Source organism: Psychroserpens sp. BH13MA-6 (assembly GCF_052983595.1).
On record NZ_JBRJGE010000003.1, the window covers coordinates 230,685 to 461,370 of the forward strand.

Annotated in this window: 212 protein-coding genes and 4 tRNA genes (2 of these 216 only partly in view); 107 read left to right on the forward strand and 109 right to left on the reverse strand. The window is 36.6% G+C overall.

Annotation, left to right across the window (positions count from 1 at the left end):
• Positions 1 to 154: the beginning of a pyridoxamine 5'-phosphate oxidase family protein gene (locus ACU8DI_RS08010; RefSeq protein WP_447112245.1), read on the reverse strand. The gene continues 314 nt to the left of window position 1, outside the view; 154 of the gene's 468 nt are visible here — the first part of the coding sequence; the start codon lies at positions 152 to 154; the stop codon falls past the left edge of the window.
• Positions 155 to 399: 245 nt separating this feature from the next.
• Between ACU8DI_RS08010 and ACU8DI_RS08015 the strand changes: the two genes are divergently transcribed.
• From ACU8DI_RS08015 to ACU8DI_RS08050, 8 genes are all read left to right on the forward strand, one after another.
• Positions 400 to 1,254, forward strand: coding sequence for a universal stress protein (locus ACU8DI_RS08015; RefSeq protein ID WP_447112246.1), 855 nt, complete (start codon positions 400 to 402; stop codon positions 1,252 to 1,254).
• A gap of 21 nt (positions 1,255 to 1,275) precedes the next feature.
• The gene (locus ACU8DI_RS08020; protein ID WP_447112247.1) at positions 1,276 to 2,115 is read left to right on the forward strand and encodes a universal stress protein; all 840 of its coding nucleotides are present in this window, start codon (positions 1,276 to 1,278) and stop codon (positions 2,113 to 2,115) included.
• A 41-nt stretch (positions 2,116 to 2,156) separates the two neighbouring features.
• Positions 2,157 to 3,002, forward strand: a complete 846-nt coding sequence (locus ACU8DI_RS08025; protein ID WP_447112248.1) for a universal stress protein — start codon at positions 2,157 to 2,159, stop codon at positions 3,000 to 3,002.
• Positions 3,003 to 3,004: 2 nt separating this feature from the next.
• Positions 3,005 to 3,835, forward strand: a complete 831-nt coding sequence (locus ACU8DI_RS08030; protein WP_447112249.1) for a restriction endonuclease — start codon at positions 3,005 to 3,007, stop codon at positions 3,833 to 3,835.
• Between the two features lie 9 nt (positions 3,836 to 3,844).
• Positions 3,845 to 5,218 carry an MBL fold metallo-hydrolase RNA specificity domain-containing protein gene (locus tag ACU8DI_RS08035; protein ID WP_447112250.1) on the forward strand — a complete coding sequence of 458 codons (1,374 nt, stop codon included), beginning with the start codon at positions 3,845 to 3,847 and terminating at the stop codon, positions 5,216 to 5,218.
• Between the two features lie 241 nt (positions 5,219 to 5,459).
• Positions 5,460 to 5,909, forward strand: coding sequence for a hypothetical protein (locus ACU8DI_RS08040; protein WP_447112251.1), 450 nt, complete (start codon positions 5,460 to 5,462; stop codon positions 5,907 to 5,909).
• Between the two features lie 16 nt (positions 5,910 to 5,925).
• Positions 5,926 to 6,564, forward strand: coding sequence for a hypothetical protein (locus ACU8DI_RS08045; protein WP_447112252.1), 639 nt, complete (start codon positions 5,926 to 5,928; stop codon positions 6,562 to 6,564).
• A 13-nt stretch (positions 6,565 to 6,577) separates the two neighbouring features.
• Positions 6,578 to 7,303: a sulfite exporter TauE/SafE family protein gene (locus ACU8DI_RS08050; protein ID WP_447112253.1), complete on the forward strand. Its 726-nt coding sequence runs from the start codon at positions 6,578 to 6,580 to the stop codon at positions 7,301 to 7,303.
• Between the two features lie 90 nt (positions 7,304 to 7,393).
• Here ACU8DI_RS08050 and ACU8DI_RS08055 read toward each other — a convergent pair whose 3' ends face one another.
• From ACU8DI_RS08055 to ACU8DI_RS08070, 4 genes are all read right to left on the reverse strand, one after another.
• A complete protein-coding gene (locus tag ACU8DI_RS08055) occupies positions 7,394 to 8,539 on the reverse strand; it encodes an efflux RND transporter periplasmic adaptor subunit (RefSeq protein ID WP_447112254.1) in 1,146 nt (381 codons plus the stop codon).
• Between the two features lie 14 nt (positions 8,540 to 8,553).
• On the reverse strand, positions 8,554 to 12,891 hold the full coding sequence (locus ACU8DI_RS08060) for a CusA/CzcA family heavy metal efflux RND transporter (protein ID WP_447112255.1): 4,338 nt from the start codon (positions 12,889 to 12,891) through the stop codon (positions 8,554 to 8,556).
• Positions 12,892 to 12,966: 75 nt separating this feature from the next.
• A complete protein-coding gene (locus tag ACU8DI_RS08065; protein ID WP_447112256.1) occupies positions 12,967 to 13,365 on the reverse strand; it encodes a hypothetical protein in 399 nt (132 codons plus the stop codon).
• Positions 13,366 to 13,428: 63 nt separating this feature from the next.
• On the reverse strand, positions 13,429 to 14,286 hold the full coding sequence (locus tag ACU8DI_RS08070; protein WP_447112257.1) for a universal stress protein: 858 nt from the start codon (positions 14,284 to 14,286) through the stop codon (positions 13,429 to 13,431).
• 179 nt (positions 14,287 to 14,465) lie between these two features.
• Here ACU8DI_RS08070 and ACU8DI_RS08075 point away from each other — a divergent pair, with 179 nt between their 5' ends.
• The 4 genes from ACU8DI_RS08075 to ACU8DI_RS08090 all read left to right on the forward strand — a co-directional run bounded on the left by ACU8DI_RS08075 (position 14,466) and on the right by ACU8DI_RS08090 (position 18,368).
• A complete protein-coding gene (locus ACU8DI_RS08075) occupies positions 14,466 to 15,245 on the forward strand; it encodes a DUF3108 domain-containing protein (RefSeq protein WP_447112258.1) in 780 nt (259 codons plus the stop codon).
• Between the two features lie 7 nt (positions 15,246 to 15,252).
• Entirely contained in the window at positions 15,253 to 15,579 is a 327-nt protein-coding gene (locus ACU8DI_RS08080) for an FUSC family protein (protein ID WP_447112259.1), read from the forward strand.
• Between the two features lie 91 nt (positions 15,580 to 15,670).
• Entirely contained in the window at positions 15,671 to 16,705 is a 1,035-nt protein-coding gene (locus tag ACU8DI_RS08085) for a M28 family metallopeptidase (RefSeq protein ID WP_447112260.1), read from the forward strand.
• A gap of 91 nt (positions 16,706 to 16,796) precedes the next feature.
• Entirely contained in the window at positions 16,797 to 18,368 is a 1,572-nt protein-coding gene (locus ACU8DI_RS08090; RefSeq protein WP_447112261.1) for a M28 family peptidase, read from the forward strand.
• A 73-nt stretch (positions 18,369 to 18,441) separates the two neighbouring features.
• Here ACU8DI_RS08090 and ACU8DI_RS08095 read toward each other — a convergent pair.
• From ACU8DI_RS08095 to ACU8DI_RS08125, 7 genes are all read right to left on the reverse strand, one after another.
• Positions 18,442 to 18,515: transfer RNA gene (locus tag ACU8DI_RS08095), tRNA-His, on the reverse strand.
• 76 nt (positions 18,516 to 18,591) lie between these two features.
• Positions 18,592 to 19,308, reverse strand: a complete 717-nt coding sequence (bshB1, locus tag ACU8DI_RS08100) for a bacillithiol biosynthesis deacetylase BshB1 (RefSeq protein ID WP_447112262.1) — start codon at positions 19,306 to 19,308, stop codon at positions 18,592 to 18,594.
• 467 nt (positions 19,309 to 19,775) lie between these two features.
• Complete coding sequence (gene rlmF / locus ACU8DI_RS08105; protein WP_447112263.1) at positions 19,776 to 20,684, reverse strand: 23S rRNA (adenine(1618)-N(6))-methyltransferase RlmF; 909 nt, start codon at positions 20,682 to 20,684, stop codon at positions 19,776 to 19,778.
• Positions 20,677 to 21,843, reverse strand: coding sequence for a trans-sulfuration enzyme family protein (locus ACU8DI_RS08110; RefSeq protein WP_447112264.1), 1,167 nt, complete (start codon positions 21,841 to 21,843; stop codon positions 20,677 to 20,679). Before ACU8DI_RS08110 ends, rlmF begins: the two co-directional genes overlap by 8 nt.
• Before the next feature lie 67 nt (positions 21,844 to 21,910).
• A complete protein-coding gene (locus ACU8DI_RS08115; RefSeq protein WP_447112265.1) occupies positions 21,911 to 22,726 on the reverse strand; it encodes a T9SS type A sorting domain-containing protein in 816 nt (271 codons plus the stop codon).
• A gap of 128 nt (positions 22,727 to 22,854) precedes the next feature.
• Positions 22,855 to 29,073 carry a LamG-like jellyroll fold domain-containing protein gene (locus ACU8DI_RS08120; protein WP_447112266.1) on the reverse strand — a complete coding sequence of 2,073 codons (6,219 nt, stop codon included), beginning with the start codon at positions 29,071 to 29,073 and terminating at the stop codon, positions 22,855 to 22,857.
• Between the two features lie 227 nt (positions 29,074 to 29,300).
• Entirely contained in the window at positions 29,301 to 30,707 is a 1,407-nt protein-coding gene (locus tag ACU8DI_RS08125; protein WP_447112267.1) for an MATE family efflux transporter, read from the reverse strand.
• A gap of 336 nt (positions 30,708 to 31,043) precedes the next feature.
• On the opposite strand from ACU8DI_RS08125, the gene ACU8DI_RS08130 reads away from it, so the two are divergent.
• On the forward strand, positions 31,044 to 31,715 hold the full coding sequence (locus tag ACU8DI_RS08130) for an HAD family hydrolase (RefSeq protein ID WP_447112268.1): 672 nt from the start codon (positions 31,044 to 31,046) through the stop codon (positions 31,713 to 31,715).
• A 2-nt stretch (positions 31,716 to 31,717) separates the two neighbouring features.
• On the forward strand, positions 31,718 to 32,008 hold the full coding sequence (locus ACU8DI_RS08135; RefSeq protein WP_447112269.1) for a DUF2188 domain-containing protein: 291 nt from the start codon (positions 31,718 to 31,720) through the stop codon (positions 32,006 to 32,008).
• A gap of 152 nt (positions 32,009 to 32,160) precedes the next feature.
• Here the strand turns inward: ACU8DI_RS08135 and ACU8DI_RS08140 are convergent, their stop codons facing one another.
• Positions 32,161 to 32,346 carry a hypothetical protein gene (locus ACU8DI_RS08140; protein WP_447112270.1) on the reverse strand — a complete coding sequence of 62 codons (186 nt, stop codon included), beginning with the start codon at positions 32,344 to 32,346 and terminating at the stop codon, positions 32,161 to 32,163.
• Between the two features lie 191 nt (positions 32,347 to 32,537).
• Here ACU8DI_RS08140 and ACU8DI_RS08145 point away from each other — a divergent pair, with 191 nt between their 5' ends.
• Positions 32,538 to 32,948, forward strand: coding sequence for a DUF2452 domain-containing protein (locus ACU8DI_RS08145; RefSeq protein WP_447112271.1), 411 nt, complete (start codon positions 32,538 to 32,540; stop codon positions 32,946 to 32,948).
• A 108-nt stretch (positions 32,949 to 33,056) separates the two neighbouring features.
• Here the strand turns inward: ACU8DI_RS08145 and mscL are convergent, their stop codons facing one another.
• From mscL to ACU8DI_RS08160, 3 genes are all read right to left on the reverse strand, one after another.
• Positions 33,057 to 33,497, reverse strand: coding sequence for a large conductance mechanosensitive channel protein MscL (mscL, locus tag ACU8DI_RS08150; protein ID WP_447112272.1), 441 nt, complete (start codon positions 33,495 to 33,497; stop codon positions 33,057 to 33,059).
• 155 nt (positions 33,498 to 33,652) lie between these two features.
• Positions 33,653 to 36,907 (reverse strand): cytochrome c biogenesis protein CcsA, encoded by a 3,255-nt coding sequence (ccsA, locus tag ACU8DI_RS08155; protein ID WP_447112273.1) that lies wholly within the window; start codon positions 36,905 to 36,907, stop codon positions 33,653 to 33,655.
• A gap of 102 nt (positions 36,908 to 37,009) precedes the next feature.
• Positions 37,010 to 37,408 carry a group III truncated hemoglobin gene (locus ACU8DI_RS08160; RefSeq protein WP_447112274.1) on the reverse strand — a complete coding sequence of 133 codons (399 nt, stop codon included), beginning with the start codon at positions 37,406 to 37,408 and terminating at the stop codon, positions 37,010 to 37,012.
• A 75-nt stretch (positions 37,409 to 37,483) separates the two neighbouring features.
• On the opposite strand from ACU8DI_RS08160, the gene ACU8DI_RS08165 reads away from it, so the two are divergent.
• The 11 genes from ACU8DI_RS08165 to ACU8DI_RS08215 all read left to right on the forward strand — a co-directional run bounded on the left by ACU8DI_RS08165 (position 37,484) and on the right by ACU8DI_RS08215 (position 48,324).
• On the forward strand, positions 37,484 to 38,242 hold the full coding sequence (locus ACU8DI_RS08165) for a Rossmann-like and DUF2520 domain-containing protein (RefSeq protein ID WP_447112275.1): 759 nt from the start codon (positions 37,484 to 37,486) through the stop codon (positions 38,240 to 38,242).
• Positions 38,232 to 38,762, forward strand: a complete 531-nt coding sequence (locus ACU8DI_RS08170; protein WP_447112276.1) for a KdsC family phosphatase — start codon at positions 38,232 to 38,234, stop codon at positions 38,760 to 38,762. The genes ACU8DI_RS08165 and ACU8DI_RS08170 overlap by 11 nt, the downstream gene beginning before the upstream one ends.
• 54 nt (positions 38,763 to 38,816) lie before the next feature.
• Entirely contained in the window at positions 38,817 to 39,728 is a 912-nt protein-coding gene (locus ACU8DI_RS08175) for a geranylgeranylglycerol-phosphate geranylgeranyltransferase (RefSeq protein ID WP_447112277.1), read from the forward strand.
• 6 nt (positions 39,729 to 39,734) lie between these two features.
• The gene (locus ACU8DI_RS08180; RefSeq protein WP_447112278.1) at positions 39,735 to 40,322 is read left to right on the forward strand and encodes a Maf-like protein; all 588 of its coding nucleotides are present in this window, start codon (positions 39,735 to 39,737) and stop codon (positions 40,320 to 40,322) included.
• Positions 40,323 to 40,357: 35 nt separating this feature from the next.
• Positions 40,358 to 41,317 (forward strand): septum formation inhibitor Maf, encoded by a 960-nt coding sequence (locus ACU8DI_RS08185; protein WP_447112279.1) that lies wholly within the window; start codon positions 40,358 to 40,360, stop codon positions 41,315 to 41,317.
• Positions 41,318 to 41,366: 49 nt separating this feature from the next.
• On the forward strand, positions 41,367 to 41,909 hold the full coding sequence (locus ACU8DI_RS08190) for a mechanosensitive ion channel domain-containing protein (protein ID WP_447112280.1): 543 nt from the start codon (positions 41,367 to 41,369) through the stop codon (positions 41,907 to 41,909).
• An 11-nt stretch (positions 41,910 to 41,920) separates the two neighbouring features.
• Positions 41,921 to 42,268, forward strand: coding sequence for a VOC family protein (locus ACU8DI_RS08195; RefSeq protein WP_447112281.1), 348 nt, complete (start codon positions 41,921 to 41,923; stop codon positions 42,266 to 42,268).
• 12 nt (positions 42,269 to 42,280) lie between these two features.
• Positions 42,281 to 42,892: a matrixin family metalloprotease gene (locus tag ACU8DI_RS08200; RefSeq protein WP_447112282.1), complete on the forward strand. Its 612-nt coding sequence runs from the start codon at positions 42,281 to 42,283 to the stop codon at positions 42,890 to 42,892.
• Positions 42,893 to 42,965: 73 nt separating this feature from the next.
• On the forward strand, positions 42,966 to 45,491 hold the full coding sequence (locus ACU8DI_RS08205) for a PIG-L family deacetylase (protein ID WP_447112283.1): 2,526 nt from the start codon (positions 42,966 to 42,968) through the stop codon (positions 45,489 to 45,491).
• A gap of 96 nt (positions 45,492 to 45,587) precedes the next feature.
• The gene (locus ACU8DI_RS08210; protein ID WP_447112284.1) at positions 45,588 to 47,348 is read left to right on the forward strand and encodes a sodium:solute symporter; all 1,761 of its coding nucleotides are present in this window, start codon (positions 45,588 to 45,590) and stop codon (positions 47,346 to 47,348) included.
• A gap of 4 nt (positions 47,349 to 47,352) precedes the next feature.
• On the forward strand, positions 47,353 to 48,324 hold the full coding sequence (locus ACU8DI_RS08215; protein WP_447112285.1) for a Gfo/Idh/MocA family protein: 972 nt from the start codon (positions 47,353 to 47,355) through the stop codon (positions 48,322 to 48,324).
• A 53-nt stretch (positions 48,325 to 48,377) separates the two neighbouring features.
• Here the strand turns inward: ACU8DI_RS08215 and ACU8DI_RS08220 are convergent, their stop codons facing one another.
• Positions 48,378 to 49,226, reverse strand: a complete 849-nt coding sequence (locus ACU8DI_RS08220) for a DUF2911 domain-containing protein (protein WP_447112286.1) — start codon at positions 49,224 to 49,226, stop codon at positions 48,378 to 48,380.
• Positions 49,227 to 49,577: 351 nt separating this feature from the next.
• Here ACU8DI_RS08220 and ACU8DI_RS08225 point away from each other — a divergent pair, with 351 nt between their 5' ends.
• From ACU8DI_RS08225 to ACU8DI_RS08300, 16 genes are all read left to right on the forward strand, one after another.
• The gene (locus ACU8DI_RS08225; protein ID WP_447112287.1) at positions 49,578 to 50,237 is read left to right on the forward strand and encodes a TetR family transcriptional regulator C-terminal domain-containing protein; all 660 of its coding nucleotides are present in this window, start codon (positions 49,578 to 49,580) and stop codon (positions 50,235 to 50,237) included.
• Positions 50,238 to 50,243: 6 nt separating this feature from the next.
• Entirely contained in the window at positions 50,244 to 51,554 is a 1,311-nt protein-coding gene (locus ACU8DI_RS08230; RefSeq protein ID WP_447112288.1) for an ABC1 kinase family protein, read from the forward strand.
• Positions 51,554 to 52,177: a flavin reductase family protein gene (locus ACU8DI_RS08235; RefSeq protein ID WP_447112289.1), complete on the forward strand. Its 624-nt coding sequence runs from the start codon at positions 51,554 to 51,556 to the stop codon at positions 52,175 to 52,177. Before ACU8DI_RS08230 ends, ACU8DI_RS08235 begins: the two co-directional genes overlap by 1 nt.
• Positions 52,174 to 53,598: an SDR family oxidoreductase gene (locus ACU8DI_RS08240; protein WP_447112290.1), complete on the forward strand. Its 1,425-nt coding sequence runs from the start codon at positions 52,174 to 52,176 to the stop codon at positions 53,596 to 53,598. The genes ACU8DI_RS08235 and ACU8DI_RS08240 overlap by 4 nt, the downstream gene beginning before the upstream one ends.
• On the forward strand, positions 53,591 to 53,740 hold the full coding sequence (locus ACU8DI_RS08245; RefSeq protein ID WP_447112291.1) for a DUF2256 domain-containing protein: 150 nt from the start codon (positions 53,591 to 53,593) through the stop codon (positions 53,738 to 53,740). The genes ACU8DI_RS08240 and ACU8DI_RS08245 overlap by 8 nt, the downstream gene beginning before the upstream one ends.
• Positions 53,710 to 55,020, forward strand: coding sequence for a DASH family cryptochrome (locus ACU8DI_RS08250; RefSeq protein WP_447112292.1), 1,311 nt, complete (start codon positions 53,710 to 53,712; stop codon positions 55,018 to 55,020). Before ACU8DI_RS08245 ends, ACU8DI_RS08250 begins: the two co-directional genes overlap by 31 nt.
• Positions 55,021 to 56,553 (forward strand): cryptochrome/photolyase family protein, encoded by a 1,533-nt coding sequence (locus ACU8DI_RS08255; protein WP_447112293.1) that lies wholly within the window; start codon positions 55,021 to 55,023, stop codon positions 56,551 to 56,553.
• A gap of 111 nt (positions 56,554 to 56,664) precedes the next feature.
• A complete protein-coding gene (locus tag ACU8DI_RS08260; RefSeq protein WP_447112294.1) occupies positions 56,665 to 57,096 on the forward strand; it encodes a hypothetical protein in 432 nt (143 codons plus the stop codon).
• A gap of 1 nt (position 57,097) precedes the next feature.
• Positions 57,098 to 57,370 carry a TIGR03643 family protein gene (locus tag ACU8DI_RS08265; RefSeq protein ID WP_447112295.1) on the forward strand — a complete coding sequence of 91 codons (273 nt, stop codon included), beginning with the start codon at positions 57,098 to 57,100 and terminating at the stop codon, positions 57,368 to 57,370.
• A 55-nt stretch (positions 57,371 to 57,425) separates the two neighbouring features.
• Positions 57,426 to 58,121, forward strand: coding sequence for a GTP cyclohydrolase I FolE (gene folE, locus ACU8DI_RS08270; protein WP_447112296.1), 696 nt, complete (start codon positions 57,426 to 57,428; stop codon positions 58,119 to 58,121).
• 4 nt (positions 58,122 to 58,125) lie between these two features.
• Positions 58,126 to 58,350, forward strand: coding sequence for a hypothetical protein (locus tag ACU8DI_RS08275; protein WP_447112297.1), 225 nt, complete (start codon positions 58,126 to 58,128; stop codon positions 58,348 to 58,350).
• A 30-nt stretch (positions 58,351 to 58,380) separates the two neighbouring features.
• Positions 58,381 to 59,064 (forward strand): SDR family NAD(P)-dependent oxidoreductase, encoded by a 684-nt coding sequence (locus ACU8DI_RS08280; protein ID WP_447112298.1) that lies wholly within the window; start codon positions 58,381 to 58,383, stop codon positions 59,062 to 59,064.
• A gap of 8 nt (positions 59,065 to 59,072) precedes the next feature.
• Positions 59,073 to 59,534 (forward strand): TspO/MBR family protein, encoded by a 462-nt coding sequence (locus tag ACU8DI_RS08285; RefSeq protein ID WP_447112299.1) that lies wholly within the window; start codon positions 59,073 to 59,075, stop codon positions 59,532 to 59,534.
• A 1-nt stretch (position 59,535) separates the two neighbouring features.
• Positions 59,536 to 60,003 (forward strand): SRPBCC family protein, encoded by a 468-nt coding sequence (locus ACU8DI_RS08290; RefSeq protein ID WP_447112300.1) that lies wholly within the window; start codon positions 59,536 to 59,538, stop codon positions 60,001 to 60,003.
• The gene (locus ACU8DI_RS08295) at positions 60,000 to 61,304 is read left to right on the forward strand and encodes a cryptochrome/photolyase family protein (RefSeq protein WP_447112301.1); all 1,305 of its coding nucleotides are present in this window, start codon (positions 60,000 to 60,002) and stop codon (positions 61,302 to 61,304) included. The genes ACU8DI_RS08290 and ACU8DI_RS08295 overlap by 4 nt, the downstream gene beginning before the upstream one ends.
• A gap of 79 nt (positions 61,305 to 61,383) precedes the next feature.
• The gene (locus ACU8DI_RS08300) at positions 61,384 to 61,746 is read left to right on the forward strand and encodes a SnoaL-like domain-containing protein (protein WP_447112302.1); all 363 of its coding nucleotides are present in this window, start codon (positions 61,384 to 61,386) and stop codon (positions 61,744 to 61,746) included.
• A gap of 185 nt (positions 61,747 to 61,931) precedes the next feature.
• Here ACU8DI_RS08300 and murA read toward each other — a convergent pair whose 3' ends face one another.
• The 3 genes from murA to ACU8DI_RS08315 all read right to left on the reverse strand — a co-directional run bounded on the left by murA (position 61,932) and on the right by ACU8DI_RS08315 (position 64,285).
• Positions 61,932 to 63,248, reverse strand: coding sequence for a UDP-N-acetylglucosamine 1-carboxyvinyltransferase (gene murA / locus ACU8DI_RS08305; RefSeq protein WP_447112303.1), 1,317 nt, complete (start codon positions 63,246 to 63,248; stop codon positions 61,932 to 61,934).
• A 9-nt stretch (positions 63,249 to 63,257) separates the two neighbouring features.
• On the reverse strand, positions 63,258 to 63,902 hold the full coding sequence (locus tag ACU8DI_RS08310) for a DUF4290 domain-containing protein (protein ID WP_447112304.1): 645 nt from the start codon (positions 63,900 to 63,902) through the stop codon (positions 63,258 to 63,260).
• A gap of 89 nt (positions 63,903 to 63,991) precedes the next feature.
• On the reverse strand, positions 63,992 to 64,285 hold the full coding sequence (locus ACU8DI_RS08315) for a DUF493 family protein (protein WP_447112305.1): 294 nt from the start codon (positions 64,283 to 64,285) through the stop codon (positions 63,992 to 63,994).
• Positions 64,286 to 64,376: 91 nt separating this feature from the next.
• Between ACU8DI_RS08315 and ACU8DI_RS08320 the strand changes: the two genes are divergently transcribed.
• The 5 genes from ACU8DI_RS08320 (at position 64,377) to ACU8DI_RS08340 (ending at position 68,934) form a co-directional block, all read left to right on the forward strand.
• The gene (locus ACU8DI_RS08320; RefSeq protein ID WP_447112306.1) at positions 64,377 to 64,916 is read left to right on the forward strand and encodes an AAA family ATPase; all 540 of its coding nucleotides are present in this window, start codon (positions 64,377 to 64,379) and stop codon (positions 64,914 to 64,916) included.
• Positions 64,917 to 66,821 (forward strand): RecQ family ATP-dependent DNA helicase, encoded by a 1,905-nt coding sequence (locus ACU8DI_RS08325; protein ID WP_447112307.1) that lies wholly within the window; start codon positions 64,917 to 64,919, stop codon positions 66,819 to 66,821.
• The gene (gene fmt / locus ACU8DI_RS08330) at positions 66,818 to 67,771 is read left to right on the forward strand and encodes a methionyl-tRNA formyltransferase (protein WP_447112308.1); all 954 of its coding nucleotides are present in this window, start codon (positions 66,818 to 66,820) and stop codon (positions 67,769 to 67,771) included. Before ACU8DI_RS08325 ends, fmt begins: the two co-directional genes overlap by 4 nt.
• 199 nt (positions 67,772 to 67,970) lie before the next feature.
• Complete coding sequence (locus ACU8DI_RS08335; protein ID WP_447112309.1) at positions 67,971 to 68,243, forward strand: HU family DNA-binding protein; 273 nt, start codon at positions 67,971 to 67,973, stop codon at positions 68,241 to 68,243.
• A 130-nt stretch (positions 68,244 to 68,373) separates the two neighbouring features.
• Positions 68,374 to 68,934, forward strand: coding sequence for a YqgE/AlgH family protein (locus tag ACU8DI_RS08340; protein ID WP_447112310.1), 561 nt, complete (start codon positions 68,374 to 68,376; stop codon positions 68,932 to 68,934).
• Here ACU8DI_RS08340 and ACU8DI_RS08345 read toward each other — a convergent pair.
• Entirely contained in the window at positions 68,931 to 69,776 is an 846-nt protein-coding gene (locus ACU8DI_RS08345; protein ID WP_447112311.1) for an aminotransferase class IV, read from the reverse strand. The two genes, ACU8DI_RS08340 and ACU8DI_RS08345, sit on opposite strands and share 4 nt — an antisense overlap.
• A gap of 54 nt (positions 69,777 to 69,830) precedes the next feature.
• Entirely contained in the window at positions 69,831 to 70,223 is a 393-nt protein-coding gene (locus ACU8DI_RS08350; protein ID WP_447112312.1) for an START-like domain-containing protein, read from the reverse strand.
• A 129-nt stretch (positions 70,224 to 70,352) separates the two neighbouring features.
• Here ACU8DI_RS08350 and ACU8DI_RS08355 point away from each other — a divergent pair.
• From ACU8DI_RS08355 to ACU8DI_RS08365, 3 genes are all read left to right on the forward strand, one after another.
• Positions 70,353 to 70,426: transfer RNA gene (locus ACU8DI_RS08355), tRNA-Met, on the forward strand.
• A gap of 241 nt (positions 70,427 to 70,667) precedes the next feature.
• Positions 70,668 to 76,100 carry a M14 family zinc carboxypeptidase gene (locus ACU8DI_RS08360; protein WP_447112313.1) on the forward strand — a complete coding sequence of 1,811 codons (5,433 nt, stop codon included), beginning with the start codon at positions 70,668 to 70,670 and terminating at the stop codon, positions 76,098 to 76,100.
• 239 nt (positions 76,101 to 76,339) lie between these two features.
• Positions 76,340 to 80,998 (forward strand): LamG-like jellyroll fold domain-containing protein, encoded by a 4,659-nt coding sequence (locus ACU8DI_RS08365; RefSeq protein ID WP_447112314.1) that lies wholly within the window; start codon positions 76,340 to 76,342, stop codon positions 80,996 to 80,998.
• 98 nt (positions 80,999 to 81,096) lie between these two features.
• Here ACU8DI_RS08365 and hisS read toward each other — a convergent pair whose 3' ends face one another.
• Positions 81,097 to 82,836 (reverse strand): histidine--tRNA ligase, encoded by a 1,740-nt coding sequence (gene hisS / locus ACU8DI_RS08370; RefSeq protein WP_447112315.1) that lies wholly within the window; start codon positions 82,834 to 82,836, stop codon positions 81,097 to 81,099.
• 204 nt (positions 82,837 to 83,040) lie between these two features.
• Between hisS and ACU8DI_RS08375 the strand changes: the two genes are divergently transcribed.
• On the forward strand, positions 83,041 to 84,279 hold the full coding sequence (locus tag ACU8DI_RS08375) for an ABC transporter permease (protein WP_447112316.1): 1,239 nt from the start codon (positions 83,041 to 83,043) through the stop codon (positions 84,277 to 84,279).
• A gap of 11 nt (positions 84,280 to 84,290) precedes the next feature.
• Here the strand turns inward: ACU8DI_RS08375 and ACU8DI_RS08380 are convergent, their stop codons facing one another.
• The 4 genes from ACU8DI_RS08380 to rpsF all read right to left on the reverse strand — a co-directional run bounded on the left by ACU8DI_RS08380 (position 84,291) and on the right by rpsF (position 85,955).
• A complete protein-coding gene (locus ACU8DI_RS08380) occupies positions 84,291 to 84,761 on the reverse strand; it encodes a DUF6495 family protein (protein WP_447112317.1) in 471 nt (156 codons plus the stop codon).
• 81 nt (positions 84,762 to 84,842) lie between these two features.
• Positions 84,843 to 85,304, reverse strand: coding sequence for a 50S ribosomal protein L9 (gene rplI, locus ACU8DI_RS08385; protein WP_447112318.1), 462 nt, complete (start codon positions 85,302 to 85,304; stop codon positions 84,843 to 84,845).
• 13 nt (positions 85,305 to 85,317) lie between these two features.
• On the reverse strand, positions 85,318 to 85,617 hold the full coding sequence (rpsR, locus tag ACU8DI_RS08390) for a 30S ribosomal protein S18 (protein WP_447112460.1): 300 nt from the start codon (positions 85,615 to 85,617) through the stop codon (positions 85,318 to 85,320).
• Positions 85,617 to 85,955, reverse strand: coding sequence for a 30S ribosomal protein S6 (rpsF, locus tag ACU8DI_RS08395; RefSeq protein ID WP_447112319.1), 339 nt, complete (start codon positions 85,953 to 85,955; stop codon positions 85,617 to 85,619). Before rpsF ends, rpsR begins: the two co-directional genes overlap by 1 nt.
• A 200-nt stretch (positions 85,956 to 86,155) precedes the next feature.
• Here rpsF and ACU8DI_RS08400 point away from each other — a divergent pair, with 200 nt between their 5' ends.
• Positions 86,156 to 86,851, forward strand: coding sequence for a LytR/AlgR family response regulator transcription factor (locus tag ACU8DI_RS08400; RefSeq protein WP_230937136.1), 696 nt, complete (start codon positions 86,156 to 86,158; stop codon positions 86,849 to 86,851).
• A gap of 55 nt (positions 86,852 to 86,906) precedes the next feature.
• Here the strand turns inward: ACU8DI_RS08400 and priA are convergent, their stop codons facing one another.
• From priA to nadC, 5 genes are read right to left on the reverse strand one after another with little or no spacing between them, the layout of a single operon-like run.
• The gene (gene priA / locus ACU8DI_RS08405; protein ID WP_447112320.1) at positions 86,907 to 89,360 is read right to left on the reverse strand and encodes a replication restart helicase PriA; all 2,454 of its coding nucleotides are present in this window, start codon (positions 89,358 to 89,360) and stop codon (positions 86,907 to 86,909) included.
• Positions 89,361 to 89,365: 5 nt separating this feature from the next.
• Positions 89,366 to 90,163, reverse strand: a complete 798-nt coding sequence (locus tag ACU8DI_RS08410) for a hypothetical protein (RefSeq protein WP_447112321.1) — start codon at positions 90,161 to 90,163, stop codon at positions 89,366 to 89,368.
• Positions 90,164 to 90,184: 21 nt separating this feature from the next.
• Positions 90,185 to 90,613, reverse strand: coding sequence for a DUF2147 domain-containing protein (locus ACU8DI_RS08415; protein ID WP_447112322.1), 429 nt, complete (start codon positions 90,611 to 90,613; stop codon positions 90,185 to 90,187).
• Positions 90,606 to 91,562: a YihY/virulence factor BrkB family protein gene (locus tag ACU8DI_RS08420; RefSeq protein WP_447112323.1), complete on the reverse strand. Its 957-nt coding sequence runs from the start codon at positions 91,560 to 91,562 to the stop codon at positions 90,606 to 90,608. Before ACU8DI_RS08420 ends, ACU8DI_RS08415 begins: the two co-directional genes overlap by 8 nt.
• Complete coding sequence (gene nadC / locus ACU8DI_RS08425) at positions 91,562 to 92,419, reverse strand: carboxylating nicotinate-nucleotide diphosphorylase (RefSeq protein WP_447112324.1); 858 nt, start codon at positions 92,417 to 92,419, stop codon at positions 91,562 to 91,564. The genes ACU8DI_RS08420 and nadC overlap by 1 nt, the downstream gene beginning before the upstream one ends.
• A 69-nt stretch (positions 92,420 to 92,488) precedes the next feature.
• Here nadC and rlmH point away from each other — a divergent pair, with 69 nt between their 5' ends.
• On the forward strand, positions 92,489 to 92,962 hold the full coding sequence (rlmH, locus tag ACU8DI_RS08430) for a 23S rRNA (pseudouridine(1915)-N(3))-methyltransferase RlmH (RefSeq protein WP_447112325.1): 474 nt from the start codon (positions 92,489 to 92,491) through the stop codon (positions 92,960 to 92,962).
• Between the two features lie 2 nt (positions 92,963 to 92,964).
• On the opposite strand, the gene hpf is transcribed toward rlmH, so the two are convergent.
• The 4 genes from hpf to ACU8DI_RS08450 all read right to left on the reverse strand — a co-directional run bounded on the left by hpf (position 92,965) and on the right by ACU8DI_RS08450 (position 96,427).
• Entirely contained in the window at positions 92,965 to 93,264 is a 300-nt protein-coding gene (gene hpf / locus ACU8DI_RS08435) for a ribosome hibernation-promoting factor, HPF/YfiA family (protein ID WP_447112326.1), read from the reverse strand.
• 120 nt (positions 93,265 to 93,384) lie between these two features.
• Entirely contained in the window at positions 93,385 to 93,810 is a 426-nt protein-coding gene (locus tag ACU8DI_RS08440; RefSeq protein WP_447112327.1) for a BLUF domain-containing protein, read from the reverse strand.
• A gap of 16 nt (positions 93,811 to 93,826) precedes the next feature.
• A complete protein-coding gene (locus ACU8DI_RS08445) occupies positions 93,827 to 94,852 on the reverse strand; it encodes a helix-turn-helix domain-containing protein (protein WP_447112328.1) in 1,026 nt (341 codons plus the stop codon).
• A 177-nt stretch (positions 94,853 to 95,029) separates the two neighbouring features.
• Positions 95,030 to 96,427: a short-chain fatty acid transporter gene (locus ACU8DI_RS08450; protein ID WP_447112329.1), complete on the reverse strand. Its 1,398-nt coding sequence runs from the start codon at positions 96,425 to 96,427 to the stop codon at positions 95,030 to 95,032.
• Positions 96,428 to 96,498: 71 nt separating this feature from the next.
• Here ACU8DI_RS08450 and ACU8DI_RS08455 point away from each other — a divergent pair, with 71 nt between their 5' ends.
• The 4 genes from ACU8DI_RS08455 (at position 96,499) to ACU8DI_RS08470 (ending at position 100,979) form a co-directional block, all read left to right on the forward strand.
• Positions 96,499 to 97,074, forward strand: a complete 576-nt coding sequence (locus ACU8DI_RS08455; protein WP_447112330.1) for a non-canonical purine NTP diphosphatase — start codon at positions 96,499 to 96,501, stop codon at positions 97,072 to 97,074.
• 10 nt (positions 97,075 to 97,084) lie between these two features.
• Positions 97,085 to 97,960: a hypothetical protein gene (locus ACU8DI_RS08460; protein WP_447112331.1), complete on the forward strand. Its 876-nt coding sequence runs from the start codon at positions 97,085 to 97,087 to the stop codon at positions 97,958 to 97,960.
• A 280-nt stretch (positions 97,961 to 98,240) separates the two neighbouring features.
• Entirely contained in the window at positions 98,241 to 100,061 is a 1,821-nt protein-coding gene (locus tag ACU8DI_RS08465; RefSeq protein WP_447112332.1) for a DEAD/DEAH box helicase, read from the forward strand.
• A gap of 132 nt (positions 100,062 to 100,193) precedes the next feature.
• On the forward strand, positions 100,194 to 100,979 hold the full coding sequence (locus ACU8DI_RS08470; RefSeq protein WP_447112333.1) for a carboxypeptidase-like regulatory domain-containing protein: 786 nt from the start codon (positions 100,194 to 100,196) through the stop codon (positions 100,977 to 100,979).
• A 1-nt stretch (position 100,980) separates the two neighbouring features.
• Here ACU8DI_RS08470 and ACU8DI_RS08475 read toward each other — a convergent pair whose 3' ends face one another.
• Positions 100,981 to 101,355: a VOC family protein gene (locus ACU8DI_RS08475; RefSeq protein ID WP_447112334.1), complete on the reverse strand. Its 375-nt coding sequence runs from the start codon at positions 101,353 to 101,355 to the stop codon at positions 100,981 to 100,983.
• A gap of 94 nt (positions 101,356 to 101,449) precedes the next feature.
• Positions 101,450 to 102,106 carry a TrmH family RNA methyltransferase gene (locus ACU8DI_RS08480; RefSeq protein ID WP_447112335.1) on the reverse strand — a complete coding sequence of 219 codons (657 nt, stop codon included), beginning with the start codon at positions 102,104 to 102,106 and terminating at the stop codon, positions 101,450 to 101,452.
• A 36-nt stretch (positions 102,107 to 102,142) separates the two neighbouring features.
• Between ACU8DI_RS08480 and ACU8DI_RS08485 the strand changes: the two genes are divergently transcribed.
• Both ACU8DI_RS08485 and ACU8DI_RS08490 read left to right on the forward strand, forming a co-directional pair.
• Positions 102,143 to 103,351: a tetratricopeptide repeat protein gene (locus ACU8DI_RS08485; protein WP_447112336.1), complete on the forward strand. Its 1,209-nt coding sequence runs from the start codon at positions 102,143 to 102,145 to the stop codon at positions 103,349 to 103,351.
• 5 nt (positions 103,352 to 103,356) lie between these two features.
• Entirely contained in the window at positions 103,357 to 104,040 is a 684-nt protein-coding gene (locus ACU8DI_RS08490) for an SIR2 family NAD-dependent protein deacylase (protein ID WP_447112337.1), read from the forward strand.
• 24 nt (positions 104,041 to 104,064) lie between these two features.
• Here the strand turns inward: ACU8DI_RS08490 and ACU8DI_RS08495 are convergent, their stop codons facing one another.
• From ACU8DI_RS08495 to ruvX, 6 genes are all read right to left on the reverse strand, one after another.
• Positions 104,065 to 104,265, reverse strand: coding sequence for a helix-turn-helix transcriptional regulator (locus ACU8DI_RS08495; RefSeq protein WP_447112338.1), 201 nt, complete (start codon positions 104,263 to 104,265; stop codon positions 104,065 to 104,067).
• Positions 104,265 to 104,708 (reverse strand): hypothetical protein, encoded by a 444-nt coding sequence (locus ACU8DI_RS08500; protein WP_447112339.1) that lies wholly within the window; start codon positions 104,706 to 104,708, stop codon positions 104,265 to 104,267. The genes ACU8DI_RS08495 and ACU8DI_RS08500 overlap by 1 nt, the downstream gene beginning before the upstream one ends.
• A 294-nt stretch (positions 104,709 to 105,002) precedes the next feature.
• The gene (gene mazG, locus ACU8DI_RS08505; protein ID WP_447112340.1) at positions 105,003 to 105,776 is read right to left on the reverse strand and encodes a nucleoside triphosphate pyrophosphohydrolase; all 774 of its coding nucleotides are present in this window, start codon (positions 105,774 to 105,776) and stop codon (positions 105,003 to 105,005) included.
• 89 nt (positions 105,777 to 105,865) lie between these two features.
• Positions 105,866 to 106,291 (reverse strand): DUF5606 family protein, encoded by a 426-nt coding sequence (locus ACU8DI_RS08510; protein ID WP_447112341.1) that lies wholly within the window; start codon positions 106,289 to 106,291, stop codon positions 105,866 to 105,868.
• Positions 106,292 to 106,318: 27 nt separating this feature from the next.
• A complete protein-coding gene (def, locus tag ACU8DI_RS08515) occupies positions 106,319 to 106,909 on the reverse strand; it encodes a peptide deformylase (RefSeq protein ID WP_447112342.1) in 591 nt (196 codons plus the stop codon).
• 54 nt (positions 106,910 to 106,963) lie between these two features.
• Positions 106,964 to 107,377, reverse strand: coding sequence for a Holliday junction resolvase RuvX (gene ruvX, locus ACU8DI_RS08520; RefSeq protein WP_447112343.1), 414 nt, complete (start codon positions 107,375 to 107,377; stop codon positions 106,964 to 106,966).
• Between the two features lie 527 nt (positions 107,378 to 107,904).
• Between ruvX and ACU8DI_RS08525 the strand changes: the two genes are divergently transcribed.
• Positions 107,905 to 108,720, forward strand: a complete 816-nt coding sequence (locus ACU8DI_RS08525; protein ID WP_447112344.1) for a 2,3,4,5-tetrahydropyridine-2,6-dicarboxylate N-succinyltransferase — start codon at positions 107,905 to 107,907, stop codon at positions 108,718 to 108,720.
• Positions 108,721 to 108,743: 23 nt separating this feature from the next.
• Positions 108,744 to 109,802 carry a glycosyltransferase family 9 protein gene (locus ACU8DI_RS08530; RefSeq protein WP_447112345.1) on the forward strand — a complete coding sequence of 353 codons (1,059 nt, stop codon included), beginning with the start codon at positions 108,744 to 108,746 and terminating at the stop codon, positions 109,800 to 109,802.
• A gap of 17 nt (positions 109,803 to 109,819) precedes the next feature.
• On the opposite strand, the gene ACU8DI_RS08535 is transcribed toward ACU8DI_RS08530, so the two are convergent.
• On the reverse strand, positions 109,820 to 110,644 hold the full coding sequence (locus tag ACU8DI_RS08535) for a glycosyltransferase family 2 protein (RefSeq protein WP_447112346.1): 825 nt from the start codon (positions 110,642 to 110,644) through the stop codon (positions 109,820 to 109,822).
• A 42-nt stretch (positions 110,645 to 110,686) separates the two neighbouring features.
• Between ACU8DI_RS08535 and ACU8DI_RS08540 the strand changes: the two genes are divergently transcribed.
• Complete coding sequence (locus ACU8DI_RS08540) at positions 110,687 to 111,445, forward strand: glycosyltransferase family 2 protein (protein ID WP_447112347.1); 759 nt, start codon at positions 110,687 to 110,689, stop codon at positions 111,443 to 111,445.
• Here ACU8DI_RS08540 and ACU8DI_RS08545 read toward each other — a convergent pair whose 3' ends face one another.
• Positions 111,446 to 112,210 (reverse strand): lipopolysaccharide kinase InaA family protein, encoded by a 765-nt coding sequence (locus ACU8DI_RS08545; RefSeq protein WP_447112348.1) that lies wholly within the window; start codon positions 112,208 to 112,210, stop codon positions 111,446 to 111,448. It abuts the gene before it with no gap.
• Positions 112,203 to 112,994 carry a glycosyltransferase family 2 protein gene (locus ACU8DI_RS08550; protein ID WP_447112349.1) on the reverse strand — a complete coding sequence of 264 codons (792 nt, stop codon included), beginning with the start codon at positions 112,992 to 112,994 and terminating at the stop codon, positions 112,203 to 112,205. The genes ACU8DI_RS08545 and ACU8DI_RS08550 overlap by 8 nt, the downstream gene beginning before the upstream one ends.
• A 122-nt stretch (positions 112,995 to 113,116) precedes the next feature.
• Here ACU8DI_RS08550 and ACU8DI_RS08555 point away from each other — a divergent pair, with 122 nt between their 5' ends.
• From ACU8DI_RS08555 to ACU8DI_RS08590, 8 genes are read left to right on the forward strand one after another with little or no spacing between them, the layout of a single operon-like run.
• Entirely contained in the window at positions 113,117 to 114,232 is a 1,116-nt protein-coding gene (locus ACU8DI_RS08555) for a glycosyltransferase family 4 protein (RefSeq protein ID WP_447112350.1), read from the forward strand.
• Positions 114,222 to 115,175 carry a hypothetical protein gene (locus ACU8DI_RS08560; protein WP_447112351.1) on the forward strand — a complete coding sequence of 318 codons (954 nt, stop codon included), beginning with the start codon at positions 114,222 to 114,224 and terminating at the stop codon, positions 115,173 to 115,175. Before ACU8DI_RS08555 ends, ACU8DI_RS08560 begins: the two co-directional genes overlap by 11 nt.
• Positions 115,176 to 115,751 (forward strand): L-threonylcarbamoyladenylate synthase, encoded by a 576-nt coding sequence (locus ACU8DI_RS08565; RefSeq protein ID WP_447112352.1) that lies wholly within the window; start codon positions 115,176 to 115,178, stop codon positions 115,749 to 115,751. It begins immediately after the preceding gene.
• A 22-nt stretch (positions 115,752 to 115,773) separates the two neighbouring features.
• Complete coding sequence (locus tag ACU8DI_RS08570; protein ID WP_447112353.1) at positions 115,774 to 117,189, forward strand: CCA tRNA nucleotidyltransferase; 1,416 nt, start codon at positions 115,774 to 115,776, stop codon at positions 117,187 to 117,189.
• A 5-nt stretch (positions 117,190 to 117,194) separates the two neighbouring features.
• On the forward strand, positions 117,195 to 117,644 hold the full coding sequence (locus ACU8DI_RS08575; protein ID WP_447112354.1) for a GNAT family N-acetyltransferase: 450 nt from the start codon (positions 117,195 to 117,197) through the stop codon (positions 117,642 to 117,644).
• Between the two features lie 5 nt (positions 117,645 to 117,649).
• On the forward strand, positions 117,650 to 118,666 hold the full coding sequence (locus ACU8DI_RS08580) for a COX15/CtaA family protein (RefSeq protein ID WP_447112355.1): 1,017 nt from the start codon (positions 117,650 to 117,652) through the stop codon (positions 118,664 to 118,666).
• 23 nt (positions 118,667 to 118,689) lie between these two features.
• Complete coding sequence (locus ACU8DI_RS08585; RefSeq protein WP_447112356.1) at positions 118,690 to 119,208, forward strand: IS1096 element passenger TnpR family protein; 519 nt, start codon at positions 118,690 to 118,692, stop codon at positions 119,206 to 119,208.
• Positions 119,209 to 119,220: 12 nt separating this feature from the next.
• A complete protein-coding gene (locus tag ACU8DI_RS08590) occupies positions 119,221 to 119,796 on the forward strand; it encodes a HupE/UreJ family protein (RefSeq protein WP_447112357.1) in 576 nt (191 codons plus the stop codon).
• A gap of 10 nt (positions 119,797 to 119,806) precedes the next feature.
• Here ACU8DI_RS08590 and ACU8DI_RS08595 read toward each other — a convergent pair whose 3' ends face one another.
• Positions 119,807 to 120,868 carry a hypothetical protein gene (locus ACU8DI_RS08595; RefSeq protein ID WP_447112358.1) on the reverse strand — a complete coding sequence of 354 codons (1,062 nt, stop codon included), beginning with the start codon at positions 120,866 to 120,868 and terminating at the stop codon, positions 119,807 to 119,809.
• Positions 120,869 to 120,989: 121 nt separating this feature from the next.
• Here ACU8DI_RS08595 and ACU8DI_RS08600 point away from each other — a divergent pair, with 121 nt between their 5' ends.
• The 7 genes from ACU8DI_RS08600 to uvrB all read left to right on the forward strand — a co-directional run bounded on the left by ACU8DI_RS08600 (position 120,990) and on the right by uvrB (position 138,502).
• The gene (locus ACU8DI_RS08600) at positions 120,990 to 121,886 is read left to right on the forward strand and encodes an ABC transporter ATP-binding protein (RefSeq protein WP_447112359.1); all 897 of its coding nucleotides are present in this window, start codon (positions 120,990 to 120,992) and stop codon (positions 121,884 to 121,886) included.
• Positions 121,887 to 121,937: 51 nt separating this feature from the next.
• The gene (locus ACU8DI_RS08605) at positions 121,938 to 122,762 is read left to right on the forward strand and encodes an ABC transporter permease (protein WP_447112360.1); all 825 of its coding nucleotides are present in this window, start codon (positions 121,938 to 121,940) and stop codon (positions 122,760 to 122,762) included.
• A gap of 133 nt (positions 122,763 to 122,895) precedes the next feature.
• A complete protein-coding gene (locus ACU8DI_RS08610; RefSeq protein ID WP_447112361.1) occupies positions 122,896 to 126,300 on the forward strand; it encodes a T9SS type B sorting domain-containing protein in 3,405 nt (1,134 codons plus the stop codon).
• A gap of 38 nt (positions 126,301 to 126,338) precedes the next feature.
• Entirely contained in the window at positions 126,339 to 128,171 is a 1,833-nt protein-coding gene (locus ACU8DI_RS08615) for a gliding motility-associated C-terminal domain-containing protein (protein WP_447112362.1), read from the forward strand.
• 159 nt (positions 128,172 to 128,330) lie between these two features.
• Positions 128,331 to 134,009 (forward strand): choice-of-anchor L domain-containing protein, encoded by a 5,679-nt coding sequence (locus ACU8DI_RS08620; protein WP_447112363.1) that lies wholly within the window; start codon positions 128,331 to 128,333, stop codon positions 134,007 to 134,009.
• 71 nt (positions 134,010 to 134,080) lie between these two features.
• A complete protein-coding gene (locus ACU8DI_RS08625; protein ID WP_447112364.1) occupies positions 134,081 to 136,399 on the forward strand; it encodes a choice-of-anchor L domain-containing protein in 2,319 nt (772 codons plus the stop codon).
• Between the two features lie 96 nt (positions 136,400 to 136,495).
• Positions 136,496 to 138,502, forward strand: coding sequence for an excinuclease ABC subunit UvrB (gene uvrB, locus ACU8DI_RS08630; protein WP_447112365.1), 2,007 nt, complete (start codon positions 136,496 to 136,498; stop codon positions 138,500 to 138,502).
• Here the strand turns inward: uvrB and ACU8DI_RS08635 are convergent.
• Positions 138,499 to 138,900 (reverse strand): TerB family tellurite resistance protein, encoded by a 402-nt coding sequence (locus ACU8DI_RS08635; RefSeq protein WP_447112461.1) that lies wholly within the window; start codon positions 138,898 to 138,900, stop codon positions 138,499 to 138,501. The genes uvrB and ACU8DI_RS08635 overlap by 4 nt on opposite strands.
• 371 nt (positions 138,901 to 139,271) lie before the next feature.
• Between ACU8DI_RS08635 and ACU8DI_RS08640 the strand changes: the two genes are divergently transcribed.
• A complete protein-coding gene (locus ACU8DI_RS08640) occupies positions 139,272 to 139,514 on the forward strand; it encodes a DUF1456 family protein (RefSeq protein WP_447112366.1) in 243 nt (80 codons plus the stop codon).
• Between the two features lie 81 nt (positions 139,515 to 139,595).
• Positions 139,596 to 140,297 carry a phosphoadenylyl-sulfate reductase gene (locus tag ACU8DI_RS08645; protein ID WP_447112367.1) on the forward strand — a complete coding sequence of 234 codons (702 nt, stop codon included), beginning with the start codon at positions 139,596 to 139,598 and terminating at the stop codon, positions 140,295 to 140,297.
• Positions 140,298 to 140,355: 58 nt separating this feature from the next.
• Here the strand turns inward: ACU8DI_RS08645 and sucC are convergent, their stop codons facing one another.
• Entirely contained in the window at positions 140,356 to 141,546 is a 1,191-nt protein-coding gene (sucC, locus tag ACU8DI_RS08650; protein WP_447112368.1) for an ADP-forming succinate--CoA ligase subunit beta, read from the reverse strand.
• Between the two features lie 164 nt (positions 141,547 to 141,710).
• Positions 141,711 to 142,367, reverse strand: coding sequence for a hypothetical protein (locus tag ACU8DI_RS08655; protein WP_447112369.1), 657 nt, complete (start codon positions 142,365 to 142,367; stop codon positions 141,711 to 141,713).
• A 116-nt stretch (positions 142,368 to 142,483) separates the two neighbouring features.
• Between ACU8DI_RS08655 and lysA the strand changes: the two genes are divergently transcribed.
• Entirely contained in the window at positions 142,484 to 143,689 is a 1,206-nt protein-coding gene (gene lysA, locus ACU8DI_RS08660; RefSeq protein ID WP_447112370.1) for a diaminopimelate decarboxylase, read from the forward strand.
• A gap of 28 nt (positions 143,690 to 143,717) precedes the next feature.
• Here lysA and ACU8DI_RS08665 read toward each other — a convergent pair whose 3' ends face one another.
• The 11 genes from ACU8DI_RS08665 to ACU8DI_RS08715 form a co-directional block, all read right to left on the reverse strand.
• Complete coding sequence (locus ACU8DI_RS08665; protein ID WP_447112371.1) at positions 143,718 to 144,095, reverse strand: glyoxalase superfamily protein; 378 nt, start codon at positions 144,093 to 144,095, stop codon at positions 143,718 to 143,720.
• A gap of 3 nt (positions 144,096 to 144,098) precedes the next feature.
• A complete protein-coding gene (locus ACU8DI_RS08670) occupies positions 144,099 to 144,674 on the reverse strand; it encodes a hypothetical protein (protein WP_447112372.1) in 576 nt (191 codons plus the stop codon).
• Positions 144,675 to 144,689: 15 nt separating this feature from the next.
• Positions 144,690 to 146,093 (reverse strand): M20/M25/M40 family metallo-hydrolase, encoded by a 1,404-nt coding sequence (locus ACU8DI_RS08675; protein WP_447112373.1) that lies wholly within the window; start codon positions 146,091 to 146,093, stop codon positions 144,690 to 144,692.
• A 78-nt stretch (positions 146,094 to 146,171) separates the two neighbouring features.
• Positions 146,172 to 147,050 (reverse strand): PPK2 family polyphosphate kinase, encoded by an 879-nt coding sequence (locus ACU8DI_RS08680; protein ID WP_447112374.1) that lies wholly within the window; start codon positions 147,048 to 147,050, stop codon positions 146,172 to 146,174.
• 6 nt (positions 147,051 to 147,056) lie between these two features.
• Positions 147,057 to 148,220 (reverse strand): sigma-54-dependent transcriptional regulator, encoded by a 1,164-nt coding sequence (locus ACU8DI_RS08685; RefSeq protein ID WP_447112375.1) that lies wholly within the window; start codon positions 148,218 to 148,220, stop codon positions 147,057 to 147,059.
• 2 nt (positions 148,221 to 148,222) lie between these two features.
• A complete protein-coding gene (locus ACU8DI_RS08690; RefSeq protein ID WP_447112376.1) occupies positions 148,223 to 149,107 on the reverse strand; it encodes a DUF6268 family outer membrane beta-barrel protein in 885 nt (294 codons plus the stop codon).
• A 38-nt stretch (positions 149,108 to 149,145) separates the two neighbouring features.
• Positions 149,146 to 150,027 (reverse strand): mechanosensitive ion channel family protein, encoded by an 882-nt coding sequence (locus tag ACU8DI_RS08695; protein WP_447112377.1) that lies wholly within the window; start codon positions 150,025 to 150,027, stop codon positions 149,146 to 149,148.
• Positions 150,028 to 150,029: 2 nt separating this feature from the next.
• Complete coding sequence (locus tag ACU8DI_RS08700; protein ID WP_447112378.1) at positions 150,030 to 151,346, reverse strand: ABC transporter permease; 1,317 nt, start codon at positions 151,344 to 151,346, stop codon at positions 150,030 to 150,032.
• A 1-nt stretch (position 151,347) separates the two neighbouring features.
• Positions 151,348 to 152,280, reverse strand: coding sequence for an ABC transporter ATP-binding protein (locus ACU8DI_RS08705; RefSeq protein WP_447112379.1), 933 nt, complete (start codon positions 152,278 to 152,280; stop codon positions 151,348 to 151,350).
• 277 nt (positions 152,281 to 152,557) lie between these two features.
• Complete coding sequence (gene dnaJ / locus ACU8DI_RS08710) at positions 152,558 to 153,685, reverse strand: molecular chaperone DnaJ (RefSeq protein WP_447112380.1); 1,128 nt, start codon at positions 153,683 to 153,685, stop codon at positions 152,558 to 152,560.
• 7 nt (positions 153,686 to 153,692) lie between these two features.
• On the reverse strand, positions 153,693 to 154,238 hold the full coding sequence (locus tag ACU8DI_RS08715) for a nucleotide exchange factor GrpE (RefSeq protein ID WP_447112381.1): 546 nt from the start codon (positions 154,236 to 154,238) through the stop codon (positions 153,693 to 153,695).
• 157 nt (positions 154,239 to 154,395) lie between these two features.
• Between ACU8DI_RS08715 and ACU8DI_RS08720 the strand changes: the two genes are divergently transcribed.
• Entirely contained in the window at positions 154,396 to 155,070 is a 675-nt protein-coding gene (locus tag ACU8DI_RS08720; protein WP_447112382.1) for a YceI family protein, read from the forward strand.
• 72 nt (positions 155,071 to 155,142) lie between these two features.
• On the opposite strand, the gene ACU8DI_RS08725 is transcribed toward ACU8DI_RS08720, so the two are convergent.
• From ACU8DI_RS08725 to ACU8DI_RS08740, 4 genes are read right to left on the reverse strand one after another with little or no spacing between them, the layout of a single operon-like run.
• Positions 155,143 to 156,054, reverse strand: a complete 912-nt coding sequence (locus ACU8DI_RS08725) for a TIGR01777 family oxidoreductase (protein WP_447112383.1) — start codon at positions 156,052 to 156,054, stop codon at positions 155,143 to 155,145.
• A gap of 54 nt (positions 156,055 to 156,108) precedes the next feature.
• Positions 156,109 to 156,786: a tRNA (5-methylaminomethyl-2-thiouridine)(34)-methyltransferase MnmD gene (gene mnmD / locus ACU8DI_RS08730; protein ID WP_447112384.1), complete on the reverse strand. Its 678-nt coding sequence runs from the start codon at positions 156,784 to 156,786 to the stop codon at positions 156,109 to 156,111.
• Between the two features lie 4 nt (positions 156,787 to 156,790).
• Entirely contained in the window at positions 156,791 to 157,237 is a 447-nt protein-coding gene (locus ACU8DI_RS08735) for a hypothetical protein (protein WP_447112385.1), read from the reverse strand.
• Positions 157,237 to 157,755, reverse strand: a complete 519-nt coding sequence (locus ACU8DI_RS08740) for a DUF4920 domain-containing protein (protein WP_447112386.1) — start codon at positions 157,753 to 157,755, stop codon at positions 157,237 to 157,239. Before ACU8DI_RS08740 ends, ACU8DI_RS08735 begins: the two co-directional genes overlap by 1 nt.
• A gap of 113 nt (positions 157,756 to 157,868) precedes the next feature.
• On the opposite strand from ACU8DI_RS08740, the gene ACU8DI_RS08745 reads away from it, so the two are divergent.
• Positions 157,869 to 158,942 (forward strand): branched-chain amino acid aminotransferase, encoded by a 1,074-nt coding sequence (locus ACU8DI_RS08745; protein WP_447112387.1) that lies wholly within the window; start codon positions 157,869 to 157,871, stop codon positions 158,940 to 158,942.
• A 27-nt stretch (positions 158,943 to 158,969) separates the two neighbouring features.
• On the opposite strand, the gene ACU8DI_RS08750 is transcribed toward ACU8DI_RS08745, so the two are convergent.
• Both ACU8DI_RS08750 and ACU8DI_RS08755 read right to left on the reverse strand, forming a co-directional pair.
• Positions 158,970 to 159,356, reverse strand: coding sequence for a pyrophosphohydrolase domain-containing protein (locus ACU8DI_RS08750; RefSeq protein WP_447112388.1), 387 nt, complete (start codon positions 159,354 to 159,356; stop codon positions 158,970 to 158,972).
• Between the two features lie 449 nt (positions 159,357 to 159,805).
• Positions 159,806 to 161,845, reverse strand: a complete 2,040-nt coding sequence (locus ACU8DI_RS08755; protein ID WP_447112389.1) for a dipeptidyl-peptidase 3 family protein — start codon at positions 161,843 to 161,845, stop codon at positions 159,806 to 159,808.
• A gap of 101 nt (positions 161,846 to 161,946) precedes the next feature.
• Between ACU8DI_RS08755 and ACU8DI_RS08760 the strand changes: the two genes are divergently transcribed.
• Both ACU8DI_RS08760 and crcB read left to right on the forward strand, forming a co-directional pair.
• A complete protein-coding gene (locus tag ACU8DI_RS08760) occupies positions 161,947 to 162,966 on the forward strand; it encodes an SRPBCC family protein (protein ID WP_447112390.1) in 1,020 nt (339 codons plus the stop codon).
• Complete coding sequence (gene crcB / locus ACU8DI_RS08765; RefSeq protein WP_447112391.1) at positions 162,967 to 163,335, forward strand: fluoride efflux transporter CrcB; 369 nt, start codon at positions 162,967 to 162,969, stop codon at positions 163,333 to 163,335.
• Here the strand turns inward: crcB and ACU8DI_RS08770 are convergent.
• On the reverse strand, positions 163,332 to 163,937 hold the full coding sequence (locus ACU8DI_RS08770) for a DUF1684 domain-containing protein (RefSeq protein WP_447112392.1): 606 nt from the start codon (positions 163,935 to 163,937) through the stop codon (positions 163,332 to 163,334). The genes crcB and ACU8DI_RS08770 overlap by 4 nt on opposite strands.
• A 229-nt stretch (positions 163,938 to 164,166) precedes the next feature.
• Here ACU8DI_RS08770 and ACU8DI_RS08775 point away from each other — a divergent pair, with 229 nt between their 5' ends.
• Positions 164,167 to 165,396: an MFS transporter gene (locus tag ACU8DI_RS08775; protein ID WP_447112393.1), complete on the forward strand. Its 1,230-nt coding sequence runs from the start codon at positions 164,167 to 164,169 to the stop codon at positions 165,394 to 165,396.
• Positions 165,393 to 166,376: a YpdA family putative bacillithiol disulfide reductase gene (locus ACU8DI_RS08780; RefSeq protein ID WP_447112394.1), complete on the forward strand. Its 984-nt coding sequence runs from the start codon at positions 165,393 to 165,395 to the stop codon at positions 166,374 to 166,376. The genes ACU8DI_RS08775 and ACU8DI_RS08780 overlap by 4 nt, the downstream gene beginning before the upstream one ends.
• Positions 166,377 to 166,404: 28 nt before the next feature.
• On the opposite strand, the gene ACU8DI_RS08785 is transcribed toward ACU8DI_RS08780, so the two are convergent.
• A complete protein-coding gene (locus tag ACU8DI_RS08785) occupies positions 166,405 to 166,848 on the reverse strand; it encodes an Lrp/AsnC family transcriptional regulator (RefSeq protein WP_447112395.1) in 444 nt (147 codons plus the stop codon).
• A gap of 115 nt (positions 166,849 to 166,963) precedes the next feature.
• Here ACU8DI_RS08785 and ACU8DI_RS08790 point away from each other — a divergent pair, with 115 nt between their 5' ends.
• Positions 166,964 to 167,359, forward strand: coding sequence for a hypothetical protein (locus ACU8DI_RS08790; RefSeq protein ID WP_447112396.1), 396 nt, complete (start codon positions 166,964 to 166,966; stop codon positions 167,357 to 167,359).
• On the opposite strand, the gene ACU8DI_RS08795 is transcribed toward ACU8DI_RS08790, so the two are convergent.
• The 3 genes from ACU8DI_RS08795 to ACU8DI_RS08805 all read right to left on the reverse strand — a co-directional run bounded on the left by ACU8DI_RS08795 (position 167,356) and on the right by ACU8DI_RS08805 (position 173,612).
• Positions 167,356 to 168,903 (reverse strand): alanine/glycine:cation symporter family protein, encoded by a 1,548-nt coding sequence (locus ACU8DI_RS08795; RefSeq protein WP_447112397.1) that lies wholly within the window; start codon positions 168,901 to 168,903, stop codon positions 167,356 to 167,358. The genes ACU8DI_RS08790 and ACU8DI_RS08795 overlap by 4 nt on opposite strands.
• A gap of 92 nt (positions 168,904 to 168,995) precedes the next feature.
• A complete protein-coding gene (locus ACU8DI_RS08800) occupies positions 168,996 to 170,114 on the reverse strand; it encodes a hypothetical protein (RefSeq protein WP_447112398.1) in 1,119 nt (372 codons plus the stop codon).
• A gap of 87 nt (positions 170,115 to 170,201) precedes the next feature.
• Entirely contained in the window at positions 170,202 to 173,612 is a 3,411-nt protein-coding gene (locus ACU8DI_RS08805) for a methylmalonyl-CoA mutase family protein (protein ID WP_447112399.1), read from the reverse strand.
• Positions 173,613 to 173,768: 156 nt separating this feature from the next.
• Between ACU8DI_RS08805 and ACU8DI_RS08810 the strand changes: the two genes are divergently transcribed.
• Both ACU8DI_RS08810 and ACU8DI_RS08815 read left to right on the forward strand, forming a co-directional pair.
• Positions 173,769 to 174,476, forward strand: a complete 708-nt coding sequence (locus ACU8DI_RS08810; protein ID WP_447112400.1) for a DUF4197 domain-containing protein — start codon at positions 173,769 to 173,771, stop codon at positions 174,474 to 174,476.
• On the forward strand, positions 174,477 to 175,448 hold the full coding sequence (locus tag ACU8DI_RS08815) for a carbohydrate kinase family protein (protein WP_447112401.1): 972 nt from the start codon (positions 174,477 to 174,479) through the stop codon (positions 175,446 to 175,448).
• On the opposite strand, the gene ACU8DI_RS08820 is transcribed toward ACU8DI_RS08815, so the two are convergent.
• Positions 175,442 to 175,948 (reverse strand): hypothetical protein, encoded by a 507-nt coding sequence (locus ACU8DI_RS08820; RefSeq protein ID WP_447112402.1) that lies wholly within the window; start codon positions 175,946 to 175,948, stop codon positions 175,442 to 175,444. The two genes, ACU8DI_RS08815 and ACU8DI_RS08820, sit on opposite strands and share 7 nt — an antisense overlap.
• Before the next feature lie 254 nt (positions 175,949 to 176,202).
• Between ACU8DI_RS08820 and ACU8DI_RS08825 the strand changes: the two genes are divergently transcribed.
• Positions 176,203 to 176,403: a Lacal_2735 family protein gene (locus ACU8DI_RS08825; RefSeq protein WP_447112403.1), complete on the forward strand. Its 201-nt coding sequence runs from the start codon at positions 176,203 to 176,205 to the stop codon at positions 176,401 to 176,403.
• A 77-nt stretch (positions 176,404 to 176,480) separates the two neighbouring features.
• Positions 176,481 to 176,708, forward strand: coding sequence for a Lacal_2735 family protein (locus ACU8DI_RS08830; protein ID WP_447112404.1), 228 nt, complete (start codon positions 176,481 to 176,483; stop codon positions 176,706 to 176,708).
• On the opposite strand, the gene ACU8DI_RS08835 is transcribed toward ACU8DI_RS08830, so the two are convergent.
• From ACU8DI_RS08835 to prfA, 4 genes are all read right to left on the reverse strand, one after another.
• Positions 176,677 to 177,468 (reverse strand): ABC transporter substrate-binding protein, encoded by a 792-nt coding sequence (locus tag ACU8DI_RS08835; protein WP_447112405.1) that lies wholly within the window; start codon positions 177,466 to 177,468, stop codon positions 176,677 to 176,679. The two genes, ACU8DI_RS08830 and ACU8DI_RS08835, sit on opposite strands and share 32 nt — an antisense overlap.
• A 14-nt stretch (positions 177,469 to 177,482) precedes the next feature.
• Positions 177,483 to 178,295 (reverse strand): orotidine-5'-phosphate decarboxylase, encoded by an 813-nt coding sequence (pyrF, locus tag ACU8DI_RS08840; protein WP_447112406.1) that lies wholly within the window; start codon positions 178,293 to 178,295, stop codon positions 177,483 to 177,485.
• A gap of 99 nt (positions 178,296 to 178,394) precedes the next feature.
• Positions 178,395 to 179,762, reverse strand: a complete 1,368-nt coding sequence (locus ACU8DI_RS08845) for a DUF5723 family protein (RefSeq protein ID WP_447112407.1) — start codon at positions 179,760 to 179,762, stop codon at positions 178,395 to 178,397.
• Positions 179,763 to 179,786: 24 nt separating this feature from the next.
• Positions 179,787 to 180,863: a peptide chain release factor 1 gene (gene prfA / locus ACU8DI_RS08850; RefSeq protein ID WP_447112408.1), complete on the reverse strand. Its 1,077-nt coding sequence runs from the start codon at positions 180,861 to 180,863 to the stop codon at positions 179,787 to 179,789.
• Between the two features lie 112 nt (positions 180,864 to 180,975).
• On the opposite strand from prfA, the gene ACU8DI_RS08855 reads away from it, so the two are divergent.
• Positions 180,976 to 181,266 (forward strand): hypothetical protein, encoded by a 291-nt coding sequence (locus ACU8DI_RS08855; RefSeq protein ID WP_447112409.1) that lies wholly within the window; start codon positions 180,976 to 180,978, stop codon positions 181,264 to 181,266.
• Here ACU8DI_RS08855 and ACU8DI_RS08860 read toward each other — a convergent pair.
• From ACU8DI_RS08860 to ACU8DI_RS08880, 5 genes are all read right to left on the reverse strand, one after another.
• A complete protein-coding gene (locus ACU8DI_RS08860; RefSeq protein ID WP_447112410.1) occupies positions 181,263 to 182,207 on the reverse strand; it encodes a DUF3078 domain-containing protein in 945 nt (314 codons plus the stop codon). The genes ACU8DI_RS08855 and ACU8DI_RS08860 overlap by 4 nt on opposite strands.
• 28 nt (positions 182,208 to 182,235) lie before the next feature.
• The gene (locus ACU8DI_RS08865; RefSeq protein ID WP_447112411.1) at positions 182,236 to 183,414 is read right to left on the reverse strand and encodes an AIR synthase related protein; all 1,179 of its coding nucleotides are present in this window, start codon (positions 183,412 to 183,414) and stop codon (positions 182,236 to 182,238) included.
• A 51-nt stretch (positions 183,415 to 183,465) separates the two neighbouring features.
• Positions 183,466 to 184,125: a Curli production assembly/transport component CsgG gene (locus tag ACU8DI_RS08870; protein WP_447112412.1), complete on the reverse strand. Its 660-nt coding sequence runs from the start codon at positions 184,123 to 184,125 to the stop codon at positions 183,466 to 183,468.
• A 225-nt stretch (positions 184,126 to 184,350) separates the two neighbouring features.
• Positions 184,351 to 184,491, reverse strand: coding sequence for a hypothetical protein (locus tag ACU8DI_RS08875; RefSeq protein ID WP_447112413.1), 141 nt, complete (start codon positions 184,489 to 184,491; stop codon positions 184,351 to 184,353).
• A 239-nt stretch (positions 184,492 to 184,730) separates the two neighbouring features.
• The gene (locus ACU8DI_RS08880; RefSeq protein WP_447112414.1) at positions 184,731 to 186,917 is read right to left on the reverse strand and encodes a glutamine synthetase III family protein; all 2,187 of its coding nucleotides are present in this window, start codon (positions 186,915 to 186,917) and stop codon (positions 184,731 to 184,733) included.
• A 188-nt stretch (positions 186,918 to 187,105) separates the two neighbouring features.
• Between ACU8DI_RS08880 and ACU8DI_RS08885 the strand changes: the two genes are divergently transcribed.
• On the forward strand, positions 187,106 to 188,125 hold the full coding sequence (locus tag ACU8DI_RS08885) for a glutamine synthetase beta-grasp domain-containing protein (RefSeq protein ID WP_447112415.1): 1,020 nt from the start codon (positions 187,106 to 187,108) through the stop codon (positions 188,123 to 188,125).
• 69 nt (positions 188,126 to 188,194) lie between these two features.
• Here the strand turns inward: ACU8DI_RS08885 and ACU8DI_RS08890 are convergent, their stop codons facing one another.
• On the reverse strand, positions 188,195 to 189,136 hold the full coding sequence (locus ACU8DI_RS08890) for a calcium/sodium antiporter (protein ID WP_447112416.1): 942 nt from the start codon (positions 189,134 to 189,136) through the stop codon (positions 188,195 to 188,197).
• Positions 189,137 to 189,335: 199 nt separating this feature from the next.
• Between ACU8DI_RS08890 and ACU8DI_RS08895 the strand changes: the two genes are divergently transcribed.
• From ACU8DI_RS08895 to ACU8DI_RS08905, 3 genes are all read left to right on the forward strand, one after another.
• The gene (locus tag ACU8DI_RS08895; RefSeq protein ID WP_447112417.1) at positions 189,336 to 190,178 is read left to right on the forward strand and encodes a hypothetical protein; all 843 of its coding nucleotides are present in this window, start codon (positions 189,336 to 189,338) and stop codon (positions 190,176 to 190,178) included.
• Between the two features lie 157 nt (positions 190,179 to 190,335).
• On the forward strand, positions 190,336 to 190,695 hold the full coding sequence (locus ACU8DI_RS08900) for a BlaI/MecI/CopY family transcriptional regulator (protein ID WP_447112418.1): 360 nt from the start codon (positions 190,336 to 190,338) through the stop codon (positions 190,693 to 190,695).
• 2 nt (positions 190,696 to 190,697) lie between these two features.
• Positions 190,698 to 192,863 carry a M56 family metallopeptidase gene (locus tag ACU8DI_RS08905; protein WP_447112419.1) on the forward strand — a complete coding sequence of 722 codons (2,166 nt, stop codon included), beginning with the start codon at positions 190,698 to 190,700 and terminating at the stop codon, positions 192,861 to 192,863.
• Positions 192,864 to 192,921: 58 nt separating this feature from the next.
• Here the strand turns inward: ACU8DI_RS08905 and ACU8DI_RS08910 are convergent, their stop codons facing one another.
• Positions 192,922 to 194,901, reverse strand: a complete 1,980-nt coding sequence (locus tag ACU8DI_RS08910; RefSeq protein WP_447112420.1) for an endonuclease — start codon at positions 194,899 to 194,901, stop codon at positions 192,922 to 192,924.
• Positions 194,902 to 195,510: 609 nt separating this feature from the next.
• Between ACU8DI_RS08910 and ACU8DI_RS08915 the strand changes: the two genes are divergently transcribed.
• Complete coding sequence (locus ACU8DI_RS08915) at positions 195,511 to 195,663, forward strand: SsrA-binding protein (RefSeq protein ID WP_447112421.1); 153 nt, start codon at positions 195,511 to 195,513, stop codon at positions 195,661 to 195,663.
• Positions 195,664 to 195,788: 125 nt separating this feature from the next.
• Entirely contained in the window at positions 195,789 to 197,906 is a 2,118-nt protein-coding gene (locus ACU8DI_RS08920) for an MORN repeat-containing protein (RefSeq protein WP_447112422.1), read from the forward strand.
• A gap of 94 nt (positions 197,907 to 198,000) precedes the next feature.
• Here the strand turns inward: ACU8DI_RS08920 and ACU8DI_RS08925 are convergent, their stop codons facing one another.
• The 18 genes from ACU8DI_RS08925 to ACU8DI_RS09010 all read right to left on the reverse strand — a co-directional run bounded on the left by ACU8DI_RS08925 (position 198,001) and on the right by ACU8DI_RS09010 (position 217,622).
• Positions 198,001 to 199,137, reverse strand: coding sequence for a T9SS type A sorting domain-containing protein (locus ACU8DI_RS08925; protein ID WP_447112423.1), 1,137 nt, complete (start codon positions 199,135 to 199,137; stop codon positions 198,001 to 198,003).
• Positions 199,138 to 200,361, reverse strand: coding sequence for a hypothetical protein (locus tag ACU8DI_RS08930; protein ID WP_447112424.1), 1,224 nt, complete (start codon positions 200,359 to 200,361; stop codon positions 199,138 to 199,140).
• 20 nt (positions 200,362 to 200,381) lie between these two features.
• A complete protein-coding gene (locus tag ACU8DI_RS08935) occupies positions 200,382 to 201,914 on the reverse strand; it encodes a M14 family zinc carboxypeptidase (RefSeq protein WP_447112425.1) in 1,533 nt (510 codons plus the stop codon).
• A 2-nt stretch (positions 201,915 to 201,916) separates the two neighbouring features.
• Positions 201,917 to 203,221 carry a porin gene (locus ACU8DI_RS08940; protein WP_447112426.1) on the reverse strand — a complete coding sequence of 435 codons (1,305 nt, stop codon included), beginning with the start codon at positions 203,219 to 203,221 and terminating at the stop codon, positions 201,917 to 201,919.
• Positions 203,222 to 203,237: 16 nt separating this feature from the next.
• Complete coding sequence (gene iadA / locus ACU8DI_RS08945) at positions 203,238 to 204,383, reverse strand: beta-aspartyl-peptidase (RefSeq protein ID WP_447112427.1); 1,146 nt, start codon at positions 204,381 to 204,383, stop codon at positions 203,238 to 203,240.
• A gap of 7 nt (positions 204,384 to 204,390) precedes the next feature.
• Positions 204,391 to 205,764 carry a C4-dicarboxylate transporter DcuC gene (gene dcuC, locus ACU8DI_RS08950; protein ID WP_447112428.1) on the reverse strand — a complete coding sequence of 458 codons (1,374 nt, stop codon included), beginning with the start codon at positions 205,762 to 205,764 and terminating at the stop codon, positions 204,391 to 204,393.
• A gap of 18 nt (positions 205,765 to 205,782) precedes the next feature.
• Positions 205,783 to 206,784, reverse strand: a complete 1,002-nt coding sequence (locus tag ACU8DI_RS08955; RefSeq protein WP_447112429.1) for a lamin tail domain-containing protein — start codon at positions 206,782 to 206,784, stop codon at positions 205,783 to 205,785.
• Between the two features lie 66 nt (positions 206,785 to 206,850).
• Positions 206,851 to 208,542 (reverse strand): lamin tail domain-containing protein, encoded by a 1,692-nt coding sequence (locus ACU8DI_RS08960; protein WP_447112430.1) that lies wholly within the window; start codon positions 208,540 to 208,542, stop codon positions 206,851 to 206,853.
• 97 nt (positions 208,543 to 208,639) lie between these two features.
• Positions 208,640 to 210,136 (reverse strand): MocR-like pyridoxine biosynthesis transcription factor PdxR, encoded by a 1,497-nt coding sequence (pdxR, locus tag ACU8DI_RS08965; RefSeq protein ID WP_447112431.1) that lies wholly within the window; start codon positions 210,134 to 210,136, stop codon positions 208,640 to 208,642.
• A gap of 574 nt (positions 210,137 to 210,710) precedes the next feature.
• Positions 210,711 to 210,784, reverse strand: a tRNA-Arg gene (locus ACU8DI_RS08970).
• Between the two features lie 69 nt (positions 210,785 to 210,853).
• Entirely contained in the window at positions 210,854 to 211,129 is a 276-nt protein-coding gene (locus ACU8DI_RS08975; RefSeq protein ID WP_447112432.1) for an ATP-dependent Clp protease adaptor ClpS, read from the reverse strand.
• A gap of 225 nt (positions 211,130 to 211,354) precedes the next feature.
• Positions 211,355 to 212,392, reverse strand: coding sequence for a M57 family metalloprotease (locus tag ACU8DI_RS08980; protein WP_447112433.1), 1,038 nt, complete (start codon positions 212,390 to 212,392; stop codon positions 211,355 to 211,357).
• A 229-nt stretch (positions 212,393 to 212,621) separates the two neighbouring features.
• Positions 212,622 to 213,464 (reverse strand): 50S ribosomal protein L11 methyltransferase, encoded by an 843-nt coding sequence (prmA, locus tag ACU8DI_RS08985; protein WP_447112434.1) that lies wholly within the window; start codon positions 213,462 to 213,464, stop codon positions 212,622 to 212,624.
• 109 nt (positions 213,465 to 213,573) lie between these two features.
• Complete coding sequence (tpiA, locus tag ACU8DI_RS08990; RefSeq protein WP_447112435.1) at positions 213,574 to 214,323, reverse strand: triose-phosphate isomerase; 750 nt, start codon at positions 214,321 to 214,323, stop codon at positions 213,574 to 213,576.
• Between the two features lie 23 nt (positions 214,324 to 214,346).
• Positions 214,347 to 214,847, reverse strand: a complete 501-nt coding sequence (locus ACU8DI_RS08995) for a TlpA family protein disulfide reductase (protein ID WP_447112436.1) — start codon at positions 214,845 to 214,847, stop codon at positions 214,347 to 214,349.
• Positions 214,848 to 214,849: 2 nt separating this feature from the next.
• Entirely contained in the window at positions 214,850 to 215,926 is a 1,077-nt protein-coding gene (locus ACU8DI_RS09000) for an ABC transporter permease (protein ID WP_447112462.1), read from the reverse strand.
• A 13-nt stretch (positions 215,927 to 215,939) separates the two neighbouring features.
• A complete protein-coding gene (locus ACU8DI_RS09005; protein WP_447112437.1) occupies positions 215,940 to 217,034 on the reverse strand; it encodes a BT_3928 family protein in 1,095 nt (364 codons plus the stop codon).
• A 48-nt stretch (positions 217,035 to 217,082) separates the two neighbouring features.
• The gene (locus ACU8DI_RS09010) at positions 217,083 to 217,622 is read right to left on the reverse strand and encodes a DUF1599 domain-containing protein (RefSeq protein ID WP_447112438.1); all 540 of its coding nucleotides are present in this window, start codon (positions 217,620 to 217,622) and stop codon (positions 217,083 to 217,085) included.
• Positions 217,623 to 217,752: 130 nt separating this feature from the next.
• Between ACU8DI_RS09010 and folP the strand changes: the two genes are divergently transcribed.
• From folP to ACU8DI_RS09035, 5 genes are all read left to right on the forward strand, one after another.
• Complete coding sequence (folP, locus tag ACU8DI_RS09015; RefSeq protein ID WP_447112463.1) at positions 217,753 to 218,523, forward strand: dihydropteroate synthase; 771 nt, start codon at positions 217,753 to 217,755, stop codon at positions 218,521 to 218,523.
• The gene (locus ACU8DI_RS09020) at positions 218,523 to 219,167 is read left to right on the forward strand and encodes a hypothetical protein (RefSeq protein WP_447112439.1); all 645 of its coding nucleotides are present in this window, start codon (positions 218,523 to 218,525) and stop codon (positions 219,165 to 219,167) included. Before folP ends, ACU8DI_RS09020 begins: the two co-directional genes overlap by 1 nt.
• Positions 219,168 to 219,199: 32 nt before the next feature.
• The gene (gene cdaA / locus ACU8DI_RS09025) at positions 219,200 to 219,982 is read left to right on the forward strand and encodes a diadenylate cyclase CdaA (protein ID WP_447112440.1); all 783 of its coding nucleotides are present in this window, start codon (positions 219,200 to 219,202) and stop codon (positions 219,980 to 219,982) included.
• A gap of 89 nt (positions 219,983 to 220,071) precedes the next feature.
• Positions 220,072 to 220,791, forward strand: coding sequence for a DUF3667 domain-containing protein (locus ACU8DI_RS09030; protein ID WP_447112441.1), 720 nt, complete (start codon positions 220,072 to 220,074; stop codon positions 220,789 to 220,791).
• A complete protein-coding gene (locus ACU8DI_RS09035) occupies positions 220,788 to 221,591 on the forward strand; it encodes a DUF3667 domain-containing protein (RefSeq protein WP_447112442.1) in 804 nt (267 codons plus the stop codon). The genes ACU8DI_RS09030 and ACU8DI_RS09035 overlap by 4 nt, the downstream gene beginning before the upstream one ends.
• 1 nt (position 221,592) lies before the next feature.
• Here ACU8DI_RS09035 and ACU8DI_RS09040 read toward each other — a convergent pair whose 3' ends face one another.
• Both ACU8DI_RS09040 and truA read right to left on the reverse strand, forming a co-directional pair.
• A complete protein-coding gene (locus tag ACU8DI_RS09040; protein ID WP_447112443.1) occupies positions 221,593 to 223,359 on the reverse strand; it encodes an ABC transporter ATP-binding protein in 1,767 nt (588 codons plus the stop codon).
• 4 nt (positions 223,360 to 223,363) lie between these two features.
• Positions 223,364 to 224,110, reverse strand: coding sequence for a tRNA pseudouridine(38-40) synthase TruA (gene truA, locus ACU8DI_RS09045; RefSeq protein WP_447112444.1), 747 nt, complete (start codon positions 224,108 to 224,110; stop codon positions 223,364 to 223,366).
• Between the two features lie 102 nt (positions 224,111 to 224,212).
• Here truA and ACU8DI_RS09050 point away from each other — a divergent pair, with 102 nt between their 5' ends.
• Positions 224,213 to 224,707 carry a metallophosphoesterase family protein gene (locus ACU8DI_RS09050; protein ID WP_447112445.1) on the forward strand — a complete coding sequence of 165 codons (495 nt, stop codon included), beginning with the start codon at positions 224,213 to 224,215 and terminating at the stop codon, positions 224,705 to 224,707.
• A gap of 80 nt (positions 224,708 to 224,787) precedes the next feature.
• Here ACU8DI_RS09050 and ACU8DI_RS09055 read toward each other — a convergent pair whose 3' ends face one another.
• A complete protein-coding gene (locus ACU8DI_RS09055; protein WP_447112446.1) occupies positions 224,788 to 225,198 on the reverse strand; it encodes a DUF4293 domain-containing protein in 411 nt (136 codons plus the stop codon).
• A 218-nt stretch (positions 225,199 to 225,416) separates the two neighbouring features.
• Here ACU8DI_RS09055 and rho point away from each other — a divergent pair, with 218 nt between their 5' ends.
• A complete protein-coding gene (gene rho / locus ACU8DI_RS09060) occupies positions 225,417 to 227,108 on the forward strand; it encodes a transcription termination factor Rho (RefSeq protein ID WP_447112447.1) in 1,692 nt (563 codons plus the stop codon).
• 160 nt (positions 227,109 to 227,268) lie between these two features.
• Here the strand turns inward: rho and rpsT are convergent, their stop codons facing one another.
• The 3 genes from rpsT to proS form a co-directional block, all read right to left on the reverse strand.
• Positions 227,269 to 227,523 (reverse strand): 30S ribosomal protein S20, encoded by a 255-nt coding sequence (gene rpsT / locus ACU8DI_RS09065; RefSeq protein ID WP_447112448.1) that lies wholly within the window; start codon positions 227,521 to 227,523, stop codon positions 227,269 to 227,271.
• Between the two features lie 26 nt (positions 227,524 to 227,549).
• A tRNA-Glu gene (locus ACU8DI_RS09070) sits at positions 227,550 to 227,621 on the reverse strand.
• Between the two features lie 143 nt (positions 227,622 to 227,764).
• Positions 227,765 to 229,243 carry a proline--tRNA ligase gene (proS, locus tag ACU8DI_RS09075; protein ID WP_447112449.1) on the reverse strand — a complete coding sequence of 493 codons (1,479 nt, stop codon included), beginning with the start codon at positions 229,241 to 229,243 and terminating at the stop codon, positions 227,765 to 227,767.
• A gap of 100 nt (positions 229,244 to 229,343) precedes the next feature.
• On the opposite strand from proS, the gene ACU8DI_RS09080 reads away from it, so the two are divergent.
• Positions 229,344 to 230,324 (forward strand): hypothetical protein, encoded by a 981-nt coding sequence (locus tag ACU8DI_RS09080; protein ID WP_447112450.1) that lies wholly within the window; start codon positions 229,344 to 229,346, stop codon positions 230,322 to 230,324.
• 33 nt (positions 230,325 to 230,357) lie between these two features.
• Positions 230,358 to 230,686, forward strand: the beginning of a protein-coding gene (locus ACU8DI_RS09085) for an OmpP1/FadL family transporter (protein ID WP_447112451.1). The gene runs 1,189 nt beyond the window's last position; 329 of the gene's 1,518 nt are visible here — the first part of the coding sequence; it begins with the start codon at positions 230,358 to 230,360; the stop codon falls past the right edge of the window.

Here is a 230,686-nt window from a genome sequence, read left to right on the forward strand (position 1 = left end):
CCGAAGAATAACCAATTACCGCATGAACACGCTCATCATAAAAATAAGTAATGGGCGCAATAAAAGGTTCTGAATGATAAATATAAGCGAGATGACCGATATAGTTATTCGACAATACTCGTAGACTTTCCTCAGTGGTTAAATTTCTTCTCATGATGTTCTTATTTTCTGGTGACACTTGTGATGGTCATGCTTTTTTCAATTGGCACATACCCATCGCAATCATGACCTTAAGGTAGCTATTTTAAAACATAGGAACTATGACAATCGTCAGTTAATTCACTTATTTCTGTTTTAGTTTACCTGAGATCTAACGACTGTTAATTTTCTTAAAATCTGATATATATCATAGTTTATTCTTGTGTATGGACCTAACTTTAATAACAAAGTTGATGTATCATGAAACACATTCTTATTCCAACAGATTTTTCAAATAACGCGATGAATGCCATCCGTTATGCTTTAGAACTTTTCAAATACGAAAAGACGCATTTTTACATCTTGCATACCTATCAAGATGAGGTCTACAACGCAATTGAATTATTAGAATCCCACGATTTCGAAACCGTTGTTAGTACGCATGAAAAGACGTGTCACGTGAAGTTACAACAGGTATTAAAAACTTTAGAAAAGGCGTATCCCAATCCGAGACACCAATATGCGGTGATGTCGGCATATAATAGTCTTGTTGATGAAATTGACCTTATCACGGAAGGCAAAAATATCGACTTAATTATTATGGGAACCAAAGGCATTACCAATGATAAATCATTGACTTTTGGAAGTAATACCGTAAAGGTAATGCGCTATGTGAGTTGTCCTGTGCTTTCGATTCCTGAAGGGTACGAATACACACAACCCAAAAAAGTGTTGTTTCCAACCAATTATATGCTTCCGTATACACGACGAGAGTTAAAGCTACTGAAAGAAATGACCGTGCCTTATCGCTCTGTGATTGAGATGCTTTATATATCAAAAAGCGAACATTTATCGCGACGACAAGAAGACAACAAAGAATTTTTGACGCTGGAGTTAGCCGATCTTCAAGTCCATTTTAAAACCGAAGCTCACACAAATATCATCAATGGGATATTCTCATATGTCAAAAAACAGCATATCGATCTGTTGGTCATGGTCAATACCAGACATTCTTTTCTTGAACATCTATTATTTCAATCCACCGTTGATGAAATGTCCTTAAATCTGGACATTCCATTTTTAGCGATGCAAAATATAAAGCGGAACAACACCTAACAACTTTAAAAACACAGTACGATGAAACGCATATTGCTACCCACCGATTTTTCAGATAACTCATGGAACGCTATCAGTTACGCGCTTCAGTTATTCAAAGACCAAACTTGTTTGTTTACCCTGTTGCATACCTACACACCAGCCATCTACCAATTGGAAGCGGCACAATTGGGTGTGGCTCCTATTGGCTTAGAAAATGCTATGGAAGAAAGCTCGAGAAATGGCTTGAATACATTACAAAAGCGTATCGATAAAACCTTTAAGAATGCCAAGCATACCTTTTCTCATATCGCTGCCTTTAATACGCTCACTGCCGAGATCGAAGCGCTTTACCAAGGTGGTGTTATGGATTTAATTATTATGGGAACACAGGGCGCCTCTGGTATACAGGAAATTTTATTCGGTTCCAATACGGTGCATGTGATTAAAAACACTAAATGTCCGTTACTGGCTATTCCTAGTGGCTTTAGCTATGAAGCACCTCATGAACTATTGTTTCCGTCCGACTTTCAAATTAATTTTGAAGACCGTCATATCCAACCCATCACAGACCTAGCCAATCACTTTCATGCGCGTGTGAATATTTTACATATTTCCTACGGAAATGCGCTTTCCGAAGTGCAACTAAAGAACAAGAACAAACTGGAAACTTATTTTGAAAAAACGGCTCACCTCTTTCACAATGTAACGAATACGGATGTTCCGGATGCCATCAATAGTTTTCAATTAAAATCACGTATTAATTTACTCGTGATGATCAACAATAAACATTCGTTTTTTGAAAATCTGTTTTTTAAATCCACCATCAACCATATAGGCTTTCATTTAAACATTCCGTTTTTAGTCATTCCTTCCACATGATATATGCGCAATGACTTGCTAACAACACAAATTCTCTAATTATGAAAAAGCACATACTTCTACCAACTGATTTTTCTGATAATGCCTGGAGTGCCATTGTTTATGCGCTAAAGTTATTCAAGGACGAATCCTGTACCTTCTATTTGTTACATGCTGCCAATCTGCATCTTTCAGCCATGTCTACTAGCTCCAACACGCATCTGAAAACTATTTTGGATAATGCCGTGACAGAACTTATAGAATTAAAGTCGATGGCAGAAACGGTAAATGGGAATGCCAATCACCAATTTGAAATCATAACGAGCAAGGATCAACTCCTAAAGGCCATAGAAATGGCTGTTAAAACGCATCAGATTGATTTGGTAATTATGGGTACAAAAGGCGCTACTGGTGCTCAAGAGTTTTTCTTCGGAAGTCATACAGTACATGTTTTAACACATCTCAACGATTGTCCGATACTCGTCGTACCTGACGAATTTGATTTTGTACCACCTAAACAGTTGGTATTTCCAACAGACTACAAGCACTTTTTTGGTACCCAAGAATTACATCATTTAAAGCGGTTTGCCGCACTTTACGACAGTAAAATTCGCGTGGTATGTATTCTCGAGGATGGCACCTTGACCGAACTAGAAGCCTACAACAAGTCACAATTAGACAACTATCTCATGAACTACGATCATAGCTTTCATTTTATGCCAAAATATTCAAAAAAGACCAAGGAAATTAACGATTTTATAAAGGCCTTGGACATTGATTTATTGGTGATATTTCGTTACAAGCACCACATGATTGAGCGCATTCTGAAAGAACCTGTGATCAAGAAGATTGGTTTTCAGCCTCTAATTCCATTCCTAGTGATTCCTGAAGCACCCACAAAACCATAATTATGACAGTTCAAGCGATAGATATTATAAAAGCTTCAGGTGAGACCGCAAGGTTTTCAGAAGACAAACTTCGTACGTCTCTTAAAAGAACAGGTGCCGATGCAGCTACGATAAATCACATTATTGAGAAGGTACGTGCCGAATTGTACCAAGGCATTTCCACCAAAGAAATTTATAATAGAGCCTTTGCTTTATTAAAGAAGCAACGAGGTCATCTGGCATCAAAATACAAACTTAAAAAAGCTATTTATGAATTGGGTCCAACCGGATTTCCGTTTGAAAGGTTTATCAGTGCGGTGCTTCGAGCTTCCGGATTTCAAACTGAAGTGAATAAAATCCTACAAGGCAAATGTGTGACACATGAAATTGATGTGATGGCTCACAAAGATCATAGCACAACAATTATTGAATGTAAGTTTCACAGTGAACAAGGACTCAAATGCAATGTTAAAGTTCCCTTATACATTCACTCGCGCTATTTGGATATTAAGAATCATTGGACATCTAAAAACACCCTTGCTCAAGGTTGGGTAGTTACAAACACTAAGTTTACAAAAGATGCTCTGGATTATGGGCAATGTAGCGGACTCTACCTTTTGAGCTGGAATCATCCGAAAGATCACAGCTTGAAAGATCGTATTGATCAATGGCAGCTCTACCCTATTACCGTATCGACCTTACTCACCAAAAGAGAAAAACAATTTCTGCTTGAAAGAGACATTGTGCTTTGTCGTGAATTATTAAAATCACCCTTTTACTTAGACCATTTAGGAGTGTCTAACATCAGAAAAGAACGCATCCTTTCTGAAATCAAACAATTGTGTCATCAATAACTATAACTCATGGATCACTACGCTAAAATAAACTTTTTAGGAGCTTCAGGAACCGTTACAGGATCCAAGTTTCTCGTTGAAACTTCAGAAAAACACATCATGATTGATTGCGGGATGTTCCAAGGATTAAAGGAACTTCGTGAACTCAATTGGAACGATCTCCCTATTAAAGTTCATGAGGTCGATGTGGTGTTACTCACACATGGCCATTTGGACCACGTTGGCTATTTGCCCAGACTGATGAAACAAGGGTTTAAAGGAGCCATCATAGGAACAGCTCCAACCCTAGCCATAGCAGAAATCATTCTTCGAGACAGCGCCAAAATTCAAGAAGAAGAGGCCAACAAAGCCAATAAAGAGCATTACAGTAAACACGAGCCTGCTTTACCCTTTTATACAGTCAAGGAAGCTGAAACGACCATTCAAAAATTTGAAGTCGCTTTGGTCTATTCATGGCATCAACTCTCTGAACATATATCGTATCGCTTCCAGTACAACGGCCATATCATTGGTGCCACCTTCATTGAATTAGATATTAATGGCAAACGCTTGGTGTTTTCAGGGGATGTTGGTCGCAGAAATGATTATCTTCTAGATGACCCAAAATTACCAGAATGGGCCGACTATCTGTTTTTAGAGAGTACCTATGGCAATACATTGCATCCCAACGACGATGTAGAAACCAAGTTAGCCAAGCTCATTCTTGAAACCATTCAAAATAAGGGCAATCTTATCATTCCTAGTTTTGCTGTGGAGCGCTTACAAACGCTGATGTATATCTTATGGAAACTTTATAAGCAGCATAGAATTCCGAATATTCCCATTTTTATCGATAGTCCGATGGGTACAAATGTGCTTCAAGTTTTCAGGCGCTTTCCTAAATGGCACAAACTACCATTAGCCGAATATGAGGCGATGTGTGAGCATGTCAATATAGTGTCATCGTATAAAGAAACCTGGGAAACCATAGACGACAAACGTTCTAAAATCGTGATTGCTGGTAGTGGGATGGTCACAGGCGGACGCGTTCTTACCTATCTTCAGCAGCTTATAGAAGAACCTTCAACAACCGTTCTTTTAGTTGGATATCAAGCTGAAGGTACACGTGGACGACAATTGAAAGAAGGCGCTCATGAAATTCGTTTCTTCGGCAAATACTATCCTGTAAAAGCGCGCATTGAATGTATTGAAAGCTTATCAGCCCATGCCGATCAAAACGATTTATTACACTGGGTAAGTCACCTTAAAAATTTCCCCGAAAAAGTCTTTTTAATTCATGGCGAACCCAACGCTTTGGATGCCCTTCGTGTCAAACTTCAATCAGAATTCCACTGGAACGTTTGTATCCCTAAACTCACCGATGTGGACAAACTACTGTTATGATCTTTTAGCAAGTTACTTTCATATAAAATCCTCTAAATATGATATATATCATTTTAATGCTACAGTATAAAACGTAACTTAGAAGGACTAATGAGGAGGTTCTGAAGACTTTGTTCAAATCAAACGTTGGAAACAAACATCTTCATCAGTAAACACATAAAATCGCAAGCTCATCAACAACTCTATGAAAGTGGGGAACGGTATGAGGGACTGTTCCCTGCTTTTTACTAAAAACAACATCATGAAAACCACAAAAAAACATCAAAAATATACGGAATGGCTGAGTGCTGAAGAGATGCACAGCGCTTCTAAACAATGGTTATCTGAATTAGAATTCATTGAAGATGAGCACCTGTTTTTTAACGACTTGATCACGACGTTTACTTCGGAACTTATTGCGCCAGATAAATTCTCAAAAGGCCGAGAACTTATCGACTTGATATTTCAATCACAAAAACAAAATAACGTCCTTCAAAATGCCGTAAAAACGCATGAGAACGATTTACAAATCATGGTAGATGGCGTAAACCAAATCAAGGAAGAACAGGCTTATATGGAGGAACATTTAGGACTGATTTCATTAATCAATGATTTTCTGAAAGATTATAGAGTTTTAAAACGTGCCTTATTTGATTTAATTAAAACGATAAAAAAAGAAGACAAGCTTAGACATTTGATAAACCGTAAATAACCTTAATTCTCATACCATGAAAACCTTCATCGCCCTATGTTTTGGTCTTTTATTAGTTGGCTGTTCTTCCGTACAACTCACAGATTATTGGAAAAATCCGACGATCGACACTTATGAGCCCTACAAAATTTTGGTTGTTGGTATTACCTCTAATTTTGAAGCAAGACAGCAATTTGAAAGCCAACTTAAAAAGGCCTTCGAACAACGAGGAAGTCAAGCCGCCATGAGTATCAATTATATTAATGAATTTCAGGAGTCTAATGCTATGACCGAAAATCAATTAGATAGCCTAGAAACCAGACTGATTTTGGATGAATTTGATACGATACTCCTAACAAAGATTATTGGTGTTGAAGATAAAATTGTCTACAAGAAAAATTACAGAGGTCGCGACGAAACCTATCGGCGTTTTAAAGAAGAATATCTCATGTACCAAGATATCTTTTATAATCCTGATTATTATGAGGAATATACCATTTACCATGCAGAAACTTCTATGTATTGTATTTGTCCGTCAAAGGAGCGAGAGTTGCTCTGGAAAGGTTATATTAATATCACAGATCCCGTCTCCGTCTATAAAACAACCGAAGATTACAGTAAACTGGTCATGGCAATTTTGGAAGAACAACAGTTGGTACCTCAAACAACCAATTAGCACAAGTCACTAAATGCTATCAAGATACCTCCCTATTTTTGTCATTCTTTCACTCATAGCTGAGATTCTGGGCACTATTGGAGGTTTTGGTTCCTCTGTGTATTTTGTACCTATTGCTAACTTCTTTTTTGATTTTCAATCTGTTTTAGGGATAACGGCGCTCTTCCATTTGTCTAGTAATGTGAGTAAGATTGTCTTATTTAAAAAGGGTTTTGATAAAAGAATCGTATTAACACTCGGTATACCTGCCATCATTTTCGTTTCCATAGGTGCGTATTTCAGCAATTATTTTGACCCGAAAATACTGACCTATATCTTAGGCTTTTTTTTAATTGCTTTGAGCAGCCTTTTTCTCATTTTTAAAACATTGAAAGTGGCGCCTAAAACAAAAAATGCCATGATAGGAGGCGCTTTGTCTGGATTGAGTGCTGGATTATTGGGAACAGGTGGTGCTATAAGAGGGATAACACTAGCTGCGTTTAAAATGACTAAGGATAAATTTATCGCGACCTCAGCCATCATAGATTTAGGCGTGGATTTTAGTAGAACCATTATATATTATTTTAACGGCTACATGCACAAACACGATCTGTATCTAATTCCCATTTTAATTGTGGTGAGTATTATAGGCACATGGATTGGTAAAAAAATCCTAAATAAGGTCTCCCAAGAACAGTTTCGGATGTTTGTGCTCCTCCTCATCTTAGCTATTGGATTGATAAGTATCCTGACGAATTAAAGAACATAACACGTGCTGTCAAGCTAGAACTGGTTATTTATTCATTTGAATATCTCAAGAAAATAGCTGCGTTGTCATTGGTTTAGTGTATTATTCGCCTATCAAACTAAAGGCACCTTTTAATAAAAAGAGGGACTCTGTAGGTAAAGCCTTCTTAAAAGTCACCTCGCTATACCCCTCAAATGTGGCTCCAACGAGCACTTCTACTTGTTCGAACGTATAGACCTCGTTGTCTTGTTTTACCAAAACCAAGGCATAGTTGTGATTATCAATATCTGCAATAGCATCACTAGGTAAAGCGCTTTCTGTTTTAAATCCGGTGATGATTGAGGCATCAACGAACATCCCTGTCAAAAAATTATGTTGGTCTTCATCTTCAATATGACCATGTACTTTAATGGTTCTATTTGACGCTATGGCCGTTCCAACAAGATGTACTTCAGCCTTATAGGTCTCCTGTGAAACCTCAGGAATTTTGAATGAAATAACTTGATCTTTTTTAACCGCCATAATATCTTTTTCAAAGACCGATAGTTCCAGGTGGATGTGCTCATTATCAACGATTTCTAAAATTGAAGTTGCTGGTGACACATAACTCCCTTTCGTGATATGAATTTGAGTGATACTTCCAGAAATAGGTGCATAGATCCTCGCCTCTGAAGTGATTTGACCTGCAATAACTTGGCTAGGTGCTATATGAAGCATCCGTAATTGCTTATCTAAACCTTTATACTTTGCAACAGCCGTTTTATAAGCACTCTCTGCTTTTAAAAAGCTCTTTTGTGATGTAATGTTTTCAGCTTTCATGGTTTTTTGCCTATCGTACTCCGCTTTTAAATACGTGAGTTGCTCATGAATCTCCATATACTCCTGTTGTAGGGTCACAAATTCAGGGTTTTCCAAAGTCACCAATAATTGTCCTCTCTTGACAACATTCCCGACCAATAAAGGCGCTTGCTTTATATAACCGCCTCTTGTCGCAGTTACAACTGCCCGATTTTCAGGTGGTACATCAATCATGCCACTGGCTTTTATAGTTGTTGGAAAGTCTTTCTGCTCTATTGGTCCTAGTTGCATTTTTCCATATTCAAATTGCGATTGGGTCACCTCAATTAGTTCTGACTGCTGCAATGGATCCACAGCAACCTCTGTATCTGCAGTTTTTGATGATGTTTCACATCCTAACAATAGCAATGTCAAACTTAAGATACTTGTGATATATAAATGTCGTTTCATAACCTTGTTTTATTTTAAAGAGTTAAGTAATTAATAGCAATAACCGTGTTATTATAATCCTCTAATTTTGTGAGGTAATCCAATTGAATGGTATACGCGCTTTCTAAACTTTGTATGTATTGGTAAAAATCAATTTCGCCATTTCTGAAACTACCATTGGCAGTTTTTAAAATCTCATCGGAAAGTGCCGAACCTTCCTTCTCGTAGTAATCGATTGCCTTCTGTAGTTGCTCTAAGGTCAATTCTAAGGTCTCTCGCTTGGTCTCCAATTGAATTTTATAATTTTCAGAACTAGCTTTAACAACATTTTCTGCCGCTCTAGCCGCTTTAACTTTTGATGAACGGCCACCAAATACTAACGGTATTTTAACTCCAAACTGATAACCATATAGTTGGGTGTTGAGATCGGCATTCGTACCCTGAAAATATTCAAAACTTAAATCAGGTAGTAATTGCTGTTGTTCATAACGCCTTTCTGATGCCCTTAATGCTATACGATTTTCATTAAGTTTTAATTCTGGCAATTCATCAGTTGCTAATCGATTAATGGCAAGTTTTAATTCAGGAATTTGAAGCACCACAATAGAATCCTTTGATTGAACTAAGGCCTTTAATTGCGCATATGCTGCCGTTGCTTCCTTTTGTACCTTATCGTAATTTAGCTGAATGTGTTTTTGTTTGGAAGCCGCCGTAATCTTTTCGAGATAATTGGTTTCACCCAATTCAAATCGCCGACTTGCAATCCTTGAAAAATCACTAAACAAACTGTCTAATCTGCGATATACACGCACTTTTTCCCTAGCAATTTGATAGGTGTAGAATTTTTCGGTCACCAATTGCTTTAGGTGTTTTCTATTAATTTCCAAGGCACTCATACGCAATAAGTGTCTATTTTTCAGCACGCTTTTTTCCGATAAGTAAACCGTCGGAAATCGCATATCTTGTTGTATGCCAAACACTTTTAACGGTTGATTATTAAGGGCTAAATTATTCTCATCATACTGATAATACAATTGTGTTTTATCTAAAAGCGACGCACTGTTTATTAAGGCTTCAGCTTGCGCAACTTCCAGGGTATTGGCGTATAATCCTTGATTATTTTCTTGTGACAAGGCTATTAAATCGTTGAGATCCAACGCACTTGACTCTTGACTGTAACCAGCAAAAGACGCAGCTATTAAGAGAACGCTTAACACGGTTTTCGAAGGACTCGATTTACTAGTTTTCTTGTTGGATCTCTCACTATTAAATAACGCATACAATACTGGCAACACAATCATGGTTAGCAAGGTAGCTGTCACCAAACCTCCAATAACTACTGTTGCCAAAGGACGCTGAACTTCGGCACCAGCGTTGGTAGATACTGCCATAGGCAAAAAGCCTAAAGCTGCTGCTGATGCTGTAAGTAATACGGCTCTTAATCGATCCTTAGTTCCTTGTTTAATTAAGGCTTCCATACTGTCGAATTTTTTATGTTTTAATTCCTTAAAATGCTCAACTAATACAATCCCATTTAATACCGCAATTCCAAACAAAGCAATGAATCCCACTCCTGCAGAAATACTAAATGGCAAGTCCCGTAGCCACAGTAATAAAACACCTCCAACAGCTGCTAAAGGAATCGCAGAAAAAATCATCAAGGCATCTTTTACCGATTTAAATGCAAAGTATAGCAGAATAAAAATCAAAATGAGTGCTATGGGCACAGCAACCATTAACCGTGACTTTGCGCTTTGCAGATTTTCAAATTGACCACCATAAGCAACCGTATACCCAACAGGTAACTTAATCTGTTTATTGATTAAGGCCTTAACATCGTCAACAACCGATTGTAAATCCCGATTTCTTACGTTAACACCTACCACGATTCTTCTACGAGTATCATCTCGAGAAATTTTGGCGGCTCCCTTTTTAACAGAGATATCTGCCAATTCTCTCAACGGAATTTTCCCACCAGCGGGCAGATCCACAAAAAGGTTTTTTATATGGTCTATGTCCTGACGTTTGTCCTTATCCAAACGCACTACAAGATCAAAGCGTTTTTCGCCTTCAAAAACACTACCTACCGTTTTTCCAGAAAAACCCATGGACAACATATCGTTCAAATCTTGAATGTTCAATCCGTAGCGTGCAATCTTTGAGCGATCATACTGTACACTCATTTCAGGCAATCCAGCAATTTTCTCAACAGATATATCAGCAGCGCCTGGCACTTCTTCGATAAGTTCTCCAATGTCGTGACCTAATTTCGCTAAAATATCCAAATCTTCTCCAAACACCTTAATTGCAATATCTGCTCGAACACCTGTGATCAATTCATTAAAGCGCATTTCAATAGGTTGTGTAAACTCTACTTCCATTCCGGGAATTATAGCTAATGCCTCCTTAAATTTATCGGCGAGCTCATCCTTTGACTCTGCAGAAGTCCATTCACTTTTAGGTTTTAGGACAATAATAACATCGCTTTCTTCCATAGACATCGGATCTGTTGGTACTTCAGCAGCACCAATACGTGTAACTACTTGTTTAACTTCAGGAAATTCCTTCAACAAAATCGTTTCAATATCTGTCGTTATGGCTACCGTTGCTCCCAAGGAAGTCCCTGTTTTTAAAACAGGTTGAATCACAAAATCACCTTCATCTAGTGTGGGAACAAATTCACCTCCCATGTTGGTATAGAGATATACCGATAGAGCCAAAAGCGATACAGCGATTCCTAAAACAAGTTTCTTACTTTGTAATGCCCAATGTATGGTAGGTTCATAGCGTTTATTTAACCAAGACATTAATCGCACCGATACATTTCTGGAGGTGGCATTGGAAGGCTTTAAGAATAAAGAGGCCACTACAGGAACATAGGTAAAACAGAGAATCATCGCACCAATGAGTGCAAAACTAAACGTGAGCGCCATAGGTTTAAACATTTTACCTTCAACGCCACTCAATGAAAGAATTGGAATAAAAACAATAAGAATGATTAACTGACCAAAAACCGCAGAATTCATCATTTTAGAGGCTCCAGACAAGGTAATTTGATCTTTATAGTCTTGACGCTCAGACTTTGCCAAGCTTTGAATTTCGCTTTTATTTTGAGTAATCTTAAATGCAATAAATTCAACAATAATCACGGCTCCATCGATGATGATACCAAAATCAATGGCTCCCAAACTCATCAAATTAGCATCCACGCCAAAAACATACATTAATGATAATGCAAATAGTAAACACAGCGGAATCACGGATGCCACCACCAATCCAGAGCGCAAATTACCTAACAGAAGTACAACTACAAAGATGACAATAAGACATCCAAGCACTAGGTTTTCTGTGACTGTAAACGTTGTTTTTGCAATGAGTTCACTTCGATCTAAAAACGCATTGATATACACGCCTTCTGGTAGCGATTTTGAAATAGAAGATACACGTTCTTTGACAGCTTCAATCACTTTCTTTGAATTAGCGTTCTTAAGCATCATGACTTGGCCTAGAACTTTTTCACCTTCACCATTGCCAGTAATAGCACCAAATCGCGTCGCATTTCCGTAGCCCACATGAGCGACATCCTTCACATAAATTGGGATCCCATTTGTATTGGAAACTACGATTTGCTCAATATCTTCTAGTGAAGATACAAGGCCTTCTCCTCTAATAAAATAGGCTTGATTCACCTTTTCTATATAACCACCTCCAGAAACACTGTTATTCATTTCCAAGGCCTTAAACACCTGCTGTGCAGTGATGTTCATAGCCAATAATTTTTCAGTGTTGATGGCCACTTCATATTGCTTTAAATAGCCACCCCAAGTATTGACTTCAATAACACCAGGAATTCCCGAAAGTTGCCGTTTTACAATCCAATCTTGAATGGTTCTTAGATCTTCAGGTGTATATTGATTTTTGTAAGCGGGTTCTACATCCAAAACATATTGGTAGATTTCACCAAGACCTGTCGTGATAGGTCCCATTTCAGGAGTCCCAAAACCTTCGGGTATTTTTTCAGAAGCAGATTTTATTTTTTCTGAAATTAACTGTCGAGGTAAATACGTGCCCATCCCATCTTCAAAGACGATAGTAACCACCGACAATCCAAACTTTGACACAGATCGAATTTCGGTCACTCCTGGCAAATTGGCCATTTCCAATTCTACTGGATAGGTGATAAACTGTTCCATGTCTTGTGTAGACAAATTTCTGGAAGTGGTGATGACTTGTACCTGATTATTGGTCACGTCGGGAACGGCACCGATAGGAATTTGCGATAAGGAATACAATCCAAAACCGATAATAAATACGGTAAATAAGAGAACAATGAATTTGTTCTTAATACTAAAATTTATAAGATATGATAACATGTTTCATAAGATAATCAATGTGACATATCCAATTATAGACAAATTGGATAATGAATTTAAACTAAAACTGATGTCTTATGATTGCCTTGGCGGCTGAAAAAGGCCTTCAGCAAAGTGCGAAGAAGACGGTTCTTCATACACAAAATTGTGCGTTTTGAATTCAAAAATTTCAATGGGAGTCAAAGTCTCTAGAGGCTGACTTAAGATAAATGCGGGAATCGAACAAATATGTGAATGGTGTTGAAAAGGTAATTGTTCGTGCTCTGTTTTTTCATGATCATCGGTGTTTTGATGTGCTGCTTTCAACTCACCGTAATGCTTTGATATAAATACAAATAGACTATCGCCATATTCCTTTTCATGATAACTCATATGCTCCAACAAATCATCTAATTGCGACATATCGTGCAAACTTAACCCCAAACTTTGGGTCAGAATTAATAGTGATAATATGGTAGAAAATAATGTTTTCACAAAGCTAAAGATAGTCATTTCATTCGTTTCTAGGATATTTCGTTCATAATTATTGTGAAAAACTCACGCCTTGACTTCCGTTTCTTTATGTTCCATGACCAACAACGGCACGTTTAGATTAAATGCAAAATCTTCAACGGTATGCCTTACAAATAATCGTTCTAGAAAGGAGTGTTTCTTACCTGTCATTACCAACAGATCCATCAATTGCTCCGTAATATAGGAACCTATCGCCTTCGGTACATCGTCACTTTCTAATTCGACAAACCTATGATTAATTTCCCGTAAGAAGGCATCTAATAGTGCTTTGTTTTTTTCTTGCTCTTTAGTTAAACCATGTGCATTTGTAACGTGAATGACATGCACAGCACTATTAAATAGCTTCGCCATTTGAACTAAGACATCTAGATCCTTTGGATGATAGGTTGATTCATAATTTGAACTAAAGCCTATGGTCTTGAGCGATCTAAATTCATGATTATCCGGAACCGCTATGATTGGACAATTCACACGTTGAATGACACGTATCGTATTTGAGCCAAATAGTTTTTTTTCTAATTTTGACTCACCTTGAGTTCCCATAACGATCATATCAATAGATGCCGTTTCCACAACCTGATCAATCGCATCAATAAAATTGTCATAATCGACTTTAGACTTAAAGCTATGTAAATCTTTATTTCCTATGGATTTCAGGTTTGAAATAAGTGCTTCAATCTTTTCCTTTGCTGTTGAAACTAAGGATTCATAGACCGATTCTGAAGCTTGCATTGCCATAAGATCATCAGAAATAAACCCTGAAGTTTTTTGAACATGAAGCACAAAAAACTCGCAAGGTACATCCTTAAAACATGCCAAAGCATAGTGCATGGCATTGATGGAGTTTTCGGAAAAATCAGTAGGTAGTAGTACGTTCTTCATGTCATTCGTCTTTAATGTCCCTAAGTTAAGAATTAGTATTGACAAAATTTATGATTTATCTCATCCTTACAATTCCAAGTGACTAAAAATTTTAAATAAATTAGTATGATAGCTATATGCATTGTATTTTCGGCACAATAAATGTTGACTCTATCGTTAATTGTATAAAACTATTTCGAATGAAATTATTTCTAATACTCACGCTTCTTATTGGTACGTGCTTCTCTAATGCTCAAAACACAACGATTGCAGCTGGTGAAAAATTAACCTTTAGCGCTTCCTATAATATGTCTGGACTTATGACAGAATTAGCACAAGTCAATATGGAAACAAGTGAGGTGAAAACATCAACTTCAACCTTGTTAAAACTGAAATGTACAGCTGCTACTTATAGTAAATGGGATAATTTTTTCAAAATCAGAGATTTGTACGAAAGCTATGTCAGTCCGAAAACCTTGACACCTTACTTATATAACAGGGACATTTACGAAGGTGGCTATGAAAAATTTATGAAGTATAAATTTAATCACAAGACGAAATCCGTAGAGAGTGTCAAAAGAAAGAAGCGAGGTGACGGCACCACATGGGAAGAAAAAAAATCATTAAAAGTGGGAAGTAGCACGAGGGACTTGGTGAGTACCTTATATCATATCAGAAATTTAGACATCCATAAGGCCAGTATTGGTGACAGTCAAAACTTTACCGTATTATTTGATAATAAAGAGCAGATTATTAAAGTGACGTTTTTAAGCAAGGAAAACTTAAGTACGGTATTAGGGAACAAAATGTGTTATAAACTAGCCATATCTATCAATAATAGTAACGTCTTAAAGGGCAACAATGACAATCTATTATGGCTCACGGCTGATGACAATAAAGTACCAGTATATGCCAAATTTAAAATACCTGTTGGAAGTGGTGAACTAAAGTTAAAATCCGCTACAGGACTAAAACATTAACATCAAAATGAAAAAATTATTTTTAGTATTAGGATTTTTGACATCCATATTAGCGCTCATACTGGCAGTAACTCCTTTATCTAAAATCGCTTACATACCCTCTGTTGCTGCACTTTTATTCGGTGTCTTGACCCTTGTGACATCAAGAGAAAACACCCAATATAAAAGATCGATTCAGCTGGTTTTTCTTATGACCATTTGCGCATTGGCGTTAACGACATATAAGGTCATATTTAATGAAGTTGAAGTTGGTAATACCGAGCAATTGGAACAAAAAATGGAAGCGTCGGAGGAAGAATCTCTACAAGAACTCGAAGGTATTGATATTGAATAATTTGCAAGACTCATAATTTCGTTCCATCTGTTTCCTTATTCGCTTTTTTTTTATTTTATTTGAGCTAAAATCAGCCACTTTTAATCCTTAAATGAAAATTCACCTTGTTGCTTTAGCACTTTTTCTCGTAGGCTCTTGTGCTACTTTGAGATATTCGGAGAAAATAGAAAAGATAAAAGCCAATATCGTTTTTGAAGACTCGGAGACGCTAAAATCCTATTTGGAAACGATCACAGAAATGGAATTAAAAACCCACGTCTATCAGTTTTCTTCAGATAAATTCCAAGGTCGTAGAGCTGGTGAACCTGGACACCACAAAGCTTCAAAGTTCATTAAGGACTACTACATCAAAGAAGATATTAAATCACCGCTAGGCTCCAAATATTATCAATACATACCTGAATCTTACTTTTCTGAAGGGATTAAAGATTCTCAGAATGTCATCGCCTATATTGAAGGCACAGAGCTGCCTGATGAAGTGATAATTATTTCAGCACATTCCGATCATGAAGGTTATAATGACAACGAGATTTACAATGGTGCCGATGACAATGGATCTGGTACAGCTGCTGTCTTGGAAATGGCTCAGGCATTCAAAAAAGCGGCTTTGAACGGACACGGTCCGAAACGCAGTGTTGTTTTCCTACATTTAACGGGTGAAGAAGTTGGACTAAATGGTTCACGTTACTATACGAAATACCCGGTATTCTCAATGAAAAACACAGTGGCGAATCTTAACATCGACATGATTGGTCGTGTGGATGATGATCACATTGACAAGCCCAACTATGTTTACGTGATTGGTGCAGACCGCTTAAGTACGGAACTTCACTATATTTCAGAAAAGGCAAATGATAACTTTGTAGGGTTAGACTTGGATTATAAGCTCAATAGTGACAATGATCCCAATCGCTATTATTTTAGATCCGATCACTATAATTTTGCTCAAAAAGGCGTTCCTGTTATATTCTATTTTAATGGTGAGCATGAAGATTATCACGAACCAACAGACACACCTGAAAAAATCAATTACACCTTACTTGCAAAGCGTACCAAACTCATATTTGCAACAGCCTGGTATTTGGCGAATGCAGAAAATAGAATTGTTGTAGATAAAGAGTATTAACGCCTGTTAAAATTTAGCCAAAGACCAACATATAAGGCGAAAAAGCATGAAGATTTTTCGTATTATTACGTTTAAAATAGATTCACAATACATGAAAACAGCTCTTAATTTCCTCGGAATTGCCCTATTATTATTCAGTTGTGGCAGTTCCAACAATTCCAAACAAGTTAAAAACAAAGTCCCAGCAGATCCAACAGTTTACGGTAATACAATTACCTCTGAAGAATTAAAGGAGTTACTATACACCTATGCTTCAGATGAGTTTGAAGGTCGAGAGACAGGTGAGCCAGGACAAAAAAAAGCCGTTAATTTCCTCAAAGAAAATTACGTGTCTTTAGAAATTCCATCACCCCTTTCTGGTGATGATTACTTCCAAGAGGTGCCACTTACTAGACAAAAAGCACCGATGGTCTCACTGAAGGTGAATGGTGTCGATTTTGAATATTTCACCGATTATTTGGTATTAGGAAGTGCTGAAACACAAGATGTCAATTTTAAGGAGATTGTTTACGCAGGCTATGGCATTGATGCTGAAAACTATTCGGATTATAAAAATCTAGATGTTCAAGGTAAGGTAGTTCTTATAAAAAGTGGTGAACCAACAGATGATGCTGGTAATTTTATTACGACTGGAACCACAGAAGCTACCAAATGGAGCTCAGGTAGAACATCTTTGTTATCCAAACGAGATGCTGCAAAATCTCATGGCGCTAAAGCCTTATTGTTTTTAAATGACAACATGATCGCTCAATATGGTCCTTATTACAAAAATGCCGCAGAGTCTGGAGCGGCAGGAAGGATATCTTTGAAAAGCAATGAGCCAGAAATGCTCTTTGTGATGATTGGTCAAAAATTTGGTCAAGCTATCTATCCTGAAGTTATGACGACGGAAGCTCCTAAGGCCTTTGAATCATCTATTTCAGGTAAAATTACGAGTCAGTCAGATGAGGTATCTTCTGAAAATGTCGTAGCATTTTTAAAAGGTTCAGAAAAACCAGATGAGATTGTCGTGATTTCGGCGCATTTAGATCATGAAGGTATCAAAGATGGTCAAGTTTATAATGGTGCTGATGATGATGGATCAGGTACTGTGGCCATATTAGAAATCGCCGAAGCATTTAAAGCTGCTGCAGATGATGGTTACACGCCAAAACGTTCATTGCTATTTTTACATGTGACTGGCGAAGAAAAAGGACTTTTAGGATCCAGACATTACACAGATAATGACCCTATTTTCCCATTAGAAAATACAGTGGCCGATCTTAATATTGACATGATTGGTAGAATAGACCCTAAACGTGAAGGCGACCGCAATTATGTGTACCTTATCGGAAGTGATAAATTGAGTACTGAACTTCATAACCTATCGGAAGAAGTGAATACTAAATATACCAATATCACTTTGGATTACACTTACAATGATGATAATGATCCGAACCGTTTTTATTACAGAAGTGACCATTATAACTTTGCTAAGAATAACATCCCAGTCATTTTCTATTTCAACGGAACGCATGATGATTACCATCAACCTGGTGATACACCAGATAAAATTGAATATGACTTATTAGAAAACAGAACACGCTTAGTTTTTTACACAGCTTGGGAAATTGCGAATCGCGAAGCGCGATTAGTTGTAGACAAAGCTACAGAAGAAGAGTAATGATCTGTTCCTACTATTTAAAATACAACATACAAAAAAAGCTTCCCTAAATAAGGGAAGCTTTTTACTTCTGGGTGGATGATGGGATTCGAACCCACGACCCTTGGTACCACAAACCAATGCTCTAACCAACTGAGCTACAACCACCATGTGTAGCATTTTTGTAATGCGTGTGCAAATGTAAATTATTTCACAGTTACTACAAAGACTTTTTTTAAAATTATTACTTTAAATCAGACAAACTATCAACAGCAACATATCGCTCCACAGTAAATCCTTCTCCGTATTCAGTACCGATAATTCTACCGAGATCTCTCGCTCTATAAATGATGCTATCGGTGAAATTCTTACTAGAAATTGGTGTTTCTGGTTCGTCACTATTGGGATCATAGAATTGCGTTTTATAGGCTAAAACAGCATCCATCTTGGTGTCTATAAAACCGGTCACGTCTATCACAACATCAGGCTCTAAGGATTTCCACTGAATAAAATGCAAAACTAATTTTGGACGCCATTTTTCTTGATTCTTCCCTTGAATCGTGGTCTCGATTTTCATCAATCCACTCAAAAAGCAAGCATCACTCACTAACTGACTTCCCTTGCCGTGATCAATATGCCTGTCATCGATGGCGTTACATAGCACAATTTCAGGTTGATACTTCCGAATCATTTTTATCACCTCCAATTGATGTTCCTTATCATTTACAAAAAAGCCATCTGAAAAGCCTAAATTATCTCTTACAGTAACACCGAGTATTTTAGCGGCATCATCAGCTTCTTGAGCACGTGTGTCTTCTGTCCCTCGTGTGCCTAGTTCACCGCGTGTTAAATCAATAATTCCCACCTTTTTTCCTCGAGCTACTTCCTTTGCTATTGTTGCTCCGCAACCTAATTCGGCATCATCTGGATGTGCTCCAAAAACCAATATATCTAATTTCATCTGTCTCTGTTTAAAAAAATCATTCGCTGTCACGCGCTCCTTTAAAAGCGCTTCTCATGCACTCTTAACTGGTCATGACCATAGCGCAAAATTACTCTAAAAAAATAAATCTACCATAGTTGATTTTGTTCCTAAGATGGAATCACCTTTACCCTAAAGCATGTTTGAGGCATTGTATAATAGATTATCGATGAAATCAATGGGTATTAGATGATAAATATCATAGGAAACACATAGATATTAGTCTAATTTTATAAACTCTAATACCACCATGAAAATAGGGCTGCATTTGAAGAATCTTAAAATTAACACCTTAATGTCATTTAAAATTTGAAAAAAAGCAAATAAAACGTCACAAGTCATTATAAAAAACAGTCCTTTAATTAAAGAGCATCACCAATTAAAGGATGATATCTAGAAATTTACGAAAATGAGGTTGGCAACTATATAAAAAGGCTAATTCATGATTACAATGCGCTGGCCTCATTTTCTTTTAATTCTTGGAGGGCTTTTTTTGAGAAGAATGTCCAAGCTACGACTCTACTTTTTTTATTTCCTAAAGTAGAATCAAGAATTTTAATTTGTTGGGCTCCTAATTTTTCCAGAGATGTTTTCATGGATTTGATATGCTCACTTTTTGAGACCAAAGAGGTATACCATACACAATTGGTTTTCAACAGAGAACTTTGATATAAATAATTGTGCAAAAAGGCTTTTTCACCACCTGGATACCAAAGTTCATGCGCTAAACCACTAAAGTTACGTTCCGTCTTATTTTGAACTGTTCCCAAACCTTTCAGTTTGCGCTGCGTTTGTTTTTGCGCTTCTTCAGCACTGCTGAAAAATGGTGGATTACACATACTTGCTGTTAGGGTTTCCGAAGTAGATAACACACCTGTAAGTATCTGCTGAGGATCTTGTTGGAGTCTTAATGAAATGTGCTGACTCAGGTGATTATTATCAACAATTTTTTGAGCAATTTGAAGCGAGTTTTTATGGATATCAGTGCCCACAAAAGACCAACCATAAACGGCATGTCCCAAGAGTGGATAAATACATGTAGCACCAGTACCGATATCTAAAATTTTTATGGTCTTGCTACGAACCGTGTCAACAATCAAATCATTTAAAAGATGGATATAATCGACTCTACCAGGTATAGGCGGACATAAATTGGTGTCTGGAAAATCCCAATATGAGATATTATAATACCGTTTTAAAAGCCCCTTATTTAATAATTTAACGGCTTTCGGATTCGAAAAATCCACCGTAACTTTTCCAAAGTCATTTTTATAAATATAGGCCTCTAATTCAGGTGCAGCCGTAATCAATGCTTGAAGATCGTAATCACCTTGGTGTAGATTCTTTTTATGCAATGGAAGTGGCTTTAGTTTTGGTGATGGCTTGTTCGATGTCTTTCTTAAGATCCCTAAAAGTTTCAATACCCACAGAGAAACGAATTAATCGATCGCTAATTCCAACGGCATCACGTTCCTCCTGACTTAACAAAGCATGTGATGTTTTAGCCGGTAACAACATTGTACTTTCGACACCAGCAAGGCTCATCGATGATTTTATAAGTTGTAAGTGATTTTGAAATGCCATAGCATCTATCCCATCTTTTAATTCAAACGACATCATAGCGCCAAAATCATGCATTTGCGCTTTCGCTAAAGCATGCTCAGGATGATCTTTCAAACCAGGATAATAGACTTTAGCAACAGCGTCGTGTTGATTTAAAAATGTCGCAAGCTTTTTCGCATTTTTAGTTTGTGCTTTGACCCGTAATGCCAATGTTTTCATACTGCGTTCAAGCATCCAGACCGTCATGTCACTCAAACTTCCGCCGAGATTTTTAGACACATTCCAAATACGATCGATATGCAACTGTGAACTCGCAACAGCACCTGCGAGAATATCACTATGACCTCCTAAATATTTGGTAGCTGAATGCATGACTACATCAACGCCTAAATCTATGGGGTTTTGATTGATCGGACTCGCAAACGTATTATCAATTGTTGATATAATACCATGATCTTTAGCCAATGCTGAAACTCCTTTGATATCTGTGATTGTGAGTAATGGGTTGGATGGAGACTCTAAATGTATGACCTTGGTATTGGATTGTATCGCCTTTTCAAAATCGGCCACTGAATAACCATCGGTGAATGTAAACTCAATACCGTATTTCGGAAATTCTTCACGAATAAAATTACTCGTGCCACCATACAAGGTGTTTTGAACAACAATATGATCCCCTTTTTGTAAAAAGGCTAAAAACATATGGCTAATTGCCGCCATGCCACTTCCAAAAATCAGAGCCGCTTCCGTATGTTCTAAGGTTGCTATTTTTTTTGATAAAAACTCCTGATTGGGAGTGTTAAAATATCGTGGATAACGCTTTATATCCACATTATCAAATTGATAAGATGTAGATAAATACATTGGAGATACAGCACCTTTAAACTGCTCGTCCTTGATTTCTCCTATGTGTGTACAAATGGTATTTAATCCATACTTATGTTTAGTCATGCCTACTTTTTTGTTCGTCTAAAATTACAAAAAAGAAACACAAGACGCTCTTATAGTTAAAGAGTATTTAATGGGTAACGATAAGGCGTTTACTTAATTTCTGATGCCTAGTTCTGATAATGACAACATAGGTGCCTTCAGATAGATTATGTAACGGTACATCAAGTTTACCAAAAGTATCAGATTTCAAATGCGTCCAGGATTTTACATTTTGTCCCAATACGGTGTAGACTTTAATTTCTTGAATTTCAAAATAATCAGAAGCACTTATTTGCAATTCCTGTTGCGAATTTAAGTAATCGATGTTGAGTGTTTCATAGTTAGTATCAGTTACTGATAATTGATTATCTGAAAATTGCATGAGTGTAACGTCATCAGTAAAAGTGACAAAAAACCGATTAATAAAATCACCACTAGACATATTCTGAACAAAATTGGCGTCACTAATGGCTGTCGCTTGATTCGTTTGTGTATCGTAGATGTACACGGAAATCGGTTGATTAAAATTTTCAAGAGCTAATAAGGAAAATTCAATATTACCAGCATCAGCAAGGAACACACCAAGCGGATACGTTTTACTCTCATGAAATGCTCCAACACCCTGAATTACATAACGGTTGTGGTCAATCATCCAATTACAATCATTGGCGTAATCATCCATATTTTGGGCATCATAGCCGTAATCAAAACCATCTGAAGCTGTGTTATCAGGTGTAAATCCTAATAACAAATGTCTGGTATAGCCATTGGGTGTTGTTACATCGATACGCACACGCTGAATGGCGTTGGGATCACTCGAAGTCTCCAATTCTGAAAATGCATAGATGACTTTCGTTGGGGCACACAAAAGCATCACAAAAAACAGGTAGGTTAAGGTTTTCATTAGATTAGGGGTTAATGAAACTTTAATTTAGTTGTGAAGCAATGTAAACAATAAAAATAAAAAAATCCACAAAACGCATTTATAATCGATGAAATGCATCTTGTGGATCTAATAATGTAAGTTTTTATTTACAAATCTTTTAAAAGCACTTTACTCGTTAAGGTCTGAGTGGACGTCTTAACTTTGATAATATAAGTCCCTTCTGAATAGGTATCAACTGGTATTCTAATAGCTCCTTCTATCATGAACTCCTGTGGCTTACTCCATGTTTGTACTTCCTGTCCGAGCATATTATAAAGTTCAATGGATGTAACATCTGAGACATTTGGTGCTTTGACATAAATTTCCTGAGTAGAATGTAAATAATTGACAATCATTTGACTGATATTTTGCTCAGGTATGGAAAGCGCATCTTCCGATGAAAACGCTACAAAGAAGCGATCCAAATAGACATTGGCATCTAAAGTTATCTGAAAAGCCTCAGAATTAATTTCAAAATATGAATCCATTAAAGCATCATAGATATACACACTAATGGCCGTATCGAAGTTCTCTAGGGCATCCAATGATATTTCAAAAGTTCCAGTATCGTTCAAGAACATTCCAAGTGGATATTGCGATGTTTCATCAAAATCGCCCACACCTTGAGTCGTGTAGTTCTCATTTTCAATTCTCCAAAACATATCATTAGGAAACTCCGTATCAGAATTCATAGCATCATAGGCATAATCTACACCATCCGTTGCCAAACCATTTGGTACAAAACCTAAAAGCAAATGACGTGTCGCACCATTAAAGGTTGTAAAATCAATACGCACACGTTGAATTTCTGGATTTGGATCTTGAGGTGCATCGTACATATTAGGGTTGCTACTTCTTATAAAAGTTGAACTCGCTGCACTTTCTTTCACATAGACGCGCTGACTATTTTTAAATTGCACATTCCCTCCAAGATTACTAGAAGTGACAAAGAAGCCTTGAGCAATAGGAACATAGCGTCCAGGAAGCTTGGTTCCCACACCATTTCCACTAACTAGAGGTGGTGATACCGCTGCATTTCCTCCGGTCAAATTATAAGTCGCATAACCACCTTCATAGTCTTCAAGCACGTGTGTAAAATTAGAAGCATAGTGTTCCCAGAAATACAAGGTACCGTCTAAACTTTGTGATGACCCAGGATTTCCTCCAGGTATATTATCTAATATAAAGGCGTTAGCATCTATCGCAGAAGGATAAGGGTTTCCTAATAGAGCTTGGTTACCAATCGTAATTGGTGTATTAATATGTCCATTATTTGGCTTCCCTATAAACACATAATTTTGAACATCTGCTACTGGATCTCCAGCACCACTACCCTTCATGGTAAAGCCTAGTCCTGTATCTAAAACATCATTTTCATCAAGATCTCTCCATGCTGCATAGGTATCTTGCGGAAAATTTTCATAGGCATATAACCATCGGTTACTCATGGTAATAGGTGTGGTACTTCCATTGGCATCATGAGCTGTTGTCCAAAGCATTGTTTGTGGATTAGCTGAATTAGTTCCATCATGGATGACACTATTTAAACTATAGGGATTATTATTAGAACTCGTATTGATGGCACTCACTGGTGAACCCCAATAATTATAATTAAAGAGATTGGTAGTTCCTTGTTGATCGCGTTCTAATCGACCAGAACTCGTCACGTCGAGAACACTTCCTTCATCTTGTAATAATTGTGATTCTCCAAATAAATCAATAATCCCATCTAATTTCAAATAATGCGTAACTCTTAAAGATTGACCTGTATTAGTTTCATCTTGGTTGGCACTAGGATTGGAGATATTCAATACTTTGTTTGATGTATCTGATATTAATCCTAAAACGACAATATCCTTATTTCCTGAATTGATATCATGTGATGTTTGCACAATGTTCCAATTGATTGGTGTCACACCATCGACGCCAATACTGTTTGGTGCATCCCAAACATTGAAGTTTGTCCAGGTGTCATCCGTTTCCCAAAACTGACCATCGATTCTAGAGGTGTATGGTAAAGGAGCGGTCTCTTGTTGGGCCGTTTCCATGTTTCTTAAAAGTCCTCTAACGCCTTTATCGGCTACAAGGGTACCACAATTGACATTCATTCGGTAGTAACCATCTAGATGAGTCCATGACAATCCAGGGATATCCAATGGCACCACAACGCCTCTCACAGCCGTATTATCCTGAATTTCTTGATTCATCATTTGACGAATTTGACTTTCTGTAAGTGCCACATTCCAAATTCTTAATTCGTCCATCCAACCATGATAATAATTAACAGGTCTATTTGGAGGATTATTGGCTTGGTCCATGCCTCCTGCAATACCTCGCATCCCATTACTTGTAGGCAGCACACCAGCGATTGGACTACTTACAGAGATACCATCAATATACAAGTTATAATTTCCATTATCGTTGGTTACAGCAATATGATACCAGCGATCTGTTGATATCGGAAAACTCGATTGAATACTTCCAGTAGAATTCCAATTAAACGTCACTGTGGATCCATTCAAGCTTAAATCGTAACCAGTGGATAAATCATTAGCGTCTCTTTTTGACAGCAGTGTTTGGTTACCAGAAATTGACTCTGGTTTTACCCATACTTCAACACTAAAGGCGTTCGATAAATTATAATTGTCTTGAAAACTTATATAGTCATTAGTACCATCAAAATCAATCGTCGGACAACTTTCAATAGTTACTTCAATGGTATCTGAACATCCTACGGAAGGTACTGTCCATGTTAATAAGTAAGTTCCTGGATCAGCTGAAAATCGAGATGTCGGACTGCCAACATTTGAAAATGTATAATTGCCTCCACATGCCGATAATTGAGTGGCTGACCAAACACCAGCTTGTCCTGTACCAGGATAAGTTCCAGTTGTAAAAACTGTAGGATTAACAACGCCATTAGCTATGTTTTCTGCTGCCGTTAAAAAATTGTTATAAGCATTCAAAGTCACACTCTCACCGCACTCACCAATAATTTGTGTGATATCTTCACCTGCATAAGCTAATGTTGCATTAACGGTCACAAACTCGGTACCTTCAGGTCCATCAGCTCTACACCCATTGATAAGAGATGTCACACCGTAGGTTTGTTCACCTGGTGTCACAGGCGTTATTGTAGTCATAGAACCTGTTGTGACAACCGTACCTGTACCATCTTCCCATTCAATGACTTCATCAATTGGCGCTTGAGGTATGGTGATGCCATCAAGAGCCCATGAGCTCCCAACGGTAGAAGTAAACGTAAATCGTACTCTTAAATTGGTAAGCCCGATATAGTCACTTAAATCTAAGGAAACCGCATTACCTGGATCCTGTAAATTTATAGTCGGGACATTATTTGCACCGTTCCCTAAATTCACAAATCCGCCAGAATCACCAGGTCCACTAAAACTCATTAAGGTTACTGGATAGGTTGCGCCACCGTCAACAGATAATTCAACAATGCCCATAGCACCTGCTTGTAAATAATAAGCGGACTGGAAGTCAATACTCGCTGAGGATAAACCGAGTGTATTAAACACTGCTGTTTCCATGGTGGTAATTGGAGGCGATGGATCTGCGCCATTAAAATCGCCATAGGTTATCGCAAATTTATTTCCACCTTGATTTTTATAACGAACACCTTCGGTTATGTTACTACCGTTATTGGCATTTCCGTTACTTATTCCACGCCACGGTGTGGGTGCCGTATTACTACCCGAAGCACTCCATCCTGAAACACCATCATTACCATCAATTAACCAACCAGGAAGATTAGCTTGATTAAATTCACCGCCATTATTCAATTCTGGATTTGTGGCGAAAGAACTTTGAGCCTCCACATTGATACTATTACCTAAACACATATTAAATGTATCAGGACCAATAATTGTTGGTGGAATATCTGGTGGAATCACCACGATACGAACAATCGTAGACGTAGCTTGGCAACTCCCTATCTGAATAACTGCTCTAATCAATGTTGTTTCAAGAATATTAGGATAGTAATATGTAGTCGTCGTATTAGGAATATTGGTCCAAACCAAACCACCATTTGTAGAAGATTGCCAATAGGCAACATTTCCGGTATAACCGGATAAACTCAATGTGGCATTTTGAGGTTCATCAGGACAAGCTGTTACTTCAATTAAATTGTCAGATTCTGCCACAGTTTCTGTATTATTTAAGTATCCTATGACGGTACCTCCACTAATATTTGGACTTTCAACCGTCACTGTAGAAATACAGGTTGAAGAATTACCATTAGTATCCGTAGCTGTAAGAACTACGATATTCGTTCCTATATTGGTACAATCAAAAGTGTCTTGGGACAAACTAAGGGATACAGTACCACAATTATCATTGGAGCCATTGTCAATTTGACTTGGTATGATGGTTGCTGTTCCTGTAGCATCATCTAATTGCACTGTCATATCTTGACAAACGGCTACTGGATCTGTTGTATCATTAATAACGACACTCTGTACGACATCAAAACTGTTTCCATTACCATCATCAAAATTCCAAGTAATGGCATAGGATCCCTGAACATCATAATATAAGGGATCACTCGTGGTTCCCGTAATGGTTCCTGTACAACCATCTGTAGTTGTTGGGATGCTTACTGTGGCATCACATTCAGCTGTAATAACGGGTAAAACTGGTACCACAGGTCCTGTCACATCATCGATAATCACATTCTGTGGTACGACAATACTATTGCCATTACCATCATCGAAAGTCCAGTTAATCACATAGCTTCCTTGTGTGTTGTAAAAAAGTGGATCACTAGTCGTTCCTGTGATGCTTCCTGAGCAATTATCAGTCGTAGTTGGTGCGGTTGCTGTGGCTGAGCACTCACCTGTAATATCACTTAGGGTTGGTATTTGTGGATCTGTCACATCATCGACAATCACATTCTGTGGTACGACAATACTATTACCATTACCATCATCGAAAGTCCAGTTAATCACATAGCTTCCTTGTGTGTTATAAGTGAGTGGATCACTAGTCGTTCCTGTGATGCTTCCTGAACAATTATCAGTCGTAGTTGGTGCGGTTGCTGTGGCTGAGCACTCACCTGTAATATCACTTAGGGTTGGTATTTGTGGATCTGTCACGTCATCGACAATCACATTCTGTGGTACGACAATACTATTACCATTACCATCATCGAAAGTCCAGTTAATCACATAGCTTCCTTGTGTGTTGTAAGTCAGTGGATCACTAGTCGTTCCTGTGATGCTTCCTGAGCAATTATCAGTCGTAGTTGGTGCGGTTGCTGTGGCTGAGCACTCACCTGTAATATCACTTAGGGTTGGTATTTGTGGATCTGTCACGTCATCGACAATCACATTCTGTGGTACGACAATACTATTACCATTACCATCATCGAAAGTCCAGTTAATCACATAGCTTCCTTGTGTGTTGTAAGTCAGTGGATCACTAGTCGTTCCTGTGATGCTTCCTGAGCAATTATCAGTCGTAGTTGGTGCGGTTGCTGTGGCTGAGCACTCACCTGTAATATCACTTAGGGTTGGTATTTGCGGATCTGTCACGTCATCGACAATCACATTCTGAGGTACGACAATACTATTACCATTACCATCATCAAAGGTCCAGTTAATCACATAGCTTCCTTGTGTGTTGTAAGTGAGTGGATCACTAGTCGTTCCTGTGATGCTTCCTGAACAGGCATCAGTTGTAGTTGGTGCGGTTGCTGTGGCTGAGCATTCACCTGTAATATCACTTAATACAGTTGGATCAGGCGCTGTGGTATCTGCCACAGAAAAACTAGCTGTAAAATTCGCACCAAAATTGGAGATAAAATGCGTGCCGTTACCATCAGTCACAGATGTATATTCTGCTTGGGTATATAATTCAAGAAAATAATCACCTAAAGGTAAATTTGTTAAACTAACACTATTGGTCCCGTTAGATTCCCATATCTGATTAATTCCTGAGCAAGCCGCTGGACCGTCATCTGTGTTGAAGTCGATATTGATGGCATTAAATGTCGCAGGAGGTGTTGCAGACTGCAACCATATTCTGTAAAACAAGGTACCATTAATGATATCATGATCACCGCACTTAAAAATTTTATTTTGTCCTCCAACCAATTCATAAGTTCTAGAACATTCCAATGTTCCAAAATTAAACCCATCAAAATTGGGATTGGCAGTGTCAACATTTAAATCATAATACACATTATTTGCGCCATCATTCATAATGACGTAACTTTCATAAATACCCGATTGTGCCGCCAAGGTGGTTACACTGAGCATTGCGAAAACTAAAGCTGTTAACAAAAAGCGGACTTCCCTCATAATCAATAACATTTACGTAAGTTTCTTAGTCATGGTTTGCTAAGACTTCTAAGTCTGAGCAATCCTGATTGTAAATTTGGTCAATAAAAAATGTGCTATTAATCTCTTATAGGGATGAACAAATGTAGCGTGAGTGACTGATTTTAAGGAATTTAATCGCTGAAACGCTCAAATAAACTATCAAAGTTGATATTTATCAAATTTTTGTAAGAAAAACCATATTGAAACTACACTTCTTTCAATTTCCAACGACCTTTTCTAAACCAGATAATGGCGATTATTGCTATTAAAACCTCTGCCAATACAATTGCTAAAAAGACGCCAATGGAGCCGAGTTCAAAACTGATGGCCATGATATAAGCAAATGGTAATTGAAACACCCAAAAACAGACAAAATTAATTAATGTAGGCGTCATTGTATCTCCTGCGCCATTAAAGGAATTTATCACAACCATGCCGTAAGCGTAGAAAATATAACCTGCTGCAATAATTCGTAAACACAAACTGCCCTGTGAAATCACCTCAGGCACGTTGGTAAACCAAGCCATTATTTGTGGTGCGAAACTGAGATATAATAAGGATACAAAGCCCATAAATATAGCGCAATATTTTCCGGTTTTCCAAACCGACTTTTCAGCGCGATCTGGTTTTTTAGCACCTAGGTTTTGACCTACCAAGGTTGCCGCTGCATTACTCATACCCCAAGCTGGCATAAACGTAAACATCATTACTCGAATTGCAATGGTATAACCTGCTAAAACCTCACTTCCAAATTCACTCATTATTCGCATTAAAAACACCCATGATGATGTACCAATGAGAAACTGTCCAATACCTCCTAAGGAGACCTTTACTAAATTCAGCATAACACCAATTCGCAATACCACATCCTTAACACCAATTTTAATGGTACTCCAACCATAAATCAAAACAAGCAACTGAAATAGCACAGCCGTTCCTCTTCCGATGGTCGTTGCAATAGCTGCTCCTTCAACACCATAAGCTGGAACGGGTCCAACTCCAAAGATAAAAATAGGATCGAGGATAATGTTTAAACCATTAGACAAGATGAGCGTCCACATGGCCATAGACGCATCGCCAGCTCCACGAAAAATAGCATTGATAAGAAATAACAGCATAATTGTCACATTTCCGCCCAAAAGAATTTGAGTGTAGCCATAACCTTCAGCAATTAAATCAGGTTCACCTCCCATAAGCGCTAATATTTCTTTTGGAAATATGATACCTACAATGCTGATTAACACGGAAATCGCCAAGCCTAGTATGATCACTTGAACTGCAGCACGAGATGCCGCTTCTGTGTTTTTTTCTCCAACGCGTCTCGCGACAATAGCTGTAGCCGCCATACTGAGTCCGATAGCTAAAGCATATACTAATGTGATCACTGATTCCGTCAGGCCTATGGTTGCCACGGCATTGACACTCACTTTGGAAACATAGAAGATATCCACCACAGCAAAAACCGATTCCATCAGCATCTCTAGAATCATCGGAATAGAAAGCATAAAAACAGCTTTCCGAATACTTCCTGAAGTAAATTCTTGTTCTTTTCCTGAAAGCGCCTGTTTTAGATATAAAAAAAATTGTTTGAGGTTTAATTTAGATATTGCCATGATTATTTATAATTACAAATAAGTATGTATCGCAAGAAACGTTTGCGACTTATAAAATGGGTCACGAGAAAAGGTGACTTGGACGATGTGTGGACTTAAACAATCATAAGAGGATAAAGTTGCGACTTTATTTTTTAATTTCAAAATAGCGTTTGTACCTGATTAAATGCACTAATCACATTTTCCAACTCATCAGCCATTGTCAAAAGCTGTAAAAATCTGTACTTCGTCGAACATACTTGCATGTTAACAAATGTCTTGGTATTTCTATATCAAACCTATTGATTTTCAATGGGTATTTCTATATATTCGTACAAATCAACTAACTAATACTTCATGTTTAAAGCCGCTTTATTCGATATGGACGGTGTGATTGTGGATTCAGAACCCTTACATCACAAAGCCTATTTCCAAATGTTTGATGATATTAATATTAAAGTTTCAGAAGAGCTCTATGCCAGCTTTACAGGGCAGTCCACCCTAGAAATATGCAAAAAACTCATCACTCATTTTAATTTACCATTAGGTCCTCAAACCTTGGTAGATATCAAGCGATCTCATTTTAAGTATTTATTTGATCATGATACTGATTTGCATTTATTGGACGGTGTCCTTGACCTAATTAAGGACTATCACCATCATAATGTGACTTTAGTCTTGGCGTCTTCAGCTTCTATGGATAATATCAACCGTGTGTTTGAGCGTTTTGATCTCGATCAATATTTTTTAGCTAAAATCTCTGGAGCCGATTTAAAAGCATCTAAACCACATCCTGAGATTTTTGAGAAAGCCGCTGAACTTTCTGGTCATGACCCAAAGGATTGTTTTGTTATTGAAGATTCCACCAATGGTATTGCTGCCGCTAAAGGGGCTGGTATTTATTGTATCGGATTTGACAGTCTGCACAGTGAGGACCAAGATTATAGCAAGGCTGATTTGGTCGTTTCAGATTTCAAAGCCATCGCTTTTGATCAACTTGAAAAGCAACTTACGACTTCAAATGTCTAAATATGGCCAAAAACGAGCAGCTTGTTAAAGCCATACAAAAGTTAATCAATGCCGTTTTGGAAGCTCTAGGCTACGCGTCTTCTAAGAAAAAACGAACCTGGCATCAACACGTTGTGCCCTACCAAGATGCTTGGGCAGTTCGCAGAGAAGGCAATCAACGTATAAGCTCTAAACATAGAAAGCAAAGTACAGCTATCGACAAAGCAAAACGCTTGGCAAAACGCTATAAAGCAGATGTAATTATACATCGTGAAAGTGGTGGTATTAGAGATCGTTTAAGTTATCGTGACTAAACATTCTCACTGTATTTCAAATAAAAGAATAAATACCGTTGTTGTTTAAATGTCACCTTTCCCGATCCACCTTGTCATAGGCGCGAATCGCTAAAACGGCCCATATCACCACGCAAACCGCAACAAATATAGAGAAGTAAAGTACAATATCGTTAGCGTCCATTTGTGATTTGTTTAAAGAAAATAGCTATACCTAAAAGCGTCGGTGCCCAAAGTCCGATAAAGATGGCATGAAGTTGATCGCCGTGTAGAAAAACGTATTCAGCCACCAAGATGATTACGACACAAAGTGCCAATATCAATACATTCCCAAACCCTAGTCGTTTTAATAATTTCATGTAATAGTCATTGGTTGATAGCTTAAATATATGACTTTTTAGACTTGCTTAGTCTTTATTATGAGACTAAAAGACTAAATTATCTAAATACAACTGCAAAACGATCATTGCAAAACTGCTAAAATAAAAAGTTATGGATTAGTCGTAAAGAAAATAATATGTGCTGTATCTTTGCAAAAAACAATAGCGATATGTCAGAAGACAAAAAACCAGATCAAGTCGTCTTTAATAACAAGACTCAACGCTATGATGCGGCTTTAAAGCCCTATGCTACCAATGTTGGTGCTCCAGCCATACAAGTACATGGCAATTCTACATGGAAAAATCGTAATATTTTAAAAGCCAACAAACAAATCCAAGCCAAATATCTTGAGCTCAAAGCTGAATACGACAAAATGATCCAAGAACTGGAATATAACAACTTGGTATACAATTCTCGCTATAATTTTGAACCACTTGTAGGTGAAACCTATTTTTTATATCGCGATAAAAAGGACCAACCCTTTTTATCCATCATAGCGCCTTCAGACTGTAATTTTGACTATATAGGTAGTTTTCAACTGAACAGTGAGTTCGTTTGGAAGAAAGTAGATGCGTCGTAGTCTTGTGCTTTTAACAAAGCATGTGACATAGATCTGACCTCTTAATCATAAAAACTAGCTTAAAAAATGGCAGATATCAGTAGGCATTTTGCCATGAACAACTCCTACTTATTTGTTCTTTAAAAGCGCATTCTGCTCTTCCATTAAGTCGTTAAGCTGGGCAAGTAATTCTATATCCTTAGGTGTTTTCACCACCTTATTTTTAGGATCTTCTGCCTTATCCTTCAATCGGTTCATGGTTTTTACCACCACAAATACCGTGAGACCAACGATGAGGAAATCTAAAAATGTTTCAAATAGCATTCCGTACTCTATAGCCACTTGATGTGTAAGCACCGTACCTTGAGCATCTAAAACTTCCTCACGTAACACATATTTTTTATCCTGAAAATTAAGACCGTCAGTCATTAAGGATAAAGGTGGCATAAATACCTTTTTCACCAACACATCAATCACCTTATTAAATGATGCACCAATGATGATTCCGATGGCCATATCCATCATATTCCCCTTAACGGCAAATTCTTTGAACTCCCTTAAAAATTTCATAAGCATCTCTTTTATTACTATTAAAAGATTGCAAAGATATTCGAACAGTTCGTGCAAAGCAATAGCAAACAGTTTTAGAAGAAACTTTTACTGTGATTGTGCTATTTTTTCTAAGAAATGACCGTTCACTTATGAAAATCACCTAGCAACGTTGCTTATTTTTTATAATATTTCTTATAGCCTCTGTAGGCGAAACCAGCTAAAATCCCAATGAAAGCTAAGGTAATTGCAATATATTGATAACTCAAGATCTGTTGTCCTGACTGATAAGAATGTAAGCCCGATAAATAAAAGTTGACACCGAAGTAAGTAAATAGAATACTAGAAAATACTAAAACAGATGCCAAATTAAAACCGAATCGACCTCGAAGCCCTGGAATCAAACGCATATGTATGACAAAAGCATAGAACATAATACTAATCAATGCCCAAGTTTCCTTCGGATCCCAACCCCAATATCGTCCCCAACTTTCATTAGCCCACATACCTCCTAAAAAGTTACCAATGGTTAGCATGACTAAACCTACAGTTAAGGCCATTTCATTAATAATGGTCAATTCTTTAATATTCAAGTCCATTTTCACCTTATTCTTTTTGGTTGTGAACGCCATCAATAATAACACGGTTAAACCTAAAATCATGCCAAGCGTAAAAGGGCCATAACTTGCCACAATCACTGCCACGTGAATCATTAACCAATAACTATCTAGTACAGGCTGAAGATTAGAAATAGCTGGATCCATCCAACTCCAGTGAGCTACCATCAATATCATGGATGTCACAAACGCCGTTGCAGCTAAAGTTAACATAGATTTACGACCGAAAGCTAATCCGAAGAACATGGTTGCCCAAGCGACATAAATCATCGATTCATAAGCGTCACTCCAAGGTGCATGTCCTGAAATATACCAACGTACAATCAATCCAGCCGTATGAATTAGGAACATCAAAAATATGGCGATCCCAAAGCCTTTTACGACTATATCTAAGACTTTACTTCGCGATTTAAATATTTGAATGATCAAGAGCACAAATAGTAAAGCTCCAGCAATCATGTAATAAGCATACAAAGATTTAAATATATCATATTGATTATACTTAATTTCTGTATTAATTTTTTGATCTGATAACATGACCTCACTTCCCTCCTGCTGTTGGTTCTTTTTGAAACCATCTAACAATCGATTGGCTGTGGTGTAATCACCAGACTGACGTGCTTTATAGAGTTCTCCTAAATAGTAACTAAAACTATTTTCTATAAATTTTCCGTAGAGTGTATCTTTAATCTGATTACGGTATTCCTCACGATATTCGACAGGTGAAATCCAAGTATTTCTCTCATCTTCTGGTACTGGAAATATTTTAATGGAACGACCATCAAGCGTATTGAATAATAAACTCATGCGATCATACGCTTCTTTAAATTCCTTCTGAAAACCGTTAGGCACCTCAGCACTGTAAGCCTCTTCTAAATAGGGTCCTAATTTATTCCGTCCGTCAGGTGTTAAAAAATCTGTAATCGAGACATACTTCTGATCGGTATCCACACCAATAATTTTGCGGATAGAATCCCCTTTCCGCTTGGCAAGATAAATGACGGGAACATTGTACCAAAACAACGGACTTTCTTGCATGGAAAGCAAGACCTGATTAGCATCAAACTCTTCGTAATGATCTTTCTTGCTAAGTTTACGTAATATTTCAGAAGCAAACGTATTCATAGGCATCATACGACCACTGTAATCTTGAATAACCAATCTTCCAAATTCATCGGCGTGCTCCTTGGGTGTAATATTGGCTCTAATCACAGAGTCTATTTTCGCCTTTGTTGGCCTTTCAAAATCGACTTGTGCCTTATGTTCATGACCGTCACCTTCAAAATGTTCCTGAGACTGCAAACTATCTTGTATAACACTAATTTCATCGGATGGTTCCTGAGCATAAGCTAACATCCCAATACACAGCATTGAAACCGTTAAAAGTTCCGATCTTTTGTCTTTTAATTTATCTAAAAAGCGTTTGAGATCCGCAAAGCGTGTTCCCTTAGCAAAAAGAATAGCCATTAATCCGAAGTACAACAAAAAATAACCAAAATAGGTCACCCATGTGCCCCATTGATCATGATTTACTGACAATTTGGTTCCTAACTCATCGGGAAAAAAGCTCGCCTGAAAAAACCGATAGCCTTCTTCATCTAGAATATTATTCATATAAATACGATAATCGTAAGGTGTTTCATTTGGTTTGATAACGGTCACCTCACTGGCAAACGCTGAGAAATTATCTTCGGTTCCAGGATAGCGTTCCGCAACAAAATCATTGAGCTTGATACTGAAGGGTAATTCCTTAACGACGGAGCCATATTTTACAGCTACATCTAAGCCTCCTACTTTTACTTGTTCAAAACGACCGTTGACATATTGACCACCTAACAAATTAACCGTTTTAGTCTCGCCATTTGCAGTAACATCCACGACAAGTCCATCTTCACGACTTCTTAACAACTGCGATTTTTTAACCACTCCGAAAGATCCGGTAACAACAGGTTTTGGAAACACCATAGCCATATTCCCAATTTGATAACGAGAACGCAAGGCCAAAGGTTGAATTGAATCCTTGACTAAGACACCTGTTTCCTGTGTTGCCATGGTCATATAATCCCCTTCGAATGGTGATTCTATAAAAATTCTGTTATCATCAGTGGTTAAATTAATCGCACCTTTCTTAGGATTGTTTAAGGTAAAAACGACATTATGAATAAGGGCTTCACTACCATCCTTGATAAAATGACTGTGAGATCCTTCATTGCCAGCCTCAACTAACTTTAAATACGATTCGCCCGTTTCATCTGGAATGATATCTAATTCGGCGTCCTTAACAAACTTTTTAACAGCAATGGTTACTGGCGTATCATCGTAGGTAGCTGTCACTTCAAAATCATTATCCAAACGCTCAGAAAAATCTACTGACTCCTGAACCACACGACGCTGTTGCTGTCCGTTGATCATTAAATCACCATCAATATAAGCCGTTAAATACACGTTCCGTGTGAGATAGGTATTAGTGGTTTCTCCTTCTCGAATAGGCATCCATCCTTCGAATCCAATGTATCTGGTAATGCCTGCACCGATGATGATAAAAATGAATGCTAAATGCAATATCAGCGTTGCCCATTTTTCTTTACGTAACAAACGGTATCTGAAAATATTACCTATAAAATTAATCACGAAGAGTACCATGATAGCCTCAAACCACCAGGCGTTATAAATGTAATGTCTTGTAAAAGGTGTTGGAGACGTTTCTTGTCCTGCATCGAGAAATGTACCAAATATCATGGCTACAGCATAAACAATAAATAAAATTCCAGTAAGTCGTGTTGAAAATAGCACGTTCGCAAGTTTCTTTTGCATAGCAAGAAGGCTTATTTTTAGTTGTGCAAAGATAACCAAATTAGTTTGTTTAAGACTCTTGAATGAGCATCAAAAAACTGTTAAAAACGTAAATTTCTAATCCTAGCGTTGGCGTGCTTCAAAAATTTTCAAATACATAAAGGTGCCCATTTTTCTTGCTCTTCTTTTGGCGTTATCTGTCACCTCTCCCTCGAACAATTCGTCCAGGGTTTGATACCATAAATTGAGCCAGACACCAAAATGCATTTCTGTGATTTGACCATTAAATTTTCGATCCACATCCACATGAACTTCCAATGGGTTTCCATGATACTTATGCTGAAGCTTTCTAGTCATAAACAAACTGCTTTCCCAAAATGTGGTCAAATGCTCTAAATGCGACTCCCAATCGGTAATTGTATCATTGAAAAAAGGCCCTAAAAGTTGATCCGCTCTTACTTTATCATAGAACAATGTCACTAATCTATAAAGGTCTTGTCGTGTGCTAATATCTTTGCGCATAAGACAAAGTTAGGCATCGGAATTAAATTATAGCTCAAAAATTTCCATTTCTGAATTCTATTGTATTTTTGTGTCATGATTTCAGTAGTACTTTTAGGCGCAGGTAATGTAGCCCATCATTTATACAAAGCATTTGTGGCTTCAGAAAATGTCAACGTCACACAGTGGTATAACAGACACTTGAAAACCATCGCTTCTTATAAAAATGAGGTAGCCATTACAGACAATTTGGCGATGCTTGAAAAAGCGGATATTTATATCATTGCCGTTAGTGATGACGCGATTTCTGAATTATCGCAGCAACTTCCGTTTGAAAACCGATTCGTGGTTCACACCTCAGGAAGTGTTAGTGCTTACGATTTGGATAAAAAAAATCGTCGTGGTGTCTTTTACCCTTTACAAACGTTTTCTAAAGGCGCTCATATCGATTTTAGCAAGGTGCCTATATGTTTAGAAACCTTAACAAAAAAAGATTACTTACCCTTAAAACAATTGGCGATTTCCATTACGAAGGTAACCAAGCGTGTTAATAGTGATCAACGTGCTGCTTTACATTTAGCCGCTGTTTTCGTAAATAATTTCACCAATCAGTTGTATCGTGTGGCTCATGAAATCACCGAGTCTCAAGGTGCAGAGTTTGACCTATTAAAACCTTTAATTTTGGAGACTGCGATGAAAGTTCAAGAGCTGTCACCTTACAAAGCCCAAACGGGTCCAGCCAAACGCAACGATAAAAAAACAATTAAAAAGCATTTAAAGCTTTTAGAAGACAATCATCATAAAGACCTTTATAAGTTACTAACAGCGTCAATAAAACATACCCATGGAAGATAAGAGTTACAAAGAATATTTAGAACAAATAACCACCTTCATATTTGATGTGGATGGTGTTCTTACAGATGGTACAGTCACTATTATGACCAACGGTGATATGTTGCGACGTATGAATATAAAAGACGGTTACGCCCTAAAAACTGCAAAAAATGCTGGTTTTAATATGTGCATTATTTCTGGAGGCACAAATCTAGGAGTACAAAAGCGCCTTGAGGGACTTGGTATCACGGATGTGTATTTAGGTGCTCATCAAAAAACAGAGCAGTTCCATGCATATTTGTCTGACAACAATATTGACGCAAAAAATGTGTTGTATATGGGAGATGATATTCCTGATGTACCAGTTATGAAATTGGCTGGATTGGCTTGTTGTCCGCAAGATGCGGCTATTGAGGTTAAGGCGGTTAGTCACTATGTCTCACATAGGTTAGGCGGAAAAGGCGCAGCAAGGGATGTCATAGAACAAGTTTTAAAAGCACAAGACAAATGGGACGGAAATTTCGATGCCAAGTATGACTAACAATTTTTTGACCTCATAAAGACCAACACCTAATTACTAAACAACCATCTAACTTTGCACATCTTAAATCTTATACGTTGGAAAAATCTAGCAATAATTATCATTGCACAAGTTCTTATTAAATATGCGCTATTTGAGCCATTTGATGTGAACACGGCTTTATCTACCGTCAACTTTATGGTCCTTGTAGTTGCGACCTTATGTTGTGCAGCTGCAGGAAATATCATCAATGATATATACGATGTAGAAACGGATCTTATCAACAAGCCTGAAAAGGTTATTATTGGAAAACAAGTCTCAGAGTCTTTGGCCTATAATTTATTCTTCGGATGCAATATTGCTGCCATTGCCTTAGGCTTTTACCTATCTCATAATATTGGTAAGAGTTCATTTTTTTCAATTTTTGTCATCATTTCTTTAGCACTTTATGTCTACGCTTCTTATTTAAAAGGCACTGTTGTTATCGGGAATTTATTGATTTCTCTGTTGGTTGGTACAAGCCTTTTGATTGTAGCTATTTTCGATTTACTCCCTATGATTACTCCATATAATCGTATTTCTCAAATTAAGTTTTTTAGTATTGTTGTTGATTATTCGGTGTTTGCTTTTCTTATTAATTTAATTCGTGAAATGGTGAAGGACATACAAGATGTAGATGGTGATTATAAAGCTGGAATGAATACGCTTCCCATTGTATTGGGCCGCGAACGTACTGGTAAAATTGCATTTGTAGTGAGTTTGATACCAATTACAGCTGTACTTTATTATGTGATCACCTATTTATATAAAAATCAAATTGCCATCGGTTATTTTCTCTTATTTGTTATGGCTCCTTTAATTTATGCAAGTATAAAAATTTTTACGGCTAAACATCAAAAGCACTATGCGTATATTAGTCGGATTTATAAGTGGATAATGCTCACAGGTTTATTATCTTTACTGATGTATCCGTTTCTACTGAAATAATATTTTATGCTACTGGACAGACTTCGCAACTACCAACTAATTTTAGCTTCGGGATCTCCCAGACGTCAGCAATTTTTTAAAGAACTGGGAATGACCGTTAAAATTCGATTAAAACCAGTTAAAGAGGAATTTCCAGACCGATTGCGACATTTTGAAATTAGTGATTATCTCGCACAGCTGAAAGCATTACCTTTTAAAGATGAATTAAAGGCTCATGACATCCTTATTACGAGCGACACCATCGTTTGGCACGACAATAAAGCCTTGGGGAAACCGAGAAGTCCGGAAGATGCTTTCAACATGATAAAAGCTATGAGTGGCAACTCCCATGAAGTTATTACTTCCGTGTGCTTTACAACCACAAGCCAACAAAAAACAGTGAATGCCATCACCAAGGTCACATTTAATACCTTGACTAACGACGAGATAAACTACTATATTGATAACTATCAACCCTATGACAAAGCGGGTTCCTACGGAATTCAGGAATGGATTGGACAAATAGGTATTTCCAAAATTGAAGGCTCCTACACCAATGTCGTTGGACTTCCCACACAACTCGTTTACAAAACGTTAAACAGCATGGTTTTATAACAAAAGCATTGTAACTTTAGGGTTAAAAGATGCCCATGAATTCATTTTATAAGCTACCATTATTTACAGGTCTTACGGTCATATTAATGATCAATTTTTTTAGTTGTAAGGAACCGGACAAACCTAAGTTAGAAGCTACAAACACAGTTACTGCTGTAGAAGATTCAATAGCATCAGTAGCATTGAGACCTGCTTTTAAATTAACGACTGATTTCAAAACGTATTGGTACAGTGGAACTGCTGAAATTTCTAGTTACCAATTAGAACAAGCTCGCTATGGTGAAATTCGAAAGGGTCAGGCCGCTTTAATTTATGTTACTGAACCTTTTTTACCAGACATTCAAGTGAAAGCTGATCAGTCTTCAGCATCCAGTATTCCTGTTCTGAAATTAAACGCCACAAAAAAATTCAATACGGGCATCTATCCTTATGCCATCATGCAATCCACTTTTTATCCTGTCAACAATACGCAACATGCGCTTAAAGTGAGTTGTTCGGTTCAAGAATGGTGCGGTCATGTATACACACAATTGAACAATAGACAACAGTTTGAAATCATGTCGCATAGTTATTTTGAAAATGAAGCCGATCAAAAATTCGCTTTGGAAAAATCTCTTTTGGAAAATGAACTTTGGACACAATTACGCTTGGATCCGCAGAGTTTACCCACAGGCAACATTGATGTTATTCCGTCATTAGAATTTATCAGATTGAAACATATACCATTACGAGCCTACAAAGCCAATGCGAATTTGGAATCTGACAAGTATGTGATTGCCTATCCGGAATTGGAAAGAACACTCACCATCCGATTTAACCCAAGTTTTCCTTATGACATCGTTGGTTGGGAAGAGACGTTTAAAAGTGGGTTTGGAAAAAATGCTGAAGTCCTAACTACCAAAGCCACAAAAATAAAAACCATTAAATCAGCCTATTGGAACAAAAACTCTAATGCTGATCAGGACCTGAGACAAACACTTCAATTAAAATCATAAAAACTGTTTTTTCTAATGTATCTTTGAAAGACCAATCCAATTTTTATATATGTTTTTTGAAGCTTACCAATCGGAACTCATCATCACTGGAATAGTGCTTGTCGTGCTATTGGTGGTCCGTTTTGCCAGCCATGCGCTCGTTAAAAAAATCGGAAGATCAAGCGGTATTAACGATGCGCGTATTCATTTGATTTGCAGATACATAACTGTCACACTCTTTCTCATTGCTTTAATCATTGAATCCTTCGTTTTTGGAGCACAATTAAAGGATATGACTTTTATTGTCTCTTCTGTATTTACAGTCATCGGTATCGCCTTGTTTGCCATATGGTCTATTTTGAGTAATGTGACTTCTGGTATTATCATGTTCTTTTCATTTCCTTATAAAGTGGGTGACAAAGTAAAAATCCATGACAAGGATTTCCCCATCGAAGCGGTTATTGAAGATATCAGAGCATTTCAATTACATTTGAGGTGTGACAATGGTGATCTCGTGACTTACCCAAACAATCTCATACTACAAAAAGCCGTTACATTGGTCGAAAAAGATGCCATCGATAGTTTTATGGATGATGGCAGTGATACTGTTTAATTCCTCTAAAATTGAGCACCAATAACAATCATATTAATTACATCGAATTTTACGCATCAGACCTTGACAGTGTTAAAGAGTTTTACCATCGGACATTTGGTTGGACTTTTACAGATTATGGTGATACCTATTGTGCGTTCACTAATAGCGGACTTGAAGGCGGATTCGAAAAATCGAATAAGCCTATTACCAATGGTGCTCTGGTTGTGTTATACCATCATGATTTAGAGCATATCAAACGTGAAATAATTAATAAAGGTGGAGAGATATCCGTTGATATTTTCACCTTTCCAGGCGGTAAGCGTTTTCATTTTAAAGATCCTGTCGGTAATGAACTAGCCGTATGGTCAGAGCTTTAATACCAACGTAAGATGACGAAAATTTATTTCATAGTGTTCTTATCCATTGTGCTCATGTCGTGTGCGAAGGAGCCTAAACGCATCGGTATCCAACCCTACGGAAACATTAATGATAAGACTATTTCTGATATCACTGAAACGCTTCAGCAGACCTATCAAATGGATGTCATTGTTTTGACGGAAAGAGAATTGCCAGAAAATGCCTTTGTCAATATAAAATCACCACGTTACAGGGCTGACTCACTTTTAAAAGACTTAATCAGACAGAAGCCTGATAGTATTGATTATGTACTAGGTATTACGGCTAGGGATATTTCAACCACAAAACGCCAACCTGATGGTCAAATCAAACAACCAGTCCATACATATCAAGATTGGGGGATTTTCGGATTAGCTTATCGTCCTGGCGAGAGTTGTATTGTTTCTACCTATAGATTAGCACATAAAGAACCAACGATTTACTTGAGTCGCTTACAAAAAGTTGGCGTTCATGAAATAGGTCATAATTTAGGATTAGCACATTGCCCAACAGCCAAATGCGTTATGCAAGATGCTGTAGAAAGTATTCAAACCGTGGATCAAGCAAACTTGAAACTTTGTGATCAATGCCAGCAACGCATTTAACGTTAAAGAAAATCTAAAAACTAGGCCTTCCCTAAGAGACTTCATTATATTTGGTTTTACTAACTAATATATCATGAAGAAACGATTACCAATCCTTTGTTTATTCCTCTTATTAACTGCGATTGTTAGCGCACAGCAGCCTAAAAAACCAACCTCCTCAGAGATTTACGAATCCATAAAAAAACTGAATTTTCTGGGTTCTGTACTCTATGTTGCTGCGCATCCTGATGATGAAAACACGCGACTCATTTCGTATATGTCCAATGAACTAAAAGCGCGAACGGCATACTTATCATTAACACGTGGTGATGGCGGTCAAAATTTAGTAGGACCTGAAATCAGAGAACTCCTTGGTGTCATTCGAACACAGGAATTGTTGGCGGCACGTCGTACCGATGGTGGCGAACAATTATTTACAAGAGCTAATGATTTTGGATATTCGAAACATCCTGATGAAACTTTAGCCATTTGGAACAAGACAGAGGTTCTCAATGATGTCGTTTTGGCCATACGTAAATTCCAACCTGATGTGATCATCAACAGATTCAATCATAGAACACCCGGTTCAACTCATGGTCACCATACAAGTTCTGCCATGCTCTCTGTAGATGCGTTCGATTTGGCGGGTGATCCTAATGCGTTTCCTGATCAATTATCACAAGTAGACACATGGCAGCCAAAACGCTTATTTTTCAATACCTCGTGGTGGTTCTATGGAAGTCAAGAGAATTTTGAAAAAGCTGATAAAAGTAATCTTTTGGAAATTGATACGGGTGTATATTTTCCTAGTAGTGGTTTAAGTAATCCTGAAATTGCTGCCTTAAGTAGAAGTCAGCACAAATCTCAAGGATTTGGAAGTACGGGAAGTCGTGGCACTCAAACAGAATATATAGAGTTAATTAAGGGCGATCTACCTTCTGATAAAACGAATTTATTTGAAGGTATAAACACCACTTGGAGCCGAATTGAAGGCGGTCAAGCTATTGGAGCCATATTACACAATGTTGAAGAAACGTACGATTTTAAGAATCCTTCAAAATCTATTCCTGAATTAATGCGTGCATACATGGCTATTCAAAAATTAGAGAATACGCATTGGAGAACGGTTAAAACGGCGGAAATAAAAGCCATCATTTCGGCCTGTGCAGGTCTGTATCTTGAAGCAACAGCAGCTACGAATCACGCGACGGCAGGTGCTGTCATCGATTTAAATATAGAGGTGATCAATCGCAGTGATGCCAATATAACGCTCACCAATATTATCACGCCAAACAATATTAAAATCAACAAAGATGTTACGTTGACCAATAACATTGATTACGAATTTAAGGAGGTATTGAAAATCAGTGAAGACCAAAATGTTTCAACACCCTATTGGCTCACCAAAAAAGGGTCATTAGGTATGTATGCCGTTGAGGATCCTTCCCTTATCGGAAAACCTGAAACACCTAGAGAACTCACAATCACCTTTCAACTTAACATTGCCAATACACCCATTTCTTTTACGAAGCCAATTGTTTATAAAACAACGGATCCAGTCAAAGGAGAAGTTTATAAGCCATTTGAGATTATTCCAGAGGCTTCGGCAAAAATTTCAGAGAAAGTGATTATTTTGGATTCTGACCAACAGCGTGAGATTGAAGTCCTTGTAAAAGCAGGTCGCGATAACCTCGAAGGTTTTGTGCAGTTGGCTTATCCTAATGACTGGAATGTTTTTCCAGACAAGCAGAAAATTAATATTGCCAATAAAGGTCAGGAAGCGCGATTGGTGTTTACAGTTATTCCACCAAAAGAGCAAAGCGAAGGCTTGATTACGCCAATGGTACATATCGGAGATCAAATTTATACACGAGAATTGATAGAAATCGATTATGACCATATTCCATTTCAAACTGTATTATTGCCTAGCGAAAGCAAAATTGTAAGATTGGATATACAAAAACGCGGTGAAAATATTGGATATATTGAAGGTGCTGGTGATGTTGTTCCCGAGAGTTTAAGACAAATTGGCTACAATGTAGCAGTCCTAAAACCAGAGGACATTTCCGCAGAAAATCTCAAACGTTTTGATGCCATTGTCATAGGCATTAGAGCCTATAACACCGTAGATGAGCTAAAGTTTAAACAACAACTATTATTCGACTATGTTGCACAAGGTGGCAATATGATTGTTCAGTATCATACGAACCGTCGATTAAAAGTGGACCAATTGGCGCCTTACGATTTACAATTGTCGCGCGATCGCGTTACCGACGAACATGCAGAGGTCACGTTATTAGCTAAAGACCATGAAGTTTTAAATGCACCGAATCAAATAACTGCAGCCGATTTTGAAGGATGGACCCAAGAACGTGGTTTATACTTTCCAGACGAATGGTCTAGTGAATTCACGCCCATATTATCTATGAATGATGCTGGTGAAACACCAAAAACAGGAAGTCTTTTGGTAGCCAAACACGGCCAAGGGCATTACATTTACACAGGGTTAAGTTTCTTTAGAGAGTTTCCTGCAGGCGTATCTGGTGCTTACAGATTATTTGCCAACATGCTATCACTTGGAAAAAATGACATGCAACCAAACACCCAAATCAAAAACTAATGGAAAAGTATAAATGGAACAAAATGTATAGCTTGATTCTGATCGCTAATATCATCTATATTATCGCATTTTATCTCATTACAAAAGCCTTTTAAAATGCAGCATTTAGATTGGATTGTTCTCATTGGTACCTTATTGCTGATTGTCATTTATGGCACTTATCAATCTCGAGGCAGCAAAAATGTCGAAGACTACTTAAAAGGTGGTAACACCTCAAAATGGTGGACCATTGGTTTATCTGTTATGGCAACACAAGCTAGTGCGATTACCTTCTTGTCTACGCCAGGACAAGCCTTTAACAACGGTATGGGTTTTGTTCAATTTTATTTTGGATTGCCTATCGCCATGATCGTGATTTGCATGGTATTTATTCCACTCTACCATCGATTAAAAGTGTATACGGCCTATGAATTTTTAGAAAACCGATTTGACCTAAAAACACGAACACTCACTGCTATCTTGTTCTTAATTCAGCGTGGACTCGCTGCAGGAATTACCATTTTTGCGCCAGCCATTATATTATCTGCAGTGCTTGGATGGAATCTGCTCCTGTTAAATATTATCATCGGATTGCTGGTCATCATATATACAGTTTCTGGAGGCACAAAGGCCGTTAATGTGACACAGAAACATCAAATGGTGGTTATTTTTTCTGGTATGATCATCGCCTTTATACTTATTATTACCCAACTTCCTTCAGACATCACCTTCTCTAATGCGCTTGACATTGCAGGTGCTAGTGGCAAAATGGAAGTTTTAGATTTTTCCTTTGACCTCAACAACCGTTATACCGTATGGAGTGGTGTTATTGGCGGAACTTTTTTAATGCTGTCCTATTTTGGAACAGACCAGAGTCAAGTGCAACGCTACCTCTCTGGGAAGTCTGTGAAAGAAATGCAACTCGGACTCATGTTTAATGGTTTATTAAAAGTGCCGATGCAGTTTTTTATTTTACTAGTAGGTGTGATGGTATTTGTTTTTTATCAATTCAATGAAGCTCCTATCAATTTTAATCCGACAGCGACAGACGTGGTGTTGGATTCGCAATACGCCAATGACTATAGAGCGCTTCAGAAAAAACAAAAAGAGGTATTTGAGCTTAAAAAAACTGCTATCAATGATTATGTTCTTAATAATGCATCTGAATCTGCACAAAGCATTGCCAAATTTAATACCGAAAGTGATCAATTAAGAGCAGATGCACGAACGCTGATAGAAAAAGCTGGGGAAGCAGAAAATATTAAGGTAGAAAGCAATGACAAAGATTATGTCTTTATCCATTTTATACTTCATAATTTGCCACGCGGACTCATTGGCTTACTGCTCGCTGTGATTTTAAGCGCAGCCATGTCAAGTACTTCTAGTGAATTAAATGCTTTGGCGAGTACTACAACTATGGATTTGTATAAACGAAACACTTCTGCTAAGTCAGAAAAAGAAATGGTCAAAGTTTCTAAGCTTTTTACACTTGGTTGGGGTATTCTTGCTATTGGTGTTGCTTGCGTTGCTAATCTTGCCGAAAATTTAATTCAGTTGGTAAATATTATTGGTTCTATTTTCTACGGAAATGTGCTGGGTATTTTCCTGCTGGCATTTTTCTTTAAGTCTGTAAGAGCTAACGCGGTATTTACTGCAGCTTTGATAACTCAAGCGATTATATTTTTACTTTTCGGATTAAATGAAGTTGAGATCATTAACCTACCGTTTTTATGGTTAAATTTTGTTGGTTGTATTCTCGTTATAATCATAGCGAAGCTCATTGATTTCAAAGAAATTTCTAAGAATCATAAACTATTGTTAGTCGGATTGATTTCAATCATTAGCCTTTTCGGATTCCTAATAATCAGTAACTCTTAACATCATGAGAACCATTAATTGGGGCATAATAGGCCTAGGAAATATTGCAACCAAATTTGCGCAAGACCTTGTAACTGTTGAAGGCGCAAAATTATATGCAGTCGCCTCTAGAAACCAACAAAAAGCCAATGGATTTGCAACTCAATTTGATGTAGAAATCGCCTATAGTGACTATGAATCTCTCGCGAGTGATCCCAATATAGACGCGGTTTATATCGCAACACCACATGCCTTGCACAAAGCCCATTCTCTAATGTGTTTAGAACAGAAAAAAGCGGTACTCTGTGAAAAACCATTTGCCATGAATCTTTCGGAAGTAGACGCTATGATAGCTTCCGCAAAAGACAACAGAACCTTACTCATGGAAGCCATGTGGACGTATTTTCTTCCACATTACCAGTTTGCGCTTGAGCAACTCAAAAAAAAGACCTTTGGCGCCATCACAAAAATAGAAGCTGATTTCGGCTTTAAGCCAGACTTTAATTTGGAATCTCGTGTATTTAAAAAATCTCTAGGTGGTGGAAGTTTGTTAGATATCGGTATTTATCCCATTTTTGCTGCGTTGTCTACTTTAGGAGAACCTTTACGAGTGGATTCGAAAGCTACATTTTTTGAAAATGGTGTAGATGCGTCTTGCTTTATCATCCTAAATTATGCTAATGATGTAGAAGCCCATTTAAAAAGTACACTTACAGAAAAAACAGCTACTGAAGCCATATTCTATTGTGAACGTGGCACCATCAAAATTAATTCTAGATTTCATGAACCGAGTTCGGTAACGCTTATTTCAGAAGGCGAAGAGCGTACATCTCATTTTGAATGTCACACACACGGTTATGATTATGAAACGCGACACTTTAATGATTTGTTAAGAACAGAAGCTTTAGAAAGTCCGATTATGACCTTTGATTTTAGCAGAAAACTGATGCGCACCCTTGATCTTATTCGGCATCAAATTGGACTACATTACGAATAAAAAAAACCCACTGTAAATTACAATGGGTTTCAATTTTTATCGTGGACGTTCAATTACATCGCTCCCCATTCTTTAAGAGAGGCTTCGTTGAATTTCACATATTGCTGGTTACCAGCCTCTTTTGCTGCTTCCATAGATTTCTTAGCAAGTGCAATCGCACCTTTCTTATCACCTGCAGCCGCATAAATCAATGACTGTTGTCTCATTTGCCAATATCTCGGATTTTCAACCATAGACATAGCCTTATCAATCCATTTCTTGGCCTGATTGATATCTTTGCCTTCATTTAAATAATAAACTGCCGAAGCATAGTAGTCTTCTGCGCTTGGACCATTCATAGCTTTATCGATAGCTGAAGTCACCTTTTTATCTGTTGGAACCGTAAAAGGTACTGCAGCATAAGACTTTTCCCAAATTAATTCTAAATGTGCACCATCGCTCTTGATGTTGTTGATATCAATAGCAAACGTTTCTACGTTGAAAGGCAGTTCTTCTACTTTCACTTTAGCGGTTGCTACAACCCTACTGTCATCCCACTCTGCAGGTGCACCCCAATTGTTAGTGTCATCATAAAACATCACATCCCAATCTGTTGCTGAATTCAATCGCGTAAAAATGGCATAAGAACCTGCTTTTACATCCTGGCCAGCAATGGTGACATCATCACTAAACGTAATTGTTGTGTTTTTATTAGCGCCAGTTCTCCATATAGATCCCCATGGTTCTAGACCTCCAAATATCGTTCTTCCTTTAACACCTGGTCTTGAATATTCAACAGTCACATCTGTTAGACCTACTTTCTGCTCTAGCTTTGCTGATGGACTCGCTTGTGGTGTTTGAATTTGTGCATAAGTAGCAAAAGTCATGGCTACCATAGCAAACATTAGTAATAATTTTTTCATTGGTATTGGTTTTAATGATTAGTGTATTAATTCACGTAAATTTACGAACATGTAGCGCCTTTGTTTGTTAACAAAAACTTAAATTACTACCGCTCATGCCCTAAATAACAAAGAGAAAAGATGATATTAATCCAACAGGTCCTTGAAATAGTCTTTCGTAGTTCATTTTATAAATTGTCGAATATCGTAGGTATCTAAAGCCAATACATTTCTAACAAATCTAAGCGCAACTGCGTCCGTTGCAGTGAATATTGGTTGTCAAATTCAACTTTGATAATGTCTTGTTAAATTTGTTTAACGATTATTAATTATTGTTAAACATTTTGTACTTTTATACTATATTTAAAGACCATGGCAAAAAAGAAAAACATTACAAGTTCTAATATGATTTCCTATTATATGGATTATGTATTAGAGCATGGCGAGCAACCAAAGACCGTTTATGCATTTGCTAAGCATCACAATTTTGAAGAATCTAAATTCTATGAATTTTATGGTTCGTTTGAAGCCTTAGAAAAACATATTTTTCAAGTGTTCTTTACAAATTCAATTGATGCCTTAGAGAAAAATGATGATTACAAGAATTTTGATGCAAGAAATCAACTTCTCAGTGTTTACTTTACGTTTTTCGAAAATCTTACAGCAAACAGGAGTTACGTGCTGTATGCATTAAAACAGCACAAAAACAAATTGAAAGGTTTACAAGCATTATCGGAATTAAAGAAAACATTTACATCTTACATCGAGCAACTTGATATTTCCTTAATAGAAACAAAACAAGAGCGCGTAGATAAGATTCAAAGGCGCGCTTTAAAAGAATCAGCTTGGGGACAATTACTGTTGACTATTAAATTTTGGATGGATGACACCTCTCCTGCTTTTGAAAAAACAGACATTTTTATAGAGAAATCCGTGAATACAAGTTTTGATATACTAGATATCGCACCCATGAAGAGTTTAATAGATCTAGGAAAATTTATATACAAAGAAAAAATTCACTCGTTCCAATAAGTCCTTATGAAAACCATTGATAAAATTCCTGTTTCGAAAATTCAGCGTGCTACCAAATTGGTATCTACAGGAGCCAAAGTAGGTGTTAATTACCTAAAATATTACGGTGATAAATTAACAAAGTCTGAAATTGAGGCCAAAGAACGTTTGAATCAGAATAATGCTGACGACATTTACGATGGTTTGAAACAATTAAAAGGGAGTGCTCTTAAGGTAGCTCAAATGCTCAGTATGGAAAAAAGCATTTTACCTCAAGCCTATGTTGAGAAATTCTCACTAGCTCAATTTTCTGTACCGCCATTATCGCCTCCTTTAGTGGTGAAGACATTTAAAACATATTTTGGAAAACATCCCAACGAGATTTACGATACTTTTAACGCAACGTCTGTTAATGCTGCTAGTATAGGACAAGTCCATATAGCAGAAAAGGATGGGAAAAAACTTGCTGTGAAAATCCAATATCCAGGCGTTGCAGAAAGTATTGCTTCAGATTTAGCAATGGTAAAACCCATTGCGATGAGTATGTTCAATATCAAAGGAAAAGATTCTGACAAGTACTTCAAAGAAGTTGAAAACAAACTTATTGAAGAAACCAATTATATTTTAGAAATTGCTCAAAGTCAAGAAATTGCTTCCAAATGTGCTCATATTCCCAACTTAGTATTTCCGAAATATTACAGCGATTTGTCTTCGGAGCGTATTATTACCATGGACTATATGAAAGGTGAGCATCTTTCAGAATTTACAGCACATAATACGAATCAAGAATTAGCAGATACAATCGGACAAGCATTATGGGATTTTTATATGTACCAAATCCACACTTTGAAAAAAGTGCATGCAGATCCACATCCTGGAAATTTTCTCATCTCAGAGGAAGGGCAACTCATCGCTTTAGATTTTGGTTGTATGAAAACCATTCCAGATACGTTTTACGAGCCTTATTTTGAACTAGCAAAAAAGGAAAACATTAACAATTGTGAGTATTTTTCAAAAAAGCTTTATGAACTCGAAATATTAAAATCGGACGATTCACCTCAAGAAATAACATTTTTCACAGACATGTTTCATGAGATGTTAAGTTTATTCACACAACCTTTTCATGCCGAATCCTTTGATTTCTCCGATGCTGAATTCTTCGGAAAAATCGCTGAACTTGGAGAGCGGTATTCCAAAAACACCGAATTACGTAAGATGAACGGTAATAGAGGGTCTAAACATTTTATCTATATTAATAGAACCTTCTTCGGACTCTATAATCTCATGTTCGATTTAAAAGCAAAATCAATCAAAATCAACAATTTCAACACGCTGTAATGATCCATATCGACAATGAACAATTCGATAAATTTAATCATATCTACCGCATCAACTTAATCAATAGTTGTTCTGGCTACAAATCAGCAAACCTCATTGGTACGAAATCAGCTTCTGGCATTGAAAATGTCGCCGTTTTTAGTTCTATAACGCATATCGGTTCCAATCCGCCACTTCTTGGTTTCTTTTTAAGGCCAACAACGGTCATGCGCAACACGTATGATAATATAAAGGCAACAGGTTATTATACGATAAATCATATCCATGAGTCTATTCTTGAAGACGCTCATCATACGTCTGCAAAATACGATTCGGAAATTTCAGAATTTGATAGAACGCAATTAAACGCCCATTATCAAAACAATTTTTACGCACCCTTTGTAAAGGATGCACCTTTACAACTCGCCATGGAATATGTGGAAGAATACGATATTCGCGCGAACAACACCATCTTGCTGATAGGTAAAATAATAGGATTGTATGTAAAAGATCATTTATTAGAAGACGATGGTTTTATCAATCTTTCTAAAGCAAAGATTGCTACTATAAATGGCTTGGATGGTTACGCTATTCCTGAATTAAAAACGCGCTTCGAATACCAACGACCAAAACCAAGTCCATGAAAATTCTCGTCACAGGTGCTACAGGCTATATAGGCAAACGATTGATTCCGCTTCTAGTGAATGAAGGACATCATGTTGTTTGTACCGTGAGAGACCGCTTGCGGGCTGATAAAAGTTATGATGATGATGAGCATATTTCAGTAGTTGAAGCAGATTTTCTAAAACCAGAAACGCTTCATGAGATTCCAAATGACATTGATGTCGCATTTTATTTAATCCATTCAATGTCTAACAGTTCGAAGGATTTCAAGTCTCTTGAAGAACGCTGCGCTATTAATTTTAAAGCACAGCTTCATAAAACCAAGGTCCAGCAAGTTATTTATTTGAGTGGCATCACGAACGAAAAACAACTGTCAAAACACTTGGAATCTCGAAAAAAGGTTGAGCAATTATTACATTCTGAAAATTATGCCTTAACAGTTTTTAAAGCAGGAATCATTGTGGGTTCAGGAAGTTCTTCTTTTGAAATTATCAGAGATCTCGTCGAAAAGCTGCCATTTATGATTGCGCCAAAGTGGTTGAATACCAAGACGCAGCCTATTGCGGTTCGCGATGTCTTGGCATTTCTTTCCAAAGCCGTTGGTAAAACCGAAACCTACGACCAATCTTATGACATCTTTGGTCCTGAAATTTTAACCTATAAACAAATGTTACTTCAGTTTGCCGAAGTGAGAGAGCTGAAACGTTATATATTAACCGTTCCTGTCATGACGCCTAAACTCTCCTCCTATTGGCTTTACTTTGTCACATCTACCTCTTACAAATTAGCGAGTAGCTTAGTAGATAGTATGGGTGTTCAAATTATCGGAAAACCAAGTAACATCAATACGTTGTTGGATGTAGCGCCTATTTCTTATAAAGACGCTGTAGAGCTAGCCTTTGAAAAGATTGAGCAAAATAGCATTGTCTCGAGTTGGAAAGATTCAATGGTAAGCAGTGGCAGATTACGAAATCAATTACACAAGTATATCAATGTACCTAAGTTTGGATGCTTTAAGGATTATAAGGAACGACCTGTTAAGGACACAAAGAAAACCTTGGACAAGATTTGGAGCATTGGAGGCACAACAGGATGGTATTACGGCACCTTTTTATGGAAAATCCGAGGCTATTTAGACAAGCTTGTGGGAGGCATTGGATTACGTCGTGGACGAACAAGTCCCACAGAATTAGATGTTGGTGATGCCTTGGATTTCTGGCGTGTTATTTATGCCGACAAAACACAACAAAAATTATTATTATACGCTGAAATGCGCTTGCCTGGCGAGGCATGGTTGGAATTTAAGATAGAAAATAATATCCTTAAACAAACAGCTACATTTAGACCAAGAGGTTTATGGGGACGTTTGTATTGGTATAGCGTACTACCTTTTCACGGGTTTATTTTTAAAGGCATGATTAATCAACTAGTGAATGTCTAAGCATAAAAAACCATTTCTACCTCAAAAAACATGTGCGACATGTGGCTTGCCTTTCAGCTGGCGAAAAAAATGGAAACTTAATTGGGAACATGTAAAATATTGTAGTGAAAAATGCAGGAGACAGAAAATGACATCGGAATAGTTTGGTTTAGAAACGATTTAAGAGTACAAGATAATACCGTGTTAGAATCGGCCATCAGTAACCACAAATCGGTAATCGCTTGTTACTGCTTTGATCCAAGAACCTTTGAAAATACACCATTCGGTTTTAAAAAAACCGGTAAGTACAGAGCAAAATTCTTAATAGAATCTGTTAAAGACCTTAGAAGCAATCTCAAGAAACTTCATATAGAGTTATTTGTATTTGTGGACAAGCCAGAAATTGCCTTGCAACAATTAGTCACCACACATGACTGTAACCATGTTTATTATCAAGAAGAATGGACCAGTGAAGAATGTACAGTATTAAAGCGTATCAAAGACACTCTTCCCGATTCCATCCACTACCATTCATATTATGATCAGTTTTTATTTCATCCCAACGATATAGGGATGACACCTTCAGAAATCCCGAAAGTCTTCACGCAATTTCGCAAAACGGTGGAATCAAAATTCAATGTGAGACCCATTCAAAAAATTCATGTTGCTGATAAAATTAAGCACCTTATTAACACCACTCCCATTCCTTCTTTAGCAGATCTTGGATTTTCAGAATTCGAAACCCATCCCAATACCGCCTTTCCATTTAAAGGTGGTGAAACTGCAGCTTTTGAGAGACTGAACCAATACTTTTTTGACAGCAAAAAATTGGGTGTTTATAAAAAAACTCGAAATGGCTTGATAGGAACTGATTATAGTTCAAAATTATCAGCATGGCTTGCTAACGGTAGCATTTCAGCTCGAACCATCTATTGGAAAGTTCGACAATTTGAGCAAGAACATTTCAAAAACGACTCGACCTACTGGCTCATTTTTGAGCTCATTTGGCGTGATTACTTTAAATACATCGCCTTAAAACACGGCACAGCGATTTTTCAGAAGGAAGGCATCTTAAAAAAAGATTACCATTGGAAAACAGATTCCGAAGCCATTTCAAAATGGATGGAAGGAAGAACCGCATCAGAATTTGTGAATGCCAATATGCTTGAACTGAAGAAAACAGGTTGGATGAGTAATAGAGGTCGGCAAAATGTAGCCTCTTATTTTTCTAAGGAACTTCTTTTAGATTGGCGCATTGGTGCTGCTTACTTCGAATCTTTGTTAATCGATTATGATGTTCACAGCAATTATGGCAATTGGATGTATGTTTCTGGCGTTGGAAATGATCCTAGAGATCGTAAATTTAACGTTGAGCGACAAGCTGAACGTTATGATCCAAATGGTAATTTTCAAAGATTATGGCTTCAAGAAACCTTATTTTAAATGAAAACATTAAGACTCGTACTAGGTGATCAATTAAACATCAAACATTCTTGGTTTAAATCTACAGATGACGACGTGATGTATGCGCTATTTGAAATGCGCCAGGAAACCGATGTTGTGACCCAACACATTCAAAAAGTTATTGGTTTTTTTTCAGCCATGAGACAATTCTCTGAGGATTTAAAAGGCTTAGGACATCGTGTTACGTATTTCAAAATAAATGCTGACGAGAATACACAATCTCTAACAGAAAATCTGACGTTTTTAATAGATACACATGCTATTGAATCCTTTGAATATATGTTCCCTGACAACTATAGACTAGATCAACAACTGAAGGATTATTGTCAGTCTATTTCGATACCATCTAACGCCGTTTCGGCAGAACATTTTTACACACAACGACAAGATCTAGCTCAGTTTTTTGAAGGTAAAAAACAATATCTCATGGAAAATTTCTACAGAGATATGCGCAAAAAACACGACATTCTTATGGTGGCTGGGCAACCTGAAGGTGGTCAATGGAATTATGATAAAAGCAATCGAAAAAAATGGAAAGGCAAGGTTGACATTCCAACTTATAAGTATTTTAAAAATGAAGTTTCCGAAGTGGTAAAGGATATTAAAAATGCTGGAATAGCTACCATGGGACATTTTGAAACAAAAACCTTTAGCTACCCTATCAATCGATCCCAATCCATAGAACAATTAAAATATTTTTGTGAGCATTTATTAGTACATTTTGGAGATTTTCAAGATGCCATGCACACCGATGAAACCTATTTATTTCACTCTCGGCTGTCGTTTGCCATGAACCTCAAATTGATTTCTCCTAAGGATGTCGTAAAAACGGTCATGAACTTTTACAGAAAACATGGAGACGCTATCCACATCTCTCAAGTTGAAGGATTTGTAAGACAAATTATCGGTTGGAGAGAATACATGAGAGGCATGTATTGGGCATTAATGCCAGATTACAAATCGCATAATAAGCTAAACAATCACAATCCGTTACCCGATTTTTATTGGACAGGTGACACAAAAATGAATTGTATGAAACAGGCCATTACGAATTCTTTAGATAATGGCTATGCACACCACATACAAAGACTCATGATTACTGGAAATTATGCACTGCTCACGCAAACCGACCCAGATGACGTAGACGATTGGTATTTAGGAATTTATGTTGATGCTATTGAATGGGTCCAACTCACGAATACGAGAGGCATGAGTCAATTTGCTGATGGCGGAAAAATTGCCACAAAACCCTATGTATCTTCAGGATCTTACATCAATAAAATGAGTAATTATTGTGAGGATTGCCATTACAATAAAAAGAAAAAGCTTACCGATGATGCTTGTCCGTTTAACAGTCTCTACTGGAACTTTTTAGATGACAAACGTCCTATTTTAGGAGATAACTATCGAATGGGAATGATGTATAGTCTTTTGGATAAAATGGACAAGGAGCAACTTCAAAAAATAAAGCTCAAAGCTCAAGATATTATTAAAAATCCAAATACCTATTGAGCGCTATCACTGTGCTTTGTGCTCTATTCAATCTAAAATGTTAATTATTGTTTAATATATTTTAAAAAAGGTTAAACATTTTGTAGATTTGGATAGATACAAAACGTTAGATTGATATTAGATTCTACATATAACAACAAAGAGCATAAGCAAATTATCAATGACCTCATTGGTAAACCCTATTCGTTTTTTGAATCTCTTAGAATGAAGGGTATTGGTTCTAGACGTATGATGATAGAAAAGGTGAGTCCAAATTTAGAGTCATACATGAATAAAGTCTCAGATATCAATTATGCGAATATGGAAATGCGACCTTACGGTTTACTGATTTATATCAACAAGGGATTAAAGAATTTTACGTGGGTCATCCCTTATTACCAATTGGTGTTATACAAAACGAATGGCGCCAGTATTCATGCTCAAGGTAAATTTATTCATTTTAAAAATAATAAAACGTTTAAGGAGAATAAATCCTTTTTTAGAAAGTTGATGGCGGCAAAAGTTCGCTTTGATGAACAGTATAATTTTCAAAGTGCTTTTTAAGATGAAATTAAGCACAAGAGCAACAGATAGAATCATTGAAATGGCTTGGGAAGACCGTACAACCTTTGAAGCCATAGAATTTCAATTTGGCTTAAATGAGCAAGAGGTGATCACACTAATGCGCAAAGAAATGAAACCCAGCAGTTTCAGAATGTGGCGAAAACGCGTTCAAGGTAGAAAAACAAAGCACGAAAAACTCAGAAGTTTTGAAAAAGGAAGGTTTAAGTGCTCCAGACAAAAACAAATTACCCATAACTCAATTTCAAAACGCTAACGTGCTTTGACTTCGGAGATGAGTTCCGTAGGACAGCACACTAAAAAGACAACACATGAGTACAAAAACCTTAACACCTAAAACAAATGGCCATACACTAAATGGTTTCTCAAATACAGAAATTGGTGATGATCATCTTTACACAGGATTGGAAACACCCATGAAAAAAGATGCCTTTAAATTGAGTGATGACGATAAGAAAGCGCGCATTGCTATTTTATTTGAAGAAATCATGGATGTTATGGGCTTAGATCTTACAGATGACTCTTTAAAAGGAACACCTAAGCGTGTAGCGAAAATGTACATCGATGAAATATTTTCAGGACTTAATCCAGAAAACAAACCCAAGGTGGCATTATTCGATAACAAATACCAATACAATCAGATGCTTGTGGAAAAGAATATCACCTTCTACTCCAACTGTGAACACCACTTTGTCCCAATTATAGGAAAAGCGCATGTAGCATACATTTCTTCAGGTAAAGTTATCGGACTTTCTAAACTGAACAGAATTGTACAGTATTATGCCAAGCGACCACAAGTTCAAGAACGTTTGACGAATCAAATTGCTGAAGAGTTGAAAACCATTTTAAATACTGAAGATGTTGCAGTTATTATCGATGCGAAGCATTTATGCGTGTCATCAAGAGGCATAAAAGATGATACATCATCAACTGTCACTAGTTATTATGGTGGTGCATTTCAAACAACACAAAAAGTGACCGAATTACAAAATTATATAAACAATTAAGATTATGGATTTAATAGATAAAGCTCTAGAATTTGAACAGCGTAAGAGAAAATCATTGTCTACAAGCGACCGTGTGAAAATTTCACGTGAAGCTAAAGCCTTAATTCTCGATTTAAATCAGATTTACAAAAAGAAAAAAGATGAACGCATCATGGATATCATGAAACGCTTAACTGCCATTAAAAGAAAGGTAGAAAAGCGCCTTAAAGGAAAGCCCTTAAGAGCTTAATTTCATCTATATATATAAAAACCTTCCAAAATGAAAACATTTATTGTCATTGGTGGCAGTAAAGGTATTGGCAATGCTATTGTTGAAACATTACTAGAAAACCATAACGTCATCAACATTAGTAGATCTGAACCTAAGCAATCACATGAACGATTGACACATCACTCCTGTGATGTACTCACTGATAGTTTACCTGAGATAACAGCAGCTGACGGCCTTATTTATTGTCCGGGAAGCATCAATTTAAAACCCATAAATCGTTTCAGTTTAGACGAGTTCCGAGAGGATTATGAAGTGAATGTGATTGGAGCTGTTAAATCCATCCAAACCTATTTAGACATTCTTAAAAAGGGAGAAGCACCATCTATTGTACTTTTCAGTACAGTAGCAGCGAAATTAGGCATGCCGTTTCACACGAGTATTGCAGCCGCTAAATCTGGTGTGGAAGGTCTCGTAAAATCTTTAGGAGCTGAAATGGCAACAACCTTGCGGATCAACGCTATCGCACCAACAGTAACAGATACAGAATTGGCTTCTAAATTACTACGCAACGAAAAGATGATCGACAATATTAAGGAACGTCATCCTTTAAAGAATTATCTGCAACCTAAAGAAGTTGCTGAAATGGCAGAATTTCTGCTTTCTGATAAAGCCAGTGCTATATCCGGACAAGTTTTTGAAATGGACTACGGAATTGTTAGCTTTAAAATTTAATCGTAGACATGAAATTCCTGAAGCCTTTTATCATATTCTTAATTGTCAATTTTGGTGCCTTAGGTATAGGCAGTTGGTTAATGAATGATGGACCAACCAGTGACTGGTACCTTAGTTTAAACAAAGCACCATGGACACCAGACGGTTGGGTATTTGGTGTGGCTTGGACCAGCATCATGATTTGTTTTGCGGCCTACATGGCATTTCTCTATTTGAAGCGACGATCTCATAAGGTGCTTTGGCTTTTCGCTATTCAATGGTTACTCAACGTCAGTTGGAATTTTATTTTTTTCAACCAACATTTCACCGTTTTCGGATTGTTTAACATCACCTTATTAACCATCATCGTTGCAGCATTTCTAGTGACCTATTTAAAAGATCTAAAAGGTAAATCAATACTTATCGCTCCCTATTTAATATGGTTGTGTATCGCCACGTCGCTCAATCTTTATATTACTATCTATAACTAGTATGAAAATCTATAGACTTCATAAAACTCAAAATCTTCCCATTTCCATTGACACCGCCTGGGAATTTTTATCAGACCCGAAAAACTTAAAAACAATCACGCCTGATTATATGGGATTTCATATTCTGTCTGGCGCTGATAGACCTATGTTTGCTGGGCAAATAATTCAGTACATTGTAACACCAGTATTGGGCATTAAAACCAAATGGGTGACAGAAATTACCCATAGTATTGACAAACAGTATTTTGTAGATGAACAACGCTTTGGTCCCTATGCATTATGGCATCATAAACATTTTATTAAAGCCATTGAAGGTGGTGTAGAAATGGAGGACATCATTGATTACAAAGTCCCTTTCGGGATTTTAGGCCAATTGGTACATCCTTTTTTAGTCAAGCCTAAATTGGAAGAAATCTTTGACTATCGCACCAAAAAATTAGAAGAACTTTTTGGAACTTACTCGGTATGAAACAACCATTAAATATATTCTGGTTTAGACGTGATTTACGTTTGGATGACAATGTGGGCTTTTATGAAGCCTTGAAAAGTGGCTTGCCTGTATTACCCATTTTTATTTTTGACTCAGAAATTTTAGAACAACTTCCCAAAGCGGACGCTCGCGTCACATTTATTCATGACACCTTGCAGGCCATGCGAGACACCTTACAAAAAGAACACAACAGTAGTCTTGCCATATACCACGGAAAGCCACTGGACATTTACAAAGCATTAGTTTCAGACTACGATATTAATTCGGTATATGCCAACCATGACTACGAACCTTATGCGAAAGAACGTGACGAGGCTATTGAGAATTTTTTATCCGAAAAGGATATAGATTTCAAAACATTTAAAGATCAAGTCATTTTTGAAAAAGATGAAGTTGTCAAAAAAGATGGCGATCCCTATGTCGTTTATACGCCTTACATGAAAGTCTGGAAAGAAAAGTTCCAATCGCATGATCTTCAGATTTTTTACACGAATTCCTATCTCGAAAATTTAGTAGCGCATACGCGACTACCCAATCTCAGTCTTTCAGATATTGGGTTTGAAAGATCTAGTCAGGAAATCGCCGATTACAACGTGACACCAACGCTTATACAAGATTATGAAGCTACGCGAAACTTCCCAGCCAAAGATGCAACCTCACGATTAGGTCCGCATTTGCGTTTTGGTACGGTGAGCGTTCGAAAAATGATTAAAAAAGCTATTGCCGAAAAAAATGAAATTTTTTGGCAGGAATTAATTTGGCGTGAGTTTTTTATGCAAATTCTATGGCATTTTCCACACACGGTAAATAAGTCGTTCAAATCTAAATATGACAGAATTGAATGGCGTAACAATGAAAAAGAATTCAAGTTATGGTGTGAGGGAAAGACAGGCTATCCTTTAGTTGATGCTGGCATGAGGCAACTGAATGAAACAGGCTTTATGCACAATCGTGTTCGTATGCTCGTAGGTAGTTTTTTATGTAAACATTTGTTAATCGATTGGCGTTGGGGCGAAGCCTATTTCGCTGAAAAATTACATGATTATGAAATGGCCAGCAATGTGGGAAATTGGCAATGGGTTGCAGGCTCTGGTGTTGATGCGGCACCATACTTCAGAATTTTTAACCCAACCACCCAGATAGAAAAATTCGACAAGGAAAGACATTACATCAAAACCTATGTTCCTGAGTACAATACAGAAGATTATGTCGATCAAATAGTCGATCATAAAAAAGCACGAGAGCGCTGTCTTAAAACCTATAAGGACGCTCTTAATTAATAGAAGATTAACATTGTTTTAAAAGACATCAATCTCATTTTTAAGTACTTTTAAGAATCTATCCTAAAATCAATTTAAAATGAATACAAAAGATGTTGCTCAAAAATGGGCCCAAATGTGCAGAGAAGGTAAAAACCTAGACTGTATTACTGAATTATATGCCGAAAATGTGACGAGCAGGGAAATGCCTGGTATGCCTGGCGAAATTATTTCTGGTAAACAGAATGTATGGAATAAAAACAAGGAATGGCTTGATAATGTTGTTGAGTTCCATGGAGGTGACATCAGTGACCCTATTGTTGCAGACAATCATTTCACCTCAAAAATGAGCTTTGATGTTACCTTTAAAGATCGCGGTAGGCAGCAGATGGAAGAAGTCGCTGTATTTGGCGTGAAAGATGGTCAAATAGAAAGTGAGCAGTTTTTCTACAGTATAGAATAATTTGAACTTCTTGATGTTATAAACCATGAAACCAATAATAAAATATGTTACCGCATTTATGATTTTAGTGCATGAGAAAAAATCCATTGAATTCAGAAAGACCTTATTTGCAAGTGACGCCGTTCAACTCTAATAAAAAAAAGCCCTTATAGAAATAAGGGCTCTTCTTTAGTTTTATTATAGTGTTAATTCCCTTCTACACGAGTTATTTTAGCACCAATAGCGCGTAAACGCTCATCGATATTTTCATAACCTCTATCGATTTGTTCAATATTATGGATGGTAGACGTTCCTTTGGCTGATAATGCTGCAATCAATAAGGAAACACCCGCTCTAATATCTGGAGAGGTCATCGTTGTAGCCTTCAATTGCGATTTGAAATCATGCCCAATAACGGTCGCTCTATGAGGATCACATAAAATGATTTTAGCACCCATATCAATAAGCTTATCAACGAAAAACAATCGACTCTCAAACATTTTCTGATGAACAAGAGCACTTCCTCTCGCCTGCGTCAGCACCACCAAAACAATACTTAATAAATCTGGTGTAAAACCTGGCCACGGCGCATCGGATACCGTGAGTATAGAACCGTCAATATAGCTTTGAACTTCATAACCATCTGTATGTGCAGGAATATGAATATCATCCCCTTGGCGTTCTACGGTAATTCCTAGTTTTCTAAAAACACTTGGAATTAATCCTAAATCGTCCCAACTCACATTCGTAATCGTTAATTCACTCTTAGTCATTGCTGCTAATCCTATCCAGCTTCCTATTTCAATCATATCCGGAAGCATTCTATGATTGGTACCTCCCAAGGTTTTAACACCTTCAATAATCAACATATTAGAACCAACGCCACTAATCTTGGCACCCATTCTATTCAGCATTTTACACAATTGCTGTAAATAAGGCTCACAAGCGGCATTATAGATCGTGGTTGTACCTTCTGCCATGACAGCAGCCATGACGATATTAGCGGTTCCTGTTACAGAAGCCTCATCTAATAGCATGTACGTTCCTTGAAGCTGATCTGCTTCTACACCATAAAAATAATCTTCTTTGTTGTATCTGAATTTCGCCCCTAATTTGATAAAGCCTTCAAAGTGTGTATCTAATCGACGTCTTCCTATTTTATCTCCTCCAGGCTTTGGTATATAGCCCTTTCCAAAACGCGCCAGTAAAGGTCCAACAATCATGATCGATCCTCTAAGACCCTTTCCATCTTCCTTAAACTCTTCAGATTCTAAATAACTTAAATTGACTTCATCTGCCTTAAATGTGTAAGACCCCTTTCCTACGTTATGAATTTTTACACCTAATTTTTTCAATAAAGCGATCAGTTTATTGACGTCAATAATATCGGGTATATTATCAATTCTAATTTCTTCTGCAGTTAAAAGAACTGCGCATAAAATTTGTAGTGCTTCGTTTTTTGCTCCTTGAGGTTGGATGTGTCCTTTAAGTTGATGACCTCCTTCAATTATAAATGTTGCCATGAAGTGTTTTTAGTAGCGTTTTCTATTGCGATTGGAATTACTTTTTTTGTGATGTGATTTCTTGCTGCTCGAATATTTTTTCTTATTGCGCATTAAACTGGAGGCATCTGACAAGTCTTCATCACTAGTTTTTAAGTTGATTTTTCCTCCTGAAAGTTCGTATAAATGGTCAAAAATGACATTATCTTCAACGGTATCCTTATTCCAATTTAAAAAACACTTTTTCATGTGATTAGCGATGGTATAGACCAACGCCTCTTTTAAATCCCCTTCTTCCCAAGTATTAGCCACATCAATCATGGTCTTAATATTGTTTCCATAAAAACGATATTTAGGATGATTTTGAGGATATTTCAATGGATCTGGACCTTCACTTAATTCCTCTTTTGAAGGTTTTGGATAAGGAGAATCCGCATCCAATTCAAAATCGGACATAATGAATAATTGATCCCAAAGTTTATGTTGAAAATCTGGTACGTCACGCAAGTGTGGCTGTAAATTCCCCATGACATTAATAATCGACTTTGCCACTTTATTACGTTCCTCTTTTGTAGGTAACTCTTTCGCGTAGTTGATCATTTTCTGAAGATGCCTTCCGTATTCTGGAATAATCAAATGTTCGCGCTCTGTATTGTATTCTAAATCGTCTATCAAAATATTAATTTGTGTAGTATATGTAAATCATGCATGAAGTTCTTCTGCACGAGTGCAAAATACAAAAATTTAGCGACTGTCCTTCTTTTTTATAAAGAAATAACTCCCTCTACCTTTGAGGCTACCTCTTGGTACTTAGCGATGACCGCATCAGGATCTTTCATGTGTAGATTCACTGTCACACTCGTATAGGTACCTTTTCCAGATTCTTTAGTGGTAATCACGGCACCTAAGTTATCAAACAAATCCTCAATTTGACGAATCTTATCGGTATCTGTAGGAATAATAAATTTATAAAGATATTCCGAAGGCCAACTGGCTGTCTCATAAAGCTGTGTCCTTAATTTTTTATAAAAAGCTTCTGTTTTTTTATCTTGACTCATATCATTTTTTCTTCACTTGCAAAGATACAGTTTCCTTTCAATTTTACTTTGCATTATTTATTAGTAATTTTACAACCAAAACCTTGCCAAATTGAATACGCAGAAAATCGTCATTACAGGTGGACCAGGCACCGGAAAATCTTCTATTATAAATGAACTTATTAAACGTCAATATTCCTGTTTTGAAGAAGTATCCAGACAGGTCATTTTAGAAGCTAGAAAAGATGGTATAGAACAGCTTTTTCTAACAAAACCACTCTTGTTTAGCGAACTGCTTTTGAAAGGTAGAATCGCACAATTTAAAGCAGCAGAAAGATCAGAAGAAGACCTGGTTTTTTTAGATCGAGGTTTACCAGACGTTTTGGCTTACATGGATTATTCAGGAAATGACTATCCAGCCAATTTCGTAGAGGCTTGTAAAACCCACACCTATGAAAAGGTATTTGTATTGGCACCATGGCAAGAGATTTTTGTTAGTGATAATGAGCGCTATGAAAATTTTGAACAAGCTGTAGAAATCCATCACGCCTTATTAGACACTTACAAACGATTTGGATATGAACTTTTAGACGTCCCTTTTGAAAGTATTTCTAATCGAGCAGATTTTATTTTAGACCATATTAGGACATAGATGGCGCATCCCATTACCATATTAGAACACTATTGGAACCATACGTCTTTTAGACCTCTTCAGGAGGACATCATCAATGCAGTACTAAATAACGATGATACCTTCGCCCTACTACCTACTGGAGGTGGCAAATCCATTTGCTTTCAAATACCTGCGCTCATCAAAGATGGCATCTGTATCGTGATTTCGCCACTAATTGCCTTAATGAAAGACCAAGTAAATAGTTTACAGGAAAAAGGCATTAAGGCTATGGCAATTACTAGTGGTATAAAATATAGTGAGCTAGACACCTTACTCGATAATTGTATTTACGGAAACTACAAATTCCTTTACCTTTCACCAGAGCGTTTGCAACAAGATATCGTTAAGCAACGTATTGCTCAAATGAATGTCAACCTTATTGCAGTGGATGAAGCCCATTGTATCAGTCAATGGGGCAATGATTTTAGACCTGCTTATAAACATATAGCGATTCTCAGAGAACTACAACCAAGCGTTAATATTATTGCCTTAACAGCTACGGCCAAGCCCAAAGTTATCGAGGAAACTATTGAAGCACTCGACTTTATCTCTCCCAAAATATTCAAAGCATCCTTCGCAAGAGAAAACATATCCTATCAGGTGATTTCCAGTGAGGATAAAATGTATGACTTAGAGCGATTGCTTAAGAAGTACCAAGGGGCTTCTATCATTTATGTGAGAAGCCGAAAGCTAAGTATTGACATTCATAATCATTTAGAGAAAAAAGGGTTCAGTACAACGTTTTTCCATGGAGGCATTCCAACAAAAGACAAACAAGAACGTCTCCATCAATGGATGCACAACCAAAAACAAATTATGGTAGCGACGACGGCATTTGGTATGGGAATTGACAAACCCGATGTAAAAACCGTCATCCATATCAATCTGCCAGAAAGTTTAGAAAGTTATTACCAGGAGGCTGGTCGTGCAGGTCGGGACGGCAATGCGTCATATGCATTCTTACTAACTAACAACTCTGATGAACAACTCTTAAAGAATCAATTTATTAATAGCCTTCCTTCACTCGAAGAAATTAAATTGATATACCGCAAACTGTGCAATTTCTTTCAAATTTCTTACGGAGAAGGCGCATTAAGTACTTACCATTTTGATTTTAGCGCTTTTTGTAAAGCCTATGACTTTGGAAGTTCAAAAGCTTTCCATACGCTACAAATTTTGGACAGAAATAGTATTATTAAATTAACACAGCAGTTTAATTACAAAACCAAATTACAATTCGTCGTAAGCAATTCGGCCATGTTTTCGTATCTCGAAACCAATGCCTATTTGAGTACTGTTGTAAAAACCATTTTAAGGACCTATGGTGGTATTTTTGAACATCAGTTGGCCATTAACTTATCCTTAATCGCTCATAAAGCTTCTACGAACGAAAAAGAGGTGATTTCAGTATTGAATCAATTGCAAAAAGATGGTATCGTTGATTTCCTTTTTGCCAATACAGATTCAGAAGTTATTTTTCTACAGCCTAGAGAAGATGATAAAACCATTAACAGAATTGCGAATATCATAGAACAACAACACCAGCTTAAAAAAGACCAAGTAAATGCTGTACTGAGCTATGTCAATAATGATCAAAGATGTAGAAGCCGTCAACTCCTCGAGTATTTTGGAGAAGCAACAGACCAAGATTGTGGCAAGTGCACAGTGTGTTTAAATAAAGACACGAGACTTAAAGGAGTGTCAATCCAATCCATTCAAAAAGAGATTATACTAGCCTTAGAAAACCAAGCTTTAAACTCCAGAGAGCTTATGGAGATGCTTAATTTTGATAAAGCAAACCTTTTAAAGGCCATTCAAGAATTATTAGAGCATGAGGTCATTGTGATAACAGTGGCCAACCGTTATAAAATAAATCATACATGAAAAAAGAGACATTAAGAATCGTGTTTATGGGAACGCCAGATTTTGCAGTTGCCACGTTAAAAACACTCGTTGAACATCAATATCATATCGCAGGTGTTATTACGGCTCCGGATAAACCTGCTGGTCGTGGTAGAAAAATAAATACCTCTGCGGTAAAAGACTATGCCGTAGATCACAACCTTAAAGTCCTACAACCTACCAACCTAAAAGATGAAGCCTTTGTGGAAGAATTACAAAGCTTAGAGGCAAATTTACAGGTCGTAGTGGCGTTTCGAATGTTGCCAAAAGTCGTTTGGGACATGCCAAAATTTGGTACGTTTAATTTACATGCCTCGTTACTGCCAAACTATAGAGGTGCCGCACCTATTCATTGGGCCATCATCAACGGTGAAACCACCACAGGCGTCACCACATTTTTTATTGATGAAAAAATTGACACTGGTGCGATTATATTAAAGGAAGCGCTAGCCATTGAAAATGATGAAACAGTGGGCAGTTTGCATGATAAACTTATGGAATTGGGAAGTCAAGTGGTGTTAAGAACTGTAAAACTTATTGAAGAAGGCGCTGTGCAAACAACCATTCAACCGAATACCGATGACTTGAAAACAGCCTATAAACTCCATAAAGACAATTGTAAGATTGATTGGTCAATGGGTATTGATGACATCTACAATAAAATTCGCGGCTTAAACCCATTTCCTTCTGCATGGTGCTATCTATTGAATCATGGCGAAAAGTTATCGGTAAAGATTTTTGAGATCCATAAGATTGTTGAAGATCATCAATTGGAACCTGGACAGCTTTTGGTCACTAAAGAAAATTTAAAAGTAGCTGTACCAGGAGGTTATATTTCGGTGTGTGAAATGCAATTGCCAGGAAAGCGGAAAATGGACATAAAATCCTTATTAAATGGATATGATTTTGACAAAAATGCCAAAATGCTCTAAAACCCTTGTATACATTGATATTCAAAAAAAAATCCGATGAAATGCAGGCCTTTATTAACAAATGCTCAAAGTTATCAACAAATACTTGTATTTCCCTTGCTATTACTTGCGTAGGTGGATTTTACGTATAAATTTGTAGACGGATTTAACGATAACGTTTAACCCAACTATTTTTTTAACAATTTAAAATATAAATTTTATGAACAAAACAGATTTAATCAATGGAATGGCAGAGAACGCAGGAATTACAAAGGCAGCTGCTAAAAAAGCATTAGATTCATTATTAATTGACATCGAAGGAGCTTTACAAAAAGGAAACAGAGTTTCTTTAGTAGGATTTGGTTCTTGGTCAGTTTCTAAAAGATCTGCAAGAGAAGGAAGAAACCCACAGACTGGAAAAACAATACAAATCAAAGCTAAAAACGTTGTAAAGTTTAAAGCTGGATCTGATTTAAGTAATGCTGTCAACTAGTATTCCTTTAATAGATTACGAAAAGCCCACTTTATAGTGGGCTTTTTTGCTTTTAGACCTTAACTATTTACTTGAATTAGTTGGTAATTAGTAAAATATGTTTTAGATTTAGTTCATCAACGATGTTTTCATGATTATTTCAAAGCCCAAAAAAGGACATCTTTTAATAGCCGAACCTTCTATTATTGGCGATATATCATTTAATCGGTCAGTTATTTTACTAGCCGATTACAATGACAACGGTTCCATTGGTTTTATCTTAAATAAACCTTTGGAATATACTTTGAATGATCTCATTCCAGATACCGACGCGACTTTTAAAGTGCATAATGGTGGCCCTGTAGAACAAGATAATCTATATTTTATTCATAAAGTACCTGAACTAATTCCGGATAGTATAGAGATTTCTAATGGTGTATTTTGGGGCGGAAATTTTGAAATTGTCCTTAAATTACTTCAAGACAAGAAATTAAATGAGTCTGATATCAGATTCTTTTTAGGCTATTCAGGCTGGGATGCGAAACAATTAGACAACGAATTAGAATCGCATGCATGGATTGTTTCTGAAAACGTTTATAAAAATCAGCTTATCGATAAGTGTTGCGATTCCTTTTGGAAAGAAAAAATGCTCGAACTTGGTGGTGATTATTCGTTATGGTCTAATGCGCCAGAAAATCCAAGTTATAACTAAGACAATCTTAACCTGACATTCAACCGTTTTAATAAGTCTTTTGAAACCTTAGTTTCGAACGTCTTTTTTCGATATTTCAAAATTGGTTGTATCCCGATAATAACATTGGTAATAAACAATTCATCTGCTTTTTGAAGTTCGAATGGCGAAATGGATGTCTCTTCCAAAACATAATCTCCAGAGTTTAAAATAACGTCAATTATTTGCTTCCGCATGATGCCTTTTAAGCAACCATCATCCAACGGTGGTGTTTTTATAGTGTCTCCTGAAACCAAAAACAAATTGCCATGAAGCGCTTCAATGATATTCTTATTCGTATTGAGGAGCAGGCATGAATGAAAGTTATTCTCTTGTGCATAAATACTTCCCAAGACATTAATTAATTTATTGTTACTCTTTAGAGTAGATAACAACCCTGGAGCGACAAAAAAATCTTTATACAGGTCTACTAGATAGGCTGTCGTTTCTGGGTATTCATAAAATTCCTGATCCATCGTCTCTGCTACAATACTGTAACTTACCTTCTTCTCGATGGGCATGTATTTTCCGCCATCACCTCTATCTACATCTAATCGTACACGCGCTGTTGATTTCGCAAGACCATTACTATTGATCGTCTTTAGAATTTCAGACTCCAAAAATTCCATGGTGAAATTCATAGGGATTTCCATTCTCATAATACGCATAGAAGCCATAAGTCTAAAATAATGATCTTCCCAGAACAGAATCTTTCCATGAACCACTTTTAAAGTTTCAAATAACGCATCGCCATATTTGTAACCTCTATTTTCAGGCGTTATAAAAGCTGTGTTATCAATTAAATTACCGTTAAAATTTACCATAAAAAAAGTCTCGATTAAAATCGAGACAAATATAAAACTTAAATAAGTTAGACGCTAAGCTGAGCCCAAAACTTGTTTTAAATCTGAAATTTGATTGTCCCAAAGCATTTTTGCTTCGTCCACTTCATCATCCTCAACATGATCTGTCACAATAATAGACACATCCTTCGTAATTTCATCTACCTGTATACGAATTTCGAAAAAGTATGAAGCACCTTCCTCATCATCACTCAACCATCTAAATTTTACACGCTCGCCACTTTTTTTACTTAATAATTTCGCTTTTTCTTCACTCCCATCCCAAATAAAAGTGAACATTTCTCCACGGGAATTAACATTGTCTGCAAACCACTCTGACAAGCCAGAAGGCGTTGATATATATTGATATAAAAGTTGCGGTGAAGCATGAATAACAAACTCCATCTCAATTTTAACTTTATCTTCCATAGTCCTATTAATTATGTTGTCAATATATACATTAATTGTTGAGTTTAAAACTAAATGCTAAAAAAAATAATTTGCACATTTTATGTTTGCGCACATAAATTTTGTTTTTATATTTGCACCCTCATAAATGGCGAGGTAGCTCAGTTGGTTAGAGCGTCGGATTCATAACCCGGAGGTCACGAGTTCAAATCTCGTTCTCGCTACAATAGTCAAAGATCCAGTACGAAAGTTCTGGATTTTTTTTATGCTACCAACTAAAATGCATTTACAACCGTTTTTATACAAAACACTAAAAATCAACTATTTATAATTACATACTCACTTTTTAAATGTTAAATAAATGCATTTCATCGGTTTTTTTTGCATTTTATGGATAAAAATTAAAATAAAGTAATATCTTAGCACCCTTAACTTTAGACTAAAACTTCATTAAACCCCAAACTAATGAGAAAAATTACCCTACTGTCTGCTTTGTTATGCCTTGTTGTGACGCAGCTTGCCATATCCCAAGAGACCTTCAAAAGAATAACCATTCGAAATGCCAGTCCTAACACCTTTGATCAGTTAATTGATGAAGGTATTGATTTGAGATGTGGTGCAACTCTAACGGACAATTCCATTCAATTAGAGCTTTCAGAATCTGAAATCAGTCAAATTGCCAAAAGAGGGATTGCTTACACTGTAGATATTGAGGATTTGACCAAATTCTACCGCGATAGAGCCCAAAGAGAATTACCTGCGGCTATCCGACAATTGGAACTTGAAAAATCACGAAGCTCAAGCACTAACTACAATGAAAGAGCTTCCATTTCAAGCGTTATCACAGATAATTATTTACAATATCAAGGTTGCGACGAGAAAGATTGGGCAGTTCCAGTTAATTTCAATTTGGGAAGTATGGGTGGTTGTTTAACCTACGCTGAAGCGTATAGTGAAATGGATGATATGCACGCCTTATATCCTAACTTAATTTCTGCTAGACAAGATGCCTCACCAACCAACCAAAAAACTTGGGGTAATACACAAGGAACAACGACCTGGTCTGGACAAACCATTTATTACCAACGAATCACTGGTGATCAATCGTCACCAGAAGGTAGTAAACCACAATTATTGCATACGTCAATGATTCATTCTAGAGAAGTCAGTGCGCTTATGGGTAATATCTATTATATGTGGTACCTACTAGAAAACTACGATACAGATCCAGCCATTAAAAACTTAGTAGATAACAACGAAATCTATTTTGTACCTATTGTTAATCCTGATGGCTTAAGATGGAATCAGCATGTGAGTCCGGGAGGTGGTGCCATGCAACGTAAGAATCTTAGACCTAATACTGGTGGTACTAGTAATTCATCTACGAATAGAGGTGTTGACCTTAATAGAAACTTTGATTATTTCTGGGGAAGCGCAGGAACAGGATCTTCTGGAACAACAACAAGTGATTCTTATAGAGGACCATCAGCAGCTTCAGAACCTGAAACTCAAATCATGGTAGATTTCATTCTTAGTAGAAACTTTAAAACTGCTGTATGGCAGCACACTTACGCTAATGGTATTCCACATCCTTATGGTGGCAATCCATCATTTATCTCAGGTAGAGAAGATGAAATGCACAAATGGCACGAAGACATGACCAAATATAACCGCTATGTATCAGGTGCCACGATTTTTACGCCAGCAAACGGTATAGCTGATGATTGGATGATAGGTGGTAATCCAGATGCCAACGGTTCTATTGGATCTGGCCAAAACGTATTGGCAACCACACCAGAGAGCGGCCATGGTAGTGAAGGTGGATTTTGGCCTTCACCTTCCAATATTGTGCCTATTGCGAAGCGCATGGTTCGTATTAACTTAATGAACGATTATTATGGCGGAAAATACGCCAAGCTTCATGATTTAACACAAAGCGATATTTCAACACTCACTTCCGATTTAACGTTTGGAATTGAAAGAGTTGGCCAAACTTCTAGTGATTTTACCTTAACAGTGACACCTATTTCAGCAAATATCACATCTATCACCTCACCTTCCACACAAACTGGAATGTCTGTTTTAGAACAGCGTAATGTCACTGCTCAATTAATTTTAGATCCTTCCATCGCAGCCAACGACAAAATAGAATACAATGTCACATTAGAAGATGATAACGGAAATATCTTCTATGAAGTTAACATTGAAAAATATTACCAACCTAATATTATTTTTTCAGATGATCCGGATACCGATGGGATATCTAACTGGACCGTAGCAGGAAACTGGATTACAACAACCGCAGATGCCTGGTCTAATACCACAGCTATCAAAAACGGCAATGCATCTAGTTACCCAAACAACAATACCAGTCACTTAACATCCAATAGTTCGTTTGATTTTTCAAGTTCGAATGAGGTCCTGATTCAATTTTATTCAAAATGGGATGTGGAACGCAATTTTGATTTTGTAGAACTTCTAGCATCAACTGATGGTGGCAGCAATTGGAATAGTTTATGTGGAAAATATAATAAACCAAGCTCTGCGAGCACAACAAATGATGCCCATGGAGGGAAAAACTCCACGAGTCGTTCGTTTCAAGCGAGTAATAGTTCAGGTAGGGTTTATGATGGTGATCAATTTGATAATTGGATCATGGAAGAAATTGTCATCAATGCCTCCAATAACAGTTATTTATTGAATGCATCTAACGTGACCTTCCGATTTAGATTTAGATCGGATGGTGGCAATCTTGGTGAAAATTATTCTGCTAATTTTGATGGATTTTACTTCGATGATTTTAAAATTATCGGCTTAGAAATCCCCTGCGAAACCACAGTACCAACAGGGATTTCAGTAGCAACAACCACAGTAAGTGCCAATGTCACATGGGATAACATTCCTTCCGCAACTTATGATTTAAGATATCGAGAGATTGGAGCACCAACTTGGATCGAAGTAACAGACATTCCTACAAATAACTATGTCATTTCAAGTTTAACGGCTTCAACCGATTATGAAGTCCAGGTGGCTACGAGATGTACTTCCGCGACCTCTGCTTATAGCACATCCACCAATTTTACAACGGATGATATCGTTCCTTGTACAGGTACTACAATTGTTTCCTATCCATATACTGAAACATGGAACTCCAATATTGGCGATTGGTCACAAGGAACTGGTGACGATGGTGATTGGACCTATAATTCTGGTGCTACTGGCTCTGGACAAACAGGTCCTAATAGTGATTTTAGTGGCAGTGGAAGTTATTTCTATACCGAAGCTTCAACGACCGATCTAGGCTCAAATGCAACCGTTTATCTCGATAGCCCTTGTTTTGATCTGTCAGGATACGAAAATGCCAATTTCTCTTTCTATTATCACATGTATGGTATTGAAATGGGCGATTTGTCCTTAGAGGTTTCTACCGATAATGGTAACAACTGGAATAACCTGACAACCATTTCTGGAGGTCAGCAAACTGCTAATGGTGATCCTTGGCTTATAGAAAATGTGCCGTTAAACTTATTCGACGGACAAGTAATTAAATTGAGATTTGTTGGAACCACAGGTGGTGGTTATCGAAGTGATATTTCTATTGATCAACTTAACTTAACTGCTGATGTGGCAGGATCTGCTCCTCCATCTGCCGTTTGTCAAGATATTTCCGTGCAATTAGACAACACAGGTAATGCAACGATCGTTGCTGCTGATGTTGATGGTGGCTCTTCTGATGATGTTGCCATTACCAATTATAGTATCGATATCAATACTTTCGATTGTAGTAATATTGGTACACCTGTAAGTGTCACGTTAACTGTAACCGATGGTGATGGACAAACCGATAATTGTACAGCCACTGTGACCGTTACCGCGCAAGACGAACCTACAGCGGTGAATTGTTGGGATAATTATGTTTACAACAATACCACCTGTTTGTGGGAAAACCAAGGAACACAACCAGCTGAACCTTCAACAGAATGTTGGGAGACTGCAACCTTTAATAATACGACGTGTTCGTGGGAGGTCACTGGTACGCAACCAGCAGAGCCTACAACAGAATGTTGGGAAACTGCAACCTTTAATAATACGACGTGTTCGTGGGATGTGACTGGTACACAACCAGCAGAGCCTACAACAGAATGTTGGGAGACTGCTACCTTTAATAATACGACGTGTTCGTGGGATGTCACTGGTACACAACCAGCAGAGCCTACAACTGAATGTTGGGAAACGGCTACCTTTAACAATACCACGTGTTCATGGGATGTGACTGGGACGCAACCTGCTGAGCCTACAACAGAATGTTGGGAAACAGCAACCTTTAACAATACGACGTGTTCGTGGGATGTCACTGGTACACAACCAGCAGAGCCTACAACAGAATGTTGGGAAACAGCAACCTTTAACAATACGACGTGTTCGTGGGATGTCACTGGTACACAACCAGCAGAGCCTACAACAGAATGTTGGGAGACTGCTACCTTTAATAATACGACGTGTTCGTGGGATATCACTGGTACACAACCAGCAGAGCCTACAACAGAATGTTGGGAAACTGCTACCTTTAATAATACGACGTGTTCGTGGGATGTGACTGGTACACAACCAGCGGAGCCTTCAACGGAGTGTTGGGAAACGGCTACGTTTAATAATACGACGTGTTCATGGGATGTGACTGGAACGCAACCTGCAGAGCCTACAACAGAATGTTGGGAAACTGCTACCTTTAATAATACCACTTGTTCTTGGGATGTCACTGGTACACAACCTGCTGAACCTACAACAGAATGTTGGGAAACAGCAACCTTTAACAATACGACGTGTTCGTGGGATGTGACTGGAACGCAACCAGCAGAGCCTTCAACAGAATGTTGGGAAACTGCTACGTTTAACAATACGACGTGTTCGTGGGATGTCACTGGTACACAACCAGCTGAGCCTACAACAGAATGTTGGGAAACTGCTACCTTTAACAATACGACCTGTTCGTGGGATGTCACTGGAACGCAACCAGCTGAGCCTACAACCGAGTGTTGGGAAACTGCTACCTTTAATAATACCACTTGTTCTTGGGATGTCACTGGTACACAACCTGCTGAACCTACAACAGAATGTTGGGAAACAGCGACCTTTAACAATACGACGTGTTCGTGGGATGTGACTGGAACGCAACCAGCAGAGCCTTCAACAGAATGTTGGGAAACTGCTACGTTTAACAATACGACGTGTTCGTGGGATGTGACTGGAACGCAACCAGCAGAGCCTTCAACAGAATGTTGGGAAACTGCTACGTTTAACAATACGACGTGTTCGTGGGATGTCACTGGTACACAACCAGCTGAGCCTACAACAGAATGTTGGGAGACTGCGACCTTTAACAATACGACTTGTTCGTGGGATATTATCGATAATGGTACCAGTAGCATCTATTATGCCGATACAGATAATGATGGTTACGGTGATCCAGACAATTCCATCGAGGATTGTAGTCTTCCATCTGGATATGTCACTGACAATACGGATTGTGATGACTCCAATGAAAACATATTCCCTGGAGCTACAGAAATTCCAGATAACGGAATAGATGAAGATTGTGATGGTATGGATGATAACACTTTAAGTATTGGTGAACTGAATCCAAGAAATATTACAATTAAACCAAATCCTTTCAATTCGATGATTGAGATTAGTTTGCCACTGAGCTTTAATGCTAGTGACTTTGATATCAGTATTTATGATCTGAATGGTCGTGTGGTATATAAGAAGATCAAATCTGTGGTAGAAGGAACCATCACCATAAATGATTTGGAAAACCTGGAAGAAGCGCCTTACTTCATAAAAATTATGAATAAAGACAATGGATTTATAGTTTCTAAGAAACTTATCAAATTCTGATAATTCTAGTTTACAATAGAAAAAAGGCTGAACTTCAACAAGTTCAGCCTTTTTCTGTAAACACAAATAGTTGCTAAGGTATCAGAAAAATCATACCACAAGACCTGAATTTTAAATTTCTGTAAATCAATAACTTAAAAATATATTGTGCATTTCATCGAATATTTTTGCATTTCATAGAGTCTTTACCTATATTTGTACCATAAATTTAATAGTCCCAAACTAAAATTTAACCGCTTATGAAAATTTCTACTTTTTTTCAGAAAAAGTATGCTTTGTTATCAATACTATTATTGACAATAAGCATATCACAATCTCAAACCGTAACGACTATTGCATCCTATGATTTTGAATCTGGCTCTCAAGGCTGGATTGATGGAGGTACAGATGCAGAGAGGGTTTTTAGTTCATTCTACGCCAACTCAGGTAACTATAGTTTAATGGTAAGAGATAATTCAAATACCCAATCGACTTGGCGTTCACCTTTGTATTCATTAGGTTTATATGATAAAGTAGACTTTACATTTTACGTATCTTCAAACGACATGGAAGATGGTGAAGAATTCCTGATTGAGTACAGAGATAATAATCTTTTTGGTTCATGGCAAACAGTTGCTGTTTTTAGAAGTGGCACCATTGGTTATGGTACCAAGACTGGTGACATACAAAGCGATGAAAATAACGGTATCAAATATTGCAAGACAGTGACGATGTTTAGTACTGACTTCACGTTTCCATTGTTACCAACAGCACAGTTCAGAATACGCTGTAATGCTAGTAATGATGCTGATTTAATCTACATGGATGACGTCTCCATAAAAGGAACTATTTTCGGAACTGCTCCCGCAGGTCCAGGTGGTGTCGAAGCTGACCTAGACTTATGGTTAAAAGCGGATAAAGTAAATGGTAGCACTTTATTATCTGATGGTTCTAGTGTTACTAGATGGGCAGATTACAATAAAGGGAATCATGCTGAGCCAGTTATTAGCTCACAGGCACCTGTTTACAGGCACAATACAACCAAGAATATCAATTTCAATCCTGTTATTGAATTTGAGAACGACAATACAACGTCAGATAAAGACATGACCTATTTAACTAATAGGCAAGAATTGAAAGGGACTGGTGGCTTTAACTCACATGACACCTTTGTGGTATTAATTCCAGACCCAACGATTACTACTGACATGATCCCGTTAGACACCTTTACAAGTACAGATCCAATTGGTAATACTTATACGGAAGACGTTACGGGTTTTGGATTCGGAAGATACACACAACGCTTCTTTAACGAACGATTAACTTATTGTATTGGGACAACCAATGAAGGTGGCGATGGTAGTTCCTATCCAGGAAATGGTTACGGGAGAGCTGACACTAATTCTGGTATGAATTACAATCAAGTAGGCATTGTTAACTTCAGACATAATGCCGCCGAAAATAATATGGAATTGTATTTCAACGCAAATAATGTTGGTAATGAAGATAATGCACCTGCTCAATTTGCTGCTGTCACGAATGGCCGTTACTGGTTAGGACGCAGTCAATATTGGAATGGCAGTTTTGATGGTCGTATTGCAGAAGTCATTACATACGATTCAAGAAAAACTGATGGAGATCTTACACAAGCTCACAATAGAATACAGTCGTATTTAGCTATAAAATATGGTATTACGTTAGGAGTTAACGGAACAACTCAAGATTACGTAAATAGTGATGGTAACGTCATTTGGGATCAGTCTGCTAATGTTGGCTACAACTATGATATTGCTGGTATTGGTAGAGATGACGCCTCAGAACTGAATCAAAAACAATCTAGAAGTGTTAATGATGCTAGTGATGGTACCGGACGTATTGAAGGGATCATCACCATGGGATTGGATGAGATCTACGATACCAATGCTGATCATATTTCTTCAAACCCAACCACTTTTAATGATGGTGAATATCTCGTTTGGGGTAATAATGGTGCCGACTTAAATTTAGCTGCCACAACTGTGAGTGTGAATATGAGTGCTGGTATTTCCCCTGCCCTTACAACAAATGTGTCCTTTACGGCCATGCGACGTGTTTGGAAAGTGGTAGAAACTGGTGGTGATATTCCTGATGTTAAAGTGAGAATTCCTCAAAATGCTATAAGAAATATTACACCTCCAGGAAATTACTACATGTTTATTTCAAGTACTGGTGTATTTGACCCAACAGCAGATTACCGCGTTATGACCTCTGATGGTAATGGTAACCTAGAGACATCTTACGATTTTGATGGCACTAAATACATCACTTTTGGTTATGCACCTCAAGTGATTGTAGAACGTTCTGTGTATTTTGATGGTAGTGTGGATTATATTGATATGGAAGATAATCTGGATTTAAATCCTTCTGGTTTTACTGTGTCGGCATGGATTAAAAGAGATGCTGCAGATACTGGTACCAAATCAATCATTTCCAAACGAAACAATTCATTCTCAACTGGATTTGATATCAGAATACTAACAAATGATCGTATTCAAGTATTTTGGAAGAATGGAACTAACCAAATTCTGACGTCCACAACTTCAATACCCGACGACGAATGGCATCATATCGCGCTTATTTACAATGGCACAAGATTATTTATCTATATTGATGGTGTTGTAAGTGCTCAGGCCAATCGTTCGGCACCTGTTGACACAGATGACTCGTTCTTGATTGCCGCAGCAGGTAAAGGCTCAACAATACAACATTTCATGGGTAATATTGATGAAGTTCGTGTATGGGATACCGATCTTACGGTAGACCAACTGCGCTTTATCATGAACCAAGAAATTGAAGAAAATAGCAACTTTGTAGCTGGTAAAGTATTACCAACAACCATCACTAAAAATGAAGTTGGTACCATTCCTTGGTCACAATTAGCTGGGTATTACCCAATGTCTGTCTATACGTACACCAACACCGACGATGCGTCTGGAAATGGGAATCAAGGTGCTTTAAGAAACTTAGATACCGTAGATAGACAAACTGCACCATTACCTTATGAATCACAATCGGCAGGGAATTGGTCAAATAAAAGCACTTGGCTGAATGGTAATTTACAAGCTGTTCCTGGTGAGCTCTCTATTGTAGATGGCACACCAATAGATTGGAACATTGTAAGAGTGGCTCACAATGTCACTATTGATACCGAAGTGGTCATGGGAAGAGATGTTGAAGTCTTAGGACTCTATGTCGATTCTGGTGAATTAACAGTTGATGGTAATAATGCCGATGCTGCAGCTGGTAACGGCTTAACGGTGTCGCATTATTTAAAATTAGATGGAAAAATAGATTTGGAAGGTCAATCACAATTAGTACAGGCTATAGACAGTGATTTAGATCCAACCTCATCTGGTACTTTAGAAAAAGACCAACAAGGTACTGCCGATGTTTACACTTATAATTATTGGTCATCACCTATTGGAACTATCAATGCCACCACAAATAATAATTCTTATTCTGTAAACAATATTATGTATGATGGTACGAATCCTGTCAACTTTACCACCAGTGGTTACAACGGATCTGATGGTGCAACCATTACAATTGCAGATTATTGGATATGGAAATTTGCCAACCAACTGGATGATGATTATTCAGCTTGGCAGCATGTGAGACAAAACGGAACCATTCTCGCTGGTGAAGGATTCACTATGAAAGGCCCTGGTTCTGGAACGATTACAGATTTACAGAATTATGTCTTCTTGGGTAAACCAAATAATGGCGATATCAATTTAACCTTGAACGCTGGTAATGATTACCTCGTTGGTAACCCATACCCTTCTGCGATTGACGCGAACCAGTTCATTACAGATAATGGTCCGACCATTGCAGGTGCAGGTGCAAACCCATTAATTAGTGGTACACTGTATTTCTGGGAACATTGGGGAGGCGGTTCTCATAACCTTGCCGATTATCAAGGTGGCTACGCAACCTACAACTTCTCAGGAGGTGTTGCAGCACCGTCTTTAGGAACCAATGATCCAGATGTTGGTACAGGTGGTACACCTACTAAAATACCTGGTCGTTACATTCCAGTGAGTCAAGGATTTTTCGTTGTAGGTGAAAGCACTGGAAACATTAATTTCAATAACGGACAACGTGCTTATGTCAAGGAATCTTTAGGAACTTCGGTTTTCGTACGTTCCTCAGATGCTACGGCAAATTACGACGATGCAGATGCGAATGCGATTGATGACCGAATGAAATTCAGAATTGGATTTAATTCTGTAAATACGATTCACAGACAGTTATTATTAACGATTGATGAAACCACTACGACCGGATATGACTGGGCATTTGATGCCAAGACTTATGACAATCAGATGGATGATTTATTCTGGATGATTGACAATGACAAGTATACGATTCAAGGTAGTAATGAAGTGGCACCTGATACGGTCTATCCATTAGGTATAAAAACTCAGGATGACGGTATGAATACAATTACGATTGATGAATTGGAAAATGTGCCAGCAGACATCGATATCTTCATTCACGATATTGAAAATGAGACCTACCATAATTTACGAGAGAGTGATTTCCAATTCTTTTTGAATGCAGGAGAATATCTTGACAGATTTGAATTAACATTCAGTGACGCTTCAGCGGATGCCCTTAGTGTGGAAGAAGCTGCATTGAATTCATTAGATGTTTTCTATGACACTAAGACAGAAAGCATTGTAGTATTGAACCCTAATTTTGTCGATGTGACGTCCATTAAATTGTTTAATATCATCGGCCAAAATATAACAACCATTGAAAATATTTCAGAACTGGACTATTCTGAATATGAAGTTAAGAACCTCAGCACTGGAACTTACATTATCAAGATAGATACTTTAAGCGGTTTGCTATCGAAGAAAGTTTTGGTGAAATAACATAGACCCAAATCTACCGTGAGCTTAACTTTTGAATTAGCCTCTCTCCTTTCGGAAAGAGGCTTTTTTGTATGCAGTAAAAAGATGTTAAAAAAAATCTACTGTAATTGTGTAATGAGCTGTGACAGTGACAACTGTTCTTGATCACCAGTCACCATATTCTTTAACGTGAAGGTATTGTTTGCCAATTCAGATTCACCTAATAATACCACATAAGGAATATTGCGTTTATTGGCATAATTAAATTGTTTGATCGTCTTTTTGTTATCTGGAAACAATTCTGCACTTATTCCTTGTTCTCTAAGTGATTTTATAGCTTTCATACTTGCCATAGCTTCAGCTTCACCAAAGTTGATAAACAATACTTTTACCGTATTACTAATGGTTTCTGGAAACAACTCTAAATCCTCCAACACCAAAGCGATGCGATCTAATCCAAAGCTAATACCTACACCACTAACATTTGGTAGTCCGAAGATACCTGTTAAATCGTCGTAGCGACCGCCACCACCAATAGAACCCATTTTCACACCTTCTGGTGCAGCCACTTCAAAAATAGCGCCTGTATAATAATTTAAGCCTCGTGCTAAGGTCACGTCCAGTTGTAGATTGGCCGTTTGGAGTTTGAGGTTGTCAATACCTTTATTAATGAACTCTAGCTCTTCAATACCTTTCAAACCTTCCTCAGAAGCATTAAGGATGGATTTCAACTCAGCCACTTGCGTCCCAAAATCACCTGCTAAGCTAAATAAAGGTTGTAATTTTGCGATTCCTGATTGCGGAATCCCTTTCTCGAGCATTTCAGCTTTCACCTTCTCCTCGCCTATTTTATCTAACTTATCAAGTGCTACCGTAAAATCGATGAGTTTATCTTGGGCGCCAATCACTTCAGCAATACCTGAAAGAATTTTTCGGTTATTGATTTTTATCGTGACACCTTTGAGTTTTAGGGCTGTAAAAACAGCATCGTATAACTGTACAAATTCCACTTCTTGCCAGAGGGAATCACTACCTACCACATCGGCATCACATTGATAAAATTCTCTAAATCGTCCTTTCTGTGGACGATCGGCTCGCCAAACGGGCTGAATTTGATAACGTTTAAATGGAAACTCAATCTCGTTTTGGTGTTGCACCACGTAACGTGCAAATGGCACCGTTAAATCGTAACGCAAGGCTTTTTCTGATATTTCCTTTGAAATACTATTGAGGCTAATTAATTCACTATACGTTTCTTTGTATAATTCCTTTAATAAGGTTTGGCTGATTGGATAATCATATACAGGAATATTTGCTATTTTCCCAATCACTGAATTGGAAATTTCCTTTCTATTCCGAATAGAATTCAAGGATTCTCTTATCAATAAATCTTTCTTTTTATTGACAACAGCACCAACGATTTTATCAAAAATTTCTGGAATGAATTCTCTAGTATCGTTTATTACTTCGTTATATAAATTAACTACCTCATTATCATTAATAAAGGTTTCATTTTGATTACTATTTCTGATACTATCACCGAATTTATCATCCAATCTGTTATTGAATTTATCTAAGACTAATGTTATTTTATTTATAAAATAAGTGTATTCGGATATTTCAGTATCCATCTTCTTCAGATAATCCCCAGAATTCAATATTTTAAAAATCAAGCGATCGCCTTCATCACCATATTTGCCCATCAAAGTACTCGAGTTTTCAAAACTAGGAGTTTCGATAGGTTGGAAACCGTAGACTTCAAACGCACGTCGAATAGTATCAAAAATATAATTGCGCTTCGCGACGTCTTCTGGATTGAAATCTCTTGTTCCTTTTGGTATGCTTGGTTTTTGAGCCATAATCATGTTCCTGGAGTTCCAGGTTTTCGGTTTTTTGTGTCCTTTAATATGTCCGAAGATATACAGAAGCACACATCATTCGTTCTAATTCGTCACAAAAATATTATAAATTTTAAAGGCATTGGAAAGATATTTCAATTTTATAGTAACTTTATAGGTGTTTTATAGTCTTACTATGACATACAAATCTGTTTCAACACCATTATGTTTTCATTAGTTAGAGAAAATATCCGTATTGCATTTGATTCTATTAGAAGTCAGTTGCTTCGAACCATTCTTACCATTTTAATTATTGCCATTGGGATCACGGCTTTAGTTGGTATTTTAAGTGCGGTTTCAGCGTTGGAAAACACCATAACGAGCGACTTTTCCTCTATGGGTGCGAATACCTTTAATATTCAACGTTATGAATTCACGAATCAGCGTCGTGGTGATGAATCACAAAAAATCAATCCTGTAATCAGCTATCGTGATGTTAAAGAGTTTACCGAAAATTTTAATTTTCCAATGTCAAAAGTCGCAGTTTTCTTTCCAGGCACTTTTGCTGCAGAAGTTAAATATGAAAACAAGAAAACCGATCCCGAAGTCATAGTGGCAGGTGCCAATGAGAATTATATTGAGAATTCTGGCTTAGAATTGGAAGTTGGTCGTGGTCTCAATTATTTTGACGTTGAAAATAGCAACAGTGTTTGCGTGATTGGAAGTGATTTAAAAAAGGCCCTATTAGAGGATGTCAACCCTTTAAATAAAACCATAAGTGTGAGAGGTTCGAAATTTAAGGTTATTGGTGTGCTGAAGGAAAAAGGATCGACATTTGGAAATAACCAAGATTTCAGAATGATTATACCCATGCAAAAGGCTCGTTCTATTTTCACCAATCCTAATATTAATTACAGTCTTAGTATTAAGACTGAAAAAAAAGACTTATTGGAAGGAGCTCAGGACGAAGCCATAATTTTATTCAGAAATATTAGAGGTTTAAATCCGGTTGAAGAGAACAATTTTGGTATTGAGCGCAGTGATGATCTAATCAACCGTATTGGTGCTATGACAGGCGTTCTCAGTAAAATTGCGTGGATTATTAGTGTGATTACCATATTTGGATCTACCATTGCTCTGCTGAACATGATGTTGGTGTCGGTGACGGAACGAACGAGAGAAATAGGTGTTCGAAAATCTTTAGGCGCCAAACAAAAAACGATTGCTTTTCAGTTTTTTATTGAAACCATCATTATCGGACAATTGGGAGGCCTTTTGGGAATTATCCTTGGCACATCTCTAGGCTTTATATTTGCCGCCATTGTCGATTTTAACTTTGTGATCCCATGGAGTGCCATGGTATGGGCAAGTATTATCACATTAATAGTGGCCATCATTTCTGGATCGTATCCAGCGAATAAAGCAGCTAAACTAGATCCTGTGGAATCTTTACGTTACGAATAGCGACAGTGCAACTAACTGACTAAATTTTCGAAGTATTGGTACAATTCGCCTTTAGTAATGTTAGCCCCTTCTTGAATGAGTTTAAATTTATCAACCCCTTTATCGTCTGAATAATCTTTTTTAGCTGTAAAGAATTCGACATCATCCGACATAAGATTCCCTCGAAACCAATCGTAGCCTTCCTTGGTGGTAATATCGATGTCTTGATTTTTGATCTTCAAGGCAATGAGTCGCATGTGTTTATCCGTACAGTGAAACAAATGCATTTGTTGTGGTGAGATATGTTCTAGGTAAGTTACTTTAGACAAAACCCCTTCCCAAATTAAGTCACTAAACACGTCCAATTCCTGTTCTGCTACTTCCGGTTTGTTGGCTTTAATATCGGTCCATTCATCAGCTGTAATAGACTGTGTTGCCAAAAAGTTGATAAATTCTTGGTGTAATTCTTCGAATTGTTCTTTTGTAAGTCTCGAATATTTCATGATAGGTGTGTTTACTTAAATATAGGCATTGAAAAAGCCTCAACAAATTGCTGAGGCTCTTTAATATCATTCATTTGAATATTAAGCTTCTGCGATCACTTCAAAAATTAAATCGACAGTTACTTCTCTATGCAATCTGATCACCGCTTCATACTGACCTAAACGCTTGATATTTCCACCGTTGATAGAGATGTATTTCTTATCAACATCGTGACCTTCGTTTTTAAGGGCATTGGCCAAATCCATATTGGTAATAGATCCAAATAATTTGTCACCAGCAGTAGCACCAGTACCAGCTTTTGAAGTAATTTTAATATCCAACAATTTAATCGCTTCTGCTGTTTTTTCAGCGTCTTCAATAATTGTTTTCTCTTTATAAGCTCTTTGCTTTAATGTTTCTGCTAAAACTTTCTTAGCAGATGACGTTGCCATAACAGCGTGTCCTTGAGGAATTAAAAAGTTTCTACCATAACCGCTCTTAACTGTTACAATATCGTCTTTAAATCCTAAATTTTCAACGTCTTGTTTTAATATAAGTTCCATAGTTATTGGTATTTTATTTTAATAAATCTGCTACGTAAGGCAATAACGCTAAGTGACGCGCTCTTTTTACGGCTACAGATACTTTTCTTTGATATTTTAAAGAAGTTCCTGTTAAACGTCTTGGTAAAATTTTACCTTGTTCGTTTACAAAACCTAATAACCAGTCTGGATCTTTATAATCGACATACTTGATACCAGATTTCTTAAAACGACAATATTTTTTCGTTTTAGTTGTATCGATATTTAATGGTGTCAGATATCTGATTTCACCATCTTTTTTTCCTTTTGCTTGTTGTTCAATTGAAGACATAATTACGCTTTTTGTTTATCTCTGTTTCTTCTCTTTTCTGCCCAAGCAATTGCATGCTTGTCTAATTTCACTGTTAAGTAACGCATAAAACGCTCGTCACGTCTAAACTCTACTTCTAATGGGTCGATTACCTCACCATCTACAGTGTACTCAAATAAGTGATAAAATCCACTCTTTTTGTTTTGGATTGGATAGGCTAATTTTTTTAAGCCCCAATCTTCTTTGGCTACCATCTTCGCTCCTCGAGAAACAAGAAAATCTTCATATTTCTTTACTGTTTCCTTTATCTGGTCATCAGATAAAACGGGATTTAAGATGAAAACAGTTTCATAATGATTCATAAAAATCTATTTTATTGTGTTAAAAATGAGTGCAAAAATAACTATTATTTCTAATTCTGGCAACGTTTTTGTTTAATAAATTTTGAAGACTTTCGATTTCTTAAAATTTTGTTAAAATTCACACTTTACCGATGTTTTTTGGTTTTTATCCGAATTTTTCGTACTATTGTCGATATCTTAACCTAAAATATAATAATGTTATGACTTTAAACTGTGTAGTAGTTGATGATTCTGCGATTCAACGATTATCGATTGTAAAGTTAATTGAGAATCATTCCTCTCTTAACCTTATTGCAGAATACAGTAGCGCATTAGAGACCAAAAACGGACTCAATACCCATAAAGTGGATTTAATCTTCTTGGATATTGAAATGCCAGTACTCAACGGTTTCGAACTGCTCGACGTACTCAACAACAAACCCCAAATTATTTTCGTTACAGGTAAAACTGAATACGCATTTAAAGCTTTCAATTATGATGCAACCGACTATCTTCAAAAACCTATCACTAGGGAAAGATTTAACCAATCTGTTGAAAAGGCGTTAGAACAACATAAATTAAAGCTAGATTTCAATGAAACTGATGGCGAACACATCTTCGTCAAAAGTAATCTAAAAAAACGTAAAGTTTACATTAAAGATATTAAATGGATTGAAGCACTTGGTGATTATGTAAAATTAGTTACTGAAGAGAACAGCTTGGTCGTTTTATCTACAATGAAAGCGTTTGAACACGAATTACCGGAAGGTAAGTTTCTAAGAATTCATAAATCCTACATCGTCAACCTCGATAAGGTGGATCGATTTAACAGTAAAAATGTTGAAGTAGGTGCTTATGAAATCCCTTTAAGCCGAAACAAGAAAACCCAACTTGTAGACGCCCTTAATAATATTTAGAAAGGCCATTAAGACTATTTAGTTTGAAGATATAACGTTAAACCCTAACTTAACACTAATAATTATCTACATTTAAAATTACTCTTATTGCCCTAAAATCTTTTACACTCAAGAAGCTATTATTTATTTTTATGATAGCTTCTTTTGTTTTAGCCAATGATTGCTTTTGCGGAATCTTTACCAAAATATGCTTTAAGTATTGATTTCGAATTCTTGCAACAGGCGGAAATTCAGGTCCTAAAACATGGGTTTTGAATATGGTACGTAATGATTTTGCATACCACTCAGCTCCTACATTCACTTTCTGATAATCCTTGTGTTTTAAGGTAATTTTTATCATCCTGTAAATTGGTGGATATTTGTAAATACGTCGCTCTTCCAATTGCTCTTCAAACATCGCTGTGTAATCATTCGTAGATACTTGCTGTAATATGTTATGATGCGGATTGTAAGTTTGTATGAGCACCTTACCTCGCTCTTTCGTTCGTCCTGCCCTACCCGACACTTGCGCCATCAATTGATAACTGCGTTCATGCGCTCTAAAGTCTGGAAAATTGAGCATGTTATCAGCATTCATAATACCTACCAATTTAATATTTCTGAAATCCAAGCCTTTGGTAAGCATTTGCGTTCCTACTAAAATATCTATTTCTTGTTGTTCCAACGCCGTGATAATTTTTTCATAACCATATTTTCCGCGCGTCGTATCCAAATCCATACGCGCCACTTGATGATTTGGAAACAAAAGTTTAGCCTCCTGCTCTACCTGTTCCGTACCAAAGCCTTTACTGTCTAATTCCACACTTCCACAGGCGTCACATGTTTTAGGCATGATCGTGTGATACCCACAGTAGTGACATCGCAATTGATTTTTATATTGATGGAAGGTTAGACTCACATCGCAATTCGGACATTGCGGCGAATGCCCACAAGTATGACATTCTACGATGGGCGAAAATCCGCGGCGGTTTTGAAACAAAATAATCTGATGACCATGCTCCAAGGTCTCCGTCATTTCCTCAATGAGCCGATCACTAAAATGGCCTTGCATGCGCTTGCGCTTATGTTTATCTTTAATATCTACCAACTCAATATCTGGCATGAGCACATTGTTAAATCGCTGCTTTAAATCGACTAAGCCGTATTTTCCTTGTTTGGCATTGTGATAACTTTCTAAACTTGGAGTTGCTGAACCTAATAGGGTTTTACTTTCAAAAATACCAGCCAACACGATGGCTGTATCTCTTGCGTGATAACGAGGTGCTGGATCAAATTGTTTATAGGAGGATTCATGCTCCTCATCAACAATAATCAAACCTAGATTTTGAAAGGGCAACAACACCGAAGAACGCGCACCTAAAATCACTTGAGCTTTCGGAGCATTACTTAGAACATTATTCCAAACTTCCACGCGCTCATGAGAGGAATACTTACTATGAAAAACTGCTACTTTTTCCCCGAAATAATGCTGAAGTCGCTCTACTAGTTGTGTGGTCAATGCTATTTCGGGTAACAAATACAAGACTTGTTTGTTGCGATTAAGCTGTGTTTCTATCAGCTTGACATAGATTTCAGTTTTCCCTGAGGAAGTGACACCATGCAATAACGTAATATTTTGATTTTCAAACGACTCTGTGATTTCATTTAAAGCTTTTTCTTGATACTCATTAAGCGATTTAGAAGCTTCATTTTCTGAGCCGTCATATTGTACACGATCGGTTTGAATATGGTATTCCTCCAGAACGCCTTTATCAATAAGGGCCTTTATTATGGCTGCTGATGCGCCACTTTCTTCCGATAAATCTGAAACCTTAACGGGTTTTTTTGTTTGTGCCGAAATTGAAAAAAGCGTCATCACTAACTCTCGCTGTTTTGGTGCCCGACTTAAATCATCTAGTAAAGCATGGAGTGCTTTCTCAGAGGCATGAGCCGATTGTAGCTTCACATATCTTACTAATTTCGGTTTGTATTTTTCATAAATTTCCTCCTGAACAGAAATGGCATTTTTATCCAATAAACGCTTGATTACTGGTAGGACATTTTTCTTATCCAAGATAGACATGAGGTCTTGAATTTTCAAAGACGATTGATGATGTAAGGCCTCGTAAATAATAAACTCATCGTCCTTAAAATCGGCTTCATTAATTGTGACATCATTGTTTTTACTAATCACCGTTTCACTTTCCAGAATAAAAGCGCTTGGCAAAGCGGCTCTCATAACATCTCCTAACGTGCACATATAATACTCAGATATCCAGGTCCAATGCTTCAATTGCGCGTTGGTCACGATGGGTGCATCATCCAATATTTGATGAATATCCTTAGCCTCATAAACCAAAGGTGTATTCGTATGAATCTCTACAACGATACCTGTGTAGATTTTCGATTTACCAAATGGCACAGAGACACGCATACCTGGCTGTAGAAAATCGGCTTCAGCTGCTGTTATCGCATAGGTAAAGCTTTTTTCTAAGGGAATGGGCAGTATGACGTTGATAAAGTATTTCAATGTATCTATTGTTTTGCTTTAATTAAGGGTTCTAAAAGTGTGATCAGACGCTCAAATGTCAAAACGTCTTCTTTGTTTATTAACCGAAGGGTTTTTATAAATAAATGGTCATTCTTAATTTCTATTTCCAATCCCTTAAAATTAACAAGTATATCCATCAGTCTTCGAATGTGTAGGATTTGAGTTGATTTTTTGAAAGTAAAGCACTCATAATTTTCGAACTTCAACTCATCATCATTTCTGATCTTATCAAAGAAAGCTTCTGCTTTTGTCTTTTCTCGAAAATAATAATGTCCCTCTATGGTTGGTATATGAAGCCACATCATTAACTGAGACTCGCAGTAATAAATTGGTGAATAAGTTTCAGGAGCTACAGTAAATATATAACCCAAATCAAAGCGAAACAAACTAGCATAACTCCAATCATCATAATGTGTTAAAGTTACACAATTGGAAATAACCTCATAGGCGTCATCCACAAAATCTTCAGCTTTTAGAAAGCGTCTACTCGATCTTAAATAGTTAAGTGCTCGCTCAATTTGCTCTTGTTCTTCGAACGCCAATGATTTTAACTCTTCTTCTGGAACCTCTCTGAACTCATTGTCATGTGCCACCCAATGACCAGATTCGGCTTGTTCAAGCGTCAACTTTGCGCCAGTTTCAGGATCGATGATATACGCGTCTTCCAAACTCCTTTTCATACGTTCTTGTTGCTTTTTATCAGACTTAGTTTCTATACCAACAATGATATTAAAAACCAAGCTAATTAAAACAATCACCAAGGCCACTATGAAAATATCCATTATCATTAGCGTTCAAGCTTACTATTCCTGTCTAATCCAGTATTGAGTTCGATAAAAAAATGCCACATACCCACGTACTTGGAGTCGGTCTGGATTATCATTATCGAGTTTTAAGCGGCAATCGTATACTTTACCATTTTCAGGATTGGTAATAGTCCCGTTCTTGTAGGTCTCATCAGACTGCTCCATATTCTTGATGATGTCCAAGCCTAGAATGGGCTTGTTGTAGTCGTCACCTTCACAAAATTTACATGGTAAATCACGCTTTTCAGGATCTAAAATTTCGACAATCTTACCGAACACCTTACCATTCTTTTTATAAATTTCCACAATGGATTTAGCAACACCCGTTTTATCGTCAATAGTTTTCCATGTTCCTAAAACACTTTGAGAATTAACCGTCAAGGTGATAAATACCAAGCAGCATAAAGTCATCATTTTCTTATTCATCAGTTCTTTTGTTTTTACTTCTTAAACGCCTTATGGTCGCATTTAGTTCATAGCCGAGCAGTAGTATATTGGCGTTCAACCATAAATAAAACAGAAGTATTAATAATGCGCCAATGGAACCGTATAATTTGTTATACTGTGAAAAGTTCTCAATATATATACCGAACAAATAAGACGTCAGAATAATCAGTAGCGTGGTAAACAAAGCACCAATAGAGAAAAACTTAGAAGTCTTACCCGATTTGGTTCCGTAATAATATAAGGTGGCCGTAGCAATATACACCATAAAGACAAAAAATAAATATTTAAAAAAGACCACCCAGAACATGCCATTATCATCAGCCACATAATTGAAACTATCAAACTGTTCATAGAGCGCTTGAATCACATAAATTTGGAAATACCCAAAAATAACGACCGTTATTATTAACAGAAATGCTAAGATCAACGCGACACCCAAGGCGTAAAAATATTGCTTAAATACGTTTCTAGTTAATTCTTGATGGTAGGAGTTTTCAAATCCCGAAAAAACGGCATTGACGCCATTTGCCATCAACAGTAAAGACACTACAAATACGGATGATAAGAGTCCTGCATTTTCTGATTTATCAATATTTTCAAAAATATTAGCAAAGAAAAAATCTGAAGTCTGCGGTGGTAAAAATGAATCTAAAAATTGTAGAAATTCCGTTTTAAAGCCATCCACTGGTATGTAAGGAATTACAATAATTACAAACAATAAAAAAGGAAATATAGCGGTAAAAAAGCTAAAAGCAATCGCACTAGCCCTTGAGGTCAATGCGCCTTTAAATATGCCTATAGCGTATAATTCTAAAAGATCATAGAGCGATAGTCCCTCCAACCCTGGAAGTTTTATACCTCTTAGAAAATCTACGATGAGATTCACGACTGGTATCTTGCTCAATATCTCCTTTAGACGCTTGGACATTAAACGGCTTTCAAACTCAAATCCATATTATACACAGAATGTGTTAGTGCACCAGAAGATATATAATCAACACCACATTCTGCATACTTTCGCACCGTTTTTTCATTGATTCCACCTGATGATTCTGTCAAACATTGGTTGCCAATGAGTTTCACAGCCTTGCGTGTGTCTTCATAGTTAAAATTATCTATCAATATGCGGTACACACCTTTACTTTTGAGAATTTCTTCAATTTCATTCAGATTTCTTGCCTCCACAATAATTTTCAAATCGCGGTTGGTTCTTTTTAAATAATCCTGCGTTTTAGAAATAGCATTGGTAATTCCGCCTGCAAAATCAATATGATTATCTTTAAGCATGATCATGTCATACAAGGCAAATCGGTGATTTTCGCCACCACCAATTTTTACGGCCCATTTTTCTAAAGCACGAATGCCAGGCGTTGTTTTGCGTGTATCTAAAATTTTTGTTCCGGTTCCTTCCAATAAATCCACGAAGGTTTTTGTTTTGGTAGCAATCGCACTCATGCGTTGCATGGCATTCAACACCAATCGCTCTGCTTTCAAAATAGATTGCGATGCACCTTCTACGTAAAACACAACATCTCCAAATTTAACGGGACTTCCATCATTTATCATGGTTTCAACTTGCAATTTCGGATCGACATAATGAAATACCTGCTTCGCGAATTCTACGCCCGCAATAATCCCTTGATCTTTCACTAGTAGTTTCGCTTTTCCTTGGGATGATTCAGGTATGCAGGCCAATGAACTATGATCACCATCACCTACATCCTCACGTATGGCATTCGCAATAATGAGTTTAACTTCCTTTTCAAATTGTTCTTTAGAAATCATGATTTGGATATTTCTTGTAAAAATAGCAATTGCATATTAAAAACTTTCAAAAAAGTATAACTTTGAAACATGACAATTAAACTTTTAGCCATAGGAAAAACTGATAATACCCATCTACAATCTCTCATAGAAGATTATCAGAAACGATTGGGTTTTTATATCAAATTTGAATTTGACATCATCCCAGATCTTAAGAAGACCAAACACTTGAGTGAAGCCCAGCAGAAGCAAAAGGAAGGTGAACTCATTCTTAAAAAACTACACCCTACAGATTTATTGATTTTATTGGATGAAAACGGTAAGCAAATGGATTCTATGAATTTTTCCAATTACCTACAAAAACACATGAATTCGGGTATCAAACAACTTGTGTTTGTCATTGGTGGTCCTTACGGATTTTCAGAAGCACTTTATCAAAAAGCGAATGGGAAACTATCATTATCTAAAATGACTTTTTCCCATCAAATGATTCGCTTGTTTGTCATTGAACAGTTATACAGGGCGTTCACTATTTTAAAAAATGAACCCTATCATCACCGTTAAACTCAATGCGTTTTAAAAATCTCTTTTCGCTTCTTCAATTGTCGTTCTAAATCACTAATTGTAGAACGCACTGCAACCTCATATTGTTTTTCATTGGATGTTGCAAACAATCTAGGTCCAGGTAAACTTAACCTGATATTACATATTTTGTTATTGACGGGTTCATTCGGGTCTTTCTTAAAAAAAACATCAGCACCTACAATGAATTCATACCTATTGAATATTTTATTCAATTTCTCTTCAGTAAAAGCACTTAAGGTGTCACTGACATCGACATCGACATATTGGAAATTTACAGACATAATCGTTCTCGTTTTTAGGTTAATTTCTTATTCCTAATTTACGAAAAAAATGAGCAAGATCACATGACAAAACTCATAAATTGTAGAAAATCCATTGTAGAAAACAAAACGTCTGAATTGCTATATATCCAAAAGCTTCAATACGTTTTCTTTAAAGGTCAAAAACACTTCAGAAGATTTTTGCTCATCATTAACGCTATTAAAATAAGTTTCCAAGAGCATGCGATTATGTTCACGTTGTTTCTGATCGCCTGTAAATTTGTAAAAGGCCATAGACCAGTCATCCCAAAGCGTTTGCTCTGATGGCGTTTCAATCAACGTGGTGACATCATAATGTCTATCGTCGTTTTTGATACTATGATACAATTCGGAAATGATTTGTTTTTCACCTTCGATGATCTGAATAAATTCGTGATCATGATAAATAATGCATCCTGTAATGTTATTGTTTTTATTGAACCTTTTGGCTTTAATTAGCATCATATCAATTTTAGAAAGCGTAAAATCCTCTTTCGCTTTCGAATGATATACAACTGAGTACGGCATTCTAAATATTTAAAGTTTAATTAATGGCTAATAATTCGGGATTGGCGATACATTTAGATGGTAGAACGCCGAAGTGATTTTTAAAAATTTTGGAAAAGTAACTTCTACTTGTAAATCCGACACTATAAACGAGTTCTGAAACATTGAGATCAGATTCGTAAATCAATTTAGCAGCTTTTTCGAGACGCTTTTCGGTCACATAATTAGACACTGTTTTTCCATATAAATATTTGAATCCAGCTTGTAACTTGGACGGATTCAAACCAGAAACGAGCTCTAAACGACTCAATGTTAAACTTTCAGTTAAGTTATCATTGATAAACGTCTCAAGTGCTAGAATTCTATCAACTTCATATACTTTGATAGGCGCTTTATCGTGACCACTGGACAGGTCTTTGTCATGTCTATCAATTTGCGACGCCATCGTATTTAATATAGCTGCTTCTTTAAACAAAATATCTGCAGGATTTTGTGAACCATATTTCATCATATCACTCACAAAGTTGGAGGTCCTAAAACAAACACGACCACTGTAAAAATGGTTTTCCTCGGCATAGACCTTTGTTAATATGTTAAAAGCACTCAATCTTAAATCATATAAGTCTTCAGACTGTAATTTATCGTAATTAGGTCGGTAAGAAATAAGACTAATTTTGAGGGGTGTATTAGAAGGTACTTTTATAACACTTCTTGAGTTCTCGCCTCTGTTAATTATGGTGTTTTGTCTAAAATTTATCGGTTTGTATGAAGTTCCTGTACCAAATCTATGATGAATTGATCCTTCTAAGCAAAATACAAAGTCAATGGTTTTTTTTGAATCACCGAGCAATTGCACCTCAAAATCTTTCTTAAAGGTTGCATCAATAATGATGACTGAAATATCATCTGAAACGACTGTAACCGAAACAACACCTTTACCATAGTCACTGCGAACCTTAGTAAAGCCAAATCCCTTTCTGCAATTAATCTCATCTCCTATCGCTTTCGCCATAATCGATAAATTATCAAGTGGATTTAATATAGACGATTTTAATTTTATCATAAATTTGAATGGACTGTTTTTTTATTAATTAACAATATTAATATTAAATAATAAAAGTCCTTAACATAATTAGGTAAATGAATACCTTTTTTAAGCTTTCTACTTTACAAGAGCAAATTGAATAAGAAACTCCTGTTTTATTTGTTATTGTGCAGAGAATCATGACATCTTAGAATTTCACAAGGGAATGAAGAGCACCATCAGTAGTTGTAAGACTAAAAAGCACAAAAAAGGCAGCACTAGATATCCCATGACATCACGAGCCTGAAGCTTCACACCTGCACCCATAACAGGTAATACCAACAGAATAAAAAATGGTTGAAGCATATTACTCAAGCTCTCACCATAGGCTACTGATAAAGATGCCCTTGAAATCATCTCAGTGACAGTGGCCTCTGGCAAGCCTGTTCCTAAAGCTTTAACTGCTTCAATCATACTTGGTCCAACCACGGCAAATTCACCACCTGCAGAAGGAATGGCAAAATTCACAAAACCTCCTGTGAGATAGGCAAAAAATGGATACGTATCTATCGTCATGACCGACACCAAGCCTTCAGCCAGCCGCTCTCCTATTCCGGTATATAACATGATTCCCATAATCCCAGCATAAAAAGGATATTGAAACAATACACCAGAAATATTGCTACTCGCTCTTTTCATTGCGACACTATAGCGCATAGGTGTTTTATGAAGCAGCAAGCCAATCATCAAGAACATGAAAATCATGATATTAAAATTTAAGTCAAAGCCATTGGTCCAAAAATGCTGAATCACATAAATCAAACCCAGTAGAAAAATAAAAAGCGGTAAGAAGAATCCGTTATTTAAGGTGTCTGAAATTGCTTTTATTGGCAATTTAAAACTCTCTGCTTCAGCTTTGATTGTTGGTTCTTGTGACTGGTTGTTCGATTTTAGCAAATCTTGCAAGGTTTTACCTTTATGAGACTTCGGAATAAATAACAAGAATAGCAGTGGTGCACCCACGATAAACAGGGCTATCATTGACAAATTCAAAACCGAACCTAAGGTATAGGACGTAGGAATTTTACTCGACAAAATACCTGCTTTCATTAAAAAATTATCCTCCGTATTTAGCAGAAGCGGAATAGAACTAGACAAACCACTCACCCAACCTCCAAAAGAAAAATACACACAAGCTACTAAAAATGGATAATTCACATTTTTGATTCTAACAGCTAATTCTCTCGCTAATACGCAAGTAATTACAATCCAACCAAAACTCACTAAAGAAAGCAAAGAACCTACAACGATTACAAATAAATATACCTGTTTGGGTGTTTTTACAGAAACTGTTAATCGATTAATAGCGCGTCTGATTACAGGAGATAGCGCAATACTAAAACCAGTGATGATTATTAACACGATTTGCATCCCAAAGCTCAACAAATCAAAAAAACCATCATACCAAGACGTGATCACATCCATGACACCGACATCCATAAAGATGTAAGCGCAAATCATCGTGATTAGGGTGAGTAAAAGTGCAAACACAAAGGCACTAGGCATATACTTTTGAAATAAGTCGGTGAAGGATTCTCCTAGTTGTTTGAGCATGACTGTTAATTTTAAGTATTGATGTCGAATTTAAGCAAAAATATATACTTTTGATCTCTCAATAAAAATCCATGCAACTCGTATTCGCTACCAACAATCAGAACAAAATTAAAGAAGTGCAGTCCTTGATACCTAGCCATATTCAGTTATTGAGCTTGGAAGATATTGGGTGTGAGGAGGATATTCCTGAAACACAGGATACCATTGAAGGAAATGCCATTCAAAAAGCAACTTACATCAAAACAAATTATGGTTATGATTGTTTTGCAGACGACACTGGTCTTGAGGTAGCAGCTTTGAATGGTGAACCTGGTGTTTTTAGTGCTCGTTATGCTGGAGAACAGCGCGATGCTAATGACAACATGGACTTACTTCTAAAACGCCTGAAGAACGAAACCCATAGAGCTGCGCAATTTAAAACGGTCATTGCCCTCCAAATACAAAATAAACTAGAGACCTTTACAGGTATTTGCCAAGGCGCAATAACGGAGCATAAAAAAGGAGATAAAGGTTTTGGCTATGATCCCATTTTTCAGGCGAAAGGTTACGATAGCACTTTTGCTGAAATCTCGTTAGAAGAGAAAAACAGGATTGGCCATCGCGGAAAAGCCGTAACACAATTGATTTCTTATTTAAAAACATTATAACAACGCACTTATGAAGACTTTTAAAGGATACACACTTATTACCTTACTCTGTATAATGATCTGCACGGGATGCGCAAAAAGTGCGTCTGAGCAGGTAGAAGATACGTGTCTGCGATTCTTAAAGGGACGCATAGACTTGAGATCCAATGATTCTCTTCAATTAAAAGCTGTGACGTCAGATTCTCTCTATGAATTATTTATGTTGCATCACAGCTATGAACAATTATTGGATGCACCTATTGTAAGAGCGGATTTAAACCTAAGTGTCAAATCAGTTAAAATCCAAGAGGATTGTGCCACCTGCGAAATGAATGGACCAGATTATTATACAATTCAAGTGTGTAAAGATGATGAGGGTTGGAAAGTCCAAGGCGAAAACAACATGTATCCAAATGCGGAACGCATTGCTATTGCAAAAGCAAAAATTGCCACTTACAAAGAACAATTAAAGCTCAAACCATTGAGAGACTCCTTATTGCTTCTTGTCAATAAATTTCATCCGCGTGTCAAAGAATATTTTACGAATAAAGACCTTGAGCCGTTGCGACCAATATGCGATGAGGCTACCCTAAATTTTATTCAAAAATTTTATGCCTATACTAAGGAAAGAACAGGATTAGATGTGATTCATGAAGAAATGAAAAAACCCGACTTTTTGGTGGGTGATTACTATAATGACAATGGCTACACAGAATTTAAATACTACAATGAAGATATCACGCTCGTGCTATCAAAAGACAGTGACCATAATTTTGTCATTTCCGGATTTAATGGTTTAAAGTCTGACGTCATTGACGATGCAATCATGAAAGGCCAATATTTAGATTTACTGAGAGCATTAAAACTCATTAGAAAGCCTCAATATCGCAATAATGACATTCGTTAAGTTCCATTGTAGCATCCGTAGTTTTGCGTTAACGATAGAACGGTCTGTTTGAAATCCTTTTTTTTGAGTAAAAAAAAAGATTGAGTAGTGATAGCGTGTTAAAACGCCCAAATATTGTTTATCCAAATAAAAGCGTATCTTTGCCGCTTGAAAAATCCGCTGTCTGGATTTTATAAATTCCTCAGGGTGAGGATGTGTTACCTAGAAGTTTAAGTGTTTAGTATGTCGATTCGCTTCTTTTGTAACACCAAAGCACATAATCGAATACGAAAACAAACGAATGAGCACATTCAAAGAACTCGGTCTTAACAATGACCTGCTTGCTGCTATTAATGATTTAGGATTTGAATCTCCTAGTGATGTACAAGCAAAAGCCATCCCAATTTTATTGGAAAAAGACACAGATTTAGTCGCCTTAGCGCAGACTGGAACTGGTAAAACAGCCGCATTTGGTTTCCCAATGCTGCAAAAAATTAATGTAGAAAGTCGTACAACCCAAGGCTTAATCTTATCACCTACTCGCGAACTTTGCTTACAGATTACCAACGAGCTAAAACAATATGGTAACTATTGTAAAGGACTTAATGTGGTTGCCATTTATGGTGGTGCAAGCATTTCTGATCAAGCGAAACAAGTCAAGCGTGGCGCTCAAATCATTGTGGCGACTCCTGGTCGTATGAAGGATATGATTAGCCGTAACATGGTTGATATTTCTAAGATTGAATATTCCGTTTTAGATGAAGCGGATGAAATGTTGAATATGGGATTTTATGAGGATATCACTGATATTCTTTCTCATACTCCGGAAGATAAAAGCACTTGGTTATTTTCTGCAACGATGCCCAAAGAAGTGGCAAGAATTGCACGTGATTTTATGCATGATCCCATTGAAATTACCGTTGGAAATAAAAATGAAAGTACCAACCAAGTATCACATGAGTATTATCTCGTAAATGCGCGTGATCGTTATCAAGCACTTAAACGTTTGGCAGATGCCAATCCTGATATTTTCTCTGTGATTTTCTGTCGCACGAAACGCGACACACAAAAAGTAGCTGAAAACTTGATTGAAGATGGTTACAGTGCTGGAGCTCTTCATGGTGATTTAAGTCAGAACCAACGTGATTTGGTCATGAAATCTTTCAGAAACAAACAAATACAAATGCTCGTAGCGACAGATGTGGCTGCACGTGGTATTGATGTTGATGATATTACCCATGTGATCAATTACCAATTACCTGATGAAATTGAAACCTATACGCACCGATCTGGTCGTACAGGACGTGCTGGAAAAACTGGCGTGTCTATGGTTATTGTTTCCAAAAGTGAAGTTCGCAAGATTAAAAGTATTGAGCGCATCATTAAAAAGGAATTTGAGAAAAAGGAAATTCCAAATGGTATGGAAATTTGTGAAGTGCAACTGATGTCACTTGCTAACAAAGTTCATCATACCAAGGTGAATCATGAGATTGACAAATATTTAGAGAGTATCAATGAATTGTTTTCAGATACTGATAAAGACGAATTAATCAAAAAATTCTTTTCAGTAGAATTTTCACGATTCTTTAATTATTATCAAAAAGCAAAAGACTTAAATGTTTCCGATTCTTCTCGCGGACATGAAGGTGAACGTTCTAGTAGTAGTGGTAACGAAACACGCTACTTTATTAACGTAGGTAGAAAAGATGGTTATGACTGGATGAAATTGAAAGACTTCTTAAAGGAAGTTTTAGAATTAGGTCGTGATGATGTCTTTAAAGTAGATGTGAAGGATAGTTTTTCTTTCTTTAATACTGATAAGGAAAATGAAGCGAAAGTCTTAGCATTTTTCACCGATTTCAAACACGAAGGTCGTTTTGTGAATGTTGAAGTAAGTGAAGATAAAGGTGGACGCAATCGTGGTGGTAAACGTCGTGACGGAGGCAAACGCAGACGTCGTGATGACAAACCAAGAGGCGAAAGACGATCTAGACGTAGTGATTCTGGTTTTTCTGGAAGACGTAGTGATCGAAAATCAAGTGAAGGTTCTGGTAACCGAAAAGATAGAAGACGCGCTGAACAGTCGTCAGTTTCTGATAGACCGAGACGTTCGAGACGTTAAAACATACTTAGAAAAGCCTGAAATTTAATTTTTCAGGCTTTTTTATTTATCTTGTTAATATTAAGTCAAAATTACGTCTGATGCTATAGTGGTATACAATTTGTTTATTACTTTTATCCCATATTAATCGCTATGAAATACGCTTTATTCCTTTTTACTCTAATCTTTTCTGCTTCATTTAGCTATGCTCAAGAAACGGAAGAGCCCACTTCGGTGAAAGGAACTGTTATTGATTTAGGGTCTGATCAACCTATGGATCGCGTGAATATTGTGAATCTCAACCAAGTGATTGGAACTTCCACAGATGATGAAGGAAATTTTGAAATTCAAGCAAAAGTTAATGACACCTTACACCTATCCTATATCGGTTATAAGTCTATCAAAGTAAGAGTCACGAATGATTGGCTGAAATTTGGTGAAACCAAAATAGGCATGACAGAATTGGCCTTAGCATTAGAGGAAGTGGTTGTCAACCAATTAAAATTGACGGGTTATTTGGATATAGATGTTAAGCAAGTTCCTATTCAATCAAATTACAGATATAGCATTTCTGGATTAAATACTGGTTATGAGGCTGGAAATAGAAGTCCGAATGCCGTAAGTAAAGTATTAGGTGCTATTTTCAATCCAGCGGATTTTCTCCATAAAGTATTTGGTAAAAAGCCCAACGAGCTGAGAAAATTAAAAAAAATGAAAAAGGATGATGAAATCCGTAATCTGCTAGCCTCACGCTTTGACCGAGAAATGCTTATGGTTTTATTACAAGTAGATCGCTACGATTTGGATGAAATCGTGAATCAATGCAATTACTCAAAAGACTTTATTCAATCGGCTAACGACCTTCAAATTTTAGATGCGATTAGTGAATGTTACGAAGAGTATAAAGTACTCAACCGTAATAAAGCTGATAGATTTTAAGTTATTTTTGCGAATGTAAAGCAATCCTATTCCCTTCAGTATCAATAAATACAGCCATATAACCATGCTCTGGAGAAATTTGTGTTTTTGGTTGGTAAATTTGACCTCCAGCAGCTTCAATTTTATCTAACTCCTGTTGTACATCTTGACTCACAAAATAAACCAACGTGCCTTCCTGGCTCGGAATATAGGTCTCTTGCTTTATTAATGTCCCAGTAGCACCAGGCTTTTTTTCGTCAAAGGGAAACCAACCCATGAGTAAGCCTCCAAAGTCGTGAATTGCTATTTTAACATTAAAAACAGTTTCATAAAATCGTTGAGCACGATGCATATCATGAACCGGAATTTCAAACCAACCTACCATATTGTGTTCCATAATTATTGATGTTTTATCATATATTTTAATTGTTCCTAAGCTTTGTCAGAGTCCTTTCCCAAATGCTCATCGATAGTTGGAATTGATCTAGACATTATGGGTTCTCATAAAAGCGTTCAACAATGGCATCATAGCTTTTAATGGTTTTCTTGCACCAATCCATTCGTTTCTCCAATAACTCTTGCTCGGTCAAACGCCAATCAATAGAAGTTTGCTTTAATTTCGAAGTGACATGCTGAAGAATAATTGCTGCAGATACAGAGATATTCAAACTTTCTGTAAAACCAACCATTGGAATTTTCAAAAAACAATCGGCAGCCTCGATGACTTCATTAGACAAGCCATCCTTTTCGCGTCCGAAGAAAAAACAGGACTTTTTAGTCACATCGAAATCATCTAACAATCCATCCGTTTCATGAGGTGTGGTTGCCACAATTTGATAGCCTTTAGACTTGATATCCTTTAAGGCGCTTTTAACAGAATGATAACGATTTAAATCCACCCATTTTTGCGCACCCATGGCAATTTCTCGATCGATTCGCTTGGTGTTCTTTTCCTCTATAATGGCGACTTCTTGAACACCAAACACATCGCAACTCCTAATGACAGCACTTGTATTATGTAGCTGATAAACATCTTCAGTGGCCACAGTAAAATGCTTGGTTCGTTGCGCTAATACCTTCTTGAATTTCTCCTGCCTTTGTTCGGTTAAGTAACTTTCAAGATGCTCCAAAAGTTTGATATCTGTCATTAAAAAAGTTTATATTCGTTCAAAATATAAAACTCTATGGGATTAAAAAAACGAATGCTATTATTTTCACTAATCTGTATGTTTCATGCAATGCTCATCGCTCAACCCAACAATGACCAAGTGATTAGTGATACCCTAAGTTACAATGAATCAAACAGCAATAAAGTGATTGCTTTTGGAGAATTCTTATCCAACGCTATCCAAAATCGGGAAGTCGATTCTTTTATGGTTAAATTGAACAATGACAAATTCTTTGAACGTGTTCTGGGTGGCAATTCTGATTTAGATCGCAATGATTCATTCACCAAAGGACTCATTTTAGGCATGAAACAAGCCTTAAACTCCTTTCCCAATGAAATAATTTCTGAAGTTGAAAATGGCTCCTATTATGACTTTATCAGTTACAGATATGATGAAGCAGCACAAACTTATTATGCGCTCTTTCGCTTATATTCCACTGAAAGTGGTATGAACTATCACGACTACAGAATTGTCAACAATGATGGCATTATCCAGTTTTCTGATATGTATATTTATTTAACAGGTGAGCATTTTACAGAAACCTTAGGTCGACTCATGCGCTATACCTTGCCAGAAGCAAAAATTTTCGGACTTATAAATTCTCCGCATAACTCTGAGTTTGATCAACTCATGTCGGCTATGACATACAACAACAACGGTGAGTATTTGAAGGCTTACAACCTTATGAATAATTTGAAATCTGAACTAAGTCAGGAAAAATTCTTGCTCATATTCAAGACACTTATTGCTAGTAATATTGATGAAGAAAAATATCTCAGTTCTCTGGAAGAATTGATTACTACCTTTCCCGACGATCCAACCATTGGTCTCAACAAAATTGACTACTATATTTATAAAGGGAAATATTTTGAAGCTATTCAAGTCATCAATCAACTACAAAATGAAACCGAAGATGATTTTCTTAATTACGTGAAGGCCTGTGTGGCGTTCGAGGATCAAAATTATGATTTAGCCTTAAATTATTTTAAATATACGATTGATAACTACACTGATTTTTTTGAAGGTCAAGCTGGTTACCTCAATACCCTAGTGATGATGAAAAATTATCCAGAAGCCGCAAATTACCTAGATGAATTGATGGCAGCAGGTTATGAAAAAGAGTTGATTGCTGAATACGTGGAAGAGGATGACGAGTTTGGTGAAAACGTCCTAAAAGACTTTGCTAAGTCAAAGCCTTATAAAAACTGGAAAAAGAAGAAATAAGCCTTATGGAACATTTGGTCGTCTTAACAGGAGCGGGAATTAGTGCTGAAAGTGGCATTAAAACATTTAGAGATGCAGATGGTCTTTGGGAAGGTCATGATGTGATGGAGGTGGCAACACCTCAAGGATTTTATAACAACCCGCAATTGGTTTTAGAATTTTATAACCAACGACGACGCCAATTACTGGAGGTCGAACCCAATAGCGCTCATAAAGACCTAGCCAATTTGGAAGATCAGTTTAACGTGAGTATCATCACACAAAATGTGGATGATTTGCATGAAAGAGCTGGCAGTAGTAAGGTTACCCATCTGCATGGTGAATTGTTAAAAGTAAGGAGTACGGTCAACCATGAATATGTACAATCATGGACCAAAGATTTAAAATGGGGAGATCAATGCGATTTAGGCCATCAATTAAGACCTCATATCGTCTGGTTTGGAGAAGACGTCCCAATGATTGAAACTGCGATGGATATTTGTGCGCGTGCAGACAAACTGCTTATCATTGGCACCTCTATGCAAGTATATCCTGCTGCTGGATTAATAGATTATGTACCACCTAACACACCCATTTATTTTATTGACCCAAATCCTGCAATTCATCAGATTCCAAATCTTACAGTTATTGCTGAAACTGCCACCAATGGGATGACCCAATTTAAACAACTGATGATGGCAAATGATTGAGAAAGCGCTTAAAAAAGGACAATCTTAATCATCCTCAGACAGACTAAAAAAGTCATTGACTGGCTTTTTGAATACTTCCGATAGCTTTAATGCTAAAACCGTTGAAGGGACATACCTATTGGCTTCAATAGAATTAATGGTTTGTCGAGATACGCCAATCCTTTTTGACAAGTCTTCTTGCGTTAAACTCAATATGGCACGTTCTACTTTGATGGTGTTTTTCATCAGCGATTTCTTTTTAATACTTCAAAAAACATGATTTGTACGAGCAACATAAACCATAAGACTTGAAAATAACTAAAGCTATCTTTGACATTAGAATCCACAATGACAAGATGGACTAAATAATTGACAGCAGGTTGAATCAAAGCATATAAGACGGCACAAATAAAAGCCAAAGCATATGACTTTCCTCTTAAGGAAGCAATCATTTCATCTTCGTCTTTATCTCTAGCCAATGATATCAATAGGAATCCGACGAGCAGACCTCGCTTTAACATGGCACGCATCCACTCTGGTTCATGATCAACCAACTTTAAAACAAGCAATCCAGCAAATAAAGTAAACGCAATAAAAACACCTCTCTTTTTCCAAACATGTGATAATTGAAATTTTGACCAACGCTCTAACCTCGAACGCTCACAGTCTAATAACTTTTCTGAATTCATAAGTGACAAATATATTTTATAATAAGTAAAATTATTTTTACTATATGACAAATATACTTTACATTTTAAAATTAGACAAAAAAAAGAGGCTAAAAAAAACATCTTTAAATAATAAAATCCTGTCTGATAAACAGACAGGATTTTACCCCTAACTAAACTAAATTTTAAACCTTAATGCGTCCGCTTAACTACAACATTAAGATTACCTACTTATGATTAAGAAACTATCTAAGTTCCTATCTGTTTTATATACGTGTGGTTGAATATATTTGGATGTCGGACGTGTAAAAAAAATTATATTTTTTTTGCTTCTTCCCAGAAAACGTCCATTTCTTCTAGGCTCATCTCACTTAAAGGCTTCTTCAAATCTTTCGATTTTTGCTCTAAATACTGAAATCGTTTCATGAATTTTTTATTGGTTCGCTCTAAAGCGCTTTCAGGATCCACTTTTAAAAAACGCGCATAATTGATCATAGAGAAAAGCACATCTCCAAACTCGTTTTCGATAGCTTCTTGGGAACCTTGATTCACTTCTTCTTGAAGTTCACTAAGTTCTTCTTTCACTTTATCAAACACTTGATGTGGCTCTTCCCAATCAAATCCAACACCTGCCACTTTATCTTGAATACGGTTGGCTTTAACCATAGCTGGTAGACTTTTGGGCACACCTTCAAGAACGCTTTTCTTACCTTCCTTTAGTTTTAATTGTTCCCAATTTCGTTTGACATCAGCCTCATCATTGACTTCAACATCACCGTATATATGTGGATGCCTATCGATTAACTTATCACAGATGGTATGACAGACATCGGCTATATCAAAGGCTTTTGTTTCACTACCAATTTTAGAGTAAAATACAATATGAAGTAGCACATCACCAAGTTCCTTCTTGACCTCATCTAAGTCATTGTCCAAAATGGCATCACCCAATTCGTAAACCTCTTCAATAGTTAAATGACGTAGTGATTGGAGTGTTTGTTTTCTGTCCCAAGGACATTGCTCTCGCAATTCGTCCATAATCGTGAGCAAACGTCCGAACGCTTTTAATTCTTTTGTTTTATCTGACATGATTCAAGTTTAAGAATCAAAAATACAATGCATTAGTGTTGATTAAGTCCTCAAACCAACATTTAATATGAACAATCTATTAACGAGGTTTATTCCTCTTCGTCAACAGCAACCGCTTCACCTTCATCAATCGCTCCCAGCATGTCATGCTGATGAAGCAAATTGTACCATTGTACGATTTTTTTAATATCGCTGGCATACACGCGATCCTCATCGTAATCTGGCAACACAGAGAAAAAGTATTCTTCTAATGTATCTTTAGAATCCTTGTGACTTATAGAAGTTTTCTTTCCGTCTTCTTTTTCACGTATCTTCTTAAAGACTTCTTTCAATGGGAGTTCTTCAGTAAGGGTATACACGGCGATTTCACTCAAAACGCTAATGTTATTATGAATATTCACCGATACTTTTCTTTGATCAATCAAAGATTCGGCTACAAAACCACTTCTGGTTTGTGCTACAATTTTATATAATCCTGGCTTCCCAGAAATGGATAATATTTTATCTAAACTCATAGTATTTATCTTTTTAGTATGATCAGATTAACGTTTTTTCTTCATTGCAGGAAAACGCATCTTGTAATCTACTTTTATTTTTCCTTTGGAAATATTTGTCAATTTCCCTTTAATTAACCGTTTTTTTAAGGTGGATAATTTATCTGTAAACAAAACACCTTCAATATGGTCGTATTCATGCTGCACAACTCGCGCTATCAAACCATCAAAAACTTCCGTATGAGATTTGAAATTTTCATCTTGATATTTGATCGTTATTTTAGGTTGTCTGAAAACATCTTCTCGAACATCAGGAATACTTAAACAGCCTTCGTTAAAAGCCCATTCATCACCTTCCTCTTCTAGAATTTCAGCATTGATAAAAACACGCTGGAAATTTTTGAGTTCCTCCTGCTCTTTCTCACTAAATTCTTCATCCTCAGAAAACGGTTCAGTATCGACTAAAAACAAACGGATCGGTAATCCTATTTGAGGTGCAGCCAATCCAACACCATAAGCACCATACATGGTTTCTCTCATGTTTTCAATAAGCGTATCCAATTCAGGATAATCCTTGGTAATAGGTTTTGCTTTCTTTCGCAATATAGGGTCGCCGTAGGCAACAATAGGTAATATCATGCTATAGTCATTTTCGAGTGCAAAAATACAATTCTTATTATTATTTGAGAATTTTTATGATTGATTATACAGATAACTTTGAAGAATGATAGTCGCACTTATTTCATCTACTAAGCCCTTATCACGTCTTTTCTTTTTTTTCAAGCCACTATCAATCATCGTTTGAAATGCCATTTTAGATGTGAACCGTTCGTCAACTCTCTTAATTGGTATGTTTGGCATTGCTGCTGATAATTTTTTTAAAAATTTTGAAATGGACGCCTCGCTTTCAGACACTTCATTGTTCATCTGCTTAGGCTCACCAACAATGATGAGCGCGACATCTTCTTTCGAAATATAAGATTTCAAAAAAGTGATGAGCTCCTTTGTGGCAACCGTTGTTAATCCAGATGCGATTATTTGCAACTCATCCGTTACTGCTATTCCTGTACGTACCGTTCCGTAATCTAAAGCTAAAAGTCTTGCCATTCTGCAAAGGTAAACCATTATCAACAAAAAAACTCTTCCCTGATAAACAAAGAAGAGTTTCAAAATATGCAACTATTAATTAAATCCATGTGACCGTTCACTCTCTACCTTAAACGGTACATTTACTAATTTGACACCAACCAATAAGAAAAGTCACATGAAATCACTGAAAAAAAAAGCCTTCCAAAAATTGGGAAGGCTCATGATTGCTATTAATTATATGGGTATATAAAGCTAGTCATAATTTAAAACCAATATTAAGACACCGTTTTTTAACAAAAGTCACAATGTCTTTTAAAAAAGAAAACCCTCCAAAGGGAAAAGGAGGGTTTTCACAAAAATTAGCTATTAATTATCAATAATTCTAGGCATTAATTATTAGGGAACATACCTAGATACTAATAATTCACATTAATTAAGACACGGCATTTTTTGATAGGTCACATATATTTTTATTTATTTTTTAGCTCCTAACTTCATGGTATAAATTATACACTTATATTTGTGCTAATAGCAGATATTTAAGCATGGAACAACTACAGAAAAACATAGAAGACGCTTGGAACGATCGATCGTTATTAAGCAACCAAGTGACCATAGATAGCATACGAAGTGTTATTGACCTATTAGACGAAGGTGCCTTAAGGGTAGCAGAACCAAGTAAAGATGGCTGGCAAGTTAATGAGTGGGTAAAGAAAGCCGTTGTACTCTATTTTCCTATTCAAAAAATGGAAACCTTGGAAGCCGGTATTTTTGAATATCATGACAAAATTCCTTTGAAACGCGATTATAAAAACAAAGGGATTCGGGTGGTCCCAAATGCCGTAGCACGACATGGTGCTTATATTTCATCTGGAACCATCTTAATGCCGAGTTATGTAAATATTGGCGCTTATGTAGATGAAGGGACGATGGTCGATACATGGGCAACCGTTGGAAGTTGCGCACAAATAGGAAAAAACGTACATCTTTCGGGAGGCGTTGGTATTGGTGGTGTTTTAGAGCCTTTACAAGCAGCACCAGTCATCATTGAAGATGGGGCGTTTATTGGATCTCGCTGTATTGTCGTGGAAGGTGTTCGCGTAGAAAAGGAGGCGGTATTAGGAGCTAATGTGGTGTTGACCATGAGTACTAAAATCATTGACGTTACTGGTGATGAACCAGTTGAAACAAAAGGTGTTGTCCCTGAGCGCTCGGTTGTGATTCCTGGAAGTTATACGAAATCTTTTCCTGCAGGAGAATTTCAAGTGCCATGTGCTTTAATAATTGGTAAGCGCAAAGAGAGTACGAATAAAAAAACATCGCTAAATGATGCCCTACGTGAATATGATGTAGCTGTCTAAAAAATAATTTAACGCTTATAGCTTTGAAAATCTTAATCATACAGCAAAAGATGATTGGTGATGTGCTCACCACAAGTATTTTGTTTGAAGCTCTTAAAGCTGAACATCCCGATTCGGAATTACATTATGTAATCAATTCTCATACATATCCGGTTGTAGAACACAATCCCTATATTGATAAATTCTTGTTTGTGACTCCTAAAATGGAACATAGCAAACCTCAATTTTTCAAGCTGCTTACCACGATAAAAAAAGAAAATTATGATGCCGTTATAGATGTCTATTCGAAATTTTCAAGCAATTTGATGACGAAGTTTTCAGGAGCAAATATCAAAATTTCAAAATATAAGTGGTACACATCATATTATTATACTCACACATTTAAAGAGGCTAAAACGCCTAAAACAAATGCTGGTTTAGCGATTGAGAATCGCTTACAGCTTTTAGAGCCGCTCTGCCAAAATATACCGAGTTCTATCCAGCCAAAAATATATTTAACAGCCGAAGAAATCGAACAGGCTAAAAACCTCATGACACAAGGTGGTATCAATTTTTCTAAACCGATATTCATGATTAGTGTTTTAGGAAGTGGTGATCAGAAAACATATCCTTTACCGCATATGGCCAAATTGATAGATACGATTGTAGAAGTGACTAACGGACAAGTACTATTCAATTACATCCCAAAGCAAATTCATGAAGCCAAAACCGTCTACAATTTCTGTAAGCCTCAAACAAAGTCTCATATCTATTTTGACATTTTTGGTAAAAGCTTAAGATCTTTTTTAGCCATAACCTATCACTGTACGTCATTAATTGGTAATGAAGGTGGTGCAGTAAATATGGCCAAAGCTCTTGGCATTCCTACATTTACAATATTTTCACCTTGGATTATGAAAGAAGCCTGGAATATGTTCGAAAACGGCACATCCCATGTATCAGTGCATTTAAGAGATGTTAAACCTGAGCTTTATGAACATAAATCCTTAAAGGAAATGAAGAATGATGTAGTGTCATTATACCAAGTTTTTCCACCTGAATTAATCATTCCAAAACTCACCACCTATTTAAGACAGTTTTAAGATTTTCTAACTGACAATTAGTCTACACGCTTGATGCCATGCCTTGTTTTTGTTAGTTTCTCTTTTTTCGTTGTTGCTCTAATTTTAAGATTCTTCTCAATCATTTCAGGCTTTACATAACCTCTTTCATGATCTAAATGCAAACAAATAGCACTATAGCGTAGCTGTTTCGCCTTTATTCCTGCATTAAACAAACGTTCTCCTAACTCACGATCTTCTCCACCATACTGCATGCGCTCGTCATAACCATTAGCTGCAAGAATATCACTTTTAAACCCTGAGGCATTATGACCATTCCAAGTGGCTGTGGTTGGAGTGAATTTATTCAGTAATTTTTGTTTGAAACCAGTTGCGGTAATTTTGTTATTCTTAAATGACGATTTAAGTCCGTGTGATTTCAACCACTTGATATTAAAGCATTGTTGTGTTTCAATATCCTCTTTGGAAATAAGCTGACTGATACGCATTGGGAGCTTAAAATAACCTCCAGATAAAAAATATCCCTTTTCACTATGAGTCATATGAGTGGCGATAAAATCTTGTCTCGCAATACAATCGCCATCGGTATAAATTAAATAAGGGGCTTTTGCTGCCACCGTAGCTTTGTTTAGAATTATCGTCTTTTGAAAGCCATTATCTTCATGCCATATGTGCTGAATAGGATAACTTAATTGATTCTGAAGTGTGGTTATCATTGATTTTGTGTTATCGTCAGAGCCATCGTCAGCGATGACCACCTCAAAATCCTTGAACGTCTGATACTCATAACTCCAAAGAACTTTCTCCAACCATTCTGGATGATTGTAGGTACTGATTATAACCGAAACTTTAAATGTGCTCATTGGCACAAAAATAGCTATTTTTGTCTAACCTTAACAGCGAACATGATTAAACTATCTGGTGTTATTATTACCTACAATGAAGAGCTAAATATTGAGAAATGCTTAAAGTCGCTAATCAATGTTGTTGATGAAATTGTTGTGGTAGACTCCTACTCCACAGATAACACCAAAACCATTTGTCAGAATTACAAAGTGACGTTTATCGAACAATCATTTCTTGGGTATGTAGAACAAAAAAATTTCGCTCTCACCATGGCATCCCACGATCACATCGTTTCGCTTGATGGTGACGAGGCCTTATCTGAAACCCTCCAAAAATCGATTCTTTCGCTTAAATCCGATTGGAAGCATCATGGATACACTTGCAATCGATTCAATAATTTTTGCGGACAATGGATCAAGTATTCTGATTGGTACCCTAATAAGAAACTCCGTGTCTTTGACAGACGCCAAGCTTCATGGTCTGGAATTAACCCTCATGATCACATTGTTTTGAAAGACAGGAATGACAGAGTTGGACATCTGAAAGGTGATATTTTGCATTGGACTTACCAGAGTTATTCAGAATTTAATCTTAAAACAGAGCACTTTTCAACGATTGCTGCCAAAGCCTATTTTGATTTAGGAAAAACGGCACCTCTATGGAAAATTGTGTGTAATCCCGCTTGGGCCTTTTTTAAAGCTTATCTATTGCGCTTAGGTTTTTTAGATGGTTTGAACGGTTTGGTGATTTGCGTACAAACCGCCAACATCACATTTCTGAAATATACAAAACTCAGGGAACTAATTAAGAAAACGTAATCAAGATTTCCAAAATTTCAGTTGCTTTTTCAAGCGTTTCTTTCTTCGGTATTTTTCTTGAAATTCATTCGTGAATTGCCACATCATTTTAAACACAGTATCATAATTCTCTCCCGAACATTTGGCATATTCATCACTCATGATCTCTACCATGAATTTATGGGTTGTGAGTTTGGCAAAATTTTTAACACGTGTTTCTAAGTCCATGGCCTTGAATTCCATGCGATTCAAATCCACTAAGTAAAATTCATAAGCATCATTGACTTTCTTTATCAACGTATTTCCAGGAGAATGATCTAAAAAATGTACTTGCTTCTCATGTAACCGATAGGTAAATCTCGTAAAAGCTCGTAAAATGCCTTCATGGTCTGGGTAATCAAAATTAGTTGTTAATTCCCGATAGGTTAAATCACAATCCAGCTGTTCACTAATGTAATAACTATTCTTAAACAGCAGTGCTGTTTTAAACTCATAATAGGCCACCGGCTGTGGTGTCCCAATGTCTAAGCTTTGTAACCATTTGGCATATTCAAAAGATCGTTGCGCTTTACTCTTTCGTAAAAATCGATAAGCAAATTGATTGATGATATTAGGGATTCGAAAGGACTTAACATTTAAGGTGGTATCGTCCAATTGAAATAACTTTAAAGAATTCCTATCCTGATTTCCAAAATCTTCACCCTTGGTATCAAAATGCACAATACAATCATCTAAAAAAGCTTGATGATGATAAAATTTCTCATGTATAACCTGTGATCTATTCATTTAAATACTTATCAATACCATGGTCGCACCAAACTGTTTTATTTTGAACTGCATCAACTTCCATTTGATGGTTCATTTCTAGTTTGTCTTTGGGTTTTTCATAATGGTAAATGTGATATATAATCGCGATGTTTTTGAGTCGGCGATTTCGCAATCCATAATTATGAAAACGTCTACCTAATTCAGAATCCTCTCGTCCCCAGCCTTCAAAATCTTCATTATAACCATTTACCGCAATAAAGTCATCTCTATGAAATGACATATTACACCCTCTATTTTTTAAATTAAAGCCTTCATCTTCTTTATAAAATTTACTTAAGAGTGGTAGATATAAAGCTCTACCTCTTTTTTTAAGTCCTTTTGAAAACATATGAAAGCGAAGTTTTTGCTTTTTGAATAATGTTTTTAAATACGATTCTTTTAAAGACACGCGACTGCCAGAAAGATAGACACCTTTTTTAGCATAACGCATATGATCTTTAATAAATGATGGGTGCATAATGCAATCACCATCTACTTGAATGATATAAGGTCCTTTTGCTTTGGCTACCGCCTTATTAATAATCATAGATTTACGAAAGCCTTTGTCTTCCTGCCAAACATGATGAAGTGGGATATCGAATCTTTCTCTGAAATTGTCAATCAATACTTTAGTCTCATCAGTAGAACCATCATCTGCAATGATCACTTCAGAAGGTTTCTCTTTCTGAATTAACACACTTTTCAGCACCAATTCAAGAGCTTCTTTCCAGTTGTAAGTTGAAATGACTAAAGATGCTTTCATGGATGATTTTGTTTCTCTATGGCAAAACTACAACTTTTAAAAATTTCGGTTTTAAAAGTCGGTAGTGATCTTAAATCTTTTTTTGGTTACTTTGTAAACTAATAATTATTGAAATAACATTAATGAGGTTATTACAAATCACAGCATCTCCTGTTTGGCGAGGTCATGAACAAAAAATCATATACTTATACGAGGCTTATCGCGATAATAACAATGTGGAAGACCAATGGATTGTCTGTGCTAATAACACGCCTATTTATGAAGTTGCCGTAGAAAAAGGCATGCAAGTTATTGGATTTGATTTTAAATCAGAATACGATTTTAAATTCGCCAAACGTTTAGCGACAATCGTAAAAGAAAAAAATATTGACGTTGTGTTAATGCACAACAGCACAGCTCATACACTGGCTGTTTTATCTCATAAATTCTATAAAATGTCGGCGCCTTTGGTACTTTGTAGAACCTTGATCAGACGTGTAGACACGAATGCCCTCAGAAAATGGAAATACAACTACAAAGGGATTAAAAAAATTCTATGTGTGTCACAAGCGGTTGTTGACGTCTTAAAATTTGCAGTTAAAGACCATACAAAACTGAGCATTATTGGAAGTGTTACTGATATCTCAAAATTTAAAAAGCAAGCACCAAATGGTATGCTTCATCGGGAGTTCAACATTCCTGAAGATTACAAATTGATAGGCAATATCGCGGCATTCACCGGTTTTAAAGATCATTATACTTGGGTAGATACTGTAGCTCTCCTAGTAAAAAGAGCCAGTGTCAAAGCCAAATATGTTTTAGTTGGTATTGGAGAACTCGAGGAAGAAATCAAACAATATGTTGCTGACAAAGGGCTCTCTGATCATATTATATTTGCTGGATTTCGTAAAGACATACCAGAAATTTTGCCAGAATTTAACCTCTTTATGTTTACTTCAAATAATGAACCTACAGGAGGTGTATTACTAGAATCATATGCCTGCAAAGTCCCAATTGTTGCTGCTAATGCTGGAGGAATACCTGAAGTGGTTGTTGATAACAAAACAGGACTGTTAGCCGAAGTGGGTAATCCTGTCGATTTTGCAGACAAGGTCGAATTATTGATCAACGACGAAAAACTACAAAACGAATTAGTAAAAAACGGCTATCATCATTTAAAAGATAATTTCACAAAAGATGTGATTTCCAAAAAGTTTTACGACGAATTAAAAACCATTGCAGACAACTATGAAAGGTAAAAAGGTATTATTCATCACGTTTGACCTCAGCGGTTACTACGACCATATTTCAGAAGGACTTAAGGAGCATTTTGAGGATGTCGAATACCATAATGTGGCATTTATAAAATTTAAATACAAGTCTATTGGACAACGTATCCACGCCTTTTTTTACAAACTCATCAAAAAGCAAAAGTTAAAAAATTATTACAAATTAGAACCTATAGTGAAGTCTACGGAAGGCAAAATGTATGACTATATCATTATGGTGAGACCTGATTTATTTTTTGACACTCAACTATTAACTCTGAAGTCTAGAACACGCCACTTTATTGCTTATTACCATGACTCTATCAATAATATTCAACGGAAAAAGGAAGTCATTCATTTTTTTGATAAAGTTTATGCCTATGAGAAAAAAGATGTAGAGCAACACGATTTACAATTTCTCTCGAATTTCATTTATTTAGATCAGTATACACAAAAACCTTCGGAAACTTATGATGCCTTTACCATCATGTCTAAGGATTACCGTCTAAATACTTTGGAAGCTGTAGCTAAGTTCTTCAAAAAGAATCATATTAGTTATAAGTTCTTGGTGCACTCAGATAAGCAACAACCACCTTCTGAGTATGTCGATTTTATTACCAAACGACAAAATAACCAACAAGTTCTGGAACATATTAGTGGTTGCAAAATCATCGTGGACATCCATAAATACGGGATTCAAGATGGATTGACATTCAGGGTGTTTGAAAGTCTATTTTTTCAGAAAAAATTAATCACATCCAATCAAGATATTAGAACCTACGAATTCTATAATCCTAACAATATTATGGTCATTGAACCTGACAGTGACATTGATATTCCGATGTCTTTTTTCAACACGCCTTACGAAGCATTGCCTGAAGCTATCTATCAAAAATACCACTACACGAGTTGGATTAAAACCTTATTGAGCTAAATGGTATCGCCACATGTTCATACCGAAGTTAGTAACGCCTTGAATGTTCTAAAACAAGGTGGACTCATCTTATACCCTACAGACACCGTTTGGGGCATTGGATGCGACGCCAGTAATTACGAGGCTGCTCAAAAAGTATATCAACTCAAGAAAAGAGATGATTCTAAAGCATTAATCTGTTTAGTCAACAATTATCGCATGCTCGAAAAACACGTCGATAATGTTCCTGAAATGGCCTATACCATTTTGGATGTAGCTATCAAACCAACCACCATCATTTATGATCATCCTGCGGGAATTGCGGAAAACTTAATTGCTCCAGACAACACCTTAGCCATAAGAGTTGTGAAACACCGTTTTTGTGAAGAACTAATCAAGCAACTTAAAAAGCCATTGGTTTCTACTTCCGCAAATATTAGTGGACAACCTACGCCAAAATCATTCGAAGAAATAAGTGATGATATTTTAAAAGGTGTGGACTATGTCGTAAATTTGCAAAACGAAAAAAAAGAATCACAACCATCGTCAATTATTAAATTAGGCAATGATGGTATTGTTCAGATTATACGATCATAAATAGTGACTTCAATTTACTGAAATGAATTACGAAAAAGCGCTTAAACACCCTGTTTTTAAGGTGATATCTAAATCTGCTGAAGAGCTAGAATTAGACGCTTATGTTATTGGAGGCTTTGTACGCGATTACATTTTAGAACGTGGTGAGCATAAAGATATAGACATTGTCGCTGTTGGTAGCGGTATCCAATTGGCTAAAAAAGTCGCGCGAAATTTACCCAACAACCCGAAGGTGCAAATATTCAAAACCTATGGTACCGCCATGTTGCCATTTGATGATATTGATATTGAGTTTGTCGGTGCACGCAAGGAATCTTATACTGAGAATAGCCGAAATCCAGTGGTAGAAAATGGGTCACTCGAAGATGATCAAAATCGACGTGATTTCACGATCAATGCGATGGCCTTGAGTTTGTCTCCCAAAAATTTCGGGCAGTTACTCGACCCTTTCGGCGGCATGCAAGACCTAAAGTCGAAAATTATTAGAACACCTTTAGATCCAGACATCACCTACTCCGATGATCCGTTGCGTATGATGCGTGCGATCCGAATTGCGACACAATTAGGTTTTTCAATTGAGCAAGCCTCTTTAAAAGCAATTACTAAAAATAAGCATCGGATCAAAATCATTACGAAGGAGCGTATAGTTGTAGAATTGCACAAAATTCTGGAAACCAAAAAGCCTTCCACTGGTTTCCTTCTGTTAGAACAAACTGGGTTATTAGATTATATCCTTCCAGAATTGATGGCGCTAAAAGGCATCGATGAAGTTGAAGGTCAAACGCACAAGGACAATTTTTACCACACCTTGGAAGTTGTGGATAATATTGCTAAAACCACAGATAATCTATGGTTACGCTGGGCGGCATTGCTACATGACATCGGCAAGGCACCGACCAAAAAATTTAGCAAAAAAGTGGGATGGACGTTTCATGCACACGAATTTGAAGGTGCTAAAATGGTATACCATTTGTTCAAACGCCTAAAAATGCCCTTAAATGATAAAATGAAGTTCGTTCAGAAAATGGTTTTTATGAGTTCGCGTCCCATCGTTTTGGCTCAGGATATTGTGACCGATTCAGCCGTGAGACGACTCGTATTTGATGCTGGTGATTATGTTGAAGATTTAATGACGCTTTGTGAAGCAGATATTACCACTAAAAACCCTAAGAAGTTTAATAAATATCACAATAATTTTAAGATTGTCCGACAAAAAATTGAAGAAGTAGAAGCACGGGATCATGTGCGCAACTTTCAACCACCAATTTCAGGCGAAGAGATTATGAAGACTTTTAACTTAAAACCTTCACGAGAAATTGGTAAAATAAAAGAATCAATTAAGGAAGCTATTCTAGAAGGAGATATTCCGAATGACTATGAAGCAGCCTATCAATTAATGCTGAAAGAGGGAGAAAAACTAGGCTTGAAAAAGGCTTAAACATCATGGTGAAAATCGTTAGAACGAATTTTAAAAACGAGGATTTTAAAACGTTGGTACGTCAATTAGACGCCTATTTAAAAATCACGGATGGTGATGAACATGATTTTTACAATCAGTTTAATGGTATCGAAGTTTTAGATCACGTAGTGGTGGCCTATTTAAACAATGAAGCAGTAGCTTGTGGTGCCTTTAAAAAAATTTCAGATTCGACTGTTGAAATAAAACGGATGTTCACCAAATCTGAACGCAGAGGACAGCAATTCGCTTCTAAAGTATTGAATACGCTAGAAGATTTGGCAAAGGAATTACAATTTAAATCCTGTGTTCTTGAAACTGGTATACGTCAAAAGGAAGCCGTAGCTTTCTATAAAAAAAATGGCTATCAATTAATTCCAAATTATGGGCAATATATAGGAGTTGACAATAGCTTATGCTTTGAAAAAGAAATATAAGTGTTATGAAAAAAGACAATAAAAAAGTCATTTATTGGTTGCTTACAGGTTGTGTTTTAATCTTTATCATGGTCGTCGTTGGAGGCATTACTAGGCTCACACACTCTGGCCTATCTATCTCTAATTACAAACTTATTTCTGGCACCATACCTCCTATGAACGACGTTGAATGGCAAGAAGCCTTTGACTTGTATAAGCAATATCCAGAATATCAAAAGCTCAATACACATTTTGAATTACAAGACTTTAAAGATATTTATTTTTGGGAATGGCTGCACAGAGTTATTGGTCGATTTATCGGTCTTGTTTTCATCATTCCATTTTTATACTTTTTGATAAAAGGTCAATTAACCAAACCTACCATTAAAAAAAGTATCATTCTACTTTTCCTCGGAGGCTTTCAAGGATTTTTAGGTTGGTACATGGTAAAAAGTGGTTTGATAGATAATCCAGATGTGAGTCACTACCGATTGGCAGCGCATCTCACTACGGCCTTTCTGACCTTTGCATACACCTTATGGGTGGCTTTAGATTTGATATTTCCGAACAAAAAAGATATTGAAAAAGGGGTTCGGAACTTTATAAGAATCGGACTGGTGGTATTGATTTTTCAAATCATCTATGGTGCTTTTGTAGCTGGCTTAGATGCTGGTTTTATTCATAATCACTGGCCTCTAATGAACGAAGGCAAAATCATGCACGAAACGGTTTATATTGAGCAACAACCGCTTATCCGAAATTTTGTTGAAGGTAAAAGTGGCGTTCAATTTGTTCATAGAGTTTTTGCGTTTGTCGTGGTATTTTTTATTATCGCAATTTGGCTAAAAGCACGTCAACTTATTCTCACCAAAAACCAAGTTATCGGATTAAATCTTTTGCTTTTAGGCGTGACAATTCAATTTTTATTAGGAGTCCTAACCATTATTTATGCTGTACCTGTTTGGCTAGGCGTAGCGCATCAAAGTGGCGCATTTTTATTACTCTCAGCCATGGTTTTTACCCTCCATCGCTTTAGCAAATAACTTAAAAAGATTATTTTTGCACTATGATTTACAGATTCAGAGTCATCTTAGATAACGATACAGAAGACGATATATTTAGGGATATTGAAATTAGAGAAACCGATTCTCTTGAAGATTTACACAATGCCATCACACAATCCTTTGGTTTTGATGGTCTTGAAATGGCCTCTTTTTATCTCAGTAATGATGATTGGGAACAAGGCGAGGAAATTTCCATGTTTGATGTAAGTGAAGGTGCCAATGCAGTGCGTCTCATGAACGAAACTATTCTAAATGAAGTGACCCACGAAGCACAAACCAAACTCATTTATATCTATGATTTTTTGAGCATGTGGACATTCTTCGTTGAACTAGCTGAAATTGTTGATGAAGCTGAAGGGACCGATTACCCCAACTTAATGTTTGTTCACGGTCAAATTCCAGATGCCGCTCCTGAAAAAGCCTTTGAAGCCGAGAATTTCGATGACGGATTTGATGAGTTTGATGACGACATTGATGTGGATGATTATGATAGTCTTGACTTCGATGAAAACTGGAACTAATCACCTCTCAAAATGAAGGATGTCTCATTTTACCTTGAAGAGGGTGTTCATCATATTCTCGATCTGAATGGCTTAGATCATTTTTTCTTTATTTTATCCTTTTGCCTATTAAACACGTTTAAGGATTGGAAAAAAATTCTTGGTTTAGTAACCGCTTTTACACTAGGGCATTGCCTGACGCTTTTTCTGTCAGGTATGGACATACTTACGATTGACAAAGGTACCGTCGAAATGCTTATTCCAATAACCATACTATTAAGCTGTATCAATAACTTTTGGTATTTATTAACCGAAAAATCAAGGAAACAACAAATCAGCATAACCTATATTATCCTATTAGTATTTGGACTTATTCACGGTCTAGGATTCTCTAATTATATTAAAATGATGCTTTTTGATGACGAATCATTGGTCTTGCCATTACTCGGATTTAATATAGGGATTGAGGTTGCCCAGTTGCTCATAGTTATTGGGTTTTTGGCCATAATCTCTTTGTTCGAGCTCCTATGGAAATCCCAAATTAAATGGGTGCGATTCGCCGTGAATCTTATCATTTTCATTCTGGTATTACTAATGCTATTTACGTAAATTTTGCTTTCTAAAAGAAATTCTTCATGTTGATGCCTTGATAATTTCGTTTTACAAAATCTAAAGCATGGTGTAAGATCTCTCCCATAGATTGACTTTTTCTGAAAGCCATATCATGAGTGTATGCATAAATTTCCTCTTTCAGCATATCAATATGTTTCGGAATCGATATCGTATCGCTCTTCATACAATCCAATAGCTCTCCTATTCTATCTTGATAACTTATCATCCGTCGTGCGACAATAGAACGCTCCTCAATTTTATATTGATCAATAGATTCTTTTTGTATGCGCTCACGCACCAACGCTACCATTTTAAAATTCTCTTTAAAAAACTGTGGACGGTAAATTTTTAATTTGCCCTCATAACACTGCTGATCAAAATCAATAGCACGAATTTTAAAGACCACATGATCAAAATCATGTGTAGGAACGATGACATAATTGTAAGATCGCATATCGCCCAATAAACGAATCATACATCGTTCATTAAATTTCACAAACTCCTTAGCGATTTGAGATTTCTCGGAGGAGTTACATTCTGGAAGTTGATGCTTTATAAATTCATCACCAGGAATACCAGCGATGTGCTCTTCAATTAAGGTATCCTTATACACCAAAAAATTCAAGTTATAAGGTGACAACATATGCTCAAGTTCTAATCCGTAAATTCTTGAAGCATCGGCTTTTTTCACATAGAAATAGGTGTAATTATCATTTAACACATTACGAACTTTCACTCGAAAAGGCTTCGAATTTCCAAACGTGCAATAATCGATGGCATCAATACTTAAGTATTTGAAAATAGTTTCGTTACCATCTGAAATAAGATTGGAATAGACACGTTTCAGACTTAAATCAATTTCGACACGTTCAAATTCATTATAATAAACTCGTATCCATAAGGTATCCTCATCATTTTTATCATAAACCACCACAGACCCTTGAAATCGCAATAAGTCATCATAAAAAATGGGCAATCGGATATTCCTATTGTACTCCTGTAAATAATCGTGTAGTTTTTTATTTACCGGATACGAAGGCTTCTTTTTTGAGATTTTTAAATCTTCCATAGCATTAAAATTGTTCTAATTTAAGGTTTTCTTCCATACTTTGTAACAATAATTGTTTTAGTTCGTCGTATTAGTAATCAACCACTGCTGAAGCTTTTCAGTAGAAAAAATCAATCAAATTTTGGATGCAATTTTAACCATTAATAATCTCACCAAAAAATTTGGCAGGCTTACGGCTGTCAAAGATTTATCGTTCACCATCAACAAAGGCAATGTCTACGGTATTTTAGGACCCAATGGAAGTGGTAAATCTACAACCCTCGGAATCGTCCTAAATGTTGTGAATAAAACGGAAGGAGATTTTCATTGGTTTGACGGAAACACCACAACTCACGATGCCCTGAAAAAAGTTGGAGCTATTATAGAACGTCCTAATTTTTATCCGTATATGACGGCTTATGAGAACCTAAAATTGGTATGTCGTATAAAAGGCGTCTCAGAGTCAAAAATAAATGAGAAGTTAGAGATTGTAGGACTTCTAGATCGAAAAGGTCACAAGTTTAAAACCTATTCTTTAGGGATGAAACAACGTTTGGCAATTGCTTCCGCCCTTTTAAATGATCCTGAAATCTTAATATTAGATGAACCAACCAATGGTTTGGACCCTCAAGGAATTCATCAAATTCGACAAATCATTAAGGATATCGCTGCCACTGGAACAACCATCCTGTTGGCATCACACCTTTTGGATGAAGTGGAAAAAGTTTGCTCTCATGTTGTGGTCCTTCGGAAAGGTGAGAAATTGTATTCAGGACGTGTAGATGAAATGATATCTAGTCATGGTTTCTTTGAATTAAAATCTGAAAACCATGATGCACTCATTAAAGTACTTGAGTCTGATGATGCCTTCGGAACGGTTAAAGTTGAGGCAGGATTAATCACCGCTTTTTTAAATGAGCCAATGGAAGCTCAAACCTTCAATAAACTCATGTTCGAAAACGGCATCATTCTATCGCATTTGGTGAAACGTAAGGAGAGTTTGGAACAACAATTTTTACAACTTACCGACAACAATTAATCATCAATCTAAAGACTTCTGAAATAACATTCAGAAATAAAATCAACCACCATGCTTCGATTATTACAACTAGAACTTCAAAAATTATTGCTCAATAAAGCGAGTAAGGTTCTTATATTTATATCCTTTATTTTACCATTTTTTGTGATTGTCCTTTCGTCATTACGTATTGACTTTTTCGGATATTTCACACTAGAACTGGGACATTACGGTCTATTTAATTTTCCAATTGTTTGGCACATCACCACATTCTTTGCAGCTCAATTTAAGCTCTTCTTTGCTATTGTTGTTGTAAGTATGATTGGAAATGAATACAGCAATAAAACCATCAAGCAGAACCTTATTGACGGACTAAGCAAAAAAGAATTTGTCTTATCAAAATTCTATACAATCGTATTCTTTTCGGCGGTTGCCACTATCCTAATATTTCTTATTTGCTTGTTCATCGGATTATATTACTCGAGTATTGACGAATTTAATTTGATCTTTAGAGGCACCGAGTTCCTACTCGCCTACTTTGTAAAATTGGTTGGTTTTTTCAGTCTATGTTTGTTTTTAGGTATGCTATTAAAACGATCGGCTTTTGCCTTAGGCTTTTTATTCATCCTATTTATGTTGGAATGGATCATTTTCTGGATTGTATCGTGGCAAATCAATAGCGACGTTGCTTGGTCTATTCACAATTTCATGCCTTTACAATCTATGTGGAACTTGATAGACCAACCTTTCCAGCGTATTGCCATTTCTAAAGTCCCTAGTGGTGAGGTGGCGATGTATGATTTTGCTGTGCATTGGTACGAAATCGCTATTGTCTTGGGTTGGACTGCCATATTCACCTTTTTATCGTACAGATTGTTAAAAAAGCGAGATTTATAATATCTTTAGTGACGAAGTAGTAGTTTTATAACTGCAAACAGACAATGATCAAAATTTCCTGCTCATTTTTTGAGGAATTTTAGCATTGAATCTGTTGTATACACAGAGCTACGAATTAATTGCTAAAGATTACATGAAAAAGAATACCGTTTTATTAATTATGACGCTGTTTTGTGTTGCCCACACATTTAGTCAGCAAGAAGCTTCTAATTGGTATTTTGGGCAAAATGCAGGACTAAGATTTAATGCAGGTAATGGCACCGTTACTGCGATAACAGACGGACAACTTAACACTTTGGAAGGTTGCACATCTATATCAGACACCAACGGAAACCTACTATTTTATTCAGATGGAAGAACCATCTGGAACGCGATTCACCAGCCAATGGCAAATGCCAACGAAGGTTTAGGAACAGGTCTTAAAGGCGATGATTCTAGTACATCTTCTGGATTGATTGTTCCCAAACCACAAGACCCTAATTTATATTATATTTTTACGGTAGATGAGCCTCATCACTTTAATTCGTCAAGCTTTCCTAATGACGTAGATGGTGATGGCGTAAACGACGGACTTACCTATTCACTGGTCGATATGACGTTAGCTGGCGGATTTGGTGATGTCGTGGATACAGAGAAAAATATTCCACTGATTACATACGACACAACAAATCCAGATGAAGTAGATTACAAATGTTCTGAAAAAATTACAGCCGTAAAAGCAGATGATTGTTCGTCTTTCTGGGTCATCACCCACTTTGTAGATAAATTTTATGCCTTTAAAGTAGATATAAATGGCGTAGATCCCAATCCGGTTATTTCAACCGTTGGGCAAACCGTACCTGTCTCAGGCTATCGCAGAAATGCTTTGGGCTATATCAAAGCATCTCCAGATGGGTCTAAGCTTGCGGTTGCACATTTTGGATTTGCTACAGTCACTGCAGGCGATGCTAGTGGTGGTGTCTACCTCTATGATTTTGATAATGATACGGGAGTAGTATCTAACGAACTAGAGCTCTATGGGCCAGAAAATGGTGATAGTCCCTATGGTGTTGAATTTTCTGCAGAAAACAGAAAAATCTATGCCTCGGTTGGAGAAGGCATCCAAGGAAATGGTGCAAGTAGTATTTTTCAATGGGATTTAGAAAGTACAGATATTCCCAATTCGATTGAGTTAATTCATTTTTCAAATTCCTTGAGTGCAGGAGCCTTGCAACTAGGAATTGACAAACGAATTTATAGGGCTCAAGTCAATTTTGCTAATTTTAATACATCAGGAAATTTTATTGGTGTCATTAATAATCCAGAGGCGAATGGTTTAGCTTCCAATTATGACGAGAACGGTGTGTTACTCGATATCAATGGTGGTTTTCAAAACTTAAGTAGAATTGGGCTACCGCCTTTTATCCAATCGTTATTCAACTCACAAATAGATATTATCCAAAATGGTATTAGTACCACTGAGCTAAAATTATGTGTTGGTGAAAGCTATACGTTAATGGCTGAAGACGTTCCAGGTGGCACCTACACTTGGTCTAAAGATGGTATAGTACTTTCTGAAACTACGTATGAATTATTTGTGGATGAGCCTGGATTTTATCAAGTCTTTATTGAACCCAACAATGGTGAGTGCCCTATCGAAGGTGAAGCTGTCGTTGGAATTTTTGACATCCCTACAGCAACGCAGCCTCAAGATATCATTGCTTGTGACAGCACAACAGTTTCTATATTTGACCTTACGAGTCAAGACTCAGACGTCCTTGACACACAAGATCCCTTAGATTATACAGTGCGTTATTTTAGATCACAAGAAGATGCTGATAATAACGTTGATGAAATTATTGGTGATTTCTCAAATACTGAAAACCCACAAACCATTATTGCTCGTGTTGAAAACAATAACAATCCAAATTGCTACGCAACAACATCATTCAACGTGCAGGTGTTTGTCAATCCCGTTATTAATACCTTAGATGATATTGTCGTTTGTGACACCGATTTCAACGGTGATAGTATGGATGGTATCACTACCTTAGATTTGGTGTCTTTAAACGATGGCATTCTAGGAAATCAAGATGACACCCTGTTTACTGTAACCTATCATCCAACTCAGCAAGATGCCGATGATAATACGGCAGCATTTTCATCGCCATATACAAATACATCTCCAAATACGGAGACCATTTTTGTAAGAGTGGAAAACAACCTAAATACGGATTGTTACACAACTGACTCCTTTCTATTAACCGTGAATGATGCTCCAGAAGCTATCGATGCCACCATCATTCAATGTGACGAAGACGGGATCCCAGAAGGTTTTACCCTTTTTGATCTAAATCAGGTATTTGATGATATTACAGGTGGTGCTCCCAATAGATCGATCGCTTTTTATGTGTCGCTCAACGATCTAGAAAATGATGAAGATGAAATCGATGCGAATGCTTTTGAAAATTATTTCAATCCACAAATTTTGTATGCCTTAGTAACCAATACGGTGACCGGTTGTACAAATATCGCCGAAGTAACGCTAGAGGCTGCCTCTACAGCTTCAAATGATACCGCTTTAGAAGCATGTGACGACGACGGAACCGAAGATGGTTTATACAATTTTAATTTAAATGATACGCTAGACAGTATTCTATTTGGATTACCTAACGATTTAGAGGTGTCCTTTTATGAAACTTATAATGAGGCTTTAATAGAAGATAATCCGCTAGGCACTAATTTTACGAATACCACACCGTATAACCAGACCATTTATGCGCGTGTTGAAAATATGAATGCCTGCTTCGGAATTAGCGAAATAGAACTAACTGTTTTTGAATTGCCCAACATTATTACGGAAGAAACCCTATTTTATTGCTTAAATGATTTTCCGCAAACCATCACACTCACTAGTGGCCTAATAGACGATATCCCAAACAATTATTATTACGATTGGTCTACAGGAGACGATGAATATGAAATTGAAGTAAATGAACCCGGAACATATACTGTGAGAGTCACATCAACTGATGGCTGTTTTAAGGACAGAACCATCAACGTTTTGCCTTCTGATATCGCCACGTTCACCGACATTGAGGTAACAGATGCCTCGTCTAATAATACGATTACCGTTTTTGTATCCGGTGAAGGTGTATATGAATATGCGCTCGATGATCCAAGTGGGCCTTATCAGGAAAGCAATATTTTTGAAAATGTGAGTTTTGGTTTTCATACCGTTTATGTGAAAGATATTGAAAACAATTGTGGCATTGTTGAAGACATTGTTTCGGTCATTGGCTTTCCGAAGTTTTTTACACCTAATGGCGACACCTACAATCCTTATTGGCAGGTTAAAGGCATTTCTAGAGATTTTCAAGCGAATTCTCAAATTCTCATTTTTGATCGTTATGGAAAATTACTCAAAGAATTGGATCCTTTAGGTCCAGGTTGGGACGGAACAGTCAACGGCTTTAATATGCCGGCAAGTGATTATTGGTTTGTGGTCACACTTGAAGATGGTAGAACTTTTAAAAGCCATTTTGCTCTAAAACGTTAATCAATAAATAACAATAGTTAAAGTGTAAAATGAGGTATTTGAAATTTATCGTAATTGTTGCCAGCTTGGTCACAACATGGTATACTTCTGCCCAAGACATTTCGTTGTTCCAACAGTTTAATGGTCGCTACGACTATACGGCCATCGGAAATACCTTAAATCCGTTTGAAAATAATTTAGTTGACAGTTTTTGCTTACCACTTGATGCTTCTAGTGCAACACTGAATCTTGCACCAAACACCAACATTGTGGCTGCATACTTATATTGGGCTGGTTCGGGAACTGGAGACACGAATGTGGATCTCAATGGCATCCCTTTTGAAGCCATCGAAACTTATACCGTTGATTATATAGAACCTGTGACAGGTGCTCTCACCTATTTTTCTTGTTATGCAGAGATTACTGACTTTATCATCTCTGAAGGTAACACGACCTATACCTTATCTAATTTAGACATCTCAGAAGCCTTAAATGGCAATCCCAGATACTGCACGAATCGAACTAATTTTGCAGGTTGGAGTATCTACATCATATACGAGGATGATACGCTGCCTTTAAATCAAATCAATCTTTATCAAGGCCTTGAAATTATAGATCGCAATACGCAATCTAAGACCATTCTGATAGACAACTTAAATGTGATTGACAATGATGGTGCCAAGATTGGTTTTCTAGCCTGGGAAGGAGATAACGCTCTTAATTATGGTGAAAGCCTTTCTATAAATGATAATTTGCTAGCCAATCCTCCATTGAATTTCAGTGACAATGCCTTTAACGGCACAAATAGTTTTACTAATTCCAATACATTTTATAACGCCGATTTGGACGTCTACAATATTCAAGATAATATCAGTATTGGTGACACCAATGCAGTCGTCAAAATGACGACGGGCGGATTTGATAGTTTTGGGAATTTTCAAGCAGATTTGATTATCATTAACAATATCATTACCGTATTAAATAGTCAGTTACCCGATGCCACGATTACATTAGATGCATATGTGTTGAATTGTGGTGATCGCACGCTTGAAATCGATTATACCGTATTCAACACTAATAGTACGGACGTCTTACCCGCGAATACTCCCATAGCTTTTTATGCCGAGGGGCAACTTATCGGACAAAGTGTTACTCAAAATGACATTCCCATTGATAATTCCGAATCCGGAACGATTTTATTGACCATCCCAGAGACGCTTGGAGATACCTTTTTATTAGAACTTCGAGTAGATGACGATGGATCTGGAAATGGAACCGTTAATGAAATTATAGAAATTAATAATCTTGATTCTGAGCTTATAGAGTTACTCGTGCTTCCAGAAATTCAAATTCTGGATAATATAAACAGTTGCAACGAAGGGTTTAATTCCGCGACATTTAATTTAGTTGCCTATTTTCAAGAGGAAGTAGCTGACAGTTCTGACCTTCAGTTTTATGAAAATTTGGAAGATCTCGAATCTGACCAAAATAGTATTCCGAATCCAGAATCCTATGCCAGTATTAGCAATCCTCAAACGGTGTTTGCTAAAGTGGAAAACCAACCTTGCTATGATATTTACCAGTTTGAATTATCTGTAGAAAACTGTCCGCCTTTTGTTCCTGAAGGGTTTTCTCCTAACAATGATGGCGTTAATGATTGGTTCAATATACAGGGCCTTTACGATATTTTTGAATCGCATGAACTGAAGATTTTTAATCGTTACGGCACCCTCATTTTTGAAGGTGATAACGATCTTAAATGGGAAGGCCAGATTAATAGAGGCCTTAACAATCATGGTAAACTCGTGCCTGTAGGTACCTATTTCTATGTATTGTCTCCAAATGATTCCGACTACCCTCCTTCTGTTGGATGGGTTTATGTGAATTACTAATACAACTTACATTTACCGAAATGTTAAAATTTAATGCATTTCATCGTATATTTTTGTATTTAGTCTATTTTAGACCTACTTTCGACCTCAATGTAGATATCAATATATAATAAGCCCCAAAACTGTTGTTATTGATACCCTAAACTTAACCGCTTACAAATGACATATTTACAAAAATCCCTCAACATCTTCGCATGTCTTTTGTGCTGTATTGGTAGTGCACAACAAATTAGTATCAACGATTCATTTTCCGAACAAGAATTAGTAACTAACAACCTTATTCAAGGCTGTGTGGAAATATCCAATATTGAATCTGTCGTTAACGGACAAATTAACGGCTTTAATAGTTTTGCCTATTTTGAACAAGCTGGTTCCGATTTTCCTTTTGAAAATGGTATTATGCTAGCAACAGGTAATGCAGTTTCAGGTGGTAACGTTGAGAATACAGCCGTCTTAAATGAAGGCCAGACCAACTGGACGACCGATGCCGATTTAGAGGCGGCACTTGGAATTTCTGGGACCCTAAATGCCACATCTATTGAGTTCAATTTCATCTCAGTTGCCAATCAAATACAATTCAATTACATCTTAGCTTCCGAGGAATACTTTGGTAATTTCCCGTGTGAATACTCCGATGGTTTTGCTTTTTTGATCAAAGAGGCTGGCACATCGGATCCTTATACCAATATTGCTGTGATTCCAGGCACCACAACACCTGTCAACACCAATACAATTCATGATGCTATTGTAGGATTTTGTGATGCTTCCAACGAACAATTTTTTGAAGGGTACAATTTAGGAGATACAAATTATAATGGTAGAACCACCGTCATGACCGCTAGTGCTTCTATTGTACCTAATGTGGAATATCATATCAAATTAGTCATAGCCGATCAAACAGACAGAAATTACGATTCTGCCGTTTTTATTGAAGGAAATAGCTTTAATGCCACGGTGGACCTTGGTGAAGATATTCAAACCTGTGCTGATACTGTCACACTAAATGGTAATATTGAAAATCCGCTAGCCACCTATTCTTGGTATTTAAATAATAACCTGATTACTGGTGCAACCCAGCCAACATTGGATGTGACACAAACAGGAACTTACCAAGTGGTGATTGAAATTCCTTTATCTGGATCTAATTGTACTATTGAAGACAACGTTTCGGTGACCCTAAGTTCCACCCAATCGGCAGCAGCTATATCAGATTATGCCATCTGTGATGATATCAGTGCTGATGGTATTGAAACCTTTGATTTATCCACGAAAGACTCGGAGGTGCTAGCTTCTGTTCCCGCTTCCACATATAGCATTAGCTACTATTTGTCTGCGACAGATGCAGAAAATGATACAAATCCGATAGCAGGAACCATTCAAAATACGTCTAATCCACAAACGATTTTTATCCGAATTGAAGACATTACCAACGGTTGCTTAGCTTTTCAAAATTTTAATTTAGTTGTAAATCCTTTGCCAGAATTTACACAACCCACGCTTTTGAGCGTATGTGACGATGCTATTTCTGATGGATTTACAACAATCGATCTTTCTCAGTTGGATAATGACATTACCAATAACAATCCTGACTTGGTGGTGACTTACCATCATACGCTTGCCGATGCTAGTAGTGCTAACAATGCGATTCCAATGCCGTATGTGAACACCAACCCTAATGAATCACTCTTCGTTGGAATTACCAATACGCTCACAGGATGTACGTCAACGACATCCTTAGATATCGAAGTACTGAATAACCCAGAAATCAATACGGACGAACATTATTTGGATGCTTGCGATAGCGATCATGACGGATTTGCAAACTTCGATCTTACATCGGTTATTGACGATGTTCTAGAAGGTCTTACAGGTGTGAATGTCTCATTCCACCTTACACAGGAAGATGCTAGTACAGGAAGTAATCCTATCGCGAATGATAACAATTATGCCAATATCGAAGAATCTGTACAAATCGTATTTATTAGAGTTGAAGATCAAGTGACAGGTTGTGCAAGTACCACGCCAATAGAGTTACACACTAATTTATTGTTATCAGCAACAAATATTAGAAACTATAGTTTATGTGATGAATTTAACGACGGTATTGAACAATTCAGTCTTTCAAATATCACGCTGAATATTATTGGTGATCTTGAAACAATCATGGGCTATGACATTGATATTGCTTTTTATTTAACAGAAGAAGACAGAGATAATGAGGTGAATGCTATAGATCCCAATGCACCTTTTGAACCAACGTCAACACCACAAACATTATATATTACCATCACAAGTCCAACCTGTCAAGAAGTCGAAGACATTGAGCTGCACTTATTCCCTATCGTTGAATTTGAGCCTATAGATAGCCAAACTGTTTGTGACACGGATCAAGATGGATTGACACTGATTGACCTAACGCAATACGATATCTTAGCGACTAATGGTCAACCAGATTTCACAGTAACGTATTTTGCCTCGGAAATCGATGCCAATGAGAACACTAATGCGTTGCCAGCCTTATATACCAACATACAAAACCCGCAACAATTTTATACAAGAATCACGTTTGGTCAAACAGGATGCTCAGACATCAATTCGTTTGAAATTGAAGTTTTACCGGCTCCTTCAACCAATCAAGCATCAGATATTATCATTTGTGATGATGATATGGACGGTCTATTCATCGTGAATTTAGATACTAAAATTGATGAACTGGTTAACGACACAACCGATAGAGTCATTACGTTCCATAATACGTTGAATGACGCAGACAATGCTTCAAACACCATTAGTAATACCACGAACTATGCGGCAAATACCCAAACGATTTTTGCTAGAATTGAGAATACTAATACCAGCTGTCACACGGTTGAAAGCTTTGAAATCATTGTAAATACACTTCCAGAGTTTAGCGCTATTTCCAACTATAAGATATGTGAAAACAAGAGTGACGGGATTGGTGATTTTATATTTCAAACCAAGGATACAGAAATTTTAAACGGCCAAACTGGAAAGGAAGTGCTTTACTTCAGAAATCAGAATGATGCCGACAACAATGCTAATGTCATTGATAAAACGGTTGCTTTTCAAAACACCACAAATCCGCAAACAATCATCGCAAGAGTTCAGAATATTACAGATAGCGATTGTTACGATACAACATCGTTCATCATTGAAGTAGGTACAAATCCTGTATTTAATGCACCTACCGATTGGTTTGTATGTGACGATATTGCCAATGACGGCAGTGAGACGTTCGATTTGAGTCTGAAAGCGAATGAAATAGCAGAAGGAATAACTGAGACACTAGATATTTCCTTTTATACCAGTCTGGCTGATGCAGAAAATTTAAGTAATCCCTTACCTACTATTTATACCAATGTAACAAACCCACAGCAACTATTTGCTGTAATCGATAATGGCACCATTTGTAATTCTATTACCAGTTTTGAGTTGAATGTTATTCAAGTACCTGAAGTGAACTTAGCACAACCAATTGTGATGTGTGATGATAATTATGACGGCATCGTTGAATTCGACCTCACACAATCTGAATTCGAAATTCTAGACGTGAGACAAGATGATATTACGGTGACCTATTTTGAATCCGTGGCAGACCTTGAAACTGACAACAATCTCATAGCAGATCCTGCACACTATACCAACACAAGTAATCCGCAAACTGTTTATGTCAAAGTAACGAACACTATTTCGAATTGCTATGCGGTCATACCTGTCGATCTTATTGTGAATCTTCCTCCTGTTATCAATGATTTTATAAGCTATGACATTTGTGATAATGCCGACAGTAGTTTTGACTTGAGCATTATTGAATCCATTGCCGTGGACGATACTTCGGATAAAGCCTTTAGTTTTTACAGTTCTTTGGCCGATGCTGAAACCCTATCAAATGCTTTAGACCCTAATTATACCTACAGCACTTTTAATGACACCATTTTTATTAGAGTGACACATACGATTACCGATTGTTCTGCCATTTACAGTTTCAACTTAATGGTAAACCCATTACCCATCACCAATCAACCTGATGATTTACAAGCATGTGACGATAGCGCTAATGACGCTGTTGAAAGTTTTAATTTATCAAATCAAGCGCCTCAAATATTAGGAAATCAATCAAGTACAAACTTTACTGTAAGCTTTCATTTAAACGCATTAGATGCTCAAAATGCTTCCAATCCGTTACCTGATAATTATACAGGTAATCACGAGCAAACCATATTTGTTCGCGTCGAAAACAACGCGACAGGTTGCTTTAACACCACGCAATTTGATTTAATTATAAATGCACACCCTAACAGCCCTAACCCATTGTTGATCTGCGATGACAATCCAGATGGTCTCACTACTTTCGATTTAACACAATCTGAAATTGACTTGTTCAGCGGTAACAACCCAGATAATGTAATTAGCTATTTTGAATCCTTAGACGATTTACACAACGACCAAAATGTTATTTTAGATCCAACATCTTATGAAAACACATCGAATCCGCAAACCGTCTTTGTGAAGGTCTACAACACAATGGCTAATTGCTATGCTTTTGTAAACTTAGATTTAGAAGTAAATTTACCGCCTGCTATCAACGCCTTCAGTAGTTATCAAGCTTGCGAAACGGTGGATGATACCATCGATCTAGGAAACATCAATTCTGACTTGTTAGAGCAAACAGCTAATGTGCTAGTGAGCTATTATGCTTCGGAAGCTGATGCTCTCAACCAAATGAATGCTTTGGATAGCAGCTACAGTTATCAAAGTCATAACGACGTCTTGTACGCAAGAGTGGAATTTTCAACAACACATTGTTATACCATTCATGAATTCACCTTAGAGATCAACCCATTACCTATCGCTAATCCACCTTCAGATTTGGAAGCTTGTGACGATGATTATGATGGAATTTTCAGTTTCGACTTAACACAGCAAAATGCTGAAATTCTCGGGTCTCAAAATCCCAATAATTATACAATTACCTATTATTTAGACCTTTTATTGGCGGAAGAAGGCGACTTAAGTATTGGTGATCAATATGAGGCAATGCATAACGACATTATATATGCACGTATTGAAAATAATAACACAGGTTGTTATGATATCACCCAATTTTCAACAATTATTTATGAAAAGCCTTTATTAGATATTGGTGACCAGGTCATTTGTTTAGATAACTTGCCTTTATTAGTAAGTGCTAACACCAATCAATTAGGCGACAGCTACACGTGGTCAACAAATGAGACAACTCCTGAAATTGAAATCACTGAAACAGGAGTCTATTCAGTAACCGTCACCTCTGCCAACGGATGTGAGACAACTGAAGTTTTTACCGTATCGGAGTCTGAATCTGCTAACATAGAAATCACTGAAACCGTTGACTTTTCAGATCCTAATAATATCACTGTAACCGTGAGTGGTATTGGAAATTACCTCTATCAATTAGACAATAATGCACCACAGGAGTCGAGCACTTTCGAAAACGTAAGTCTCGGTTATCACACCATCACTATTATTGATTTAAATGGTTGCAACGAAGTATCTAAAGAAATCGTCGTGATTGATGCGCCAAAATTTTTCACACCGAATAACGATTCATACTTTGATACTTGGCACATCACAGGTGTAGAAACCTTAACAGGTACCATGGTTTATATTTATGATCGCTATGGTAAACTATTAAAAACACTAGATTCTAACGATAAAGGTTGGGATGGATTTTACAACGGTCATTTAATGCCTGCCAATGATTACTGGTTCGTTGCAGATGTTAAAAAAGGTGCTATTCAGTTTCAAGTAAAAGGTCATTTTTCTTTACGCCTCTAAGGACAATCTTAACACTTTTTTAGAAACACCCAGGTTATCTATATGTATCTTTGCAATCGGAAAAATTGCAAATGAAAATAATTATTAAAATTATATGCCTTCTATTTACTTTGAGCCTTTCAAGTCAAAGTATCACCGTAGATTCCCAAACTTATAGTGCTCAGGAATTGATTGAAGACATCTTAATTGATAGTGATTGTATTGACAATATTACAGTCACAAATGTGGTTGGTGGTGATTTTAATGGCTCCGATCAAAGCTTCGGTTATTTTGATGGCACTGGGACAAGCTTTCCTTTTAGCTCCGGAATTGTAATGAGTACAGGTCGATTATCAAATGTGCCTGGTCCTAATAATTCTTTAAGTGACGATAATGCGCCAAATTGGGGAGGCGATAATGATCTTGAAAATGCCTTGAATGAATCGAATACTACCAATGCTACCATTCTAGAATTCGATTTCACTTCCGTTGCTACGGAAATTAGCTTTCGATATATTTTTGCTTCAGAAGAATACCAAGAAGGCAACCCAAATACTTGTCAGTATTCGGACTTATTTGGCTTTTTAATTCGACCAATTGATAATCAGCAGTATACTAATATTGCGCTAGTTCCAGATACGCAAACGCCAGTAAAGGTCACTACGGTACATCCTGAAATCCCAGGTGGCTGCGAAGCTCAAAACGAAGCCTATTTTGAAAGCTTTAATGGTGTAGATTCTCCCACCAATTTTAGTGGTCAAACCAAAGTATTAATCGCTACAGCGCAGGTTGTCCCTAACCAAACTTATCATGTAAAACTAGTCATTGCCGATGAGCAAAATTACAGATTTGATTCGGCCGTGTTTTTAGAAGCAGGAAGTTTTAGGTTATCTACAGATTTAGGTCCTGATCGACTTATTGCGAATGGTACCGCCTTATGCGGAGACGAAACCTTCAACATCCAAACCAATGATCCTGGAGCGAATAACACCTATAAATGGTTTAAAGATGGTGTTGAAATTACTGGAGAAACTAGTCCGAATTTAGAGGTAAACGCTGCTGGTGTTTATAATGTTGAAATTACGAAAAATGCCTGCGTGCTTTATGGTGAAATCACCATAGAATACGCACAGCTACCTGAATTATCTGATGCCATACTCATCGCCTGCGATCAAAACCAGGATGGCCTGACAACCTATAATTTGTATGATGCTGCCAATGACATCACCGGAGGAAATGCGTCAATCACAGGATTTTATACAACACTTACTGATGCTGAAGAAGAAAATAGTCCTATTCAAAACCCTAATAGTTTTAATAACAGTAGTCCTTTTCAAACTATTTATGTTCGTGCCGTCAATCAAGCGAATTGTGCTAGTACTGCCGAATTAGAATTACAAATTTCGAATAATACCATTACTGTACCTGATTTTGAAGTGTGTGACGATGATCAAGTTGATGGTATTTCAATCTTTAATCTCAACGACATTACGACATCCATAAACAATCAAATTCCAGCAGATGCAAGCGTGACATTTTACGCATCTGAAACCGATGCGTTTTCTGAGAATAATGGGTTGAGCGGTTCCTTTGAGAATACCATACCGTTCTCACAAACCCTTTTCGTAAAGGTTGAAAGCAATCAACAGTGTTACGCCATTTCAACTGTGAATTTAAAGGTCTTGTATACGCCACAACTAATGGAAGATGAAACGCTTATTTATTGCTTAAACAGTTTCCCAGACACCCTACAATTACAAGGAGGCGTCCTGAATGATGCGCCTAACAACTATTATTATGAATGGTTGTTCAATGGTAATACAACACCTGTCAATACCACATTTAATAACATTAATGAACCTGGCGTTTATACTGTTATTGTCACCGATCCGAACGGCTGTTCTTCAAGTCGGAATATAACCGTATTGGCTTCCAATGAAGCCACGATTGAGACTGTAGATATTACCATAGGACAAAACAACAATACGGTCAGTATTTCAGTAAATGGTGAAGGCGATTACGAATACGCCTTAGACGATTCCGAATTTCAGAATGCATCCGTTTTCACGGATGTCTCACCTGGTTTTCATACGGTGTTTGTTAATGATATTAATGGCTGTGGATTGATTGAGAAAACCATATCGGTTTTCGGTTTCCCAAAATTCTTTACACCCAACGGTGATCCTTTTCATGAGCGTTGGCAAGTTTACGGTGTCAATTCAGAATTCAATGTCGGCACCGATATTAAGATTTTTAATCGCTACGGAAAATTATTGGCGCAATTCGATAATGAAAGTCCGGGTTGGGACGGGACTTTCAAAGGCCGTCCTTTACCCAGTGATGATTACTGGTTTGTTGTCACATTACCTAACGGCAGAACATTTACAGGCCACTTTGCGTTGAAACGTTAATTGATTAACTTTACCAATCGACCGATGAAACGGTCCCTCATGAATTAGATAATCACTATAAGGGCAAATACTGAATAATTATTCAGGTGATAACATATGAAATTCAAAGTCAAATCAGATTTTAAACCCACTGGCGATCAGCCTCAAGCCATTCGGCAATTAGTTGAAGGTATACAGACCAATGAAAAGTATCAAACCCTTTTGGGTGTAACTGGTTCTGGTAAAACCTTCACCGTTGCTAATGTCATAGAAGAGGTACAACGACCAACTTTGGTACTGGCTCATAATAAGACCTTAGCGGCTCAGTTGTATTCGGAGTTTAAGCAATTTTTCCCTGATAATGCTGTCGAATATTTCGTGTCATACTATGACTATTACCAACCAGAAGCTTATATACCTGTGTCAGGCGTTTATATCGAAAAGGACCTTTCCATAAACGAGGAAATTGAAAAAATGCGATTGAGTACAACCTCTTCCCTATTATCTGGACGACGAGATGTGATTGTCGTGGCTTCGGTATCCTGTTTATACGGTATTGGGAATCCTGTTGAGTTTCAAAAAAATGTCATTTCCCTAGAAATAGATCAGGAGATTTCAAGAACTGAATTATTACATCGCTTGGTTCAAAGTTTATATTCCAGAACTGAAGCGGAATTTAACCACGGAAATTTCCGTATTAAAGGTGATACAGTAGATGTATTCCCAAGTTATGCGGATGATGCTTTTCGGATTCATTTCTTCGGAGATGAAATTGAAGACATTGAACAATTCAATATTCAAACCAATGAAGTCATAGAGCATTATGACCGACTCAATATTTACCCAGCCAATATGTTCGTGACCTCTCCTGATGTTTTGCAAGGAGCGATTCGCGAGATTCAAGACGACTTGGTCAAGCAATATGATTATTTCAAGGACATCGGTAAGCATTTAGAGGCTAAACGCTTAAAGGAGCGTACGGAATTTGATCTGGAAATGATCCGTGAATTGGGCTACTGCTCTGGTATCGAAAATTATTCAAGATACTTAGATGGCAGACTACCAGGTACGCGACCATTCTGCTTACTCGACTATTTTCCTGATGATTACTTAATGGTCGTTGATGAAAGTCATGTCACAATCTCACAAGTGCATGCCATGTATGGTGGTGATAGAAGTCGTAAGGAAAATCTTGTAGAATATGGTTTTCGGCTTCCTGCCGCCATGGACAACCGACCTTTAAAATTTGAAGAATTTGAATCCTTGCAAAATCAAGTGATTTATGTAAGTGCGACGCCAGCCGATTATGAGCTTCAAAAAACGGACGGTATTTATGTAGAACAAGTGATTCGACCAACAGGCCTTCTGGATCCTATTATTGAAGTGCGCCCAAGTCTAAACCAGATCGATGACCTTATTGAGGAAATGCAACAGCGTATTGAGAAAGATGAGCGTGTATTGGTGACGACGCTCACAAAGCGAATGGCAGAAGAGCTCACCAAATATTTGGATCGCATTCAGATTAGATGTCGTTATATTCATAGTGATGTTGATACTTTAGAGCGCGTTGAAATCATGCAAGATTTAAGAAAGGGCTTATTTGACGTCCTCGTTGGGGTAAATCTCCTTCGTGAAGGCTTAGATTTGCCAGAAGTGTCTTTAGTGGCTATTCTGGACGCAGATAAAGAAGGTTTTTTACGTTCAACACGATCGTTAACTCAAACAGTAGGAAGAGCGGCTAGACACTTAAATGGAAAAGCCATCATGTATGCGGATAAAGTGACCAACAGTATGCAAAAAACCATCGACGAAACCAATTATCGTAGAGAAAAACAAATAGCCTATAATACCAAACACAATTTAACACCTAAGGCCTTAAATAAAAGCCTAGATAATGCTTTGTCTAAGAATTCAGTGAGTACCTATAGTTATGAACTCGAAGCGGCCAAAGCTGCAGAGCCAGAAAGTGACTATTTATCCAAGAGTCAATTGGAGAAGAAAATAAAGGAAAAACGTAAAATGATGGAGCAAGCTGCTAAAGCTCTAGACTTTATAGTAGCAGCACAATTACGCGATGAGATCAAAGCCTATCAAGAGAAACTCGAAAAACTGAAAGTTTCTTAATTATATTGCACCTTAAAGATATCTATCAAAAAGTCTGGTGGTACTATTTTATTCGGAAAACTTTCCATTAAATCCAAAACCCGATTGATAGATTCATGGCTAAGACCCATTCGCAATCCGAAGTTATGCAATTTGACTAATTCTTTATTAGAAATTTGATGATCGAGGTTCATTAATAAAACCAATCTATGAAATTGCACAATGCGTTCACTATGAGTTTTTAAATGTACATAGGTCACAGGATGCTTGAACAAATAGTCAAAATCTTCTTTTGAAACTTCGAGTTGTTTGGCAATACTCGCCAAAAATTTATATTCAATGGATTTTATATTGTCATCAGTTTGTGCAAAAGCTATCATTTCTGATAATAAACTTAATTTTTCTACACGATTTATCATAGCTGAGGGATTCATGTTTTATACTTTTATAAATTTAATTAGTTTCTTTAGGTTATAATCCTTGATAATTTGTAGGTTGTCGAAAATTTGAATGCTATTCATCGTACTTTTCTTACTTTCATACAATATAACTTTATAATATACTGTTTTTCAATGGTTTAAAAAATGTTTACCGTTCATCGATTTTTTCATATTAAAATTTTATTATCGATGAACTGCACATCACAAAATCATTTTATTTTATGTACTTTCGTTATATCAAAATGACAACCTGCCACAGTTCATAAAATTCGATTCATAAAAACGTTTTTTTGTTGATGACATCAATTACTTGACAATAAAGGACTGTAGACAGAAGCTAGAAGGAATCTATGACTAATAATGATATATTTAAGAAACTCAGGGTCGCACACAAATTAAGGGATGATGATATTGTAAAAATCTTGGCTCTTGTAGATTTTAGAATTTCCAAAAGTGAGCTAAATGCCTTTTTTAGAAGAGAAGACCATCCCAATTATATGGAGTGTGGTGACCAAATCCTGAGAAACTTCCTTAACGGATTGATTATTCATTTGCGTGGCCCAATGCCAAAACCGCAAAAAAAGAAGTCTTAAATTATCAATCTCACAAAAATAGGGCGTCTATAGCCATTCTTCAGAATTGAATAGTAACTTGCACTGTCCAAATGTTACCTTATGTTCGAAAGTGCTTCTAAGAAAAAAGTTGTTCCAAATATTTCAGATGCTGAAATCAACGCCTTAAACCTAAAGTATAAACCCTTATCTGCAACACAGCGCATCGAACAATTGTATAAGGATTTTCATGTGTCTGAGGTCATGCTAACGAGTTCCTTTGCTGCAACATCGGCATTTTTATTGAAATTGTTTTCAGAAGTAAATACTTCACAAGAAGTCTTTTTTATTGATACAGGTTATCATTTTGAGGAAACCCTCAAATATAAAAAGGCGCTTACAGAACGATACGGATTGAATGTATCTTCCATTAGTGCCATAAAAGAAGAACATGAATTTACTACCAACGATGAAACGTGGAAAAAGAACCCTGATTTTTGTTGTTCAATTAATAAGGTCAAGCCTCTGGATGTTATTAAAAACAAATACAAGGTTTGGGTGTCTGGATTGATGGAATGGCAAAGCGACCATCGATCAACCTTAAACATATTTGAGTTACGTGGCGACATTCTAAAATTCTATCCATTGTTAGATATTACCAAAGAAAAGCGCGATGATTACATAAGGACCCACAATCTACCCTTTCATCCGCTCGTCGCAAAAGGCTATAATTCTATTGGTTGTAAACATTGTACGGTTCCAGGTGAGGATCGTAACGGTCGATGGAATAATAATCCTAAAACGGAATGTGGTTTACACCTCTAATAACAATAAAAAAGCGCTCACAAGAGCGCTTTTTTTATATGTTCTAATCACTATTAGATTAAGCTAATACTTGCTGTACTTTATCCGCAGCTTCTTGAAATTCTGTTGCGCTCAATACATCCAATCCAGAATTATCAATTAATTCTTTAGCAATATCTGCGTTCGTCCCTTGGAGACGTACAATAATAGGAACTTCAATATTTCCCATATTTTTATAAGCATCGATAACCCCTTGTGCCACACGGTCACAACGAACGATTCCTCCAAAAATGTTAATTAAAATGGCTTTTACTGCAGGATCCTTCAAAATAATTTGAAAAGCTGCTTCTACACGTGCAGCATCTGCGGTTCCACCAACATCCAAAAAGTTAGCTGGTTCTCCTCCTGCTTGCTTGATTAAATCCATAGTTGCCATCGCTAACCCTGCGCCATTCACCATACACCCAACATTACCATCAAGATCCACATAGTTGAGACCTTTCTCTCCAGCTTCCACTTCGATTGGGTTTTCTTCGCGTAAATCACGTAATGCCGCCAAATCTTTATGTCTAAATAAGGCATTATCATCTAAGGAGACTTTAGCATCTACAGCCATAATCTTATCATCACTAGTCTTCAATACAGGATTAATTTCGAATAAAGAAGAATCTGATTCAACATACGCTTTATATAAGGATGTCACGAATTTAGTCATATCCTTAAATGCAGCACCAGACAATCCTAAGTTAAACGCCACTTTACGCGCTTGAAAGGGAAGAATTCCAGTTGCTGGATCAATCTCTTCAGTAAAAATTAAATGTGGTGTTTCTTCTGCAACGGTTTCGATATCCATACCACCTTCGGTAGAATACATAATCATATTTCGACCATTAGCTCGGTTCAATAATACCGACATGTAATACTCTTCAGGTTCAGAATCTCCAGGATAATAAACATCTTCAGCTACTAATACTTGGTGTACTCGTTTACCTTCAGCAGAAGTTTGAGGCGTGACCAAATCCATACCAATGATTTGATCTGCGATTGTTTTAACCTCATCAAGGTTTTTTGCCAACTTGACACCACCACCTTTTCCACGACCACCTGCGTGAACTTGTGCTTTAATCACATGCCAACCAGTTCCTGTATCTTCAGTTAATTTCTTAGCTGCTTCAACGGCCTCATCAGCATTTTGCGCTACAATTCCACGTTGAATACGTACGCCAAAACTACTTAACAATTCTTTTCCTTGATATTCGTGTAAATTCATTTGGTTTTGAAATTTTAGATTCGTTTTCCGAAGTCATTTTTAATGACCACAAAAATAAACATACTTATAGTTTTAACCAATAGTTTTTAATATTGATTTCATGGCTTAGCCATACCTTCTGTCACGAAATAGCACAAAACACAGTTATGCATCGGGAAAACCGTTTAGTTGTGCAATCGTTTGATGACTGAAAAAGCTTTGTCAACAGCATGATCCTCAACAACAATCGTAAATTCATTGGTAGTAGAAACAACTTCGTATAAGGTGATGTTTTCCCAAGCTAAGCGTTTAAAAATTTGATAATACAAACCTGCTATTTTAGAATTCCCTTTGGGTAAGGCAATGCTTATGGCTGATAATTGGTCATGAAAACCAATTTGGTTTTCATTTTTAAAAGCTTGATTTACATGCTCTGTTTCTGAGGTTGAAATGATAATGTTACTTTCAAAAATGCCACGTGTAAAAGCATAAAATATTTGATGGTTGGCGCCAATTTTTTCAAGTATTTGCGAATGACTATGTATCAATGATTTCGAATTTTGAAAGGTAAAATCACTAAGATTAGACCTGACAGTAATGTCGCCTAAATTATTAAACACAGATTTGAGGGCTTTGGAATTCTTAAAATTCATTGGGACTTGGTATCGTCTTAAAGCCATCATAATGGCACCATCTTTAACAGGTTTCCGCAACATGTTTGATATGGGCTGGTTGAGATCTTTAGCCAAGGCTGAAAAATTGATAATGTCTCGTGACAAACCTTCTTCAAGAAAAGGACTAGACAGAATGATCTCCTGCACGCAGGATGCAATAGTCTTCATTTTGTTAATTATTTAACATATTGTGTAAATTTAGCAAATTTTTTTCATTTTTATGTTTAGCTATCGTGAGGCTATTATTTTTGCCCTTCGTTTATCTGAATTTTAAGAAACTATCCATGGAACACAACACTTTACTACAAATAGCAGAAGAATTTGGCAGTCCAGTATACGTATATGATGCTGAAAAAATAAAGCATCAATATCAACGACTCACCTCAGCCTTTAGTAAAGTCAAGCACTTAAAATTGAACTATGCGGTTAAAGCCTTATCTAACATTTCAATTCTTAAAATTTTCAATCAATTAGGTTCTGGCTTAGATACGGTGTCTATTCAAGAAGTGCAATTAGGCTTGAAAGCCGGATTTAAGCCGGAACAAATCATTTATACGCCAAATGGTGTATCACTCACCGAAATTGAAAAAGCGGCTAAATTAGGTGTACAAATCAATATTGATAATTTATCTATTTTGGAACAATTTGGCACCAAGCATCCAAAAATTCCAGTATGTATACGTATCAACCCTCACGTCATGGCTGGTGGTAACACGAATATTTCCGTGGGTCATATTGACAGTAAGTTTGGTATATCTATTCATCAAATCCCACATTTACTCAGAATTGTAGAGAACACTAAAATGAGCATTAATGGTATTCACATGCATACAGGTAGTGATATTTTAGACATTGATGTGTTTTTGTATGCCAGTGAAATTTTATTTGATACCGCCAAAAATTTTAAAAACTTAGAGTTCATTGATTTTGGGTCAGGATTCAAAGTGCCTTATAAAACAGGAGATATTGAGACCAACATTGAAGAATTAGGGAATAAACTCACGAAACGCTTTAATGCCTTTTGTAAGACTTATGGAAAACAACTGACTTTGGCGTTTGAACCAGGAAAATTTTTAGTGAGTGAAGCCGGTTATTTTCTTACTAAAGTCAATGTGGTCAAACAAACTACTTCCACGGTATTTGCACAAGTAGACTCAGGGTTTAACCATTTAATTCGTCCGATGTTATATGGCTCGCAGCATGAAATCATTAATATTTCCAACCCGAAGGGTCGTGAACGTTTTTATTCTGTGGTTGGCTATATTTGTGAAACCGACACCTTTGCGAACAACAGGCGCATTAACGAAATCACCGAAGACGACGTGCTTGCCTTTAAAAATGCAGGAGCGTATTGCTTTTCTATGGCGTCGAATTACAATTCTAGATATAGACCTGCGGAAGTGCTATGGTATAACAATAAGGCGCACTTGATTAGAAAAAGAGAGACTTTTGACGATATTATACATAATCAAATCGTCATAGATCTGTAGTCCTTTGTCGTAAGGTACCTATTAAAAACTATAGATTCCTATAAAAAATCAAACCGTTACTTCCTATATCATAAATCCCAAACTCCCGAGTACCCCAAACGGTATCCTTTAAACGTGTGTTACTATGAAAAACATCCTTTTCTTTTAGTTCATGAAATAGGGCATCGACATTTTCAACGTAAATTCGCAATAAAGGCCTGTCGATGTCAATCTCCCATTCCTTTTCGTCGTGCCATTGTAAATGAATTTCAATACTATCCCTTGTTACGCCACCATACTTTGGTTCATCACCTGCATCTTTAAAAGCGACACTAAACCCAAGTCGTTCCACATAATACGCTAATGCTTCGGTCACATTTTTGACGGGTAGCACTGGATGAATTTGTTGTAAATGACTTGTAGACACCACCTATTGTTTTACTGTTCCACTAAAATGATTGACTTTAGGATTAATAGGGTTTCCTGAAGACCGTCTGTATGAGGCTATCTGACCGCAGTGCCATATCGCATCTGCGATTGGACCGTTCACTTGGTTCCAAAATGGAAACTCGTTATTTCCGAAAATGATCTTAAAGTCTGAAATATCTGTACGTTTTCTCAATAAATCTGCAGCACGCTTCAGATTATTCAATATTTCTCCTCGTTTTGCATCGTAAGACATTTCAACTGGTTCGCGTTTTGAATTCGCCTGCTTTAAGGTTGAATTAAGAATAACGTAAGACAAATCCAAGATATGATCTATGGTTTCAGCAGTCGTTCTACTCGCCTTGCTTGGTTTGAAGTTTAAATCGGTTTCTGTAAGTCCGTCACTAGCCCAATAAAATCGAAATCCAAGCGCATCAATCATTCGGGCGGCCATGGTTCCAGCTGTATAGGTTTCAGCGTATTCTGGTAATTGGTAATAGGGTAATTCTTTTGATGCCGACTCCTGTGAAAACACTAAGGAAGACGAAAATAGCAGACCTACTAAAATTGTTGTTTTCATGACAGAAGGCTTTATTTAATCTCTTAGTTGTTCCTGGTTTGTAATCGTTTCCGTGCCATATTTATCTATCAAATACACTAATGCTGTCATGGTAGCAGCTCCTAATTCCAATTCGCGTTTATTGACGTGTTCAAAGGTGTCATTTGAGGCGTGGTGATGGTCAAAATAGCGCTGGGAATCGGGACGTAATCCTGCCAACACCACACCATCATCCTTCAGTGGCCCAATATCTGCACCACTACCTCCTTTTTCAAAGTAATGAATTAAATACGGCTTGAATAAGGACTTCCAGCTTTCAATCTTAGCGAACATAATATCGCTACAATCAAAGCTAAATCCTCTAGGCGTGAAACCACCTGCATCACTTTCGAGTGCAAAGACATGTTTTTCATTTTTGGACTTAGCAACTTCAGCATATTTTCTTCCGCCTCGTAATCCATTTTCCTCATTCATAAAAAGAACAGCCCGAATGGTTCGTTTTGGACGAATCCCACTTTCTTTCAAAAGCCTAAGTACATCCATAGATTGAACGACACCAGCACCATCATCGTGCGATCCATCTCCAAGGTCCCAAGAATCTAAATGTCCGCCTACAATAATGATTTCATTTGGAAATTCACTACCAGTTATTTCACCGATAACATTATAAGATTGCACATCAGAAAGTTGCTCACAATTCTGACTAAAAAAGAATTTTAGATCGGCGTCTAAGGCAAGCATCCCACTTAATAATTCGGCGTCATTGGTACTAATCGCAGCGGAAGGAATGCGCTGATTATTTGATAAATCCCCGTAACTCATGCTGCCTGTATGCGGAAAATCATCCAAACGTAAATTCATTGAACGAACAATCACACCAACAGCTCCATATTTTCCAGCTTCGCGAGCACCAGAATAACGCTGATCGACACAACCTCCATACGCTTCGAACGTACTGATTAAATCGGCTTGCATCGGTCTATTAAAAAAAACGATTTTGCCTTCTATGTTTTGCTGTCCTAGTGTTCCTAATTCATCGATACTTTTGACTTCAATCACCTTCGCTTTTACACCGCCATTTGGTGTAGCTATAGAACCACCTAAAGCACAAATATTGACACTAGTTGTTTGTCCGGGAGCCGTTTCGATATACGCAAATTCAGGTGCACCTCTTACCCATCTTGGCACCATTACTGGTTGTAACCAGACTTTATCCAGACCTAGTTTCTCAAACTCTTCTTTAGTGTATTGTATCGCTTTTTCTGCGTTTAACGAACCTGACAATCGTCCTCCAATTTGATTGGACAAGTGATCTAACCACTGATAGCTCTGACCATTGGTTAAGGAGTTTGTATAAATTGTTTTGATGTTTTCGGCGTCGCTTTGCGCCGATAATTGGAATGTCGCAACTAAGAATAAAGTGGTTAGGATAAACTTCATAGAATTAAATTTTCATTGAAGTTAAAGATAGTATTTTATCTCAAGTCCTTTTATAAAGTAGTCTTAAAAATCGGTTATTTACTCTTTTTCAAGCTGCTTGATGTAGTTGTCAAGATTAGCCTTAACATCTGGTTCAAGTTCAGGCTCCTTAATATCCGTGAATTTGATCAAATGGTCATACATGGTCTTAGCCACGATATAACGTGCTGTTGGCTTATCATCACTCGGAATTGCATACCAAGGTGCATGTGGTTTAGATGTTCTGTTAATTGCATCTTCATAATATTTTTGGTACTCGTTCCACAATTCACGTTCATCGAGATCACCAGGTGAGAATTTCCAATTTTTACTAGGCTTATGTAAACGTCTTAGCAAACGTTGTTTCTGTTCATCTTTGGAAATATGAAGGAAAAACTTAAAAATGATGGTGCCATTTTCAGCAATGTGCTTCTCGAAATTATTGATTTGTTCGAAGCGTTTATCCCAGAAAGAGTCGTCAACATCATCAATAGAGTTGACGTCAGGCAAAAACTCTCCCAAAATGTATTCCGGATGCACGCGCGTCACTAATACATTTTCATAATGCGTTCGATTAAAAACACCGAATTTCCCTCTGGCTGGCAAGGCCAAATAATGTCGCCATAAATAATCGTGCTTGCGCTCCAATTCTGTTGGGACTTTGAAACTATGAACCACAACACCTCGACTATTAAAATCCTTAAAAACTTCGCGAATCAAACTATCTTTCCCAGCAGTATCCATGCCTTGGATACATACGAGTACAGCATACTTACCATGTGCATAAATAGTATTCTGAAAATCGCCTAATTCTTCACGAACTGATTCTAATTGTCGCTCAATTTTTTTCTTTTTAGCCTCCAAGTCAAAGCTCGTTGGTACATCCTTAAGCTGAACTTTACTTGTGATTTTGAATTGATCTGTGTTTAATTCCTTCATAATTTTCTATTTTGACGCAAAGAGTTTTACATCGTTTTCACTTACTTCCTGACCTCCAAGAATAATCAAACGTTCAACAACATTTCTCAATTCTCGGATGTTTCCTGTCCAATCATATTCCTGTAACAACTTTATCGCTTTATCCGAAAAGTTCTTTTTAGCAGTGCCTTGTTCCTCAGAAATTTTTGCTGAAAAATGTTCAACCAATAATGGAATATCTTCTCTTCTTTCGTTTAACGCTGGCACTTTTATAAGGATAACGGCTAATCTGTGGTATAAATCCTCTCTAAAACGTCCTTCTTCAATTTCTTTTTTTAGGTTTTTATTAGTCGCTGCTATAACCCTTACATCAACCTTAATATCTTTATCATTACCAACACGTTGTATTTTATTCTCTTGTAAAGCTCTTAACACCTTCGCTTGAGCTGATAGGGACATATCGCCAATTTCATCTAAAAAAATAGTCCCGCCATTAGCCGCTTCAAATTTACCAGCTCTATCTTTTACAGCACTTGTAAAAGCACCTTTGACGTGACCGAACAACTCACTTTCAATTAATTCAGCCGGAATGGCCGCACAATTCACCTCAATTAGTGGCCCTTTCGAGCGAGGACTTTTTTGATGAAGCCAATGAGCTACTAGCTCCTTTCCTGTGCCATTTGGCCCTGTAATAAGGACGCGAGCATCGGTTGCTGACACTTTCTCAATCATATCTTTGATATGAGCAATGGCATCGCTTTCACCAATCATCTCATATTTCTTGCTCACTTTTTTCTTGAGCATTTTATTCTCAACGACTAACGTTTTAGTGTCTAATGCAATACGGACCGTATTGAGCAATCTGTTTAAATCTGGCGGTTTTGATATATAATCAAAGGCACCCAAACGCATGGTATTGACAGCCGTGTCCAAATCGCCATGACCAGAAATCATGACCATGGGCGTTTCCGGTTTTATTTTTTTAACCGCTTCCAATACTTCAACACCATCCATTTTTGGCATTTTTATATCACAGAGGACAAGATCAAAATCATCTTTTTTGATCTTTTCAATTCCAGAAAGACCGTCTTCAGCTTCTTCTACTTCATAGGTATCACTCTCTTCTGATAAAATTTTTACTAAGACCCTTCTAATTGCAGCTTCGTCTTCAATTACTAATATTTTTGCCATATTTATATTTTAAATTTTAATCCGGTTCTTAAATAAAACGTGTTTATATCATCCAATTTAAAAACTTCATCTCTATTATCATTGCGTAAAACATTATTTAACCTAAAAGTATATCCTGTATAAGCATAAGCTATCAAGTGTTTTGAAAAGCAATACTCGTACCCTAAACCTCCAACACCAACAGACAATGAAATATTATCTACCTGTTTCCCATTTACCATTTGAGGTCTTTGTAAATGGGCAAAATAACCATCTAAACCTACAAATGCTTGCAACATATTTGTCTCGTTAAAATAATATTTTAAATTAGATTTTGGAACACCAGCTGAAAAAGACCATTGTTCATTCACGCGCCTGTAGTAACTTACGAAGGGTAATGGAAATGGAATTCCTGTAGTGGTATTGTAAGTAAGACCTAAAATTAAGCGATATGGTCGTTTTAATTCTTCATCTTTTGTTCTATCTTTTATGGCGTAAAAGCCTCCGTTGATAAAAATATCCTCTGATGTTAGTTTGTTGGTAAGTGTTGAGGCAATTCTTGGCGTCACCTTCACTCCTAATCTCCAATGTTCGCCTGTTTTAAACGTATACCCTATATTTAAATCAATAATATTAATACTCGATACTAATTTGGTATCGAAGGGGTAATCATCTTCAAGGTTTAAAATAACACGTGCATATTCAGCACCAATTACCAAATAGCAATCCTCACTTGTTTCAATTGGATAATTGACTAATGCGCGGATTCTCGTGTATTGATCATCCGACTTATTTTTAGGTATGAATGAGTATTCCAATCGCGCTAGATCCGTTAATTGTGCAGTCACACTTTGACAGCAACATACCATCACCACCAACATTGCTATTTTGTACAATTTGGAACTCATAGATTTATTAGTTTAGATTTTAAACTCACATTTGATGATTACTCCGGTTTTTTGATAATATGAATATCTCTCTGAGGGAAAGGAATCGTCACATTATTCTCTCTAAAAAGTTTATCAATTTCAAATCGTATGTCGCTTTTAGGAAACTGCGCCTTGAAACTATCAGCCAAGGTAAAAATAAGTTTAAAGTTAAGAGAACTATCTCCAAATGCCGTAAATACAACAGCCGGCTCAGGTGTGCTAATAACATCTGGATGTGTACTTGCTGCTTGTATCAATAATTTCCTCACTAATTCAACATCACTACCATAAGCGACCCCAACTTCCACATTCTCACGAGTTGTTGTGCCATTTTGGGTCCAATTATACAAGCTATTTGTCAAGTATAAATGATTCGGAATGACCAGCACTTTATTATCAATGGTAACGGCTCGTGTGGTTCGTAATTTTATTTCTTCTACGCGACCAACTTTGCCTTCTATTTCAATAATATCACCAACATGCACAGTTTGATCAATAAGAATAAATACTCCAGAAATAATATCCTGAAATAAGGTTTGAAGCGCTAATCCCACACCAATGAGTAATGCTGCAGACGCTGCGAATACTGCTGTCACATTGACACCAACAGAATGCAAAGTTACAAGGAGTATGATTAAATAAATGAGCCAACGAAAATATCCATAAACCACATTAAACTTACTCTTATCATCCTCAGGTAATTTATTCGTTATAATTCTTAAGATAATTCTCAGAATTATGGTCGTCACAAAAATTACCGTAGCGACAACCAATACATCAAATATTGAAATACTAATGTCCTTACCTATATCGATATGCTGACCAAGAAAATTCTGAATGTTTTCCCACGCCGAACTCTCGGTAATTTTCTCCTCTAGTTTAGACAGATCTTGAATCATGATTAATATTTAATCCACTTATATAATTCCTTATAACTTGGTTTCTTACCATACATTAATATACCCACTCTATAAATTTTCGCTGCGAACCACACGGCAAATACAAATGTACCTGCAAGTATGACAAACGATAGTATTTGCTGCCAAATAGGAACGCCAAACGGAATTCGCATTAACATCACCACTGGAGATGTAAAAGGTATAAACGAAAACACAGTAGAGACGGTGCCATGTGGATCATCAATCACGGTAAATATCCCAACATAAACTGCTAAAACCAATGGCATGATGATGGGCAACATAAACTGCTGCGTATCTGTTTCATTATCTACAGCAGCACCTATAGCCGCATACAAAGAGCTATATAGCAAATAGCCACCAATAAAGAAAAACATAAAGGCCACAACTAAATTGGTTAAAGGCAAATTAAAGAATGATTGCATGCCTAATTGAATGTTATTGGCGATATCAGGATTTTGCATCGCCTGATTTACCAAATCTTGCTGTGGTGTATGCATTTGAGCAATATCAATTCCAAATATGGCAGAAATAACAAACACTAAAACACTTCCTAGGAACACCCAAATTGCAAACTGAGTGATACCAGCCAACGAGGTTCCTATAATTTTCCCGAGCATGAGTTGCACTGGTTTCACGGATGATATAATAATCTCGATAATACGGCTTGTCTTTTCTTCTATAACGCTTCTCATAATCATATTACCATAAATAATGATAAACATGAATAATAGATAACCGGCTGCACCGCCAAAAGCGAGTTTCAGGACACTATCGATTTTAGAAGTTTTCTCACCAGTAAAATTCTCTTGGTTAATAATGATATTTATTTTTGAAGCCTTGATTTGCTCAATATCAACACCATCTTCTATCAATTTTACGTCAGATAGTTTTTTTTCTATCCTGGTTTCCATGTTGTTCATCATATTTAAAGACGGTGACTCGTCTGAAAAGAACATCGCATTCGACATCACTTTTGATGAATCTGTACTCTTCTCTATGTAAAGTAAACCATATTCTTCTTTGGCCTTAACCATAGACTTTGCCGTTTCTAAATCGGTGTCAGCCGTTAAAACATTGTAGACAGTACCTTCAGAATTGACAAAAACATCACTCAAAAGTTCAGTTTCATCCAAAATAGAGATGGTCCGTTGCTTGTCATTATTTAATTGTGATAGATAGGCCACCACAGCGATAAGAGCGACCATAATTAATGGACTTACAAACGTCATAATCACGAACGACTTGTTTTTAACCTTGGTTAGGTACTCTCGTTTTATGATGAGTGGTAGATGATTCATTTTAATTGTTTTTTACTGTTTGAATAAAAATATCATTAGCACTTGGTATCACTTCTACAAAGTGATGTACCAATGCCTTTGAGGTCAAAAACGACAATAAATCATTTGATGAATCATTATCATTCAATTTCACATTTAGTTTGACATCATCATTCAGGTTTTTGAATGTTGCAGGAAATACTTCAAAACGCTCCCTTATGGCTTCCGTTATTTTGTCAGCGCCAATGGTGTCGGTTTGCAAACCAACTTCAAACGTATTGGTTCTATATTGGCGTTTTATATCGGTGAGTTTACCATCCAAAACTTTATTAGACTTATGGATTAAGGCGATGTGATCACATAGTTCTTCAACGGATTCCATGCGATGTGTTGAAAATATAACCGTGGCTCCTTCTTCCCGTAATTGTAGAATTTCATCTTTGATTAAATTGGCATTTATAGGATCGAAGCCTGAGAAAGGTTCATCAAAAATCAATAATTTCGGTTGATGTAAAACAGTCACAATAAACTGTATTTTTTGAGCCTGACCTTTACTAAGCTCTTGAATTTTCTTATGCCACCAATCGCCAATTTCTAGTTTTTCAAACCAATATTTTAAGCGCTTTTTAGCATCTTGTTTGGACAATCCTTTGAGCTGTGCTAAGTATAAGGCTTGCTCTCCAACTTTCATAGATTTATATAGACCTCTTTCTTCCGGTAAATAGCCAATATTTTGAATGTGTTCCGGTTTTAGAGGTTCTCCATCTAAAATCACCTGTCCAGTATCTGGCATTGTAATTTGATTGATAATTCTAATGAGTGTTGTTTTCCCTGCGCCATTGGGTCCAAGTAAACCAAAAATACTGCCTTTAGGGACTGCTATGGAAACATCATTTAATGCTCTAAATTTTCCATAGTTCTTGGAAACTGAATCCGCTACTAATAGGTTCTCCATAAATTACGTATGCTAGGTATAGTTTATTAGGTGTAAAGATAAAAATGTTCAGCATCTAAACGGTGCTAATCTTATGAAAATGTTAACTCTTATTATTCTTTTTCAGAATTAAGAGCTTGTAGAAAGTCCTCTATTTTAAAGAAACTCAATAAAAAAACAAAACCCACCCTTAAACTTAATTAAGGATGGGAAAAAATTGCTATGAAAAAGAAAAATTACCACTAATTAAAATTAGTGATAATTCAAATATAGTGTTTTTTCTTAAAAAAGAAGATTCTTATGAAAACATATCCTTAACTTTTTCGAAAAACGATTTATCAGAGCTTTCTGGCTTAGGATCGAAATGTTCATCATTTCTCATAGTTTCAAAAAACTCCTTTTGTTGTTTATTTAATGTTTTAGGTGTCCATACATTTACATGCACTAATAAATCACCGCTTCCGTAGCCATTGATACTCGGAATCCCTTTACCTCTCAATCGTAAAATCTTTCCAGATTGCACGCCGGCTTCAACTTTAATTCTCACCTTACCAGTGACGGTATCAATTTCTTTAGAAGTTCCTAAAACAGCATCAGGCAAACTCACGTATAAGTCGTAATGTAGATTATCGCCTTCACGCTTTAAAGTTTCATGCTCTTTCTCTTCAATCACCACTAACAAATCACCCGAAATACCATTTCCTGGTGCTTCGTTCCCTTTACCTGTCACCTTTAATTGCATGCCATCAACCACACCTGCCGGAATTTTCACTGAAACAGTCTCCTCTTGTACTTTAAGTCCTTGTGCATCCGCATCACTAGGTTTCTTATCAATACTTTGACCAGCACCACCACAGGTGGGACATGCCGACGATGTTTGCATGCGTCCGAGGATGGTATTTGTGACTCTGGTAACTTGTCCAACACCGTTGCAAGTCGCACAGGTTTTATAAGTTGTACCTGGTGCTTGAACTTTTCGTTTTACCTTGATTTTTTTCTCAACGCCATTGGCTACTTCATCTAATGTTAGGGATACTCGAATTCTTAAGTTACTCCCTTTAGCACGTCTTTGACCACCGCCAAAACCTCCGCCAAAACCGGAAAAACCTCCGCCTCCACCAAAAGCACCACCAAAGATATCACCAAACTGACTGAAGATGTCATCCATATTCATACCTCCGCCACCAAAGCCACCTGCGCCTTCAAAAGCTTGATGACCAAATTGATCATATCGGGCTTTTTTGTCGGCATTGCTCAAAACTTCATAGGCCTCAGCTGCCTCTTTAAATTTTGTTTCGGCTTCTTTATCATCCGGATTTTTATCAGGGTGAAATTTTAAGGCCATCTTACGATATGCCTTCTTAATTTCTGCCGCTGACGCGTTTTTATCAATTCCTAGTATTTCGTAATAATCTCTTTTTGCCATCTCTTATTTATTGTCCAATTACAACTTTTGGGAACCTAATCACCTTCTCTCCCAATTTATATCCTTTTTCTACAACATCAATGATTTTTCCTTTCAAATCATCACTTGGCGCAGGAATCTGTGTGATTGCCTCATGGTTATCTGGATTAAAAACATCGCCTTTTTCAATGGCAATTTTAGACAAGCCTTTTTGTTCGAGCGTGGTCAATAATTTCTGATAAATCAACAACACCCCTTTTCGCAATTCTTCGGCTTCTTTATCCTCTTCAATGTGCAATAAAGCGCGTTCAAAATCATCTAAAACTGGTAACATAGAAATCATCACTTCCTCACTGGCCGTTTTAAATAATTCAATGCGCTCTTTAGTCGTTCTTTTCTTATAGTTTTCAAATTCAGCAAAAAGACGCATAAATTTATCCTTCTCTTTGGCTAAATCTTCCTGTAATTGTTCTTCAACAGTCAATTCGTCTTCTTTATTATTATCCATTGTAGATTGAGACACCTCTTGGTCTTGCCCTTCATCTATCACTTGATCTTTTTCTTTTTTACTCATTTTCTGGATTATTTTATAAATCTTCGATTTAAGATGGCAAAAGTACTGCCATTATTATAAAAATGTCAAAATGTCACCAAATTATTTTTCTTGAAATTGACAGATCCTTGCACAATGCTTATTTTTGTAGGACATGAACAACTAATTGATAAACATTATGAAAACAAAAATTTTAAAATGGTCTATGGTATTGGCCGTTTCGTTGGCAATGACAAATTGTAAAGACAAAGCTCCAGAAGCCAATACAAGCGATGCGGAAGCGGCTGCGGTTAGCGAAAGCACCTCTCAAAAATATATGGTGAATACTGCAGAATCAATCATTCATTGGAAAGGTTTTAAACCAACTGGAACACATACAGGTACTGTGAATATTGACACGGGTGTTTTTAACACAGATGATGGAAAATTACAGAGTGGAAATTTCATCATTGATATGACAACCATTACGGTTACTGATCTTGAATCTGGAGATGGAAAAGAGAACTTAGAAGCACATTTAAAGGGTACAGTTGAAGGAAAAGAAGGCGACTTTTTTAACGTGACAAAATTCCCTGATGCCGCATTCTCTATCACAGGTACTGAAGCTATTGCAGCTGGTAAAACGCGACTTTCTGGAAATTTATCTATGAAAGGACAAAAACATAATATTTCATTTCCAGTGACTATCACGAATGAAGGTGACATGATGACGATTGAAAGTGAACCGTTTACGATTGATAGAACCGTTTGGGGCATCAATTTCAAATCTAAATCCGTTTTTGATGATCTCGGTGATAAGTTTATTAATGATGATATGGAATTAAAAATTGTAGTAAAAGCAAAAAAAGCTTAATTCAAACGAAAATCATATCAAATAAAAAAGAGCACTCAGATGGAGTGCTCTTTTTTATTGGTCGTGTCTTTATTAAGAATGTAATAATTCAATTAATGCTGGCTCTAAATGATAAAACTCAAAGACAAAGCCTTCGCTCTCTATTTTTTTCGAGCTTACGCGTTGGCTTTCAAACAATAAAATATGCATCTCACCTAAGACCAAGCGCATCAAGGCTTTCGGAATATTTGGCATAAATAATGGTTTTCGCAATACCCTAGCAACAGATTTTGTCAGTTCTTCATTGGTCACTGGATTTGGTGCCACGCCGTTATACACACCTTCTAAACCATTGCTCGCAACAAACATAAAAAGCTTGGCTAAATCTTGAATATAGATCCAAGATTGCCATTGTTCACCGCTTCCAAATGGAGATCCTACATAATTTTTTATGGGCATTAACATTTGAGGTAAGGCGCCACCTTTAGTAGAAAGGACAAGACCTATTCGTACCTTAGCCACCTGAATACCTAAAGGTTGAAAAGCATCAACAGCAGCCTCCCAAGCTTTGACTACAGTCCCTAAAAAGCTTTCAGAAACTTGCGTCTCATTTTCTTCGTAATAATTAGTCAATGAATCGGGATAGATACCAATTGCACTCGCAGAAACGATTTGTTTAATAGGAAATTGATGATCTTCAATGGTGTTCCTGAGTAATTCTAAAGATGCCGTTCGGCTCTTTAAAATCGTTTTTTTGTATGTATCTGTCCAACGTTTCGAAATTGTAGCACCCGCAAGATTAATGATGGTTTCTATGCCATCAAAACAGGCCGTATCGATAAAATTTTCTTTGGGATTCCAGTAAAATCCTTTGTAATTGGTTTCAGACGCACATTTCTCCTTTGAGGTGGTCAAGAAATGTACTATGATGTTTTGTTCATGGCAAATTTTCACAATTTCCTGTCCAATCAATCCAGTAGCACCTGTAATAAGTATCTTTTTCATAGCTAAACAAATTTACTGAAATAGCGACCCAAACAGAAGCATTTTAGTAAGGGTTTAACGTTTTATAGCTCTTAGCATATGTCGCTTTCCTGGTGGTCCTTGAAGTCGATCAACTTCAAAACCAATCTCTAATAATGCTCTACGAACACTGCCAATGGCCGCATAAGTTGTAAGGACGCCATTCGGTCTCAGAGCGTTATACATTCGTTCAAAGTTAGCCTTCGTCCAAAGTTCAGGCTGCACTCTTGCTTCAAAAGCATCATAATAAATAACATCGAAAGTATTCGCCTCGGAAATATCCTTAAAGAACTTTTGTTGTTTTGTTAAGTGAAAGCGCTCTGATATGGCATTTTTTTGTTCCCAATCACAGGTATGCAGACTGTCAAAAAGTTCTGGTTTTAGGTGTAATTCTGAAACATAATTAAGCTTCTGCCATTCTTCCTGAGAAACAGGATAAGCCTCTACACCAACATAATGAATCAACTGATTTAAAGAGCTTGTTTTTAAAAAAGTGAGTAAGGCATTCAATCCTGTGCCAAATCCAATTTCTAAAATTGAAATTTCTCGATGCTGTTCAGGTTGATTTTCAGCAATAAAAAAAAGCAAACCCTGTTCTATATATACATGATTTGCTTCTTGTATCGCACCATGCACAGAATGGTATTGCTCGTTCCAATCTTCTATCTGAATGGTTTTTGAGCCATCTGCCGTGGTAATTATTTTACGTTTCACAACTCTACTGAATCAGTAACTTTTTAATCTTTGGAATAGGTCCAGTACACTCCGATTTATGGCAAGCGACACACATCATGATGGCATCATTATAGCGTTGTGATACCGCTTTAGTTGCATCTTCAACAAACACCAATCTTTCGGCTTTTATAAATTCTGTCGAATAAAATTGAAATGTATCGTTTCTAGTTTTCGTATCCGATAATTGTGCCGTGTGTATATTGAGAAACACGTCTGGAAATTCTGTCGGTTGAACACCAGCCTTAATCTCGTTCTTTATCTGCAAATTATAGGCATACATGCCTTGCATTAATGTTGACATTTCTGAACCTTGATAGACCTCATATTTCTGAGTGCCATCAACGATGTTCGGTGTAGACTTCTCCTCTTCAGGTGACTTGCAATTAACAGCGAGAACTATTACAAAAAAAATGTAACAAATTCTCGACATTACTCTTCTTTAAGTAGCACACCATCTGCCTCAAAAGAAAAGGTCTTTTTAGGCTCCGTAATTTTCGCAATTTCTTCTTCAGAAGCACCAGCGTCTTCAGCATAATGACGTTGCTCTTCTACTGGCACCTCATTGACAAATGCTTTTCCGTTAATAACAACTTCTTTTCCTGCGATATCTTTAGGCATGAAGAATCCATAATCCTTGAATTTTACCATTACTTGCTGTCCATTTTCCAAATCCAATTTCATCCAACAACCTTTCGCTTGGCACACCTCATCAACCTTGGCAGTCATTTTTGCATTGACAGAATCACCAACCGTCATGTTCGCGTAATGCTCGGCCATACGTTTTGCAGGCAATGCATCAGCATCATTGATTTCCTTTCCAAAAGATGCATAAGCGATTTCCTCAGATTGCATAGTTGTAGCTTCAGTCGTTTCTTCTGTTTGCTTAGCTTCTTGTTTACAAGACAACAACACTAAGGCCAAAATTACTAACGATAATATGTGTTTCATGGTCTTAAAATTTCATTAAATATTAATATGTAAAGTTACATATTTTTTTAGAAAACATTACCTTTTTTAACCCATCAAAAATGACTAATTTTGCAGGACTAAATTCAACCGAAATGTCAAACACATATACTAGCAATTTACACATAGAAAAAGTCGAAACATCTAAGTTACAAGATGTTAATTTTGATGATTTAGCATTTGGAAGAACATTTACAGACCATATGTTCATGTGTGATTTTATTGATGGACAATGGCAACAGCCAAAAATAATGCCATATCAATCCATGCCAATGGAACCTTCAGCTCGCGTATTTCATTATGGACAAGCTGTTTTTGAAGGCATGAAAGCCTATAAAGATGACGATGGTAATGTCTTTTTATTCAGACCTGAAGAAAACTTCAAGCGTATTAATAAATCGTCAGCGCGATTAGCGATGCCAGAGTTTCCTAAAGAATACTTTTTTGAAGGACTCACAACATTATTAAATTTAGACAAAGACTGGATTCAACCTGGTGTTGGTAACTCTTTATATATCCGACCTTTTGCTATTGCGATTGATTCTGCCATTGCAGCAGCACCTTCAGAAAATTATAGATTTATGATTATCTGTTCACCTGCCAAAGCCTATTACAAAGGTACTGTCAAAGTACTGATTGCAGAACAATTTAGTCGTTCGGCTAATGGTGGTGTTGGTTTTGCCAAAGCAGCAGGAAATTATGCGGCACAATTTTACCCGACCAATCTTGCGCAGCAGAAGGGCTATCAGCAAGTTATTTGGACCGATGCTGACACACATACCTTTTTAGAAGAAGCTGGAACCATGAATGTCTTTTTTAGAATTAATGACACCCTTATCACAGCGCCAACTAGTGACCGAATTTTAGATGGTGTCACCCGAAAGAGCTTGATTCAATTGGCGGCTGACAACGACATCACGTGTGAAGTGCGACCAATTAAGGTGAGTGAAATTGTTGAAGCATCAAATAATGGTACTTTAAAAGAAATATTCGGTGCAGGAACCGCAGCGGTGATTAGTCCTATTTCCGGATTTGAATACCAAGATACCTATTACGAATTACCTGAAATTGATGCTAGCTCCTACTCTAGTATTCTAAAACAAAAAATGCTGAATATCCAACATAATTTAGCCGATGACAAACATCATTGGAGATATGAAGTAAAATAAATGAAAGGAGCCAATTGGCTCCTTTTTTTATGACTCTAAAATAGCTTGAATGTTGGGTTTAAAATAATTGGGACCTTTCAACACTTTACCATCTTCCCTGTAAATTGGTTCTCCATTAGCTCCCAACTTACTCATATTACTTCTTTGAATTTCGTCAAATACTTCTTCAATTTTATGCTGTAGTCCATGTTCTATAATGGTTCCGCATAAGATATAAAGCATGTCGCCCAGGGCGTCTGCAACTTCCACCAAATCATTACTGTTAGCAGCCTCTAGGTACTCTTCATTTTCTTCTCGCATGAGCTTATAACGCAACATGTTTTTATCTATCCCCAAATCGGCTTTCGGTGATTCTCTATGTCCTATTTTAAAGGCCGTATGAAATGTCTTAACGGCTTCAATTTTATTCTTCATAATATTTTCTGATTGGTAAAAAACTAAAAGCTTATAATTTTCGTAACTATAATAGTGAATGACAGTAAATGTTTACAAAATTGGCAAAATTTTAAGCTTATAATTTTAATTTGCTAATTAAGGTTTAATTATTTTTGCATAAAAATAGCTATATGTTTAGTAATGGTCAATGGATTTTTGGAATATTATTTGCGCTTGCATTTGCTGTCTTAATTTTTTTAGCATACCGTAAAGATTTGAAATTACACAAAAAATATTATAAAGGAAGTGTTTGGGTTTTAATTGCATTTATCGCTTTTATCCTTATGATTTCTGCCATCAAGTATATATTTGTTTAGGATATCGTTCTATGACCTCATCATAAGACGAGAAAATATAATGACCAAGGGCGAAAAAAAAAGACATCGAATTACCGATGTCTTTTTCTTAATTTTTAAATTACTAAGTCCTTAATTTTCTTCTGGAAGGAAACTAAAGTTTTTACTGTAATTCAACATCTGACCTTCAAAAGTATTTGGTTGTTTTACCTTGATAGCTGTGATATCACCATTGTCATCTTTTTCAGCAACTAATACTGGATTTACAAAACCACTATATGGTGCGGACGTAAATTGTTTGTTACGCTCCAAGACTTCTTCGTGTATCGCCTGATCTACTTTCACACCATATCCTTCAACTAATTCCTCAACGGCTTTGTAATCGCCTTCAGACTTAATTCTTTGGGTTTCTCTAAGCAACTCACCAAACAACTCATGTAGTTTGTCGTAGTCATTAATATTGAAATACGTTTTGCCATCTCGGGTGACTTTTTCAATCACATTATCGGCTTTACCTTTTTCATAAACCCATGCCGACACCCATTGTCTGTTACGCATATGTGCCTCTTCTACATCATCACCCAAGTTGAGTCTAATTAATTGCGTCATCAAACCGTTTCTTATGTAACCATCGTAAGCTGCCTTTCCAACCGATTTCCAGTCATCTACAAGTTCTAGTTCTTGTAATTTAGGATCATATAAATAATAAAGTCCTACCAAGTCAGCACGACCTTCTTCCAATGTCGACGCATAGTTTTTCAAAGTTTCTTTAGTTTCGCCAACACCTGGATTTAACTGACCAGATGCGTGACCAATCACTTCATGAAGTGCTGTATGCAATTTATCAGCTAATTGACCATATTTTTCTTCTAATTCATACTCTTCATCATCGTGTACAAACTCTTTTAAGCGACCTGTACTTCCAGCATTATTATAAGCATTGATAATATTTCCTAGTGAAACAGACTTACTTCCTACCTCTTTTCTTATCCAATTGGCATTTGGTAAATTTACACCTATTGGCGTACTTGGTGATGCATCTCCAGCTTCACCAGCCACAGTAACAACTTTGTAAGTTACACCTACGACGCTATCTTTTTTATGCGCATCCATTAATGGCGAATTATCTTCAAACCATTGCGCATTTTCAGAAAGTACCGCCATTTTTTCAGACATATCAAAATCCTTTATTTGGACAATCGTTTCATAAGATCCTCGGTACCCTAAAGGATCATTATAAACTTCAATAAAACTGTTGATATAATCGATATTCCCTTCAGTAGCTGCAGTCCATGCCACATTGTAATCATCCCAAGTTTGTAAGTCACCTGTTTTGTAGTATTGAATAAGGAGTCCTAAAGCATCGCCTTGTGCTTTATTCTCTGCGACACCTTGTGCCAATTCTAACCACTTTACAATCTCATCGATGGCACTGCCATATAATCCTCCTGATTTATAAACGCGTTCTTTAAGTTCTCCGTTTTCTTTAACCAATTGTGAGTTCAAACCAAAAGACAAAGGTTTTTCTGGATTAGGAGAACTTTTTCTCTTGTAAAAGCTTTCAACATCCGCATTAGTAACATTGGGACCATAAAAATTAACAGCAGATAATAAAACGTTATCTACATTTTTGGCCTGATTGACTTTTTTAGAATCTTTATCGTTGAAAATCACATCAAAAGCCTCACCTTCAAGTGTGACTCCTGAGTCTGCTAAAAGCGACTTCAAATAATCTGAAGAAAATTCAGGCTTTAGCTTATCATTGGAATAATGATGGTGTATGCCATTAGAAAACCAAACACGTTTTAAGTAGGTTTCAAAAGCTTTCCAGTCATCGGTGTTTTTATCACCATTATAATTGGTGTAAACAGCTTCTAAGGCATTTCTAATTTTGAGATTATGTCGGTAATTTTGATCCCACATAATATCACGTCCTGACAAACCTGCTTGTACTAAATAGTACACTAACTTTTGCTCTTTGAGCGTTAAGTTTTCCCATCCAGGAATTTGATAACGTAAAATTTTAATGTCAGCAAACTGCTCTACGTTATAATCAAAATCACTGGTTTTTTCTACCGTTGCCATTTCCGGCTCTTGTGTTTTTTTATCATCACCACAAGAATACATAATGCTAGCAAAAATGGATAGAATTAGTATAAATTTTAATTTCATTGTTAATTATTTAATTGTTGTGTCACAAATGTAAACATTTATTAACATCTCCTAAAATTGATTATCTTTGATTACCTAATTAATTTTATCAAACTGTCAAAATGAAAGCATTTAAATACATTATCTTTCTATTTCTTATACTTATCATTGGTGCGGCCATTTATATAGCGGTACAACCCAATAGTTTTGAAGTCACGCGAACCAAAACAATACAGGCTCCTGCCGAAGTGGTTTACGACAATATTATTGACTTTAAAAATTGGGAGTCTTGGTCATCTTGGGCTGAAGCCGATCCCGATTTAACCATTCAGCTGCCAGAAAAAACTAAGGGCATTGATGGTTCATATACTTGGGAGGATTCAGATGGTGTTGGTCGCATGAAAACAGTTGATGCCAAACCACACAGTACGATTATTCAAGAAATGCAATTTGAAGAATTTCCTAAATCTGACGTACGTTGGGATTTAAGTCCTAATCAGGACGGCTCAACAGATGTTAAGTGGTCTATTAAAGGCGAAGATTTACCCTTTATGTTTAAGGCTTATACAGCATTTACTGGTGGCATGGAAAAACAAATAGGTCCGAATTATGAGCGAAGCCTAGAGCTCTTAGATAGTGTTTTGGTGGCTGATATGAAAAAATATTCCATTGACGTTGAAGGCGTAACCCAGCATAGTGGTGGATTCTATTTATACAATACCACGTCATGTAAGATGAGTGATCTCGAACAAAAAATGCAGGAAATGATGCCGAAAGTTGGTGGATATGCTATGAGTAATAATATTCGAATGGCTGGCAAACCTTTTGTGATATATCACCAATGGGATGTTGAAAATAACGCTGTTATGTTTTCTTGTTGTATTCCTACGAGTTCAAGAGTTATTACGACAGATTCAGACATACTTACTGGTCAACTTGAGCCGTTTAAGGCTTTGAAAACTGTCCTTGAAGGCGATTATGACAATCTGCAAGAAGCTTGGAACACATCCATGACTTATATTGCCGAAAACGACTTAATACAAAATGAGTCGGGACCCATGATTGAATCTTATATTACTGATCCTTCGAATACTGCAAATCCAGCAAATTGGATCACCGAAATCTATATCGCTGTCGAATAAATGAAACAACTTCTCTTGGTTTTTTTGGGTGGTGGTATTGGAAGTGTCCTTCGATTTACCATAGGTAAATGGCTCAATAATTCTGAAAACGGCATACCGTATGGTACGTTTGCAGCCAATATTATCGGTAGTCTTTTAATCGGTATTATTCTAGGACTTGCGGCAAAAAACAATACGTTATCAGACAATCAAACCATATTTCTTGCCACAGGTTTTTGTGGTGGTTTTACAACCTTTTCAACCTTCGCCTATGAAAATCATGTCTTTTTAAAGTCTGGTGATTTTGGGACATTCGCCTTTTATACAATAGCCAGTTTTATTGTTGGTTTTCTTGCTGTGTTCTTTGGAATGTACTTAATTAAAAATTAGTGCTTGTTAAAAGCTTTAACACCCGCTCTAACCTCTAAATCTAAGTAATTCTCTCTTGGCACTATCGGACAAGAGTAGCGTTCATTGTAAGCGCAATATGGATTATAGGCTTTATTAAAGTCTATTTCTATCACATTACCTTCAGGAATTCTCATATCTATATAGCGTCCACCACCATAGCTTTCATCACCATTCGTATTGTCTAGAAATGGTAAAAACAAATAATCCTCGTATCCCTCCTTCGTAATCAAACCTTGGTTTTGGTAAATATTTAAGCTAAAGTCTTTATCCTTTAATGTGAATGTAATGACACCATATTTCTTGTATTCTGGCAACCTACTAGTCGTAGTCTTCATTTTAAAAACATCCTCATTAGGTGTTCTTTCAAAAGTAGCTTGAACCACATAGGTGGAGTCAAACTTGAAAAAATCCAAACCTTTGAACTTTTTTCGGTCTTTATCCTTAAGAGGCGATGTTGAGGCATCTTTGTATTCTGCATTGATCTCTTTTTGAAATTCAGTTTCACCGGGAATTGGACGCTTATCCTGAGCACAGCTTAAAGTAGAAATGAACAATAATAAAAGTAGTGGATAGGTTTTCATAATGATATTTTTCATTTCAAAAATACAACTTATCCATTTTTTTCATAGCTTTACCTCAATTAAAATAAGAAAAATGCATAATTGCGTCGTAACATATATTAAAAGACAGAAGACCTCTTCAGGAAAGAGTCGGACGATCTATATGCTATGATAATATAATTATATAACCAATCAATCATAAAAAGTCCGACGTTAGCGTCGGACTTTTTACTTTTATATACCAATCAAAATGAAATTGTTATTCAAAAATTACCTCAACACATTTAAAGGGCTTTCTGAAGAAATCTGGTGGCTTGCACTAATTACTTTAATCAACAGAGCTGGAACGATGGTCATCCCTTTTCTATCGTTATATCTCAAAGAGGATTTAGAATTTTCAGTGGGTGATGTCGCATGGGTAATGACTGCTTTTGGTCTTGGTTCTGTGGCTGGATCTTGGCTAGGTGGCAAACTTACCGATCAAATAGGCTATTATCAAGTCATGGTAAGAAGTTTATTAGCAACGGGTTTTTTATTTATTGCCCTTCAATTTCTCAATACGTTTGCGCTAATTTGTGTAGGTATATTTTTGGTTATGCTAGTGGCAGATACATTTCGACCTGCTATGTTTGTGGCGCTCAGTGCTTATAGTAAACCTGAAAATAAAATCAGATCACTAACACTTATTAGACTCGCCATTAATCTCGGGTTTTCTGCTGGACCTGCCATTGGCGGACTTATTATTACCGGCTTAAGTTACTCAGGCTTATTTTGGGTAGATGGTATTACCTGTATTATCGCGACGCTTCTTATGATCAAAGTATTGAATCCGAAGAAAGCTAAAATAATGGACCAAATTAAAAATGACCATCCTGATTCAGCATATAAAGATAAAGCCTATTTAATATTTTTGGTAGCTATGGCTCTATTTGGGATTGTATTTTTACAGTACTTTTCGACCATCACCATTTACTATAAAGATGTTCATAGCTTAGATGAATTGGAAATTGGTTTACTTTTAGGTCTCAATGGGTTTTTAATCTTTATTTTTGAAATGCCACTCATAAAATGGTTAGAAAATTCTAAATATACCAAACTAGGATTGGTATTTTTTGGAGCCGTATTAACAGGCATCAGCTTCCTGATTTTAAACTTAACGAGTTGGTCGGGCGTGTTGGTTTTAGGAATGCTATTAATGACGGTAGGAGAAATGGTCGCATTTCCATTTTCAAACTCCTTTGCTATTGATCGCGCCAAAAAGGGAAATCAAGGAGAATACATGGCACTTTATTCCATGTCATTTTCCATTGCGCATATTTTTGGTCACAATGCAGGATTGCAAATGAGCGCAAAATTAGGTTATGATAATACCTGGTATATTATTACAGTGATAGCCTTTGTGTGTGCCATCATTTTATTTATATTAAAGCAACATTTGAAACGTAAAAAAACAAATAAAAGCATCGCTATTATTCAATGATAAAAACCGTAGACGTACTTATTGTAGGAGCAGGACCCATTGGTATCGCTTGTGCCTTGGAGTGTAAAAAAAGAGATTGGAATTACCTGGTCATAGAAAAAGGTGCATTGACCAACTCATTATTCAATTACCCCTTAAATATGACTTTTTTTTCTTCTTCGGAAAAATTAGAAATTGACGGCATCCCTTTTATCAGTAACCAGCCAAAACCCAATCGTAATGAAGCCTTAGAATATTATAGACGTGTGGTCACTTCTAATAAGTTGCAGATCCATCTCTATGAAAAAATAAGAAGTATTAAAAAAGCCGATATGCATTTTGAAGTCACTTCAGACAAAACGCAATACAAGGCCAAGAAAGTGATTATTGCTACTGGATTTTATGATATTCCAAATGTGTTGAATGTTTCTGGTGAAGACCTTCCAAAGGTTCAGCACTATTATAAAGAAGCCCATCCTTTCACCCTTCAAGATATTGCGATAGTTGGGGCCAGTAATTCTGCTGTAGATGCTGCGCTTGAAATCTATAGAAAAGGTGGCAATGTCAGTATGATTGTGAGAGGTTCTGATATTGGTGAACGTGTCAAATATTGGGTAAGACCTGATATCATCAATCGTATTGAAGAAGGAAGTATCACCGCCTATTTTGACTCTGAAATTACTGATATACAACCGAACCATATTACGATAAACACACCTGAAGGCTCTAAAACTATTGAAAATGATTATGTGATTGCACTAACAGGATACCAGCCCAACTTCCAATTTTTGGAAGCTGCTGGAATCACATTATCAAATGATGAAAAACACCTGCCTACTTATAATAAGGATACCATGGAATCAAACGTTGATGGTTTATATTTGGCAGGAGTGATTTGCGGTGGAATGGAAACACATAAATGGTTTATTGAAAATTCAAGGATACATGCCAAGCAAATTGCTCAACATATAGAACAACAATTTGACAATAGTCGTTCCTAAATAGACAAAAATCCTCAGGCCTAAAATCTTACTTCAAGGGTTTTACTTCGTTATGTTTTATAACGTGTGACAATACAATCTGTGTTTTTGTTTCTCCATAAACAATTAACTGATCGATAAATGATTCCAAGTGCTTTTGATTTTTTAGAACGACTTCCATCACGATATTTTCGTTACCGGTAATCCGATAGCAATTGATTACCTCATTATACGTTTGAACTTTCTCTAAAAATGGCTTAAGCATTCCCATGAAGGCGCGAAGTGTTATCAAGGCTTTTAACTGATAACCAACTTCGAATGGTGACACCAAGGTATTATAGCTTTGAATAATCCCAGCATCTTCCATCTTTTTAATGCGCTCTGAAACGGCTGGAGAACTAATGCCAACTTGTCTACCAATTTCAGCATTAGATTGCCTCGCATTCACTTGAAGACATTTCAAAATCTTCCAATTAAGCGTGTCTATATGCATTTAAAGTAATTTTAAAATATACGTTAATAGTTAAATCAAATATACGTTTTTACTTTAATAATTAAAGCATATTATCCTCATTTGTCACTAATTTTGTTACCATTGCTATTAAAAAATGAATTATCAAATCCCATCTCACTTATCAGAACTGCCTATATATCAAAAGGCTATAGATATCCTTGTCTTATCTCGGAGTATTTCCACATATATCAATCAAGATTTATCGTATTTAAGAGCAGATGGTACTGAAGATGCTGATATCTACTTTTCTGGAGACATCATTCAACAGTCAGAGTCTTTAGTTCCTGAAATTGAAAAGGCACAGGCAGAACGTTTTTCTGATAGAAAACATAAACATTTAGCATCTTTAGAACGTTTAACACATCGTTTGCATTTAAATTGTAAGCGATTGCAACATTGCAACAGCAATGGAAGAGACTACCTTCCTATTCTTCAAAAAGAGTTAAAAAAATTCAAGCGACTACAACGTCATTGGATGCTTACACTTTAAACTTTAGGCTTAAAAATCATTTTTTTGTAACGTTTTAGTTCTTCCAAAACGCGCTTCCTTAATAAAAATAGACCTATCATATTAGGCACCATCATTGCGAAGACCATAGCATCACTAAAATCAACAACCGCAGTTAAGGTTGCAGCAGCACCTATAACTGTAAACACGCAAAATAAAAGTTTGTAGATATATGCTGTTCTTTTACTTCGTCCGAATAAATAACTCCACGATTGATACCCGTAATAAGACCAAGAAATCATCGATGAAAAGGCAAATAAAATGACAGCAACGGTTAAGACATAAGGAAACCAGGAAATACCACTTTCCAATGCTGTGGCTGTAAGTATAACGCCCTGTTCAAAACTAATAGCTGCACTCGTATCCACTTGACCTGTAATTATTAATACCAAAGCTGTCATGGTACACACTAATACCGTATCAATAAAAGGCTCCAACAAAGCGACCAATCCTTCACTTGCAGGATAGTTGGTCTTTACCGCACTATGGGCTATTGAAGAACTTCCGATACCGGCTTCATTACTAAAGGCTGCTCTTTTAAATCCTTGTACCAGCACACCAATAAATCCGCCAGCTATACTTTGCGGATTAAATGCGCCATTCCAAATGGCTGAAAAAGCATCAGGGATTTTTGAAAAATTTAATCCGAGTATCGTGAGTACCGCTAACAGATAAACCACCACCATAATTGGCACTACTTTATCGGTCACTTTGGCTATTTTCTTGATACCTCCAATAATCACAATACCCACGAAAATGGCCATCACTAAACCAAAAACCCAGCCTTTACCATATAAAAAACTTTGTTCTCCTCCTGTGACATACTCAAAAAGCTTAAAGGCCTGATTCACTTGGAACATATTCCCTCCGCCAAAGGAGCCACCAATACACATAACAGCAAAAGCCACAGCAAGAATTTTCCCGAGTTTTACTAAGCCTTTCTCTTTCAACCCTTTTTTAAGGTAATACATGGGTCCGCCAAATACTGTTCCTTTGCTATCAACTTCTCGATATTTCACGCCCAATGTGCATTCCACGAATTTTGAAGACATCCCTAATAATCCGGCTAGAACCATCCAAAACGTCGCTCCAGCACCACCAATGGACAAGGCGATTGCAACTCCTGCAATATTCCCGAGACCCACCGTGGCCGAAACAGCTGCAGTAAGTGCTTGAAAGTGACTCACTTCACCTTCGCCATGACCTTCAACTCGGATGGTGTCAGGGTTGTCACCATCCATCGTAGAGACGGCTTCTGAAACTTCAATTGAGCCTCCTGTTTCTAAGTCGTCATAACGACCTCTAACGACTTTAATCGCTGTAAAAAACGATCGGAAATTGACAAACCTGAAGTAACATGTAAAATAGCCAGCACCCAGAATTAAAATAATAAGTACCCAAGGAATGCCAACGTCATTCGTTATTGGAATTTCAGCAAAAATGGCATCTACAAACCATTGGGTAGCGTTGCTGAATTGTGTGTTGATTTGTTCGTCTAATGATTGATTTTGAATTTCTGATAACATATAAAGAAGTTTGTCACAAGGTGTGAACAAACCGCTTTACATAAAAGGTTACGTAGTGATGAAATTTAATGAGGGAATGATTAAGCATGTACTTAATCACTCATATTACGACTTGCATGAGCGGCGAAATCATTAGTAATGGCGTAGGCAATCAATTGCTCTTTCCCTTCACTACCCTTGATATTCAACATTTTTTTGATTTGATGAATATGTGTTTGTAAGCCATCGACGCTAATATGCATCATTTCGGCTATGTCATTGTAAGATTTCTCATGACCGAAAAGCGCCAAATTCCCTAACACTTCCTTTTGACGTTCAGAAAACTCAATGGTATGTAGTTGGCTTAACGAAAGTAATTCCTTTTTCATGTTTTTAATCGTATCTAAATGACTCTCATTCGCCAACTGCAATTGTTCCATTTGGTGATTGAGTTTTTTGTTACGCATCGTTAACTCATGTACCAATGACTGTTGTTCTTCTTTTTCCGAAAGAAATTTCCAACTGTACAGTAAAATAGAAAACAATAAGATGAATAAAAACTTAAACGAAATAGCAGTAATACCACCAACGATGGCCCAAAACTTTTGATCGATAATCTGAACAACCTGGTCTTGAGGAATGATTCTATGTGATACTGCTATAACAATGAGTAAGAACAACACAAAAGTGGGTAAATACATGAACGTCATTTGCCTACTTTTAAAAGCGCTGTTCAGTTCATAGAGCAAGGATAAGGCTACAAAAATGGATATAGGAATATCGATCAACCAAATAAAATTATTACTAATGGTCGCATTATTATAAGAACTCGCTATAAAAACGAATGTGATCATTCCTAAAACACCAGAGTATAGTCCGATGAATTCCTTGGTAGAAAACCGTTCTATCAATCGCACAACGATTCCTCGTCTATGATTATGTTCAATAGATGGTAATGACAATAAGATAAATAATGAATTCGCTAAGGATACTAACACGCCTGAATAAATCAAGATTTTATGACTCAAGGACCATTGAAATATTTGCGTATATACTAAATTCAGCAAAGCGCCGAATCCCCAAACAAATATTGCCAAGCCGAACCATTTTATGCCATTTATCGCATGCTGATTAGTTCCTCGTTTTTTTTCCTTGATGAAAATCCGTTGAATGACCATCGCTGAAATTAAACAGACGATAGCCGTGACCATAAATTCAGTCGTAGATGACATGGTAGTTCGTTTGAATGACTAAATATAGAAAAATCCCTTGATGAAAAGGGATTTTAAATTATTTCTTCATAGATGGAAGTCTAGAACTTACATGTTTCTTCGGTATTGCCCACCCACTTCAAACAAAGCAGATGTGATTTCACCTAAGGAGCATACTTTACAAACCTCCATTAAAGATTCAAAAATGTTTTCATTATTGATGGCCTTTTGTTGTAAGTCATTCAGTAAATCCTTGGTATCATGAGCTTGATGCAAATTTTTCAAGGTTTTAATTTGTATTTTCTTTTCCTCTTCAGTGGCTCTAATGACTTCCGCAGGAATGACCGTAGGAGACCCTTTGGAACTCAAAAATGTATTCACGCCTATAATTGGAAACTCTCCATTGTGTTTTAAGGTTTCATAATACAGACTTTCTTCTTGAATTTTTGAGCGTTGATACATCGTTTCCATCGCTCCTAAAACACCACCTCTTTCTGTGATTCGGTCAAATTCTAAAAGCACAGCTTCTTCCACAAGATCAGTTAATTCCTCAATAATGAAGGAACCTTGGATAGGGTTTTCATTTTTAGCCAACCCTAATTCTTTATTAATAATCAACTGAATGGCCATTGCACGTCGCACTGATTCTTCGGTTGGTGTGGTTATCGCTTCGTCATAAGCATTCGTATGCAAAGAGTTACAATTGTCATAAATCGCATATAATGCCTGAAGGGTTGTACGGATATCATTAAAGTCGATTTCTTGAGCGTGCAAGCTACGTCCCGACGTTTGAATATGATACTTGAGCATTTGTGCTCGTGCATTAGCACCATACTTAAGTTTCATTGCCTTAGACCAAATCTTTCTAGCGACACGACCGATTACGGCATATTCAGGATCAATACCATTCGAGAAAAAGAAGGATAAATTAGGTCCAAACTTATTAATATCCATACCTCTAGACAAGTAATACTCCACATAGGTAAAACCATTGGCTAAGGTAAATGCCAATTGCGAAATTGGATTTGCTCCAGCTTCTGCAATATGATAACCAGAAATAGATACAGAATAAAAATTTCGGACATTATTCTCTATAAAATAGGCTTGTACATCTCCCATTAAACGCAAGGCAAATTCTGTAGAAAAAATACAGGTATTTTGCGCTTGATCTTCTTTCAAAATATCCGCTTGAACGGTCCCTCGCACTTGGGCGATTGTTTGGGCTTTTATTTCTTTATAAACATCTTTCGGTAACACTTGATCTCCTGTAACACCTAAAAGCATCAATCCAAGACCATCATTCCCTTCAGGTAATTCACCGTGATATTTAGGTCGTTCTTTATCTTTATATAGTTCTGCTATTTTAGCTTCAACCTCCTTCTCAAGACCATGTTCCTTAATATATAACTCACACTGTTGGTCTATGGCGGCATTCATAAAAAAGCCCAGTAACATTGGAGCTGGACCATTAATAGTCATACTCACTGAAGTCATTTTATCCGCCAAGTTAAATCCGGAATACAATTTTTTAGCATCGTCCAAACAGCAAATAGACACACCTGCATTTCCAATCTTACCGTAAATGTCTGGTCTATGATCTGGATCATTACCATAGAGTGTCACACTATCAAAGGCCGTTGACAATCGTTTTGCTGGTAAGCCCATACTCACATAATGAAAGCGACGATTGGTTCGTTCTGGTCCACCTTCACCTGCAAACATTCGAGCAGGATCTTCTCCCGTTCTTTTGAATGGATACAAGCCTGATGTATATGGAAACTCGCCAGGAACATTCTCCTGAAGCGTCCATCGCAAAATATCTCCCCAAGCTTGATACTTTGGCAACGCTACCTTAGGTATTTGTGTATGAGACAAGGACTCTGTATGTGTTTCTATTTTTATTTCTTTATCGCGAACCTTAAAGGAGTAAATAGGATTTTTATAACGATTCACCTTGTCATCCCAACCTGTAATTACTTCCCAGTTGTAAGGATCTAAATTGAGTTTGACACGATCAAATTCAGCTATCAAAAGCTTGACAAAGTCTTTGTTATCTGCATAATTAATGCCGTCTCCATCAATTCCAGCTTTATCCAATTTAGGGCTTGTTCCTACAACCGATTCCATCGTTTTATAAATCCCATAAAGTTTCTGAGCCACTTCAACTTGATCCACTACCGTTTTATCATACGCTCTGTTGTTTTCAGCAATTTCTGATAGATAACGTGTTCGAGATGGAGGGATCACAAAAATCTTTTCACTCATTTCATCGGAAATATGAAAGGTGGACTTTAAATCGGTATCGGTTTTCTCTTCCAACTTATCCATGATGGCCTTGTAGAGCGTATTCATTCCAGGATCATTAAATTGTGACGCAATGGTTCCAAACACAGGTAAGTCTTCTTGCGGTGTATCCCACAAGTTGTTGTTACGCATGTATTGTTTTTTTACATCGCGTAAGGCATCTAAAGAGCCGCGTTTATCGAATTTATTGATAGCTACCAAATCGGCAAAATCTAACATATCAATTTTCTCTAATTGTGTTGCCGCACCAAACTCAGGTGTCATCACATATAGAGACACATCGCTATGCTCAATAATTTCTGTATCAGATTGACCAATCCCTGAGGTTTCCAAAATGATTAAATCAAACTCAGCGGCTTTAAGCACTTCTACTGCTTCATTCACATATTTTGATAAGGCTAAATTAGATTGACGTGTCGCAAGACTGCGCATATACACTCTAGGTGAATTAATAGCATTCATACGGATACGATCTCCTAATAAGGCACCTCCAGTTTTACGTTTAGAGGGATCTACCGAGACGATTCCCACGGTTTTCTCTGGAAAATCGATTAAAAAACGTCTCACCAACTCATCTACTAAACTGGATTTTCCTGCACCACCTGTTCCAGTAATACCGAGTACTGGAGTTTTAGAGTCTTTATTCTTGGCATGTATTTTATCTAAAGTTGCTTTTGCCACTTCAGGAAAATTCTCTGCAGAAGAGATTACACGCGCAATAGCTTTCGGGTTTTTGTTTGGTAAATGATCAATCTCACCATTAAGCGATTCGCCAATGGCAAAGTCGGATTTTTCGACTAGATCATTAATCATGCCTTGTAAACCCATTTCACGACCATCGTCAGGTGAATAGATACGATCAATACCATAATCCATGAGTTCCTTTATTTCCGAAGGCAAAATAACGCCGCCACCACCGCCAAAGATTTTGATGTGTTCAGCACCTTTTTCTTTTAGTAAGTCATGCATGTATTTAAAATACTCATTATGACCACCTTGATATGATGTTAAACAAATCGCATTCACATCTTCCTGAATGGCTGTATTCACCACTTCTTCAACACTCCTATCATGACCCAAATGTATCACCTCCACACCTGTGGCTTGGATGATACGACGCATGATATTTATGGAGGCATCATGCCCATCAAATAAGGAGGCGGCAGTTACGATTCTAACTTTATGTTTTGTATGATAAGGTGCGACTTGCTTCATTCGTAATAATCTAAGTTTTTAGTGCTGCAAATTTAAGGAATATTCAAAAATTTCGGCGTAATTTTAAGAAATATATAAGTGTGATTATAATGAGATTATTTTCTGAGTAAAAAAAACAAATCTCTATATTTGTTAAATATAAAAAATCCCTATACCATGATTCGTAAATTTTTTGCATTTATTCTTATCTTCAATTTGACAGCCTGTGCAGAACTTCAGGATGTTGTGAACAATCTTCCTCAAGGAGGTGATGTATTGAGCAACGCAGATATTGCAGCTGGTCTGAGACAAGCCTTAGATTTTGGAATTGATAAGCAGGTAAGCAAATTGACACAAGAAGATGGTTTTTTCAAGAATGAACTCGTTAAAATATTGTTGCCAGAGGAACTTCAAAAAGTAGATAAAGGGCTGCGTGATATAGGTTTAGGTAATTTAGCGGATGAAGGCCTAAAAGTTTTGAATCGAGCTGCTGAAGATGCTGTTGGTGAAGCCACACCTATTTTTGTGAATGCTGTCAAAGATATTACCTTTAATGATGCGAAAAATATTTTGTTGGGTAACGATGATGCAGCCACTCAATATTTGACCTCAAAAACTCAAACGGAACTTTACAATAAGTTTCATCCAGTTATCAATAACTCATTTGCGAAAGTAGGTGCTGATCAAGTTTGGACAAACCTTATAAATAAATACAATGCCATTCCTTTTACCAACAATGTGAATCCTGATTTAACAGATTATGTTACTGCTGAAGCCTTAAAAGGGGTATACACCATGATTGCTGTTGAGGAAAAGGAAATTAGAAATAAAGTATCGTCAAGAGGTACTGATCTCTTGAAAAAGGTATTTGCACTTCAAGATTAGATGACATCACATTACAAAATAGCGGTTGTAGGTCCAATACCGCATGACACTATTATTACTCACAATAATGAGACAATTGTTAAATACGGTTGTGTCTCGCATCCCACTATTGCATTAGCCAAATTAATGGAAGGTCAAGGTGAGGTCATTCCTGTGTCTCATGTGCACCAAAAGGACTACGAGGCCATTAAAGCATTGTTGGCGCCGTATAAAGCGATTAACATGGAAGGTTTGTCTTCCAAACATGACCTTGGAACGGTTATCGAGCTAGAATTTTTAGATCAGAATAATCGTCGTGAGCGGCAGATCTCAAATATGAAGCCTATTTCCGCAGCAGATGTTTCACCTTTTTTAGATGCCGATTGTTTTGTTTTTGTTCCGATTACAGATTTTGAGATTGAATTAGACACCTTGAAACACATAAAAAAACACAGCAAGGCTAAAATCATTTTTGATGCACACGGACCAACCACCTATGTCACAGATGAAGGCAAGCGCTTAAGAAGGTATTGGAAAGATAAGGAAGACTGGCTACCTTATATTGATGTTCTGAAAATGAATTTAGAAGAATCTATCTGTTGTTGGTTTGACGAAGATTATACCAACGAAGATTTTTATGATGATAACAATACGGCACATTTAGACGATTTTGCCGATTATGTCTTGAGCCAAGGTGTGCAGTATTTGTATGTCACTTTAGATTCTAGAGGTTGTGCTATTTATTCGAAAAATGACGATGGTAGCATGTCCAAATCGTTCGTTAAATCTGTTCCAGTCAACCACGTTGTTGACACGACGGGATGTGGTGATTCTTTTGCTGGTGGATTAGCCTTCGGATTTACCGTGAATAATGATGCTACAAAAGCAGCGCATTATGCTAATGCGCTTGGTGCCATGAGAACTCAAGGTAAAGGCTTTGATGTATTTAAATCCTTAGACGAGACGAATGCCATTATTGACAAGCATTATTGAGTTTTCTTCTTATATAATCCATCGAAAGCTACTGTGACGTTTGTGCCATCGGTTATAGTCTCCCAATATTGCCTTACCGAACCGTCATCATTAGTTGTCCAAGTTATGCGATGATAATAGGGCTTTCCTGCCTTATTTGTAAATTCATCTGATTTCAAAACCATCTGGTTGCCTTTTCGATGTCCTTTTAAATGTAAACTCTGTCCTTGATTATCAATCCAAAGCTGTTCCCACTGTTGGGTATTCGAATTATAATAATTATGACTCGTACCTGTATAGGAGCCATTGGCACTGATCCAGTTTTCTTCAAGAACACAGCCGTTCTGTATTTTTGTAATGGTATTATGACCAGCCAATGTGCCATCAGGCTTTGTAACTGTCCATTCACCTACCCAAAAATCAAAGGCTTTTTGGGTGTCAGAACAGCAATTACACGATGGATTCTGTGAAAATGATAAGGCTGTAAAAAGACTAAATAATATGGGTAAAATTCGTTTCATTTAAGTGTGTTTATCATAAAATTATTAAATCAATTTTAATACAAAGCTAATATTAACATAACATTGATAAGCGATTTAAGTCTCATCTTTGCAATAGTTAGCAGGAAAATCTCCTAAAATTCATTCGAATTAGAAAAGTTAGTTGGAAAATCGGTCTCTTTATGAGGTCGGTTTTTTTTTATTAATTTTTTTAAATTTTAATTTGCTCTATTCCAATATTTTAAATACATTTAAGTATTAGAATCGTGTAAGTAATGAAACCCATCAATAGCATTCAGGAACATCGATCGGCATTACTAGCACGATACAAAAAACTTATTGAACAAGCCTACAATTTTCGTCAAACTGATTCTGCCCTCAGCGACATTTCAGAATACAAGGCCATAAAATTACTTCACAAGTTAAATAAATTGAATTACCTCGACAGGAATTTAAGTGCCATACAGCGCAATTAATTTGACATTTATTTAACGTTACTCTTAAGTCTAAGGCTTGTCATTTAATCGTATATAAGATTTAAAAACAAGTAATTATGAGTACACATTTCTGCAAAGTGGGAAAAACCACACCCAATAACGACAAAAAAGTTAGTTTAAAAGATTTAGAGAATAAATATGCACAATTTATTGAAGAAGCTTACAATGTGGAGCAAACAGATTTAAGCTTGAGCGACACCTTATTTCACGAAGCACAAAAGCTAAAGCAACGTATTTTGAATTTAAAAAGTGCTAATGCACTAAATCTTGATGCAGCGTTTTAAAATACTGAAAAGCCTTTGTTAATCGCGAGCCATACCACGAAAAATATTCTCCGTCTACAAGGATGATACTCGCTGAAGGAAATTTTCCTTGTAATAGCGCCATGTCCTCTTCTTTAAAAGGATAAGGTTCTGTTGACAAAAGTATGATATCGCAGTTAGTACCGATGTCAGCTATTTTGATTTCTGGATATCTATTCAAATCTGCAAACACATTATCAAAATTATTCAAATGTAACATGGCATTAATAAATGTCTGACTTGCTGCCACCATCCACGGATTCTTCCAAATAAAATAAGCCACTTTACGCTTTGGTTGTTTTAACATAAATTCGGAAAAATTAAAAGCCTCACTTTCGATAGTTTCGATAATTTGAGACGCTTTCTTTTCAACTGAAAACAATGTGCCATAGAGTTTGATGAGTTCAATCGCATCTTCAAGATTATAAATATCACTAATATGAACGGGTGCTATCTGTTCTAACACTGAAATCATTTCAGCCGTGTTCTCTTCTTTATTGCATAGAATAATATCTGGAGACAGCGCTTTGACTTTATCGAAATTTATAGTCTTTGTACCACCAACAACGTTTTTTTCTTGCTTCAAATAATTTGGATGCACACAAAATTTAGTCACTCCTACAATTTTTGATCTGAGACCTAAATCAACCAACAGTTCTGTTTGTGAAGGCACTAGTGATACAATACGCTTAGGCGTGTTTTGCAATTGAAGTGGTCTACCTAACTGATCACGATGCATCATCTGAAATTCATTAACTAAGGCAACAAGGATGCCATTTCGCTCTGTAATTCAGCAGCTTTTTCAGCAGCTTTTTCAGCAAAATTCATTGTATTGGAGGCGTAAATAATTCCTCTTGAAGAATTAATCAATAATCCAATATCCTTAGTCATTCCATATTTACAAACCGCTTTCAAACTACCTCCTTGTGCACCAACACCAGGTACTAATAAAAAGGCATCTGGCACGATATCACGAATCTCGTTCAAAAACTCTGCTTTAGTCGCGCCAACCACATACATTAAATTACGAGCATTTTTCCATGATTTAGATATTTCTAAGACTTGCTTATAAAGCTCCTTCCCTTCTACCGTTTTTGTTTGAAAATCGAAGGCTCCTTTGTTTGAAGTCAAAGCCAATAATATGGTATGCTTGTTATCAAAAGCCAAAAAAGGTTCCACCGAATCCTTGCCCATATAGGGAGCAACCGTGACACTATCGAAAGACAAATCCTCGAAGAATGCTTTAGCGTACATCGCGCTTGTATTTCCAATATCGCCACGTTTGGCATCTGCTATGGTGAAAATTTCTGGATGCTTCACATTGAGATACATCATTGTTTTTTCCAAAGCCTTCCATCCTTTAAGACCGTGTGCTTCGTAAAAGGCTGTATTTGGTTTATAAGCAACACATAAGTGATGCGTCGCGTCGATAATGGCTTTGTTGAAAGAAAAGATAGGATCCTCCTCTGTTAATAGATGTTTAGGGATTTTATTTAAATCGACATCCAGTCCTATACAAAGAAATGACTGCTTCTTTTTAATTTGTTCTGTGAGTTGGCGTGTTGTCATTTTAATGAATTCATGAAAATTCGAATACCATTGATTCTTTTAAGTTCTACACTTCAAAAATAAGTAATAAAAAATGCCTCCAAAATAGGAGGCATCAAATTATATGGTTTGATTTTTTTTGGCAAATGATTTTCCTTTCTTATAAATAGGAATTTTAAGTCCAGCATAGACATTTACAGCCTTACTTTCACTTGACATAACATTTGTTAGAATGGAATTGGAACCTAAGAATAGTGGACCTGCACGAAACCCAAAACCTGCGTTAAATCCACTGTAATCCGTCACACTCAATGGGATATAACAACCAAACCATTTACGCTCGAAACGTGGGGTGACTATCACACTATTGTCTATTTTATTCGTGTTTAATTCAGTCGCATTACGCAATGACAAATCTGTTCTTAAATTGACAAAAAACTGTGTGTCTAAATTATAATCTAAAGTCAAGTGCAGAGCGGTTGGCAACTTCACTTTGGTAAAATCTTCAGAGCCAATTTGCGTATATAAGTTATTCAATTTATCCTCTATACTTTCTTGAGACTCATAAGTAATTTCATCTACAGAACCTGTAATATCGTAACGATTTGCTTCAGCTTTATCATAGCTAATGCTACCAATATCGGTAATACTTAATCCTACCTTCAATTTGTAATTAGACCTTGACGCATTGTCAATTTCGGTAGGTTCTGGACGCCATTCATAGATAAACCCTAGATCGGCACCAAGTCCGTTAGAACCTTTCTCAATATTGAAATCGCTATCATCTTCATTGACACTAACACCCTGAGAACTTCCGTACTCAATCAAACCGGTTGTTGTAATCGTTCCCACATCTGGCGTAGAACCATCAGCATCAAAATCAACGGACAAATTGGTTCCTTTCAAGTAAGCGTTTCCTGCGCCTTGAAGGTATTTTAAAGTGACACCACCTTTAAGATAGTGTTGGTCATTATCGATTAAAGTTCTAGCGTATACCAATCCTATTTCACCCCAAGCATGGAACGTGGATGTAAATTCATCCTCCGTCAATGAGAAATCATTCGCAGAATCGAAATCATCTTCAAAAGCATCAAAAAGTTCTCCTTTAATCTCATTAATATTAAGATACGCTCGAGCTCTCAAAATGATTCCAATACTATGTTTTGGAGATAAATTGAACATAAAAGAAGGCAAGAGCACATCCGATGAAATCGCAAAATTATTATTCTCTGCAGCTATAAATTGGTCAGTATTGATATCAGATCCATCGAATACATTACCAAAATCAGTCACAAAATAGTCATTGTTGATACTGCCATTGGCCGATCCCAAATTAATTTCAGTTCTAAATTTGGACCCTGTGATATTCGCTGGGTTTAATGTGGCACTGTTAATACCTGAATAGTTATCTGACAAGTATCCAAAATAGTTTTGGGCGGCTGCCATATTTACGAACAGCAGCAAAAACATAAATTTAAAAATTCTCATTTATAGTTAGGTTGATTAATAGCTTTAAATATGTTCATCGCTGGCTTTCAACTTTTCGGTATTTTCAGCCAGCATTAATTCGTCGATAATTTTTTGAATATCACCATTAATAATATTTTGCAAATCATATAAAGTCAAACCTATTCTATGATCCGTCACACGACCTTGAGGGTAATTATAGGTTCTAATTTTTGCACTTCGATCTCCAGAAGTTACCATACTTCCACGCTTCGCAGCATCCTCTTCCTGTTTTTTAGCTAATTCTAAATCATACAATCTTGATCGCAATACCTTAAAGGCTTTTTCTTTGTTTTTATGTTGGGATTTTTGATCTTGACACTGAGCCACCAAACCAGTAGGCTCATGAGTTAACCGAACTGCTGAATAGGTTGTATTTACGGATTGTCCACCAGGTCCAGAAGAACAAAAGTAATCGATACGAACATCTTTTGGATCAATTTCGATATCAAACTCCTCGGCTTCAGGAAACACCATACAAGTTGCAGCACTTGTGTGTACTCGACCTTGTGTTTCTGTTTGAGGAACACGCTGCACACGATGCACACCCGCTTCAAACTTTAAAGTTCCATAGACATCTTCTCCAGAAACTTCAAACTGAATTTCCTTAAATCCACCATTAGTTCCTTCACTAAAGTCTACTGTATCCACACGCCATCCTTTACTTTCACAATACTTGGTATACATTCTAAAGAGATCTCCAGCAAAAATACTTGCCTCATCACCACCTGTTCCAGCGCGTAGTTCAACTACTGCATTCTTAGAATCTTCAGGATCTTTAGGAATCAACAAAAAGCGAATATCATCCTCCAACTTAGGAATCCCTTCTTTAGCCTCGTCATATTGCATTTTCGCCATTTCAACCATTTCTGGGTCACTTCCATCAGCAATGATTTCTTCAGCTTCTTTTAAATTGTCCGTAAGTTCTATATAGGCTTCACGCTTATCCATGAGTAAGCGTAAATCTTTGTATTCCTTGTTTAATTGTACGTAGCGTTTCTGATCCGAAATGATATCGGGTTGGATGATTAGGTCACTCACCTCATCAAAACGCTGCTTTACTATTTGTAATTTCTCTAACATCTATCTTCTAAAATTGAGAATCAAAAATACGATAATTTATGGATTCACCATAGATTGAAAAACTTGTAGTTATCGCGAAAAATATTTTTACTTATTTTATCGTTATAAGTTCATGCGTACGCAAGTAAGATCCATACTCAACTATTATAAATCAATGGCATTATGGTCGTTCATTGTAACGCTCGGAATCACCATCGTGAACCCGGAACTTATTTTGGCACTCTCCACAAAACTATGTCTTGTATTTGTGTTGTGGTTTATGATAAGTGATAGAAAAATACGCCAACGACTGCGTTTTTATAGAATTCGTGGTGTCTCAAATATCAAGTTTTTCACAGTGATTTTCATTTTTGATGGTTTGATTACCACCTTATTTCTGACACTGATCAAAGGATTCATTTAAAAATTAAAAACGACACCTACACCAAGTAACTGTTTCCATTGGAGCTTAGCACCTCGTTCTTCAAATTCATCTGCAATGTCAGTTTCAACAAGGGTTTTAACATCGTTATCATATTTTATATGCGAGCCTAACGTTGCTTTCACATAGTCATTGACTTTAAAATCAAAGATGACTTCCCAATCAACGTCTATATTTCCAAATTGATTGAGGTAATCGGAATATAAACTGATATTGTTTCTGACGAGGATATTTTCAAAAACCTCTGTCTCGTAATAATTGGTCAATAACACACCCATTTCGGTACGTAGTCGCTCACCCTCTTCAATAATATTTCCTTCATCATCGTAAACTGCAGGCGTCACACCAAATGAGCCAGCATTTGACAAAGCGTCATCAAGCACAAATGTCGACTTCATGGTTAACGGTGAAAAATACACGGATAGTTTGTCAAAATTTTTACCATATTCAACACCTCCACCAACAAATAAATACCCAGGTGCCATAAACCGTGAGATTTCATTGTCACGATCGGGATAGTTATAACCATTGGTTAATTGTGTTTTAAAGTTAAATCGAGATGAAAAATACCAATTTGTTAATGTATCCTTTCGATAACCGAGGTTTGAAATAATTTCCAGTTCGTCTTCTGTTTTTCTAAGCCTTTGGTTTTCTTGTTTATTGATCCCATATCTTAAACGTGCGGAACTGTTCCATTTAAAATTATTTTGCACATATTTTAGCGAAGAAAAAATGGTGGAAAGCGCAGAAATAGAGTTACTACCACCTGCATTCCAATTAACGAATGTCACTTCACTAATATCGAGGCCTGCTTTATTTACTAATTCCCATTTAGGGCGTTGCGTTTCTGTTTTTGTTGAATCTGTTACTGCGTATGAAAAATGAAAAGTTAAGACAAATAGTAGAAATGATATTTGCTTCATTGTAATTAGGTTTAAAAAATAGTATTAGTTAGTAGTTAAACGTTCCGAATTCACTTTTAATTGTTAGTTTTTTCTCTTTTGATTCTTCAACGCGCCCAACAATCTGTGCATCAACATGAAAGGATTTAGAAATAGCGATAATATCGTCGGCCACCTCTGGCGACACATACAGCTCCATTCGATGTCCGCAGTTGAACACCTGATACATTTCTTTCCAGTCGGTTTTAGATTGCTCCTGAATTAATTTGAATAACGGTGGCACATCGAACAGACGGTCTTTAATAATGTGCAAGTTTTCAATGAAATGTAAAATTTTGGTTTGTGCGCCTCCGGAACAGTGCACCATTCCGTGAATTTTATCAGAAGAAAACTTGGATAAAATCGATTTAATTATAGGTGCATAGGTTCGTGTTGGTGACAAAACCAATTTGCCCGCATCTAAAGGCGAATCTTGCACAGGATCCGTTAATCTAACTTGTCCAGAGTAAACTAAATCATCTGGCACTGCAGCGTCATAACTCTCTGGATATTTTTCTGACAGGTACTTATGGAAGACATCATGACGAGCTGAAGTCAAACCATTACTACCCATACCACCATTATATTCAGCTTCATAAGTGGCTTTGCCAAAACTTTCCAAACCTACAATCACATCACCCGCTTGAATATTAGCATTATCAATAACATCACTGCGTTTCATTCTTGCCGTGACGGTAGAATCAACAATAATAGTGCGTACTAAGTCTCCAACATCGGCAGTTTCGCCTCCAGTTGAATGGACAGTAACACCAAAATCTTTCAAGTCAGAAATTAACTCTTCAGTTCCATTAATTATTGCCGAAATCACTTCTCCAGGAATCACGTTTTTATTTCGGCCAATAGTAGAGGAAAGCATAATATTATCTGTAGCACCCACACAAAGCAAATCATCTATATTCATGATTAATGCGTCTTGAGCAATACCTTTCCAGACCGAAATATCTCCAGTTTCCTTCCAGTACATATAAGCTAAAGCGCTTTTAGTTCCTGCACCATCGGCATGCATAATCAAACAGTAGTCTTCGTCATTGGTAAGATAGTCTGGAACTATTTTACAAAATGCCTTCGGAAACAATCCTTTATCGATATTCTTTATAGCGTTATGAACATCTTCCTTTGAGGCAGAAACCCCTCTTTGCGCATAACGTTTACTGATATTTTGACTCATTGGTTTGTGTTGTTGAGCCACAAAAATAAGAATTGTTAATTACAATAGCATTCAATTTTTGTCATCAGTTATTGAATTGGCTTGTATTTCTGTTGAATAGTCACTTAATAGTTTAGATTTTGTCTCAGCGCCACCAAAATAGAAGTTCAGACCTAAAGCGATCCTAAAATACGTGTCATTGGAAGCTCCTGCTTCCAGACCATCTAGGGTATCACTAGACACATAATTATAATCTGTATATAATTTTAAGGCGATACTACGCAACAGCACAACTTCTACACCTAATCCTGCTTGTAATTTAGGAGACGTCTGCTTAAAATGATTGGCTGCATTATATCCAGCGCCAACAAATATCAGAGGCGAAACGTAGTGATGTGGTAATAATAGAAGTTCCATGTTTAAATCAAAAGACATAAACCCTTCATTATATAAATCGATATATGCTAAATTAAACTTGTGATATCCGAAATCCAACGACAAGTGCGGTGTTAAATGTCGTTTATAGCCAATATGGCTATAGATTTCAAACATTGGATCTTGATAATCTCCATTTATAACCGAAGTACCTAATGCGGCATCAAAAGCGTTAGTACCTCTTAAATCATAAAACTTAGTTTTGGGTGTTGTCAGATGCTCTTGAGACTGTAAAGTCGTCTGTAGCATAAAGCATCCCACCACCATTACAAACAACCGAATATGTTTTGCTATCATCAAACTTTGTTTTTGGTTATTACGCTAACCATCACAAAAATATTTAGGCTCACAAGATTTGGAAAAATGCGGACGACAATATAACAAATTAATTGTCAAACAGTTAACTTTTTGAGAATTTGCAAACAAAACATAAAAAAAAGACAAAAGAATTTGTAATTCATTTGTCTTTTCAATTGACGAATCACATTCGCCAATTTAGTTTTTGTAAGCTTCAAAAATCATTTACGATTCTGCTTGAAATCTCGTTTCAGTTTTAACAACGTTGTCCTGTGTAAGGTCATCTTTCACGTCATTAGAATCGTCCTGAGAAAACAACAAGGTAGCAAACATTAATGCAGCTACACTTAGTAGTAACTTCTTCATTTTTACAAAAAATTGATTAATAGCACTACAAATATAACCAACTTGCTTAGTGTTTATCAAGGTTTAACTATATTTTCGATTAGTTGATAAATTAATGCGTTGAAATACATTAAATGCAAATTTCACTACGTAATACTACGTATGATTTTGCATAAAACTATCCTTAAAAACACACTTTAAGAAGGTCTCGAAGTTAATTTTTCATGCGCTTCTTCAATCAAATAAGCTATCCAATGAGTTTAGTAAGTAAACAAAAGCTCTCTATATTTTGTGAGTGGCCATAATTCATCATCTACAAGTAACTCAAGTTTATCACAATGGTATCTGATATCATCGAAAAGCACCTTTACTTTATTACAGTACGCCATAGCTTTGTCGTCGAGATTTTCTAATGCATTGGCTTTTTTTCTTTCTTCTGTCATTTTAGTGACATTAGAATTGATACTCTCTATATGATGTGAAATGTCTTCTATAAGATTCAATTGTTCTTTAGCATAGGTCTTAAAAGTATCGCCATAAATTTCTTTAAGTCCTTTTACGTTCTTAATCAAGATATTTTGGTAGCGCACTGCTGTTGGAACCACATGATTACGAGCAATATCACCAATAACACGACCTTCGATTTGAATTCTTAGGACATACTCTTCCATTTCAATTTCATAGCGTGCCTCAGATTCTATGGTATTCATGACGCCTAATTCCTCAAATAACTGAAGTGCTTTTTTAGAAATCTTAGCTTTCAAGGCTTCTGGTGTTGTCTTGTGATTACTAAGTCCGCGTTTTTTTGCTTCCTTTTCCCAGGCTTCACCATAGCCATTACCTTCAAAAAGAATATGTTTTGATTTTTTAATATACTCACGTAAAATATTAAAAATGGCATCATCCTTTTTCATATCTTTTTTAGAAATAAGCTTGTCTACTTCAGCTTTAAAGTCCATCAACTGTTTTGCGACAATGGAATTTAAAACCGTCATTGGATTGGCACAATTTGCCGTAGATCCAACAGCTCTAAATTCAAACTTATTGCCAGTAAAGGCGAATGGAGACGTTCGGTTTCTATCAGTATTATCGAGCAAAACATCTGGAATTTTACCAACCACATTGAGTTTTAAATCTGTCTTTTCTTGAGGTGATAATTTACCATCAGTTACGTTTTCCAATTCATCGAGCACTTTGGTCAATTGTTCACCAATAAATACGGATATAATGGCAGGAGGTGCCTCGTTAGCACCTAAGCGATGATCGTTACTAGCAGATGCAATCGCTGCCCTCAACAAATCTTCATTATCATAAACAGCTTTGATGGTATTGATAAAAAAGGTCAAGAATTGCAAGTTGCTCATTGGTGTCTTACCTGGACTTAATAAATTCACACCTGTATTTGTACTGAGACTCCAATTATTGTGTTTCCCTGAACCGTTAACACCTGCAAACGGCTTTTCATGAAACAACACTTTAAAGTTATGACGTTCTGCGACCTTGTCCATAACGTCCATCAAAAGCGAATTATGATCAACGGCAAGGTTAGCCTCTTCGAATATAGGAGCCAATTCAAATTGATTCGGAGCCACTTCATTATGTCTGGTTTTAACTGGAATTCCGAGTAGCATGCACTCTGTTTCGAGATCACGCATATAAGCCATTGCTCTATTGGGAATCGTACCAAAATAGTGATCATCAAGCTGCTGCCCTTTTGCAGGAGAATGACCGAGCATTGTTCTACCTGTCAATACGATGTCTGGTCGAGACATAGCTAGACCACTATCTATTAAAAAGTATTCTTGCTCCCAACCTAGGGAAGCATTTACTTTTTTTACATTTTTATCAAAATACTTACAAACAGCTACTGCAGCCGTGTCAACAGCTTGCAATGCTCTTAATAACGGTGTTTTATAATCTAATGCTTCTCCCGTATACGCTACAAATATGGTTGGTATACACAATGTCGTTCCTAAAACAAAAGCGGGAGATGTTGGATCCCATGCTGTATATCCTCTAGCTTCGAAGGTGTTTCTAATGCCACCATTTGGAAAACTAGAAGCATCAGGTTCTTGTTGAACTAATTGTCCGCCACCAAACTTTTCAATAGCCAAGCCATTTCCTATCGTTTCGAAAAAAGCATCGTGCTTTTCAGCGGTGGCACCTGTTAAAGGCTGAAACCAATGTGTATAATGTGTTGCGCCTTTAGATATGGCCCATTCTTTCATCCCTGTAGAAATATGATCCGCAACAGTTCTATCGATTTTGGAACCATTACTTATGGCATCCATCACATTTTCATAAGCCTCTTTTGTCAAAAATTGACGCATGGTTGATTCACTAAAAACATTAGCGCCGAATATTTCTGATCGCCTTAATTTTTCTTCAATATGAATAGGTTGATGTTTAAAAACTTCTTTAAGAGCATGGAAACGCAATGTTGACATAATGTTATGGTTTTATTAATTTTTGTAGGGCAAATTTACGAATATTAAAATTAGGAACAGTCACACCCCTAAAAATTTAGGGTTTATTTAATTGTTGATAACATTTTATTTAAATCAACCCTCTTTTTTTTGACCAAATCATAAAAATTACAATCTTTGTGCTTTAATTTTATAAAACTATAATCAGCATGAGCAAATCTAAGTTAGAGTACATTTGGTTAGACGGATACAAACCAACTCAAAACATGAGAAGCAAAACTAAAATTGAGGATAATTTTAGTGGTAAATTGGAAGATTGTCCTATTTGGTCTTTCGACGGAAGTTCAACGCGACAAGCAGAAGGTGGATCTTCAGATTGTCTGCTTAAACCTGTAGCTATTTATCCAGACCCAGCAAGAAAAAACGGGTACTTGGTAATGACTGAAGTATTGAATGCCGATGGAACACCTCACGAATCAAATGGTCGTGCCACCATTGAAGATGAAGATAATGATTTCTGGTTTGGTTTCGAACAGGAATACTTTATCATGGACAAGAAAACACAGCTCCCATTAGGTTTCCCTGTTGGTGGTTATCCTGCGCCTCAAGGACTTTATTACTGCTCTGTTGGTGGTAGAAATACGCACGGACGTGCCTTAGTTGAAGAACACGCTGATTTATGTATCGAAGCTGGTTTAAATTTTGAAGGGATCAACCAAGAAGTAGCCTCAGGACAATGGGAATTTCAATTGTTTGCAAAAGGTGCTAAAAAAGCTGGTGATGAAATCTGGGTGGCGCGCTATTTATTAGATCGTTTAACTGAAAAATATGGTTATTATATTGAATATCATCCAAAGCCATTAGGAAAAGAGATGGATTGGAACGGCTCTGGAATGCATGCTAATTTCTCTAACACGACGTTAAGAACTTGTGGTAGTAGAGAAATTTATGAAAAAATATGTGAAGCTTTCAGACCTGTTGTTAAGGAACATATTGAAGTATATGGTGAATTTAATGATCAACGTTTAACAGGTGATCATGAAACAGCTTCCATTGATGATTTCAGTTATGGAATTTCTGACAGAGGTGCTTCTATTCGTATTCCTATCATTACCGTTGAAAAGGGATGGAAAGGATGGTTAGAAGACCGTCGTCCAGCATCTAACGGTGACCCATACAAAATAGCGGGTCGCATTGTAAAAACTGTAAAATCTGCCGATATCGAATAGATGATTCAAATATGTTTTGTTCAGAAAAACGTCTTCTCATCTAGAGAAGGCGTTTTTTTTTTGCTGATACTAAGACTTAAAAGCCATAAATATAAATATAGCATACGCCGTAACTAGCAACATGCCTTTATATCTTGATATTTGAAATTTTTTCGGAATAAAAATTAACGGAATCAATACGGCTGCAAATGCCAGCATCCAATAAATATCGCGCGACAAAATTGCGCCATCGGTGACTGGTATAGTTTTGATTATAGATGTCAACCCAAGAACAGAACCAATATTAAAAATGTTAGAACCGATTAAATTTCCTAGTGATAATGCCTTCTCTTGCTTAACAGCTGCAATCACAGAAGCCGCAAGCTCGGGAACACTCGTACCAATAGCAATCACTGTAGCCGCAATCACAGCGTCACTTACACCTAAAGTTTCAGCAAGATCCTTAGCGCCATCTACCAACCATTCAGAACCAAAATATAAAGCTGCTGCCCCAATGAGCAACCACAAAACAATCTTAAAATTAGATACCATAGCAAGATTCTCATCCACCTCTTCCAGCACCACCTCTTTTTTTGCAGATTTTATCAACACGATCATAAATGCAATAAGGCTTGCAAAAAGGATACCGCCTTCAATAGCGGAAAGCTGGTTGTCATTATAAAGGAAGTAAAACAATGCTATGGAAAACAGCATCATGACAGGCCAATTCAGTTTATAAAAAGACTTATCCACAGCGATAGAACCTACCAAAGCGGTAATACCTAGTACCAATCCAATATTCGCAATATTAGAACCGATCACATTATTTATCGCAATAGCTGGCGATCCTGTTAATGCAGCATTCAAACTCACCAACAACTCCGGAGCGGAAGTCGCAAAACTCACAACCGTCATACCAATGACCATTTTCGAAATGTTAAGCTTGAATGACAAAGCGACAGAAGATCTGACCAAAAACTCCCCTCCTACAACCAATAAAATCAAACCTAATATGATCCAAACTAAACTCATGCATTATGATTTTTTATGTTTAAAATAGCTCTTGTATTTAAAACGCGAATATACTACAATTTGTAAGCATCAAAAACGTACTATTCATTTTGATATTAACATGAACCAGAAGCAATAAATTCTAAAATTTAGTTAAAAATTGGGAGGAATTTTGAATGCCTTCTAAATTTGTGCTGTTAATTTTAAAAATCAATTCAAAATGAGAACTATTAAGTTAGCTAAACTGCTTCTAGCCTTTTCATTAGTTACTTGTATTGGCTTGGCAACTTCACATATTTTAGCACAATCGAATAATACCAAAACAGATAACGATGTCGAAGATATTCATATCTCTATTGACAAATCTACTTCTAATACTGATTTTGAAAGTATAACAAAAACCCTCGCAAATTATGGAATCACAGCAACATTTGACACCATAAAGAGGAATGATAACGATGAAATAACCAGCATAAGTCTGCATTTGAGTTCTGAAGATGGTCAACAAACTATGACCCAAATGTCGAGCAATACGCCTATTTCTAAAATTTCTTTCGGAATGGAGAACGGACAACTTTACATCGGTAAAAACTCAGGTCATTCTGCCATATCGAGTATATTTCAACATAGTCAAAAACAGCCCTTTACTTTCAATCGCGATTCCATGTTAATGAATCATATGCGTATTTTGAATAATTTTAATATCGACGATTACTTCAATGATAAAAACTCGGTTTTTATGTTTAATGGTGACTCCTTAACCATTGAAGAGTTGAAAGACAAGATGATGCAAAATTTCAGTTTTAAAAACCCATCAGAGGATCGCTTCTCTTTTATATTTAGTGACGAATTTGATACTAGTAACGGTCGCTATCAATTTATTGATAATCCCGAAAAAGAAAAGATCATTATCATCGACGGTAAAGTTTCTGATTTTAAAACTTTAGACCAATTAGCAAAAGCCGATAAAATCGACAAAGTAGATACCTTAAAACCTGAAACAGCCATGAGTGTTTATGGTAGCAAAGCAAAAGATGGTGCCATTATTGTGACCACGAAATAGATCAAGGAAACGTAAATACGTTCATTGAAAACACGCAAAATGCGTGTTTTTTTTTGATCCTTATAACTTAAATTTTAGTTAAATAACTATAAGAATAGTTGTATAACTATAAAAATAGTTATAGGTTTGTATGGTGATATTATTAAAAACCCAAGCGATGCAAAAGCTAACAAATAAAGAGGAAGAGATCATGCACATTTTATGGCGGCTTGAAAAAGCTTTTGTCAAAGATGTTCTGAATGAAATCAAAGTAGATCCTCCTCATTACAATACATTGTCTACCATTATCAGAAACCTTGAAGACAAAGGTTATGTAAGTTACAATGCCTATGGAAAAACACACCAATATTTTCCCATAGTGAGTATGGAAGCTTATAAAAAGCGCTTTATGAATACCGCTATTGAACACTATTTTAATAACTCTTATAAAAATGTGGTCTCCTTTTTTGCTAAAGAGGAAAAAATAAGTGTCGATGAACTAAAGGAAATTATTGCTTTAATCGAACAAAAGAAATAACCATGGACTATCTTTTAAAAGCCTCATTGGTACTCTTAATTTTTTATATCTGCTATCAATTCTTGTTGCGAGAGGACACGTTTTTTAAGACAAATCGTTGGTTTCTTTTGGCTGGACTCATCATGGCAATGTGTTTGCCCTTGGTTGTTATACCTGTTTATATTGAATACACACCAATAAATCCTTCGCAATTGATTTTGACATCTCAAACGACTTCACAGGAGGTCATAACTCAAGAAGCACCTGCTTTTGATGTTTACACGGTATTCATGTGGTTATATATCTTAGGTATGCTGATCTTCTTTGGGAAATTAATTATGGAATTTCTTTCTTTAAAGCGATTGATTCATAATAAACCTGCTATTCAAGATAAAAACATCAAAGTTATTGAAACGGATGATCACATCGCACCATTTTCCATTTTCAATATTGTTGTTTACAATCCAAACCTCTTCGAGAAACGTGAGTTATCGCATATCATCAACCATGAAAAAGTGCACGTTAAGCAATGGCATTCCATCGACAATCTTCTTGTACAAATCGCCTGTGCATTATTTTGGTTTAACCCCTTTATATGGCTGTATAAAAAAGCCCTTTTGCAAAATCTTGAATTTATAGCTGATCAAGAAGCACATAAGGTTGCGAATTGCCAAAAAAGCTATCAAGAAGTTTTACTGAAAGCCAGTATCAACCATCATCAATTACAAATCATCAATAATTTTTACACATCATTAATCAAAAAACGAATCGTTATGTTACACAAATCTAAATCAAATCATCGCAATCAATTAAAACTCATTTTTGTCATTCCGCTATTGGTCGTTTTCATGATGAGCTTCAATCTTAAAGACGTTTATATCGAACGTCCCATAGATGCTTATTCAGGAGTAGAAAATCTATTGCCTGCCAATGATGTGGTAGAAATCGTCATTACTAAAAACACGACCGATAAAGAATTGGAATCCATTAAATCAGAGCTTAAAGCTAAAGGTATTTCATTTAGCTACAGCCAGGTAAAACGCAATAATGCCAATGAAATAACAGGGATCAATACAACCTTTAAAAGCGGTGATAATTCCACTAATTACAACGTGAGTAGTGATGATCCTATCAAAACCTTCCGATTTAAGAGTTCCGAAGATTCGTTCGGTGTTGGCACTTTAGACAAAGAAGATCAAACGTTTTATTATAGAACCAATAGCGGAAAAACCAAGGTACAATCCACGAGTAAAAATAGCCATGTGATTTTTACTGAAAGTGATGATGAAGATATGGACAAAGAATCAGACAATGATGACCATAGTAATGTCATATTTAAGAGCAAAACTTGGACCAACTCAAACGGTGAGAAAATCACGATTGATGCTTCTGAAAATGGGAATATGTACAACATTCGTGAGGTTTCAGACGAACCTATATTTGTTATTAACGGTGAGGTTGTAGAAAAAGCCATTTTTGAAGATGTTGATTCTGAAGACATTCAATCTATCAATGTTCTAAAAGGAAAAACAGCCGTAAAATATTACGGTGCTAATGGAAAAAATGGCGTTGTGCTTATGACTAAAAAGGGCGCCAAAAATTCTAATATCGAATTTATCTCGATTGAAGAAGATGACAACGCACCTTTGATGATCATCGACGGAAAAGTTGTGTCTAAATCAGATTTTAGCAAGGTTGATCCCAACATGATTCATAGTCTTGAAGTATTAAAAGAAGGTAACGCAAAAAAAATCTATGGTGCAAAAGCTGAAAATGGTGCTGTCATTGTAAAGACTACTCGTAACTATGCTAGCAGCAGTCAAAATCAACCAGTGATTGTTGAAGTTCAAGATGTTCACCCAAGGAACATTGAAACAGCGGTATCTTCTGTGTATTTTACTAATGACAACGACCCTATTGAGGTACTTGAGTTTATCATTACAAAAACATCGACTGATGCTTTTTTAGAGCATCAGAAGAACGCTTTAAAGTCCAAAGGTATCGATGCAAAATTTAATAAGGTGAGACGAAATGATGCTGGAGAAATTACCAGCATAAAAATATCCCTTGATGACAATCAAGGAAGAAAGTCTAGTGCAAGCTGGAAGGAAAAGGAACAAGCCATCCCTGATATCGTGGTAGGTAAGTCTAGCGACGATAAATTATATATTAGATCGCTCGGAAACTAAAAACAAAAAAGCCCAAATAAGACTATTTGGGCTTTTTTAATTTTTGTTGATAGGCGCATCAGTTTACCACAAGCTTATTTACAATAGTTTTTGTACCAATTTGTAATTGTAAAAGGTATATACCACTAGATAAATTAATCGCTATGGACTGATTTGGAACAGCCGTTAATGTCTCCACAAGACGACCCTCTAAACTAAATACCTTCACTATTGAGGTTTCTTTCAGACCATTAATTGCGAAACTACCAGTTGTAGGGTTAGGCACGACGTTCAAAGCTGGAATAGTCACCTCAGAGACACTCAATGGCTGATCCCAGGCATCACCTACATTTGTACCCCAAATGTACTCGACCAAATCTGGCTGATCAATAAATGGATTCCGATTAAACTGCCAATTATAAATCACATTATTTCTATTCATCTCGAAGTCATCAGGTGGATCATTACGATGCCAAGTTAAAAGGGTAGCTAAATCACCTAACTCCCCTACCGTACCTTCTGGAAATCCATTAACAACTTGTAAACCATTGAACCGTATCTCCATGTAAAGCACACTTCTTGCCACATCACCATAAAAACTCCCTTGCGTATTAACTGGCCCTATATATTGTCCGTAGTGCTGATTGTTTCTCGAACTATTCTCTGCACCATCTGCGGCTCGAAGCGCATGTGCATCAGAATTACCATGTCGTAAGGAGTCGGCAGTTGTATTCCAGAAAATATCTATACCATCTGCAAAATCATCGTCGTCAATACTAAAGAATCCACCACGAGACCTAGGGTACGTGTGCTCTCTATTCCATTTACCGGTATTATCAGATCCTGTTTGAAAATCTAATTTTGGGCGACCTTGTTCTGTATAGACTAACCAAACTTCGTTGCTGTTTTCTGGGTTTTGATCTGCCTCCTTTAATATGTCGATTATATCTGTATAAGTTTGGGCTCTTACCACACCTTCTTCGGCAATAATATCTTGAAGCGCCTGACGCAATGCGCCATCTGCTAAACCATCTAATGAATCATAGTAACCATCGGGCTGCGTACTTGCCACGTTTCCAAAAGTAGGGTTGATTGGTGTCCCATAATTAGCAACAACGAAATCATTGTCAACGATTCGAATTTCCAAATTATTATTTAGCGCTAGATATTCTGTAGGTAAGCTTTCAAAACGAATTCGCGTCACCTCATCACCTTCATCGTCTGAATCATCTATTAAGTTGATTGTTGTAGTGGTTGTGGATTGGTTCATTGGAATGGTAATTGACAAATTACCCGTAAAATCAGCAGCATCGAAACCATTATTGTTTAATAGAATATTAAAATTCAAATCACTCGTAACTGGTGTTTCTGAAGTAAACGTGATATCGAAGCTTTCACCTTCGTCATACTGTGATTGCGCCACTGCAATACTGATGCCATTCAATACCACACCAGAACCATCATTAAGTTGTCTAGGTGTAGGCGTTGTAGCTGTATAAGTCACATTATCATTTATATCAACGAAACGCTGTATAGAATTGGTATTATTTCCTGACCCTTCATTAATCTGTTGAATCGTTGCAAATCTTGGGTCTTGACTAAATATGGCAATCATATCGGTATCATCGGCATCAGCGGTGCCATAAATAAGCACATCTACTAAATTTTCAATGGTTGCTGTTGTTTCCTCCGGAAAATCAATATCATCAGCCTGATAAATCGCCACAGCATCTGCACCATTCTGGATGACATTTTCAGCGATTAAATATTGAGGCACTGGACTCACGGAATTACTTCCTATTAATAAAAGTCCGTTAATATCGGTTTGATAACCATCTAGATCTACTGTAAAATAACTCGAATTCATGCCAGAGGCCGATCCATTGAAAAATACGACCACATATCCGTCGAGCGGAAAGTTTGGTGTCTCACTCAACAACTCGACAAACTCCATGGTGTCAACACCAGGTGTATCACAGTCCAATTCATTAATGACCACTTGGGTAAAACCAACATGAGTCAAACAAAATGCTATAAGGCAACATAGAATTCCTTTCATAAACTAACGCTTTTTGCAAATGTAATCATCTCAATACATGATTTGGCATTATCAGATTATTAAATAATTAAATTTAACAAAATAGCGCTAATTCCTTTTAGAAAATACGCGTTCAACATATTGAAAAATGAAAATCCAAAAAAGATGAAATCTATCATTTTAAGTGTTTTGACAATGAAATTCCCCTTGAAATAAAAAAACACACCCAAAAACCCCCTTCATTTATTTCATTTTATAACTATTATATATTTATTGAATTACATTTTAAAAGTTTTTTTAAGATAGTCACATAAATATCGAAATCATTGTCATTTTTTTAGTTATATATTCATATTCAATTTCATAGATTTTACTCAAAGTCCTTGGAAGTAAGATTTCCAAAATGATATATTGAAAACTCAATCAAAAAAATAAATCAAATACTAACCCTTAAAACCAAAGAATTATGATGACACTTGCTAAATTATTAATCGACATTTTATTTTCGATTAGATAGACCCACTCAATGAATGTAAAGCTTAGTCTAGAATAAGTTTTACATCATTTTTAAAAAGACGTTCTTTAAATTTCAAAATTTGTAATTTTACATGATTCTCAAAGTCATCATGTATGAAGCAGAACCTCTTTAAATTACTGGCTAAAATCAACAAACTTCTGTTACCTAGCTATTCCAAACGACAATTAGATTTAAGCAAAGCCTCTAAATTGCAATTAGCGATTATTGGTTGGAGAGTGTACGTTACCAAACGCGCAATAGATTAAACAATAATTCATTCTTAAACATTCCAAGAAAATACGACATATGTCGTATGGACTGATATACTCTTAGTTCTTATTTTGAATGGCATTAATGACGTCATGAAATCTTCATGACAAATTTCAACATTATGACATTCAAAAAAACAATTTCCATTATTCTCTTTAGTTTTCAGCTCATTATTTTACTCAATTCATCACTTATTTGGTCCCAAAAAATAGATTGGATGAATGCGCCTAAAAATCCTATCGGATTTAAGTGGCAATCCAACCATTTCAATCTTAGGGGAGATATTTATGCTTCTAACGATAAAATATTCAATCGAAAGGGGTTTCTTACAGAGAGTATTACAACCATCTATTATTATGAAAACGATGTTTTGGTGGGCACTAATTATGGCGACGTTATCCACACCGATGCTCGAGGTAATATTACAAAGTACACCTATAAGAAAGGCTCAACAAGTACTTACACTTTTAGTGATAACGATTTACTCACCAGATCAGAAGATTCTAACGGAAATATAAAAGTCCACAAGTACGATACTCATAATCGTGTTATTTCAACTTCGTGGTACAAAAAAGATCAATTGTATCAAAGACATGACTATGAATATAAAAAAAAGGGTGACACAACTATTGTTAATATCGCTTATACCTTCAACAATAGTGACTTAAAAAACTTCTATGAATATTATTACGTTAATGGTCATTTGGTCAAGGAAGTAGTGCCATCTGGAACGTTGAACTATCATGTAGCATTAGACCATAAAGGAAACGCCATCGATTTTTACATGACTAACAAAGCCGATGTGACACATTACAAGACGTATAATCGCTATTATGACGAGGCCAATACATCGAACGAACTAGAATTTGGATATCATCGCTATACGGAAACATCTAAACCTATACCCGCAGTCTTCATCAATGGTAATCGCGCCAGAGATGTTAAAATCGCTAATGGTGTAAAAAACAACGAAAAAGTAGTATACGATGGTCTTAATAACATTTATTATTCGGTCATAGAGCCACCAGAGCAGGATAGGTCTACTGATAAGCGCATCCCTATTACTCAGATTATCGCAAAAGGATTAAACAACATTACCTATTCACATAACGGTCAATTTATCGCTTATGTGAATGGTGATAACAAAGTGAAACATCGTGAGTTTTGCTACCTTGGCCCTCATCTCATAGATTACAGACAAGATCAATCAGAAGGCAGAACCTACATGGTTGTTAACTACAAAAACAAAAAAGAGGATGCTGTAAAATCTTTAAAATTGATTTCTAAAGACAACAATTCCATTTTTTATACACGGGATTTGGTAAAAGATAATTTTTTCGTAGCGTATAACGGTAAACATATTGATTACAAAAAAGCAAGATTTGAGTATTTAGATAATGGTGATCCTGTTATTTTTATTGATGACATTCCAAAATTCGTCCTCACTGGATTCAAAAATGCCAGTAATTTTGTAGTTCAAAAGGGCCAACCTTATAACAATGAATTACCCGTAAAATCAAGCGCCACAAATACATCAAATACAACAACACCATCAAATACTACTAACTACACCTGTAAAAAGGGTGATTGTAAAAATGGATGGGGACAAACTGACATCAATGGTATTATCGTATATGGCACTTTCAAAAATGGTGCATTGCATGGTCTGGCTTATGTTTCCTATCCCAAGGGTTCATACTATCACGGTGAGTATAAAAACAATTTCAGAGAAGGGATGGGTTATTATAAGTTTGACAATGGTAATACTTATGTTGGGTATTGGAAAAATGGTAAACAGCATGGATACGGTATCACCTTCAACAGTAATGGCAAAATAACGAGTGCTGGAGAATTTGAAAATGGCAAACTCATTAAGAACATGGCAAGTGATTATCTCAATAATATAAAATCATCCAACTATTGTCAAGGTAATTGCACAGATGGCTTCGGACAATACACCTACGGAAATGGAGATACCTATCTTGGTTTTTTCAAAAACAACCAAAGGTATTCAGTAGGCACCTACAATTGGACAAATAACAGCAAATTTACAGGAGCTTATACCTTGGGAGGCACAAGAAGTGGTTACGGTATGTATACCTATGTTGACCAATCCGTATTCAAAGGCTTTTTTATCAACGATAAAATTGATGGATTAGGTGTTATGAAATATAATAAGACCGGATCTGTTGTTTACGGTGTATTTAATAACAAAGGTGCCAAAATAAAAGACTACTGATGACATAAAATGTCACTCTTAACAACGTAAAGATGACCTTTTCATTAGAATGCAAAACCATGTCAATCATTGGATTTGACCATGTCATAATTGATCACATGACCATAATCTTTTGAATATGAACGTTTTTTCCATTGGTAATTTTGAAGACATACATGCCTGATTTGAGACTTGGAATATTGAGATGTTTTCCTGTAAATGTCTTTTCAAAAACTTTTTTTCCTAAGGTATCATAAATGGCGACAAACGAGGAGCCCTCTGTAATTCCTTCAATAGTTAAGGATTGGTTTTTTAAGGGATTCGGATAGAGCATCATTTGGTCCTTGGTTGTCTCCAATGTGTTTAAAATGTCTAATGGCAAATATTGTAATGCATCATTGGCCATTAACTGAGCCTGATGTCCTATTCCCGCAACTTCATGTTTTTCCCAATTATAGGTCGCATTCAAATCCTGTGAAGTGATGAGACTTGTATTATAAAAGTATTGGCCACGCTCCAATCTGTGTAAACCTTGCTGATTATCAACAACCGTATTATGTCTTAATCCAGGAGCATTAGGATCTGTATCGTTTTGTCCTAAATGAATAATTAAGGTTTTAGAAAAAGCATCAATCAAATCAGCATTAGGAAGTTCTCCTACTTGTAATCCATAGGGAAAATCAACTGAAAACTCTGGCACAGTGTACCAACCTGCATTGGAACAAACCGCAGTATTTAAGTGACTATCTGGCAAATACATCACAAACCGATGTAAAAATTGTGCACCACCAGAATGTCCCCAAGCATCGTAAACCTCTTGTAGTCCAGAAATATCGGTTTTTATGTAATCAAACAATGGATCAATTATTGAAAATGTCCATTCATCTACCGAATTGAAGGACCCTGAACTAGGGTTATCTCCATCATCAAAAATATTGGCAAGTTGATAGGCATCTCCTCCAGGAAAATTAGCATCTGAAAATTCTGGTGCAAAGACCATGAACCCATTGGCATTGGCCATAGTTATCCAATAATCACGATAGTCATCGGCATTTCTGCTGGCACCATGAAAAGAAAATAGGATTGGCATTGTTGAAAGATCGCCATTCGGAATATGATAAAACACCTCAACCGTTTGATTATTTAGAGGACTATCTGGCGTATAATTGAATGATCCCGTTGAATTAGGCATCAAGTTTTGAGCCTCTGAAAAACAGGCTATTAATAGAAATACAAAAGCAAAACACTTCATTTAAAACACAATTTGGACTAAAAATTCACCGACGATTTGATCATTCGTATTTTCAAAGTTTATTTTGGTAATTGACGCTTGCATTTTTAAATTATGGTTATCAAAATACTTTGTTAAACCAAATGTATAACTGCTATTATCCATAAGTTGAGAATTTAAATTCTCAGAAAACTCAGATTTCAAACTTCCATATCTTATATCAAAACTTAAGCCTTTTGGTAACACATAACCACCTTGGATATTGATGGCATCTCCTAAATACAGATATTCACTAATTTGCTGTGGTGCTAAAATCGTGGTTGCCGCTTCGTCAATATAGACTTCATCAAGATTACTTGCAGCTGCGTTTGCATATTCTGCCAAGAGTGAAAATCCTTTATATTTAAACAGCAAGTCAACATAAAGTTGTGTATAATCTGGCAAACTTATGTTGCCATCTCTATCGTACAAAAAGAAATCACCGTGCCCATCACCTACTGAATTACTCACGCCAGAGTTTTTACTCATTGCTGTTCCTATGACAAACTTTGGCGATGTTTCCCTAGCCAAATCTGCGCTAAAAAGATCGTTACCTTCCTTAAAGAAGCCCAGAGGATAAACATCTAGACGTCCTCCTATTTTTAATCCGCCCAGATCCACATCTCTTGAATCTGCGCCAAATGAGTTGCGTCCATCGCCAGAAGTTAACGCCATCATTGGCGCAATACCTACATTACCAAGCACATTAAATTTAGCTTCTGCAAATATCCCGAACTCGCGACCTAAATCACTGAGGTTTGTACTAAGTCTACTTTTGTTAGTAAACTGTAATCGATCTTCTCTGAAGGTCATTTCCTTATTATTAACAAACGTCTGCTTTTGACCAACTGTGATTGTTACAGCGTTAATTGGATGATAGGCTACCCAAGCATCTAACAACGGTTCGTCTAAGCTATAATCAGTTTGTACCAGAAAACTCACTTTTTCTTTTACCGCCTTTCCGCTCAAAATTAAAAAGGAACGTTTGGAACTAAACTGGTTCTCTGTGTCCATATCCTCAAATTTTGAATATTCATAAGCTGGCTGAATAAATCCGCTAAAATTAAACTGATAATTTCCTTCATTAAAAGAAAAGTTTAAGCCACTGCCTAGCTTAAAACTTGCATTATTTTTATCCTTATCCTCTTGGGCATTTAACATTAAACCCAAACCGAACAAAACGATTAGTAACGATATTCTTTTCATTTGTTTTCTCTTTTGCATTATTAGTTTAACTGTCTGTAAATTGGCAATTGTTCACCTTTATCTGTTTCAAGCACACCGAAACTTACAAAGCTATTAGGAGCTTCAGGTTCGAGGACTTCAATGATTAAATTTGATTGCCGTTGATTCATAGGAATGATAAAAGTTCCTGACGGGAATGATATATTTTCAATGCTTAATTCTGTTTTAACCGTTTGCCGATTCATTTTTTCATAAGGCATATCATCTCTATCATATGCGATGACATTATAGGTTTGTACTTCTAAGGTTGTGGGTTCACTCAGTATTTCTACTTGAGATCCTAGTGCTTTTAGTTTTTTAATCAATTTTTCTTGTGACGCACTGATGATATAAGCCTTTGGTCGTTCTCTAATGAGTTTAGCCTGCATTTGACCTGCATCTCTAAAAGTTGCCTCGAGCTCTATATAGTCATTTGAATCTAAGTCGATTGTTTTGATAGTATCCTCATAAACCGTTCGTTCACTGGTCACAATCGCATCCGCCTTACTTGTTTGCGCTATGGTTAATTCGGATTTAATCGCTTCCATATGCTCATATGCCGTTTCCAGATAGGAGATCGCAATCACAAAACCTGTATGAATTCTGCGCTTAAAAGACGTTCTTCCAATACCTACACCTCGAATTTCGAAAAGTGTAGAGATGGTGTTATTGAGTGCATATGATGTGGCACTAGATCTTGCATTATTCGAGCCTTGGTTAAAATGAACTTCACCTCCGTACTCATCCGTTGACACATAATCGTGATGTAAATAATTGTGATCATTAAGCGCCTCACGCGCGTTTTCAACAAATAGTTCGTTGGTAAGTTTTCTGATGTTTTCAGGAACATTCAAATTTCCGGAATACAAAAACATGGCGTCAAACGCCGACGTGATTCCGAAAGAACTCAATTTAGCAAAATCACGACGGTAAGGTCTGTATTCGTGAAAATCCATACCAACTTCAGGATTGAATTCTGAAAAGGCCTTTTTTAAAGCCACCGATTCTTGAGCCATAAGTTTGGTCTGATCTCTATTTAGATCAAGTCCGTTTGCCGCATATCTATCTTGCTTTTCATAACCATCAATATTCGCCATTGGCACCATTTTTATGGCAATTCTATCGAGTAAATAATTGTAGCTATCATCTGTTAGGAGTTTATCTAAAAGGTATAATAATGCCTCAGTACTGGCTGGTTCATTCCCATGTAAGCCACCTTGCATCCAAACTTTGATCTTATCTTCGTTATTAGGATTGCTGATGTAAACCATAGGAATACTTTTTCCTTTTTGACTTTCACCAATCATTTGAATAGTCACATGCTCAGGATACTTGTCTTCGTATTTTACCAAATACGCCATGAGTTCTCTATAATCTGTAAAACCTCTTTTTTTATTTAAGGCTGGAGTTATGTCTTCTAATGCCTCGAATTCTGGGAAAAATTTCTCTGTAATCTTTTTAGATTGAGGATTCAATTGTGCCTCAACCATTAGAGAAAACAGAAAAAACACCGTATATATAATTTTATGCTTCATAATTAAAATGAAATAGTTAACATCATTCTGGCAATCCATTCATTACCATCAATAGGATTACCGTCTATATCGTTGATACCATCACTACCGTCAATATGGGTGATAGAGGCTTGAATTTTTGCGCCATAATTTCGCGACAAATATTTGCTAATACCGAACGTATAGTAATTGGGTCTGTTATAAAATGTGGCGTTATTTAAAAAAGAATGCTCATCTGCTTTTAAATACGTGTATCGTCCATCGATTGAAATTCCATTTTTAAAAAGATAGCCTAACTGAATATTATAAGCTTCTCCTAGCATCATTCGACCTTTCACATAATTCTCCACGTCTTGAATACCGTCCACTTCAAAGGTTGTTGACGTCGTCCCATCATTTCTGACGCGCTGTGTAATATCTTCTGGAACTACAGCGCTGGTTTTCATAAATTCACCTAAAGCGGAAAAGCCCTTGTACTTAAACATAAAATCAACACCAAATTTTGTATAATCTGGAAGGGATTCTTCATCACGGTCATTGAGATAAATGATAGATCCACTATTTCTACCTCGCCTGCTACTCATACCAGAATTATGGCTCAGTGTTGCACCAATCACTAGTTTCGGAGACAATTCCCTTACGACATCAGCCTGTCTGAATTGTCCAAAATTTGTAAACGTCCCAAATGGTAAAAAATCAATCCTTCCACCTACTTTGAGTCCGCCTCGATCTTTACTAAATACATTACCTCCGTCACCGTTGGTAACGACAAAATAGGGTTTGAGGTAGGTCCCACCACCCGTTCTAAAACGACCTTGAAGAAATAAGCCAAATTCTCTAATACTAGCAAAAGCTGAAGTTAATCGGCTACGCTCAACCAATTGCAAGGCATCTGATGTCATAAACAACTCTCGGTTATCAGTGTATGTGGCGCGTTGCCCAAAAGTAGCTTTGATACGATTTGTAATATTATAAGATACCGTAGCATCCAATAAATAATTAGAGCTTGCATCATCTACTTCCGAAGAACCACTCAGATCAAAGGCCAAACGATATTCAAAACGGGCATTCGTTGTGGTCCCATCTAGTCGCAATCTTACACGACGCATCCTAAAGCGGTTGACTGATGTATCGAACCTATCACCCGTGTAAATTTTAGTTTCTGCGTAGGGTTGCACAAATCCTGTAATTTTCATCGTATAATCATCATCACCTCTAAAATTTAGACCATCACCAAAAGTGTAAGTATCTAACTTTATATTTTGAGCTTTGATAGGCATCCCCAAAAACAGCAATGCACATAAAATTCCAATTTTAAAACCCTTCATATATGTATGTTTTATTCTATGATTCAAAATGTCCCTTAACAATTACTTCTTTATGTTTCATCATCTGACGTCCTTTTGCAAATACATCTGTCAACTCCAAAGCGGTATTAAAACAGCAAAGGTCCGCGTCATAGCCCACTTCGACTTTACCTTTGTGCTGTAAACCAAGATTATTGGCTGGGTTGATCGTAATTAGTTTGAAAGCTTCACTAATAGGTAAATTTCCTTTTTTCACCAATTGGACAACTTCCTTGAGATTGGTATCAATGGGTGCAGGCTTTGTTCCTATCGGATTGCCGTCATCATCAAAAGCTGTTAATCCAGCGTGACCATCAGTACTAAATGTCATCTTATCAATTGCTACACCTTCCTCTAAAGCATATAAAACGGATTTATACGGATCAGTATATTTAGAAGCACCTGTTGTGATATCGATCATACCACCCATTTTTGCAAACCTAATGGCCTGATCAAATAATGCTTTTGTTCTTCCAACATGTGTTGGAGAAATGTGTTCTATTGGGAATTCATATTTTTCAACAAGTTCAAATAGAGGGTCCATTTTTGTCTCAAGAGCTCCTAAATGCACATGAAGAATCCCTTTTTTTCTACCAACCAAACCACCGACCCTCACATCTTTTAATTTTCTTAAGAGTTCCGTGGCTGTTGGATAAGACGATCTTACATCACTTATGGCGATTTTGCATCCCAAAACCTTATCAATAAATATCATATCGCCTTGAATACTTTCTGTAATGGTGGCGCCATCAACACCGTAATAACCACATAGCATATAGGCGGAAATCCCCTCTTGTTCAAGGGCTTTCACTTTGCTATAGAGAGCCCGAATATTTCTGGCCGTTCCATCCGTTCCTAAAAGACTCGATACTGTTGTTGTTCCACATTTAATCAAATCGCTTAGATTAACCTCTGGTGTCATGGAAGCATAGCCAAACTTTCCACCAGCTCCCGTTACATGAATATGCTGATCTATAAGTCCGGGAGTTGTTATATTTCCTTTGGCGTCGAAAATTTCTGAATCTTTTTCAAACCGATCAAGGTTATCTTCTATTGCCAAAATTTTGTTTTCGGCAATGAGAATGTCTTTCTTTCCTAGATAATCTGGACTATATAATTCTGTATTTTTTATGAGTGTAAACATGAATATCTTATATATAATGGTAAAACAACATAATGACCAATGCCACAGACAATGGTATTATATTTCGCTTAACAATTTGTATGGTGGTTACTTGTGCTATTTCAGCCGTGGCGATAATGACACCAGCTACAGGAGAAACTGTTCTTCCCATAGATGCCGATAATTGCATGGGCAATATGATGGTCGTGGTATCAACACCCAATTTGGTTGCGATTTTTGGTATCAATGGTCCGAACGCAAAAAATGAGGCATTCCCACTTCCCATGAGCATAGAGGCGAGAAAAATCATGATGGTCATAACCACTCCAATACCAATAGCACCAAAACCAATATTAGTCGCAATCGCTAAGAGTCCATCAATAAAACCGAGACTTATCAAGCCTTTTGCAAAAATATCTGCAGTGATAATAAGGGTAACAACCGTTTTGAAAATATTACCCATACCATTCCAAAATATTTGAAGCGAGTTTAATACTTGCTTTATGTTTTTCGTTCTTATTAATTCACAAATAAGAGCTACAAAGAGACTAATAAACATAGCCGTAGTCGTATCGAGCGTAATAGGCGTGTTAAACAGAGTGAATAATTCAGAAAACACTAAAAGCAATATGATTGGTAAGACCGGAATAACCGCATAAATTACTGGCGCATTGCTGCGTTTTTCATTGGTATCTTTTTCTACAGTTAAAATTTCAAGCTCATCAGCTTCTTTTTTATCGAAATATCGGTTGACGAAATAATAAGTGATCATCATAGCAATACTCAAAGGCCAAACAAGAGGGATTTGATAATCGACAAAGAACAGAATTGTATCCATCCCAGCAATATTGGTAGCACTTGCCGTAATGGCTGATGCTGGTCCGATACCAAAAGCCGTGGTAGCAGTGATTACTGAAACAGCAGACAACCTGCTCACGCCTAGATTAATTAAAATTGGAAATAGGGATGCCATTAAAAGCAGTCCTAAGCCTGCAGCTGATGGAATTGCCGTAAATAAAATTTGACCAATTGGAATGACCATTGACGCTGCCAAATAAGGTCTTTTTTTAAGTAGTGCCAAGGGTTTCATCGCAACATTCACTAAGGCATCTGACGCACCAATCTCATGAATATAAGCCACAAAGCCACCAATTGCCATAATCATTAAGCCGACACCTGCATTCGTTTTACTGAATGACTCTTTGATATACCTGAATAAGTCAAAACCTGAAAATCCGGTTGGATCTAGCAGACCTGGTAGTTTGTATTTGAATAATTGTGCCATCACTAGCATGACCAAACCAGAAACGAGCAGTACGGCATGTGGATTATATTTTTTCAGCAATAATCTCGCTGTAATTACAACAAATACTAACGATAAGATTGGCCCTATATAGCTCATTGAATAATTAGCTTAAAATTAAAATGATGAGCCATCAAGTTTGGTTCCAGGTGAAAATAACGTCCCATTGGCACCCTCAATCCCACCATGCTGTTCGAAATTACCGGTTAAATCTGGATTTCTCGTATAAGATTCGTTAGGATTATTTGAAAGTGGTTCGATGTCAAATGTTAAGATTGGCGTACCGCTCGGATCTGCCAAGGTGACAAAATCACCAGAATTACTCATGTTTATCAATCCTTCAGAAGCTGTTTGCACAATGGCACCGCCAAAGTCTCCTGTAGGTGTACCACCACCAAACAACACTAAAACACCATTAACAGGAATAATCGTTCCAGCAGGAAATGTATGTCTAATTTGTGAATCATCTGAAACAGTGTAGCCACTTAGATCTAATTCTGGTCCAGAATTAAAGAACTCTATAAATTCATCATCATTTGCATCTCTTGTACCATCGTTATTAGCATCGCCAGATAAACCAGAAGGTGGATCATACAACACTTCATTAATTAAAAACCCAAGAAACGGACAACCATTATTTTCAATAGCACCAGCTTCATTTGGGCAATCATCATTGGCATCCAAAACACCATCGCCATCACTATCACTATCATCATCCTGTAATGCTATGATAATTTGTGAACCCGATAATGTTAATACATTCGACGCATTTTCTAAGCTAATAATGATGGTCTCCTCTCCCTCGATTTCTTCATCCTGAATACTACTAATGGTAAGACTACCAGAAGTATTTCCTGCAGAAATCGTAATGCTATTCGAACTTAGCGAATAATCGGCAGATGGCGTGGCTGTTCCAGAAATATCAAAAGGAACAACGATATCAGTACCTGATTCACCATTTAAGGTAGCTGTGATGGTCACTTCACTATTCGCTTCGCTGAGATTTTCATCATCTACACTTAACTCTAAAGCTGGCAGAATATCATCTGTTTCACAAGCGTTTAGAGCGATAAACAACATCGGGAAAATCAAAAAATTAAATAAATGTTTAGTTTTCATAGAATCTATTCAATTAAAAAAAAGCATTTGAGTACTCGTCCAAATGCTTTCATTATCAATATATTTTTAGTGAATCACTAACTTCTTGATGGCACTACTACCATTTGTTACAGAAATTTTCAGTAGATACATACCAGCTGTAAGTTGTGATACATTCAATGTATTATTATTTAGAACCACATCTGAAACTCGTTTTCCTAGTATATCATACATTTCTACATCTACATTGGCTAAATTTTCAGAAGCTATAGTCACCATCCCATTCGACACAGGATTTGGAAATATCTTGATATTCGAAACCTCAAAACTATCAACAGAGAGTGCTTCAGGCAAAAGTTGTCCAGGTGAAAACAGTAAGCTCGCTATAGCATCGGTATGCAGCACGAAACCACCAGTAATATCCGGATCTCTAGTCACAGATTGATTATCCGAAACACTGGCAGCAATAACACCACTATCAAATACCAGCACCTGATCGCCAAGATTATTATTGATGGTAATCACGTCACCACCATTACTCAGATTGAGCTGACCTTCTGAAGCTGTTTGTACAATCGAACCACCAAAACTTCCTGTTGGTGTTCCGCCACCAAATACAACCAAAATTTCATTGGCAGGAATGATAGTAGCTGGCGGAAATGTATGCCTTAAATCGGCCGCATCAGAAATCGTATAACCGCTGATATCTAGAGCAGCACCCGAATTATTAATAAGCTCAATGAACTCATCTTCCAAGGCATCTCTTGTACCATCACCATTCGCATCACCAGGTAAATCTGCCGCAGGATCAAATAATACTTCATTGATCACTAGAGGTACACAGCCTGGACTATCTATAGTTTCGGATAAATCGCAAACACCACCATTCGCAATATCACTTAAAGTTACTGTAATATCAGTTCCTTCTGGAATGTTACTTATAACGATAGTCCCTGATTCTACTGAAGTCGGACTATCACCACCAACGGTACCAGAAGATGACATGACCACAAAATTATTTCCATTATTCGCTCCTGAAAAATCGATAGTTGCGGTGTAGGTATCATCGATAGCACCAGATCCTGTTGTGTCACAACTCACTGAGGAACTTCCCAATGCTGTTGTACATGTTGCACCAGTAGGTGTCCAACCAGAACCAGAGCCCAAAGGAAAAGTTCCTCCAAGCGTATTAAAATAAGTTTCCAGATTAGTGGCACCACCAGTTTGACAGTCTGTTTGGGTATCAAGATCATTCTCAGGTGTAATCACCCAATCATTCGGTTCCCATGTGCCAATATCAGGAACACCAGATACTCTTGTAGCTACTGCATCGGTATGCTGCCAATTAGATTCTGTATCATCGTCGGCATCAGTTTCTGTTCTACCAAATTGACTGACGACATTTCCATTTAATACCACTTGATACCCATCATCACCATTAGTTGATGTACTTACAACCACAGTATTTGAAGCATCAAATGTGGTACTCGGAAATTCATCTTGCATCGCAGGTATGTCTCTAACAATGTATACGAAGTTATCAGTCTGTACGCCTAGAGCAGATATATCAATTTGATTATTTGCCCAGAGATCACCATTTTGCATGTAATTTAAGGTTACCTCTGTTGAAAAATCAACAGTACCGTCGACATACAGCTCAACGGTCTTAACAAAACCATCTGTACTAGAACAGCCGGTTTCTATAATTTTAGTAATTGTGACATTTTGAGAATATCCCAAAAATGATATCATAAAGAATAACATGTAAAGTTTTTTCATAATTGCTGTTTTATAGTTTCTATCAAAGATATTTTTAATAAGAATCTATTTTGCAGACCAATTTTAAAAAAAACTTAATACCAATTTTATCATTTTGTCAAATGATTCCAGCCATTTTTCTTACCTTTCCTCTTATAGCGCTTGACCTTACCGAAGAAAAGCCCAAAATCAATCCCTTCTCTTTAGCCGCATTCACATAGCACTTACTTAAAGAGAACGTCGTTATATTTCTATTCTTAAGCTCGTTTACAATTTGGCGTTCTTCGGTCACCGACATATTTTGATTGAAATTAGCAATCACGTGAAAACTCGTACATTCATGATCTTTTAAAGACATTATTTTACTTGTTTTTTTAAACTCGTCCGCAAATATGTCGTAGCGTTCTCTTGCAATCTCAATACTATTATTAATATGTTGGTACAAGTAATTTTTATCGATGAATTGATTCATGACGACTTGAATTGAAGGCGATACAAATCGATGAGAATGTTCCAAAAGAGCTTCGACAGTTTCTGTTAGATATCTCGGAACAATCATATAACCCAAACGGATAGACGGATGTAGTAAACGATTAAAAGTTCCCATGTAGATTGTCCGATCCTCTTTATCTAAACTGAAAATTGATGGTAATTTTTCAATAGCATTTGCAATTTCATTTTCATAATCATTTTCAATTATCAATGCTTTTTTTTCTGACGCCCATTTTAAGAGCGCTTTTCTTCTCTCCAAGGTCATTTTAACTCCTGAAGGATAATGATTTGATGGTGTGACATGAACTAGTTTTGGCTGATCTTCAATTTTATTAAGCGCTTTGATACTAATTCCCGATGCATCTAATTCTACAGGAATTAAATGAGCTTGTGAACTTTTAAATACGGAATACACATTTGGAAACAGCGGATTCTCAAGAACAACTGAATCGCCTTTATTGATCATGGTATTTGCAATAAGATATAAAGATTGTAAAGAGCCTGAAACTATAACGATTTGATTATAATCACACTTAACACCTCGGCTAACATTTAGATAATTGGCCACACTTTTTTTAAGTTCAATTAATCCTGTTCCCAATGAATAATTTAAATTCGAAGATTTCACATGTCTCCAATACGCATTCAAGAGTTTTTTCCATTGGTTTACAGGAAATGCATCTACAGGTGGCAAGCCGGGTCTAAAGGCTAAATTCTCATTTGGCATCCTATTAAGTATGGTGTAGTTCTGCGCATAAGACTGTCCCTTTTCAGAAATGCTAGGATATAAATCTTCATTGGTTTTTACAGCCTTTTTACTCTTCTTCATGTTTTTGAATGACAAGTCGAAATTAACCCTGTTTCCTGATCCTTGTTTGGAGTGAAGTAATTTTTCTAGCTTCAACAATTCATAAGATTTATTCACCGTTGTTCTTGAAATTTTAAGCTCTTCTGCCAATAAGCGTGTAGGTGGCATGGACCAATTATGAGGTAGTTCAATATTCAAAATACATTGTTTAATTGCTCTATACAGAACAATGTATTTATTTTTAGGACTATTATTGAGCTGCTCACTATAAGCCTTTTTAATATGAACTATCGCAAATTTGTAATTGGTATTCATTAAACTAGACAATTGGTTTTATAAAGATATACAATTACCACCAATTTTTTGTTTACCGACACATTGTGTGTGCTTACTATTGTTCAATTCGTCTTGTTCTTTTAGAAAATTGGAAACAAAAGAAGTTCAAAAGCTAACTTTGAAGCATACGGATATAGGCATAGAAATTTTAACTGTAGCAAGATTGAAGTTCCTTTAAAGCTCCGCTTTGAAAATAATTTAAACAAAAAAACGCTCAAGCGAGCGCAGTCAGAACTTATCGATCATATAAAGTTAAGCAGGATTAGAGTTCCTTTAAAGCTCCGCTTTGAAAATAATTTAAACAAAAAAACGCTCAAGCGAGCGCAGTCAGAACTTATCGATCATATAAAGTTAAGCAGGATTAGAGTTCCTTTAAAGCTCCGCTTTGAAAATAATTTAAACAAAAAAACGCTCAAGCGAGCGCAGTCAGAACTTATCAATCATATAAAGTAAAGCAGGATTAGAGTTCCTTTAAAGCTCCGCTTTGAAAATAATTCAAACAAAAAAACGCTCAAGCGAGCTTGGCGTTTTTTCTTATTAAATTATTTATTCGTGACCATGGCAGGATTCAAACCTGCAACCTCTTGAGCCGTAATCAAGTGCGCTATTCAGTTGCGCCACATGGCCTTTTTTGTGGGTGCAAATATAGTACTTTTATTAAATCAATACCAAACTATTAAATTACTTTTTTAGGCTTTATATGATCTCGGCACTTAAACCTGCTTCTAAAAGCATGGAACAACGCGGTTCCAACTCTTTGTACTCCCCTGTTTTAACCGTACATTGACCTTTGTAATGCACAATTATAGAACATTGTTCTGCTTGTTCAGGAGTATGTTCACAAGCATAAATTAACGTATCAATAACATGGTCAAATGTATTGACCTCATCGTTATATAGTACAATCTCGTTCAATGGTTGCTCCATCGTATCAACCTGATGCTCTTCTTTTACCTTTTCTTGGGATTTCATAATGCTAAATGATTAAAGCTAAATTATAAAATTTTTATTAGTTAAACGAAGAAGCTTCTATTTTCGATATAAGTAGACTGTTAAATTTTATATGGTTTTCAGCAAATTCATCTGGCACATTTCAATTTTAACTAAAAAAATAGGTTGCTTTTATTAAAAAACAACCTATTTAAAACCTCGTTATTTGGAGTAGCTCAAATAGTCCTTTAAGACTATAAGACTATTTTAATTACATGGTCCTATCAGACTCCATCCGCCACTCACACGCTCGTAGAGATTTCCAAAATAGGTAACGCGATCTCCAATATTGTAGCTCGTTCCACTTTGCCATTCTGACACACCGTCACATATACTTCCAGAGCCAGCTGCGTACATCGCTCTCAAAGCGGTGATATCATTACTGTTAAAGTTACCGCTCACACTCGTAGAAAAACAAGCTTGCATCACCGATGTTAAATCGCGTCCAGTAGGCGTACCAGTAATATGTACTGCACCATCAGATCCTGCGCCTTCATTGCCTTGAATGGATGAAGGACAACTTAAGCGATCAAACCAGTCTGTGTGTCTAAATCCGATAGAATGTCCAATTTCATGCGTTATCACATGTTCATTGACGTTTGTTGAAAATTGTTCAATATTATAAATCTGAACGAATTTATTAGGCAAGCCACTTGATGTGGGAAAACCTGCAACTCCACCTTGGCTATTTGGTGTATTGATGGAGTTATCATAGACCACCATATCCGCTGCTTGGTAATTTGTACCAAAGGTCAAATTGAAATCAAGCGTCATATTACTAATATTATTATAATTCGCAACAGCTCTAGTCAAAGCGGTTTGTGCTTTGCTTGACAAGGCTTGACTTCCTCCAGTATACCCCAAAATATTGATGGTTTGATTGGAGCCTGTCACCAAATTGAAAGTCCTGTATTGACGATCAACATCTGTCACCATTTGAACTAGCGCATTGAGTTCCGTTCTTGTAAAACTAATATCGCTACCGATAAATATTCTTTCCTCGATGGTACCATCTGGCAAGTGAAAATCACCAATAGAAACTAAACCAACATCAATATCTAATGAATGAATAGCTTCTAATAAAGTGGTATCCGTTACGAGCGTTCGATTGTCTAAATTATTCATGTTAATTATGACATCCTCATTTTTGCTGGAGATGTCCTGTGAAACATCTTCTTTTTCACAAGACAGGGATGTCATTATTAGGCATAGACCTGCTAGGGTCAAAAATTTTAAATTTTTCATTTTTGAGTAAATTAAGTTCTTAAATAGTATTTACGTAAACTGGGACGAGCTAGATAAAACACTCAGAATTAAACCTGTAATATGATCATCTAGACTGTGATAATTATCAGGTCAAAGTTAAGGCTTTAGAACAAAAAAAAAATTACGGTTTTTCCGTAATTTTTAATTATTTAACAACTTTTATGTTAATATTTTACGTAATTCGTCGAACTTTTTTAATTACACCATATTATTCGAACTTCTGAAATTTTAAAGCGACCCAATTATTTCTTTCTAATGTATCCATCAATTTGAGACCTAGATGAGAACATTCAGTCTGAATAATTGGAATGTCGTCTTTGTAAAATCCACTTAAAAATAAGAGCCCGTTAGCATTTAAGGCATTCACATAAGTTTCCATATCGTTCAGCAAAATGTTTCTATTGATATTAGCAATAACAATATCATAATGTCTTCCTGGCAATAAAGTAGCGTCTCCTTCTAGAACCGTTATATGTTTGCAATGATTACGCTCAACATTTTCTATGCTATTGAGGTAACACCAATTGTCATAATCGATAGCATCGATGGGCTCAGCGCCTTTCATTTCTGTAAGAATCGCCAAAACACCAGTACCACAACCCATATCTAAAACAGATTTTCCTTTAAAATCCGTATTGAGAATATGTTGAATCATCATGTGGGTAGTTTCGTGATGTCCAGTACCAAAACTCATTTTAGGTTCGATAATAATATCGTATTTGGTCGTTGGTTTTTCGTGGAAAGGTGCGCGAACCGAACAGGTATCATCTACAACAATTGGGTTAAAATTCTTTTCCCATTCTTCGTTCCAGTTCGTTTGTTCTATTTCTTCGAAAGTAAAGGTAATCTCAAACTCTTCAGAATTTAAAATCTGAATATCGCTTAAAATATCTTCGTTCCATTCTTCTTTCTGAATATAAGCCGTTACGCCGTCTTCAGTTTCCACAAAACTTTCAAAACCAGCATAACCTAATTCGGCAATTAGAATTTCAACAGCGGGTTGCAACGGACTTACCTTAAAATGGTACGCCATATAAATGGTATTAGACATATTCAGTTTTTTTTTAATAGATAACGTTCAATCTATATTCTAAGGTGTGATTCATCCTCACACATCATGCGATAGTTTTGAATGGCACAAACAAAAATAATATGGTCAACTAAAACGCGTTTACAATCGCATAAAAATCTTCCGCTTTAAGCGAAGCACCTCCTATAAGTCCACCATCAACATCTGGTTTTGAAAAAATTTCTTTAGCATTATTTGGTTTTACACTCCCTCCATAAAGGATGGTCATAGCATCTGCCACAGAATTTCCGTATGTATTCTCAAGGGTTTTTCTAATAAACGCATGCATATCTTGCGCCTGTTCTGGACTAGCTGTCTCTCCAGTGCCAATCGCCCAAACAGGTTCATAAGCCAAAACAATGTTTTTAAAAGCAGAAGCATCTAAATGAAACAAGGCATTTTTGATCTGACTTTCAACTACAGCTTCTTCCTTTCCCGATTTACGATCTGCCAATTCTTCGCCGAAACAAAAAATAATACGCATATCGTGTGACAACGCAGCATCTACTTTTTTAGCTAAAGATGCATCAGTTTCATTGTAATAAGCACGGCGTTCACTATGCCCTAAAATAACAGTGCTCACACCAATACTCTGCAACATACTTGGACTCACTTCTCCCGTATAAGCTCCGTTCTCCGCAAAATGCATATTTTGTGCAACCACTTCCAAATCGGCCTCTCGCAAAGCCTCAAAGGCATGCCAAAGATTTGTAAAAGAGGGTGCAATCATGACTTCAGCGTCAGATGTTTTGGACTGTCTTTTTAGGTCGGTAATTAACGCTTGCGTTTGAGCGAGATCATTATTCATTTTCCAATTTCCTGCAACGATGTGTTTTCTCATAATGTTTTTTTTCTTCGTATTAACTACTTATTCTTATTCAAATGTTCTTTAATTAATGGATCTGTAATTTTAATAGCTTTAAATAAGCTAATGTTACCATCACCATCAACTACTAAATATCTTGGAATCCAATCTAAATTAAGGAATTCACTAAAGGTACTTTTCCAACCAGCTGGCATAAAATAATGTTGCCCTTTGAGTTCATATTTTTGAATACCGTTTTTCCAACTCTTCTGAGATTTGTCCATCGACATAAAAACAAAGGCCACGTCTGAATATTCATCCTGCATGGACTTTATATCAGGCATGCCTTCAATACAATCTCTACACCACGAAGCCCAAACATCAATCAAAACAGTCTTCCCTTGATTGGCTTCTAATATAGATTGAAGTGTTATGGAAGCGCCTTCTGTATTAATAAAAGTGTCTGACAACGCTTCAGCACTAAACGTCGTAGGATCGGGTTGCGTTTTACAACAAAGAATAAATCCGGCTAACAGTATCACAGCAAACAATTTTTTCATGACTATTCTAATTTAACTTTAGGGTCCAACCATCCATAAATCATATCTACAAAGATATTAATGATAATAAATAATAAGGCAATCACAAGTACAGATCCCATAATTACCGGTAAATCTAACGTGTTTAAGGCATTCACAATCTCCTTTCCTAATCCATTCCAGCCAAAAATGTATTCTACGAATACAGCGCCAGCCAGCATAGAGGCAAACCATCCGGAAATGGCTGTTACAACTGGGTTTAAGGCATTTTTTATCGCATGGTTTTTTACAATCTGAAATTCACTCAATCCTTTAGCCCTTGCAGTTCTGATATAATCTTGATTAAAAACTTCCAACAAAGAATTACGCATCAACTGTATCACTACAGCCAACGGACGAATTCCTAGTACAATTGCAGGAAGCAATAAATTTTTCCATTGGACTTGTATCTTTTCACCAAAATCATCAAGCTCGTACAAGCTTCCAGTCATTTCTAAATTGGTGTATTTATGCAGGATAAATCCGAAAAACCAAGCAAAAAGAATGGCACTAAAAAACGAAGGGATACTCATCCCAAAAGTACTTACTACTTGAATTATTTTATCTATCCAAGTATCTTTATACAATGCTGATATGACCCCAAAAACGATTCCCAATAAGAGGGCTATCACAATAGCTGATACCGCCAAAACAAAAGTGTTAGGCAATGTCTCACCAATCACATCAGTGACTTTTTTTCCTTGTTTCGTAAAGGATTCTCGTAAATACGGAAACTTTATAACGATGGTCGTTTCTCCAATAGTAAACAGTTTTGATGCCGAATACTTTCCTTCTCTCAAATAGGTATAATCTGATGGCGATGTTGAATGAAATGAAATCGGTGACAAATCATTGAGATAGTAACCATATTGTGTAGCGATAGGTTTATCAAAACCATATTTGGCCTTTACGATAGCGACTTGCTCACTATCTTCATTCTGGCCGAGCATCATTTGTGCAGGATCACCAGGTAATACATTAAATAAAAAGAAAATGACCGTCACCACTCCAAGTAATGTGAGTAATGCGTAAAAGGCTTTATTTAATAAATAATGTATCAGCTAGGTGTAATTTTTAAAATTGTAAATCCTCTAGATCATTCCAATGGGCTTTTTGGGTCACTGTTCCTTTTTGAAGTACAATGGCACCAGGATTAGCTCTCACAATGGTCTTCAATACTTTTTCGTCACATAAGTAGAAATCAAAATCTAATTGATAGGTATCCTTTACCTCCTTTTTCTTAACCTCTCCAGATGCTGTTAATCCAATAACTTGGTAGCCGTTCTTTTGAGCGCGATTCGCCAAATTTTTAAGCTTCTGCATCCCTTCAACTTCTGCTTTTTCAAGGCTGTATGCCACGATTATTAAGAGCTTATCTTCAGCTAAAAACTGGTCGGTTAAATCTTCATCTTGAGATTCGATCGAAAAATCCTGAATTTTTGGGACATCGCCTTCTTCGACAATTTCAGTTTCCACACCAATAATCTCGTCATATTCTTTTGGCCCACGACCTCTATCGGTTAAGGTTTTCTCTTCACCATTCAACGTGTATGTCCAAACATAATCTGTAACAGCCTTTTGAGCATCTGGTGGTAATGTCATATTCTCTTGAAGGTTATCGCCAATTTTATAAGCTCTGAAATCAAATGTAGGCAAGTGCAACAATACATGGTAGGCAAACCACAAGCAAGCTACAAAACTCAGTAGTGCCGTCACAGTCAATCCAAATTTTGTCAATAGTGGTTTTATATGTCGGTGACCAAAGAACAATACTAAAATCATCACCAATAAAATCACATCTTTCCAAAAGGATTGCCATGGCGATAATTTTAAGAAATCTCCAAAACAACCACAGTCCTTCACCTTTTCAAAATAGGCCGCATAAAAGGTTAAAAACGTAAAAAACACAATCATGAGTAATAAGCTCCATACCGTGAATTTCGGTTTATAACCTATGAGTAAAAACACACCTAAAATCACTTCAAAAATCACCACAAACACTGAAATCCCTAAGGCATAAGGCATTAACGAAGGAATATCCAAAACATCATAGCTGAAGTACTCCTGCAGTTTATAAGAAAACCCTAAAGGGTCATTGAGTTTTATAAACCCTGAAAAAATAAAAAGTGCGCCTACTAAAAAACGACATATATTTACGATTGCTTTCATAACATTTATTATTAATCTTTCGACAGACTGAAAGATGGGAATTCTTACCTAAGCTTCTTTTAAATGAATCAATGCAAACACCGAATAATTTATCATATCTTGGTAATTGGCATCAATTCCTTCACTTACTAAAGTTTTACCTGCATTATCCTCTATTTGTTTCACACGCAGTAGTTTTTGCAAAATCAAATCAGTTAGGCTACTCACACGCATATCTCTCCAAGCTTCGCCATAATCATGATTTTTATCCATCATCAATTGTTTGGTCACTGCCACTTTATGATCGTAAAGCTCCGTAGCTTCTTCCAATGATAAGTCTGGTTGCTCTACAACACCTTTATCTAATTGAATTAAAGCCATAGTGCAATAGTTAATAATTCCGATAAACTCACTCACTTCACCTTCATCTACTTTTCGCTCGTTGTTTTGCTGTAATCCTCTGATACGCTGTGCCTTTATAAAGATTTGGTCGGTTAATGATGGCAGCCTTAATATGCGCCAAGCGCTTCCATAATCTTTCATTTTATTGACAAAAAGATCACGACATTTCGAAATCACTTCATCATATTGTTTTGAAGTATCTTGCATTTAAACCATTTAATTTTCCGTAAATTTCGCATAAATTAATCAGATTTAAAAACTTTAACCTTACTATATAGTTTTGAGCAAAAGCATCAATTGTAAAGGCCGTTTAATCGACCTTGAGCAGCCAAAAATTATGGGCATCTTAAATGTGACTCCCGATTCTTTTTATGATGGTGGTCACTACAAGAATAACATGGCCTTAATTGGACAAGTTAAATTAATGCTAGAGCAAGGTGCTACTTTCATTGATGTAGGTGGTTATAGCTCTCGACCAAATGCCGATGATATTACTGAAGACCAAGAATTGTCACGTGTGATACCTATCATCGAACTCATTATAAGAGAGTTTCCTGAGACGCTTATTTCCATAGATACCTTCAGAAGTAAAGTAGCCAAAGAAGCCATTGAAGCTGGTACTTGTATGATTAATGATATTTCAGCAGGACACTTAGACCCAAACATGTTGACAACGGTTGCCCAACTCAAAGTTCCTTACATTATGATGCACATGCGCGGGACACCTCAAACTATGAAAGAACTCACACATTACGACCATGTAATTAAAGACTTGCTCTTTTACTTTTCGGAACGTCTTGCAAAAGCTCGTGAATTAGGCATTGTAGACGTAATCATTGATCCAGGTTTTGGATTCGCAAAAACCATTGAGCAAAACTTCGATCTACTGAGCAAATTAGAACTCTTTAATTGTATAGAATTACCCATTTTAATCGGAATTTCGCGAAAATCCATGATTTACAAAACCCTAAACACCAGCGTTGATAACGCCTTGAACGGAACCACCATACTCAATACCATTGCACTTCAGAAAGGCGCATCTATTTTGAGAGTTCACGATGTCAAGGAAGCCGCGGAATGTATCACTTTGACACAACAACTGCTATAATGAAACCTATTTTTTATCTTTTATTGTTGCTGCTATTTTCATGTGGAAACGAAAAAACGATTCAGCTTCCCAGTATTCATAATGCCCAAGTAACAGAAGTTCATGATGTCTCTGCCGCGTATTTATTTTACGATGAAACTCAACCAGACAGCGTTGAGCTTAATAGGAAGAATTTAATTAGTACCACAAATTGGCTAGTGAATGTGGACAAGCGCTTAACACTAGAACAAGCCATACCGCAAATCAAATTACTTCAAGATAAAAAGCGAAATGCCAAAATGCATCAAAATGAGGCTGCTAAAAATTATTTCAGTTGTAATGATACAAGTATTAAAAATCTTGGATTTATCGAATTCACAAATGTACACTATCAAATGTTTGAAAATGGTTTAGACGCTTTAAAGAAAGTCATACCTAAAACATCCCAAATGGTACTTTTAAGTCAAGCATCGACAATCACGATAAACAGTCATGATTTTTCTGATATTGAAACTGCCCTTAAAACTATTAAACATCAACCCTTAGATCTGGTTTTGTGCTTTAATAAGGATATGACATTTGAGGATTACATAACTTATAAATCGCGTTTTAATGCCTTAGAGATGGATAGTATTTCAATTAGCAGTGATGAATTTATTTATTAATAATTATTACATTTACACGAAACACCTTAGCCTTGGATAAATTCAAATTTTGGGATTTTGGAATTATAGACTTTATCGACGTCTTCTTAGTCGCAATCTTACTGTATTATGTGTATAAGTTGGTTAAAGGTACGGTTGCTGTAAACATTTTTATTGGAATCATAATTATTTACTTGGTTTGGCGCGTTACCGATTTACTTAACATGTTTATGTTGCATCGTATTTTCGATGGTTTTATAAAAGTTGGAATTATAGCGCTTATCGTGGTTTTTCAACCTGAAATAAGAAAGTTTTTACTGATGGTTGGTTCCACCAATTTAAGTGGCAGTGGTAAGTTTTTCAAGAAAATGAAATTTCTAAAAACGGAAAGCGAAACGGAAACCGACATCAATGCCCTCGTCAATGCATGTGATAAAATGAGTCTCTCTAGAACTGGTGCGCTGATTGTTTTGGAACGAAACAACAATCTGGATTTTTTGACCAATACTGGTGACGAAATGAACATCAAGGTCACACAACCTATCATTGAAAGTATTTTTTTTAAAAATAGCCCGCTTCATGATGGCGCTATTATTATTGAAAACAATATCGTAAAAGCGACACGAGTGATTCTTCCTGTGAATAATGAAAAAACCATTCCTCAACGCTTTGGATTACGTCATCGTGCTGCCGTTGGGATTACTGAAAAGACAGATGCTGTTGCCTTAGTGGTAAGTGAGGAAACCGGACAAATATCATATCTTAAAAATGGGGAGTTTGTCATGTTTGAAGATATTCAAGAACTTACAACCTTGCTCTACAAAGATTTAGCTTGATGAACTGTAAATGTTGCTCAAAAACACTAAATGACACTGTTAATTATTGCCCAGATTGCGGTGCAAAAGTTATTCGCAATCGCTTAACCATGAAAAATATTTGGGCAGATATCAATGCCCAGTTTTTAAGTATTGACAACCATTTTTTAAAGACGTTTGTTCATCTTTTTACCCAACCGGAAACCGTCATCAATGGTTTTATTGAAGGGACAAGGAAGAAGTACATCAATGTTATTCAATACTTCGCCATATCTTTAACCTTAGTTGGAATACAGGTATTTTTAATGAACACCTTTTTTCAAGAAGATTTAGATTCAGCGTCTGAAATATTCACGAAACTTCAAAAGAGTCAAAATTCTGAGAACAATCCGTTTAACGATTTTAATTTTTATGATTATAATAATTACCAAAGTGTCATCTATATATTAAGCATTCCAATTTCCACAATCGCGACATGGCTCGCTTATTTTATTTTAGGTAGCAGACGTTTCAATTTTACGGAACACCTTGTTTTGAATGTATATTACTATGCACAAGTCATTTTCATCACCGCGGTTTTGAGCATACTGTTCTTGTGCTTTGGATTGAATTATTTGGTGATTTCCGGCTTTGTTTCTGTACTTATTTACGTCTATCTTTTCTATGTACTGCATCGTGTATTTCACACGTCGTTTTGGGATACTGCTTTACATTTTATATTGACTATGGCCATTTTAGTTGTTATTTTTATCGGTTTAATGCTACTCTCAATTATTATAGGTGTGCTTTACGCCATGTACCACCATGAAGCTTTTAATATAACCATATGATACATTGCAAAAACTGCCAAGTCGAATTACCCGAAAACAGTGATTTCTGCAATAAATGCGGCGGAAAGGTCATTAGGAACAGGCTCACCATTAGGAATCTTTTTGAGCATCTCAGCGAAACTTTCTTCAATTACGATAATAAGCTTTTAAGAACATTTATCGATTTATTTAAATGTCCAGAAATTGTCATTGAAGGCTATATTAACGGACTTAGAAAACGCTATGTTAATCCCATCAGCTACTTCGGATTAGCGATTACGCTTACAGGATTATATATTGTAATTCTCAATAAATTTTTCCCTGAAGCTTTAGATTTTTCTGCTTTTGCGATGAAGGGACAGGAAGAGTTTCAACAAAAAAACGTCAGTTTTATTCAGGAATATATGTCCATATTTATGATGCTCTATATTCCGGTTTACGCGCTTATTGCTCGTATCACCTTCGTTGGAATCAATAAATTTAATTATACAGAACTAGTCATTGTTTTTCTGTATTGGCAATCTCAATGCTCAATTATTTCCTCAGTCATTATTATTGTTGGCGCTATGTTCGGTATCAATCAAGGAATCTTAGGACTGGTATTTCTGCCCTTGATGACGCTTTTCGCGGCTTACATTTTAAAGCGGATCTATCCTTTAACACTCGGACAAATAATGCTAAGATCAATACTTTTTTTAGCCGTTTTGACAGCTGTCATGATTGCTATCGTCATCCTGGTGATTATTATCATGCTCATTACAGGAGATTTTCAGCAAATGGTAGAAGCGCAAAGAGCCGCGATGGAAGCGAGCAAAGCTTAAACTATACAGCCTCAGATTTAAGAAACTGGACTTCGTAGAGATTTCGGTAGATGCCATTTTCAACCTTAAGCAAATCTCGATGTGTTCCCTTCTCTACTATTTTTCCGGCATCCATAACGATGATCTGATCCGCTTGTTGAATCGTTGCCAAACGATGGGCAATTACGATAGATGTCCTTCCTTTTGTAATCTTATCAGTGGCATCTTGAATTAATTGCTCAGAATAAGAATCGACGGAAGACGTGGCTTCATCCAACACCAAAATACTAGGATTCGTGACATAAGCTCTTAAAAAAGATATCAATTGGCGTTGTCCTGAGGATAACATGGCGCCACGTTCTTTCACATTATAATGATAGCCATTAGGTAAGCTAGAAATGAAATCATGAATACCAATAGCTTTTGCTGCCTGTATAACTTCTGCTTCAGAAATATTTGGATCCTTCAGCGTGATATTATTAAATATGGTATCTGCAAAAAGGAAGACGTCTTGCAACACAATGGCTATTTGCGCACGCAAGGATTTTAACGTCATACTCTTGATATCCACACCATCGATATAAATGGTGCCTTTGTTGATATCGTAAAAACGATTCAGCAAATTGATAATCGTGGATTTACCTGCACCAGTAGAGCCGACAATAGCAACAGTTTCACCAGCTTTAACATCCAAGGATATCCCCTTCAGCACTTCTTCATCTTCGACATAAGAAAAATGAACATTCTCAAACGTGATATCCCCTTTAAAAGCATCAGCAACCAAGCTCCCAGAGTCATCAATTTGAGACGTCGTATCCAACACTTTGAACACACGATCTGCCGCTACCATACCCATTTGAAGCGTATTAAACTTATTGGCAATCTGATTAAGCGGTCTAAATAACATCGGCACATACATAATAAAGGCAAACAAATCACCTTCCGAAGCAGTTTGACTAAAAACGACACTAATACCTCCAACCCAAATGATTGTTCCTAAAGTGATTGAGGATAACAAGTCTGCTATAGGAAAAAAAACAGAATTGTACCACACCGTTTTTAACCATCCTTTCTTGTGACGTTCATTGATTTCCTTAAACTTTTTAAATTCTGTATCCTCACGTGTAAACAATTGTAGAATCTTCATTCCAGTAACACGCTCTTGAACAAAGGAGTTTAGATTAGACACTTCATTACGCACTTCTTCAAAAGCACGTTTCATATACTTCTGAAAAATCTTAGTCGCAAATAAAACGATAGGCATAGTAACGAATGCAATCAAACTTAACTTCCAATTCATATAGCACATCATGCCTCCAACAACCAACATTTTAAGAATATCACTAAAAATCATAAAAAGTCCCTGACCAAAAATATCGGCAATACGCTCCATATCGGTAACGGTTCTGGTAATTAGAACACCTACAGAAGACTTATCGTAATATTTCATTCGAAACCTTAAAACATGGTTGTATAATTTTACACGAATATCTTTTACGACCGATTGTCCTAACCAGCTAGCATAGTAAATAAATAGCAACTGACTAACAACTTCTAAAAGCAATAAGACCAACATAGCAATCACGTAAAACATAAATCCATCAAAGTCTTGCGGTTTTACATTCTCATCTATGGCTTTTTGAAGTACCCATGGTCGTAAAGCACCAAATACAGCCAATCCAATAACGCACAATAATGAACCAAGGAAGACTAACCTATAGGGTTGAATATAATGCAACAATCGCTTAAAGAGCGTCAAATCAAATGCTTTTGTTTTCTTATTTTCCATGTGGTTAACTCAACAATTTTATATGTTCTGGATAATCAATATCTACAAGATAAAGACCATGTGCAGGAACAGAAAACCCTGCTTCACTCCTATTCTTGGATTTTATAATGGCATGTAATGATTCTAATGCCATTTTACCCAAGCCAATATTGATCATTGTTCCTACAATAGCTCTTACCATATTCCTTAAAAAACGATCGGCTTGAATCATAAAAACCAGTTCATCACCATCCTGATGCCACTCTGCTTTTATGAGCTTACAATAATACGTGTTTACATCCGTATTTACTTTTGAAAAGCATTGAAAATCGTTATACTGACATAGAATTTGACAGGCTTCTTGCATCAACGCCACATTGAGTGGCTTTTGTAAAGCATAAGCAAAATCAAAATTAAAAACATTCTTCTTGGTTGCTACTCTGTATTTATAAGTACGACTAAGCGCATCAAATCGAGCATGTGCTTCCTTCTGAACTTGATATATGTCTATAATTGAAATATCTCGAGGAAGAAAGGCATTCAATTTAAATAAGAAGTTTTCTGGAACGTCTTGATCAAAATCAAAATGTGCCACCATCAACTTGGCGTGCACACCAGCATCGGTACGTCCTGCTCCAACTATAGAAATGTTATGTTTCAATAGTGTTGAAAGCGTATGCTCTAGAACCTCTTGTACCGAAATAGCATCAGGTTGGTTTTGCCAACCATGATATGCTTTGCCATTATATGATAATTCGATAAAATATCTCAAGAGAAACCTATACTTTTGTGAAAGCACAAAGATAATTGATTCCTACAAACACCACTGTTCAATTAACACAATTAAAAGTTTTCTGATAAAACCTGACAAATCATGACCAAAATCCTACTTCTTTCAGATACGCATAGCTATATAGATGATGCTATTTTAAAGTATGTTAGTCAAGCCGATGAAGTCTGGCACGCGGGTGATATTGGTGATTTAAAAGTCACAGATGCTATTAAACGATTAAAACCACTAAGAGCTGTTTATGGCAATATTGACGATGCCAAAGCCCGAGCAGAATTTCCCGAGAACAACAGATTTAAGTGTGAGGATGTTGACGTATTTATGACACATATTGGTGGTTATCCACCCAAATACAATGCAAGAACAAGCGCGTTAATTAAAAGTAACCCTCCTCGCATATTTATTAGTGGTCACTCACACATTTTAAAAGTTATTCCAGACAAGCGTTATCATCTGATTCATATGAATCCAGGTGCTGCAGGAAAGCATGGGTTTCACAGTATAAGAACCATGCTAAGATTTACGATTGATGGTAGAAAAATTGAGAATTTAGAGGTGATTGAATTTCCAAAACGCTGATCTGGAGCCAGCTGTAAACATAAAAAAACCCAAGGTCTTCACCTTGGGTTTACGCACTAAAATAATTAAGATAATAGGGTTTATCGTAATCGATCGACAGATTTTACAAGGTCTTCATCCTTTTTTATGGCTTTATTGGCCAAAACCAATAACACGATAGCTAAAATAGGTATGAATATCCCAACACCTTTCTCTGAGATGTTACTCTCTCCAGGTGGTATTAGCAATTGATATACAAAAAATCCTAATAAAATAAAGTTTAATATGATATTCAGTCGTCCCAAAACAAATTGAAACTTCCTGTTTTTATAGTTTAAAATCGTTATCAAAGATAATAATGCAGATCCTAAAAACAAACCGAGATATAGGTATTCATCATAAGCATAAACACGAACCTCCTCATTATTCGTCCATAAATGAAATATAAATATCAGTCCGGCTGATGCTAGTCCGGCAAGTAATAAATAGATCGTTTGTATGCGTTGAATCATAAATTTATCAATAACGAGGAACAAAATTAATAGTTTCTTTTTAAAAGTAGTATTAAATTTTAAAAATAAAATTGTATTATTGCATTAATAATGCGTTACCCACAGTGTAGCAGGTTATTAAATCTTCAGATTTTTTTCAAATTTTTCCCCAAGTATTGTTTTAAGAAAAGTAAGAAACTAATCCATTTCAATATTAAACTTAATTAGTATACACATACATGTTCGAAATTTCCGAATTAAAAGCTAAGAAGCTTCCTGAACTTCAGGAGATTGCTCAAAAATTAAACGTACCTAAATACCGTTCGTTAAAAAAACTAGACCTTGTTTATCAAATTTTAGACTTTCAAGCGGCAAATCCTGATGTCGTAAAAAAAGAAGTTATTCAAGACGCAAAACCAGAAGCTTCAAAAGCACAAGACACTAAAAAACCGGCACCTCAAAGAAAACCGAGAGCCAGAACACAGAATAAAAATCAAGATAAAGACACCTCTCAACAAAAGATGGATCTTGACAATAAAAAACAAGACAAGCCTGCTCAAAATCAGTCGAAAGCAAAATCTGACGACAAGAAGAACGATTCTGCAAACACACAGAAAGGCAAGTCAAATAATTCAAAAGACAACCGTTCGAAAAATTCAAATGACAATCAACAAAATAATCGTCAGAAGAATGATTCGAAATCAAATAATCAACGCTCTAATAATAAAGACAACAGTCACAAGAGCAAGGATAACAATCACAAAAATAACGGTAACAAGGATAATAGAAACCGCTATAGAGAACCAGATTTTGAATTTGATGCCATCATTGAAAGTGAGGGTGTTTTAGACATCATGCAAGATGGTTATGGGTTCTTAAGATCTTCAGACTATAATTACTTATCATCTCCTGATGACATTTACGTGTCTCAATCGCAAATTCGTTTATTCGGATTGAAAACTGGTGATACGGTATTAGGACATGTAAGACCTCCAAAGGAAGGTGAAAAATATTTCCCTTTAATTAAGGTGAGTAAAATAAATGGTCAGAAGCCTGAGGTTGTAAGAGACCGAGTGTCGTTTGAGCATTTAACCCCTTTATTCCCACAGGAAAAATTTAATATCGCAGAAAAGCAAAGTACGATTTCTACGCGAATTATGGATTTGTTTTCTCCTATTGGAAAAGGACAACGTGGTATGATCGTATCTCAACCTAAAACGGGAAAAACAATGTTATTAAAGGATGTTGCGAATGCGATAGCAGCCAACCATCCTGAAGTGTATCAAATGATCTTATTGATAGATGAACGACCTGAGGAAGTGACAGATATGCAACGTAATGTTCGCGGCGAAGTGATTGCGTCAACATTTGACAAAGAAGCCCACGAGCATGTTAAGATTGCAAATATTGTTTTAGAAAAAGCAAAGCGTCTTGTAGAATGTGGTCATGATGTTGTAATTCTATTAGATTCTATTACGCGTTTGGCAAGAGCCTATAATACGGTTCAGCCTGCTTCTGGAAAAATATTAAGTGGTGGTGTTGATGCGAATGCATTACACAAACCGAAGCGATTCTTTGGTGCTGCACGTAACATAGAAAATGGAGGATCACTGACAATCATTGCAACAGCGCTTACTGAGACAGGATCAAAAATGGATGAAGTTATCTTTGAGGAATTCAAAGGAACTGGTAATATGGAACTTCAATTGGATCGAAAAATTTCCAATCGCCGTATTTTCCCAGCAATCGATCTTACATCGTCTAGTACGCGAAGAGATGATTTATTGCTTGAAGACAGTACCATTCAAAGAATGTGGGTGATGCGTAAATACCTAGCAGATATGAATCCTGTTGAAGCGATGGAATTTATAAACGATAGGTTTAAACAAACCAGAAACAATGAAGAATTTTTAGTATCTATGAATGGCTAATTTATAGACACCATATAATTAGATCAAAAAAGCTCTTGTGAAAAATCACAAGAGCTTTTTTTATCGGTATTGTTACCTTTAACTATGACTCACTAACTATATTGCACCAAAAAAAAAGCTTCTCAATTGAGAAGCTTCGTATTTCGTAAAAAGTCAATATTTAACTTAGTGATGCAACGTGCTTAGTCAAATTCGACTTTAAGTTAGCCGCTTTATTATCATGAATGATATTATTTTTAGCTAATTTATCGATCATCGAAAGCACTGAAGGTAAATATTCCTTAGCCTCAGTTGCTTTTTCCATGTCACGTAATCTTTTGATAGCACCACGAGTTGTTTTGTGCTGGTATCTGTTACGTAAACGTTTTGACTCGTTACTTCTAATTCTTTTTAATGCTGACTTATGATTTGCCATTGTATTTCTTTCTTATTAAAAAATTGTAGCCCGTAGGGGAATCGAACCCCTCTTACCAGGATGAAAACCTGGCGTCCTAGCCGATAGACGAACGGGCCATTTGAGTTAATCTCATTAACAGTTAGCTTTTTTAAGTGGCTCAACTGCCTTTTCAAATGAACGTGCAATTACTCATTGCGGATGCAAAAATACAACTATTTTTAAATGTTGCAACACCTAGTCAATTTTTTTTTAAAAAAAATTAATAGGCCTTGGCAAATAACACTCTTTTTGTTGAAGGATTACCAGAATACACACATTGTCCATCCTCTGATTTGGCATCCATTGGTATACATCTAATAGTTGCTTTTGTAAGTTCTTTTATTTTTAATTCAGTCGCTGCTGTACCATCCCAATGCGCAGAAACAAATCCAGTTTTTGTGTCTAATACTTTTTTAAAAGTTTCAAAATCATCCACTTCAGTAATATGCGAATCTCTAAAATCCTGAGCTTTTGCATATAATTCCTTCTGAATGGTCTTTAATAAACCTTCTATTGTACCAGCAAGAACCGACATTTCAACAACTTCTTTGGTTAACGTATCACGTCTTGCAAGCTCCACGGTATTATTTTCCAAATCCTTAGGACCAATCGCAATTCGTAACGGTACACCTTGTAACTCATGCTGTGCAAATTTAGCTCCAGGACGATGCGTCGTTCTTGAATCAAATTTACAGCTGACTCCTAAAGCTTTCAATTCGGAAATGATGGCATGTGCCTTTTCTGTTATTTGAACTAATTGATCGTCGTTCTTATAAATTGGCACAATAACCACTTGAGAAGGCGCTAAGTTTGGCGGTAAGACCAATCCCTTATCATCACTATGTGTCATAATTAAAGCACCCATTAGGCGCGTAGACACACCCCAAGAAGTAGCCCACACATAGTCTAATTTACCTTCATTATTAGTAAATTTCACATCAAACGCTTTAGCAAAATTTTGACCTAAAAAATGGGATGTTCCAGCTTGTAATGCTTTTCCATCTTGCATCAAGGCTTCTATACAATAGGTCTCTACAGCACCTGCAAAGCGTTCACTTTCAGTCTTCACGCCTTTAATAACAGGAATGGCCATAAAATTCTCGGCAAACTCAGCATAGATGTCATTCATTAATTCTGCTTCCGTCAATGCTTCTTTTTTCGTAGCATGAGCTGTATGACCTTCTTGCCATAAAAACTCAGCCGTTCGCAAGAATAATCGCGTTCGCATTTCCCAACGAACAACATTTGCCCATTGGTTAATTAAAATAGGTAAATCTCTATAACTTTGAATCCAACCTTTATAGGTGTTCCAAATAATAGCTTCACTAGTTGGACGAACTACCAGTTCTTCCTCTAACTTGGCATTGGGATCCACGCGAAGTTTTCCTTCATTGTCTGGATCATTCTCTAACCGATAATGAGTAACGACTGCACATTCTTTGGCAAATCCTTCGGCATTCTTTTCTTCAGCTTCAAACAAACTTTTAGGCACAAATAACGGGAAATAAGCATTTTGATGACCTGTTTCTTTAAACATTCTATCTAATTCTGCTTGCATTTTCTCCCAAATTGCATAACCATATGGCTTGATCACCATACAACCTCTAACGGCCGAATTCTCAGCTAAATCAGCCTTAACAACCAATTCATTGTACCATTTGGAATAATCTTGTGCTCTACTTGTAAGATTTTTACTCATTTTCAGTGTTTTGGCACAAAATTTGTGCTTATGTTAAATAAAAAAATAGTTCAACAAAACTAACTATTTTTGTAATGTTCAACAATAAAAATAAAGAGATATGCAATTTAAGAACTACATACAAACAAAATTTCCTTTTTATGTTGCACTAAGCTTAACATTTTTGTTAGCTTCTTGTGGTTCGTATCAATATGTCGGTTATTCAAGCGATGGTATTTACGATGAGGAAGTGGTCTATGAAGAAGCCACAACTGTTCGTGTTGAAGACAACAATTATTATAAGGATTATTTCAATGAAAAATCCAATCAATATGACAACATTCAAAACGATGACGCTGCGATATTTACAGACATTGATGCCTACGCAGGAAACTATGAAGATGAAGTCGTTGAACAAGAAGTACAGACTGGATATGCTGGTTGGGGTGCTGCGAATCAAAACGTCACCATAAACTATTACGATAATGGCTGGTATAACCGTGGTTGGGGTGCTTTTGGTATCGGATGGTATAATAATTATTGGGGGCTTAATTCACCTTTTTGGGGCTGGAACTCATGGTATGGCTATGGATGGAACAATTGGGGTTTTGGCTATGGATGGAATAACTGGGGTTACGGATTCGGCTATAATGGCTTTTGGTGTCCACCAGGATATTACTACGGTAATGGATTTTACGGAAATAATAACCTCGCATACAACTACGGAAGAAGAGGCGGTCTATTAGCGAACAATAATAGAAGTATATCAAGACGTGGAAGTACCAATCTTTCAAGAAGAAATACAATGGCTAGAAGAGATCGTTCTGGTATCAGTCCGAGAAGTAACAGTACATTGTCAAGACCGAGAACGCGAAATAATTCAGCGGTCAGACCTGGAACGAATTCAAGACCTAGAGTCACGAGACCAAGAACAAACAATTCGAGACCCAGAGTCACAAGACCAAGAACAAATAATTCCAGACCTAGAGTTTCTACACCTAGAAGAAGTAATAGTTCACCATCTGTTAGAGGTTCTAGTCGTGGTGGCGGAAGATCCTCTTCTGGCACTAGTTCTAGAGGAAGATCAGGACGTCGCGGATAATTTCAGTCAAATTATTATATAAAAAAAAGTTATATGAAAAAAATAATTATGCTAGCCATAACGGCATTTTCTATGCCTTATATCATGGCTCAGGACATCTCAGATGCCCTTAGATATTCTCAAGATGAAGTTCAAGGAACTGCTCGTTTTAGAGCATTAAGCGGTGCCTTTGGCGCTCTAGGTGGCGACATGTCAGCTGTAAGTATAAATCCCGCAGGATCTGCCATATTTAGTAGAAGCCATGCATCTATATCGCTTTCAAGTTTAAATGTAAATAATAATACCTCTTATTTTAATGGAAGAAGCACTTCTTCTGACTCTAAGATTGACTTGAATCAAGGAGGAGCGGTTTTCGTATTTTC

Excerpts from the sequence above, each read along its gene's own strand:
- ACU8DI_RS08015 (WP_447112246.1), top strand. The coding sequence starts at position 400 with ATGAAACACATTCTTATTCCAACAGATTTTTCAAATAACGCGATGAAT.
- ACU8DI_RS08020 (WP_447112247.1), top strand. The coding sequence starts at position 1,276 with ATGAAACGCATATTGCTACCCACCGATTTTTCAGATAACTCATGGAAC.
- ACU8DI_RS08025 (WP_447112248.1), top strand. The coding sequence starts at position 2,157 with ATGAAAAAGCACATACTTCTACCAACTGATTTTTCTGATAATGCCTGG.
- ACU8DI_RS08030 (WP_447112249.1), top strand. The coding sequence starts at position 3,005 with ATGACAGTTCAAGCGATAGATATTATAAAAGCTTCAGGTGAGACCGCA.
- ACU8DI_RS08035 (WP_447112250.1), top strand. The coding sequence starts at position 3,845 with ATGGATCACTACGCTAAAATAAACTTTTTAGGAGCTTCAGGAACCGTT.
- ACU8DI_RS08040 (WP_447112251.1), top strand. The coding sequence starts at position 5,460 with ATGAAAACCACAAAAAAACATCAAAAATATACGGAATGGCTGAGTGCT.
- ACU8DI_RS08045 (WP_447112252.1), top strand. The coding sequence starts at position 5,926 with ATGAAAACCTTCATCGCCCTATGTTTTGGTCTTTTATTAGTTGGCTGT.
- ACU8DI_RS08050 (WP_447112253.1), top strand. The coding sequence starts at position 6,578 with ATGCTATCAAGATACCTCCCTATTTTTGTCATTCTTTCACTCATAGCT.
- ACU8DI_RS08055 (WP_447112254.1), bottom strand. The coding sequence starts at position 8,539 with ATGAAACGACATTTATATATCACAAGTATCTTAAGTTTGACATTGCTA.
- ACU8DI_RS08060 (WP_447112255.1), bottom strand. The coding sequence starts at position 12,891 with ATGTTATCATATCTTATAAATTTTAGTATTAAGAACAAATTCATTGTT.
- ACU8DI_RS08070 (WP_447112257.1), bottom strand. The coding sequence starts at position 14,286 with ATGAAGAACGTACTACTACCTACTGATTTTTCCGAAAACTCCATCAAT.
- ACU8DI_RS08075 (WP_447112258.1), top strand. The coding sequence starts at position 14,466 with ATGAAATTATTTCTAATACTCACGCTTCTTATTGGTACGTGCTTCTCT.
- ACU8DI_RS08080 (WP_447112259.1), top strand. The coding sequence starts at position 15,253 with ATGAAAAAATTATTTTTAGTATTAGGATTTTTGACATCCATATTAGCG.
- ACU8DI_RS08085 (WP_447112260.1), top strand. The coding sequence starts at position 15,671 with ATGAAAATTCACCTTGTTGCTTTAGCACTTTTTCTCGTAGGCTCTTGT.
- ACU8DI_RS08090 (WP_447112261.1), top strand. The coding sequence starts at position 16,797 with ATGAAAACAGCTCTTAATTTCCTCGGAATTGCCCTATTATTATTCAGT.
- bshB1 (WP_447112262.1), bottom strand. The coding sequence starts at position 19,308 with ATGAAATTAGATATATTGGTTTTTGGAGCACATCCAGATGATGCCGAA.
- ACU8DI_RS08110 (WP_447112264.1), bottom strand. The coding sequence starts at position 21,843 with ATGACTAAACATAAGTATGGATTAAATACCATTTGTACACACATAGGA.
- ACU8DI_RS08115 (WP_447112265.1), bottom strand. The coding sequence starts at position 22,726 with ATGAAAACCTTAACCTACCTGTTTTTTGTGATGCTTTTGTGTGCCCCA.
- ACU8DI_RS08120 (WP_447112266.1), bottom strand. The coding sequence starts at position 29,073 with ATGAGGGAAGTCCGCTTTTTGTTAACAGCTTTAGTTTTCGCAATGCTC.
- ACU8DI_RS08125 (WP_447112267.1), bottom strand. The coding sequence starts at position 30,707 with ATGGCAATATCTAAATTAAACCTCAAACAATTTTTTTTATATCTAAAA.
- ACU8DI_RS08130 (WP_447112268.1), top strand. The coding sequence starts at position 31,044 with ATGTTTAAAGCCGCTTTATTCGATATGGACGGTGTGATTGTGGATTCA.
- ACU8DI_RS08135 (WP_447112269.1), top strand. The coding sequence starts at position 31,718 with ATGGCCAAAAACGAGCAGCTTGTTAAAGCCATACAAAAGTTAATCAAT.
- ACU8DI_RS08140 (WP_447112270.1), bottom strand. The coding sequence starts at position 32,346 with ATGAAATTATTAAAACGACTAGGGTTTGGGAATGTATTGATATTGGCA.
- ACU8DI_RS08145 (WP_447112271.1), top strand. The coding sequence starts at position 32,538 with ATGTCAGAAGACAAAAAACCAGATCAAGTCGTCTTTAATAACAAGACT.
- mscL (WP_447112272.1), bottom strand. The coding sequence starts at position 33,497 with ATGAAATTTTTAAGGGAGTTCAAAGAATTTGCCGTTAAGGGGAATATG.
- ccsA (WP_447112273.1), bottom strand. The coding sequence starts at position 36,907 with ATGCAAAAGAAACTTGCGAACGTGCTATTTTCAACACGACTTACTGGA.
- ACU8DI_RS08160 (WP_447112274.1), bottom strand. The coding sequence starts at position 37,408 with ATGCGCAAAGATATTAGCACACGACAAGACCTTTATAGATTAGTGACA.
- ACU8DI_RS08165 (WP_447112275.1), top strand. The coding sequence starts at position 37,484 with ATGATTTCAGTAGTACTTTTAGGCGCAGGTAATGTAGCCCATCATTTA.
- ACU8DI_RS08170 (WP_447112276.1), top strand. The coding sequence starts at position 38,232 with ATGGAAGATAAGAGTTACAAAGAATATTTAGAACAAATAACCACCTTC.
- ACU8DI_RS08180 (WP_447112278.1), top strand. The coding sequence starts at position 39,735 with ATGCTACTGGACAGACTTCGCAACTACCAACTAATTTTAGCTTCGGGA.
- ACU8DI_RS08185 (WP_447112279.1), top strand. The coding sequence starts at position 40,358 with ATGAATTCATTTTATAAGCTACCATTATTTACAGGTCTTACGGTCATA.
- ACU8DI_RS08190 (WP_447112280.1), top strand. The coding sequence starts at position 41,367 with ATGTTTTTTGAAGCTTACCAATCGGAACTCATCATCACTGGAATAGTG.
- ACU8DI_RS08200 (WP_447112282.1), top strand. The coding sequence starts at position 42,281 with ATGACGAAAATTTATTTCATAGTGTTCTTATCCATTGTGCTCATGTCG.
- ACU8DI_RS08205 (WP_447112283.1), top strand. The coding sequence starts at position 42,966 with ATGAAGAAACGATTACCAATCCTTTGTTTATTCCTCTTATTAACTGCG.
- ACU8DI_RS08210 (WP_447112284.1), top strand. The coding sequence starts at position 45,588 with ATGCAGCATTTAGATTGGATTGTTCTCATTGGTACCTTATTGCTGATT.
- ACU8DI_RS08215 (WP_447112285.1), top strand. The coding sequence starts at position 47,353 with ATGAGAACCATTAATTGGGGCATAATAGGCCTAGGAAATATTGCAACC.
- ACU8DI_RS08220 (WP_447112286.1), bottom strand. The coding sequence starts at position 49,226 with ATGAAAAAATTATTACTAATGTTTGCTATGGTAGCCATGACTTTTGCT.
- ACU8DI_RS08225 (WP_447112287.1), top strand. The coding sequence starts at position 49,578 with ATGGCAAAAAAGAAAAACATTACAAGTTCTAATATGATTTCCTATTAT.
- ACU8DI_RS08230 (WP_447112288.1), top strand. The coding sequence starts at position 50,244 with ATGAAAACCATTGATAAAATTCCTGTTTCGAAAATTCAGCGTGCTACC.
- ACU8DI_RS08235 (WP_447112289.1), top strand. The coding sequence starts at position 51,554 with ATGATCCATATCGACAATGAACAATTCGATAAATTTAATCATATCTAC.
- ACU8DI_RS08240 (WP_447112290.1), top strand. The coding sequence starts at position 52,174 with ATGAAAATTCTCGTCACAGGTGCTACAGGCTATATAGGCAAACGATTG.
- ACU8DI_RS08245 (WP_447112291.1), top strand. The coding sequence starts at position 53,591 with ATGTCTAAGCATAAAAAACCATTTCTACCTCAAAAAACATGTGCGACA.
- ACU8DI_RS08250 (WP_447112292.1), top strand. The coding sequence starts at position 53,710 with ATGCAGGAGACAGAAAATGACATCGGAATAGTTTGGTTTAGAAACGAT.
- ACU8DI_RS08255 (WP_447112293.1), top strand. The coding sequence starts at position 55,021 with ATGAAAACATTAAGACTCGTACTAGGTGATCAATTAAACATCAAACAT.
- ACU8DI_RS08265 (WP_447112295.1), top strand. The coding sequence starts at position 57,098 with ATGAAATTAAGCACAAGAGCAACAGATAGAATCATTGAAATGGCTTGG.
- folE (WP_447112296.1), top strand. The coding sequence starts at position 57,426 with ATGAGTACAAAAACCTTAACACCTAAAACAAATGGCCATACACTAAAT.
- ACU8DI_RS08275 (WP_447112297.1), top strand. The coding sequence starts at position 58,126 with ATGGATTTAATAGATAAAGCTCTAGAATTTGAACAGCGTAAGAGAAAA.
- ACU8DI_RS08280 (WP_447112298.1), top strand. The coding sequence starts at position 58,381 with ATGAAAACATTTATTGTCATTGGTGGCAGTAAAGGTATTGGCAATGCT.
- ACU8DI_RS08285 (WP_447112299.1), top strand. The coding sequence starts at position 59,073 with ATGAAATTCCTGAAGCCTTTTATCATATTCTTAATTGTCAATTTTGGT.
- ACU8DI_RS08290 (WP_447112300.1), top strand. The coding sequence starts at position 59,536 with ATGAAAATCTATAGACTTCATAAAACTCAAAATCTTCCCATTTCCATT.
- ACU8DI_RS08295 (WP_447112301.1), top strand. The coding sequence starts at position 60,000 with ATGAAACAACCATTAAATATATTCTGGTTTAGACGTGATTTACGTTTG.
- ACU8DI_RS08300 (WP_447112302.1), top strand. The coding sequence starts at position 61,384 with ATGAATACAAAAGATGTTGCTCAAAAATGGGCCCAAATGTGCAGAGAA.
- murA (WP_447112303.1), bottom strand. The coding sequence starts at position 63,248 with ATGGCAACATTTATAATTGAAGGAGGTCATCAACTTAAAGGACACATC.
- ACU8DI_RS08315 (WP_447112305.1), bottom strand. The coding sequence starts at position 64,285 with ATGAGTCAAGATAAAAAAACAGAAGCTTTTTATAAAAAATTAAGGACA.
- ACU8DI_RS08325 (WP_447112307.1), top strand. The coding sequence starts at position 64,917 with ATGGCGCATCCCATTACCATATTAGAACACTATTGGAACCATACGTCT.
- fmt (WP_447112308.1), top strand. The coding sequence starts at position 66,818 with ATGAAAAAAGAGACATTAAGAATCGTGTTTATGGGAACGCCAGATTTT.
- ACU8DI_RS08335 (WP_447112309.1), top strand. The coding sequence starts at position 67,971 with ATGAACAAAACAGATTTAATCAATGGAATGGCAGAGAACGCAGGAATT.
- ACU8DI_RS08340 (WP_447112310.1), top strand. The coding sequence starts at position 68,374 with ATGATTATTTCAAAGCCCAAAAAAGGACATCTTTTAATAGCCGAACCT.
- ACU8DI_RS08345 (WP_447112311.1), bottom strand. The coding sequence starts at position 69,776 with ATGGTAAATTTTAACGGTAATTTAATTGATAACACAGCTTTTATAACG.
- ACU8DI_RS08350 (WP_447112312.1), bottom strand. The coding sequence starts at position 70,223 with ATGGAAGATAAAGTTAAAATTGAGATGGAGTTTGTTATTCATGCTTCA.
- ACU8DI_RS08360 (WP_447112313.1), top strand. The coding sequence starts at position 70,668 with ATGAGAAAAATTACCCTACTGTCTGCTTTGTTATGCCTTGTTGTGACG.
- ACU8DI_RS08365 (WP_447112314.1), top strand. The coding sequence starts at position 76,340 with ATGAAAATTTCTACTTTTTTTCAGAAAAAGTATGCTTTGTTATCAATA.
- hisS (WP_447112315.1), bottom strand. The coding sequence starts at position 82,836 with ATGGCTCAAAAACCAAGCATACCAAAAGGAACAAGAGATTTCAATCCA.
- ACU8DI_RS08375 (WP_447112316.1), top strand. The coding sequence starts at position 83,041 with ATGTTTTCATTAGTTAGAGAAAATATCCGTATTGCATTTGATTCTATT.
- ACU8DI_RS08380 (WP_447112317.1), bottom strand. The coding sequence starts at position 84,761 with ATGAAATATTCGAGACTTACAAAAGAACAATTCGAAGAATTACACCAA.
- rplI (WP_447112318.1), bottom strand. The coding sequence starts at position 85,304 with ATGGAACTTATATTAAAACAAGACGTTGAAAATTTAGGATTTAAAGAC.
- rpsF (WP_447112319.1), bottom strand. The coding sequence starts at position 85,955 with ATGAATCATTATGAAACTGTTTTCATCTTAAATCCCGTTTTATCTGAT.
- ACU8DI_RS08400 (WP_230937136.1), top strand. The coding sequence starts at position 86,156 with ATGACTTTAAACTGTGTAGTAGTTGATGATTCTGCGATTCAACGATTA.
- ACU8DI_RS08410 (WP_447112321.1), bottom strand. The coding sequence starts at position 90,163 with ATGGATATTTTCATAGTGGCCTTGGTGATTGTTTTAATTAGCTTGGTT.
- ACU8DI_RS08415 (WP_447112322.1), bottom strand. The coding sequence starts at position 90,613 with ATGAATAAGAAAATGATGACTTTATGCTGCTTGGTATTTATCACCTTG.
- ACU8DI_RS08420 (WP_447112323.1), bottom strand. The coding sequence starts at position 91,562 with ATGTCCAAGCGTCTAAAGGAGATATTGAGCAAGATACCAGTCGTGAAT.
- nadC (WP_447112324.1), bottom strand. The coding sequence starts at position 92,419 with ATGATTTCTAAAGAACAATTTGAAAAGGAAGTTAAACTCATTATTGCG.
- rlmH (WP_447112325.1), top strand. The coding sequence starts at position 92,489 with ATGACAATTAAACTTTTAGCCATAGGAAAAACTGATAATACCCATCTA.
- hpf (WP_447112326.1), bottom strand. The coding sequence starts at position 93,264 with ATGTCTGTAAATTTCCAATATGTCGATGTCGATGTCAGTGACACCTTA.
- ACU8DI_RS08440 (WP_447112327.1), bottom strand. The coding sequence starts at position 93,810 with ATGCCGTACTCAGTTGTATATCATTCGAAAGCGAAAGAGGATTTTACG.
- ACU8DI_RS08445 (WP_447112328.1), bottom strand. The coding sequence starts at position 94,852 with ATGATAAAATTAAAATCGTCTATATTAAATCCACTTGATAATTTATCG.
- ACU8DI_RS08450 (WP_447112329.1), bottom strand. The coding sequence starts at position 96,427 with ATGCTCAAACAACTAGGAGAATCCTTCACCGACTTATTTCAAAAGTAT.
- ACU8DI_RS08455 (WP_447112330.1), top strand. The coding sequence starts at position 96,499 with ATGCAACTCGTATTCGCTACCAACAATCAGAACAAAATTAAAGAAGTG.
- ACU8DI_RS08460 (WP_447112331.1), top strand. The coding sequence starts at position 97,085 with ATGAAGACTTTTAAAGGATACACACTTATTACCTTACTCTGTATAATG.
- ACU8DI_RS08465 (WP_447112332.1), top strand. The coding sequence starts at position 98,241 with ATGAGCACATTCAAAGAACTCGGTCTTAACAATGACCTGCTTGCTGCT.
- ACU8DI_RS08470 (WP_447112333.1), top strand. The coding sequence starts at position 100,194 with ATGAAATACGCTTTATTCCTTTTTACTCTAATCTTTTCTGCTTCATTT.
- ACU8DI_RS08475 (WP_447112334.1), bottom strand. The coding sequence starts at position 101,355 with ATGGAACACAATATGGTAGGTTGGTTTGAAATTCCGGTTCATGATATG.
- ACU8DI_RS08480 (WP_447112335.1), bottom strand. The coding sequence starts at position 102,106 with ATGACAGATATCAAACTTTTGGAGCATCTTGAAAGTTACTTAACCGAA.
- ACU8DI_RS08485 (WP_447112336.1), top strand. The coding sequence starts at position 102,143 with ATGGGATTAAAAAAACGAATGCTATTATTTTCACTAATCTGTATGTTT.
- ACU8DI_RS08490 (WP_447112337.1), top strand. The coding sequence starts at position 103,357 with ATGGAACATTTGGTCGTCTTAACAGGAGCGGGAATTAGTGCTGAAAGT.
- ACU8DI_RS08495 (WP_447112338.1), bottom strand. The coding sequence starts at position 104,265 with ATGAAAAACACCATCAAAGTAGAACGTGCCATATTGAGTTTAACGCAA.
- ACU8DI_RS08500 (WP_447112339.1), bottom strand. The coding sequence starts at position 104,708 with ATGAATTCAGAAAAGTTATTAGACTGTGAGCGTTCGAGGTTAGAGCGT.
- mazG (WP_447112340.1), bottom strand. The coding sequence starts at position 105,776 with ATGTCAGATAAAACAAAAGAATTAAAAGCGTTCGGACGTTTGCTCACG.
- ACU8DI_RS08510 (WP_447112341.1), bottom strand. The coding sequence starts at position 106,291 with ATGAGTTTAGATAAAATATTATCCATTTCTGGGAAGCCAGGATTATAT.
- def (WP_447112342.1), bottom strand. The coding sequence starts at position 106,909 with ATGATATTACCTATTGTTGCCTACGGCGACCCTATATTGCGAAAGAAA.
- ruvX (WP_447112343.1), bottom strand. The coding sequence starts at position 107,377 with ATGGCAAGACTTTTAGCTTTAGATTACGGAACGGTACGTACAGGAATA.
- ACU8DI_RS08525 (WP_447112344.1), top strand. The coding sequence starts at position 107,905 with ATGGAACAACTACAGAAAAACATAGAAGACGCTTGGAACGATCGATCG.
- ACU8DI_RS08535 (WP_447112346.1), bottom strand. The coding sequence starts at position 110,644 with ATGAGCACATTTAAAGTTTCGGTTATAATCAGTACCTACAATCATCCA.
- ACU8DI_RS08540 (WP_447112347.1), top strand. The coding sequence starts at position 110,687 with ATGATTAAACTATCTGGTGTTATTATTACCTACAATGAAGAGCTAAAT.
- ACU8DI_RS08545 (WP_447112348.1), bottom strand. The coding sequence starts at position 112,210 with ATGAATAGATCACAGGTTATACATGAGAAATTTTATCATCATCAAGCT.
- ACU8DI_RS08550 (WP_447112349.1), bottom strand. The coding sequence starts at position 112,994 with ATGAAAGCATCTTTAGTCATTTCAACTTACAACTGGAAAGAAGCTCTT.
- ACU8DI_RS08555 (WP_447112350.1), top strand. The coding sequence starts at position 113,117 with ATGAGGTTATTACAAATCACAGCATCTCCTGTTTGGCGAGGTCATGAA.
- ACU8DI_RS08560 (WP_447112351.1), top strand. The coding sequence starts at position 114,222 with ATGAAAGGTAAAAAGGTATTATTCATCACGTTTGACCTCAGCGGTTAC.
- ACU8DI_RS08565 (WP_447112352.1), top strand. The coding sequence starts at position 115,176 with ATGGTATCGCCACATGTTCATACCGAAGTTAGTAACGCCTTGAATGTT.
- ACU8DI_RS08570 (WP_447112353.1), top strand. The coding sequence starts at position 115,774 with ATGAATTACGAAAAAGCGCTTAAACACCCTGTTTTTAAGGTGATATCT.
- ACU8DI_RS08575 (WP_447112354.1), top strand. The coding sequence starts at position 117,195 with ATGGTGAAAATCGTTAGAACGAATTTTAAAAACGAGGATTTTAAAACG.
- ACU8DI_RS08580 (WP_447112355.1), top strand. The coding sequence starts at position 117,650 with ATGAAAAAAGACAATAAAAAAGTCATTTATTGGTTGCTTACAGGTTGT.
- ACU8DI_RS08585 (WP_447112356.1), top strand. The coding sequence starts at position 118,690 with ATGATTTACAGATTCAGAGTCATCTTAGATAACGATACAGAAGACGAT.
- ACU8DI_RS08590 (WP_447112357.1), top strand. The coding sequence starts at position 119,221 with ATGAAGGATGTCTCATTTTACCTTGAAGAGGGTGTTCATCATATTCTC.
- ACU8DI_RS08595 (WP_447112358.1), bottom strand. The coding sequence starts at position 120,868 with ATGGAAGATTTAAAAATCTCAAAAAAGAAGCCTTCGTATCCGGTAAAT.
- ACU8DI_RS08605 (WP_447112360.1), top strand. The coding sequence starts at position 121,938 with ATGCTTCGATTATTACAACTAGAACTTCAAAAATTATTGCTCAATAAA.
- ACU8DI_RS08610 (WP_447112361.1), top strand. The coding sequence starts at position 122,896 with ATGAAAAAGAATACCGTTTTATTAATTATGACGCTGTTTTGTGTTGCC.
- ACU8DI_RS08620 (WP_447112363.1), top strand. The coding sequence starts at position 128,331 with ATGACATATTTACAAAAATCCCTCAACATCTTCGCATGTCTTTTGTGC.
- ACU8DI_RS08625 (WP_447112364.1), top strand. The coding sequence starts at position 134,081 with ATGAAAATAATTATTAAAATTATATGCCTTCTATTTACTTTGAGCCTT.
- uvrB (WP_447112365.1), top strand. The coding sequence starts at position 136,496 with ATGAAATTCAAAGTCAAATCAGATTTTAAACCCACTGGCGATCAGCCT.
- ACU8DI_RS08635 (WP_447112461.1), bottom strand. The coding sequence starts at position 138,900 with ATGATAAATCGTGTAGAAAAATTAAGTTTATTATCAGAAATGATAGCT.
- ACU8DI_RS08640 (WP_447112366.1), top strand. The coding sequence starts at position 139,272 with ATGACTAATAATGATATATTTAAGAAACTCAGGGTCGCACACAAATTA.
- ACU8DI_RS08645 (WP_447112367.1), top strand. The coding sequence starts at position 139,596 with ATGTTCGAAAGTGCTTCTAAGAAAAAAGTTGTTCCAAATATTTCAGAT.
- sucC (WP_447112368.1), bottom strand. The coding sequence starts at position 141,546 with ATGAATTTACACGAATATCAAGGAAAAGAATTGTTAAGTAGTTTTGGC.
- ACU8DI_RS08655 (WP_447112369.1), bottom strand. The coding sequence starts at position 142,367 with ATGAAGACTATTGCATCCTGCGTGCAGGAGATCATTCTGTCTAGTCCT.
- lysA (WP_447112370.1), top strand. The coding sequence starts at position 142,484 with ATGGAACACAACACTTTACTACAAATAGCAGAAGAATTTGGCAGTCCA.
- ACU8DI_RS08670 (WP_447112372.1), bottom strand. The coding sequence starts at position 144,674 with ATGAAAACAACAATTTTAGTAGGTCTGCTATTTTCGTCTTCCTTAGTG.
- ACU8DI_RS08675 (WP_447112373.1), bottom strand. The coding sequence starts at position 146,093 with ATGAAGTTTATCCTAACCACTTTATTCTTAGTTGCGACATTCCAATTA.
- ACU8DI_RS08680 (WP_447112374.1), bottom strand. The coding sequence starts at position 147,050 with ATGAAGGAATTAAACACAGATCAATTCAAAATCACAAGTAAAGTTCAG.
- ACU8DI_RS08685 (WP_447112375.1), bottom strand. The coding sequence starts at position 148,220 with ATGGCAAAAATATTAGTAATTGAAGACGAAGCTGCAATTAGAAGGGTC.
- ACU8DI_RS08690 (WP_447112376.1), bottom strand. The coding sequence starts at position 149,107 with ATGAGTTCCAAATTGTACAAAATAGCAATGTTGGTGGTGATGGTATGT.
- ACU8DI_RS08695 (WP_447112377.1), bottom strand. The coding sequence starts at position 150,027 with ATGATTCAAGATCTGTCTAAACTAGAGGAGAAAATTACCGAGAGTTCG.
- ACU8DI_RS08700 (WP_447112378.1), bottom strand. The coding sequence starts at position 151,346 with ATGAATCATCTACCACTCATCATAAAACGAGAGTACCTAACCAAGGTT.
- ACU8DI_RS08705 (WP_447112379.1), bottom strand. The coding sequence starts at position 152,280 with ATGGAGAACCTATTAGTAGCGGATTCAGTTTCCAAGAACTATGGAAAA.
- dnaJ (WP_447112380.1), bottom strand. The coding sequence starts at position 153,685 with ATGGCAAAAAGAGATTATTACGAAATACTAGGAATTGATAAAAACGCG.
- ACU8DI_RS08715 (WP_447112381.1), bottom strand. The coding sequence starts at position 154,238 with ATGAGTAAAAAAGAAAAAGATCAAGTGATAGATGAAGGGCAAGACCAA.
- ACU8DI_RS08720 (WP_447112382.1), top strand. The coding sequence starts at position 154,396 with ATGAAAACAAAAATTTTAAAATGGTCTATGGTATTGGCCGTTTCGTTG.
- ACU8DI_RS08725 (WP_447112383.1), bottom strand. The coding sequence starts at position 156,054 with ATGAAAAAGATACTTATTACAGGTGCTACTGGATTGATTGGACAGGAA.
- ACU8DI_RS08735 (WP_447112385.1), bottom strand. The coding sequence starts at position 157,237 with ATGTCGAGAATTTGTTACATTTTTTTTGTAATAGTTCTCGCTGTTAAT.
- ACU8DI_RS08740 (WP_447112386.1), bottom strand. The coding sequence starts at position 157,755 with ATGAAACACATATTATCGTTAGTAATTTTGGCCTTAGTGTTGTTGTCT.
- ACU8DI_RS08745 (WP_447112387.1), top strand. The coding sequence starts at position 157,869 with ATGTCAAACACATATACTAGCAATTTACACATAGAAAAAGTCGAAACA.
- ACU8DI_RS08750 (WP_447112388.1), bottom strand. The coding sequence starts at position 159,356 with ATGAAGAATAAAATTGAAGCCGTTAAGACATTTCATACGGCCTTTAAA.
- ACU8DI_RS08755 (WP_447112389.1), bottom strand. The coding sequence starts at position 161,845 with ATGAAATTAAAATTTATACTAATTCTATCCATTTTTGCTAGCATTATG.
- ACU8DI_RS08760 (WP_447112390.1), top strand. The coding sequence starts at position 161,947 with ATGAAAGCATTTAAATACATTATCTTTCTATTTCTTATACTTATCATT.
- crcB (WP_447112391.1), top strand. The coding sequence starts at position 162,967 with ATGAAACAACTTCTCTTGGTTTTTTTGGGTGGTGGTATTGGAAGTGTC.
- ACU8DI_RS08770 (WP_447112392.1), bottom strand. The coding sequence starts at position 163,937 with ATGAAAACCTATCCACTACTTTTATTATTGTTCATTTCTACTTTAAGC.
- ACU8DI_RS08775 (WP_447112393.1), top strand. The coding sequence starts at position 164,167 with ATGAAATTGTTATTCAAAAATTACCTCAACACATTTAAAGGGCTTTCT.
- ACU8DI_RS08780 (WP_447112394.1), top strand. The coding sequence starts at position 165,393 with ATGATAAAAACCGTAGACGTACTTATTGTAGGAGCAGGACCCATTGGT.
- ACU8DI_RS08785 (WP_447112395.1), bottom strand. The coding sequence starts at position 166,848 with ATGCATATAGACACGCTTAATTGGAAGATTTTGAAATGTCTTCAAGTG.
- ACU8DI_RS08790 (WP_447112396.1), top strand. The coding sequence starts at position 166,964 with ATGAATTATCAAATCCCATCTCACTTATCAGAACTGCCTATATATCAA.
- ACU8DI_RS08795 (WP_447112397.1), bottom strand. The coding sequence starts at position 168,903 with ATGTTATCAGAAATTCAAAATCAATCATTAGACGAACAAATCAACACA.
- ACU8DI_RS08800 (WP_447112398.1), bottom strand. The coding sequence starts at position 170,114 with ATGTCATCTACGACTGAATTTATGGTCACGGCTATCGTCTGTTTAATT.
- ACU8DI_RS08805 (WP_447112399.1), bottom strand. The coding sequence starts at position 173,612 with ATGAAGCAAGTCGCACCTTATCATACAAAACATAAAGTTAGAATCGTA.
- ACU8DI_RS08810 (WP_447112400.1), top strand. The coding sequence starts at position 173,769 with ATGATTCGTAAATTTTTTGCATTTATTCTTATCTTCAATTTGACAGCC.
- ACU8DI_RS08815 (WP_447112401.1), top strand. The coding sequence starts at position 174,477 with ATGACATCACATTACAAAATAGCGGTTGTAGGTCCAATACCGCATGAC.
- ACU8DI_RS08820 (WP_447112402.1), bottom strand. The coding sequence starts at position 175,948 with ATGAAACGAATTTTACCCATATTATTTAGTCTTTTTACAGCCTTATCA.
- ACU8DI_RS08825 (WP_447112403.1), top strand. The coding sequence starts at position 176,203 with ATGAAACCCATCAATAGCATTCAGGAACATCGATCGGCATTACTAGCA.
- ACU8DI_RS08830 (WP_447112404.1), top strand. The coding sequence starts at position 176,481 with ATGAGTACACATTTCTGCAAAGTGGGAAAAACCACACCCAATAACGAC.
- ACU8DI_RS08835 (WP_447112405.1), bottom strand. The coding sequence starts at position 177,468 with ATGATGCATCGTGATCAGTTAGGTAGACCACTTCAATTGCAAAACACG.
- pyrF (WP_447112406.1), bottom strand. The coding sequence starts at position 178,295 with ATGACAACACGCCAACTCACAGAACAAATTAAAAAGAAGCAGTCATTT.
- ACU8DI_RS08845 (WP_447112407.1), bottom strand. The coding sequence starts at position 179,762 with ATGAGAATTTTTAAATTTATGTTTTTGCTGCTGTTCGTAAATATGGCA.
- prfA (WP_447112408.1), bottom strand. The coding sequence starts at position 180,863 with ATGTTAGAGAAATTACAAATAGTAAAGCAGCGTTTTGATGAGGTGAGT.
- ACU8DI_RS08855 (WP_447112409.1), top strand. The coding sequence starts at position 180,976 with ATGCGTACGCAAGTAAGATCCATACTCAACTATTATAAATCAATGGCA.
- ACU8DI_RS08860 (WP_447112410.1), bottom strand. The coding sequence starts at position 182,207 with ATGAAGCAAATATCATTTCTACTATTTGTCTTAACTTTTCATTTTTCA.
- ACU8DI_RS08865 (WP_447112411.1), bottom strand. The coding sequence starts at position 183,414 with ATGAGTCAAAATATCAGTAAACGTTATGCGCAAAGAGGGGTTTCTGCC.
- ACU8DI_RS08870 (WP_447112412.1), bottom strand. The coding sequence starts at position 184,125 with ATGATAGCAAAACATATTCGGTTGTTTGTAATGGTGGTGGGATGCTTT.
- ACU8DI_RS08875 (WP_447112413.1), bottom strand. The coding sequence starts at position 184,491 with ATGAAGAAGTTACTACTAAGTGTAGCTGCATTAATGTTTGCTACCTTG.
- ACU8DI_RS08880 (WP_447112414.1), bottom strand. The coding sequence starts at position 186,917 with ATGTCAACATTGCGTTTCCATGCTCTTAAAGAAGTTTTTAAACATCAA.
- ACU8DI_RS08885 (WP_447112415.1), top strand. The coding sequence starts at position 187,106 with ATGAGCAAATCTAAGTTAGAGTACATTTGGTTAGACGGATACAAACCA.
- ACU8DI_RS08890 (WP_447112416.1), bottom strand. The coding sequence starts at position 189,136 with ATGAGTTTAGTTTGGATCATATTAGGTTTGATTTTATTGGTTGTAGGA.
- ACU8DI_RS08895 (WP_447112417.1), top strand. The coding sequence starts at position 189,336 with ATGAGAACTATTAAGTTAGCTAAACTGCTTCTAGCCTTTTCATTAGTT.
- ACU8DI_RS08900 (WP_447112418.1), top strand. The coding sequence starts at position 190,336 with ATGCAAAAGCTAACAAATAAAGAGGAAGAGATCATGCACATTTTATGG.
- ACU8DI_RS08905 (WP_447112419.1), top strand. The coding sequence starts at position 190,698 with ATGGACTATCTTTTAAAAGCCTCATTGGTACTCTTAATTTTTTATATC.
- ACU8DI_RS08910 (WP_447112420.1), bottom strand. The coding sequence starts at position 194,901 with ATGAAAGGAATTCTATGTTGCCTTATAGCATTTTGTTTGACTCATGTT.
- ACU8DI_RS08915 (WP_447112421.1), top strand. The coding sequence starts at position 195,511 with ATGAAGCAGAACCTCTTTAAATTACTGGCTAAAATCAACAAACTTCTG.
- ACU8DI_RS08920 (WP_447112422.1), top strand. The coding sequence starts at position 195,789 with ATGACATTCAAAAAAACAATTTCCATTATTCTCTTTAGTTTTCAGCTC.
- ACU8DI_RS08925 (WP_447112423.1), bottom strand. The coding sequence starts at position 199,137 with ATGAAGTGTTTTGCTTTTGTATTTCTATTAATAGCCTGTTTTTCAGAG.
- ACU8DI_RS08930 (WP_447112424.1), bottom strand. The coding sequence starts at position 200,361 with ATGAAAAGAATATCGTTACTAATCGTTTTGTTCGGTTTGGGTTTAATG.
- ACU8DI_RS08935 (WP_447112425.1), bottom strand. The coding sequence starts at position 201,914 with ATGAAGCATAAAATTATATATACGGTGTTTTTTCTGTTTTCTCTAATG.
- ACU8DI_RS08940 (WP_447112426.1), bottom strand. The coding sequence starts at position 203,221 with ATGAAGGGTTTTAAAATTGGAATTTTATGTGCATTGCTGTTTTTGGGG.
- iadA (WP_447112427.1), bottom strand. The coding sequence starts at position 204,383 with ATGTTTACACTCATAAAAAATACAGAATTATATAGTCCAGATTATCTA.
- dcuC (WP_447112428.1), bottom strand. The coding sequence starts at position 205,764 with ATGAGCTATATAGGGCCAATCTTATCGTTAGTATTTGTTGTAATTACA.
- ACU8DI_RS08955 (WP_447112429.1), bottom strand. The coding sequence starts at position 206,784 with ATGAAAACTAAACATTTATTTAATTTTTTGATTTTCCCGATGTTGTTT.
- ACU8DI_RS08960 (WP_447112430.1), bottom strand. The coding sequence starts at position 208,542 with ATGAAAAAACTTTACATGTTATTCTTTATGATATCATTTTTGGGATAT.
- pdxR (WP_447112431.1), bottom strand. The coding sequence starts at position 210,136 with ATGAATACCAATTACAAATTTGCGATAGTTCATATTAAAAAGGCTTAT.
- ACU8DI_RS08975 (WP_447112432.1), bottom strand. The coding sequence starts at position 211,129 with ATGAAATCCCAAGAAAAGGTAAAAGAAGAGCATCAGGTTGATACGATG.
- ACU8DI_RS08980 (WP_447112433.1), bottom strand. The coding sequence starts at position 212,392 with ATGAAAAATTTAAAATTTTTGACCCTAGCAGGTCTATGCCTAATAATG.
- prmA (WP_447112434.1), bottom strand. The coding sequence starts at position 213,464 with ATGTCTAATACCATTTATATGGCGTACCATTTTAAGGTAAGTCCGTTG.
- tpiA (WP_447112435.1), bottom strand. The coding sequence starts at position 214,323 with ATGAGAAAACACATCGTTGCAGGAAATTGGAAAATGAATAATGATCTC.
- ACU8DI_RS08995 (WP_447112436.1), bottom strand. The coding sequence starts at position 214,847 with ATGAAAAAATTGTTTGCTGTGATACTGTTAGCCGGATTTATTCTTTGT.
- ACU8DI_RS09005 (WP_447112437.1), bottom strand. The coding sequence starts at position 217,034 with ATGAAAGCAATCGTAAATATATGTCGTTTTTTAGTAGGCGCACTTTTT.
- ACU8DI_RS09010 (WP_447112438.1), bottom strand. The coding sequence starts at position 217,622 with ATGCAAGATACTTCAAAACAATATGATGAAGTGATTTCGAAATGTCGT.
- folP (WP_447112463.1), top strand. The coding sequence starts at position 217,753 with ATGGGCATCTTAAATGTGACTCCCGATTCTTTTTATGATGGTGGTCAC.
- ACU8DI_RS09020 (WP_447112439.1), top strand. The coding sequence starts at position 218,523 with ATGAAACCTATTTTTTATCTTTTATTGTTGCTGCTATTTTCATGTGGA.
- ACU8DI_RS09030 (WP_447112441.1), top strand. The coding sequence starts at position 220,072 with ATGAAAAATATTTGGGCAGATATCAATGCCCAGTTTTTAAGTATTGAC.
- ACU8DI_RS09035 (WP_447112442.1), top strand. The coding sequence starts at position 220,788 with ATGATACATTGCAAAAACTGCCAAGTCGAATTACCCGAAAACAGTGAT.
- ACU8DI_RS09040 (WP_447112443.1), bottom strand. The coding sequence starts at position 223,359 with ATGGAAAATAAGAAAACAAAAGCATTTGATTTGACGCTCTTTAAGCGA.
- ACU8DI_RS09050 (WP_447112445.1), top strand. The coding sequence starts at position 224,213 with ATGACCAAAATCCTACTTCTTTCAGATACGCATAGCTATATAGATGAT.
- ACU8DI_RS09055 (WP_447112446.1), bottom strand. The coding sequence starts at position 225,198 with ATGATTCAACGCATACAAACGATCTATTTATTACTTGCCGGACTAGCA.
- rho (WP_447112447.1), top strand. The coding sequence starts at position 225,417 with ATGTTCGAAATTTCCGAATTAAAAGCTAAGAAGCTTCCTGAACTTCAG.
- rpsT (WP_447112448.1), bottom strand. The coding sequence starts at position 227,523 with ATGGCAAATCATAAGTCAGCATTAAAAAGAATTAGAAGTAACGAGTCA.
- proS (WP_447112449.1), bottom strand. The coding sequence starts at position 229,243 with ATGAGTAAAAATCTTACAAGTAGAGCACAAGATTATTCCAAATGGTAC.
- ACU8DI_RS09080 (WP_447112450.1), top strand. The coding sequence starts at position 229,344 with ATGCAATTTAAGAACTACATACAAACAAAATTTCCTTTTTATGTTGCA.